Consider the following 226,661-nt stretch of genomic DNA (forward strand, 5'->3'; position numbering starts at 1 on the left):
GTAAGGCTCCCAGTAGACGACTGGGTTGATAGGCCGGATCTGGAAGCACGGTAACGTGTGGAGGTGACCGGTACTAATAGGCCGAGGGCTTGTCCATAGAGGCTCGCGTCCACTGTGTTAGTTCTGAGGCAACGACCGTTGCCGGTTTCTTGAGCAGAACAGACAAAAGAAAAGTGTGCTTGTTCGCTCGAAACCATTAGGGTTTCGGTGGTTATAGCGTGAGGGAAACGCCCGGTTACATTTCGAACCCGGAAGCTAAGCCTTACAGCGCCGATGGTACTGCAGGGGGGACCCTGTGGGAGAGTAGGACGCCGCCGAACAATCTTTGGGAAGGACCCCTGGTCACCAGCGTTCAGCTGGGACCAGGGGTCCTTTCGTTTTTACAATGCTTGCAGTACCTAAGACAGGAGTCACCGATGTCCACCAACTCTCCCGACGACCGACCGGAGCGCGAACCGCGGCGACGGGACAGTGGTGACCGCGGCGACCGTGGTGATCGAGGCGGTTACCGAGGCGGCGACCGTGGCGGTGTTCGTCGCGACAACGACCGTGGTGGCTACGGGCGTCGTGACGATCGCCGTAGTGACGACCGGGGCGGGGACCGGGGTGGCTACGGGCGTCGTGACGATCGCCGTAGTGACGACCGGGGCGGGGACCGTCGTGACGACCGTCGTGATGACCGACGTGATGACCGACGTGATGACCGACGTGGCGATGACCGCGGTGGCTTGCGGCGGGACGACAACCGTGGTGGCGGCTACGCCCGGCGTGATGACCGTGGCGGTGACCGGCGTGAAGGCGATCGGGGTGCCCGTCCGCCGTTCCGTAGGGACGACCGTTCCGGTGGGCCGCGCCGTGACGACCGGGACCGTGGCTTCCGTCGCGAGGGCGACCGTCCTTCCTTCCGTCGGGACGACCGGGGGGAGCGTCGCGACGACGAGCGGGGCGGCTTCGGCGGCCGGCGTGATGACCGTCGCGGCGATGACCGCGGTGGCTTCCGGCGGGACGACAACCGTGGTGGCGGCTACGGCCGTCGCGACGACCGTGGCGGCGACCGGCGTAGCGACGACCGGCGCGATGGTGACCGCGGCGGCTTCCGGCGCGACGACCGGGACCGTGGGGTCCGTGGCGACGACCGGGACCGTGGTTTCCGGCGTGACGATCGCCGTGATGACCGTCGGGGTGACGACCGCGGTGGCGACCGACGCGATTTCCGGCGTGATGACCGCCGTGACGACCGACGTGGCGACGACCGCGGTGGGTTCCGTCGCGATGACCGCAGGGATGACCGTCGTGACGATCGTCGCGATGACCGCCGTGACGATCGTCGTGGCGATGATCGTGGTGGGTTCCGTCGCGATGACCGTCGTGACGATCGTCGTGGCGATGACCGTGGCGGCTTCCGGCGGGATGACAGCCGGGGCGACCGTGGTGGGTTCCGTGGGCGGGACGACCGTGGTGGGCGTGGGCCCCGTCGGGACGACCGCGGTGGGCGTCCCGGAGGGTTCCGTGGGCGTGACGATCGGCGGGATGACCGGCGTGACGACCGTCGTGGCGGTGGCCGGTTCCGTGATGAGCGGGATCGGGACCGTGAGCCGATCAAGCGGCTGCCGATCCCGGAGGACGTCACGGGCGACGAGATCGACAAGGACGTACGGCAGGAGCTGCAGAGCCTGCCGAAGACGCTCGCGGAGGACGTCGCCAAGAACCTGGTGATGGTCGCGCGGCTCATCGACGAGGACCCCGAGGGCGCGTACGGCTACTCCAAGGTGGCCCTTCGGCTGGCGTCGCGTGTCGCGGCCGTACGAGAGGCGGCCGGGTTCGCGGCGTACGCGAACCAGAAGTACGCCGAGGCGCTTGCCGAGTTCCGGGCGGCGCGGCGGATGACCGGTGGCGTGGAACTGTGGCCGCTGATGGCCGACTGTGAGCGTGGGCTCGGGCGGCCGGAGAAGGCGCTGGACATGGCCGGCGCGGCCGAGTCGCACAAGCTGGACAAGGCCGGGCAGGTCGAGATGCGGCTCGTCGCGGCCGGCGCTCGGCGTGACATGGGGCAGCTGGACGCGGCGATCGTGACGCTGCAGAGCCCCGAGCTGGCCTCCAACGCCGTACAGCCTTGGACCGCGCGGCTGCGGTACGCCTACGCGGACGCGCTGCTGGCCGCCGGGCGGCAGGGTGAGGCGCGTGAGTGGTTCGCCAAGGCCGTCGAGGCGGACAAGGACGGAAGCACGGATGCCTCCGACCGGCTCGCCGAGTTGGACGGTGTCGAGTTCGTCGACGCCTTCGACGAGAGCGACGGCGAGAGCGACGACCGTCGTGAGGAGCAGGCTCAGGCCGATCCCGAAGAGGGCGGCAAGGAGTGATCTGCGTGTGACGCAAGAGGGCGGGACCCCGGGCTGGGGTCCCGCCCTCTTGCGTTCACCCGTCCAGGGCGCGCAGCACCAGGCCCGACGCCGGCTTCGGGCCGAACGACGTCGACTTTCGGGGCATCGTGACGCCCTGGCGGGCGAGGTCGCGTACGACGTCCTCGCGGACCGGGTGCATCAGGACGGCCGTACCGCCGTCGCGTTCCGCCTTCTTGACGGTGGCGGCGGTGTCGTGGATGTAGGCGATGCGGGTGGGGTCGTCCTCGGGGATATGCCAGACGTGGGCGAGGAGTGCGGCGTGCAGGACGGTGGCGTCCAGGGTGCGCCAGGCTGCGGGGCGGTCGGTGGGGACCGTGCGGTCGAGGAGGGCCGGGTCCGGGTCGTCGACGAGGTGGAAGGCGCCGTCTCCGGCGAGGAGGTAGGCGTTGCCCGCGCAGGCCGCGTCGGCCAGCGCCGTCAGGGCCTCGGCAAGCGGGACTTCGAGGCGGCGGACGCGGAAGTGGCCGTCGAGGGCGGCCAGGGCGTCCGGCACCGGAAGGTCGTGCAGGAGGCGGTGGATGGCGCGGACGCGCAGGGGGTAGCGGGCCGTGTCGACGAGCAGGACGAGGCCGTAGTCCCACGGGCTGGGGGAGCCGTGCTCCGCGCGTAGACGTCGATAGGTCGCCCAGCGGTGATGGCCGTCGGCGATCAGGGCCTGGCGGAGTGTCAGGTCGGACTGGACGAGAGCCAGGTCGGCCGGGTCGGTGATCGACCACAGGCGATGGCTGAAGCCGTCCTCGGTGGTGGTCGCGAAGAGCGGCGGGCGTTCGACCGTGCGCTCGATGACGGCGGTCGTGTCGTTCGCCGTGCCGTTGCCGCGGTAGGTCAGCAGCAGCGGCTCGAGGTTCGCGGAGGTGGCGCGCATCAGAGCGGCTCTGTCGGCGACCACGTGCGGCATGACGTCCTCGTGCGGCAGGACGAGGCCCTCCGAGGGCTCCGTCACGCGCAGGGCGCCGATGACGCCGCGCTGCAGCATGCCCTCGCCGTCATGTTGTTCGTAGACGTACAGACCGGGCTCGGGGTCGGCGGTCAGCACGCCTTCGGACAGCCAGCGGCGCAGGGTCGCCGCGGCCTGGTTGTTGCGGGCGTCCGCGGTGTCGGCCTGAGGGAGGATCAGCCGCACGATGTTGTACGGGTCCGCGTCCTGGAGCTGGTGCAGGCCGTCGGGGCGGACGACGACGTCGTACGGAGGCGATGTCACGGCGGCCAGGCTGCCGACCCGGTCGGGGTCGTAGCGAAGCCCTCGGAACGGGGTGAGTTCGAGGCCTCGGCGCGCCGTTGCTTCCTGGTGACCTGCTGTGTTCATCCCGGCATCGTACGGGTGTCGGTGGCATGGGGGATGATCTGAGGAAAGCCGTCGAACGAGGAGCGATGTGGAATGAGCCAGAGCGTCAGGAGGAGGCCGGAGGGCAGTGGCCAGGCTCTGAGCGAGGCGTACGACACGGCGCTGCTCGACCTCGACGGTGTGGTGTACGCCGGGGGCAACGCGATCGTGCATGCCGTGGAGTCGCTGGCCACGGCCCGTGCGGGCGGGATGCATCTTGCGTATGTCACGAACAACGCCCTGCGGACTCCGGACGTCGTGGCGGCGCATCTGACCGCGCTGGGGATACCCACGGGGGCGGACGACGTGATCACCTCGGCGCAGGCGGTCGCGCGGCTGATCAGTGAGCAGGTGCCGGCGGGCGCCCGGGTGCTGGTGATCGGCGGGGAGGGGCTGCGGGTGGCGCTGCGCGAGCGCGGGCTGGAGCCGGTGGAGTCGGCCGACGACGATCCGGCGGCCGTCGTGCAGGGGTACGGCGGGCCGGAGCTGGCGTGGGGGCGGTTCGCGGAGGCGTGCTACGCCATCGCGCGCGGGGTGCCGTGGTTCGCGTCCAACACCGACCTGACGATTCCGAGCGCGCGCGGGATCGCGCCGGGCAACGGCGCGGCGGTGGAGGTCGTGCGCATAGCCACCGGCGCCCAGCCTCAGGTGGCGGGCAAGCCGCTGCCCCCCATGCACCGGGAGACGATCCTGCGCACCGGCGCCGAGCGGCCGCTGGTCGTCGGGGACCGCCTGGACACGGACATCGAGGGCGCGTTCAACGGGGACGTCGACTCGCTGCTCGTACTCACCGGGGTGACCGATGGCGCGCAGCTGCTGGCCGCGCCGCCGCAGCACCGGCCGACTTATGTCGACGCCGATCTGCGCGGTGTGCTCGCCGGGCAGCCGGAGGTCGCCGAGGACGGAGACGGTTTCCGGTGCGGTGGCTGGACGGCTACCGCCCGGGCCGACCGGCTGGAACTCGTCGGTGACGGTGAGGCCTTGGACGGGCTGCGGGCGCTGTGTGCGTCGGCCTGGACCGCGGCCGGGGACGGTTCGTGCGCGCTGGACGCCGGCAAGGAGCTGGCGCGGCTGGGTTTGTGACCTCGTAGGGAGCCACCGTGGTCGGTGTTGTGACGCCGCAGGGAGGGATCGTGGCCGGGGTGGTGACGCCGTACGGCGGCATCGTGACCTTGTACGGCGGGATCGTGGCTGAATGGGAGGGTAGGCTAACCTAACTGGGTGTTGGTCGAGAGTCCTCCTGAACAGCGCGCGGAGTCCCAGTCCGCGCCACCAAACCGACGGGCGATACGTGCCGTTGGGCTGCTCGTCTCTGTCCTGATTCTGGTGGTCGTCGTTCTGGCGAGCATCGCGATCGGAGCGAAACAGCTGTCCCTGGGGGAGGTCTGGCACGGCCTGTTCGAGAGTTCCGGGACCTACGGCGACGTCGTGGTCGACGACCGGATCTCGCGCACCGTCCTCGGACTGCTGGCCGGCGCCGCGCTCGGTCTCGCCGGGGCGGTGCTGCAGGCGCTCACCCGCAATCCGCTCGCCGATCCCGGGCTGCTCGGCATCAACGCGGGCGCATCCGCCGCGGTCGTCACCGCCATCACGTTCTTCGGTGTCACCAGCCTCAGTGGCTACGTCTGGTTCGCCTTCCTCGGCGCGGCGGCGGTCGGGGCGATGGTGTGGTTCCTCGGCGGCAGCCGGGGTGCCACACCGGTGCGGCTCGCGCTCGCCGGTACGGCGATCAGCGCCGCGCTCTACGGCTATCTCCAGGCCGTGATGATCATGGACAACGCGGCGCTGAACAAGATGCGCTTCTGGACGGTCGGTTCGCTGACCTCGGCGACGGACTCGACCATCAAGCAGGTGCTGCCGTTCCTCGTCGTCGGCGTGGTCCTCGCGCTCGCGCTCGCCCGGCCGCTCAACGCCATGGAGATGGGCGACGACACCGCCAAGGCTCTCGGCGCCAACCTGAACCGGACCCGGGTGCTGTCGATGCTCGCCGCGACCGTGCTGTGCGGCGCCGCGACCGCGGCCTGCGGGCCGATCGTGTTCGTCGGCCTGATGGTGCCGCATGTCGTGCGCTCCTTCACCGGCCCCGACCTGCGCTGGATCCTGCCGTATGCGGCCGTCCTGTCGCCCGTGCTGCTGCTCGGCGCCGATGTGCTCGGCCGGACCGTCACCCGGCCCGCCGAGCTCCAGGTCGGCATCGTCACCGCGATCCTCGGCGGACCGGTCTTCATCTTTCTCGTACGACGGCGGAGGACGGCCCAGCTGTGAGGACCGCAGTGAAGAGCGAAGTCAAGACCGCGGCGCCGGCGGCGAGCACCCGCGCCTCCCGCGGCAACCGTGCCGTGCGGACGCCGGGCGGGATCTCCGTCCGACTGGACGTCCGGGCGCTGACCGCCGTCGTCCTGCTGCTGCTTGCCGCGCTCGCCGCGAGCGTCCTGCTGATCGGCACCGGCGACTTCCCGATCTCGGCGGGCGACGTGCTCAGGACGCTGGTCGGCGACGGCAACGCAGGGCAGGAGTTCATCGTCAACGAGCTGCGGCTGCCGCGGGTCCTGGTCGGGCTCCTGGTCGGCGCCTCGCTCGGTCTCGGCGGGGCGCTGTTCCAGGCGCTGTCCCGCAACCCGCTGGGCAGCCCGGACATCCTCGGCCTCGGACAGGGGGCCACGGCCGGGGCGCTCGTGGTGATCGTGCTGTTCTCCGGGAACGCCGGCCAGGTCACCGTCGGCGCGCTCGTGGGCGGGCTCGCGACCGGGCTCGCCATCTATCTGCTCGCCTGGAAGCGGGGCGTGCACGGTTATCGACTGGTCCTGGTCGGTATCGGCATGTCCGCGATCATGACGGCGGTCAACGGCTATCTGCTGACCAAGGCCGACCTCGTCGACGCGGCCCGCGCGGTCGTGTGGATGACCGGCTCCCTCAGCGGCCGTGACTGGGCCCAGGTCTGGCCGCTGCTCGCGCTGTGCGTCGTCCTCGTACCGCTCGTCCTCGCCAACGCGCGCGGGCTGCGGATGATGGAGATGGGCGACGACGTCTCGTACGCCCTGGGGGTGCGTGTCGAACGCGTACGGCTGCTGCTGATGCTGTCCGCCGTGCTGCTCACCGCGGCCGCCACCGCCGCCGCAGGCCCCGTGAGTTTCGTGGCGCTCACCGCGCCGCAGCTCGCCCGGCGCCTGACCCGCTCGCCCGGGCCGAACCTGCTGCCCTCGCTGTGCATGGGCGCCGCCCTCCTCGTCAGCGCCGACTGGATCTCCCAGCGCGTCTTCGGCGCCGACCAGATGCCCGTGGGCGTGGTCACGGGCGTGCTCGGCGGCGTATACCTGCTCTGGCTGCTGGTCACCGAGCGCAAGGCGGGCCGGATATGAGGCCCGGCAGCAACGGAAACGAGAGCCTCAGCCACAAGAGCCTGAGCAACGACAGCCTCAGCAGCGGGGCGAGCAACGGGCTGAACAACCGAAGGAGCACTGTGAACCGCCTGTCCGCCGACAACGTCACCCTGGCCTACGACCAGCGGGTCATCGCCGAGCAGCTGTCCGTGGAGATACCCGACAACTCCTTCACCGTGATCGTCGGCCCGAACGCGTGCGGCAAGTCCACGCTGCTGCGGGCGCTGTCGCGGATGCTCAAGCCCAGCCAGGGCCGGGTTCTGCTGGACGGGTCGGTCATCCAGTCGATGCCGGCGAAGAAGGTCGCGCGCACGCTGGGGCTGCTGCCGCAGTCGTCGATCGCGCCGGACGGGATCACCGTCGCCGACCTGGTGGGCCGCGGCCGGTACCCGCACCAGGGGATCCTGCGCCAGTGGTCGACCGAGGACGAGCGGGTCGTACAGGAGTCGATGGAGCAGACCGGGGTCGCCGAGCTCGCGGATCGCTATGTTGACGAACTGTCCGGAGGTCAGCGCCAGCGCGTGTGGATCGCGATGGCGCTCGCCCAGCAGACACCGCTGCTGCTGCTCGACGAGCCGACGACCTACCTCGACATCCAGCACCAGATCGATGTCCTCGACCTGTGCGCCCAGCTGCACGAGGAGCAGGGGCGGACGCTGGTCGCCGTGCTGCACGACCTGAACCACGCCGCCCGGTACGCCACGCACCTCATCGCCCTGCGTGGCGGGGAGATCATCGCTGAGGGCGCGCCGAGCGACATCGTGACGGCCGAGCTGGTCGAGGACGTCTTCGGGCTGCGGTGCCAGGTCATCGACGACCCCGAGACGGGGACGCCGCTCGTGGTTCCGGCGGCGCGCAAGGCGCGGGTCGGGGACAAGGCGGGCGTCACGAAGGTGGCCGCCGCAGAAGCCTCCTGAGGCGACCCGGAGAAGCGCCCTGAGGCGACCCGGAGAAGCGCCCTGAGGCGACCCGGAGAAGCGCCCCGAGGTGGCTTGGAGAAGCGTCCTGAGGTGGCTTAAAGAAGCTTCCTGAGGACCAGCAGGTCGCGCAGACCCGCGTGCAGCTTCACCCGGCCCGAGCCCCACGCCTTGGCGAAGTTCAGGTCGCCGTCGACCATGGAGACCAGGTCGTCGCCGGTCATGCTCAGTCTGATCTGGGCCTTCTCGCGGGGCGGGCCCTGGAGCGTGTCGTGGACCTGGATGCGGCCGCCCGCCATGCGGCCGGCGAAGGTGACGTCCAGGTCGGTGATGTGGCAGCTCACCGAGCGGTCCAGGGCGGCGGCCGAGCGGACGTCCCCTTCGGCACGCTGCATGTTGTCCGAGAGCTTTTCGAGTGCGGCGCGGCACTCCTCAGTCGTGGCCATCGCGATCGACGGTACCCCAGCGGTTCGGGGTAGCGTCTGGGCATGAGCGACACAGTTCCGCAGCCGGAGGTCCCGGAGGAGACCGAGGCCGAGGCCGGGCAGGTGACCGACCCCGGGCTCGCGGTCGAATCCGAGTACGACCCCGCCGCCCCAGCCCCGCTGAACGTCCCGCGCACCGCCACCGGCCACGCCGACGTCGACGCGCAGTTGGAGCGGCTCGGCGATGCCGACCACCTCGCCACGGACGGGCACCTGGAGGTGTACGAGGATGTACACCGGGGGCTGCGCGACGCGCTCACCGCGCTCGACGCCCGCCCGGGACCTCCGGCGCCCCCGTCGATGCCTGGGATGAGGAGCTGAACCGAACGTGGCAGGAGTCGCACGCCGCCGTCTTGACGCGGAGCTGGTCCGCCGGAAGCTTGCGCGCTCGCGTGAGCACGCCAGCCAGCTGATCGCCGCCGGGCGGGTCACCGTCGGCAAGACCGTCGCGACCAAGCCGGCCACACAGGTGGAGACCGCGGCGGCGATCGTCGTCGTCGCCGACGGCAGCGATCCCGAGTACGTGTCCCGGGGAGGGCACAAGCTCGCGGGCGCTCTGGAGGTCTTCGTACCCCAGGGGCTGGCGGTCGAAGGGCGGCGGGCGCTCGATGCCGGGGCGTCCACCGGCGGGTTCACCGATGTGCTGCTGAGGGCCGGGGCCGCCCAGGTGGTCGCCGTCGACGTCGGATACGGACAACTGGCCTGGACTCTCCAAAGTGATGAACGCGTGACCGTCAAAGACCGTACGAACGTACGCGAGTTGACGCTCGAAGCGATCGATGGGGAACCAGTGGATCTTGTCGTGGGGGATCTGTCCTTCATCCCGCTCGGACTGGTGCTGCCCGCCCTGGTGCGGTGCGTGAAGCCGGACGCCGATCTGGTGATGATGGTCAAGCCACAGTTCGAGGTGGGGAAGGAGCGGCTGGGCAGCGGCGGGGTCGTCCGCAGTACCCAGCTGCGGGCCGATGCCGTGCGCGGCGTGGCCGAGAAGGCGTGGGAACTCGGGCTCGGGGTGAAGGGGGTCACGGCGAGTCCGTTGCCCGGACCCTCCGGGAATGTCGAGTACTTTCTGTGGCTGCGTACCGGGGCGCCCGCTCTGGACCCGGCCGACGTTGACCGTGCAGTTGCGGAGGGGCCGCGTTGACACAGAACCGAGCTCGTACTGTTTTTCTGCTCGCCCACACCGGGCGGCCGGCGGCCATTCGCAGCGCCGAGCTGGTGGTCAAGGGGCTGCTGCGGGAGGGCATCGGGGTGCGCGTCCTGGAGTACGAGGCCGCCGACCTGCCGCTGCCGGACGAGGTGGAGCTCGTCAAGGAGGCGACTGCGCAGTGCCTCGACGGGTGCGAGCTGCTGATAGTGCTGGGCGGCGACGGAACGCTGCTGCGGGGCGCCGAGTTCGCCCGGGCGTCCGGGGTGCCGATGCTGGGTGTGAACCTCGGGCGGGTCGGGTTCCTCGCGGAGGCCGAGCGCGATGATCTCGACAAGGTTGTCGACCGCGTCGTGACCAAGGCGTACGAGGTCGAGGAGCGGATGACCGTCGACGTCGTCGTGCATCAGAACGGCGACATCGTGCACACGGACTGGGCGCTGAACGAGGCGGCCGTGCAGAAGGCCGGCGCCGAGAAGCTGCTCGAGGTCGTGCTGGAGATCGACGGGCGGCCGGTGACGGGGTTCGGGTGCGACGGGATCGTGCTCTCCACGCCGACCGGGTCCACGGCGTATGCCTTCTCGGCGGGCGGGCCGGTGGTGTGGCCCGAGGTCGAGGCGTTGCTGATGGTGCCGATCTCGGCGCACGCGCTGTTCGCCAAGCCGTTGGTGACGTCGCCGGATTCGGTGCTGGCGGTGGAGGTTCTGCCGCACATCCCGCCGGGGGTGTTGTGGTGTGACGGGCGACGGACTGTCGAGTTGCCGCCGGGAGCGCGGGTCGAGGTGCGGCGGGGGGCTGTGCCGGTGCGGCTCGCTCGGCTGCATCACGCCTCGTTCACGGATCGGTTGGTGGCGAAGTTCGCGTTGCCGGTTTCCGGGTGGCGGGGGGCGCCGCACTAGCCCTTTCGCCGTGGTGTGAGGGGTGCGTCGGCGCTGCGGGTCCGTTGTGGCCAGTGGCGCCCACGCGAGGGAGCCGCACATCGATACAGCCCCGCGCCCCTGACGGCGTTGCACTCGCCTGGGTGACAATGTGCGGCCGATACCCATTCGTCACCTGCACCTTCACATCATCGGGCCGGGGGCCGTCGCACTTCCCCGTGCTGACCTCGTAAGGTCGTGTCCGTGTTGGAGGAGATGCGGATACGGTCGCTCGGAGTCATCGACGACGCTGTCGTCGAACTGTCGCCGGGGTTCACAGCCGTCACCGGCGAGACGGGTGCGGGCAAGACCATGGTGGTCACCAGCCTCGGGCTGTTGCTGGGTGGGCGGGCCGACCCGGCGCTTGTGCGGATCGGGGCCGACAAGGCGGTCGTGGAGGGGCGGATCACCGTCGCCGCGGGCGCGTCGGCCTTCGTACGGGCCGAGGAGGCCGGGGCCGAGCTCGATGACGGGGCTCTGCTGATCAGCCGTACCGTTTCCGCCGAGGGGCGGTCACGGGCGCATGTGGGCGGGCGCAGCGTGCCCGTGGGGCTGCTCGCCGACCTCGCCGACGATCTGGTGGCGGTGCACGGGCAGACGGACCAGCAGGGGCTGCTGAAGCTGACCCGGCAGCGGCAGGCGCTCGACCGGTACGCCGGTGATGCCGTCGCCGTGCCGCTCGCCAAGTACGGCGAGGCGTACCGGCGGTTGCGGGCGGTCTCCGTCGAGCTCGGCGAGATCACCACGCGCGCGCGTGAGCGGGCCCAGGAAGCCGACCTGCTGCGGTTCGGGCTCGACGAGATCGCCGGTGTCGAGCCGCGCGCCGGCGAGGACGTGGAGCTCGCGGAGGAGGCCGAGCGGCTCGGACACGCGGAGGCGCTGTCGTCGGCCGCCACGGCCGGGCACGCCGCGCTGGCCGGCAACCCGGAGGACCCCGAGGGCATCGACGCGGCGACGCTCGTGGCGGGCGCGCAGCGGGCCCTGGACGCCGTGCGGTCGCACGATCCGGCACTGGCCGCGCTGGCCGACCGGATCGGGGAGATCGGGATCCTGCTGGGCGATGTCGCCGGGGAGTTGGCGGGGTACGCCGACGACCTGGACGCCGATCCCCTGAGGCTCGCGGCCGTCGAGGAACGGCGGGCCGCGCTGACCGCGCTCACGCGGAAGTACGGCGAGGACGTCGCCGCCGTGCTCACCTGGGCCGAGGAGAGCAGCCGGCGGCTGACCGAACTGGACAGCGACGACGACCGCATCGACGAGCTGACCGCCGAGCGGGACGGGCTGCGGGCCGAGCTGGGCGGGCTGGCGCAGGCGTTGACCGATGCGCGGGCGGAGGCAGCAGAGCGGTTCGCCGCTGCCGTGACGGCCGAGCTGGCCTCGCTCGCGATGCCGCACGCGCGCGTGTCCTTCGACATCCGGCAGACCGAGGACCCGCAGGGCGTGGAGGTCGGTGGCCGCGCGGTCGCCTACGGGCCCTCGGGTGTGGACGAGGTCGAGCTGCTGCTCGCCCCGCACCCGGGAGCGCCGCCCCGGCCGATCGCCAAGGGCGCGTCCGGCGGTGAGCTGTCGCGTGTGATGCTCGCCGTCGAGGTCGTGTTCGCCGGGACCGATCCCGTGCCGACGTACCTCTTCGACGAGGTCGACGCCGGTGTCGGCGGCAAGGCGGCCGTGGAGATCGGCCGCAGGCTGGCCCGGCTGGCCAAGACCGCGCAGGTCGTCGTGGTGACCCACCTGCCGCAGGTCGCCGCCTTCGCCGACCGGCAGTTGCTCGTCGAGAAGACCAACGACGGGTCGGTCACCCGGTCCGGCGTGAAGGTCCTGGAGGGCGAGGAGCGGATCCGTGAGCTGTCCCGGATGCTCGCCGGTCAGGAGGACTCGGAGACGGCCCGCGCGCACGCGGAGGAGTTGCTCGAGACGGCTCGGGCGGACAGGTAGCCCGGGCGGCGGCCCGTAGGGTGACCGGATGATCAAGCAAGCCGTCTCCTTCGGTCTCTCCGCCGCCCTCACCCGCGCCGCGGTCGGCGCCCTGCGTGCCAAGGTCCCCGGCGGCCGTGACCGCTGGGAGCGGAAGAACTACGCGGGCCGGACCGTGGAGTTGTACGCCGGGCCCGCCTGCGCGCTGGCGGCTGCGGTGGCCGTCGGGCGGGTCGCGCCGGCCGCCGGGCTCGCCGTGGCCGTGGCCGGAGCCTGCGGGGCGTACGACGACGTGGTGGGGGACGGCGACCCCCGGCGTGGGTTCCGGGCGCATCTCTCCGCGCTCCGGGACGGCGAAGTGACCAGCGGGGCCGTCAAGTTGTTCGGGGTCTCCGCCGCCGGGCTCGTCGCGGGGGCGGTTCTCAAGGAGCGGCCGCTGGACAAGCTGCTCGCGGGCGTGGTGATCGCGGGTGCCGCGCACTTCGTCAACCTCGTGGACGTGCGGCCGGGGCGGGCCGCCGCCGCGGTGCTCGCGCTCGGTGCGCCGGGGCTGTTGCGCCCGGGGCCCGGTGCCGATTCGGCCGCCGGTGCCATGGGAGCTGCGGCGGCCGTACTGCCGGACGACCTCGGGGAGCGGGCGATGATCGGCGACACCGGGGCGCATGCGCTGGGCGCGGCCCTCGGGACGGCGGTCGCGGCCGGGAACGGGCGCGCCGGGCTGGTCGCGCACGCCGCTGCGGTCGTCGCCGCGGCGGTGTACGGCGACAAGGTGAGCGAGGTCGCCCGCAGGGCGGTCGGGTGACGCGCCGCAGGTCACGGAGCATGCCCCGCGCGCGCATGTTCGGCCACAACTCCCCCCCCGCCTCACTCGTGCAGGTGACTCGGCCCGGCGCGTTGCCCCGCAGCTGAGCCGTCCACGCCCTGTCGCCGTTCCCGGAACGGCCGTACGTCCTGGCATCCTTGGCGTAAACACGTCGTACGCGTAGGGATTCTCGCGGTACACCCCCTCCGCGCGATCCTTCTGTACGTTCTTCGTGACCGCCCGACCCGAAGCAGGAGCCCCGGCCACGTGACCCCCGTGAGCAGCCACTCACCGCACGGCCAGTCGTCGCTGCGCACCGTGCAGGTGCTGGGCGGCGGCAACGCCGGCAGCAGCGCGCATGTGCGATCGCTGGCCTCGGGGCTGGTCGCACGGGGCGTGCGGGTCACCGTGTGCGCCCCTGTCGAGGCCGATCACCTCTACGACTTCACGGGAGCCGGCGCCGACCATGTGCATGTGCCGCGCAGCAGCGATCCGGCTTCCGTGGCCACACTGCGGGCCGCCTGCGTGGACGCCGACCTGGTGCACGCGCACGGGCTGCACGCGTCCTTCCGCGCCGTGCTCGCGCTGAGCGGGCGGCGTACCCCACTCGTCGTCACCTGGCACGACCGGGCACACGCCGAGGGCGCCCGCGCCCACCTCCTGCGGCTGTTGGAGCGACGGGTCGTCAAGGCCGCCTCCGTCGTGCTCGGGACCACCTCGGCGCTGGTGGACCGGGCCCGGCGGACCGGTGCCCGCGACGCGCGCCTCGCCGCCGTCGCGCTGCCCGCGCCGAGCCGTGCCGTCGAGCACGACGACCCCGACCCGCTGCGCCCCAAGGTCCGGGCCGAACTCGGCGCCACCGGACGCCCGTTGCTGATCGCCGTCGGCTCGCTGGAGCGGCATCGCGGGTACGACGTGCTGCTGGACGCCTCGCGCGCGTGGCTGCGGCTCGACGCCGTGCCGTTGGTCGTGATCGCGGGGGAGGGGGCGCTGCGGGCCGATCTGCAGCGCCGGATCGAGGACGAGGGGCTGCCCGTGCGGCTCATCGGGCGGCGTGACGACGTCTCCGAGCTGCTCGCGGCGGCCGACGTGGCGCTTTTGCCGAGCAGTTGGGAGTCACGGTCGGTCCTCGCCCAGGCGGCCCTTCACGCGCGCGTGCCGCTTGTCGCCACCGACGTCGGCGGCGTGCCGGAACTCGTCGGCGACGCGGCCGAACTCGTCCCGTACGGCGACCCGGAGGCTCTCGCCGAGGCCGTCGTACGGCTGCTCGGCGATCCCGAGCGGCAGGAGTTCCTCAGGGACCGGGGCGCGCGGCAGGCGGCCACCTGGCCGACCGAGGACGAGACCGTCGCCCAAGTGCTCAGCGTGTACGACGAGTTGACGCAGCCGCAGCCCATGATCTAGACGCCGGAAGCGTCCGTGGCCCAGGTGCCGCGCTATCCCGCATGCCTGCGTGCCCGAAGCGCCAGGCTCAACGCCAGCACCGTCTGCGGGTCGTCGAGGTCCGTGCCGAGCAACTCGCCGATGCGGGCGAGGCGGTTGTAGAGCGTCTGCCGGTTGAGGTGCAGCTCGCGGGCCGTCTCCGCCTTGCGGCCCGCGTGTGCCAAGTACGTCTCCAGGGTGGGCAGCAGGGGCGGCTTGGAGCGGTTGTCGTGGTCGCGGAGCGGGCCGATCGCGCGGTCCACGAAAGCCGCCAGGTCCGGGTGGTCGCGCAGCCGCCACAGCAGCAGGTCGATGTCCAGGCGCCGGGCGTCGTACCAGGGGCGGTCGGACAGACCCTGCGCCGCAGTCGCCGTCTCCGCCGCGTGCCTGAGGCCCGCCGAGGCCGCCGCCCAGCTGCCGGCCACCCCGACGACCACGACCGGTGGCGGCGCCCCGGGGCGCTGGACCCCGGCCCGCTCCACACCCGCCCGCAGCGCCACCGCCACCCGGTCCGCGACCGCCGGCCGCTCCGACTCCGAACGCAGGCCCAGCAGCAGCGGCACCCGCCCCTCCACCGGCCGCACGCCCAACAGCACCGGCGCCCCCACCGAGGCCAGCTCCTCCCCGACCGCGCGCGCCAGCACCGCCCAGCCCCCGCCCGGCGACAGCGCGTCCCCCAGCCGCATCACGACCGGCAGCAGCGGGCTGTCACCCGGCTTGAAGCCCAGCACGCGCGCCTGTGCCGGGGCGTCCTCGGCGGCGATACGGCCCTCCGCGAGGTCGGTCAGGAAGTCGCCGCGCCCGCGCGCCGCCAGCTCCTCCTCCTGGCGCGCCTGCATCAGCACCACGGCCAGGCTGCCCGCGGCCCGCTCGGCGGCGATCCGGTGCACGGGCGCGAGCGGGCCCCGCACGGGGAGCAGTACGAGACGGGCCCGGACCGACCCCGTGCCCGGGCCGCCACCCGGCACATCCACCAGCACCGACCCGCCCGGCGGCGGCGCGTCCTTGTGCTGGCTCCGCAGTCCCTCCCACACCTGCAACGGATCCGCGCCCTCGGGGCCCGCCCCGGCGGCGTACAGCAGTTGGCCGTCCGTCGTCTCCAGGAACACCGGGTTGCCGCTGAAGTCGGCCAGGATGCCCAGCACTTGGGGCACCCCGCCGCCGCCGAGCAGCGCCTCCGTGCACCGGCGGTGCACCTCCTCGGCCCGTTGCAGCAGCGCGTAGTGGCCGTTGACGATCTCGGTGTGGATCTCCTCGGTGACCGTCACGAAGGCCACCTCGCGATGCAGCTGGACGAGCGGCAGACCGGCCGTCCGTGCCGTGTCGACCAGCGCGGCGGGCAGCCGCGTGAAGCGCGTGCCCAGCTCCACGACCAGGGCCGCGATGCCCCGCTCCGCCAGGGTGCGCACGAACGCCCGCTGGTCGGCAGGGCGCGTACCGAGGCCGTAGCCCGTGGTCAGCAGCAGTTCCCCGCCCTTCAGCAGCGAGGCGATGTTGGGCACCTCGCCGGCGTGCACCCAGCGCACGGTCCGCCCCAGCCGGTCGCCGCCCGCGAGGACCTCCGGCAGCCCACTGCGCAGCCCGGGCAGCTCCAGCGCCCGCCGCACGGTGATCCCGGCGCCGTGGGTCCCGTAGCCGCTGTCCGTACCGCCCGTACCGCTGTCCATGTGCCGGACGCTACCCGGGTGCGGGCTTCCCTGACATCTCCGGAGCCGATCTTGCGTTGCGGCGCCGGAGCGGGGTAGCCGCGTCGGCATGGACTTCAGCGTGGTTGCCGTGGCACGGGAGGACGAGAGTCCGGTCGAGGAGCCGTTGCGGGTGGCCGTGGCCGCCGATCGGCTCGGGTATCGCGAGGTGTGGGCGGGGGAGGGGCCGACCTGGGACTCCTTCGTCCTCGCCACGGCCATCGGGCGGGCCACCGAGCGGGTCGCGCTGATGGCCGGTCCCGTGGCGGTGTCGGTGCGCGAGCCGTTCGGGATCGCGCGGGGGGCCGCCTCGGTCGCCGCCGTCACCGGGCGCCCGGTCGGGGTGGCGCTGGGGACGTCCAGCAAGCGGGTGGTCGAGGGCGTGCACGGGGTGCCGCGGGTACGGCCCGCAGCGGCGATGGAGGCCTCGGCGGCGGCCCTGCGTGTCTTCCTGCACGGCAGGCCCGGCGAACCGGTCGTCCCCGGCAGCGCCTTCCCGCGACGCCTCCGGCCGCCCGGCGGCCCGCTCACCGTGGCGGCGTTCGGGGACCGCGCGATCGCCACGGCGGCGGTCCACGCCGACCGGATGCTGCTCGACATCGTCTCGCCGGAACAGGTGCGGACGCTGCGGGGGAAGCTCGAAGCGGCCGCCACGCGCGCGGGCCGTACGTCGCCGCCCACGCTGGCCGCCTGGCTGCCCGCCGCCGTCGAGCCGGACCCGGACTCCCTGGCGCAGGTCCTGCGGAGCATCGCCGGGTATCTGACGGTGCCGGGCTACAGCGACATGTTCGAGGCGGCCGGCTTCGGGGAGGCGGTCGAGCTGGCCCGCACCGGTGCCGATCCCGGCACGATGGTCCGGGCGCTGCCCGCCTCGGCGGCGGACATGGTGGGCCTGGTGGGCGACCTGGACGCCGTGCGCGCGCGTGTCGAGGCGTACGCCGAGGCCGGACTGGACGAGATCGCGCTGGTGCCGGCGACCGCGGGCGACCCGGGCGGGGAGCGGACGCTGACGGCGTTCCAGCAGGTCGGCTGAGGGCGCCCGGGCCGGCCGCGCTCAGGCCGGCCTGATGTTGTGGTTGAACCGGAAGACGTTGTCCGGGTCGTAGCGCCGCTTCAGCTCCGCCAGCCGCCGTGTGTTCTCGGGGCCCAGACCGGCCACCACGCGTTCCGCGCCCTCGTCGCCGATGAAGTTCAGATAGACCGCGCCGGTGCTCCACGGGCGGGCGTTCGCGCGGACGTCACGCACCCACCGCACGCACCGCTCGTCGTCCGCCTGGTCCTGCCACATGCCGTACGGGTGCACCGCCCAGGGCGAGTCCCGGTACGGCACCGGGTATTCGCGCGGGCCGGCGGCGATCGCGCCGCCCTGCGGGAGCAACGCGTGCTGTGTGCCGGTCGGAACGGGCATGGTCCGTGCGTCCGCGCAGTAGACGTCCACGAAGTCGTCCGGCGCGCCCGACAGATTCTCCGCCGACCAGTAGTGCCGCATCCCGGGCGGATCGTCGATCATGCACTGCACATCGGCGTACGGCATCGCGCCGACGATCTCCGCCTCGTGCGGCAGCGCCAGCAGCGGATCGGCGTACTTGCGCATGTCCTGCTCGGCACCGGCATAGGTCAGGAGCACACCGCACACGAGGGTGCCGACCAGCGGCGGCGGTACGAACTCCTCCGGCGGGGCGGTGAAGTGCAGGATGCCACCGCCCACCTGGTCGGGGCCGGACTCGATCACATCGCGAAAGGTGCGCACGGCGTCCGGTGCGAACTCCGGCCGGTACAGCAGCATCGCGATGGCGAACTCGGGGAGTTCGTGCAGTTTGAGCGTGATCGCGGTGGCGACGCCGAAGTTGCCGCCGCCCCCGTGCAGGGCCCAGAACAGGTCCGCGTTCTCGTCCGCGTTCGCATGCACCCGGCTGCCGTCGGCGGTGACCAGCTCCACACCGAGCAGATTGTCCACGGCGAGCCCGCAGCACCGGTCCAGCCAGCCCGTGCCGCCGCCGAGGACGTAGCCGCCGACGCCGGTGGTCGACGCCCGGCCGCCGGTCGTGGCGAGGCCGAACACCTGGGTGGCGCGGTCCAGGTCGCTCATCGTCGCCCCGCCCGCGACCCGTACCGCCTCGGCCGCGGGGTCGACGGTGACCGCGCGCATATGGCGCAGGTCGATCACCAGGCCGTTGTCGTTGAGCGCCATGCCGGCGACGCTGTGCCCGCCGCCGCGCACCGCGATGTTGAGGTCCAGGTCCCGGGCGAACCGCACGGAACGCGCGACGTCGTCCTCGTCCACGCACTGCGCGATCACCGCGGGCCGCCGGTCGATCATGGCGTTGAAGACGGCCCGGGCATCGTCGTAACCGAAGTCCCCCGGCGCGAACACATCACCGGCGAGATCCTCGCGCAGCGCGGTGAGGGCCGCGCCCGCCTTCGAGAGGGAAGCCATGGCCGCCCCCTTCCGTTGCCGGGGCAGTCGCTGATTCCCAGCCTAGGCGGGCGCGTAACGGCAGTCCTGTTCAGCCGCCGTACGCCCCGGACGCCGTCAGCCGCAGCGCGGTGTCGATCAGCGGGACGTGGCTGAAGGCCTGCGGGAAGTTGCCGACCTGGCGCTGCAGGTGCGGGTCCCACTCCTCGGCCAGCAGACCGAGGTCGTTGCGCAGCGACAGCAGCTTCTCGAACAGCTTGCGGGCCTCGTCGACGCGGCCGATCATCGCCAGGTCGTCCGCCATCCAGAACGAGCAGGCGAGGAAGGCGCCCTCGTCACCGGGCAGGCCGTCGACGCCCTCGTCCTCGCCCTGCGTCGGGTAGCGCAGGATGAAGCCGTCCGAGGTCGACAGCTCGCGCTGGATCGCCTCGATGGTCCCGATGACACGCTTGTCGTCCGGCGGCAGGAAGCCCATCTGCGGGATCAGCAGCAGGGAGGCGTCCAGCTCCTTCGAGCCGTACGACTGCGTGAACGTGTTGCGCTCCTTGTCGTAGCCCTTCTCGCACACGTCCCGGTGGATCTCGTCGCGCAGTTCCTTCCAGCGCTCCAGCGGGCCGTCCGCGTCGCCGGACTCGATCAGCTTGATCGTGCGGTCGACGGCGACCCAGGCCATCACCTTGGAGTGCACGAAGTGGCGGCGCGGGCCGCGCACCTCCCAGATGCCCTCGTCCGGCTCCTGCCAGTGGTCCTCCAGGTAGCGGATCAGCTTCAGCTGGAGCAGGGAGGCGTAGTCGTTGCGGGCCAGGCCCGTCATGTGCGCCAGGTGCAGGGCCTCGGTGACCTCGCCGTAGACGTCCAGCTGGAGCTGGTGCGCGGCGCCGTTGCCGACCCGGACCGGCGCGGAGTTCTCGTAGCCGGGCAGCCAGTCCAGTTCGGCCTCGCCCAGCTCGCGCTCGCCGGCGATGCCGTACATGATCTGCAGGTTCTCCGGGTCGCCCGCGACCGCCCGCAGCAGCCACTCCCGCCAGGCGCGGGCCTCCTCGCGGTAGCCGGTGCGCAGCAGCGAGGACAGCGTGATGGCCGCGTCGCGCAGCCAGGTGTAGCGGTAGTCCCAGTTGCGGACGCCGCCGATGTCCTCGGGCAGGGAGGTCGTCGGGGCGGCGACGATGCCGCCCGTGGGGGCGTACGTCAGCGCCTTCAGCGTGATCAGCGAGCGGACCACCGCCTCGCGGTACGGGCCGTGGTACGTACAGTGCTCGACCCACTCCCGCCAGAAGTCCTCGGTCGCCTCCAGGGACTGCTCCGGCTCCGGCAGCGCGGGTGGCTGCTTGTGCGAGGGCTCCCAGGAGATGGTGAACGCGATCCGCTCACCCGGGGCGACCGTGAAGTCCGAGTACGTCGTCAGCGACTTGCCGTACGTCTCGGCCTCCGTGTCGAACCACACGGAGTCCGGACCGGCGACGGCCACCGTACGGCCCTCGTGCTTGTGCACCCACGGCACGACCCGGCCGTACGAGAAACGCATCCGCAGCGCCGAGCGCATCGGCACCCGGCCCGAGACGCCCTCCACGATCCGGATCAGCTGGGGCGCCCCGTCACGCGGGGGCATGAAATCGATCACCCGGACCGTGCCGCGCGGCGTGTCCCACTCGGACTCCAGGATCAGCGAGTCGCCGCGGTAGCTGCGCCGGGCCGCGGTGGGCGGTTCGGCGTCGGACGCGTGAGCAGGACCGAGCCGCCAGAAACCGTGTTCTTCGGTGCCCAGCAGGCCGGCGAAGATGGCATGCGAGTCGAAGCGGGGCAGGCACAGCCAGTCGACTGTGCCGTCCCGGCAGACCAGTGCTGCGGTCTGCATGTCTCCGATGAGTGCGTAGTCTTCGATGCGCCCGGCCACGTGCAACTCCAGTCGAACGGCCACGTCACCCCCTTCTCTGCCAAGGGGGCTCTCGCTTAGTGCGGTCAAGGGGTGGTTGTAATGCGTCGTCGAGCGGTGAAGCAAAGCAGCCGTCTGCGCCGTGAGGCAAAACGACAGTCGCTTCTCGACAATCTCTGCTCAACGAACTGACGAGCTCTCGTTGTTCCGGTGGTTACGGGCGAGGGGTGGTGCCGTGTTGCCGGCCGGGCTCGGCAGCGAATGTCCGAGCAGGATACGACGCACGTAGATGATCTGCGTGCCGCTCCGGACAACCCGGGTCGGCCGAACGGGTGAGCAACGGGTGAGAAACCGCGATACCTGTGCAGGTTCGTGGTGACTCGTGTGCGGAGCGTGGCCGGAAGCCATCGGTCTCGGTCGCTGATACCCTGGTAGCCCGTGGACCGGTGGGCGTCAGAGACCCCCGAACCGCACTTCAAGATCGCGACCACGGGAGCCCCCTCTTGGCCATGCCGCCCGCTGCTTTTCGACACAACGCAGCCACGACGACCAAGCACATCTTCGTCACCGGGGGTGTCGCCTCCTCGCTCGGCAAGGGCCTGACGGCCTCCAGCCTCGGCATGCTGCTGAAGGCACGGGGCCTGCGGGTGGTCATGCAGAAGCTGGACCCGTACCTCAATGTCGACCCTGGCACGATGAACCCCTTCCAGCACGGCGAGGTGTTCGTCACCAACGACGGCGCCGAGACCGACCTGGACATCGGCCACTACGAGCGGTTCCTCGACCGTGACCTGGACGGATCCGCGAACGTCACCACCGGCCAGGTGTACTCGACCGTGATCGCCAAGGAGCGACGCGGCGAGTACCTCGGCGACACCGTGCAGGTCATCCCGCACATCACCAACGAGATCAAGCACCGCATCCGCCGCATGGCGACGGACGAGGTCGACGTCGTGATCACGGAGGTCGGCGGCACGGTCGGCGACATCGAGTCGCTGCCGTTCCTGGAGACTGTCCGCCAGGTCCGTCACGAGGTCGGTCGTGACAACGTCTTCGTCGTCCACATCTCGCTCCTGCCGTACATCGGCCCCTCGGGGGAGCTGAAGACGAAGCCGACCCAGCACTCGGTTGCGGCTCTGCGGAACATCGGTATCCAGCCAGACGCGATCGTCCTGCGCTGCGACCGTGAGGTGCCGACCGCGATCAAGCGCAAGATCTCGCTGATGTGCGACGTCGACGAGGCGGCCGTGGTGGCCTGCCCCGACGCCCGCTCCATCTACGACATTCCGAAGACCGTGCACGGCGAGGGCCTGGACGCCTATGTCGTCCGAAAGCTGGACCTGCCGTTCCGTGACGTGGACTGGACGACCTGGGACGATCTGCTCGACCGCGTCCACAACCCCGACCACGAGATCACCCTCGCGCTGGTCGGCAAGTACATCGACCTGCCCGACGCCTACCTGTCGGTGACCGAGGCGCTGCGCGCCGGCGGCTTCGCCAACAAGGCCCGCGTGAAGATCAAGTGGGTCACGTCCGACGACTGCAAGACCCCGGCCGGCGCCAAGCAGCAGCTCGCCGACGTGGACGGCATCTGCATCCCCGGTGGCTTCGGCGACCGCGGCGTGCTCGGCAAGGTCGGCGCCATCAAGTACGCCCGCGAGAACAAGATCCCGCTGCTCGGCCTGTGCCTGGGTCTGCAGTGCATCGTGGTCGAGGCGGCCCGCAACCTCGCCGACATCGGCGACGCCAACTCCACCGAGTTCGACCCGGCCACCTCCCACCCCGTCATCTCGACGATGGCCGAGCAGCTCGACATCGTCGCCGGTGAGGGTGACATGGGCGGCACCATGCGCCTCGGCATGTACCCGGCCAAGCTGGCCGAGGGCTCGATCGTGCGCGAGGTGTACGACGGCAAGGAGTACGTCGAGGAGCGGCACCGTCACCGCTACGAGGTGAACAACGCCTACCGGGCTGAGCTGGAGAAGAAGGCGGGCATCCTGTTCTCCGGCACGTCGCCCGACGGCAAGCTCGTCGAGTACGTGGAGTACCCGCGCGAGGTCCACCCCTACCTGGTGGCCACGCAGGCCCACCCGGAGCTGCGCTCGCGACCGACGCGCCCGCACCCGCTGTTCGCCGGGCTCGTGAAGGCCTCGGTCGAGCGCAAGAATTCGAAGTAACACACCAGTTGTACGGTGGCCGGGGTGCAAACCTTCAAAGGTGCGCACCCCGGTTTTCTTTGGCGGGTTCTTTTTGAAAGCGTGTGGAAGGGCAGGGCATGACGATCAAGGACACCCCGCAGGAGTGGGAGATCCGGGCCACGGACACCCCCTTCGTGGGCAACAAGACCTCCGTCCGCACGGACGACGTGGTCATGCCCGACGGCTCGGTCGTCCGCCGCGACTACCAGGTCCACCCGGGCTCCGTGGCCGTCCTCGCCCTGGACACCGAGGACCGTGTCCTGCTCATCAAGCAGTACCGCCACCCGGTGCGGCAGAAGCTCTGGGAGATCCCGGCCGGCCTGCTCGACATCCCCGGTGAGAACCCGCTGCACGCCGCCCAGCGCGAGCTGTACGAGGAGGCCCACGTCAAGGCCGGGGACTGGCGGGTGCTGACCGACGTCTACACCACCCCCGGCGGCTGCGACGAGGCCGTACGGATCTTCCTCGCCCGTGATCTGTCCGAGGCCGAGGGCGAGCGCTTCGAGGTGGAGGACGAGGAGGCCGACATGGAGCACGCGCGCGTGCCGGTCGACGAGCTGGTCCGGGGCGTGCTCGCGGGCGAGGTGCACAACAACTGCCTCGTCGTGGGCGTGCTGTCGCTGGTCGCCGCGCGTAACGGCGACGGGCTCGACGCGCTGCGCCCGGCGGAGGCGCCCTGGCCGGCGCGCCCCTTCGAGTCCTGAACCAACAGGACTGCGCGTCCCGAACGAAAACCGCCCCGCCATCGGTGTGAAGATCGGCTGATCCGATCGAGGGACGTCCTCGCCGTGCCCGCCACGCTCCGCCCGGAACGTAGCAGAGCGTGAACTAGGCTCTGATTACGCCCGAACCGGAGTCCCGGCGGGCTTGCGCGTGCGTGGGACGGGAGTGTGGCCCGTGACGGATCAGGTCGTGGACACAGGCGGCGTGCAGGCGTTGCCGCAGGCCCCCGCCGGGCGCCAATTCCTGGGCCGTACACGCGAGTTGAAGGAACTCCTCGCCGACATCGAGCGCGCGGGCCTCGACACCCTCTCCGGCCGCAAGGCACCACGCGCGCGCGTACTGCTCATCGCGGGCCGCCCCGGCTCGGGACGTACGGCGCTCGCCGAGGAGCTGGTACGGCAGGTGGCGGACCGTTACGGCGACGGCGTGCTGCGGGCCCGCCTGAGCGAGCCCGACGGCACCCCCGTCCCCGTCGAGCGCACCGCCCGCGAGCTGCTCACCGCCCTGGACCGGCCGGCACCGGCCGGCGCCGCCGAGGACGACCTCACGGCGGTGCTCCGCGACACCCTGGCCGACCGCCGGGTCCTGCTGCTGCTCGACGACGCGGCCCGCGCCGAGCAGGTCGACGCCCTGCTGCCGGACACCCCGGAGTGCCTGGCCGTCGCGGTCTCCGGAGGCCCGCTGACCGGGATCTCGGACGTACGGCCCTGCACGCTCGGCGGCCTCGACACCAAGTCGGCCGTGGAGCTGCTGTCCCGGCACGCCGGCTCGGTGCGCATCACGGTCGACCCGCGGGCCGCCGAGGACCTGGTGGAGGTGTGCCAGGGCCAGCCGGCCGCCCTGATGCTGGCCGGCGGCTGGCTCGCGGCCCGGCCCAAGGCGGCCGTCGCCGACCTCGCCAAGCAGCTGCACGCCGAGGGCGAGGACGGCACACCGCTCGGCAGGGTCTTCCGGCTCGCCTACGCGGGGCTGCCGACCCCGGCCGCCCGGATACTGCGGCTGCTCTCGCTGGCCCCCGGCGGCCTCGTCGACCCGCACACCGCCTCCGCGCTCGCCGGCTCCTCGGTGGACGGGGCCCGCGCCACCCTGGACGACCTGGTCGCCCTCGGCCTGCTGCAGACCGTGGACTCGCCGCTGCCGCAGTACGAGGTCCCGGCCTGTCTGCACCGGCTACTGCGGGCCCTCACCGAGACCCAGGACCGCCCCGCCGAGCTGCAGCTCGCCCGCGCCCGGATGCTGGAGCGGACCGTACGGCTGCTGCAGTCCTGCCGCGCGATCACCGAGACCGACAACCCCGAGACCCGGCAGAAGCTCCTCGGCATGCCTCGCGCCCTGCGCTTCCCCAACCCCCGGGCAGCCGCCGAGTGGCTCGGTATCCGCAGGCCCGCCCTGCTGGCCGCGGCCCGGGCCGCGGTCGCCGACGGGGAGCTGGACACGCTCGCAAGGCGCCTGATGTCCCAGCTGGTCAGGGCGATGGCCGCCCACTTCGGCGCCCAGGCGGCCGCCGGTGACCTGTACGACATCCACGGCCTGGTCCTCGACGTGGCCGAGCGCCGCCGGCTGCCCCGCGAGAAGGCCGCGGCCCTGCTGAACCTCGGCGATCTCGACGCCCGGACGGGACGAACCCGGGAGGCGCTGGTGCGGTTCCGGGCCGCGCTGGATGCCGGGTGGGAAGCAAATGACCCGTATGCGACCGGCCGCGCGATGGAATCCGTAGGCGGCGCCCATCTGGAGCTCGGGGACTACGACCGGGCCGCCGACTGGTTCGGCCGCGCGCTGGCCGAGCGGCTGGCCCGCGGCGAGCGGGCGGACGCCGCCCGGCTGCACGGCCGTATCGCCGAGGCGCACACCTACGCGGGCCGGTACGGCGACGCGCTGCGCAACTGGCGGTCGGCGGTCACCGGGCACCGCAAGAACGGCGATGTCGCCGGTCACGCCCGGGCGTTGAGCGAGCTGGCGCGGGTCCAGGAGTACGCCGGCCGCCCCGAGGAATCGCTGCGCACCTGCCAGGAGGCGGTGGAGTGGGCGCGGCGCGCCGAGGACGTACGGCTGCAGGGCGCTCTGCATCTGCGGCTCGCCGACACGCTGGAGCACCTCGGCGATCCCGCGGCGGCGCAGCTGCACCGAGGCGCCGCCGAGCGGATGCTGGGAGAGGAGCCTGAGGACTCCGATGCGGCCGCCTCTGAGCCCGGACAAGAGGGTTTCGAGTCGGAGCAGGCCGCAAACGCCTGCGAAATCCGTAGTGCATCCGCAGAAGATTGATGCAATGAAAGGCTAGACAGCGAGAACGCCTTCATTAGACTGGCTCTGCCGCACCTTCTTCGCGGTGTCTCCCGGTGTGCCCCCGCATACCCGGGTATGTCTTGTAATGCCCCACACCCTCTGAGCCAAGGACCGTGATCGACGTGAAGGTCGGCATCCCCCGCGAGGTCAAGAACAACGAGTTCCGGGTGGCCATCACCCCCGCAGGCGTGCACGAGCTGGTGCGCCACGGCCACCAGGTCGTCATCGAGCAGGGCGCCGGTGTCGGCTCGTCGATCCCGGACAGCGAGTACGTCTCCGCAGGCGCCCAGATCCTCCCGACCGCCGACGAGGTGTGGGCCGCCGCCGACCTGCTGCTGAAGGTCAAGGAGCCCATCGCCGAGGAGTACCACCGCCTCCGCAAGGACCAGACGCTCTTCACCTACCTGCACCTGGCCGCCTCCAAGGAGTGCACGGACGCGCTCATCGAGTCCGGCACCACCGCGATCGCCTACGAGACGGTCGAGCTGCCCACCCGGGCCCTGCCGCTGCTCGCCCCCATGTCCGAGGTCGCGGGCCGCCTCGCCCCGCAGGTCGGCGCCTACCACCTGATGGCCGCGAACGGCGGCCGCGGTGTCCTGCCCGGCGGTGTCCCCGGCGTGCTGGCCGGCCGGGCCGTCGTCATCGGCGGCGGGGTCTCCGGCTGGAACGCCGCGCAGATCGCCATCGGCATGGGCTTCCACGTGACCCTGCTCGACAAGGACATCAACAAGCTCAAGGAGGCGGACAAGGTCTTCGGCACGAAGATCCAGACCGTCGTCTCCAACGCCTTCGAGCTGGAGAAGGCCTGCCTCGAGGCCGACCTCGTCATCGGCGCCGTCCTCATCCCGGGCGCCAAGGCCCCGAAGCTCGTCACCAACGAGCTGGTGTCCCGGATGAAGCCCGGAAGTGTTCTTGTCGACATCGCGATCGACCAGGGCGGCTGCTTCGAGGACTCGCGTCCCACCACGCACGCCGAGCCGACCTTCCCGGTCCACAACTCGGTCTTCTACTGCGTCGCCAACATGCCCGGCGCGGTGCCCAACACCTCCACCTACGCGCTGACCAACGCCACGCTGCCGTACATCATCGAACTGGCCAACCACGGCTGGGTCGAGGCGCTGCGCCGTGACCCCGCGCTGGCCAGGGGCCTCAACACGCATGACGGCAAGGTGGTTTACCGGCAGGTCGCGGAGGCGCACGGCCTGGAGCACGTGGAGCTCGCCTCGCTGCTCGGCTGAGCCGATCGGCTAAGTCACTTTCTGGTAAAGGCGATACGTCAACACAGGTCGTCAACCGCACGCACCCGGCCGGACCTTGCCCGAAAAGGTCCGGCCGGATGTGTGTATGGTCACTTTGCGACTCTCGGTCAACTCGCCTCGAACGCAACCCTTCGACCGATTCGCACACCCGTGAAACCTGCTGTGCGACGGCCGTACGCCCTTGACAGCGGGATGTTTCATTGTCGACACATCTGCTCGGTCCGGCGGATTGTGTTGCTGCGGACCACCGACACGCCATAGAGTCGCCAACCGTCAGCATGGTGCAACGCTGACCTGTCTAGAAGTTTCCTGGTCACCAAGGAGGTAAGACGACTTGTGAATGAGTCGACATTTTCTCCCGGGGGTGGTCAACCAGGAATGCCGGTACGGGACCAGGGTCCCGCGGGATTCGAGGCTGTCGGCTCCGTTGCGGTGCGCACCTTCGCAGCCCATCAGGGTCACCGGAGCACAGGGGTGACTCAGACAGCACACCAGAGCATGGATGGCCATCACGTGAACGCCATGGCCGGCGACGGAAGTGGCGCGCCCCACAACCAACTCGCCGCCTACGACGAACTGCCCGACGGGCACTTCTACGACCCCGACGCGGAGTACGAGCCAGACCCCGAGTACGCGGCCACGCTCGCGCCCGACGCTGCCCGGCAGCGCCGCGAGCGCGTCGGCCCGACCGGGCGTCCGCTGCCGTACTTCCCGATCCCGGGTCCGCTGACCGACCACGGCCCCGCGAAGATCATCGCGATGTGCAACCAGAAGGGCGGCGTCGGCAAGACGACGTCGACCATCAACCTGGGTGCCGCGCTCGCGGAATACGGACGCCGGGTCCTGCTCGTCGACTTCGACCCTCAGGGCGCGCTCTCGGTCGGCCTCGGCGTCAATCCGATGGAGCTCGACCTCACGGTCTACAACCTGCTCATGGAGCGGGGCATGTCGGCCGACGAGGTGCTCCTGAAGACAGCGGTCCCGAACATGGACCTGCTCCCGAGCAACATCGACCTGTCGGCCGCCGAGGTCCAGCTGGTGAGCGAGGTCGCGCGCGAGTCGACACTCCAGCGCGCCCTCAAGCCGCTGCTGCCGGACTACGACTTCATCGTGATCGACTGCCAGCCCTCGCTGGGCCTGCTCACGGTGAACGCGCTGACAGCAGCCCACAAGGTGATCGTGCCCCTGGAGTGCGAGTTCTTCGCCCTGCGCGGCGTCGCACTGCTGACGGAGACCATCGAGAAGGTCCAGGAGCGGCTCAACCCGGAGCTGGAGCTCGACGGGATCCTGGCCACGATGTACGACTCGCGCACGGTCCACAGCCGCGAGGTCCTGGCCCGGGTGGTCGAGGCGTTCGACGATCACGTCTACCACACGGTCATCGGGCGCACGGTCCGCTTCCCGGAGACCACGGTCGCCGGTGAGCCGATCACCACGTACGCCTCCAACTCCGTCGGCGCCGCCGCCTATCGTCAGCTCGCCAGGGAGGTGCTCGCCCGGTGTCACGCCGAGTGAGTCTGCCGGGGGCCGACGAACTGTTCCGTACGACAGGGGGTATGGCGCTCCAGCCGTCCACTCCCCGGCGCCCGGCCAACGGCGAGGCCCGGGTGCCGGCTCCCGCGGGGGAGAGCGACAACGCCGCCGCTGAGGACGTGCCGCAGTCGGTGCCCGCGCAGGGCGGCGACGGTGACGGCGCAGAGCATGTGGCGGCAGACGCCGAGTCCGTCGACGCCGGCGAGTCGCGCAGCCGGGCCGCATCCGCGGAGCGCTCCGCTCGGCGGCAGGGGGCGCAGGAAGGTTCTGCCGGGGCGTCCGCGAATTCCGTCGGCGGCTCTGCCGCGTCCGGTGCGGCTGCCGCCGCCTCCGCCGCGCCGCGCAAGCGTGGACGGCAGGCCTCGCGTCGGCCCAGTGGTCGCGAGCGGCACGACGAGAAGATCACCGTGTACGTCTCCGCCGAGGAGCTCATGGATCTGGAGCACGCCCGTCTGGTGCTCCGCGGTGAGCACGGGCTGGCCGTCGACCGCGGGCGGATCGTCCGCGAGGCGGTGGCCGTGGTGCTCGCGGATCTGGAGAGCCGGGGAGACGCCAGCATCCTGGTACGACGGCTTCGCGGGCGGTAGCGGTAGCCTGCGGGGGCTATGACCTCGAACGACGTTCCCGCCCCCGCCGCCGGTGCCTCCGGCGGGCGGCGGCGTGCGCTGGGGCGGGGGCCGGGCGCGGCACCTGTGGCTCCGCCCGTCGAGCCGGTACTGCTGCCTCCCGAGGAGGCGGTGCCTGTTCCGCCTCAGGCGGAGAGCGAGTCCCCGCCTGAGGTTGAGACTTCGGATCCCACCGGTGGGCACGACGGCGGCGGCGATGACCACGTGCCGACCGCTGCCGAACCTGCGCCTGCGGAAGCGGCCTCCGACCCCCGAGAACCCGGCGACGGTGTCTTCAAGGTCCGCCTCTCCAACTTCGAGGGCCCCTTCGACCTCCTTCTCCAGCTGATCTCCAAGCACAAGCTCGATGTCACCGAAGTCGCGTTGTCCAAGGTGACCGACGAGTTCATGGGGCACATCAAGGCGATGGGGCCCGACTGGGATCTCGACGAGACGACCGAGTTCCTTGTCGTCGCGGCGACTTTGCTCGACCTCAAGGCGGCGCGGCTGCTGCCCGCCGCCGAGGTGGAGGACGAGGCAGATCTCGCGTTGCTGGAAGCCAGGGATCTGCTGTTCGCGCGGCTGCTGCAGTACCGGGCGTACAAGCAGATCGCCGACATCTTCAGCCGGCGGCTGGACGACGAGGCCCGGCGCTATCCGCGGACCGTCGGGCTGGAGCCGCATCACGCCGAGCTGTTGCCCGAGGTCGTCATCAGCATCGGGGCGGAAGGTTTCGCCAGGCTCGCGGTCAAGGCGATGCAGCCCAAGCCCAAGCCCCAGGTGTACGTCGATCACATCCACGCGCCGCTCGTCAGCGTGCAGGAGCAGGCCGGGATCGTCGTCGCGCGGCTGAAGGAGTTCGGCGAGGCCAGCTTCCGTTCCCTGGTCGAGGACACCGACGACACCCTCACCGTCGTGGCGCGATTCCTGGCTCTGCTGGAGCTTTATCGCGAGAAGGCCGTCGCCCTCGACCAGGAGATCGCTCTCGGTGAGCTCATCGTGCGGTGGACCGGTGGGGAGGGGGACGAGGCGCCCCTGGTGACCGACGAGTTCGACCGCCCGCCCGAGCTGCCCAAGGAGGAGAAGAAGGCGTGAGTGAGGAGACCACCGAGCTTCCGGCCGGACTGCGCGGCGTCGCGGACCTCGACCTGAAGCCCGCTCTGGAGGCGATGCTCATGGTCGTGGACGAGCCCGCGACCGAGGAGCGCCTCGCGAAGCTCCTGGAGCGGCCCCGTCGGCAGATCGCCGACGCCCTGCGGGAGCTGGCCGACGAGTACGCCGTGCAGAAGCGAGGCTTCGAGCTGCGGTTCGTGGCCGGCGGCTGGCGTTTCTACACCCGCGCCGAGTACGCGGCCGCCGTCGAACGGCTCGTGCTCGACGGCCAGACGGCCCGGCTCACGCAGGCCGCCCTGGAGACGCTCGCGGTCGTCGCGTACCGCCAGCCGGTCAGCCGTAGCAGGGTCTCGGCCGTGCGCGGAGTGAACTGTGACGGTGTGATGCGCACCCTCCTGCAGCGCGGGCTGGTCGAGGAGGCGGGCACGGAACCCGAAACAGGTGCGATCCTGTACAGGACGACGAACTACTTCCTGGAGCGGATGGGCCTGCGCGGTCTGGACGAGCTCCCGGAGCTCGCGCCCTTCCTCCCGGAGGCGGAGGCGATCGAGGCCGAGACCCAGGAAGGCGTTCCGTCGTTCGACCCGGACGCTCCCGATGACGGTCCGGGCGTCCCGGCACCCCGGGGCACCGACGACGTAGACGACCAGACGGAACTTTGATGCGAAGCAGCAGCGGCAGGAACAGCAGCGGAAACAACGGCGGGAGCCGTGGTGGCAACAGCGGCGGCCGCGGCGGAAGCAGCGGTGGCCGCGGTAACTACCGCGGCGCCGGTAACAACCGCGACGACAAGCAGGGCGGCCGGCCGAAGAAGCCGCGCCCGGAGGAGCGGCGCTACGACGTGGGCCCCGGCGCCTCCCCGGACGGCCCGAAGTCGGGGCGTGGCGCCTCGGCGCGCGGCGGCGCCAAGGGCGGCCCCAAGCAGGGCCAGGGCACCGGGCGCGGCCGTACGGCTCCGGCGAGTTCCCGCGAGTACGACGCGCGGGCCGAGGAGCGCAACCGCGAGCGCTACGCCGGCAAGAAGGACGTCAAGCTGCCCAAGACCTTCCCGGGCGCCGAGCAGGAGGGCGAGCGGCTGCAGAAGGTCCTCGCGCGCGCGGGCTACGGCTCGCGGCGGGCCTGCGAGGAGCTGATCGAGCAGGCCCGGGTCGAGGTCAACGGCGAGATCGTCCTCGAGCAGGGCAAGCGCGTCGACACGGAGAAGGACGAGGTCAAGGTCGACGGCCTGACGGTCGCGACGCAGTCGTACCAGTTCTTCTCACTGAACAAGCCCGCCGGTGTCGTCTCGACGATGGAGGACAACGAGGGCCGGCAGTGCCTCGGTGACTACGTCACCAACCGGGAGACGCGGCTCTTCCACGTCGGGCGGCTCGACACCGAGACCGAGGGCGTCATCCTGCTCACCAACCACGGCGAGCTGGCCCACCGGCTGACCCACCCCAGGTACGGCGTGAAGAAGGTCTATCTCGCGCACATCGTGGGCCCGATCCCGCGTGACCTGGGCAAGCAGCTCAAGGACGGCATCCAGCTGGAGGACGGGTACGCACGCGCGGACCACTTCCGGGTCGTCGAGCAGACCGGCAAGAACTACCTGGTCGAGGTCACCCTGCACGAGGGCCGCAAGCACATCGTGCGCCGGATGCTCGCCGAGGCGGGCTTCCCGGTCGACAAGCTCGTGCGCGTCGCCTTCGGCCCGATCACGCTCGGCGACCAGAAGTCGGGCTGGCTGCGGCGGCTGTCGAACACCGAGGTCGGCATGCTGATGAAGGAAGTCGATCTGTAGGCCGGACCTCGGTCCCACGCGCGAATCGGCCGGTTCCGGATGTGCTCCGGGGCCGGCCGATTCGTTTTCGCCGCTCCGCCGGTCTGTATGGGTGACGGAGGGAGCGGGGATGAGTACGACCACTGCGGACCGTGACGAGTTCGTCCGGCTGACCGACCCGTACCGGCGGGAGCTGCTCGCGCACTGCTACCGGATGCTGGGGTCGGTCGACGAGGCCGAGGACCTGGTGCAGGAGACCTATCTGCGGGCCTGGCGGTCCTACGACGGCTTCGAGGGCCGGGCGTCCTTGCGGACGTGGCTGCACCGGATCGCCACCAACACGTGTCTGACGGCGCTGGAGGGCCGTGCGCGCCGTCCGCTGCCCTCGGGGCTGGGCGGGCCCGCCGAGGCGCCTGAGGAGCCGCTGAGGGCCCCTGTGACGGACGTGCCGTGGCTCCAGCCGCTGCCCGATGCGTCGGGCGACCCGGCGGGCGTCGTCGCCGCGCGGGGAAGTCTGCGCCTCGCCCTGGTCGCGGCCCTTCAGCATCTGCCCGCGCGCCAGCGTGCCGTCCTCATCCTGCGGGACGTGCTGGCCTGGCGGGCGCCCGAGGTGGCCGCGCTGCTCGGCACGTCCGCGGCGGCGGTGAAGAGCAGCCTCCAGCGCGCGCGTGCCCGACTCGACGAGGTGGCTCCCGACGAGGACCTCGTCGAGGAACCGGAGGGCGCCGCCGACCGCGAGGTGCTCGACCGGTACGTGGCCGCCTTCGAGAACGCCGACCTGGAATCCCTGATCGGACTGCTCCAGGACGGCGTCGAGCTGGAGATGCCGCCCTTCCTGGAGTGGTACAGCGGCAAGGTGGACGTGCTGCGGTTCCTGCACGTGCGTGTCCACGAGAAGGGCACCCTGCGGATGTTGCGCACGCGCGCGAACGGGCAGCCGGCGGTGGCGATGTACGTCCGCGGGGAGGACGACGTCCTGCGAGCGCACTCCCTGCAGGTGCTCACGGTGCAGAAAGGGCTCCTGGCCCGGATCACGGCCTTCCTCGAGCCGGCGGACCTGCTCGACCGGTTCGGGCTGCCCAAGGAGCTGTCATGAACTCCGGGGAGCTGCTGGAGCGTTCGCTCGCCTATGCACTGGGCAGCGTCGCCGGGTCCGGGTCCGCGAGCCTGACGCGCGCGACGCCCTGCGCCGAGTGGGACCTCGGGGAGCTGCTCGGGCATCTCGACGACTCGCTGGACGCGCTGTACGAGGGCCTGACCGGCGGGCGGATCGGGCTGCTCCCGCGTGCCGACCGGGCCTGCGGCTTCCGTACGCGCGCGTGCGCGGTGCTCGGCGCCTGGTCGGCCGGACCCGCCGAGGAGCGTGTCCTGGTCGGTGAACGGCCGCTGGACGTGCGGGTGATGGCCGCCGTGGGCGCCGTCGAGATCGCCGTGCACGGGTGGGACGTCGCTCAGGCCTGCGGCCGGCCCAGGCCCATCCCGCTCCCGCTCGCGGCCGAGCTGCTGAGCATCGCCCGCTGTGTGGTCGCGGAGGAGGACCGGGGCGTGCGGTTCGGCGCGCTGGTCGAGGTGCCGCCCCGCGCGCGTGCCGACGTCCGGCTGCTGGCCTTCCTGGGCCGCCGCGATTCCTTTCCGGAGTGAGCCCGGTCTGCCTTCCGTGAGTGAACCCTCGTGATCTCACGGAAGGCATCGTCATGACCGAGACCCTGAAAGCCCCTCTCCCGCCGGCAGCCGCCGCACAGGCGCCCCCGCGCCGCGGATGGACGGTCGCCCTCGCCGGGCTCGGCGCGCTGCTGTGCTCCCTCGACGTCGTGGTCGTCGCCACCGCGCTGCCCGCGCTGCAGGCCGACTTCGGGGCGAGCCTGTCCGAGCTGGAGTGGACGATCAACGCCTACAACCTCGTCTTCGCCTGTCTCACCCTGACCGGCGCCGCGCTGGGCGACCGGTTCGGGCGGCGGCGGATGTACGTCGTGGGCCTCGCCGTCTTCACGCTCGCCTCGGCCGCGGCGGCTCTCGCCTCGGGCCCCGGCCAGCTCATCGGCGCGCGCCTGCTGCAGGGCGCCGGGGCAGCCGTACTGCTGCCGCTCACCCTGACCCTGATCAGTGAGGCGTTCCCGGCCGAGAAGCGGGGCGTCGCCATCGGCCTGTGGGGCGGGGTGACCGGACTCGGTGTGGCCGCCGGGCCGGTGCTGGGCGGGGCCGTCACCGAGGGCCTGTCCTGGCAGTGGATCTTCTGGCTGAACGTGCCCATCGGGCTGGCCATGATCCCCCTCGCCGCCCGCAAGCTGCGCGAGAGCCACGGCACCCGTCCCCAGCTCGACCTGGTCGGGCTGGTGCTCGCGGCCGTGGGCCTGACGGGCCTGGCCTGGGCGCCGGTGCGGGCGCCCGAGGCGGGCTGGGGGAGCGCCGAGGTGCTGACCGCGCTGGCCGCCGGGATCGTGTTCGTCGCGGCTTTCCTGGGCTGGGAGAAGAACGGGGCCCGCTATCCGATGCTGCCGCTGTCCCACTTCCGGCGGCGCGGCTTCTCGACCGCCAACGCCTCCGCCTTCCTCCTCTTCGCCTCGCTGCTCGGCGCCCTGTTCATGATCACGCAGCTCTTCCAGATCGGCCTCGGCTACTCCCCGCTGGAGGCGGGTGTCCGGATCCTGGTCTGGAACGCCACGCCGCTGCTGGTCGCGCCGATCGCCGGAGCGCTCGCCGACCGGTTCGGCACCCGGCCGTTCATGCTGGGCGGCCTGGTGCTGCAGGCGACGGGCCTCGCGCTGCTGGCCCGGCTGGTCGAACCCGGCGTCGGATACGGCAGCCTCGTCGTCCCGCTGATCGTCGCGGGCGTCGGCATCTCCATGGTGTTCCCGAGCGTGGCCAACGCCGTGACCTCGTCCGTCCCGCTGGGCGACGCGGGCGTCGCGGCCGGCGTCAACAACGCGCTGCGCGAGCTGGGCGGCGTCTTCGGCATCGCCATCGCCGCGGCCGTGTTCACGACGTACGGCGGCTACGGCTCGCCGGCGGCGTTCATCGACGGAGCCGGGGCGGCGCTGTGGGTGACGGCGGCCGCGGCGGCCGTGGGAGCGGGGGTGGCGGCGTTCGCGCCCTCCCGCGCGCGGGCCTAGCAATTACCGGGTCAGGGCTTGCGGCACCCACCCCACCCTCTTTATAGTCGTACTGACTATTAAGGGGGTGGGTTCGCATGGACTACGACAAGTACGCCCACGAACCTTTCGCCGTCACCGCCGACCTGGCCGTCCTCACCATCCGCGACGGCGCCCTGCACGTCCTGCTGGTCGAGCGCGGGCAGGAGCCGTACCAGGGCCACTGGGCGCTCCCCGGCGGGTTCGTGCAGCCGGACGAGTCGGCGGAGGCCGCCGCCCGGCGTGAACTCGCCGAGGAGACCGGCCTGTCGGACGTCTCCGGACTGCACCTGGAGCAACTGCGGACCTACAGCGAACCCGACCGCGACCCCCGGATGCGGGTCGTGACGGTGGCCTTCACCGCCCTGCTGCCCCACCCGCCCGAACCGCACGGCGGCAGCGACGCCGCGCAGGCGCGCTGGGTGCCGTACGACTCGGCGGGTCCGCTCGCCTTCGACCACGACCGGATCCTGGCCGACGCCCATGAACGCGTCGGCGCCAAGCTCGAGTACGCGGGCCTCGCCACCGCCTTCTGCCCACCCGAGTTCACGCTCGGCGAGCTGCAGCAGGTCTACGAGACGGTGTGGGGCACCGCCCTCGACCGGCCCAACTTCCGCCGCAAGGTGCTCGCCACGCCGGGCTTCGTCGAACCCGTGCCCGGCGCGGCCCGGCTCACCGGCGGTCGCGGCAAACCGGCCGCGCTGTACCGCGCGGGCAGCGCCGCCACCCTCCACCCGCCCCTGCTGCGGCCCACCCCGGAAGGACGCCCCGCATGACCACGACCACCGTCCGCAAGCGCGCCGCCACCGGCGCCCTGCTCGGCCTCGCCCTCGGGGACGCGCTCGGCTTCCCGACCGAGTTCAACGACGTGCCGTCGATCCTCGCCAAGTGCGGGCCATGGCGCGAGATGGACCTGCCGACGCCGGCCGTCGTCACCGACGACACACAGATGACGCTCGCGTTGGGGAAGGGCCTGCGGACGGCGATGGACCGGGGCGTGCTCGGACCCGGGGCGATGGTGGAGCCGGTGCGTGCGGAGTTCGTCGCATGGAACCGCTCTCCGGAGAACAACAGGGCCCCGGGCAATACCTGCCTCAGAGCCTGTGACCTGCTGGAGCGCACCGACACGCCCTGGCAGGACGCCAGCCAGATCGGCTCCAAGGGCTGCGGCGCCAACATGCGCGTCGCGCCGGTCGGGCTCGTCCCCGGTCTCAGCGACGAACAGCGTGCGGGCGCCGCCCAGTTGCAGTCAGCGCTGACCCACGGGCACCCGACGGCCCTCGCCGCCTCCGATCTGACCGCGCACGCCGTACGACTGCTCGCCCAGGGCGCCGAACCGACCGGACTGGTCGGGCTGCTGCGGTCGTACGCCTACGAGAACCGCACCCGCTACCACGAGCGCTGGCTCGGCGACCTGTGGACCCGCAGCCAGGACCCCACCGCCGAGCACTTCATCACGCGAGGCTGGGACGAGTGCCTGGGGATCCTGGACCGGGTCCAGGACGCCGTACGGACCGTCTCGCCAGAGACCGATCCGTGCCTGGCCACCGGCGAGGGCTGGATCGCCGAAGAGGCCATGGCCTCCGGCCTGTTGTGCTTCCTGTGGTTCGTCGACGAGCCGCTGACGGCGCTGCGCCGGGCCGCCTGCACGTCGGGCGACTCGGACTCGATCGCGTGTCTGGCGGGGGCCTTCGCGGGCGCGTATCTGGGCGCCGACGCCTGGCCGGCCCCGTGGGCGGACCGGATCGAGTACCGGGGTGATCTGCTGACCCTCGGGGCGCTCTGGGACGCTTGACGGATGATCGACGCCCTGGACATCGACCTCACGCCCGTCGTTGCCGAGCAGCCCGACCCGGTGCTGTTCGCGACCGTCTCCGGCGCGCATCTGTACGGCTTTCCGTCGCGCGACTCGGACGTGGACCTGCGGGGCGTGCACCTGCTGCCGGCCGCCGACCTCGTCGGGCTGCGGGAGCCGGACGAGACGCGGTCGCGGATGTGGGTCCGCGACGGCGTCGAGATGGACCTGGTCACGCACGACCTGCGCAAGTTCGTACGGCTGATGCTGCGCCGCAACGGCTATGTGCTGGAGCAGCTGCTCTCGCCGCTCGTCGTGCACACCACGGACGTCCACCGGGAGCTGGCCGAGCTGGCGCCCGGCGTCCTCACCGGCCACCACGCCCATCACTACCGGGGTTTCGCCGGGACGCAGTGGCGGCTCTTCGAGAAGACCGGCGAGCTCAAGCCGCTGCTCTACACCTTCCGGGTGCTGCTCACCGGCATCCATCTGATGCGCAGCGGTGAGGTGCAGCCCCATCTGCCCACGCTGGTCGGGGAGGTCGCCTCGGACGGGGAGGCCGACGCGCCCGGCTATCTGCCGGAGCTGATCGCGGCCAAGGCGGAGCAGGAGCACGGGCCCGCCGACGTCGAGCACGCGCGTGTGGCGGCCGACGTCGAGCGGCTGCACGGTGTGCTGGACGAGGCGCAGGCGGCCTCAGCGCTGCCCGACGCCCCGAGCGCCTTCGACGCCCTGCACGCCCTCGTCGTACGGACCCGGCTGGAGAGCTGAGGCGCGGCGGACGCCGATCAGGAAGTCCTCGACCCGGCGGCGGTCCGGCTCGGCCGGGAGCGGGCTGTGGGGGACGGCCTCCTCCGCCTCCCTCGCCAGGCGGGTCATCCGGGACTCGACCTCCGGCCAGGGGACCTCGCCGCGCTTGACCTCCAGCAGTGCCTCGCGCCCGTCACCCACGTCGATCGTCAGGTGGCCGCTGCGCAGCAGGTCGCGGGCGCTCGTCAGGAGGCGCAGGAGGTGCATCGCGTGCTTCCAGCGCGGGGCGCCGTGGGAGCGGACGTCCGCCTCCAGCTTCTTGCGCTGGCCCAGTGCGTAGCGCGTGAACGTCTCGAAGGCCCGGCGGGACAGGAACGCCTCGCGCAGGGCGAGCAACTCGCGGCCCGTGTCGTCGACGTGCTCCACGAGCGGGGAGTGTAGGCACTCCAGGATGTTCGGGTTGGCGCGCAGGGCGAGCTCGCAGAAGCGCTCGAGTTCCCAGCTGAACTGCTCCTCCAGCGGGCCGTCGATGTGCGTCGGCGGCTTGTCGAAGCGCCAGAAGAGCGGCGTGGGGGCGAGGAACACACCCCGGCGGTCGGTGTCGCTGCCGTCCGTCGCCAGACCGAAGGCCCGCGAGCCCATCACACAGGCGTAGATCGTGTGGTCGCGGACCAGGGTCTCGGGGTGCATGGCCCGGAGCGTACGCGGCGGATCACACCAGCCGGATCGAATTTCCCTCCACGACGATGTTCTTCGCGGGCAGCGGCTTCGTGGCCGGAGGGTTGGCCACCGCGCCGTCCGTGATGTTGAACTTGCTGCCGTGGCACGGGCAGTTGATCGTCCCGTCCGAAACGCTGCCGACCAGGCACTGCTGGTGGGTGCAGATGGCGGAGAAGGCCTTGAACTCGCCCTGCTCGGGCTGGGTCACCACGACCTTCTCGTCCTTGAAGATCGTGCCGCCGCCCACCGGGATGTCGGACGTGCCGGCCAGCTCGTCGCCGTCCTGGCCGGGGGAGACGGTGGTCGAGGTCGGCGACGAGTCGCCGTCGCCGTCGGAATCACCGCAGCCGGCGACGAGCGCCGTCGCACCCGTCACGCCGGTCGCGATGAGGATCGTGCGCCGCGTCGGACGGTAGGTCATGTCGTCACTCCGAAAGTGCGGAAGAACCAGGGGGGTGGAAGCGCGCCAAGCGGATCAACAGCATCTTTGCACTTAAACCACCAAAGAAGAAGCAAGCTATAACGGAGTGCTGGAAAACGTGCATTTCGTATGCCGGTGTCTCAGCGGGCGAGCGACGTGCCTGGGCCGCACCGGGGCTGACTAGGCTGGACAGCCGAAGAGTCGATCCGTACGTCAGCAAGGAGCAGCGTCGTGGCGGTACGAGCGGTCCGGGGGGCCGTCCAACTGGAGCGGGACGAGGCCGGCCACATGGACGAGCAGGTCGGGGCCCTGCTCACCGCGATCCTGGAGCGGAACGACCTCACCGCGGACGATCTGATCAGCATCTGGTTCACGGCCACGCCCGACCTGCACAGCGACTTCCCGGCAGCCGCCGCCCGCAAGCTCGGCAACGGCTTCGCCGACGTACCGCTGATCTGCGCCCAGGAACTGGACATCGAGGGCGCCATGCCCCGGGTCGTACGGGTCCTCGCGCACATCGAGTCCGACAAGCCCCGCGCCGGCATCGCGCACGTCTACCTCGGTGCCGCGGCCGCCCTGCGCAAGGACATCGCCCAGTGAGAACCGCACTCGTCATCGGCACCGGCCTCATCGGCACGTCCGCCGCCCTCGCGCTGGCGGGACGGGGCGTCGTCGTCCACCTCGCCGACCACGACCCCGAGCAGGCCCGCACGGCGGCCGCGCTCGGCGCCGGCACGGACGAGGCGCCCGACGGCCCCGTCGACCTCGCGATCATCGCCGCCCCGCCCGCGCACGTGGCCGGCGTGCTCGCCGACGCCATGCGCCGGGGCGCGGCCCGCGGCTACCTCGACGTGGCCAGCGTCAAGGGCGGGCCACGCCGTGAGCTGGAGGCGCTCGGGCTCGACCTGTCGTCGTACATCGGTACGCATCCCATGTCGGGGCGTGAGAAGTCCGGCCCCCTGGCCGCGAGCGCCGACCTCTTCGAGGGCCGCCCCTGGGTGCTGACGCCGACCCGCGACACCGACACCGAGGTGCTGAACCTCGCCCTGGAGCTGGTCTCGCACTGCCGGGCCGTGCCGGTGGTGATGGACGCCGACGCCCACGACCGTGCGGTGGCCCTCGTGTCCCACATGCCGCACCTGATGTCCAGCATGGTCGCCGCGCGTCTGGAGAACGCCGAGGAGACGGCCGTACGGCTGTGCGGTCAGGGCATCCGTGATGTGACGCGGATCGCGGCCTCCGATCCCGGGATGTGGATCGACATCCTCTCCGCGAACCCCGGGCCCGTCGCCGACCTGCTCACCGATGTCGCGACCGACCTGGAGGAGACGGTGCGGGCGCTGCGGGCGCTGCAGTCCTCCGACGAGGACAAGCGGCTGGAGGGCACGTCCGGCATCCAGGGCGTGCTGCGGCGGGGGAACGCGGGGCAGGTGCGCGTTCCCGGCAAGCACGGGGCGGCTCCTCGGACCTACGAGGTCGTCGCCGTGCTGATCGACGACCAGCCGGGACAACTGGCGCGGATCTTCGCCGACGCGGGGCTGGCCGGGGTCAACATCGAGGACGTACGGATCGAGCATGCGACCGGGCAGCAGGCGGGTCTGGTCCAGCTGATGGTGGAGCCGAAGGCGGCGCCGGTGTTGTCGGCGGCCCTGCGGGAGCGGGGCTGGGCGATCCGTCAGTAGGGGCCCGACCCCCACCGCCCTGCCCCGTGGCAGCCCGGTCGGCTCACGGGCGGCCGGACGAGTGACGCGCACCCAGTAACCTTGTGCGGGGCGCCCTCGCGTCCCCACACTCCCGTCACACCGCATCTGGAAGGTGTCCTCCCGTGGAAAACGGTGCCGCCAAGCCCGTGATTGTCGCCATCGACGGCCCCTCCGGCACGGGCAAGTCGAGCACGTCGAAGGCCGTTGCCGCGCAGCTCGGGCTGAGCTACCTCGACACCGGCGCCCAGTACCGGGCGATCACCTGGTGGATGGTGGCCAACGGGATCGACATAGAGGACCCGACCGCGATCGCCGCCGTGGCCGGCAAGCCGGAGATCGTCTCCGGCACCGAGCCGGGCAACCCGACGATCACCGTCGACGGCACCGACGTGTCCGGCCCGATCCGCACCCAGGAGGTCACCTCCCAGGTCAGCGCGGTCAGCGCGGTGCCCGACGTGCGGGCCCGGATCACCGAGCTGCAGCGCTCCCTGGCGACCTCCGCGGAGGTCGGCATCGTCGTCGAGGGCCGTGACATCGGTACGACCGTGCTGCCCGACGCCGACCTGAAGATCTTCCTCACCGCCTCCCCGGAGGCCCGCGCGGCCCGCCGCAGCGGTGAGCTGAAGGGCGCCGACGTGCACACGACCCGCGAGGCGCTGCTGAAGCGGGACGCGGCCGACTCCAGCCGCAAGACCTCGCCGCTCGCCAAGGCGGACGACGCGGTCGAGGTGGACACCACCGAGCTCACGCTGCAGCAGGTCATCGAGTGCGTCGTGACGCTCGTCGAGGAGAAGCGAGCCGGAAAGTGATCCCACCTTCCGAGAGAGGTGCCGACGTCGGGCGGCGCATCGGCGTCGGCCTGATGTACGGGCTGTGGCGGCCCCGGGTCCTGGGTGCCTGGAAGGTGCCCCCGACCGGGCCGGTGATCTTCGCGGTCAACCACAGCCACAACATCGACGGGCCGATGGTGATGGGCGTGTCGCCCCGGCCCGTGCACTTCCTGATCAAGAAGGAAGCCTTCGTCGGCCCGCTCGACCCCTTCCTGACCGGCATCGGCCAGCTGAAGGTGGACCGCCACTCCGCCGACCGCACGGCGATAACGCAGGCCCTCGACGTGCTGTCCAACGGCGGCGTCCTCGGCATCTTCCCCGAGGGCACCCGCGGTGAGGGCGACTTCGCCTCGCTGCGTGCCGGGCTCGCCTACTTCGCCGTGCGCGCCGGGGCGCCCGTCGTCCCGGTCGCGGTGCTGGGAAGTTCCGAGAAGCGGGGACGGTTGATGAAGGGGCTGCCGCCGCTGCGCCACCGCGTCGACGTCGTGTACGGCGACCCCTTCGAGGCGGGCGACGGCAGCGGACGGCGTACGCGCAAGGCTCTCGACGAGGCGACCGAGCGCATCCAGAAGCAGCTCACCGCGCACCTGGAAAACGCAAGGCGACTGACCGGTCGCTAGGCGACACTGAGTAGTGGATCAGCAGGGCGACAGCCGCGCGGTCCACCGATCACCACGATGAACGACGAGGTACGGACTTCATGAACGACCACATCCACTCCGAGGGCTCGCCCGACGGGCACGACCACGGAGAGCTTGGCGACGCCGAGTACGCGGAGTTCATGGAGCTCGCCGCGGAAGAGGGCTTCGACCTCGAGGACGTCGAGGGTGCCATCGAGGCGGCCGGTCACGGACCGCTGCCCGTGCTCGCCGTCGTCGGCCGGCCGAATGTCGGCAAGTCGACTCTGGTGAACCGCATCATCGGTCGTCGCGAGGCCGTCGTCGAGGACAAGCCCGGCGTCACCCGCGACCGGGTGACCTACGAGGCCGAATGGGCCGGCCGCCGCTTCAAGGTCGTCGACACCGGCGGCTGGGAGCAGGACGTCCTCGGCATCGACGCCTCCGTGGCCGCGCAGGCCGAGTACGCGATCGAGGCCGCCGACGCCGTCGTCTTCGTCGTCGACGCCAAGGTGGGCGCCACCGACACCGACGAGGCCGTCGTACGACTGCTGCGCAAGGCCGGCAAGCCCGTGGTGCTGTGCGCCAACAAGGTGGACGGCCCCAGCGGTGAGGCCGACGCGACCTACCTGTGGTCCCTGGGCCTCGGTGAGCCGCACCCCGTCTCCGCGCTGCACGGCCGTGGCACCGGCGACATGCTGGACTCCGTTCTGGAGGCCCTGCCGGACGCGCCCGAGCAGACCTTCGGCGGCGCCGGGATCGGCGGCCCCCGCCGGATCGCGCTCATCGGCCGCCCGAACGTCGGCAAGTCCTCCCTGCTGAACAAGGTGGCGGGCGAGGAGCGCGTCGTCGTCAACGAGCTGGCCGGCACCACCCGTGACCCGGTCGACGAGCTCATCGAACTGGGCGGCGTGACCTGGAAGTTCGTCGACACGGCGGGCATCCGCAAGCGCGTCCACCTCCAGCAGGGCGCCGACTACTACGCCTCGCTGCGCACCGCGGCCGCCGTCGAGAAGGCCGAGGTGGCGGTCATCCTGATCGACGCCTCCGAGTCCATCTCGGTCCAGGACCAGCGCATCGTGACGATGGCCGTCGAGGCGGGCCGCGCGATGGTCATCGCCTACAACAAGTGGGACACCCTCGACGAGGAGCGCCGCTACTACCTGGAGCGGGAGATCGAGACCGAGTTCGGCCAGGTCGCCTGGGCGCCCCGGGTGAACGTCTCGGCGTACACCGGCCGCCACATGGAGAAGCTGGTCCCGGCGATCGAGACGGCCCTCGCGGGCTGGGAGACCCGGGTTCCGACCGGCCGGCTCAACGCCTTCCTCGGCGAGCTGGTCGCCGCCCACCCGCACCCGATCCGCGGCGGCAAGCAGCCCCGCATCCTGTTCGGCACCCAGGCCGGCGTCAAGCCCCCGCGGTTCGTGCTCTTCGCCTCCGGCTTCATCGAGGCGGGCTACCGCCGCTTCATCGAACGCCGGCTGCGTGAGGAGTTCAGCTTCGAGGGGACGCCGATCCACATCTCGGTGCGGGTGCGCGAGAAGCGCGGCAAGAAGAAGTAGCGGCAAGAGGTACTTGAGCACACGTCGAAGGGGCGGCCCTCATCGGGCCGCCCCTTCGACGTGTGCTCAGCCCCTGCGTGCCGGCGGCAGCGCGGCCGGGACGTGGTGCATCCCCGCGCCCTGCGGGCCGATGTGCCCGACGCGCTGCCACTGCGGCTGCTGGCCGTTGCTGCCGTGCCGGGCGCTGTGGGCCCCCGCGCTGTAGGCGCTGTACGAACTGCTGAACGACCCAGGGCGATGACCCCCGTACGAGCCCGTGCCGCGCTGCATGTTCCCGAACGCGACGAACCCCATGTCCTCCTCCCCGCTGCGATCACCCGGCAGCGAGCGGAAGGACTTGACGTACTCGGCATAGAGCGCGTCGTAGATCGGCGTGGGCGATGAGCCGCCCTGGAGGCGGGGAACGTCGTATGCATGCACGTATGTCCAAACGACCCCGCGCTCGAAGAGATGCGGCCGTGGTGAAGGGTCGCCTGCTCATCGGAGGCGGGGGCGACGCACTACACGCACAGCCCCCTGGTGGCGGGCTCCCTCAGGTCCCCGCCAGCGGGAGGGCGGCCCCGACCAACTTTCCGTTGGCCGCCGCCTTGTCCAGCGCCCCGCGGAGCAGGTCCTCCCGAGGCTGGCGGCCGATGGAACCCACCGGCGCCGCGAACATCAGCACCTGCTGATGCTTGTTCGCGGCGGCCCGCCACCCGTCGGTCACCTGAAGAGGCTGATGCGCCTGCCACCACGCGACCGGCTGCCCCCCGGTCGGCCCAGGCTGCAGAACCGCGTGCAGCTGCCCCATGGCCAGCAGTACGGACCACCCGTGCAGCACCGGCGGCACGTCGGCCAGCTCCGTCAGCGGCATGAACCCCTGCTCGATGAGCAGCGGCAGGAAGTCGTCCCCGGCACCGAACGCTCCGGGCCGCACGATGGGGCCGGTCGGCTCGACCACCAGGGCGGGGTGCAACTCCCCGGCGATCAGCACCAGTCCGCTGGTGACCCCGAGCACGGCCTGCTCCGGCACGATCGACTCCGGCTCCAGGTCGACCCGGTCGCCGGTGATGGACTTCACGGCACCCTGCAACTGCTCCTCGGTGACCTGGACGATCTGGGAGGGCAGACAGGTGGCGTGGGCGAAGGCGAGGACGGCGGTCTCGTCCCCGATGAACAGGACGGTGCTGGTGCGCTCCTGTTCGGAGTCGCCCGGGGTGCGGCAGGAGGTGCAGTCGTAACTGCCCGGGGCGTTCTCTCCGGCGAGCAGCCGGTCGGCCTCTTCGTCGCCGATCTCGGCACGTACCTCGTCGCTGACGTCGAGCATGCGCGGCACGGGTGGCTCCCTCGGGATGTGGTGCGGCCGGGTGGCTCCCGGCCCGTGAACCGGGCGGGTCCCGGGCTCATGAAGAAGACAACGGACGATCTGTGGCGGGAGTCACGCATCAGGGCGAACGGAATCGAACCATCCATCGCGCACCGTCACCTCGGGTGCGGAATCGCGCACTCACGGTCAACTGGAGGGAAATGCAAGGCAGTTGGTTGCGTGGGGTGCGTCACAGATCGTCGGGGTCGTTGGTCGACAAATCCGGAAATCAGCGAATGAAGTGGGTGGCTTAAATTCGCCGATACCGGGGGTAACTGCGAACTGGCCTGGAGCGACGAGGAGTTGGTTGATGCCGACTGCCCGCTGTCCATAGATTCCTCGGCCGTGTGCAACGAGCACCGCTCGGGTACGTCCGCCGACCGCACCAACCAGCTTGCAGCACCATCCTCGGGCGGACGGGGCGAGCGCGACTCACACGCCCGGTGGCGTGGGAGTGGCCTACCGCCTTGAGGGACCCCGGGTCCTTGGAGAGGGAACTACATGTCCGAATGTGCCGATACCACTCACAACAACGCTCGTAAGGCGCCGAAGGCTCCGAACGGGAGCCGGACTCGTACGACGGCGGTCCTCGCCGGGGCGGCACTGCTCGCCCCGCTCGGACTGCTGGCCGCGACCGGCAACGCCGCAGCGGCGGACAGTGGAGTGTGGGACCGCATCGCCCAGTGCGAGAGCGGCGGCAACTGGCACATCAATACCGGCAACGGCTACTACGGCGGACTGCAGTTCGCCGCCTCCACCTGGCGCGCGTACGGCGGTACGGCCTACGCGGCCACGGCGGACCGGGCTAGCAAGGACCAGCAGATCGCGGTGGCCACCAAGGTCCAGCGCGCACAGGGGTGGGGCGCGTGGCCGACTTGTTCGGCCCGCGCCGGAGCGTCCGGCAGCGCACCCGCGGCTTCCGCCGCCGGCTCGGGCGCCCCCGCCGCCAAGGCGGCCCCGTCGACTCCGGCGCAGAAGTCGGAGCGTTCGGAGCGTTCGTCGGGACACACGAACCGCAACTCGTCCCGCGGTGACTACACCGTCCGTCAGGGCGACACGCTCAGCGGCATCGCCGCCCGGCACGGGACCACGTGGCGGCAGATCCACGAGGCCAACAAGTCCGTGATCGGCGCCGATCCCCACCTCATCGTGCCCGGGCAGCGCCTCGAACTCTGAGCGGCGCTCCCTGCCCACGCTTCGGTGCCCCGCCCGGTCCGCCGACCGGGTGGGGCACCGGCGTTCGTCGGACGCGCCGCGCGGGATGGCCGCAATCGGCTGCCTAGCGTGCTCATATGAAATGCACACCGCTCACGATCGTCCTGGCCGCCACGCTGTTCACAGCCGTCGCCCCGGGACCGACGCACGCAGCACAGGCAACACACGCAACGCGGCACATCCATACGGCGCCGCCCCGGCCGGCCCCCGGACCGCCCCCCAAACCCGCGGCGCTCTCCTGCGCCAAGGACCAGTGGCCCTGGGGCTGTGTCGCCAAGTGCGAGAGCGGCGGGAATTGGCACATCAACACCGGCAACGGCCACTACGGGGGGCTTCAGTTCTCGCAGAGCACCTGGGAGGGCTTCGGCGGGTCGAAGTACGCCCCGCGCGCGGATCTCGCCAGCCGCAAGGAGCAGATCGCCATCGCCCGGAAGGTGGTGGCGACTCAGGGGTGGGGAGCCTGGCCGCACTGCTCGAGACGGTACGGGCTCAAGGGCCGTATGGAGCTGCGGCGGCCCAGCGTCACGGACCGGCTGACCTCGAAGACATCGCAGCTCATCCGGAAGGGGTCGACCCGGTTCGGAGCGCTGCACGGCGCTCCCATTCGGCCGACTCGCCGCTGAACACGACCGCACCGCGACGCAGTTCGTAGACGAGTGCCGCCCGGCCGTGCAGTCCGGGCGGGATTCGTTGCTCTGCGACGACCACGCAGGCGTCGAGTTCGCTCAGGAGCTCGTACGTACGGGCGGCGACCGTGGGCGACATGCCCTGCACGGGTTCGTCAACGAGCACGACACGCGCGCGTGCCAGCAGGGCGCGGGACAGGGCCAGCATGCGCTGCTCGCCGCCCGAGAGGGTGCCTGCGCGGCGGGCGAGGAGCGATGCGAGCCGGGGGTAGGCGTCGAGGGCGATGTCGTACGACCGGCCCGCGAGTTCGAGGTTCTCGCGCACGGTGAGGGAGCCGAACACCGCCTGCCGCTCGGGGACCAGGCACAGTCCACGGCGGGCCCTCTCGTACGCGGGCATCCGGGTCACGTCGGCGCCGTCCCACACGACCGCGCCGCCGGACAGCGGCACGGTTCCGGCCAGGGCGCGCAGCGCTGTCGTACGGCCGGATCCGTTCCGGCCCAGCAGGACGGTGAGGCCGGGGCCGGGGGCGGCGAGGGTGATGCCGTGGAGGGCCTCCAGAGGGCCGTAGCGCACGCGCGCGTGGCGCAGGGAGATCGTCGTCATGCGGGTGCTTCCTGGGAGCCTGCCGCGTCGAGCACGCGGTCGGGAGGGCCGGAGGCGACGATGCGGCCCGCCGCCATGACGTGCACGGTGTCGGCGAGGTCGGCGACCAGGTCGAGGTCGTGCTCGACGACGAGCAGGGCGGTGCCGTCGGCGGCGAGTGCCTTCAGGACGCGGGCCAGTGCGGTGACCTCGGCGGTGTCGAGGCCGGCGGCGGGTTCGTCGAGGAGCAGCACGCGCGGGCCGCCCGCGAGGGCCCTGGCCAGTTCCACGCGCCTCAGGGTGCCGGTGGGGAGGTCCGCGGCCGGCAGGGCCCGCACGGGGCCGTCGAGTCCCAGGAGCCGGAGGGCCCGCTCCACGGCCGAGGGGTCCCGGAGCCGTCCCTGCTCTGCGCCTACGCGAACGTTCTCGGCCACGGTCAGGGAGGGGAAGACCGCCAGTTGCTGGAAGGTGCGGGCGATGCCGAGGCGGGTGCGGGCGTGGGCGGAAAGGCGGGTGATGTCGCGGGTGCCGAGCAGGACTTGGCCGTGGGTGGGGCGGTGGGTGCCGGCCAGGCAGTGGAACAGGGTGCTTTTTCCCGCGCCGTTGGGGCCGACGACGGCGGTGACCCGGCCTGGGTGGACGGTGAGGGTGATGTCGTCGAGGGCGGTGAAGTTGTCGTAGCGGGCCTGGAGGTGGTGCGTGACGAGTGCCGGTGCGTGGGTGGGCACGTGTCCTTCGGCCGCGTTCGGTTTCCCACCCGAACCGCCCGAGCGCCTTTCGCCGTCGGGTGCGGGTGGCCCTTGCGGAGGCTGAGCGCCGGCGGCCTCCTGGCCTGCGACGCCCGACGCGGTCAAGCCCGTCAGGGTCGGCCGAGGCCCGGCTCCTGGCTCCGCCGGCCGCAGTCGCCTCCGTACTCCCAGCCCCACCGCCGTCAGCCTCGCCCCGCGCCGCAGGCGCAGCCTCCCCGCCGCCGACCGCAGCGCTTCGTACGGTCCGCCGGGGAAGCGGCCCACCAGAACCGCGAGGATGCCGATCAGGGCGGCCGCCACACCGCCGCGTGCGCCCGCGTCGAGACCGACCAGGAGGGCCGCGGCGGCCAGGGCGCCGAGCGTGCTGTCGGCGCCCAGGACCACCACCGCGGCGAACCAGAGGAGGCCGCGGACGGGGTCGTAGGCGGCCGGGTCGAAGGCGCGCAGTCCCATGCCGAGCATCCCGCCGCCCAGGGCTGCCAGGGCGGCGCCGGAGACGAAGGCCAGGAGCTTGAGGGAGGGCACCTGGACGCCGGCCGCCGACGCCCCGGACTCGTGGTCCCGCATCGCCGCCAGGGCCCGGCCCGTGCGGCCCCGGCGCAGCAGCCAGGTCGTCAGCAGGGCGGCTGCGAGGAGGGACAGTTCCAGGACGTAGTAGGCGCGGTCGCCCTCGAAGCCCGCCGGGCGGCCGAGGGACAGACCCGAGATCGCGTAAGGCTGGGCGAAGACGAAGCGGCTCACGCCGACGCCGACCGCGAACGTCGCCAGCGCAAGGGCCAGGCCCCGGCGGCTGATCGCCGGCCAGCCGGTGAGGAGGCCGAGTGGGGCCACCAGGACGACCGCCAGCGCGAGGGCCGCGAGCTCCGGCAGCCGGGGGAGGCCCGGGAAGCGGCCTGCCGCCAGCAGGGCCGTGAACAGGGCGCCGAGGCCCGCGTACGCCGCCTGGCCGAGGGAGATCTGGCCGCCGCGGCCGGTGACGACGACCAGGGAGAGCAGCACCACGCCCAGCGCCGGCACCTGCACCGACGTATGCAGGTCCGAGCCCGCGAAGCCCAGGGGGAGCAGGAAGAGGACCATCGCCACGATCCAGGCGCCCGGAGGGGTCGGCACGCGCGCGGTGGCCGAGCGGGGGAGAGCGTCGCGGGTGCCGACGCGGGGGAGGGCCAGGGCCGCGATCAGCAGGGCGACGACGAAGAGGTTCGTGCTGACGGCCTGGAGGAGCGGCGCGCCCCAGCCCGTCGGGTGCAGCCGCGTCAGCTGGCTCTGCGCCACCCCGATGGCCAGCGCCGTCAGCACGGCGACCGGCAGGCTGCGCATCCGTGCGGCCACCGCGACCGCGACCACCTCCATGACCAGCAGCGGCAGGCCGTACGGGTCCAGGCGCACGTACGGGGCCAGCAGCACGCCCGTCAGACCCGCCGTGAACGAGCCGAACGCCCAGCCGGCCGCCGCCACCCGGTCCGCGTCGACACCGCCGAGGACCGCCAGCTGACGGTCGTCGACCACGGCACGCAGCTCCCGGCCGAAGCGCGTCCAGCGGATCACCGCACCGACCCCGGCCGCCAGCACCAGCGCCACCGCCAGCTGGCCCCAGGGCTCCGCCGACATCAGCTCCGGCGCGTCGTCCCGCGCCCCCTGACCCCACAGCAGTACCGCGCCGCCCACCAGCAGCACGAAGACGCCGATGGACGCGACCAGGGTCTGCGCCGGGTCGCTGCCCAGGACCGCCAGCGGCCGGAAGACGAACCGTTCCAGCGCCATCCCGATACCGGGCGCGAGCACCAGCAGGGTCACCGCCGCGCCCGCCCACAGCGGCCAGCCCCACTCCACCACGCACTGCCGCAGCGCATACGCGCACACCATCGCGATCGCCCCGTGCGCGAAGTTCAGCACGCCGGTCGCCCGGTACGTCACGACCAGGCCGATCCCGCTGAGCGCCGCGGCGCTGCCGACCGCCAGACCGGCCAGCGTGAGGTCGTACGTCAGGGAGGACACCGGGGCGGACCTCAGTCGTCCGCTTCGGCGGGCTCACAGATCGGGCACGGACCCAGCTCGCCGCTGCGCACCAACTTCGCGTCGACCGGTACGGCCTCCGCCTTCCCTGCGACCAGGGGGCAGTCCGCGCGGTGCCAGAGGGTGCCGCCCGGCACCATCAGCAGGTCCCCGCTGACCGCTGCCGGCGCCGCGGCCGCCTGTCCGGACTCATCGGCGTAGACCGGCTCCACGGCCACCAGAAGGCCGTACAGCTCCTCCACGCGCGCGGCGGCGAGCGCGCCCCGGCCGTGGGTCAGCAGCAGCGACCCGGCGATGATCAGCGCGGCGCCGGGAACCGTGCACGACGCGAGGTACGGCAGCTGCCGCTCGGCGAAGCGCTCGCCGGAGACGCCGTACCAACCGATGACGCACAACACCGCGCCGGCCGCGAGCGCGGCCCAGCCGGCCCACAGGACGGGGTGCACGGTCCGCAGTCGGGCTGTCCGCATCGCTGGCTCCCACGCGTCGGGTTCGGGGGCACGCACACCGGGTTTCGGCGCATGTGCCTGTCCATGTCAGCCAATGGCTTGCACTATGCCTCCTGCAAGCTGACCCTGAAAGCACCGGGCGCACACAGCCCGGATCGACACCCGGCGGTGAGCCAGATGGTTCTCGGGAGCGACCTCAGGCGGAGCAACGCGCACAGGCGGTACGGCCCACGGGCGACGGGGCGGGGGACGGCGACGGCCGCGGCCCTGCTCCTCTTTCTCGCTCCGGCCCTGGCCGCCTGCAGCGACGACGAGGGAGGCGGCGGCAACGAGACCCCGCCGACACCCACCGTCGAGCAGACCGAGCCGGGCGAACAGCAGTCGCCGGCCGCGACGGCGCCCGCCGACGCGGGGGCGGCCGAGACGGAGATCAAGCAGAACTGGCAGAAGTTCTTCGACCCGGCGACGCCCATGGAGGAAAAGCAGACCGTCCTGGAGAACGGCGACCGCATGGGGCCGGTCCTGCAGGCGTTCAGCGGTGACGAGCGCGGCGGGCAGGTCGAGGCGAAGGTCTCCAAGGTCGAGTTCACCTCGCCGACCGGCGCGAACGTGACCTACGACCTGACGCTGAAGGGCGCGACCGCCCTGCCCAACGCCTCCGGCACCGCCGTCGAACAGGACGGCACCTGGAAGGTGTCCGCGAAGACACTGTGCGCGCTGGTCCAGTTGAGCGGCAATGGGTCGCCGATCCCGGGGTGCTGAGGCGGCGATCGCCGTGGTGGTGCTGGCTCTGAGTACGGCGTGCGGCAGCCGGCTGCCGGAGAGCGACTTCGAGCACCGCGACCGGGGCGGCCCCACCACACCCGCGGGCGACCGCGCGCCGATCCGGGTCGGCATCATCACGAGCGCCACCAGCCCGGTCGGCGGCAGCGCCTTCACCGGCCCGCGCGACGGTGCCAAGGCGTACTTCGACCGTCTCAACGCACGCGGCGGCATCGACGGCCGCCGCGTCGAGGTGCGCGAGTGCGACGACGGCGGCAGCGGCGTCGGCAACAACGAGTGCGTGCACAAGCTCATCGACGAGGAGAAGGTCGTCGCCCTGGTCGCCACCACCGCCCTGGACTACGCGGGCGCCTCCCGCGTGTCACGCGCACGCGTGCCCGACATCGGCGGCCAGCCCATCGGAACCGCCTACGACACCTACCCGCACCTGTACGGCATCTACGGCAGCCTCGCGCCCCGCAACGGCACCACCGGCTGGGACGGCAAGCAGTACGGCGGCACCGAGGTCTACCGCTACTTCAAGCGTGAGCACGGCGCCCGTACGGCCGCCGTCGTCTCGTACAACCAGTCCGCGTCCGCCGCCTACGCCCGGCTCATCGAGCGCGGACTGAAGGCCGAGGGCTACAAGGTCGTCACCGAGCAGGTCGACTTCGCGCTGCCCAACTTCCGCGCGGTGGCGGCCGATCTGAAGGAGCAGGGCGCCGACCTTGTCTTCGACGCCATCGACACCCACGGCAACGCCCAGCTGTGCAAGGCGATGGACGACGTCGGCGCCGAGGTCACCGCCAAGGTCACGAACGTCCAGAACTGGACGTCCACTGTGGCCGATGAGTACAAGGACGCTCCGCGGTGCCGCAACGCCCTGTGGGCCACCGGATCGTCCCGCAACCACGAGGACACCGGCCAGGAAGCCGTACGGGAGTTCAGGGACGCCACCAAGGGGCTCAAGACGCACTCCCAGTGGCAGCTGGAGGGCTGGGCGGCGGCCATGTGGTTCACGGACGCGGCGAAGTCGTGCGCCCGCCGGGGTGTCACGCGTGCGTGCGTCGACGACTTCATGAACCGCAGTCAGGGATACACCGCCGACGGTCTGTTGCTCCCGGTCCGTTTCGAGCGGCGGGCCGAGCCGCCGCAGACCCGCCGGACGTGTCTGTCCGTGGCCCGCTGGGAGGACGGCCGGGGCTGGGTCTCCCAAGGAGACATGAACAACACGTGCTTCGACGTCCCGCAGCTGTCGTACCAGCCGTGACGGGCAACCAAAAGGCGGTATCGCCGGTCCAACCGACAGAGCCGAGAGCCGAGGGAGGAACCGCAGCGCATGACGCCCGTGTCGCAGGCAGTACCCCTGCGCGCCGACTGCATCGCGGATTCGGCGGGCGGGCTGACCTTTGACGTCACCGCGGTCGTGGCCACCGAGGCGGCCCACCTCGTGCTGCGCCACCGCGAGGGCGACGAGGAGGTCACCCTGCCCCTGACCCCGGCCACGACGGGCCGGCTGCGCGCGGCGCTCCCCAGCAGCGTGGCCCTGCCGGAGGGCCACTGGGACGCCTACGCCAGCGTGACGGAGGAGGAGTCGGACCACCGACTGGCGCCGGGTGACATGGACGTGCACCCCTCCGCCTCCCGGGTCCCGTACGAAACCCGGCAAGGCAACCTGAGCGTCGAATCCCGGGTGCCGGCAACGCTGTTAGGGGCACTCCCGAGCCCCTGAGCGAGGCAAAATCGGATCATGTTGGAGACCTCGGCAAGACTCCTGCGGCTGCTCTCCCTGCTTCAGGCCCATCGCGAGTGGTCCGGCGCCGACCTGGCCGACCGTCTCGGCGTCACCGCGCGCACGATCCGCCGGGACGTCGACCGGCTGCGTGAGCTGGGCTACCCGGTCAACGCCAGCCCCGGCACCGGCGGCGGCTACCAGCTCGGTGCGGGGGCCGAGCTGCCGCCCCTGCTGCTGGACGACGACGAGGCGGTCGCCGTGGCCGTAGGGCTGCGCACGGCCGCGGGCCAGGGCATCGAGGGCATCGGCGAGACCTCGGTGCGGGCCCTCGCCAAGCTGGAGCAGGTCCTGCCGAACCGGCTGCGCCGCCGCGTGGGTGCCCTGAACGCCTTCACCGTGCCGATGCTGCGGGGCCCCCAGCCCTCCGCCGTCGACCCGGCCGTGCTGACCGAGCTGGCCAACCTCTGCCGGGACGCCGAACGCCTGCGCTTCGAGTACCGCGACCACGACGGCGCCCCGACCCGCCGTACCGTCGAGCCGCACCGCCTGGTGTGCAGCGAACGGCGCTGGTACCTGGTCGCCTGGGACCTCGACCGCGAGGACTGGCGTACGTTCCGCGTCGACCGCATCACCCCCAAGCCGCCGCACGGCCCGCACTTCACCCCGCGCACCCCGCCCGCCGAGGACCTCGCCGCGTACGTCTCCCAGGGCGTCTCCACGCGCGCGTACGCCTCGCACGCCGTCGTCCGGCTCCTGGTGCCCCTGGAGGAGGCCGCCGCGAGCATCTCGCCCACCACAGGGCAGCTGGAGGCGGACGGTCCCGACAGCTGCCTGCTGCGCACCGGGGCCGGGAGCCTCGACGTGATGGTGATCCACGTGATGCTGCTGGGCTTCGAGTTCGAGGTCTTGGAGCCGGTCGGACTGGTCGAGGCGATCAGGACTGCTCACGGTCGGCTTGCTCGCTCTTTGGCTCGGGCTGCGGAGCCTCCAACGCGTGCGCCGGGTGGTGCAGGTCGAACGCCGGGGACTCGGAGCGGATCTTCGGCAGCGCGTTGAAGTTGTGCCGCGGAGGCGGGCAGGAGGTGGCCCACTCCAGGGAGCGGCCGTAGCCCCAGGGGTCGTCGACCTCGACCTTCTTGCCGTACTTCGTGGTCTTCCAGACGTTGTAGAGGAACGGCAGCGTCGACATGCCGAGCAGGAACGCGCCGATCGTCGAGACCGTGTTCAGCACGGTGAAGCCGTCGGCGGCGAGATAGTCGGCGTAGCGGCGCGGCATGCCCTCGGCGCCCAGCCAGTGCTGCACCAGGAACGTGGTGTGGAAACCGACGAACAGCGTCCAGAAGTGGATCTTGCCCAGCCGTTCGTCGAGCATCTTGCCGGTGAACTTGGGCCACCAGAAGTGGAACCCGGCGAAGATCGCGAACACGACGGTGCCGAAGACGACGTAGTGGAAGTGGGCCACGACGAAGTACGAGTCGGAGACGTGGAAGTCCATCGGCGGCGACGCCAGGATCACCCCGGTCAGCCCGCCGAAGAGGAACGTCACCAGGAAGCCCGTCGCCCACAGCATGGGTGTCTCGAAGGACAGCGAGCCCTTGATCATGGTCCCGGACCAGTTGAAGAACTTCACGCCCGTCGGGACGGCGATCAGGAAGCTCATGAAGGAGAAGTACGGCAGCAGCACCGCGCCGGTGACGAACATGTGGTGCGCCCACACCACGATCGACAGACCGGTGATCGCCATCGTCGCCCCGACCAGCGTCAGATATCCGAAGATCGGCTTGCGGCTGAAGACCGGGATGATCTCCGTGATGATGCCGAAGAACGGCAGCGCGATGATGTACACCTCGGGATGCCCGAAGAACCAGAACAGGTGCTGCCACAGCAGCGCCCCGCCGTTGGCCGCCTCGAACACCACCGAGCCGAACCGCCGGTCCGCCTCCAGCACCAGCAGCGCGGCCGCGAGCACCGGGAACGCCATCAGGATCAGGATCGACGTGAACAGCGTGTTCCACACGAAGATCGGCATCCGGAACATCGTCATGCCGGGGGCGCGCATCCCGATGATCGTGGTGATGAAGTTGACCGCACCGAGGATCGTGCCGAAGCCCGCCAGCGCCAGGCCCATGATCCACAGATCGGGACCGATGCCGGGGGAGCGCTCCAGGCTGTTGAGCGGCGCGTAGGCGAACCAGCCGAAGGAGGCGGGCCCGTTCGGCACGATCAGCGAGCCCATCACGATCAGACCGCCGAACAGGAACAGCCAGTACGAGAACATGTTCAGCCGTGGGAACGCCACGTCCGGGGCGCCGATCTGCAGCGGCATCAGCTCGTTGGCGAAGCCCGCGAAGGTCGGGGTCGCGAAGAGCAGCAGCATGATCGTGCCGTGCATCGTGAACAGCTGGTTGAACTGCTCGTTGCTCAGGATCTGCATCCCCGGCCGGGCCAGTTCGGCCCGCATCAGCAGGGCCATGACACCACCGGCCAGAAAGAACCCGAACGACGTGATCAGGTAGAGGTGCCCGATCTTCTTGTGGTCCGTGGTGGTCAGCCAGTCGACGACCACCCGGCCGCCCGGCTGCTTGCTCCGCATGGGCCGTGCCGTCGCCTCTGCGGTGTGCGTCCCCATCGCTCGCTCGCCCCTTCGCTCGTCGCGCCCCGGGCCCGCTGAAGCCCGCGCCGCACGCGCCGACGCGAGCTCACGCCATGATGCTCGCGTCGGCGGCGCTCCGACAGAGGGCGTACGGGGGTTCTGTGGCGGAACCATGTACTTTCTGTGCGGCACCGGCTCTCGCGGCCACCGCACCCGCCGCGGCAGCAGCTAATGTCGACGCGGCGGGAAATGGAGTCCGCGGCAGTTCCCCGGGAACTTTTCCTCCGGCCTATTGGCCATGGCTTCGCGACACGCAGGAATTACGATCGAATGCCTGCGGAAGGACTACGGAACCGCTCATCCGTGTGACGCGGAGTGTCCGAAACGCGTGTCGTGGTTCTGTGACAAAAGCGTGACCCCAGAGGTACGTGCGACCTGGATGGCAGCTACAAAGGCCATCGGTCCGCTCTGGCCCGATCCCGAGCGAAGGCCCTAGCGTGGCGGCATGGCACCCATTCCGAAACCCCCTGCCGAACCACAGGACAGCCCGGACACTTATGTCGGCCTCGACGCCGACCGGGCCGAGCGACTGGCCCGTGACCGAGGGTGGTCGACGGTGCGTTCGCTGCCGCCGGGGGCGATCATCACCATGGAGTACCGGAGCGGCCGGATGAACTTCGAGGTGAAGGACGGCCGGGTGGCGCGGGCCTGGAAGGGTTGACGAAGGGCGACGGCCCCGGTTCCTGACGCAGGAACCGGGGCCGTCGCCGTGTGCCGGGGTGGTTGTGTGTACCGAGCCCCGCTCTCCGGGCCGTCAGCCGCCCGTGAGAGGGCGGGCCGGCTGGGCCGGGCCGCGGGTGATGCGCTCCGTGTGCGGCGGGCGGCGGCTGCCGGCCGGGGTGACCGGGGTGCGCTCCCCGCGGGCCGTGTGCGGGCCGGGGGCCAGGTAGGCGGGCGGGTGGACGGTCGTCCGGGGCGAGTGGGCCGAGGAGGCCGCCTCGCGTGCCACGACCTCGTCGTCGACGGCCACGTGGCGCGGCTTGAGCAGCACCGGAGCCTCGACCGGGGCGGTCGGCACCGCCACCGTGCCGGCCCGGCGCTCGCGCCAGCGGTCGCGCAGGTCGAAGATCCAGGCCTCGGAGCGGGCGATCAGCGGCTCGAACCACGGCAGGGCGAGCAGGATCAGCAGGCCCGCGGCCCAGCCGAGCAGCACATCGCTCAGCCAGTGCGTACCGAGGTACACGGTGGACAGGCCGACGCCCAGCGAGGTCACCGCCGACAGGGCCGACAGCCAGCGGCGCGCTCTCGGGGTCGAGGCCAGATAGGCCAGGATTCCCCAGGTCACCACGGCGTTGGCGGTGTGGCCGCTGGGAAATATATCGCCGCCGAGCCACATCTCGTTGGAGCCGACGGTCGTCGCGTAGTGCGGGCCGAGGCGGCCCATGCCGAGCTTGGCGGCACCCACCGTGACGTTCAGCAGCAGCAGGGAGACGCCGAGCGCGAGCAGCGGGCGCAGCGTGTGCTGCCGCCAGGATCGCCAGCCCAGCCAGGCCGCGACCATCACGGCGGTCGGGCCGCGCTGGCCGAGCACCACGTAGTAGTCGACGAAGGCGTGGATCTCGGCCCACTGCTGGTACGGACGGAAGAACATGACCTGCCAGTCGAGCCGGACCAGCCACGAGGTGATGAGGATGGCCCACACGATGGCCACGTAGAAGGCCAGGGTCGAGGTGAACAGCACGACCCTGTGCCGCGTCATCCGCGGCACATCGATGTGGGCCGGGCGTTCCGGCTCCCGGTCCAGCCTGGCGAAGACCCGGTCCAGACGGGTCAGCTTTCGTTCGGTACACACCCAATCGACGTTACAGCGAGTGAGCGCAGTTCAACGGCGATTCCACGGCTTTGTGATGACGATGTGATGTGGGATTCCTCTCAGGTGGAGGTTTATTTCCTAGGAATCCGCAATCATCGAACGCTACATCCTTCAATTCCTTTGATCATTCTGTTGGTTCGTTTTTTACTGCTTATGAATTCGTTCACCGAATCATGGCGTGGAATTCCCCTGGAGCTCACCGCTCCAGGGTGGCGGATGTGGCGTACGCCACACGCGTTGGCGTGGAGTCTGAGAGGTCCGCCACTCGGCACCGACGAGGACTCGCGTACTCTGACGAGTCACTCGCCCTTCGTTGCGCGGGCCGGAGACCACCGCTCCTCTCCGGCCGAGTCACGGGGAGTCCCCACCCCGTGTGCCCCGCCGAGGGCGAGGGAACATCTGGGAGGTACGTACATGTCCGGGACGACCACGGCTGCCGCTGCGCTGCGCCGTCGGGCGGCCGGGGCCGGTGCCAACCGCTGGGTCGTCCTCGTCGTCCTCTGTGTCAGCCTGCTGCTCGTCGCGGTCGACGCGACCGTGCTGCACGTGGCGGTGCCGGCTGTCACCGAGGACCTCAGGCCCGGCGCGATAGAGCTGCTCTGGATCGTCGACATCTATCCGCTGGTCTGCGCCTCGCTGCTGATTCTCTTCGGCACGCTCGGTGACCGGGTGGGCCGCAGACGGGTTCTGCTGCTGGGGTACGGCCTCTTCGGCGTCGCCTCCGGCCTCGCGGCCCTCGCGCACGATCCACAGGTACTGATCCTGGCCCGCGCCCTGCTCGGGGTCGGCGGCGCGATGATCATGCCCGCGACCCTGTCCATCCTGCGCCAGGTCTTCCCCGACCGGCGCGAGCGCGCCCTCGCCATCGGCATCTGGAGCGCCGTCGCCGCCGTCGGCGCGGCGGTCGGGCCGCTGCTCGGCGGCTTCCTCCTGGAGCACTTCTGGTGGGGCTCGGTCTTCCTCGTCAACATCCCGCTGATGCTGGTCAGCCTTCCGGTGGGACGCCTGCTGCTGCCCGAGTCGAAGGGTGACGGCAAGGGCCCCTGGGACGTGGTCGGCGCGCTGCTCGCGGCGGGCGGGCTGTTCGGCATGGTGCTGGGCGTCAAGCGGCTCGGCGGCGGAGAGCCGGTGGGCAGCCTGTTCACCGTGGTGCCGCTGGTGGTCGGCGTGGTGCTGCTGGTCCTCTTCGTACGACGGCAGCGACGGCGGGCGTACCCGCTGGTCGACCTCGGGATGTTCGCGCGGCCCGCGTTCAGTACGTCGGTCGGGTGCATCGTGCTGGCGATGCTCGCCCTCGTGGGGCTCGAGCTGATCGCGGCGCAGTATCTGCAGCTGGTGCTGGGCCTGTCGCCACTGGAGACGGGGCTGCGGCTGCTGCCGCTGACGTTCGCCGCGATGGCGGCCGGGCTGGCCGGCGCGCGGATGCTGCGGCGGTTCGGGCCGCGGCGCATGGTGTGCGCCGGGTTCTGTGTGACGGCCGTAGCGGTTCTGCTGCTCACGGCGATGGGCGGCGAGGACAACCCCGGCCTGCTGCTCTTCGGGTTCGTGCTGCTGGGCTTCGGCCTGGAGACGACGCTCTTCGGGGCGTACGAGTCGATGCTGAGCGAGGCTCCACAGGAGCAGGCCGGCGGGGCGGCGGCGATCGGTGAGACGTCGTACCAGCTGGGTGCCGGCATCGGCATCGCCCTGCTCGGCAGCGTGATGAACGCGGCGTACGCCCCCGGGCTGACGGACGTGTCGGGTGTCCCGGCATCGGCCTCCACGGCCGCTTCACACTCGCTGGGTGAGGCGTACGAGGTCGCTGCCCAGCTGGGCGGGTCGGCGGGGGTCGCCCTGCGCCATGCGGCGCAGAATGCCTTTGTGCACGGGCTGCATGTGACGTTGCTGGTGAGTGCGGGGCTGTTGCTGCTGGGCGCGGTGATGGCGTTGCGGTTGCCGCGGGTCATGCAGTGCGATGCGCCGACCGTGGAGTTGCCCAAGCCGAGGGAAGTCGCGGAGTCCCGCGTCTCCGCCTGACGAGCCTTGGCCTCTCGGTGCCGCTGTAACCGGGAGTCGTACTGGACGTGCACCGCACCGCGTCGTAGCGTCAGGGCCGAGCCGTGACTAGCGGCGCTAGTTTTAGTCGTTGCCGGAGGGTGTCCCATGTCCGCGTCCTCGAAGTTGCCCCCGTTCGACCCCGCCGACCCCCTCGGCCTCGACGACCTCCTGGAGCCCGAGGATCTGGCGATTCGGAGCACCGTGCGGCAGTGGGCCGCGGATCGGGTGCTGCCGTACGTGGCCGACTGGTACGAGAAGGGTGAGCTGCCGGAGATCCGTGAGCTCGCCCGTGAGCTCGGGGAGATCGGTGCGCTCGGGATGTCCCTGAGCGGCTACGGGTGCGCCGGCGCCTCCGCCGTGCAGTACGGGCTCGCCTGTCTGGAGCTGGAGGCTGCCGACTCCGGCATTCGGTCCCTCGTCTCCGTGCAGGGGTCCCTCGCCATGTACGCCATCCACCGGTTCGGCAGCGAGGAGCAGAAGCAGCAGTGGCTGCCGCGCATGGCCGCCGGCGAGGTCATCGGGTGCTTCGGGCTGACCGAGCCGGACCACGGGTCCGACCCGGCGTCCATGCGGACCTACGCCAAGCGTGACGGGTCCGACTGGGTGCTCACCGGGCGCAAGATGTGGATCACCAACGGGTCCGTCTCCGGCGTCGCGGTCGTGTGGGCGCAGACCGACGAGGGGATCCGCGGGTTCGTCGTGCCGACCGACAGCGCCGGGTTCTCCGCTCCGGAGATCAAGCACAAGCTGTCGCTGCGCGCCTCCGTCACCAGTGAGCTGGTCATGGACGACGTACGGCTGCCCGCCGATGCCGTGCTTCCCGATGTCGTCGGGCTGAAGGGGCCGCTCAGCTGTCTCTCGCACGCCCGGTACGGGATCGTGTGGGGGGCCATGGGTGCGGCGCGGTCCTGTTTCGAGGCAGCTGTCGACTACTCGAAGTCGCGGGAGCAGTTCGGCCGGCCGATCGGGGGCTTCCAGCTCACCCAGGCCAAGCTCGCCGACATGGCGCTCGAACTGCACAAGGGGATTCTGCTCGCCCATCATCTGGGGCGGCGCATGGACGCCGGCCGCCTGCGTCCCGAACAGGTCAGCTTCGGCAAGCTCAACAACGTCCGCGAGGCCATCGACATCTGCCGTACGGCTCGGACGATCCTCGGTGCCAACGGGATCTCGCTCGAATACCCCATGATGCGGCACGCGACCAACCTCGAATCGGTGCTCACCTATGAGGGCACCGTCGAGATGCACCAGCTCGTTCTGGGCAAGGCACTCACCGGGCTCGACGCCTTCCGCTGAACCCCACCAGGGGGCAGGGCCGATGAGCGGCCCTGCCTCAGCTCTGGTTGTAGAAGCCGTCCGAACGGTGAGCCGACGCCTCCCCGCTGATGATCTCCGTGTCGGCCGGAGTCAGCAGGAACACGCGGTTGGACACGCGGTCGATGGAACCGCGCAGACCGAAGATGAGCCCCGCCGCGAAGTCGACGACACGCTTGGCGTCGGCCGGCTCCATGGCCGTGAGGTTCATGATGACCGGGACCCCGTCCCGGAACAGCTCGCCGATGGCGCGGGCGTCCCGGAAGCTGTCCGGGGTGACCGTACCGATCCGGCGGCCCTTCTCCTCGGCGACGTCCGTGGCCACCTTGACCCTCGGGTCGGTGACCCAGGCATCCCCGGGCTCGGTCCCTTCGGAGTAGTCGTCGTCGTAGTAACGCTCGTCATCGTTGTCGTCAACGAGGCCCAGCCAGGCACTCGCCTTGCGCACCGATCCCATGGACGCCTCCTCTCACAGCGGTCTGCTTACATTCCGCATCCCTATGGTCATCCATGATGCGGACGTCGCGCCAAGTGGATAGACGCCGCGCGGGGGGTTTGTGACGGTACTGGTGCACAGCGAATACGTCGAGAGCCCGTGTCCCCCAAGGGGCATGCCACGTACGGCTGCTGACTGTGAGTGAAATATGATTCTTCACGGCGAATGGGTGATGCGAGGTGCGTACGGGTGAACGAGTCGGCCATGGCGATCTGTGCCACGGTCGGTACGATGCGGCAGCTCAGCGTCGTTGCGGCGCCGTAAGAACCACGGGGGGACATCGTGTTCGGAATCGTCAGGCCCTGTCGTCATCGGCTCGGAGACCAGCTCACCGGTCAATGGATGGCGCATTTGTGCGGGTTGTGCCTCTCGCTGCGCGGGGACCACGGTCAGTTCGCGCGGATCGTGACGAACTACGACGGGCTCCTTATCTCCGTTCTGACGGAGGCTCAAGCCGAAAAGGACAGCGGATTGCGGCGTACGGCGGGACCGTGCCCGCTGCGCGGGATGCGCACCGCGTCCGTGGCACAGGGTGAGGGCGCCCGGCTCGCCGCCGCCGTCTCGCTGGTGCTGGCCTCGGCCAAGGTGCGTGACCATGTGGCCGACGGGGACGGGCTGCTGGCCCGCAGGCCGCTGGCGCTCGCCGCCCGCCGGGTGGCCACCGGGTGGGGTGCCGCGGGCGCGCGCAGCGGCTCGGCCGTCGGGTTCGACACCGCCGTACTGGTCGACGCCGTGGACCGGCAGGTCGGCATCGAGGCGCTCGCCGGGCCCGGGACGCCGATCCTCGCGGTCACCGAGCCGACCGAGACGGCGACCGCCGCCGCCTTCGCCCACACCGCGATCCTGGCCGGACGGCCGGACAACGCCGAACCGCTCGCCGAGGCCGGGCGCCTCTTCGGACGGCTGGCGCACCTCCTGGACGCCGTGGAGGACCAGGCGGCCGACGCCGCGGCGGGTGCGTGGAACCCGCTGACGGCCACGGGGACCTCGCTCGCCGAGGCGCGGCGGCTCGCCGACGACGCCGTGCACGGGGTGCGGCTGGCGCTGCGCGAGGCCGAGTTCTCCGACGCCAGGCTCGCGCACCTGCTGCTCGTGCACGAGCTGCGGCGCTCGGTGGACCGGGCGTTCGGCACGGTGCCGACCTGCGCGTCCCACGCCTCGCACGCCTCGCATCAGCCGGGGCAGCCCGGTCAGCCCGGGCCCTATGGGCAGCCGCCACAGCAGCCGGGGCAGCCGGGGCCGTACGGCGCGCCGCAGAATCCGTACGCCGGGGGCGGGAATCCGTACGCCGGTGGGTACCCCCACGCGGGCGGCAGCCCGTACGCCGGGGGCGGAGGCGTGCCCGGCGGTGGTGCCGGTGGAAGCGGTGGCGGTGGCGGTGACTTCGGCGGGTTCGGCGGTGGGCCCGCCCCTCAGCCGCCGAAGCGGCGTGGGTTCTGGGCCGGCTGCGGGATGTTCTGGCTGCTGTGCTGCACCTGCAAGCTGTGCTGCGCGAAGGAGTACGAGGGCCCGTGGTCCCGTAAGAAGCGCGAGGGCTGCTGCCGTGACTGCGACTGCGACGGGTGCGACTGCTGCTGCCCCTGCGACGGTTGCTGACAGCCCCGCGCAAGCGACGGCTACTTCCGGACATCCCTGATACGGCGACCGTGCCGTACGGGCTCAACCGCGTCATGTTGCCGCTACCTGTCTCCGTCGACCAATTCGTGCGTTCCTTTGCGCCACCTGGTAACACGTCCGACCTCGCTGTCGGCCGGGGGAGCGCAAGCTGCGCCGAGTGGCGCTGACCGGCTCTGACCGGGGCAGGAGCGGCCAACATGCACAGATGGTTCAAAAGTTGACGGCCGAAAGGCGCCCTTGTGCCGACCGGTCGTTCGACCGAATACTCCCCTCAGCGCTTGTCAGGGGCACGGCATGTTCGGAATCCGGACATCCTGGCCGTTTGACTGCGCCTCACGGGCCCCGACCCCACGCGGGCCCCCGACTTCCCTTGGAGGGAACGAAACGTGAGGATCGAGCGCACCACCCCCCGCAGTGGCATTGCGAGACGGACCCGGCTGATCGCCGTATCCACCGGCCTCGTGGCTGCAGCCGCGATCGCGATCCCCAACGCGACCGCCGCGGAGACCCCCGACACCTTCAGCGCCGCCCAGCTCAAGAGCGCCAGTGGCTCCGTGCTGAAGGCCGACATCCCGGGCACCGCCTGGGCCGTCGACAGCAAGACCAACCGCGTCACGGTGACCGTGGACTCCACGGTCTCCCAGGCGGAGATAGCGAAGATCAAGGAGCAGGCCGGCACCAACGCCGACGCGCTCACGATCAAGCGCACCGCCGGCAAGTTCAGCAAGTTCATCCAGGGCGGCGACGCCATCTATGCGAGTAGCTGGCGCTGCTCGCTCGGCTTCAACGTCCAGGACAGCAGCGGCAACCAGTACTTCCTGACCGCCGGCCACTGCACCGACGGTGCGGGCACCTGGTACTCCAACTCCGGCCGCACCACGGTCATCGGCTCGACCGCCGGCTCCAGCTTCCCGGGCAACGACTACGGCATCGTGCGGTACTCCGGTTCCGTCAGCCGGCCCGGTACCGCGAACGGCGTGGACATCACCCGCGCGGCCACGCCGAGCGTGGGCACCACCGTCATCCGTGACGGCTCCACCACCGGCACGCACAGCGGCCGGGTCACCGCCCTCAACGCGACCGTCAACTACGGCGGCGGCGACATCGTCGGCGGCCTGATCCAGACCACCGTCTGCGCCGAGCCCGGCGACTCCGGCGGTTCGCTCTACGGCAGCAACGGCACCGCGTACGGTCTGACCTCCGGCGGCAGCGGCAACTGCAGCTCCGGCGGCACGACCTTCTTCCAGCCGGTGACCGAGGCCCTCAGCGCGTACGGCGTCAGCGTCTACTGACACCTCGGTTCGGCCTGAACGGCAGCCGGCAGCATGTGAGCCCCCGCACGCAACTCTCGTGCGGGGGCTCGCCCTTGTTCCCGTGCCGGGGTTACCGTCGATGCGCAGGCAGTACTCCCCTGTAGTGCGCCCACGTCGGACCCTGGGGGTCGGTGATGGTCGAGGAGCTGGTGGCGGCGGGAGTGACGCTCGTGTCCGCCGGTGTGGTCTATGTGGCGGCGGCCGCGCGGGTCGTCAAGCAGTACGAACGGGGCGTGGTCTTCCGCCTCGGAAAGCTCCGGCCCCAAGTGCGCGGGCCCGGGTTCACGATGATCGTTCCGGCCGTCGACAAACTGCGCAAGGTGAACATGCAGATCGTGACGATGCCCGTGCCCGCGCAGGAGGGCATCACGCGGGACAACGTCACCGTGCGGGTCGACGCCGTCGTCTACTTCAAGGTGACCTCGCCGGCCGAGGCGGTCGTACGGGTGGAGGACTACCGGTTCGCGGTCTCGCAGATGGCGCAGACGTCGCTGCGGTCGATCATCGGCAAGAGCGAGCTGGACGATCTGCTGTCCAACCGCGAAAAGCTCAACCAGGGGCTGGAGTTGATGATCGACAGCCCGGCGGTGGAGTGGGGCGTGACGATCGACCGGGTGGACATCAAGGACGTGTCGCTGCCCGAGACCATGAAGCGGTCGATGGCCCGGCAGGCGGAGGCCGACCGGGAGCGGCGGGCGCGGGTGATCAACGCCGACGCGGAACTCCAGGCCTCCAAGAAGCTTGCGGAGGCGGCACATCAGATGGCCGATGCGCCGGCGGCCCTTCAGCTTCGGTTGCTGCAGACGGTGATGGCGGTGGCGGCCGAGAAGAACTCCACGCTGGTTCTTCCGATTCCGGTGGAGTTGTTGCGATTTCTGGAGAAGGGGACGCAGGTGCCGGCGGAGGCCGCCGGTGCGCAGCGGGTCGTGCAGGAGGAACTTCCGCCCCTCGAACCACGCTTGGACTCGGACCCCGGAGGGTCGATTTCGAGACAGGAGTAGACCTTACGCGCTGCGTATGGTTCCCTCGCTTGCAGTGTTTGCTGTGCGAATAGGCCCCGCGTGACTGTGCACGGTCAAGGTGGCGGGGGCGTGCAACCGTGTTCTACGCGCGTCCTGAAGTCGACCTTGTGCGCTCCCTGTGGGCCTAGGAATAGTGAGCGTTGTTCAACCGGCACGGGCGTGGCTTTTGTTGTGAGTCGCCGCCGTAGCCGTACGCCTTCCGGTTCGTGAGGTCCCCACAACCTCTCGGGCCGACCCCCCACAGGAGGACGTAAGTTGAAGCACCGACGCATACCCAAGCGGCGTGCAGCCGTGGCAGGTGCGGGCATCGCCGCACTGGTTGCCGCGGGAGTGACCTTGCAGAGTGCGAACGCGAGTGAGTCGCCTGAGGCGTCCGCGCCGAAGACCCTCTCGGTCGGCGCGGCCGGAAAGCTCGCCTCGACGCTCGCCAAGGACCTCGGCGCCGACGCCGCCGGTACCTACTACGATGCGCAGACCAAGAGCCTTGTCGTGAACGTCCTCGACGAGGTCGCCGCCGATGCCGTCGAGGCCGCCGGCGCCAAGGCCAGAGTCGTCGAGAACTCGCTCGCCGAGCTGAAGAGCGCCCGTACGACGCTCAAGCAGGACGCGACCATCCCCGGCACCGCCTGGGTGACGGACCCGGCGACCAACAAGGTCATCGTCACCGCTGACCGCACGGTCTCCAAGGCCGAGTGGACCAAGCTCGGCAAGGTCGCCGACGGGCTGGGTGCCACGGTCGAACTCAAGCGGTCGAAGGGGGAGTTCAAGCCCTTCATCGCGGGTGGTGACGCCATCACCGACGGCAGCGGCCGTTGCTCGCTCGGCTTCAACGTCGTCAAGGGCGGCGAGCCGTTCTTCCTGACCGCCGGGCACTGCACCGAGGGCATCACGAACTGGTCGGACTCCGAGGGCAACGCGCTCGGCACCAACGAGACGTCCAGCTTCCCGGACAACGACTACGGTCTGGTGAAGTACACCGGCGAGGTCGACCACCCGAGCGAGGTCAACCTCTACAACGGCTCCACACAGGCCATCAGTGGTGCCGCCGAGGCCACCGTCGGCATGGAGGTCACCCGGAGCGGGTCGACCACCCAGGTGCACGACGGCAAGGTCACCGGGCTGGACGCCACCGTGAACTACGGCAACGGTGACATCGTCAACGGGCTGATCCAGACCGACGTCTGCGCCGAGCCCGGCGACAGTGGCGGCTCGCTGTTCTCCGGCGACAAGGCGATCGGGCTCACCTCCGGGGGCAGCGGTGACTGCACCTCCGGTGGGGAGACGTTCTTCCAGCCGGTGACCGAGGCGCTGTCGGCCACGGGTACTGAGATCGGCTGACGGTTCGTCGCTTTTGTTGAGCCCCGTCCCTCTTGTGAGGGGCGGGGTTCTTCGTCGTGTGCGTGCAGAGTGGTTGGACCCTGCGTCTCTACGGCGTCTTGGTGCCGCCTGTTCGCAGTTTCGCCGCCAGGAGTGTGATCGCGGTTCCTGCTGCTGCCCATGCCGAGAGGACCAGTAGGGACGCGGTGGTGTCGTTGCCCTTGAAGTAGGCGATCGAGCGGGTTGCCCAGGTGCCCGCGCCCGGGGGGAGGGCCGGTCCGATGTCTCTCCAGAACGGTGGGAGCAGCGGGGGTGGCAGGGCACCGCCTGCGCTCGGGTTGCCCAGGATCACCACGATCAGGATGACCAGGCCGATGCCGGCCATGCCGAAGATGGCCTGGAAGGCGAGGGTGGCCGCGCCCACCGCGAAGACGATCAGGGCGCCCACGCCCCAGAGGGCGGCGAGGCTGCCCGGCAGTGCGCCCAGGATCGGGCCGATGATCAGGGCGCCGCCCAGGCCGCCGACGACCGCCACGAGGGCCATGGCGATGAGGCGGATCACCGAGCGTCTCGGGGTGGGGCGGCCGGCGCCCGAGCTGATCGTCATGATCGACGCGCAGAGGTAGCCGCCCACGCACCAGCCCACGGTCGCGTAGAAGGACGTGAGCCCGTTGGCGTCGTGCCGGTCGGCCGGGGCCACGTCGATGGTGCGCAGGGTGCGTGCCTCGGATCTCTCCAGGGTGGCGACCAGGGACTCCAGGGTGGCGGCCAGCACCCTTCCGCCTCCGGTGGCGACCAGGAGGGTGTCGGTGGTGCTGTTCGGGTCGATCAGCAGGGCGCCGTCGATCTCGCGGTTCAGGATCTGCTTCCTTGCCGCCGCCGCATCGGCCACCACGCGCGGGTCCAGGGGGTCGCCGGGCAGGTTTTCGAGCCGGTCCACCGTCTGCTGGGCGGCGACCTCGGGTGCCACGACTCCCAGCGGCACGTTCTTGGGTTTCGGGTCGTGGAGCGCGCCCACGTAGGAGGCGATGAAGAGCAGAGCGAGGCCGACGACGCCGGTCACGAGCAGCGTGGCCCGCGGGGTGACGGCGTCCTTCACCTCGGCGAGGAAGGGGCTGCGGGAGGTGCCGGCGCCGGGGGTCTGCGTCATGCCCCCACAGTCCGGGTGGCCAGGTGTTTGTGCAGGTGGGAGGCGGCCGAACGGATGTCGCACGAGTGTTCGAGAAACGGTCCGGAAATGGTCTATGGTGGGAGTGGGAGAGTTGGGAACTGATGTTCGAGCGGCTCATGAGTGCGGGAGGTGCGTGTGCCAGGGTTCACGCATCTGCACACCGTCTCCGGGTTCTCCCTGAGGTACGGGGCCTCGCACCCGGAGCGGCTGGCCGAGCGCGCCTCCGAGCGGGGCATGGACGCCCTGGCTCTCACCGACCGCGACACGCTCGGGGGCGCTGTTCGATTTGCCAAGGCCTGTGCGAAGGCGGGCGTGCGTCCGTTGTTCGGCGTGGAGCTGGCCGTGGAGGACTTCGGGCTCTCGGAGGCGGGTGAGTCCGCGGGGCGGCGGCGTCGGGCTCCGGTGCGGGGTGGCGCTTTTGTCGACGACTCGACGCCCCGTGTCACCTTTCTTGCCCGGGACGGGGCCCGTGGGTGGGGTGATCTGTGCCGGATCGTTTCGGCTGCGCATGGCGGGGAGGGGCCGCCGATGCTGCCCCGGGGGGACAACCGGGGGGACGGCCTGATCGTTCTGCTCGGGTCCGACTCCGATGTCGGCCGTGCGCTCGCCGCCGGTCGTCCCGATCGGGCGGCCAGGCTGCTCGGGCCCTGGCGGGAGGTCTACGGCGACTCCCTGCGACTGGAGGCCGTCTGGCACGGGCGCAAGGGCACCGGCCCGGGGTCGTTGCGGCTGGCTGCCCGGACCGTCGGCTTCGCCGCCGAGCAGCGGGTGCGGCCCGTGCTGAGTAATGCCGTCCGGTACGCGGATTCCGGGCTGGGGCCGGTCGCCGATGTACTGGACGCCGCGCGGCGGCTCGTGCCCATCGACTCCACCAAGGAGCTGGACTCCGGCGAGGCCTGGCTCAAGGGCGCGGGGGAGATGGCGAAGGTCGCCGAGCGGGTCGTCGAGGCCGCGGGCTTCCGGCGCGATACCGCGCACCGGCTGCTGGAGCAGACCCGGGCGACCGCTTCCGAGTGCCTCGTCGATCCGGAGGACGACCTCGGGATCGGCAGCGTCCACTTTCCCGAGCCGTATCTCGTCGGCGCCGGGCAGCGCACCGCCCAGCGGGCGCTTGCCTCGCGGGCGGTGGCGGGCATGGTGCAGCGCGGCCATGACGGGCGGCGGGCGTACTGGGAGCGGATGCACCAGGAGCTGGACATCATCGCCCACCACGGGTTCGCCTCCTACTTCCTGACGGTCGCCCAAGTTGTCGATGACGTACGGAAGATGGGCATCCGGGTGGCCGCGCGCGGCTCCGGCGCGGGGTCGCTCGTCAACCATCTGCTCGGCATCGCACACGCCGATCCCGTGGAGCACGGGCTGTTGATGGAGCGCTTCCTGTCCAAGCGGCGGCTGGTGCTGCCCGACATCGACATCGACGTGGAGTCCGCGCGCCGGCTGGAGGTCTACCGCGCGATCATCGACCGGTTCGGGACCGAGCGGGTCGCCACCGTGTCGATGCCGGAGACCTATCGGGTGCGGCATGCGATCCGGGATGTGGGTGCCGCCCTGTCCATGGACCCCGCCGACATCGACCGTATCGCCAAGTCCTTCCCGCACATCCGGGCGCGCGATGCCCGGGCGGCGCTGGAGGAACTGCCCGAGCTCAGGCAGCTGGCGGGGGAGCGGGACAGGTACGGCAGGTTGTGGGAGCTGGTGGAGGGCCTGGACGCCCTTCCGCGCGGCATCGCCATGCATCCATGCGGGGTGCTTCTGTCCGACGCTTCCCTGCTTTCCCGTACGCCCGTCATGCCGACCAGCGGCGAGGGCTTCCCCATGTCGCAGTTCGACAAGGAGGACGTCGAGGACCTCGGGCTGCTCAAGCTCGACGTGCTGGGCGTGCGGATGCAGTCGGCGATGGCGCACGCGGTCGCGGAGGTGAAGCGGGTCACGGGGGAGCGGGTCGAGCTGGACGCGCTCGACTTCGAACGGGGGGACGGCGATCCGGCGACGTATCAGCTGATCCGGTCCGCCGAGACGCTGGGCTGCTTCCAGATCGAGTCGCCGGGGCAGCGGGACCTGGTCGGGCGGCTTCAGCCGGCCACCTTCCACGATCTTGTCGTCGACATCTCGCTCTTCCGGCCCGGGCCGGTCGCCGCCGACATGGTGCGGCCGTTCATCGAGGCGCGGCACGGGCGGGCGCCGATTCGATATCCGCACCCGGATCTGGAGGAGCCGCTGCGGGAGACGTACGGGGTCGTCGTCTTCCATGAGCAGATCATCGACATCGTGCACATCATGACCGGGTGCGGGCGGGACGAGGCGGACCGGGTGCGGCGCGGGCTGTCCGATCCGGAGTCGCAGGGGCGGATCCGGGTGTGGTTCGCGCAGCACGCGGCGGCCAAGGGGTACGACGCGGAGACCATCCGGCGGACCTGGGAGATCATCGAGGCCTTCGGGTCGTACGGCTTCTGCAAGGCGCACGCCGTCGCCTTCGCCGTGCCGACCTATCAGTCGGCCTGGCTGAAGGCCCATCACCCGGCCGCTTTCTATGCGGGTCTGCTCACCCATGACCCCGGGATGTATCCGAAGCGGCTGTTGCTGGCGGACGCGCGGCGGCGTGGGGTGCCGATCCTGCCGTTGGACGTGAATGTGTCGGGGGTCGCACACAGGATCGAACTGGTGTCTGAATCTGAGGGGAGTGGGGGGACTTGGGGACTGCGGCTCGCGCTCTCCGACGTGCATGGCATCAGCGAGGCCGAGGCGGCGCGGATCGCGCAGGGGCAGCCGTATGCCTCGCTGCTCGACTTCTGGGAGCGGGGGCGGCCGAGCCGACCCCTGGCTCAACGGCTCGCGCAGGTGGGCGCGTTGGACGCCTTCGGGGCCAACCGGCGTGATCTGCAACTGCACCTGACCGAGCTGCACCGGGGCGCCCGGGGCGGCGGCGGGGGACAGCTCCCGCTGGCCGGCGGACGCAGGACGGCCTCGGCCGGGCTGCCCGACCTCAGCTCGGCGGAGCGGCTCAGCGCCGAGCTGGGTGTGCTGTCGATGGACGCCTCGCGCAATCTGATGGACGACCACCGGGCGTTTCTCGACGAGCTGGGCGTCGTCTCGGCGCGGCGGCTGCGCGATGCCCGGCACGGCGAGACGGTGCTGGTCGCGGGCGCCAAGGCGGCCACCCAGACGCCGCCGATCCGGTCCGGCAAGCGGGTCATCTTCAGCACGTTGGACGACGGGACGGGGCTGGTGGACCTCGCTTTCTTCGACGACTCGCACGACGCCTGCGCCCACACCGTCTTCCACTCCTGGCTGCTGCTGGTGCGCGGGGTGGTGCAGCGCCGCGGTCCGCGCAGTCTGAGCGTGGTGGGCTCCGCCGCCTGGAACCTCGCCGAACTGGTCGAGCTGCGCGCCGAGGGCGGCCTGGACGTGGTGGCAGCGCGGCTGGCGGAGCCCATGGCGGAGGGGGACGGAGCCGATCCGACGCACGGCCGGCGAATCCAAATGCCGACCGGATACGAAATGCACCCGTGGGCCGATCTGCGACCGGCGGGTCAAGAGCCTTCACAGGTAAGGAAGTTGTGGCACCAGAGTCCGGGGAGTGCGGGATGACCATCCTCTGCGTACGTTTCCAGCTGCCGCCGGCGGGCGAGGCGGCCCTGCCCGGGCTGCTCGGACTGCTGGAGGACTTCACGCCGGTCGTTCAGGCGCTGCCACCGGACGGAGCACTGGCCGATCTGCGGGGCGCCGAGCGGTACTTCGGGCGCGACGCGGTCGCACTGGCGTCGGTGATCCGGGTGCGCGCCCTCGCCCACCACGGGGTCGACTGTGTGATCGGCGCCGGGCCGGGCCCGATGCTGGCCCGCGTGGCGCTGCGGGACGCCCGGCCCGGGGTGACGTGCGCCGTTCCCGAGGGGCCGGACGCCGTCGCGGAGTTCCTCGCCGACAAGCCCGTCGCCGCGCTGCCCGGCGTCGGCGCCGCGATCGCCCGCACCCTGTGCGAGTACGGCCTCGACACCCTCGGCCTGGTCGCCGCCGCCCCCCTGTCCACGCTCCAGCGCCTGATCGGTGCGAAGGCCGGCCGCGAGCTGCGCGAGAAGGCGGGCGGAATCGACCGGGGCCGGGTGGTGCCGAACGCCGTGTCGCGCTCGCTGGCCGCCGAACGCCCCTTCACCCGCGACGAGCTGGACCCTGACCGGCACCGCCGCGCCCTGCTCTCGGCCGCCGAGGAACTGGGCTCCCGGCTGCGCGCCCTCGACAAGGTCTGCCGCACCCTGACCCTCACCGCCCGCTACGCCGACCGCTCCTCGACGACCCGCAGCCGTACCTTGAAGGAGCCGACGGCCCACTCGCCGGCGCTGACCAGGGCGGCGTACGACATGTACGAGGCTCTCGGTCTCCAGCGCGCCCGCGTCCGCGCCCTCGCCCTGCGCGCCGAGGGCCTCGACCCCGCCGAGCAGGCCTCCTACCAGCTCACCTTCGACCCGCTCGACGAGAAGGCCCGCCGCATCGAGGAGGTCGCGGACCGCGCGCGAGCGAAGTTCGGGCCGCATGCGGTGATGCCGGGGTCGCTGGCCGCCTGACTCCCCTTGTGCGGACGTCAGTTGGCCCAGGGCGGCGTGATGCGTGTGCCGTCGGCCAGCTCCGCCGTCAGGCCGATGGAGGTGGTGACCCAGGTGACGGCGGTCCGCTCGGCCGGGTTCTCGACGGTCAGGGTCGCGCCCGGGTTGATGATCAGGGTGTCGCCCGCCGTGATCCGGTCCGTGCGGTCGTCGAGCGTGACCAGCAGCTCGCCGTCGAGCAGATGGAGGATCTCCTCCCGGTTGACGGTGTGCGCCGGCGCCTTGGTCCCGGCCGGGATCTCGCCGCGCCAGGCGCACAGCTCCTTGCTGCCGGTGCCGGGGGTGGCGTACGAGACGAAACGGGCGCCGTGGATTTCGTGGGTGACGGCTTCGGACGCGCGGATCACGGGCATGGGTGCCTCCTCGGAGTAGATGGTCAAGCAGCTTGACTATATGTCTATGGTCAAGCTGCTTGACCAATACGTCAAGGGTGTTTCAATGCCTGCGTGCAGACCTCCGAAGCCATGGCCCTGTCCGCCACCCTGCTCGCCGTCGCCGGTGAGCTCACGCAACGCATCCATGACGGCGTGGTCGCCCGGGGCTTCGAAGGGCTGCGGCCCGCGCACGGTTTCGCGTTCGCGCGGCTCGCCCCGGACGGTGCGACGGCCACCGACCTCGCCGCCCATCTCGGTGTGACGAAGCAGGCGGCGAGTCAGCTGGTCGACGAGATCGTGCGCAAGGGGTACGCAGAACGCCGGCCGCATCCCGATGACGCGCGCGCCCGGCTGGTCGTGCTGACCGAACGGGGGTGGGCCTGCACCCGTGCGGCCGAGGAGGCGGCCGCGGATGCCGTCCGGGCGTGGGCCGGCGTGCTCGGTGAGAGCGAAGTGCAGGCATTGCTCCGGCAGTTGGTGCGCATCGCACCCCATGGCCCCATCAGGCCTACTTGGTGAGGGTTCATCAGTGGATGTAACCGGCCACCAGTTATCACTGGAAGTTTTTACTGACGCGTAACTTCACACGTCTGCTACTCGCCCGTAACTTGACGGGTGAACAGCATCCTCGTGATCCGGATCACAGGGCGTAAGGCCGTCGCAACTCCCTTGAGCCGCAAGGAGATCACACGATGCTGCCCTGGAAACGAGTGCTCAGACCCCTGGCCGCGCTGCTGCTGACCGCCGCAGTCGCCGTCGTCCCCGCCACCACGGCCCAGGCGGCCGAAGCGGCGGCGACCACGCACAGTGGCTGGAACGACTACTCCTGCAAGCCCTCCACCGCCCATCCCCGCCCCGTCGTCCTCGTGCACGGCACCTTCGCGAACTCCGTGGACAACTGGCTGGGCCTCGCGCCCTACCTGAAGAACCGCGGCTACTGCGTCTTCTCCCTCGACTACGGCCAGCTGCCCGGCGTGCCGTTCTTCCACGCCCTCGGCCCCATCGACAAGTCGGCGGAGCAACTGTCCGCCTATGTCGACAAGGTGCTCGCCGCCACCGGCGCCGCCGAGGCCGACCTCGTCGGCCACTCACAGGGCGGCATGATGCCCCGCTACTACGTCAAGTTCCTCGGCGGTGCCACCAAGGTGAACGCCCTCGTCGGCATCGCGCCCAACAACCATGGCACCACCCTCGGAGGGCTCGCCAACCTGCTGCCGTACTTCCCCGGCGCGGAGGACCTGCTCAGCACCGCCACTCCCGCCCTGGCTCAGCAGATGGCCGGATCCGCCTTCATGACCAAGCTCAACGAGGGCGGTGACACCGTCCCCGGCGTCCGCTACACGGTCATCGCCACCAAGTACGACGAGGTGGTCACGCCGTACCGGACCCAGTTCCTGAACGGCCCCGACGTGAAGAACGTCCTGATCCAGGACCGGTGCGCGGTCGACCTGTCCGAGCATGCGCTCCTCGGGCTGACCGACCGGATCGCCTTCCACGAGGTGGTCAACGCGCTCGACCCGGCCCGTGCCACGCCCACCACCTGTGCGTCCGTGATCGGCTGAGCACGCCGCCGGGGCCTGACCGGCCTGAGCCGCCGGTCAGGCCCCGGAGTTGTGGGGCGCAGGCGCCGCGGGTCAGCGGCCGTGGCGAGCGCCGGCCGCGCGGCGGCGCACCGACGCGAACAGGACCGCGGAGCCGAGCGCGAGGGTCGCCGCACCGCCCATCGCGAGATACGCCGTGCTGCTGTCCCCGCCGGTCTCGGCGAGGTTCTCGGTGGCACCGGCGGCCTTCGGCCGGTTGGCCGGCACGGACTGCTCGTCCGCGGCCGCCGCGGCCGGCTCCGCCGACGTACTGGCGTCCTGGTCACCGTGGCCGTTGTGCTCGACCGTCGACTTGTCGGCACCGTCCTCGATCTGCTCCTCGGAGGGCGCGGAGGCGCTCGGGGCGGGTGCGGCCTCGCCGGTGCTGTCGCTGCCGCCGCCCGAGGTGTCGGTGCTGCCGCCACCGTCGCCACTGCCCGAACCGCCCCCGCTCGCGCCGCCGAAGGCGACGTCCGAGCAGGAGTAGAACGCCTCCGGGCTGTCCGAGCGCTGCCAGACCGCGTAGAGCAACTGCTTGCCGGAGCGCTGCGGCAGGGTGCCGGAGAAGGTGTAGAAGCCGCCCGAGGCCGCCGGGTCGGTGGACGTCGCCACCGGGTTCGCCAGGTCCAGGTCGTCCCAGGCCAACGGCTTCGACGGGTCGTACCCCTGCTTCGTGATGTAGACCTTGAAGGTGCCCTTGTGCGGTGCGGTCACGCGGTACTTGAACGTGTACGACCCGCTGCTCACGCTCGTCGTCGGCCAGTCGGCGCGGGCCAGGTCGAGGCCCTTGAACGCCTCGCTGTTCGCGCTGCACAGCTTGCCGTCCGGGATCAGCTCCTGGTGCCGGCCGTCCGCGTTGCCGATGCGTATGCCGTTCCAGTCGTAGAGGGCCTGCGTACCGCCCGCCGCGACCGCCGCCTTGCACGCGTCGGACTTCGGGCTCTCCGGGCCCTCCGCGTAACACTGCGAGACCCGGCTGACCGGGTCGCCCATCGAGCCGTGCGCCGACGCGGGCGCGGTGGCGAGGGCGGTGAGGGCGAGCGGGGTCAGGCCCAGGGCGGCGACGGTGGCGGCCTTGCGGCGTGCGGGCATGGGGGATCTCCTCGGAACCGGAACTGATGAGTGCCGGATCAAAGAAACCGTGAAAACGCCTGTCGCAGGGGGTTCGCGGCGATCTTTAGGGTCCCCTTAAGGGAGTGCTCAGGCGGAGATCAGGTAGGTACGGTTTCTGGCATGACCGATGAGCAGATCCGGCCCGCCGTCGCCGCCGACGTGCCGGCCGTCAAAGCCGTCACCGATGCCGCCTACCACCACTACATCGAGCGGATCGGCAGGGTCCCGCAGCCCATGGAGAGGGACCACGCGGCGAACGTGGCCGAGGGGAAGGTGTACGTCACGGAGGAACCCGGCACGGGGCGCGTGGTCGGGCTCGTCGTGGTCGAGGCTTACGAGGATCACCTGTACCTCGACAACATCGCCGTCCACCCCGACGCCCAAGGGCAGGGCGTGGGCCGACGGCTGCTGCACTTCGTGGACGCACACGCGCGTGCGCTGGGTCTGCCCGAGGTCAGGCTCTACACGAACGCGCTGATGTGGGAGAACCAGAAGATCTACCCGAAGTACGGCTACGAGGTCATCGAGCGTCGCGTGGACGGGCCGTACGACCGCATCCACTACCGCAAGCGGCTCGACTGACGTGTCTCATGGGGCCGACGGGGCGTTTCAGCCGTCCGGCCACCAGGTGCGTGCGATGTCCTTGCGGACCTCGGGTCGTCCCGAGGGGCGCTCGTCGGCCTCCTCACGGATCCGGCGGGCATCCGTCGTCCTCTTCAGGGGCTTCTGCACGGTCACACGGCGCATGGCTGCCTCCTTCAGGGGCCACCGAGTTCCTCGTTCATATGGAGGTAGACCCTTGCGGGGAGACTTCCTCATCGCCGCTGGTCCTGTCAGTGGCGGCAGTCACGATTCGGACTGTCAGTGGCGGGTGTCACTCTTGGCCGCATGACCGACATGACGAACGGTGAACAGGCCATCACAGGGCAGGTCGTGGACTGGGACGCGGCCGCCGCCTCCTTCGACGACGAGCCGGACCACGGCCTGCGCGACCCCGAGGTGCGCCGCGCCTGGGCTTCCCGGCTGCGCTCCTGGCTTCCCGAGCGCGCGTCCGACGTCCTCGACCTCGGCTGCGGCACCGGCAGCCTGTCGCTCCTCGCCGCCGAACAGGGACACCGGGTCACGGGAGTGGACCGGTCCCCGGCGATGGTGGACCTCGCCCGCGCCAAGCTGGCCGGGCGTGACGCGGTGTTCCTCGCCGGTGACGCGGCGATGCCGCCGGTGGGGGAGGAGCGGTTCGACGTCGTGCTCGTACGGCACCTCCTGTGGGCGCTGCCCGACCCGGGCCGGGTCCTGCGGCACTGGCGCGGGCTGCTGCGCCCAGGAGGACGGTTCGTGCTGGTCGAGGGCGTGTGGGGGACGGTCACCCCCGCCGGCATACCGGCGGACCGGCTCACCGGGCTGCTCGCCCCGCTCGTCGGGCAGGTGCGCGTGGAGCGCCTGTCGGACGACGAGTTGCTGTGGGGGAAGGCCGTGGACGACGAGCGGTACGCCGTGGTGGCGAAGCTCTAAGCCAGCAGGGACTCCAGACCGCCCTCGACGGTGGCGAACGCCTCCAGCTCGTCCAGGGCCGCCACGGCCGCCGCTGCCGCCTCGGGATCCGTCTCCGCCAGACCGCTCTCGGCGAACTCGTCCTCGTCCAGGCGGCGTACGTCCGTGCCGTCCGCGGAGCGCCACAGGTCCAGGTCGAGGTCCTCGACGACCAGCTCGGTGCCGGACAGCGTGGCCGGGCGGGTGACGTCGCAGTACCAGCCCTTGAGGGCGCCCGAAGCGTCCCGGACCTCCTTCACGGCGTACCAGCGGTCGCGCCAGTAGTACTCCGTGAAGACGTCGCCCGGCTCGAAGCGGACGAAGCCGAAGTCGCGGATCCCGTCACCGGACCAGGGGGCCCGCACGGCGATCCGGGTGCCGTCGTCGGCGACCGGCTCGGCCGCGTAACGGATCTTCGTACGGCCGCCCTTGACGAGGACCACGTCCAGCGAGTGTCCCTGCTCAGCCGAGTTCGCGGACATGACGCACCTCCGTCGCGCAGACCTCGTAGCCGAACCACTTGTTGATCGCGAGCATCGGGCCGTTGCCGGCGTCGTTGCCCGTGAACGCCTCCGTGTACCCGGCCGCGCGGGCACGATGCAGCGAGTCGTTCTTGGCCAGCTTGGCCAGGCCGCGGCCGCGGAAGGCGCGGGCGCTGCCGGTCATGGCGGTGCCGTAGCGGGTGGCGCCGTCCGTGCGGGCGGCACTGAAGGCGGCGGGGCGGCCGTCGACGAGGACCACCGAGGTCAGCTCGTGGCTGTTCAGCGGGTGCCGCCAGGTCTCCTCCAGCCAGGCCTCGTAGTCCGTGAACTCGGCGTCGACGTCACCGGGTTCGTCCAGCGTCGTCTCCGCGTCCAGTTCGAACAGCGGGCGGGGATCGTCCGCGAAGTCGGCGGCCGTGCGCAGTTCGACGCCGGGCGGGAGAGGCTGCAGCGGCGGCAGTGTGCCGTTCGCCAGGTCGAGGCGCAGGAAGTGCGCGGAGCGGCTCGCACGATAGCCGTGCCGTTCGGCGAAGACACGGTTGCCCGGCTCGTCGAGCACCCAGGCGAACAGCGTGGTCGCGCCCACGGCGGCCAGGTGTTCCTCCGCGGCGCGGAGCAGGAGCGCGCCGGCGCCGCGGCGGGTGCGCTCCGGGTGCACGTACACGTTGACGAAGCCCTGCCCGGGCTCCGGGCTGTCGTGGGCGATGCCGACCTGGGCCGTACCGATGATCTCGCCGCTCTCCTCGGCGAGGAGAGGCCGGGCATGCGCGTCGGGGTGGGCACGGGTGGCGCCATGGACGACGGCCTCCGGCGTGACCACGAGATACGGGAGAGCGCGGTGCCAGACACCGACGAATCCCTCGACATCGGCTCGGACTTCAGGACGCAGATCGCGGACGGAGACGGTCATGTGGCCGCACGCTACGCGGGCGATGTGCCGGGGTGCCTCTCATTTTCCGGCGGGTACGGGACAATCGGCTTGTGACATTGAAGATCCACATCGACGACAGTGCCGCGCCGTACGAGCAGGTGCGGGCGCAGATCTCGGAGCAGGCGCGCGCGGGGGTGCTGCCGGTGGGGTACCGGCTGCCGACCGTGCGGGGGCTGGCGGAGTCGCTGGGCCTGGCGGCCAACACCGTCGCCAAGGCGTACCGCGCGCTGGAGAGCGACGGGGTGATCGAGACGCGCGGGCGCAACGGCACGTTCGTGGCCGCGGCGGGCTCCGCGGCGGAACGGGAGCTTGCGTCGGCTGCCCAGACGTACGTCGAGCGTGCTCGTCGGCTGGGGCTGGCGGAGGCGGATGCGCTGGCCGCGGTGCGGGATGCCCTGCGGGCGGCCTACGGAGGCTGAGCGCTCCGTCGGACGTGCCGAGCCGGTTGGGGGTGGTCTGCTGCGGCGCCGTCGTGGCCGGTCGCGCCCACGCGGCGGAGCCGCAGATCGAACACCGCCCCGCGCCCCTTCCGGGGCGCCTCCGAACCGGAGTGAACTACGCCTGACCCGCTTATTTCAGCGGCGTGCCGCGAACTCCGGCGTACGCGTCACCGTCAGGCCCGCTCGCGTCGCCGCCCGCCCGAAGACCACCGCGTCCGCCACCGCCGCCCCGCCGGGGTCGTTGTTGAAGTACGCGTACATGTCCTCGGCGTCGGACCAGGTGGTCGCGATCCGGTCGACCCAGGTCTCCAGGGAGCGCCGGCCGTAGCGGGGCCAGGGGTGGGCGCGGCCCTCGTGGAAGCGGACGTAGCCCCAGTCGGTGGTGCGCCACAGGGGCGTCACCGGGCGGGCCCGGACATCGGCCCAGCACAGGGCGGCACCGCGGGACTCCAGCACCTTGCGGGTGCCGGCCACCCACCAGGACGCGTGGCGGGGCTCGACCGCGATCCGGGTCCCGGACGGGAAGCAGGCCAGGCAGGCGTCGAGGAGGCCGGGGTCGGCGCGCAGGGTCGGCGGGAGTTGGAGGAGGACCGGTCCCAGGCGGTCACCCAGGCCCGCCGCATGGGACATCAGACGGTGGACCGGTTCCTCGGGATCCTTGAGACGCTTGATGTGGGTGAGGTAGCGACTCGCCTTCACCGCGACCACGAAGTCCCCCGGCACCCGGTCACGCCAGACCTCGAAGTTCTCCCGTGTGGGGAGCCGGTAGAAGGCGTTGTTGATCTCCACCGTGGCGAAGTGCCGCGTGTACTCCTCCAGCCACAGCCGCACGGGCACATCGGCGGGGTAGAGGTCACCCCGCCAGTCCCGGTACTGCCACCCCGACGTCCCGAGGAACAGGGTCATACGACCATGAAAGCACCGCAGGGCTAGAGGTACAGCCCCGCGTCCGCCCCGTCCCGCGGGTCCGGCAGCGACGTCGGGGACGTGCCCCGCTTCAGCGCGTACAGCTCCGCCAGTGTGGCGCCCTCGCGGCCGATGCCGTCCTCCGTGCCCAGCCAGGTGGTCGCCTCCGGGCGGGTCAGCGGACCCACCTCGATGCGGGCCAGACAGCGGCCGGGGCGGACGACGGCGGGGTGGAGGCGCTCCAGGTCCTCGTTGGTGGTGACGCCGACCAGGACGTTGCGGCCCTGGCCGAGCAGGCCGTCCGTCAGGTTCAGCAGCCGCGACAGCGCCTGGCCCGCCGTGTGCTTCGCCTCGCCGCGGATCAGCTCGTCGCAGTCCTCCAGGAGCAGCAGCCGCCAGCGGCCCTTGCCCGTCGAGTCCTCCTCGCCGATCGCGATGTCCATCAGATAGCCGACGTCACTGAAGAGCCGCTCCGGGTCCAGGACACAGTCCACCTGGCACCAGTCGCGCCAGGAGCGGGCCAGCGTCCGCAGCGCCGACGTCTTGCCCGTGCCCGGCGGGCCGTGCAGCAGGAGCAGCCGGCCCGCGATGTCCTCCGGCGTCGTCTTCATCAGGCGGTCCATCGCGTCCGCCACCGGCGCGGTGTAGTTGCCCCGCACCTCGTCCCACGTGCCCGCGGAGATCTGCCGGGTGGTGCGGTGCGGGCCGCGCCTGGGGGAGACGTACCAAAAGCCCATGGTGACGTTCTCCGGCTGCGGTTCGGGCTCGTCCGCCGCGCCGTCCGTCGCCTCGCCCAGGACGCGCTCCGCCAGTTCCTCGCTGGTCGCCGTCACCGTGACGTCGGCGCCCCGGTTCCAGCGGGAGATCAGCACGGTCCAGCCGTCGCCCTCCGCCAGCGTCGCGCTGCGGTCGTCGTCGCGGGCGGTGCGCAGCACGCGGGCGCCCGGCGGCAGGAGCGTCACCCCGGACCGTACGCGGTCGATGTTCGCCGCGTGCGAGTACGGCTGCTCGCCCGTCGCGAAGCGGCCGAGGAACAGCGCGTCGACGACGTCGGACGGCGAGTCGCTGTCGTCGACGTTGAGCCGGATCGGCAGAGCGTCGTGTGGGTTCGCAGACATGCGGCCATGATCCGTCAAGCGGGGGGCCCGTGCACCCGGTTTGCGTGCCACACCCCGCCAACGGACGATGCCTGCCACCCGTGCCGACGCATGCCGGCGCCCCGGTGCATCCCCTCCGCCCTGTTACAGGACCGTGCACTGCCGAAACCTGCCCGCGCGGCACCCGGCGCCGTTACCGTTGTCCTTGATGGGACGTCATGGGTGGAATTCGGGGGCAGGGCGGTGGCGGCTCACCGCGCTGCTCGGGGTGGGCGCGGCGGCTCTGGCACTGGTGGTGACCCTCCTCAGCACGCTGCCGGGCAACGGTGTGAACACCGACGGCACCTCACGCGACGGCGACAAGGTGCACGGCAACCCGACCGCCACGCCGGACGCCGGGAATCCGGAGGTCGGCTGGGGGTTCACGCACACCCAGTACAGCGCCGACGAGGGCGACTCCGCCGCCGTCAAGCGCGTCGAGGGACGGCTCGCGGACGCCGGGGGACTGCCGCAGATCCAGCACATCATGGGCTGGGGCTCCGACAACCCCGAGCCGGTCGAGGGGCGTTACGACTTCGAGGCGATGGACCGCCGTATCGACTTCATCCGCGCCTCCGGCAGCACCCCCGTCGTCACCCTGTGCTGCGCCCCCGACTGGATGAAGGGCGGCAAGGCCGGCGTCGACAACACGAACTGGAGCCAGGCCGCCCTGGAGACGCCGCCCGAGCCCGAGCACTTCGAGGACTTCGCCGCGCTCGCCGTGACCGTCGCCAAGCGCTATCCGGACGTACGGCACTTCATCGTGTGGAACGAGTTCAAGGGCTTCTGGAACGATGCCGAGGCCCGCTGGGACTACGAGGGCTACACCCGGCTCTACAACCTGGTGTACAAGGCGCTGAAGAAGGTCAACCCCGACATCATGGTCGGCGGGCCGTACCTCGTGATGGACAGCGTCGACCCGCGCGCGCAGGAGGCCTCGACGGAGCTGAAGGGCTCCTGGGGCGCCATGGACCAGCGCACGATCGACGCCTTCCAGTACTGGAACCGGCACAGGACCGGCGCCGACTTCGTCGTCGTGGACGGCTCCAGCTACACCCGGGACGACGAGCTGCTGCCCGACGAGTTCACCGCCACCGACAAGTTCACGGCCGTCAGCCAGTGGGTGCGGCGGCAGACCGGCGACCTGCCGCTGTGGTGGGCCGAGTACTACGTCGAGCCCGCCGACGGCAACGACGACCGCAAGGACTGGTCCGAGGCCCGCAGGGTCGCCGTACAGGCCACCGGGATGATCGCGCTGGCCAAGGGCGGCGCCTCCTCCGCCTTCTACTGGAATCCGGAGGAGGAGCGGGGCACCGAATGCGCCGGCTGCCTGTGGACGCCGACCGACACCGCGGGCGGCGGCGAGAAGCTGCCCATGTACGACCTGGTCGCCCGCTTCGCCAAGGAGTTCCGGCCGGGCACCGAGTACAAGAAGGTGTCCGTGGACAAGCCCGACGTGCGGGTCCTGGCCACGGACAAGGCGGTCCTCGTCGTGAACACCCTCGACCGGCAGACCGGCGCGAAGATCGACGGCGAGAAGGTCGAGCTGCAGGCGTACGAGGTCAAGTGGCTCAAGCGCTGAGCCACTTGACCGTCACCGTCCTCACTTGATCGTCAGGAAGCGCTGCACCAGCGAGGCCAGCAGCACCGCCAGCAGCGGCAGCGAGAACCAGAAGCTGCTCTGCAGCCAGCGCAGTTGCCGCACGCTGGGCGCCATCGCCACCCGGACGAGCTCGCGGGCCATCAGCAGCACGATCAGCGCGAGCGCCGCGAGCCCCCCGACCACCGACCACGGCGTCCAGGTCACCTGCGGCCCGATCGGACCGGGATCGGCCTTCGGGACCTCGCCGGCCGGCTGTTTGCGCAGCGCGTACATCGTCACGTCGGCGTTGGCGAAGACCTTCTTCAGCTCCTGCCGCTTGTCCAGGTTCTGGATCAGCCGCGGCTCCCAGGTCGCCGAATAGCCCACGTCCATCCGCAGATAGGTGACCTGACCCCGGTTGATCATCAGATACGAGTTCGGACCCGCGTCCTTGAGCGCCTTGACCAGCCCCGACACCAGCACCGGGTCGGTCGGCGCCAGCGTCGGCAGGTACTCCACCTTCTCCATGTCCTGCGAGCCCCACGGCATCGACGGTGTCACGACGTTGACCGGGTCGTTGCTCAGCCACAGCAGCCGCACCGTCGGATCGTCATGGGCGTACACGTACTCCATGGCGGCGACCTCGCCGGGCAGGACCCGCTCGAACGGCTCGTTGCCCCAGCGGGCCACCAGGAAGCCGCCCATGAGCACCAGGCCCGCCATGAGCGCGGCCAGCGGCGCCAGGCTCACCCGGTCCTTGTCGCGCTCCTTCGCGGTGATACCGGTGCGCGGGAACAGGGCGAGTCCGGCCAGCAGGGCCGCGCCGGGCAGGGCGAACATGAAGACGCGCAGCGCCATCTCACCGCCGTACGACTGCATGCCGAAGCCCAGGAACGGCACGAAGGTCAGGACGAGCAGCGAGCGCTCCCGGTAGTTGTGGAAGCGCCGCCGCCACCAGCCCCAGCAGGCGAAGGCCATCACACCGCCGGCCAGCAGCACGCGCGTGTAGAGGACGAGCTTGTGCGTCGAACTGCCGCCCTCGATGCGGCCCGACACCGACGACGACACATTGGAGCCGACCCCGCCGACCCCGCCGAAGAGCTCGTCGAAGTGGCCGGACCAGTACGGCTCGGCCATGAAGCCGATCCAGACCGTCACCATGACGCCGAACAGGATCGGCAGGCCGCGCAGTTCGGACTTGCCGATCAGGACGAGTGCCGTCAGCACGCCCAGCATCACGAACGGCGTGAGCTGGTGGGCCGGGACGCTCGCCGCGAAGAGGCCTATCAGGACCATCAGCAGCACGGCCCGCTGGCGCCGGTCCGTCGGCTCGACCTCGACCTCGCCGGGCCGTCGCTTCGTCCAGATCACGCGTGGCGCGCGGAACCAGACCAGCAGGATCGCCGCGAAGACCAGATACAGCAGATATGTGAAGCCCTGCGGCGAGAAGTAGTCCTGGCCCACCCAACCGCTGAGCACGAAGATCCAGATACCGGTCCACTTGGCACGCCAGCTCGCCCGCATCGAGCGCACGAGCAGGAACATCGGTACCAGGTACAGCAGTTGCACGGCCAGCGGCCACCAGCGGATGACCTCGCTGAGATCGCTGACCCCGCAGGCCTTCGCGGCGAACGCGGCCACCGCGAAGAAGCCCGGCCAGCTCCAGCGCGCGTCCAGGTCGGGCACCGCCGACCCGGTGCGGTCGATGTAGTCGAGGAAGCCGAGGTGCTGCCAGGCCGTCGCGAACCGCGGCTCGGTCTCGATCAGGGCGGGCAGGGCGTGCAGCGACACGACCGTCGCGAGCAGCGTGATCAGCAGCAGCGCCCGATGCTCGCGGCCCAGCCACAGCAGCGAGGCGAACACCACCGTCAGCAGCGCGGCCCCGACCAGGGTGGGGAGCGGCAGCACGGAGATCAGCCCGAGCCCGCCCATCTCGTCCAGGTCGGTCTCGCCGAGCCGCAGCGCGGGCACCCAGTACAGCAGCAGCGCGGCGATCAGCAGACAGCCGAGGACGACCCCGAGGCGGGTGGGCAGCAGCCGCTCACGCCAGGTGAGCGCGGGCGCCGCGGGCTGTCGTACGGCCTCTTCGTGCATGGGCGGCTCTTCCCGTACGGCAGCCTCCTCGCGCTCCTGCGGTGCGGCCTCGTCGAACGGGGCGTCCACCTCGGCGGGCCCCAGCGACGCCTCCGAGCCGGGCTCCCGCTCCTCGACGGGCAGTCCCACGTCCGGTGTGCGTGCCCAGGCCGGGCGGTGGTCCGGGCGTACCGGCGGGGTGCCCGTGGGCGGGGTACCGGGACCGGGGCGGACATCGGGCCGGCGTTCCAGGTGGTCGAGGTCGACGTGGATGCCGAGGGCGAGCGTGTCGGTGTCGAGCGCCCAGGCGGGCCCCCGCTTGCGCGCCCCCTCGGCCACCTCGCGCGCCCCCAGGTCGGCGAGATCACCGTCGGGGGCCGCGCCCGCGGGAACCTCGGCCGAGGTCGCCCGCACCGTCTTGAACAGCTTGGGTGCGGCGATCGCGACGATCACCGCGAGGGCCACGATCTCGGCGACGCCGGCGCCGGTCAGGCCCATGCGGGGGAGCAGCAGCAGCGTCAGACCGAGCACCAGGGCGCACAGCAGGCCCTGCAGCCAGGCCAGTCCGGCGGTGCGGCTCTGCGCGCGCAGGACCGCGAAGTACGTCTCCATCACGACCCGCAGCAGCGCGCCGGCCGCGAACCAGCGCAGCAGCGGCGTGGCCGCGTCCGCGTAGCCCTGGCCGAAGACGCCCAGGATCCAGGGCGCCCCGAAGAACAGGATCGCGGCGACCGGCACCATGATCCGCGCCATGCGCTTCAGCGCGGCCCGGGTGTTGGCGGCCAGCCGCCCCGGGTCGTGCGAGCCCTCGACCGTGAGGGAGGCGCCCATGTTGATGGCGAGCAGATTGACCGTGCCGCCGATGGTGGCCGTGATGTAGAAGTACGCGTTGTCCTCGGCGGAGACCTGCGCGGCCACGATCACGGGGATCAGATAGACCACGGCGAGGGAGAACAGGGAGCCGGTGTAGTCGCCGGCCAGGAACTTCCCGATCTCCCCCAGGGACGGGGGACTGGTGCGTTCCTCGGTGGCCTTCACATGGCGTGGCACCAGGCGCCGGAACACCAGCCAGCCCAGCGGCAGTACGGACACCGCGATCGCCGCGACCCACGACACGAAGACACCGGCGGTCGGGATCGCCACCGCGAAGGCCACCAGCAGACCCAGCTTCACCGCGGAGAACACGGTGTTGCCGACCGGCACCCACACCGCGCTGCGCAGCCCGGTCAGCACGCCGTCCTGCAGCGTGAGCAGGTTCCAGGCGATGACGGCCACGACGAAGAACAGCCCGTTGACCGGCCCGCTCAGGAACCGGTACGACGGCCCCCACAGGTCCAGCGTCAGCAGGAAGACCCCCGCGGCCAGGGCCACGACCACACAACTGCCCGCGTACGTCCGGAAGATCAGCCGGCCGCTTCTGCGCCCCGCGACCGGAATGAAGCGGGCCAGCGCGCCCGTCAGGGTCACCGCGGTCAGACCCGCGAGGAACTTCATCGCGGCGATCGCGGCGGACCCCTGGCCGACCGCGGACTCGGAGTAGTAGCGGGCGGCGGCCAGCCAGTAGCCGAGCCCCAGCACCGCGGAGACACCGGTGTTGATCATCAGGGCGTAGGCGTTGCGGAACAGCTGACTGCCCCCGGAGGACCCGCCCATGCCGGGCAGGCGAAGGCGGCGCCCCGACTGCTCGGGCGCCGGCGCGTCGGTCGATGCGGGCTCGGTCGTGGTCGTCGTGTCAGACACGGGAACGGATGGCCTTCCGGCGGACCTGTCGGGCTCTGCGGACGACGGCGTACCCCTGGGTGAGGGCACGGTCCCTGGCGAAGGTACGGGCGATCGCACGGCCCTCGACCATCCGCCCGAACTCCTCGATTCCGGTGGTGCGGCGCACGGTCAGACGGGTGAGCGCGTACGGCCCCTGCCGGCGCCGCGCGAGACCGTTGTTGACGGCGAGCGCCTGGGCGTACCCCGTCTCGTGCACCGCCTCGCGCACCCGGCGGCTGGAGTACCCGTACGGATAGGCGAACGAGGCCGGGACGGTGCCCAGCCGATCCGAGATGATCTCCTTGCACAGGATCAGCTCGGAGCGCAGCCTGTCGTCCGGGAGCTGGTCGAGCTGGGGGTGCGTGTGGCTGTGGCCGCCGATCTCGACGTCCGCCTCGGCGAGTTCGCGGACCTGGTCCCAGTCGAGCATGGTGTCCAGGCCGCCGCCCATGTCGTGCGGGCCCTTGAGCCAGCCCGTCGAGACGAACACCGTGGCCGCGAAGCCGTGCTTGGCGAGCACGGGCAGGGCGTGCCGGTGCACGCCCTCGTAGCCGTCGTCGAAGGTGATCAGCACCGGCCGCTCGGGCAAGGGCTTGCCCGAGCGCCAGCGGGCGGCGAGATCGGCGGTCCTGACGGGCGTGAGGCCCAGATCGCCGATCAGCGCCATCTGCTCCGCGAACGCCTCCGGCGCCACCGACAGATCGCGGGTGGCGTCGTTCGGCGAGGTGGAGACGGCGTGGTACATCAGGATCGGCACACGCGTGTCGGTCATCTGCTGCCCCCCTCGACGCCGGCTGCCCCCTTGCTGCCGGCTCCCGCTTCGGTCCCCGCCACCGAGTACGTAACGCCGCCCCGGCGGACCCGGACACTCCCCACCACGTACCCACCGGCGGCCGTGAGCACCCCGGCGACGATCGCACCGGCCCGCCCCGCACCGCCCGGCCGGGCGAGCAGGGCGTCCCGCAGCCCGCGCGCGACCCCGGCCGGCAGGACCCGGGTGGCGTACCGGCGCTCCGACTCAAGTCCCTTGTCGGCGCCGACACTTCGGGCCACCAGCGCCTTCGACAGACCCTCGGCGTAGGTACGGGTACGGAAGTACCGGAAGTGCTCGCGCGCCGAGGGCACCCGGTGGTGGATCACCGCGCGGTCGTCGATCAGCAGGACCGCCTCGGGCCGGGCCCGGGTGAGCCGGATGCACAGCTCCGTCTCCTCGCAGCCCAGCGGCAGCCGGTCGCCGTCGCGTCCGATGCCGCTGGCGAAGCCGCCCGCGAAGTCGAACGCCGTACGCCGGAAGGAGGCGTTGCCGCCGAGGACGTTGCGCACCTTCACGCGCCCGCGCGGCAGGCCCCGGTAGGTGCAGCCGACCACCCAGTCGAACTCCTCCGGGAACCAGGCCGGCCGACTCCCCGACGCCCAGATCGGCTCGGTGCGCCCGCCGACGGCCATGACGTGCGGGTCGGCGTACCCGGCCGCGAAGTGCTTCAGCCAGTCCCGCTCGGCCACCGCGTCGTCGTCGAGGAACGCGATGACCTCGCCGTACGAGGCGGCGATGCCGGTGTTGCGGCCCGCGGACAGGCCGCGGGGGCCCGCGTTGGCGAACACCCGCACATCGGTCGCTTCCTTGTACTCCTTGGTCAGCCGGTCCAGGAGCGCCTCGTTGTGGTCGACGACCAGCAGCGTCTCCAGAGCCGGATACGACTGCGCCCGCACCGAGGCGACCGCCGCGAGGATGTCCTCCCAGCGGTCCTCGGTGTACGCGCAGATCACGACGGAGATGTCGGGACCGCTCAAGACGCCTCTCCCCGGACCGAGTGAACCGGGTGAGCCGGCTGAACCGACGGCACCGAGCCGAGCGTCGGGGAGTGCGCCGCGGCGGTGCGGCGGCGCAGCGCACGCCGGTTGGAGCGCTCCTTGAGGATCACCTTGAGCACCCGCAGCCCGTCCCGCACGGCCCGCAGATTGCTCGTGCCGTGGATGCGGAGGTACTCGTGGCTCGGTATCTCCTGCACCTTCAGGCCCGCCTTGACGACCCGGATGTTCATCAGGGTCTCCACCTCGAAGCCGGTGCAGTCGAGGTCGATCTTGTCGAGGCAGTGCCGCCAGAACGCGTTGTATCCGTAGCAGAGGTCGGTGTAGCGGGCCCCGAACTTGCGGTTGACGACCGTGCACAGCGCCCAGTTGCCGAGCTTGCGGATCGGCGTCATGTCGTCCGTGCCGCCGCCGTTGGCGAAGCGGGACCCCTTGGCGAAGTCCGCGCCCGAGACCAGGGCGGAGACGTAACTGACGATCTCCTGGCCGTCGGCCGAGCCGTCCGCGTCGACCATCACGATGATGTCGCCGGTGGCCGCCTCGAACCCGGTGATCAGGGCATCCCCCTTGCCCTTGCCGCGCTGCCGCACGACCTTGACGTCAGGCCACAGCTCGCGGGCCACTTCGACGGTGTTGTCGGTGGAGTTGCCGTCGACCAGGACCACTTCGTGTATCCAGTCCGGCAGTGTCTTGAAGACGTACGGAAGGTTCTCCGCCTCGTTCATGGCCGGGATCACCACGCTGACCGGTGGAGCGATGGCCAGGTGTGTGGAGATCGGCCGGTACTTGCCGGCTGTGGACGGACCTTGGTCCGCGACCGCCGGGCGCAGAAAAGAGCTCATGAGTCTGGTCCCTCTCGTCCGGTGGACCGCCCGCCCCTGGGCGGCCCGGCATTGTGTCCGGTTCGAAAGGGGGGTTCTCTCACCTACGGCACGACCAGATCGATCTCCGTGCACGCATGGTGAGCTGGCATTTCTGGCCGACCACCGATAATCGGCAGCCGGTCGCACGGCACGACTCGGTCACCAGTGCGGACACCTTCACCGAGCACCCCCCTACCGCGCCTCGCGCCGGGACCTGTCGCGGTCTTGAGCCCTCCCCTAGCCGCTTGATGACAGTCCGATGCGAGTGAGATGTACGACGGTATTGATGATTGAGACTGTATGGCAAGAGCTGGAACGAGCTCTCACGTTTTCGTACTTTTGACCGTAACCGGCCGGGTTGCCTTGACCGTCACCGGCGTCCCGAGCGGATCCTCCCCATGCTCTTCAGCAGCCGGTCGGCCGGTTCGAACAGCTCCGGCCGGGTCTGCACGGTGTTGCGCAGCGCCCGGACCGGGGCACGGCGTGCCCGGTGTCCGAACGCGACCGGGTGACGCCGGGTCACCCACCCCTCCGACACCATCAGCTCGCGTGTCTTCAGGGAGTCCTTGTACTCCTTCTGGCCCCGGCCGAGGTCGAGGTGGGCGATGCCGTCGGCAGCGGCCGCCTCGGCCATGCGCAGATGCAGGACCAGCCCCGGGGAGTACTTCGAGAACGCCGGGTCGTACGCCGGGAACCAGCAGGCCAGCACCCGCTCGGTGCGCAGCCCGAAGTGCGCCGCGATCGGCTTACCGCCCGCGTACAGAACCGACAGGATCCCCGCGAACGGCTCGGAACGGGTGTGGAACAGCTGCTCCACCAGCCCCGTGATCCACTCGTGCGCGAACCGGTCGCTGCGCCCGGTCCTGCGGTACTGCGCGGACTTCCAGGCCATCAGCGTGCGCAGGGCCGCCGGATCGCGCTCGTCGTGCACATAGCGCACGCCGTCGTGATCCCGGCCGAGCTTGCGCTCCTTGGCAAGCGTCGACTTCGTGAACTTCGGTGACCGCTCGCGCAGTTGGCTCAGATACGCCTCGTACCCCTGGTCGATGTCCATGACCGGGGACGGGAAGGTGCCGGACGCCGTCTCCTCGAACGCCGCCTGGCCCTCCACCAGGTGGTCGAACTCCCATACGGCGAGCCCGCAGGCCTTCAGCAGCTCTCGCGCGTCCCAGGTGAACCCGGGCCGGTGCACCACCCCCTGCGCGTCCGAGACGCCGAGCCCGATGGCCCGGCCTACTCCGGCCGCCGTCCGCTGGAACGGGAAGAACGCCGCCGGGTCGCCGCCCTCCCGTACGACCGCGATCCGCACCCCGCGCCGGCAGCGGCCGACCGCGAGGGCGAACTCGGGCGACAGGAAGGGGTTGGCCAGCTCCGGCGAACCCTGAAGATGGGCCTTGGACTGCATCGATGTCCACGCCGCCCGGTCGGCGGAGCTGAGCTCGCCGGGGCGGTACACGCTGATGTCCACGTCAGTCAGTCCGCCTTCGCGTCGTACGGCCGCGCAGCCGCCGCACCAGAACCAGCAGGAGAATGAGGGCGCTGATCGCGGTCACGGCCACGATCCCGCCGCGGACCGACCACCGGTGCACGGCCAGCATGCCCTGGGCCACCAGCATGTTGACGACGACCGCGCCCGCAACCGCGGCCACGGTCCTGCCGAAGGGTTCCAGTCCGCGCAGCGCCGCGGCGATCGCCACGGCCGGTGCCGCGAGCAGGAAGAACAGCGTGAACGGGCCGCGCAGCGGTGACTGCGAGCCGACGAGCGCGAGAACCGCGCCGAATCCCCCCACAGCCGTCGCGGCGCCCGCGAGCAGCGGTGTCAGGTCCCTCCCCGGTCCTGACCGCTCCCGCTCGGCGTCCTGAGACGCACCTGTCTTGCTACGTAAGGTCTGCATTGGCGACTTTGCCCCCCGAAGCGCCGGATGCCGGGCTTCAATGTCGCTCAGCTCCGTGGGGGCCGTCAAGACGTTCCCCGGAGACGGCGGGCGTCTCCGGGGAACGGGTGGTTCTGGTCGTACGGGTGTGCTGTTACGGGACGAGCTTCAGCAGCCGGTTGGGCGAGCCGGTGCCGGGGCCGGTGACCACGTTGGTGGTGGCGCCGCCCGTGAGGGCCGAGGCGACCGTGGCCGGGGTGGCCGAGGTGTGGTTCGCCAGGTAGACCGCCGCCGCGCCCGCGACGTGCGGGGTCGCCATCGACGTACCGGAGATGGTGTTCGTCGCGGTGTCGCTGGTGTACCAGCCGGCCGTGATGGAGGAGCCGGGGGCGAAGATGTCCAGCACCGAGCCGTAGTTGGAGTAGCTCGCCCGGGCGTCCGAGCTGGTGGTGGCGCCGACGGTGATCGCCTCGGTCACGCGGGCCGGGGAGTACGAGGAGGCGTTGGCGCTGCTGTTGCCGGCCGCGACGGCGTAGGTCACGCCGCTGGCGATGGAGTTGCGCACGGCCGTGTCCAGCGTGGTGGAGGCTCCGCCGCCGAGCGACAGGTTGGCGACCGAGGGACCGGAGTGGTTGTTGGTCACCCAGTCGATGCCCGCGATGACGCCCGCGGTGGTGCCGGAGCCCGCGTTGTCGAGCACGCGCACCGCCACGATCTTCGCCTTCTTGGCGACGCCGTAGGTCGAGCCCGCGATGGTGGTGGCCACATGGGTGCCGTGGCCGTTGCCGTCGGAGGCGGTGGTGTCGCCGTCGACGGCGTCGTAGCCGTAACTGGCACGGCCGCTGATCTGCTGGTGGGTGATGCGCACGCCGGTGTCGATGACGTACGCCGTCACGCCGCTGCCCGCGCTGTCCGGGTAGGTGTAGGTGCCCGAGAGCGGAAGCGCGGACTGGTCGATGCGGTCCAGGCCCCAGGGGGCGCTGGTCTGCGTGGTGTCGGCCAGCTGGACGCGTTGGTTCTGCTCGACGGACGCCACGGCCGGGTCTGCGGCGAGTTGTCTGGCCTCGCTCGCGGAGAGGGCGGCGGTGTAGCCGTTCAGCGCCTTGGTGAACGTCTTGCTCACCGAGCCGCCGTACTCCTTCACCAGGTTCTTGCCGGCGGCCGAGGACGCCTTGAGGCCGGCGCTCTTCTTCAGCGTGACGATGTAGCTGTCCTTGATCGCCGTGGGGGAGCCGGCGGCCCAGACCTTGCCCTCGGCCGGGGCGGCCTGGGCGGGGAGGGAGGTGAGTCCGCCGACGAGGGCGGCGGTTGCCAGGCCGGTTATCGCGGCGAACCGGAGCTTGTTGCTACGCAGTTGTGCCATTACGAGGGAGTCCTCCTCAAGGCGGTGCGCAGGTGGTGCGCGCACATGTGGGGGGTGCGTGCGCGGTCGCACGCACGGCCCTGGAACGGTGCGTTCCCGTTCGGGGCCGAGGTAAAGGATCTGCGGTCCCCGAGGCGACGTACAAGGGAGTTGACGGTCTGTCAACAATCCTGTCATGCACACGAAATGCAACGCATGGCGAACCCACAGGGTGGAGGTCGTGATGACCGGGAAAGTCTTGGCATGGACACTTCCCGTCAACACGCGTAGTTGGTACGACGGTTAAGGCAGAGATCCTGCTATAGGGAGGTTCCATGAGACGTTCCCGACTTTCCGTATACGTCGCCTCACTCCTCCTCGCCGTCGGCACAGCCCTTACCGGGGCCGCGACAGCGCAGGCCGCCGACAGTGCCGCCGCAGGCGGCTTTGTGGCCCTCGGCGACTCCTACTCCTCGGGCCTCGGCGCGGGCAGCTACATCGGCTCCAGCGGCGACTGCAAGCGCAGCACGAAGGCGTACCCGTACCTCTGGGCCGCCGCGAACTCACCCTCGTCATTCGACTTCACGGCATGCTCGGGCGCTCAAACGGGTGATGTCACGGCCAGTCAGCTCGGCCCCCTCAGCTCCGCCACCGCACTCGTGTCCATCTCCATCGGCGGCAACGACGCCGGCTTCGCGGACATCATGACGACCTGTGTGCTCCAGGGCGACAGCGCCTGTGTGTCACGCATCAACACCGCGAAGGCGTTCGTCGACTCGACGCTGCCCGGCAGGCTCGACAACGTGTACACGGCCATCCGGACCAAGGCCCCGTCCGCCCATGTGGTCGTGCTCGGCTACCCCCGCTTCTACAAGCTGGGCGCGTCGGGGTGCATCGGCCTGTCCGAGACCAAGCGCAGGGCGCTCAACGGCGCCGCCGACTACATCAACGCCGCCACCGAGAAGCGCGCCCTGGACCACGGGTTCGCCTTCGGCGACGTGCGGCCCACCTTCACCGGGCACGAGCTGTGCTCCGGCAGCTCGTGGATGCACTCCGTGAACTGGCTCAACATCCCGGAGTCGTACCACCCGACGGCCGCGGGCCAGTCGGGTGGTTATCTGCCGGTTCTGAACGCCGCGGCCTGAACCTAGGCGCCGGGCGATCCGGTAGGCGTGGGCGAGACCCCGTCCGTCGGGGTCTCCGTCTCACAGGTCACCGAGAACGGCACCGAGTTGGACTTCGTCTCCACCGGGTCGCGCACCTCGACACTGATCTCGTTCTCGAACGTCCCGCTGTCGTCGTACGTCGTCACGAAGGCCCTGTCCTGCTTGGTCCGCCCCCCGCCCTCCGGGAAGGACAGGGTCTTCCAGCCCTGGTCCATGACCTCGCCGTCCTGCGACACCCAGCGATAGCTGACCTGCGCCGGCAGCCGCCCCACCGTGAACGTCGCCGTGAAGGCGGGCGCCTGGCCGTCCGGCGGCGGACAGGACCCGGAGTACTCGGTGTTGGCGCCTGCCAGCGTCACCTTCACGGACTGCGGCGCGGGGGTCGTACGACTGCTGCTCGGACTGGGCGTAGGAGTCCGGCCCCCGTCGGTCGCGCCCTCGTCGTCCGTCTCGGTCGGCGAAGTCCCCCCGCCCGTCTGGGTGGTGGTCTCCTGGTCGCCCGCGTCGCCGCCGTTGCCGTCCCCGCGGTTGAGGAGGGCGTACGTCAGCCCTGCCACGGCCAGTGCGACGGCGGCGATGCCCGCGATCAGCACGACGGCGGCGCGACGGTTGCGCTCGGGCCGGACGGGAGCGGTGTCCTGGCCGGACCCGGCAGCTGCCGTGGGCCGAGTGGGTCCGGGCGGCGGCACAGGGGCCGTGGGGGCCGTCTGCGGCGGAGTCGGGTGGGCCGCGACGGTCGGCGTGTACGGAGTTGCCTGTACGGCGCCCGCGCGCGGTGTCCCTCCCGCACCGACGATCCGCAGGTCCTGTTCGGCCCGGTCGGCCGGCAGCCGCTCGGCCGGGTCCTTGCGCAGCAGACCCTCGATGACGGGGGCGAGCGGTCCGGCCCGGCGGGGCGGAGGCAGCTCCTCGTCGACGATCGCGCGCAGCGTGCTGAGCGGCGTGGTCTGGCGGAACGGGGAGTTGCCCTCCACGGCCGCGTACAGGAGCACGCCGAGGGACCACAGGTCCGACTCCGGGCCGGGCGTGCGGCCCAGCGCCCGCTCCGGGGCGAGGAACTCGGGGGAGCCGACGACCTCGCCGGTCATCGTCAGCGCGGAACTGCCCTCGACCATGGCGATACCGAAGTCGGTCAGGACGACCCGGCCGTCGTTCGACAGCAGCACGTTCGCCGGCTTCACGTCCCGGTGCAGCACCCCGGCCTCGTGCGCGGCCCGCAGCGCGGACAGCACCTCGGCGCCGATGTGCGCGGCGCGCTGGGGGCTCAGCGGGCCCTCGGCGTCCAGCAGCTCGGCCAGCGAGATGCCGCGGACCAGCTCCATCACGATCCAGGGCCGGCCGTCCTGCGTGGCCACGTCGTACACCGTGACGACATTGCGGTTGGCGACCCGCGCCGCCGCCCACGCCTCGCGCTCCAGCCGGGCGTACATCCGCTCGACCTCCGGGCCCGGCAGCCCGTGCGGCGCGCGCACCTCCTTGACCGCGACCTCGCGGTGCAGCAACTCGTCGCGCGCCCGCCACACGGTGCCCATGCCGCCCTCGCCGAGCGGGGACAGAAGGCGGTAGCGGCCCGCGATCAGACGTTCACTGCCCGGTTCTTCGGACATGAGGCCCCCATTCCCAGCCGACTCGTATACTTCCCAGGTCGCGGCGGGACACGCCGGAGGGGTGACATCGTGTCAGCGGTCGAGTGCCCGTGAACCTCAGCCCCCAAGGCTGGAATCCCGCACCTACAGGGTGCGGGAGGATGTCAAAAAAGTAGCTCAGCCGAGCAAAGATGACGCCCCCCTGAGCACCAATGCGGCCCCAAGGGCCACGACGATCAACGCGGTCCCCAGGGGGGCCGCTCGGTGCACGAGGGCTATCACCGGGCTCGCCGCCCAGCGCGGGCGTTTGTCCAGCACCTGCGTCGCCCCGCTACCCAGCCTCACGACGGCGAACCCGGCCGCGGTGAGGGTGAGTGCGAGCCCGACGCCGTACGCGACGACGAGCAGCAGCCCGAACCACGCCTTCCCGAGCGCCGCCGCGCCGACGAGCACGACGACCGCGGAGGGGCTGGGCACGAGCCCGCCGGCGAATCCGAGCAGGATCGTGCCGCGGAGGGTGGGGGCGGTGGAGTGGGTGTGGGTGAAACCGCCGTGGGTGTGGGTGAGGAGGCCGCGGGTGCGGGGGTGACCGTGCGCGTGTCCGTGGTCGTGGTCGTGTCCGTGCTGGTGGGTGGGGTCGGCGGGGGCGTGCGCATGGGTGTGGCCGTGCGCGGGGGTGGGCGTCGGTGTCGCGGTGTGGGCGTGGGCGGAGACCAGGACCGGTTGGCGCTCGTGGGTGTGGTCGGCCTCGTGGGTGTGCTCGTGTCCGTCGGTGTGGTCGTGCGGGTGGGTGTGGTCGCCGTGCTCGTGCCCGTGGGGATGGTCATGGTCATGGTCGTGCGCGTGTTCGTGCCCGTGTGTGTGGAGGCGGCCGTGGCCGCGGAAGTGCCAGGCCCGGCGTACGAGTGTCGCGCCCGCCGCGATCACCAGGGCGCCGCTCGCGATGCCCAGCCAGGTGATGACCGAGGGGGCCGCCGCCGAGCCGGCGGTGACCAGGAGGCCGAGGGCGACCACGCCCAGGGTGTGCGTGACCGTCACCGAGGCGGCCAGCGGCAGGACGTCCTTCATGCGGGCCCGGCCGCCGCGGGCCGCCGCCACCGCAGCCATCAGGGTCTTGCCGTGGCCCGGCGCGAGCGCGTGCATCGCGCCGAGGAAGATCGCGAGGAGCAGGGCGAGGGCGGCGAAGCCGACGGTCAGCTCGTGGCGGGAGACCAGGCCGTCCAGGGCACGCGTCCAGCGGTCGGCACCGCGCGGCAGGACGGAGGACGCGGGGGCGTTCTGTTCCGCCTCGGCGAGAGCCGGTCCGCCGGGGCGCACCCGCAGGGACGCGGTCCTGGTGTCCGCCGGAGAGGAGAGCAACTCCTCCGGATACTGCGTCAGTTCGCGGGAGTTCGACTCCTTCGGCACGTCCGAGGCGGTGAGCGTCATACGGTCGCCGCGTGCCGTGATCTCCCGCCAGCCGGGGCCGGACTCCGCGCCCGCGCCGCGGAAGCCGAGGTCGAGCGGGGCGTCGCCGGCGTTCTCGGGCAGCGGCGCCGTCAGCCGGCACTCGACGCGCAGGGTGTCGAGCCCCGCCTGACCGGGCCGCACGCGCGCGTGGCTGCTGTTCAGCGCCAGTTCGACCGTACGGCCGTCCACGGTGACCTCGCTGCCCCGCACGGCGTCCTCGCACCGCTGCCGGGCCCATGCCGTCATGCCCGCCTTCTCGATGTCCGGCTCGGCCTGGGTCGCCGGGATCTCGGCGAGGTCCTCGACGTGATGGACGCGCAGTTCGCCGGGGGTGGCGACGAGGCCGTCGTAGCGGTTGACGGTGAAGTTGCCGAGGGGGTGCGCGCTCGCGGGAGGGGAGGAGAACAGCGCGAGCGCGCAGGCCGCCGTGAGGACGGCGGCGCAGGAGGCGAGCGGACGACGACGGAGGGTCACTTGGCCGCCTCGGGGTTCTTGAGGGCCGTACGGGCTTCCTCGGCGCCCAGCGGCGAGAAGCCGGGGTTCAGATTCAGCGCGGCCCGGAGGTGCTTGCGGGCGTTCTCGGCGTTGCCCGTGGCGTGCTCGATGATCCCGCGGTGGTAGAGGAACGCGGCGCTGCGGTAGCCGGTGGCCGTGGCCCTGCGGGCGTAGGGCAGGGCTTCCTCGTCCTTGCCGTTGACGTGCAGTGCCCAGGCGAGGGCGTCCGCGGTGTGCACGGTGTGGCGGCGGTTCCACTCGGCGCGGGCGGCGCGCAGGGCGGACGCCTTGTCACCGTGGTCGGCCGCCGCGAGGGCGGTGTCGAGGTCGGCGTTGACGCCGTTGGCGCGCGCGAGGGCCGTCCAGGCGTCGACGAGGGCGTACTGGTCGTCGGCCTCGGTCCGGTCGCCGGCCGCCTCGTACAGCTCGCCGAGTTCGACGAGCGGGCCCGGGAGCGGGTATCGGGACACGACCTCCTTCAGCCCCTTGATCGCGCCGGCCCTGTCACCGCTCGCGGCCTGTGCGCGGGCGCGTCCTTCGAGCGCGGGGACGTAGTTCTCGTCGGCGGCGAGGGCACGGGCGTAGTGGGTGAGGGCGGAGTCGTGGTCGCCCTGGTTCCAGGCGAGTTGGCCGAGCTGCGTGGCGACGAAGGCGATGTCGCCGGGGGCCACCGCGGAGGAGAGCGCCTGCTGCAGCACGCGCTCGGCCGTGGTCACGTCGCCGCGCAGTTCGCGCACGTACGCGTACCGCGTGAAGACCGGGACGCCGGGGCGGCGGTCGTCGGCGGTGTCCGCGGCCTCGGCGGCGTCCGGGTAGCGGCCGAGTTCGACGAGGGCGTCGATGCGGGTGCACAGGGCGCGTTCGCTGTAGGGGTTGATCTTCAGGGCCTGGTCGGCGTACTTCAGGGCGTCCTCGAAGTCGTGGCGCGCGGCGGCGAGGGCGGCCCGGCCGGCCAGGGCCTGGTCGTTGTCGGGGTCCAGCTCCAGTGAGCGCTTGAAGGCCTGCTCGGCCTGGGGGTAGCGGGAGGGGTCGCCCTTCGTGCGGGCCTGCTCGACGTAGGCGAGGCCCAGGGTCGCCCAGCTGCCGAAGTCCTTCGGCTGGTCGCGCAGGTGGGCCTGGAGGGAGGAGATGCCGGCGTCGAGGTCGCCGGTGGCGAGGAGGCCCGGCGACACCGCTGCCGCCGCCGGGGCGAGGCTCTGGCTTGCGTCGTCGTGTGCGGCGCCGAGGGCGATGGAGCCGGCGGTGAGTGCCACGGCCAGCAGGGTGGCGCAGCCGGCGAGGTGGAGCGTGCGGCTGCGGCGTGCGGCTGCGGCGGCGCGACGCAGTGCGGCTATGCGGGTCTCGCCCCCGCCAGGGGACTCCGTCCCCTGGCCCCCCGTCGGCCTGAACGGCCCCGTCCTCAAACGCCGGACGGGCTGGAAGGCCTGCCGTGCCCGCCGCACGGCGGCCACGCGCTGCTCCTCGTTCTCCGGCGCGCTGTCGTTCGTACGCGGGGCCATGCCCTCTCCTCAATTGGCTTTTCAACGACGTCCGTTGTCACGTGCGGCGGCGCGGCCCGCGCCGTGGGGGATGAATACTGCGCGGGCCGCGCCAGTTGAGGGCCGGTCGGCGAACTGCCGTTCCCGGCTTTCCGGGGAGGGCCTAGTACGCCCGGTCCCGCATACGCCGCCACCACATCAGCGCCGCGCCGATCAGCAGGATGCCCAACGCTCCGGCGCCCGCTGATCCGGCGATCAGCTTCATGTCGGTGCCGCCGGAGGCCCCGGCCGGCTGCAGCGCGTCGCCGAGCTGGCTGCGAACGTCCGTCTCACCGTCCGTGCCCTTGGCGAGCGGGCCGCGGGAACCCTCGGTCGGGAGGGCGACGTACGGGAAGGCCTTCTCGAAGTCCTTGTCGTTCTTGTCTACGGCGTCGCCCAGGTCGTTCTTGGCGCCGAGCAGTTCACCCTCGACGACCTGGAGCGAGGCGTCGATCACGTCGTCGGTGAGGCGACGGCCGTTCGGGAAGCCGGCGTTGTCGCCGTCGAGGACACCGAGCCGCTTGGGTTCGGCGGTCGGCTTGATCGAGGTGTTCAGGCGCAGCATCTCCGAAGGCGTGACGTGCGGGGGCTGGTTGAGGCCCTTCACGCCCTTGAGGAAGACGTCGACGAGGTCGTTGCGCGGCTCGTCGGGCGCCGGGATCTTGTAGATCGCCTCGATGAGCTTCGGCAGCTCCGGGTTGGTGACGTTCTTCAGGAACTGGGCGTCCTCCCAGGGCGCGGACGCATTGAACTTGTCCTTGTCCTTGATGGGGTTGACGACCTCGTTGACCAGCGGGCTGCCCAGGCGCGAGACCTGCTCGAAGTGGCCCTGCGCGTTCTTGCGCTGGGTCGTCGACCAGATGCCGACGATCGGCTGGTCCCCCGACTCGGCGATCATGTGGCTCGGGACCTGCAGGGCGATGGAGTTGACGTTGTAGCCCTTGAGCGTGTCGTTGCCGACCTCGGAGAGGTTCCCGCCGTACAGCAGGTCGAAGACGCGCAGGTCCAGGAAGAACGGGTCGTCGGCCTGCCCGGCGAACGAAGTGGCGTCGCCCGCGAGCTTGTGCACGGCCTGTTCGCGCAGCTTGGCGTAGTCCGGCATCGACGCCTTGCCGACGTTCGACGGCGCCACCGGTACGTCGTTGGCGACCTTCGTCTTCGCCACCAGGTGCTGGTCCTTGAGCTTCAGCAGCTCGACGTCGTACGTCTGTGTGATGTTGAGGTCGGGGTCGTCCAGACTCTCGACCGGACCCGTGTTGTACAGGAACGTCTTCTTGTTCTTGACGTGCGTCTTGAAGGTGAAGCGGTACAGCAGCTCGCCCTGCGCGTCACCGTTGTTGTCGATGTGGATGTCGTACTGGGCGTCCTCGGCGAACGTGAAGAAGTTCGGTCCGCCGGCGGGCTCCTCGAACGGTATCCAGTTCGCGACGATCGTCGTCGTGTCCGGCTTGTCCGGGCTGACGAACGCGTACACGTCCGTGTTGTCGTACTGCGGAGTCCCCGAGATCAGCGGGGCCTCGCGGTGGCTGGAGGCGGAGGCCGCCCCCGGTTCCAGCGCGGTCACGCCGGCGGCTGCGAGCCCCCCGGCGGCCAGCGCACCGCACACGAGGGTCGCAAGGCCCTTGCGTCCCGCACCGCTCCTGGAATTAGGTGTCATGCCGTCCGTCCTCAGTGCCAACTTGCCTGACGCACCGGGATTCGGAGCCGGGGGCGGGCCGGATTGGTCGATCTCGAAACAAATTTTTCGGCTGCTCGACCCGCTTTTTCGGTCCGTTGATCCGTAACCCCATCCGGAGGTGTGTTCGTTGCGAATACCTCGTGGGACAAGACGGCCGAGATGCGGTCTGGCTGGAGGGGGAGACGAGTTGGAGGCGGACGAGCTGCTGGTGCTCGTGGCGGGCGGGGACCAGAAGGCGTTCGAGGAGCTGTACGGGCTGGTCTCCGGGCCGGTGTTCGGGCTCGTACGGCGGGTCGTGCGCGACCCCGCCCAGTCGGAGGAGGTGGCGCAGGAGGTGCTGCTCGAACTGTGGCGTTCCGCCGCGAAGTTCGACCCGGGCCGGGGCAGTGCCCTGTCGTGGATCCTCACCGTCGCCCACCGCCGCGCCGTCGACCGGGTGCGCAGCGCCCGCGCGGCCGGCGAGCGCGAGCAGCGCGAGGCACTGCGCGCGAACCACCCCGCGTTCGACCAGGTCGCCGAGGAGGTCGAGGCCGGCCTCGAACGCGAGTGGGTGCGGCGCTGCCTGGAACGGCTCACGGCACTGCAGCGTCAGTCCGTCACCCTCGCCTACTACGACGGCTACACATACCGTGAAGTGGCCGAGCGGCTCTCCCTGCCGCTCGGCACGGTCAAGACCCGGATGCGCGACGGACTCACCCAGCTGCGCAAGTGCCTGGGAGGTGTCGCGTGAGCTTCGTCGACCGACTGCTCCGGCGCGGGGACCTGCACTCCCTCGCCGCCCCCTACGCCCTCGACGCCCTGGAACCCGGCGAGCGGTACCGCTTCGAGAAGCACCTGAGGAACTGTGCCCTCTGCGCCGCCGAGGTGCGCACTCTGTCCGAGGACGCCGTGCGCCTCGCCTGGTCGACGGCCGCCGCGCCGCCCGCCGCGATGCGCGACCGGGTGCTGGCCGCCGTACGGACGACTCCGCAGGAGTCCGCCGGGCGGGAAGCCGGCCGGGAGCCGGCACGCGCGCGTGCCGGCCAGCTGCCGCCGCATGTGTGGGGGAACCAGCCGCCGCCGCGCACCCGTGCGACCAGGACGCGCCCCTTGCTGGCGCCGTTCGCCACCCTCACGGCCGCCGCGGCCCTCGTCGTCGCGTCCCTCTTCGCCGTCCAGGCGACCAGGACGCAGGAGCAACTGGACGCCCAGCGTGCGCGGGCAAGTGAGATCGCTAACGTTCTCGCCGCCCCCGATGCCCGGGCGACCTCCGGCGAGGACGCTGAGGGGCGGACGATCGGAGTGGTCGCCTCCGTATCGAAGGGGCGCGCGATCGTCACTCTGAGCGGCTACGGCGATCTGCCGAGCGGCCGGGTGCACCAGCTCTGGCAGATGCGCCCCGATGTGCAACCACGCTCCCTCGGGCTCTTCGACGGCGACACGCCCTTGTCGGCGTCCGGTCTCGACAAGTCGGCGACGTCACTGGCTGTGACGGTGGAGCCGGACGGAGGGTCTCCGCAGCCCACCAGCCAGCCCGTTGTCCAACTCGCCCTGAAATCGGTTGGATTCGGAGAGTAATCACGGACGAGTCGTCAACACCCTTACGGGGAAGGTGAATCCTGTGACCGCGATACACGAGTGCCTCACCGGGGCGATAGGGTTAACCTGCCCGGGCCGGGTGGACTCGTACGGGTGGGGAGTGACATGGATCAGATAACAGTGCGCAGCAGGGCCAGGGTCCCTGCGATCACCTGCGGGAGCGGTGCGACCAGTTCGCGCCTCGACCGCCATCTCTCGGTGCTGGCGGGTCCCGCCGTGCCGCAGACGGAGGCGGCCGAAGCGACCTCGCTGATGCTTGAGCTGACCAGTCGTGACACCACGCACGCGCGCAGCGACCGGGGTGCGCGGGTCCGCCGTGTCTCGCTCTTCGCCCCGCTGCGCCGACTGCGTCGTTCGCTGTTCGGCGGGCGCTGACTCACACCGGCGTTCCCCGAACGACCTTGGAAAGCCCGCGCTCGGCAACCGCTCCGACCCGGTGTCGCCGCCGTCATCCCCACGGCGCGCAGCGGCGCCTCGGAGTGCTACCCCGGCGCGGGCCCAACCCCGAACTCCACCCACCCCGCTCCTCGGCCCACGTCCGCCCCACGTAACACCTCGGTCTCGTACGGACGTTGACGGGCCACCCTGCACAAGCCGACGACCGCGCCGGCGCCCCACCGGGCCGCCGACGCGGTCGTCGCGTCATTCAGCCGCCGGACGTCACCGCTCCCCGCGCGCACACCGGCGTACCGCGAGCGGTGCGAACACCGCTATGAGCACCGCACACCAGGCCAGCGACCCGGCGACCGGATGCGCGACCGGCCAGGCGGCACCGTCCGGCACCGGCGCGTTGCCGAAGAGGTCCCGCAGGGCCGTGGTGACCGCGCTGATCGGATTCCACTCGGCGAGGGTGCGCAGCCAGCCCGGCAGGCCGTCGGTCGGGATGTACGCGTTGGACAGCAGCGGCAGGATGAAGGTCGCCCCGCCCAGCTGACCGGCGGCCTCCTCGTTGCGGGTCAGCAGCCCCAGGAAGATCCCGATCCACGTCGTCGCGAACCGGAACAGCAGCAACAGCCCCACCGCGCCCGCCGCTTCGAGCGCGGACCCCTCGATCCGCCAGCCCACCGCGAGCCCGACCAGCAGGAACGGCACCGTCCCGGCGGCCGTCACCAGCAGATCCGCGGCCGCCTGGCCCAACGGCACGGCGGCCCGGTTCACCGGCAGCGTCCGCAGGCGGTCCATCACGCCGCGGTGGGTGTCCTGGGCGGCCTGGAACATGCCGGTCATGAGCCCGTTGGCCGCGGTCGCCACCAGCAGGCCCGGCACCAGGAAGGACCGGTACTCGGCGCCAGGCATGGCCAGCGCGCTGCCGAGGACGTAGCCGAAGAACAGCAGCATGGTGATCGGCATGGTCTGGGTCAGGATCAGCAGACCCGGGTTGTTGCGGAGCCGCCGCAGCTGCCGGCCCAGCATCGCGCCGCCGTCGTACGCCAGGGTGCTCATGCCGCACGCTCCTCTTCCTGGGCTTCCTGGGCTTCCTGGGGTTCCTGGGTGAGTTGCAGGAACACGTCGTCGAGCGTCGGCGGTTTGAGGCTCGCGTCCAGCAATGGCACGCCCGCCGCGTCGAGTTCGCGCACCAGACGGGGGAGCGTGAGGGTGGCGTCCCGGGTGACCGCGGCGACGGACCGCCGTTCGTGATCGAACGACGGCTCGGCTCCCGTGAGTTGGTCCAGCACGGCCGCCGCCTTCACCATGACGTCCGCGTCGGTGACGACGACCTCGACATGTGCCCCGATGGCCGACTTGAACTGCGCCGGCGAGCCCGAGTGTGCGACCCGCCCCCGGTCCACCAGGGCGATGTCGTCGGCGAGTTGGTCGGCCTCCTCCAGATACTGCGTGGTCAGCAGCACGGTCGTGCCCTCGGCGGTCAGCTCCCGCACCGCGTCCCAGATCCGGTTGCGGCTGGCGGGGTCGAGACCGGTCGTGGGCTCGTCCAGGAACAGCACGTCGGGGCGGCGCACGAGGCTCGCCGCCAGATCGAGGCGGCGCCGCATCCCGCCCGAGTACGTGGACGCCGGGCGGTCGGCCGCCTCGGCGAGCCCGAAGCGGTCCAGGAGCTCGCCGGCCCGCTCGGCCGGCCCGCGCACCCGGTGCAGCCGGGCGAACAGCCGGAGGTTCTGGCGGCCGGTGAGCTCGCCGTCGACCGACGCGTACTGGCCGGTGACGCCGATGCTGCGGCGGACGGCCGCCGGATCGCGCAGCAAATCGTGCCCGGCGACCCGGGCCGACCCGGCGTCCGGGCGCAGCAGCGTGGTGAGGAGCCGTACGGCCGTCGTCTTGCCCGCGCCGTTCGGGCCGAGGAGGCCGCAGACGGTGCCCTGTGCGACGGCCAGATCGAGTCCGCGCAGGGCGTGGACCTCACCGAATCGCTTCTCCATGCCTTCACTAAGTACAGCGTACGTAGAAGTCATGGGTCGACCATAGCGCACTACGTACGCTGTACGTAACTAGGATGGTGGCCGAGGTGATGATCGATGGCGGGCAAGGCGGCCGAACCACAGGTGATCTGGGCGCGTCCGGAGCGGACCGGGCGTGGCCCCAGGCCCGCGTTCACGCGGGCGGACATCGCGGCTGCGGCGGTGCGGATCGCCGACACCGGTGGGCTGGATGCCGTGTCCATGCGGCATGTCGCGGCCGAGCTGGGCTGCGGCACGATGTCGCTGTACAACTACGTCCCCCGTAAGGAGGACCTGTACGAGCTGATGATCGACGCGATCGGTGCCGAGCACGACATCCGGGAGCCCTCGGGCGACTGGCGTGCCGACATGATCCGCAACGCGCAGGAGACCCGGGCCATCATGCACCGCCATACCTGGGTGCCGCGTCTGATGTCGGGGGTGTACGGCTTCAGCCCCAACACCCTGCGCTACCTGGAGCACTGCCTGGCCTGTCTCGAACCGCTCGACGTCGCGTACAGCGTGAAGATGGAACTGGTCGCGCTGCTCAACGGCGTCGTGACGACGTACACCGCGAACGAGATCGCCACCGCCGAGCGCACCCGTGCCATGCCCTGGTCCGAGGAGGAGGAGAACGCGGTCCGCATCGCCTACCTCGGCAGCCAGGTCGCCACCGGCAGGTATCCGCGCCTCGCCGCGGCCTTCATGGCGGACAGCGGGCCGATCGATCTGGAGGCGGTGTTCACAAGGGCGCTCGAACGGGTGCTGGACGCCTTCGACCCCGACCCGCGTTAGATCAGCGCGAGTTGCCCCTCCGGCCCCTCCTCGTGCCCGTCCAGCACCGACGCCGGCCTGCGGGCCGGCCCAGGGACCGGCAGGACCCGGGCCTTGTGGAGGTCGGTTGCCGTGATGGCGGAGACCAACTCCTCGTGGAACGGCGGGAGTTCTGCCAGCAAGGCCAGGACCGTGATCAGTTCCAGCAGCTCCGACGTCCACCCCTGCGGCCAGGTCGCCGGGCGGATCGCCGCCAGTGTGCCCGGCTCGGGCTCCATGACCCGGGCGGTGAACCACTGCTCCAGAACCCTCGCGCCGGCCAGCTCGAAGTCCCAGGCCTCCGGTGGCACGGGGGAGATGCGGCCCTCGTCGAGGTGCAGCGTCTCCTCGTCACGGTCGTAGTGCAGGGTCAGGGGGCGGGCCGGGAGCGGGGCGCGGACGTAGGGGCGACGGCCGCCGGGAAGCTTCGGGCGGTCGCCGTCGCGGCGCATCAGCCACAGCATGCGGTGGCCCGACTCGACGCCGCGTGCCCAGAGTCCGGGGTCCCGCGTGAGCGGGACGGTGAAGTCGGGGCGGGCGGCGGCGAGGATCCAGGCGAGCACGTCCGACGGCGCCGGGGAGTGGCCCAGCCGGGAGGCGAGGTGGCGCAGCAGGCCCGGCGCCAGGTTGGCTTCCACGCCTCCGGGACGGCGGTACAGCGGGCGGACGCGGCCCGGGCGCAGCAGCGGCAGCAGTGAGGTCGCCAGCAGCGGGGAGTCGGCGGTCTCCAGCACGAAGACCTGCCGCTCGTCCGCCACCCGCCACAGTTCGGGGCGGGCCGCGTCGATCAGACGGTGGTCGGGGATCAGCCACTGCTCGTCGAACGCGGCGTGCAGCACCCGTACCGGCTCCGGGCAGGGGCCCGAGGCGCGGATCAGCTTCTCCGTGCCGGTGGAGTGGCCGGGCAGCTGTCCGACCGCCGAGTGCAGGGTGCGGGAGCGCGTCGGCTCCAGCAGGGCGTCCCGGTCCGGGCCCTCGGCCTTCACGAAGGCGTCCCAGCGGGCCTTCAGGGACGCCGCGTCGGGGCCCGTCGGCCACCCCCGGCCGAGCCGCGGCGGTGCGACGGACCACGGCATGAGGTCCGCCAGCAGCGGAGCGTCGTCGTGCGTCACGCTGGGCATCGTACGACCTGGCTACGACACATGGGTCAGGTGGCGTCCAGGGTCACCGTGAAGGAGAAGCGGTCGCCGCGGTAGTGGATGACCGCGGCGTCGAGGACACGCCCCTGCGCGTCGTACGTCACGCCCGTGTAGTGCAGGATCGGGCTCAGCAGCGGGACTTGCAGCAGTCGCGCCGTCTCCGGGTCGGCCAGCCGGGCCTCCACCGTGTCCGTGATGCGGCTGATGTCCGCCCCGACGACGTCCCGCAGCACCTTGGTCATCGGCCAGCGCACGAGGTCGTCCAGGTCGATGCGCGCGGCCAGTTCGGGGCGGACGTAGTTGCGGGCGTGGTTGGTCGGCTCGCCCGACTTCTCCTCACTGCGCAGACGGTGGTACGTCGCCACCTCGTCGACATCCGGGAAGAACTCGGCGACTTCGGCGGGCACGGGTGCCGGGCCGTGGTCCAGCAGCTCCGTGACCATGCCGGACTGCTGGGCCACGATCGCGTCCACCGAGCCGAGCAGCCGCACGGGGGCACCCGGGAGGGCGTCCGGCTCGATGAAGGTGCCGCGTCTGCGGTGGCGCGTGATCAGGCCCTCGTCCTCCAGCTCCTTCAGCGCCTGCCGCATGGTCAGCACGCTCACGCCGTAGTGCTCCGCCAACTGCTCCTCGGTGGGCAGGCGCAGCGGGTCCTGCGGCCGGCGGCCCAGTATCGAGGCGCGCAGTGACTGCGACACCTGGTACCAGAGCGGCAGTTTGCGGTTCAGGACGATGGAGTCCGGGGCGAAGGAGGTCACGGGGCCATCCGTACCGGTCGGGGATCTTTACTGCAAGGGGCGGAAGTGCCGCTCCATGCCGTGCCACACGTCGTCGTAGCGCTCCTGCAGGTGCTCGGCGCCGGCCGCGTGCGGGGTCAGGGTGACCGGCCAGCGCGTCTCGAACATGAAGGCCAGACCGTCGTCGATCTTCTGCGGCTTGAGCTCGGCCGCGCTCGCCCGGTCGAACGTCTCCCGGTCCGGGCCGTGCGCCGACATCATGTTGTGCAGCGACCCGCCGCCGGGCACAAAGCCCTCCGCCTTCGCGTCGTAGGCGCCCTCGATGAGGCCCATGTACTCGCTCATCACGTTCCGGTGGAAGTACGGCGGCCGGAAGGTGTCCTCGCCGACCAGCCAGCGCGGGGCGAACACGACGAAGTCGACGCCCGCGAGGCCCGGTGTGTCCGACGGGGACGTCAGCACCGTGAAGATCGACGGGTCGGGGTGGTCGTAGGAGATGGTGCCGATCACATTGAAACGGCGCAGGTCATAGATGTACGGCACATGGTTGCCGTGCCAGGCGACCACGTCGAGCGGGGAGTGGTCGTACGTGGCCGTCCAGAGGTTGCCGCAGAACTTGTTCACCACCTCCACCGGGCCCTCGACGTCCTCGTACGCGGCCACCGGCGCCTTGAAGTCCCGTGCGTTCGCGAGGCCGTTGGCGCCGATCGGGCCGAGGTCGGGGAGGTGGAAGGGCGCCCCGTAGTTCTCGCACACATAGCCGCGGGCGGAGGCGTCCAGCAGCTCCACACGGAAGCGCACCCCACGCGGAATCAGTGCCACATGTCCCGGCTCCACATGCAGCAGCCCGAACTCCGTGCGCAGCAGCAGCCCGCCCTGCTCCGGCACGATCAGCAGCTCGCCGTCGGCGTCGCTGAAGACGCGATCCATCGAGGAGGTGGCGTGATACAGGTGCACGGCCATGCCGGTGCGCTGGGTGGCGTCGCCGTTGCCGCCCAGGGTCCACAGGCCGGCCAGGAAGTCGGTTCCGGGGGCGGGCTCGGGCAGCGGGTTCCAGCGCAGCCGGTTCGGGTCCGGCTCCGACTGGGTGAAGGGCGCCGTGCGGATCGCGGCGTTGTCGGTGCGTGTGAACGCCGGGTGGGCCGCTGACGGGCGGATGCGGTACAGCCACGAGCGGCGGTTGTGGGCTCTCGGCTCGGTGAACGCCGAACCGCTCAGCTGCTCCGCGTACAGCCCCAGCGGGGCCCGCTGGGGTGAGTTCCGGCCCTCGGGAAGGGCGCCGGACACCGCCTCCGAACTGTGCTCGTTGCCGAAACCGGAGAGGTAGGTCAGCCCTTCCGCGGTCTTCCGCGCTCCCTCACGCTCGAACACGCTCGCGCGGGAGGTACCCCCATCGCTCATGATCGCTCCCTTGGATCTGATTCCTATGCTTCACCGTAGGATTGCGATTTCATCGGCGCAAGTGATCTGCCGGACCTCCTCTGTGAGGACGACGAGAATGGGGCGGGAACCCGACTCCAGGGGGATCCGGCTTTCGGACCGGTGTTCTAGTCTCCCGGGCATGTCGTGGACGCGGAGCCTGCTCGCCGCGCTCGCGGTCTGTGTCCTGCTGCTGACCGGATCCGCGGGCTGCGGTTCCGGTGACGCGCGGCAAATGGATGCGGACGGAGTCTCGCCCTCGCCGGTGGGCAAGGTCCTCGACGACACCGACGACCAGGGACGGCACTTTCGAGAGGTAGGCAAGGGCGACGCCCCCGAGGTCGGCATCGAGGTGCAGCCGGACCCGGACGGCGGCGACCGGGGCTGGGACGTACGGCTGACGGTCCGCAACTTCCGCTTCTCGCCCGCCGGTGCCCCGGCGCGGGCGGTCGCCGGCCGCGGGCTCGCGTACCTCTACGTCGACGACCGTCTCGTCGCCAGGCTGCGCGGCCCCGACCACCGTCTCGCGGCGGAACTCGTCCCGCGCGGCACCCACCAGGTCACCGTCCGGCTGTACGCGGACGACGGCACGGTGTGGGCCGTGGACGACGGCCCCGTCGAGAGCACGGCCGACATCACGGCATCGGAGGCGGAGACGGCCCTGGCACCGGTGCCGACGTCGACAGCGTCCGCCGCGGCACTGAGCGCGCCGGGTACCCGCTTCCGTACAGGGGGTCGAGGTTCACCGGACCGAGGCGGAAAGGCATCATGAAGACCGTGCCCCACCCAGACACGCTTCGCCGGGCGCCTGTGCAGCGGCGCAGCGCCGAACGGCTCACCAGGATCCTGGACGCCTGCGCCGACCTCCTCGACGAGGTCGGCTACGACGACCTGAGCACTCGGGCCGTCGCCCAGCGTGCCGGTGTCCCCATCGGCTCGGTCTACCGGTTCTTCGGCAACAAGCGCCAGATGGCCGACGCCCTGGCCCAGCGCAACCTGGAGCGCTACACCGCTCGTGTCACCGAGCGCCTCAAGGAGGCCGACGACGGGGGCTGGCGTGCGGCGATGGACGCCGTGCTCGACGAGTACATCGCCATGAAGCGCACCGCGCCCGGCTTCTCCCTCGTCGACTTCGGCAACCAGATCCCCGTCGGCACCCGCGGCGAGCCCAACCACCGCGTCGCCGACGCCCTCACCGACCTGCTCTCCGGCTACCTCGGCCGCGAACCCGACGAGGACCTCCGCCGCACCTTCCTCATCGCCGTCGAAACCGCCGACACCCTGGTCCACCTCTCGTTCCGAGTGGCCCCGGAGGGCGACGAACGGATCATCGAGGAGGCGCGGGAGATGCTGCGGGCGTATCTGGCGCGGGTCCTGGACTGACGGCCTCGCTCAGGCGCCGCACCGGCAGCCCTGTCGGGAGCAGGGCCGACGGTCCGGCGGGCTGACGCGGCCACCGGACCGAGACGCCCGGCCGTCCGGCGGGCCGACGGCTCGCGAATTTCCGACCTCATCCCCGGAGGGGACTCCCCTCCGTGCATACCGGTCGGTATGCTCTGCCTCACCCGCGCGCCACCGCCGTCGCCACCCCGGGAGGACCCGTGTCCCGCACCGCACTGCGCATCTGCCCCCTGTGCGAGGCCACCTGCGGCCTGACGCTCACCATCGAGGGGACCGCGGTCACCGGTGCCCGCGGTGACCGCGACGACGTGTTCAGCCAGGGGTTCATCTGCCCCAAGGGCGCCTCCTTCGGGGCCGTCGACGGTGACCCCGACCGGCTGCGCACCCCGCTGGTGCGCAAGGACGGCGAGCTGCGCGAGGCCACCTGGGAGGAGGCCTTCGACGCGGTCGCCGCCGGTGTCCGGGCGGTCGTCGAGCGGTACGGGCCGAACTCGGTGGGCGTCGTGCTCGGCAACCCCAACGTGCACACCGTGGCCGGCGCGCTCTACCCGCCGGTCCTGCTCGCCGGCCTGCGCACCCGCAGCATCTTCACCGCCTCAACGGTCGACCAGATGCCCAAGCACGTCTCCAGCGGCCTGCTCTACGGCGACGCCCTCGCGATCCCGGTGCCGGATCTGGACCACACCGACCATCTGCTCCTCATCGGCGCCAACCCCCTCGAGTCCAACGGCAGCCTGTGCACCGCCCCCGACTTCCCGGGCAAGCTGAAGGCACTCAAGGCCCGCGGCGGCACCCTCACCGTCATCGACCCGCGCCGCACCCGCACCGCCAAGCTCGCCGACCGGCACATCGCGATCCGGCCCGGCACCGACGCGCTGCTCCTCGCGGCGATGGCGTCCGTCCTCTTCGAGGAAGGGCTCGTGGCTCCCGGTGAGTCGGCACCGCACCTCCAGGGGCTCGACGAACTCCCCGACGCCGTACGGGATTTCACCCCCGAAGCCGTGGCGGACGCCTGCGACGTGGACGCCGGCACCATCCGCGTCCTCGCCCGCGAGCTGGCCGTGGCTCCCACCGCCGCCGTCTACGGCCGCATCGGCAGCTGCACCGTCCCGCACGGCACCCTGGCCAGCTGGCTCGTCGACGTCCTCAACATCCTCACCGGCAACCTCGACCGCCCCGGCGGCGCCCTCTTCCCGCAGGCGGCCACCGACAAGACGCCCCGCCCCGCAGGACCCGGACACGGCTTCTCGCTCGGGCGCTGGCAGTCGCGGGTGAGCGGGCACCCCGAGGCCAAGGGGGAGCTGCCGCTGTCCGCGCTCGCCGAGGAGATCGACACGGCCACCGAGGAGGGCGAGCCGGTCCGGGCGCTCATCGCGGTCGCCGCCAACCCGGTCCTGTCGTCCCCCGACGGCGACCGCCTCGACAAGGCCCTCGACTCGCTCGACTTCATGGTCAGCGTCGACCCGTACCTCAACGAGACCTCGCGCCACGCCCACGTCGTGCTCCCGCCGCCCCCGCCCTCGCAGAGCCCGCACCACGACTTCGCCTTCAACACCCTCGCCGTCCGCAACCAGGTCCGCTACACCCGCCCCGCCGTCCCGCTGGAGCCGGGCCGGATGGCCGAGGCGGAGATCCTGGCCCGGCTGATCCTGGCCGCGACGGGCATGCACGGCGCCGACCCGGCCGCCGTCGACACGCTGGTCATCGACCAGACCCTCGGCAAGGCGGTCAAGGAGCCGCACTCCCCGGTCCACGGCCGCGATCCGAAGGAACTCGCCGCGCAACTCACCGGCGTGAACGGCCCCGAGCGGCGCCTCGACATGATGCTGCGCCTCGGCCCGTACGGCGACGGCTTCGGCGTACGACCGGACGGCCTCACCCTGGAGAAGCTGCTCGCGCATCCGCACGGCATCGACCTCGGCCCGCTGCAGTCCCGGCTGCCGCAGCCCCTGAAGACCGTCAGCGGCAAGGTGGAGCTGCTGCCGCGGCCCATCGCCGACGACCTGCCCCGCCTGCGGGCGGCCCTGCGCGAGCGCACCGACGGGCTCGTCCTGGTCGGCCGCCGCCATCTGCGCTCCAACAACAGCTGGATGCACAACGTGCCCGCGCTCACCGGCGGCACCAACCGCTGCACGCTGCACATCCACCCCGAGGACGCCGAGCGGCTGGGGCTGCGGGACGGGGCGCCCGTCCGCGTGAAGGGCGCCGGCGGAGAGGTGGTCACGGAGGCCGAGGTCACCGACGCGGTCCGCCCCGGGGTCGTCAGCCTGCCGCACGGCTGGGGCCACAACCGCCCCGGCACCCGGCTGAACCATGCGCTGAAGGACCCCGGCGTCAACGTCAACCAGCTCCTCGACGGCAGCCTGCTCGACCCGCTCTCGGGCAACGCGGTCCTCAACGGGATACCCGTGCTGCTTGTCCCGGGGGACGACCCCCGGACCCCCAGCAGAAAGGCAGTCGGCGGGGTGACGGCGCGGACATCGGCGCAGCAGACCTGAGCAAAACAGGCCACCGTGGCAGCGCTGTGAGCAGTGCAAAGCTGTGACCAGCAGTTTTGCGCTTATTGCTCGCATGTCAACGTCTTGTTAACGCCGCTTGACGGGACCTAACGTCAACGCACCGCCGGCCCTGGTGGGTCGTTCAAGGGCGAACGTTAGGTATCCACTCATGCTGACCATCCTTGGCTTCGCCATGATCGCGACCTTCCTGGTCCTGATCATGATGAAGAAGATGTCGCCGATCGCGGCGCTCGTGTTGATTCCGGCACTGTTCTGCGTCTTCGTCGGGAAGGGCGCCAAGCTCGGTGACTACGTCCTCGACGGCGTCACCGACCTCGCCCCCACCGCGGCGATGCTCATGTTCGCGATCGTCTACTTCGGTGTGATGATCGATGTCGGCCTCTTCGACCCGATCGTTCGGGGAATCCTGAAGTTCTGCAAGGCCGACCCGATGCGGATCGTGGTCGGCACGGCGATCCTCGCCGCGATCGTCTCGCTCGACGGCGACGGCTCGACCACCTTCATGATCACCGTCTCGGCGATGTACCCGCTGTACAAGCGCCTGAAGATGAGCCTGGTCGTGATGACCGGTGTCGCCGCGATGGCCAACGGCGTGATGAACACGCTGCCGTGGGGCGGCCCGACCGCCCGCGCCGCCACCGCGCTCAAGCTCGACGCCAGTGACATCTTCGTCCCGATGATCCCGGCCCTCGCCGTCGGCCTGGTGGCCGTCTTCGTCCTCGCGTACTTCCTCGGCCTGCGCGAGCGCAAGCGCCTGGGTGTGCTCACGCTGGACCAGGTCCTGGTCGAGGAGAAGGCCGAGGAGACCGAGACGGTTCTCGTCGGCGCCGGGTCCGGTTCCGGTGCTTCCGGCACGGGCAAGGCCACCGGCGGCGCCGGCTCCGGCACGGACGCCGAGAGCGACGACGAGGACGGCGACGCGGAGCGCTTCCAGGTCCTCGACCCGAACCGGACCACGCTGCGTCCCAAGCTGTACTGGTTCAACGCGCTGCTCACGGGCGCCCTGCTGACCGCCATGATCATGGAGTGGCTGCCGATCCCGGTGCTGTTCCTGCTCGGCGCCGCGCTCGCCCTGACGGTCAACTTCCCGCACATCCCGGACCAGAAGGCCCGCCTCGCCGCCCACGCCGACAACGTCCTCAACGTCTCCGGCATGGTCTTCGCCGCCGCCGTCTTCACCGGCGTCCTCCAGGGCACCGGCATGGTGGACCACATGGCCAAGTGGATGGTGGACGTCATCCCCGAGGGCATGGGCCCGCACATGGCCCTGGTCACCGGCGTCCTGAGCCTCCCGCTCACCTACTTCATGTCGAACGACGGCTTCTACTTCGGCGTCCTGCCGGTGCTCGCCGAGGCCGGCGCGGCGCACGGCGTCACCCCGCTGGAGATGGCCCGCGCCTCCCTGGTCGGCCAGCCGCTGCACATGTCGAGCCCGCTCGTCCCGGCCGTGTACGTCCTGGTCGGTATGGCCAAGGTGGAGTTCGGCGACCACACCAAGTTCGTGGTGAAGTGGGCGGCGCTCACCTGCCTCATCATCCTCGCGGCGGGAATCCTCTTCGGAATCATCTGATCCCGCGCGCAAGCACCCTTCCGGGGCTCCCTGGCTCCGGTAATCCCGGCCTCTGGAGGAACACGATCATGGCGCCCGGTGGGAACCGCGGCTGGCTGCTCCGCCTCGTCATCGCCTTCAGCTTCGCGCAGGGGGCGGTGTCGATGGCCCGGCCCGCCGTCTCCTACCGGGCCCTCGCGCTGGGCGCCGACGAGCGGGCGATCGGCGTGATCGCGGGTGTGTACGCCCTGCTGCCGCTCTTCGTCGCCGTCCCCCTGGGCCGCCGCACCGACCACGGCCGGTGTGCGCCGCTGCTGCCCGTCGGCGTCGTCCTGATTTCCGGCGGCTGCGCCATGAGCGGCCTCGCGGACTCCCTGTGGGCGATGGCGATCTGGAGCGGGGTCATGGGCCTCGGCCACCTCTGCTTCGTCATCGGCGCCCAGTCGCTCGTGGCCCGCCAGTCCGCCCCGCACGAACAGGACCGCAACTTCGGCCACTTCACGATCGGCGCCTCGCTCGGCCAGCTGATCGGCCCGGTCGCCGCGGGCGCGCTGATCGGCGGCCGGGACATGGCGGGGACCAGCGCCCTCGCCCTGCTGGTGGCGGGCGCGGGCGGCGCTGTCGCGCTGACCTCGCTGTGGCGCATAGAGAGCCGTACGACGGCCGGGTCCGGCAAGGACCGGGGCGAACGCGTCCCCGTCCGGCGCATCCTGCGCGCCCGGGGTGTGCCCGCCGGCATCTTCATCAGCCTCGCCGTGCTGTCCGCGACCGACATCCTCACGGCCTACCTCCCGGTGGTCGGCGAGCACCGGGGCATCGCTCCGTCCGTGATCGGCCTCCTGCTCAGCCTGCGCGCGGCGGCCACCATCGCCTGCCGCCTGGTCCTGACGCCCCTGCTGCGGCTCCTCGGCCGGACCCTGCTGCTGACCGTGACCTGTCTGCTGGCGGCCTTGCTCTGCGCCGGGATCGCGCTGCCGGTGCCGGTGTGGGCGCTGGCCCTGATCCTGGCCCTGCTCGGCTTCTGCCTCGGCGTCGGACAGCCGCTGTCCATGACGACGGTCGTCCAGGCGTCCCCCGACGGTGCCCGCTCCACGGCCCTCGCCCTGCGGCTGACCGGCAACCGCCTCGGACAGGTCGCCGCGCCCGCGTCGGCGGGCCTGATCGCGGGCCTCGCGGGCGTGGCGGCGCCGTTCGTGATGCTGGGAGCGCTGTTGCTGCTGTCGGCGGGGGTCGCGCTGCGGGCGCGCACAAGGCCGGTGGGGGAGTCGGAGGACGCCGGCGAGCGGGGCGGCGCCAGACCGGCATTGGGGCGAAAGAGTGGTATCTGACGGGTCGTAGGGCGATGCTCCCCCGATTCGTCGCGCGCATGTGAAAGAGAGTCAGGCAAAGGGCTATTTGTACGAAAATCGTCTGACTCGGAGGACTCGCATGCCCACCACGCCTCTTCCACGCCGCGCCGGACTGCGTATCGCCGCCGTCACGGCGCTCACTGCCGCGCTCACGCCGCTCACGGGGCTGCCGACGGCGGGCGCCCAGGAGAATGCCACCATCAAGATCCACACGGCACCGTGGGACGGGGTCGCGCGCACGCCGTACGGAGACGCGATCGACGAGCCGCGGGTCTGCCGGTTCTACCTCGACGCGCTCAACTTCGAAGAGGTGACGAGCGCCACCTACCGCATCGCGGCCGAACCCCCGGTCGGCGGAGCTGCCGGGCTCACCGGGACCATCAACCTGGCGAACGGCGCCGGTCACTCCGCGGACCTGACGCTGCCCGACGGGCAGTACCGGCTCTACTGGACGTACCCGGGCGCCACGGCCCCCGAGCGGGAGAAGAGCTTCACGGTCGACTGCCGGTCCTCGATGTCGACGCCCTCGCCCGGCCCGCAGGGCGGTCCGCCGGCCGGTGGCGGCGGGATCGCTCGCGACGAGGCGTTCACCACGGTCGCCGGTGCCGGCGTCGTCGGCCTGGCCGCGGTGGGCGGGGTGATGTGGTTCCGGCTCCGTCGTCGTACGCATGGCGCGTAGGAGGCGACGCAGGCCCTGGTACCGGAGGCGCGCCTACCGTCTGACGAGGACGGCCGTACTGGCCGCCGCGCTGGTGGTGGTCGGCGTCCGGTGCGACCACGAGCGGCCCGGAGTGGATACGGCCGCTCCGGGCTCCCCCGAGGCCTCCGAGGTCCGATCCGCCGGCACCGGTTCCGGTGCCGGCGGGGCGGGCGCCGACTCCCGCCCCGGCGCCACGGACGCGGGCGCCGCCGCCCGCGAGGCGTCGCCCCGGCAACCCGCTCCCTCCGAAACGCGGACCCCGCCCGAAAGCGCGGCCAACAGCCCCTCCCCACCACCCCCGAGCCCCGCGGACAAGGAGGAGGCGGCCAAGCGCCCGGCCGCGCCCCGCCCCCTGCCCCGCTCCCGTGCGACCCGCCTCGTCATCCCCTTCATCGGCGTCGACGCCACCCTCATCGACCTGCGCCTCGACAGCGAGCGGCGACTGCCCGCACCCCCCGAGGACGAGCCCGAGGTGGCCGGCTGGTACGCCGACGGGCCGTCACCCGGTGAGCAGGGCACCGCCATCGCAGTGGGCCATCTCGACACCAACACCGGCCCCGCCGTCTTCGGCGGGCTCGGCGAACTGAAGCGCGGCAAACGCATCGAGGTCCGGCGTGCCGACGGCCGCGCCGCCGTCTACAAGGTGGACGCCATCAAGTCGTACGAGAAGGACAAGTTCCCCAACCGGGAGGTGTACGGCGTCCGGAGCCGTCCCGAGCTGCGGCTGATCACCTGCGGCGGCAACTACGACCGCCGGACCGGCTATTCGGGCAATGTCGTCGTCTTCGCCCATCTCATCGCGACCCGTGAGCTACGCGCGGCGGCCGACAAGCGCTGAATGTGGCCGTCCGCTTTCTCATCTGCCGGACCACCACGCCCGATTCCGCCCAGTCCCTTCCCCCAGCCGCACACATTCCGTTAGCTTCCGTGACTCATACGCCCCGTACGACCCGCACGAGGCGTTCGACCGCGGAGCAAATGAGCCCCCGGGGGCAGCCGTCATGACACGCGCCATATCCCTGCACCAGGTGAGCAAGTCGTACACGCGAGGCGTCCGGGTCGTGGACCGGCTCTCGCTGGACATCGAGCCCGGCGAATTCCTCGTCCTCCTCGGGCCCTCCGGCTGCGGCAAGTCCACCGTGCTGAGGATGATCGCCGGGCTGGAGGAGATCGACGAGGGCGAGCTGCAGCTGGACGGCGAGTGGTCCAACGACCTGCTGCCCGCCGACCGGCACATGGCGATGGTCTTCCAGAACTTCGCCCTCTATCCGAGCATGACGAGCCGCGACAACATCGGCTTCCCGCTGCGCATCGAGTCGCCCGGCGAGGATCCCCGCGCACGTGTGGACGCCACCGCGCGCATGCTGGGCATCGAGGACCTCCTCGACCGCTTCCCCGCCCAGCTCTCCGGCGGCGAACGCCAGCGCGTCGCCATGGGCCGGGCCATCGCCCGCCACCCCGCCGCCTTCCTGATGGACGAGCCGCTGTCCAATCTCGACGCCAAGCTGCGCAACCACCTGCGCGCCGAAATCTCCGCTCTCACCCGGAAGCTGGGCGTCACCACGGTGTACGTCACCCACGACCAGGCCGAGGCGATGTCGCTCGGCGACCGGGTGGCCGTCCTGCGCGGCGGCGTCCTCCAGCAGGTCGGCACCCCGCGTTCGGTGTACGCCCTGCCCCGCAACGTCTTCGTCGCCGCCTTCATCGGCACCCCGCGCATCAACCTCCTGCGCGGCCTCGTACGCGCCCCGCTGGACGGCGCGATGACCATCAGCCTCGGCAAGCAGTACCTCCGGCTGCCCGAACCCCTGTCCCTGGACCACCAGTTGCTCCGCGTCCAGCAGGGCCGCGAGGTGATCGTGGGCCTGCGCTCGGAGGCGGTGCGGATCGCCTCGCCCGCCACCGCCCGCCCCGGCGAGGTGCACATCACCGGCCTCGTCGAGCACGTGGAGTTCCAGGGGCACGAGGTCCTCGTCCACTTCAACACCGGCTCCCAGCCGGCCGTCGTACCGGACCTGGAGGCGCCGCGCGCAGTCCCGCCGGTCCGGCGGCGCCGCCGTGATGCCGGCACGGTGCTGGAGCGGCTCCGCAGCAAGGCGGGCGCGTTGCGCGCCGGTCCGGTGGTGACGCTGGAGCATCCGGCCGACGCCGCTGCCGACCTGGCGCCGCCCGAGGGCCGGCTGCCCGGCGATCTCATCGTGCGCACCACGCCCGACATCGACCTCCGGCACGGCATGCAGGTCCCGCTCCTCGTCGACATCGCCCACCTGTTCGTCTTCGACCAGCACGGCGACCGCATCTGCCCGGCCCCGGCGCGACTGCCGGATTTGGATGAATAAGACACTCCGGGCATAGGTAGCCATGGGTGCATGAACGTGCAACTCACCCGAACCAGGACCGCCTTGGTGGTGTCCGGTCTGCTGCTGGCCGTCGGCGCGCCCACCGCGTACGCCACTCTCGACGACGGAACCGCCTCGGCGCCGTCGCGGGGTGAGCCGTACGTGCAGACGCAGCTCTTCTTCGGCACTGCGCGCCCCGACGGCGGCCCGGCCGTCACCGACCGGCAGTTCATGGCGTTCGTCGACGAGGAGGTCACGCCGGACTTCCCGGACGGCCTGACCGTGCAGAGCGGGCGCGGGCAGTGGCGGGACGCGAGCGGGGCGATCGAGAAGGAGCGGTCGTACGAGCTGATCCTGCTGTACCCGGTGGGGCGGGCGGCCGCGAGCGACGGGAAGATCGAGGAGATCCGCCGGGCCTACGCGAAGCAGTTCGGTCAGGAGGCCGTGGCTAGGGTGGACGACCGGGCCGGAGTGGACTTCTGAAACCGGGGGAGCCTGGCGCCCGAAAACTATCGCCGCTAGTTTATGAGTCGCACGACGACACGGCCCAGCCCGGGAGGACGCACCATGAAGGCGCACGACGGCATGTACATCGACGGCGAGTGGCGCCCCGCCACCGGCCCGGACACCATCGACGTCGTGAACCCGGCCGACGAGCAGGTCATCGGCCAGGTCCCGGCCGGTACGGCCGCCGACGTCGACACCGCTGTACGGGCCGCCCGTGCCGCCCTCCCGGCCTGGGCCGCCACCCCGCCCGCGGAACGGGCCGCCCGGCTGACCGCCCTCCGGGACGCACTGGAGGCCCGCAAGGACGAGATCGCCGAGACGGTCACCGCCGAGCTCGGCTCGCCGCTGAAGCTCTCGCAGACCGTGCACGCGGGCCTGCCGATCGCGGTCGCGGGCAGCTACGCCGAACTCGCGGCGACGTATGCCTTCGAGGAGAAGGTCGGCAACTCCACCGTCCACCACGAGCCCATCGGCGTGGTCGGCGCGATCACGCCCTGGAACTACCCGCTCCACCAGATCGTCGCCAAGGTCGCCCCGGCGCTGGCCGCCGGCTGCACGGTCGTGCTGAAGCCCGCCGAGGACACGCCGCTGGTCGCCCAGCTCTTCGCCGAGGCGGTGCACGAGGCCGGCGTCCCCGCGGGCGTCTTCAACCTGGTCACCGGCCTCGGCCCGGTCGCGGGCCAGGCGCTCGCCGAGCACCCGGGCGTCGACCTGGTCTCCTTCACCGGCTCCACGGCCGTCGGCCGGCAGATCGCCGCGGTCGCCGGCGTGGCGATCAAGAAGGTCGCCCTGGAGCTCGGCGGCAAGTCGGCCAACGTCATCCTGCCGAGCGCCGACCTGGCCAAGGCGGTCAACGTCGGCGTCGCCAACGTCATGTCCAACTCCGGGCAGACGTGCAGCGCCTGGACGCGGATGCTGGTGCACCGGGACCAGTACGACGAGGCCGTCGAGCTGGCCACGGCCGCCGCCGCGAAGTACGGCGAGCGGATCGGCCCGGTGGTGAACGCCAAGCAGCAGGAGCGGGTGCGCGGTTACATCGCCAAGGGCGTGGCGGAAGGCGCGCGGCTGGTGGCCGGCGGCCCCGAATCGCCACGCGAACAGGGCTACTTCGTCTCCCCGACCGTCTTCGCCGACGTGACCCCGCAGATGACGATCGCCCAGGAGGAGATCTTCGGCCCGGTCCTGTCCGTCCTGCGCTACGAGGACGAGGAGGACGCCCTGCGCATCGCCAACGGCACCGTCTACGGCCTCGCCGGCGCGGTCTGGGCGGGGGACGAGGCGGAGGCGGTGGCCTTCGCCCGCCGTATGGACACCGGACAGGTCGACATCAACGGCGGCCGTTTCAACCCGCTCGCCCCCTTCGGCGGCTACAAGCAGTCCGGCGTCGGCCGCGAGCTCGGCTCGCACGGTCTCGCCGAGTACCTCCAGACCAAGTCCCTGCAGTTCTGAGGAGCGTTCACGTGGTACGCGCAGCCGTCCTGCCCGAAGTGGGCGCCCCGTTGAAGATCACGGACATCGAGCTTCCCGACCCCGGCCCCGGCCAGGTCCGCGTCCGTCTCGCCGCCGCCGGGGTGTGCCACTCCGACCTGTCCCTGTCCAACGGCACCATGCGGGTGCCGGTCCCCGCCGTCCTCGGCCACGAGGGCGCCGGCACGGTCGTCGCCGTCGGCGAGGGCGTCACCCATGTCGCGCCCGGCGCCGAGGTCGTCCTCAACTGGGCCCCGTCCTGCGGCAGCTGTCACGCCTGCTCGCTCGGCGAGGTCTGGCTGTGCGCCAACGCCCTCAACGGCGCCGCCGACGTGTACGCCCGCACCGCCGACGGGACCGACCTGCACCCCGGTCTGAATGTCGCCGCGTTCGCCGAGGAGACGGTCGTGCCCGCGGGCTGCGTCCTGCCGCTCCCGGCCGGCATCCCCCTCACCGACGCCGCCCTCCTCGGCTGCGCGGTCCTCACCGGCTACGGCGCCGTCCACCACTCGGCGCGGGTCCAGCCCGGCGAGACGGTCGCGGTGTACGGCGTCGGGGGAGTGGGGCTCGCGGCACTGCAGGCGGCCCGTATCGCGGGTGCCGGACGCATCGTCGCGGTCGACGTCTCCCCGGCGAAGGAGGAACTGGCGCGCGCGGCCGGAGCCACCGACTACGTGGTCGCCTCCGAGAACACCGCCCGCGAGATCCGAGGGCTGACGGACAAGCAGGGCGTGGACGTGGCCGTCGAGTGCGTGGGCCGCGCGACCACGATCCGCACGGCCTGGGACTCCACCCGCCGCGGCGGCCGCACCACGGTCGTCGGCATCGGCGGCAAGGACCAGCAGGTCACCTTCAACGCCCTGGAGATCTTCCACTGGGGCCGGACCCTCTCCGGCTGCGTCTACGGCAACTCCGACCCGGCGCGGGACGTGCCGGTCCTTGCCGAGCACGTACGCGCGGGCCGCCTGGACCTGGGCGCGCTCGTGACGGAACGGATCGGCCTGGAGGGCATCCCGGCGGCCTTCGAGAACATGCTCGCGGGGAAGGGCGGCAGGGCGCTGGTGGTGTTCTAGCCCTGCTTTCCGCGCGCCCCGGCCTCCGTGCGAGGTCGGGGCCGCAGGCATGCCCGGGCCCGCTCTGTGTGCCATGTGCAGGTAAAAACTCCTGCTGTACGACCGTTGACGTACATACCGTCCGGTCAGTACGTTCCCCGGAACCTGAGCCATCCCCCGTTCCGTCCCCAGCACCCATCGGAGTGTGCACGCATGGACACGGCACCTTCCGCCCAGCCGCTCACCCCTACCGCGCCCGCCGCCGGCAACCGCCGCCGCGTCGCCACCGCCGCCGCTCTCGCGTCAGCCGTGGAGTGGTACGACTACTTCGTCTTCGGCATCGCCGCCGCTCTCGTTCTCGGAGACCTGTACTTCCCGGCCGGCAGCCCCACCGCCGGGGTGCTCGCGTCCTTCGCGACCTTCGCCGTCGGCTTCCTGGCCCGGCCCATCGGCGGCATCGTCGCGGGCCAGCTGGGCGACAAGCGCGGCCGCAAGCCGATGCTGGTCCTCGCGCTCACCCTCATGGGCATCGCCACCACCGGCATCGGCCTGCTCCCGACCTACGACACGATCGGCGTCGCCGCCCCGATCCTGCTGGTCCTCTTCCGCGTGCTGCAGGGCATCGCCGTCGGCGCCCAGTGGGGCGGCGCGATGCTGATGGCCACCGAGTACGCCCCCGAGGGCAAGCGCGGCATCTACGGCAGCTTCGTCCAGCTCGGCGTCCCCATCGGCGTGGTGACCGCCAACACCGTGTTCCTGCTGGCCGGCGCGTTCACCAGCGACTCCGAGTTCGCGGCCTGGGCCTGGCGTGTGCCGTTCCTCGTCGGCCTGCTCGTCCTCGTGCTCGCCTGGTACATCCACACGCGCGTCGAGGAGACCCCCGAATTCCGGGACGCGGAGAAGAAGCTGGCCGAGAAGGAGAAGGGCGAGCAGTCATCTCCGCTGCGGACGATCCTGCGCGACCACCTCGGTACGGTGCTCCTCGCCGGAGGCTCCTTCGCCGTGAACACGGCGACCTTCTACATCATCATCACCGGCGTGCTCGACTACACGACCCGCGAACTCGGTATGAAGAAGAGCGCCGTCCTCACCGTCTCGCTCTGCATCAGCCTCACCCAGCTGGTGCTGATCCCGGCCGCCGCCGCGCTCTCCGACAAGTTCGGCCGCATCCGTATCTACGCGATCGGCGCGGTCGGCATCGCGCTGTGGGCCGTACCGCTGTTCCTGCTGATCGACACCGGCTCACTCCTGTGGCTGGCCGTCGCCACGTTCGTCGCCAGCTGCTTCCTCAGCATCATGTACGGCCCCCAGGCGGCCCTGTTCGCCGAGCTGTTCACGCCCGAGATGCGCTACACGGGCGCTTCCCTCGGCTACCAGATCGCGGCCGTGCTCGGCGGGGGTCTCGCCCCGTTCGTCATGGTGCTGCTGCTGGAGACCACGGGCACGTCGATGGCGGTCTCGGCCTACATCATCGGCCTGTCGGTGATCGCCCTGCTGTCCATCAAGGTCCTTGCGGACAGGGCGCGTTCACGCTGACTCACGGGTCTGCTCGGGTTGTGGCGCACCGGCCACGACCCGGGCGCCCCGAGCGCGGGAGCGCGACACGGCGACCCCGGCCAGACACAGCGCCCCGCCCGCCAGGGTGAGCAGCCCCGGCACCTCGCCCAGCGTCAGCCAGGACATCAGCACGACGAGCGCGGGCACCGCGTACGTGGTCGCGCCCATACGGCTGGCGGTCGTACGGGCCAGGGCGTACGCCCAGGTCGTGAAGGCCAGCGCCAGCGAGAAGACGCCCAGGTAGACCATGTTGAGCGTGGCCGACAGCGAGGCGTCGGCCAGATCGCCGATCAGCTGCCCGGCGAACGGCAGGCAGAGCACCGCCCCGACCAGGCACCCGAACGTCGTCACCTGGAGCGCGCTCGCATGGCCGAGCGCCGGCTTCTGCGCCACGGCACCGCCCGCGTAGCCGATCGCGGCGAGCAGGCACAGCACCACGCCGAGCAGCGAGGAGCCACCCCCACCCGACATCGACAGTCCCACGGTCACCGCGCCCGCGAACGACACCGCCATTCCGGCCAGCAGCCGCGGCGGCATCGGATCGCCGAGCACCCGGGCGGCCAGCAGGGCCATCAGGATGGGCCCGATGTTCACCACGAGAGCCGCCGTACCGGCGTCCACCTGCTGTTCGCCCCAGTTCAGCACGACGCTGTAGAAGCCGAACCACAGCAGGCCCGATATCGCGATGCCGGGCCAGGCCGCCCGCGGCGGCAGACCCTCCCGCCGGACCAGGCAGATGCCCCCCAACACCAGCGCGCCGACAAGCAGCCGCCCCAACGCGAGCGCGCCGGGCGAGTACTCGGCCCCCGCGCTCCGAATGGACACGAAGGCCGAGGCCCACAGCACGACGGTCACAGTGGCCGCACCGGCAGCGAGAAGTTCGGGACGGCGGGCGGGGTGGGCGGAGGAGGTGCTCATCATGCTCCCGAGGCTAGGAGGAAAGGCAGGGCAAGGTCTCGCGGATTTCGGACGTGGCGATGGGTGCGGGGACGGTGCCCGGCCAACCGGCGTCCACTCGGCCACCCAAGGGGCGCGGGGAACTGCGCGACCAGCCCCCACGCACCCGCACCCGGCACACGACGCAGCACCCCCTCCACGCACCCGCACCCGACGCAGCACACCCCCCACAGCCACCCGCCTCACCGCAACGCCCCCGCATCCATTCCGAGCAGCTCCCCCAACGCCCGCTCACCCGACGGAGTCACCTTCACGGCCCGCTCCGACCCGATCCGCACACACCACCCCTCCTCCAGCGCGTGCCGGCACAGTGCCGCGCCCGCGACCCCGGCCAGATGAGGGCGGCGTTCGGTCCAGTCGAGACAGGCCCGGGCCAGCGGCCGGCGTCCGGCACGGTCGAGCGAAATGCCGACGGCGTCGAACCAGCCCAGCCCCGCGTCGGTCAGCGCGAACCCGGTGTCCTGCCGCAGCAGCCCGCGCGAGGTCAGCGCGTCGGTGACGGCGATACCGAGCCGTCCGGCGAGATGGTCGTAGCAGGTGCGGCCGCGGGCCATGGCCGAGCCGGCGCTGGACTCCCGCAGGTTCCGGGGCCGACGGTCCGTCCCCGGGCCGACCTGCGCGGCGAGGTCCTCCACCAGCTGGGCAACCCGCGCGTCGGCCAGCCGTACGTACCGATGCCGTCCCTGTCGCTCCTCGGCGAGCAGCCCGCCCGCGACGAGCTTGCCCAGATGCTCGCTCAGCGTCGACGCGGCGACCCCGGCGTGCCGGGCCAGCTCACCGGCGGTCCACGCCCGCCCGTCGAGCAGCGCCAGCAGACAGGCCGCCCGGGTCTCGTCGGCGATGAGTCCGGCGAGGCGGGCCAGCTGCGCTGCCTGGGGGTCCCTGGTGGTCATGGGTCCCAGCATGCGACACGGACACTTCGGCGTTCGCCGAAGTGTCGGGAGGCGTGCCTACGTGGCCCGCCCGACCTGCTCGTACTGCCGCGCGAGACCGTCCAGCAGCGCCGTCAGGCCCGTCTCGAAGGCGCGCTCGTCGATCTTCTCCTGCAGCTCGGAGAGGAGGTGGGCCTGCCCGAGGTGGGGGTAGTCGGCGGGGTCGTACGCGCTCGCGTCGTCCACGAAGCCCCCGGCGAACGAGCCGAGCGCCGAGCCCATGATGAAGTACCGCATCAGCGCACCGATGGACGTGGCCTGCGCCGGGGGCCAGCCCGCCTCGACCATCGCGCCGTAGACGGCGTCGGCGAGCCGCAGCGCGGCCGGGCGGCGGCCGGGGCCGCGGGCGAGGACCGGGACGATGTTCGGGTGGTCGCGCAGGGCGGCCCGGTAGGAGACGGCCCAGTCGTGCAGCGCGGTGCGCCACTCCCGGCCGTCCTCGAACATCGACAGATCGACCTGCGCGCTGACCGAGTCGGCGACCGCCTCCAGGATCTCGTCCTTCGTACGGAAGTGGTTGTAGAGGGAGGGCCCGCTCACGCCCAGCTCGGCGGCGAGCCGACGCGTGGAGACGGCCGCGAGGCCCTCCGCGTCCACGAGTTCGCGAGCCGTCGCGACGATCCGGTCGTAGCTGAGGAGGGGCTTGCGCGGTCGGGCCATGGCGCACATAGTAGGGCTGCCGGACAGAAACTAGCAGTGCTAATTTAAATGTACGGCTTTCAATGTACGGCCGTCGAAGTCCGTTCTCTGTGGGGTGACTCGGCATGAATCTGGAGCTCAGCGACGAGCAGACCGCCGTCCGGCAACTCGCCCGCGACTTCGTGGACCGCGAAGTCGCCCCGCACGTCGTCGCGTGGGACCGGGCCGAGGAGGTGGACCGCGGAGTCGTCAAGAAGCTCGGCGAGGTCGGCTTCCTGGGCCTGACCATCGACGAGGAGTACGGCGGCTCGGGCGGCGACCACCTGGCGTACTGCCTGGTCACGGAGGAGCTGGGCCGGGGCGACTCCTCGGTGCGCGGGATCGTGTCGGTCTCCCTCGGCCTGGTCGCCAAGACCATCGCCGCATGGGGGAGCGAGGAGCACAAGCGCCGCTGGCTGCCCGGGCTCACCTCCGGTGAGCAGGTCGGCTGCTTCGGCCTCACCGAGCCGGACACCGGCTCCGACGCCGGCAACCTCGCCACGCGGGCGGTAGGCGACGGCGGCGACTACGTCCTCAACGGCACCAAGATGTTCATCACGAACGGCACTTGGGCCGATGTCGTCCTGCTCTTCGCGCGCTCCACCGACGCGCCCGGCCACAAGGGCGTCTCCGCCTTCCTGGTCCCCACCGACACTCCCGGCCTGACCCGCCGCACCATCCACGGCAAGCTCGGCCTGCGCGGTCAGGCCACTGCCGAGCTGGTCCTCGAGGACGTACGGGTGCCCGCGTCGGCCATGCTGGGGGAGGAGGGCAAGGGCTTCTCGGTCGCGATGTCGGCGTTGGCCAAGGGGCGGATGTCGGTCGCCGCCGGGTGTGTGGGCATAGCCCAGGCCGCCCTGGACGCGGCCGTCCGCTACGCCGGCGAACGTGAGCAGTTCGGCAAGTCCATCGCCCGGCACCAGCTGGTCCAGGAGCTGATCAGCGACATCGCCGTCGACGTGGACGCGGCTCGGCTGCTGACCTGGCGGGTCGCCGACCTGATCGACCGCGGGCTGCCCTTCGCCGTCGAGTCCTCCAAGGCCAAGCTGTTCGCCTCGGAGGCCGCGGTCCGTGCCGCCAACAACGCGCTTCAGGTCTTCGGCGGCTACGGCTACATCGACGAGTACCCGGCGGGCAAGCTGCTGCGCGATGCCCGCGTGATGACCCTGTACGAGGGCACGAGTCAGATCCAGAAGCTGGTCATCGGGCGGGCGCTGACCGGGGTTTCGGCGTTCTGAGTACGTGGCTGAGTAGTTCAGCGGATGTGGCACGGGGCACGTTCGCCGACCCTTGGCCCATGAGTGACACACCGGTCAAGCAGCAGAGTACGGCCGCCTTCTACGGTCAGTCCGTCGCGTCCTTCGCGGTCGCCATGGCCGCCACCGGCATCGGCATCTACCAGCTGAGCGCCGACGCCTGGGTGCGCGGCTTCCTCGCGATCGCCGTTCTCTACCTGGTGACCTCGGCGTTCACGCTCGCCAAGGTCATCCGGGACCGTCAGGAGGCCGGGCAGATCGTCAGCCGGGTCGACCAGGCCCGGCTGGAGAAGCTGCTCGCCGATCACGACCCCTTCGAGAAGATCTGAGCCCGGGCGCGCGGGACCGGCCGGGGTCCGGCCCGGTCCGGCTCGTTCAGGCCCCTCCCGGCCGCCTCACTAAGCGCTCGCTCAGTATCGGCGGTATGGTGGTGGCTCTGTCAGCGAGAGGGGCGAGTGAGCGATGAGTACGGCGGAGGACACGGCCGACGGCGAGACGTCGGCGTGGGGTGAGGTCACGCCCGACGCGGCCCGGCGGCTGCTGATCGCCGCCGTGGAGGCCTTCGCCGAGCGCGGCTACCACGCCACCACGACCCGTGACATCGCGGGCCGCGCCGGTATGAGCCCGGCCGCGCTCTACATCCACTACAAGACCAAGGAAGAGCTGCTCCACCGCATCAGCAGGATCGGCCACGAAAAGGCCCTCGAGATCCTGCAGACGGCGGCCCGCCGGGACGGCACGCCGAACGAGCGGCTCGCCGACGCGGTGAGCTCCTTCGTCCGCTGGCACGCCGGGGGACGCACGACCGCGCGGGTCGTGCAGTACGAGCTCGACTCGCTCGGCCCGGACGCCCGCGACGAGATCCTCGCGCTGCGCCGGCAGTGCGACGCCGAGGTCCGCGCGATCATCGAGGACGGTGTGGCCGCCGGTGCCTTCGACGTGCTGGACGTGAAGGGCACGACCCTCGCCGTCCTCTCGCTGTGCATCGACGTGGCCCGCTGGTTCAACGTCGACGGCCCGTGGACGCCCGACGAGGTCGGCGCGCTGTACGCCGACCTCGTGCTGCGGATGGTGGGCGCGAAGTAGCCCGCGCGCAGCGGTGGGCGGGGCTCAGAAGTAGTAGCGGGAGACGGACTCGGCGACGCACACCGGCTTGTCCCCGTCCTCGCGCTCCACGGTGAAGGCGACGGTCACCTGGACGCCGCCGGTGACGTCGTCGACGCCGGTGATGGTGGCGGTGGCGCGCAGTCGGGAGCCGACCGGTACCGGGGCGGGGAAGCGGACCTTGTTCGTCCCGTAGTTGACGCCCATCTTCACGCCCTCGACCGCGATGAGCCGGGGTCCGAAGAGCGGGAGCAGGGACAGGGTGAGGTACCCGTGGGCGATGGTGGTCCCGAAGGGTCCCGCGGCGGCCTTCTCGGGATCCACATGGATCCACTGGTGGTCGCCGGTCGCCTCCGCGAACAGGTCGATCCGCTTCTGGTCGACCTCGACCCAGTCGGTGTACCCCAGCTGCTCACCCACTGCCGCCTTCAGGTCGTCGGCGCCCGTGAAGATCCTCGGCTCTGCCATGTCCCGGCCTCTCGCGTCGCGTGTCTCAAGCCATCTCTAAGCGACTGCTTAGCATGCTAGGCCGCGCAGCCCCTGTCAACGGACCGGGGCCGTGCCGCGGTAGGTAGGTTTGAGGGGTGCCCCAGATCCCCGAGAAGATCCACGAGCTCACGGTCGGCCAGCTCGCCGCCCGTAGCGGCGCCGCCGTCTCCGCCCTGCACTTCTACGAGTCCAAGGGCCTGATCAGCAGCCGCCGCACCTCCGGCAACCAGCGCCGCTACACCCGTGACACCCTCCGCCGGGTCGCCTTCGTCCGCGCCGCCCAACGCGTCGGCATCCCCCTGGCGACGATCCGCGACGCTCTCGCCGAACTCCCCGAGGAGCGCACCCCCACTCACGAGGACTGGGCACGCCTGTCGGAGGCCTGGCGCTCGGAACTGGACGAACGCATCAAGCAACTGAACCGCCTCCGGGACCACTTGACCGACTGCATCGGCTGCGGCTGCCTCTCCCTGGACACCTGCATCCTCTCCAACCCGGACGACGCCTTCGGCGAACGCCGGGCGGGTTCGCGCCTGATGGTGGAACAGGGGGGAGGCCGGGGGAACGGGAGGAGTGGCGGGGGTTCCGGAAGGTAGGGGCAGGCAGGGCCAGGGGTCGGCACCCCGCTGGCGCGGGTGAGCGACCCGGCCCGGGCTCAGCCCAGCGCCGGGCGCCCACGAACCGGCGGCCCGAGTCACTCGTACTCGGTCCCGCCCTTCCGCGTCAGATACGCCGGACTGACCGCCTTCGCGATGGCCCGCCCGCCGGTCACCGCGCTGTACCGCTCGGCAGCGGGACGTATCACCACGCCCTCCCGCAGATGCAGCTCCCGCCCGGATACGGTCTCCCGGCCACTGGCGACCTCCAGCACCCGTTCGATGTCGAACGGACCCTCGAACAGGCGCGGCACCAAGGGCAGTTCACCCTTCAGCACCTCCGCCGCGTCCAGCCACTGCACCCGGCCGTCGATCTCCGCGGACACGTCGAACACGGCGTACCCCAAGGTCTCCCGGCGCCCGTCGGCCCCGTACGTCAGGTCCTGCACCCCCGCGCCGTACACCTCACCGAAGACACCCACCCGCCGCGCGCCCAACCGCTCGGCCACGCGAGCCGCGACCTCGGCGACGCCGTGCGCCTGCACCGCCCGCCAGTACAGGTTCCGTGGGTCCTCCTTCAGCGCCAGCGACTTCGAGCCGAAGCCCTTGGAGGACACGTACACCCGCTCCTCGTCGGCCACATACGTCAGCAGGCACGCCGTCCCGTGCAGTTTCTCGGTCAGCACGACCGGCTCACCCGGTTCGAAGATGCCCGGATACCGCTGGATGTTCTCGATGTCGACCCACGGCAGCAGATCCGGCGCCGACTCCACGTCGCCGGACATCGTGGGCGGGATGGGCGGCACCCACTTGGTGATCCCGAGCCGCTCGGCGAAGTCGGCACCCTCGGCGGCCGCCCGCGCCAGATCGACGTCGGCAAGCGCGTGGGGTCGGCACACGATCCCCTGCGACAGCTCACCGCGCAGCCGCACCGCCTTGACCCGGTCGGCCCTGCTCCCCGCGAGCCGCCCGGTCAGCCCCAGCTCCTCGATCAGCCCGGCCGGCAGCACGGACTGCTCGGGGATGTACACGGCGGCATCACCCGTGCGGTACGCGCCCTTGGCGACGACGGCACGGTACAGACCCACCTGGGCCAGCTCCAGCGCGTCGGCGTTGGGATGTTCGTGGACGGTCAGCACTTCGGCGGTGACGCGCAGCGTCGACATTGAGGGCTCCTCGGTGTTCCTCAGGTGTGTTTCATCGCCCTCAACTGTCCGGACGGGAAAGGGATGGAGCGACCGGATTACCGCCTGCTATCGTCGCGATCTTCGGCCGGCGGCCAGCTGCCGTGTACGGAGTCCTGACGGGTCCACCGCCATGTCCACTGCCTCGTCCTCTCCCTCCCTCGACGCCGCCCTGGCGGAGATCGACACGGTCTTCAACGGCTTCGCCAGTCCCACGGAGGCCGGCTGTGAGCGGTGCTTCCGTCCGGAGGAGACGGCATATCTGCGCACGCCGTACACCCGCGTCCCCGCGGATCTGGTCGGCAGGTTCTTCTTCAAGGCCCCCGGTCACTTCGAGGACCACGCGGCCGTGGTGCGCCGTCTCCTGCCGCAGGCCGCGCATGCGATGGCCGAGGGCACGCTGGACGGCATCGGCTGGGGACACCCCGGGCTGAGCCGGGTCGACTGGCGCGGATGGCCCGCCCACCAGGCCGCCGCCGTCGAGGCGTTCGTGCACGCCTGGTGGCAGCACGTCCTCACGGCGCCCGAGCCGCCGTACCCCGTGGCCGATGTGTTCGAGACCTGCGCCATGATCCTCGGAACCGTGACGCCCCTGCTCGACCGTTGGGACAGCCGTCCCGTCGCCGACGAACATCTCGCGAACTGCTCGGCGAGGTGGCTGCACGAGCTGGACTTCGACGCCGCACCGTTCGGTTGGTGGGACCTCGACGACGAGGTCGCCGTCGTCGCCGAACTCCAGTCCTGGCTCGCCGACCATGCTCCGGCCCGGCTCCGCGCCCAGGGCGAGACCGACCTCGCGACCCGCGCCGCACTCCTCGCCCTGCCCTACGACGAGCGCTGGGCCCACCCGTACTGGACCAGCCCCTCGGCCACCAACTGAGCGTTGGAAGCCGCCCGTTCCCCGTCCGGCAGGACCAGCGTGTCCTCGAGGCCGATGCGCGTCCCCAGCCCCAGCCGCCCCGCCAGCCGCAGCACCGGCCAGGCACCCCCGTCCTCCCCGTGCAGCAACACCGGGCGCTCGAACGCCGGGCCCAGGTCGGCAAGCAGTGCACGCGCAGTGTCCTCGGCCGTCTCGGCGGACGTGTCCGTCACCTCCGCCAGCACCCGCAGCACCCTCGGCCCCAGCGGCGAAGCCGCGAACCGGGCCGCCCCGTTCGTGCCGGACCAGATGCCGGCCTCGACGCCCACGCCTCGCTCGATCAGCGCCGCGGCGATCTCCTCGGCGCCCTGCTCATGCCAGTTGACCGAGGCGTGGTCCGGCAGCACCGTCCAGCCGCGTACGCGTGCCAGTCGGGCCTCGGGGTCCGGTTCCGCCCACGCCCCTGTGGTCACCCCGACCGGCACCGACACCCGGGCCCGTATCGCCTCCAGCGTCGGCGCGAGCACACGCGGCGACAGACTGTCCTGTCCGCAGGGGGTCTTGGGGTGCACATGGATGTCCGTGGCCCCGGCCGCAACGGCATGGGCAGCAGCATCGGCCAACGCCTCCGGCGAGAGCGGCACCATCGCACCGTCGCCGGCCCCTCGGGACCCGTTCAGACACACCTGGATCATGTCTCGATGGTGTCAGTCACCACCGGCAATAGGGGGTGCGGCATCCCCGGCGCACCCCCGTCGTACTAGGCGGACACCAGCAACCGCCGCTCGCGCCGCGACGCCGCCAGCGCTTCGGGCGTCAGAACCGGACGCGGCACCACGATTCCGCAGTCCGTGCAGACCGGGCCCGACGACGGTTCATGGGCCAGGTCGTACTGCCAGATCAGTCGCTCCCCGCCGCACACCGGGCACTCGCAACCCGGATCGCGCTCCAGCGCGGAGATCAGTCGGCGCAGCACCTCGGCCAGCGGTTCATCGGGGTGGACCCGGGGGTTGTCGCACCAGGCGACTCCGAAACCGCCCCAGGTCAGCCGGTGCCAGTCGTCCACACTGCCCGGCCTGCGCAGTCCGTCGTGCTTTTCCTTGCGGCGTCGCTCGGCGAACTCGACCTCGTAGGCCAGCCAGACCGAACGCGCTTCCTCCAGCTCGTCCAACGCGGCCACGAGCCGCGCCGGATCGGGGGACCGGTCCTCCGGACCGAACCCTGCCCGGGAGCACAAGTGGTCCCAGGTCGCCCTGTGCCCGTAAGGAGCGAAACGCTCAAGGCACTTACGCAGCGAGTAGCGCCGAAGCGCCAGATCGCACCGCGGGTCGCGCACCTGTCTCGCCAGACTCCGGAAACCGGCCATCGCCCTGCACCTCCGTCACACCTGCACCTGTACTTCGGTCACTTCGGCGTCGTCGCACGGACTTCGTGCGACGTTGACGAATAGACGTATCGACAAGCGATTCGGCTCCATTCCCGCTCCATCCGATTTCGGATGATCTCCATGGCGCTCCCTCTCGTTGCCTCCATCGCGTTCCCTGGCGACTCCCAAACATGACGCATGTTCATCTTCAATCCCGGGGATACCGCCGGTAACATCCCGGCTCACCCTCGTCGGTAGGAGCGGCCATGCCACGGCGTACCCCACGCAACGCCTTAGTCGAACTGAGAACTCCCGGCAGATTCCACGGGTTCCTGAAGACCGCATCCATATGCGCCCTGATCGCCGGTCTTTTGTCGCCAATTTCCCCGGCGGTCGCCGCGCCCGAGGCGACGGCGGCCGCCGACCACTGCGGGAACCAGTGCTCCGACATCCTGCCGCCGGGCCAGAACGGCAACGCGACCCTCGCCCAGATCCTGCTCAACCAGGCCTTCGGCACGATGCCCGAACACGCCTCCGACCAGCTGGGTCCCTATGCCGGCCTGGCCAAGGGCCACTCCGGCCTCACCAACGCGACGATCAACAACTTCTTCAACGATGCCTCGTTCGGCGTCCCGTCCGATCAAGTCGCCTCCACCGTGAATCCCGCCGGGCGCGGCGACGTGACGATCGTCCGTGACAAGAAGACGGGTGTGCCGCACATCACCGGTACCACCAGATACGGCACGGAGTTCGGCGCCGGCTATGCGGCCGCCCAGGACAGGCTGTGGCTGATGGACGTCTTCCGGCACGTCGGACGCGGGCAGCTGACCTCCTTCGCGGGCGGCGCACCCTCCAACCAGGGTCTGGAGCAGCAGTTCTGGCGCCACGCGCCGTACACCGAGGCCGATCTCCAGGCGCAGATCGACAACGCCGTCGCCTCGAACGGCGAACGCGGGCAGCTGGCCCTCGCCGACGCCAAGGCCTATCTCGACGGCATCAACGCCTACATCGACGCCTCCGACAGCGGCCGCTACTTCCCCGGCGAGTACGTCCTGACCGGTCACAAGGACTCCGTCACCAACGCCGGCACGATCGAGCACTTCAAGCTCACCGACATGGTCGCGCTGGGCTCGGTCATCGGTGCCCTGTTCGGCTCCGGGGGCGGCGGCGAGGTCAACAACGCGATCTCTCTGCTGGCCGCCCAGGAGAAGCACGGCGTGGCCGACGGCACCAAGCTCTGGGAGTCGTTCCGCGAGCGCAACGACCCCGAGGCCGTCGTCACCGTCCATGACAAGAGCTTCCCGTACGCCACCAAGCCCGAGAACCCACAGGGCGGGGCTCTGCCCGACGCCGGCTCGGTCGCCGAGGAACAGCTCGTGTACGACCGCACCGGCAGCGCGGCCGGCTCCGCCCCGACCGGCGCCTCCACCAAGGCCGCCGAGACCGCCACGACCTCGGCGAAGCGGGGCATGTCCAACGCCCTGGTGGTGAGCGGCGAGCACACCGCGAGCGGCCACCCGGTCGCCGTCTTCGGCCCGCAGACCGGCTACTTCGCACCCCAGCTCCTCCTGCTCCAGGAGATCCAGGGCCCCGGCATCAGCGCCCGCGGCGCCTCCTTCGCGGGCCTGAGCATGTACGTCGAGCTCGGCCGCGGCCAGGACTACGCGTGGAGCGCCACGACCTCCGGGCAGGACATCATCGACACCTACGCCGTCGAGCTCTGCCAGGACGACCACCACTACCTGTACCGCGGCACCTGCACGGCGATGGAGAAGATCGAGCAGAAGAACGCCTGGAAGCCGACGACCGCCGACAGCACCCCCGCGGGCTCGTACACGATGCGGGTCTGGCGGACGAAGTACGGCCCCGTCACGCACCGCGCCACCGTCGGCGGCAAGAAGGTCGCCTACACCACACTCCGCTCGTCCTACCTGCACGAGGCCGACTCGATCATCGGTTTCCAGATGCTGAACGACCCCGACTACGTCAAGGGCCCGGAGGACTTCCAGAAGGCGGTGCAGCACATCAACTACACCTTCAACTGGTTCTACGCCGACTCCGAGCACACCGCCTACTACAACAGCGGCGACAACCCGGTGCGGGCGACCGGCGTCGACGCGGAGTTCCCGGTGTGGGCGCAGCCGGCGTACGAGTGGCGGAACTGGGACCCGGCGAAGAACACGGCGCAGTACACCCCGCCCTCGGCCCACCCCAACTCCATCGACCAGGACTACTACATCTCCTGGAACAACAAGCAGGCCAAGGACTACACGACCGCGCCCTGGGGCGACGGCTCGGTGCACCGCGGCAACCTGCTGGAGGACCGGGTGCGGGGGCTCGTCGACGCGGGCGGCGTGACCCGGGCCTCGCTGGTGAAGGCGATGGCCGACGCGGGCCTTGCCGACCTGCGGGCCGAGGACGTACTCCCGGACCTGCTCAAGGTCGTCACCAGTTCCCCGGTGACCGACTCGACGGCCGCGGCCGCGGTGAGCAAGCTGCAGACGTGGCTGGCGGCGGGCGGCAAGCGCACCGAAACGTCGGCCGGCTCGAAGAAGTACGCCGACGCCGACGCGATCCGCACCCTGGACGCGTGGTGGCCGCTGCTGGTGAAGGCCCAGTTCGAACCGGGCCTCGGCAGCGAGCTGTATGCCGCGATGACGGACAACCTGCCCATCGACGAGTCCCCGTCGGCCGCCCACGGCCCGACCGGCGCGCACGCCGGAAGCGCCTTCCAGTACGGCTGGTGGTCCTACGTCGACAAGGACATCCGCGCCGTGCTCGGTGAGCCGGTGCAGGGCCCGCTCGACCGCACGTACTGCGGGGCCGGCAGCCTCAGCGCCTGCCGGGACCTGCTGATCGGCACCCTGAAGGAGGCGGCCGGCAAGACCGCGGCCCAGGTCTACCCCGGTGACGACCAGTGCTCGGCGGGCGACCAGTGGTGTGCCGACTCGATCGTCCAGCGCACCCTGGGCGGCATCAAGCACGGCAGGATCAGCTGGCAGAACCGGCCGACGTACCAGCAGGTGGTGGAGTTCACGTCACACCGGTGACGGGAAGCCGGCGGCGGGTCACTCGATGCGGCCCGCCGCCAGCACCACCTGCGCCAGCTCCCGGTGCACGATGTCGCTGTGCGCCCCCGCCGGCGGCCCCCCGCGCCTGACGACCGCCGCCGCGTCGATGTTCACGCACCCCGAGGCGGGCAGCTTCGTCCTCAGCGCGGCGGCCAGCTTGAACGACCGTGTCCCCGGCACCGCCTGCACCCCGCCGTGTCCCATGGCACCCCACTTGGCGCCCAGCACCCGGCCGACGTCGAGAGCCGCGACCCCGCGCTCGTCCCGCGCCATGCGGGAGGCCAGCGGATACATCGTCGACAGGGCCGAGTCGTGCCGCGAGTGGCAGCACACCAGCGGTCCGTCGATACGGTTGTGCTGGCCCTCCAACACCCCGCCCGCGCGCGCGTCGTGCGGCAGCCGGGACGCGAACGCGTAGTGCGAGAAGGCGCCTTGGAGCAGCGTCACCGACTTCACCGTGCGCACGCCCTTCGGCAGCCCACGCAGCGCGAACGACACCAGCCGTGCTCCGAAGCTGTGCCCGACCAGATGCACCCGCACCTGCGGTGCCCGCGCGGCCAGCTGCCCCACCACCCGGCCGAGCCCACGCTCACCGACCGTCCCGGCGCGCCGCTTCATGGCGTAGTACGTGCCCTGCCGCAGCAGCTCGTGCGCGCCCTCCCAGGGGTTCGGCAGTGAGAACGAGGCCGCATCGTCCGGTGCCTCGAGATGCGTCAGCGCCTGCGCGAACTCCTCGCACACCGCGGCCACGGACCCCGCGAGCATGTCCGGCGAGTCCTGCGGCACGCCCTCCGCCAGCGTGTCCGCCGCGAACAGCACCTGCGGCCCCGGCGGAACGACGTCCACCAGCATCCGCACCAGCCGCCCGAACTCCTCCAACTCGGCCTCCTCGCGGGGCTGCTGGTCCAACAGCCGCGCGATCTGGTCGATCACCGTCGCCCGGCCGGGAAAGGTCTCCAGCAGCGCGTGCCGGGTGTCCTTGTCCAGCACCGGCCGCCGCGGAAGCTCGGCCGCCACCGCCCGCGGGAAGTCCGGGATCGGCTCGTCCGAGAACCTCATCGACGGCCAGACCACGCCCACGTAGCCGATCCTCGCCGCCGGGGCGAGCTGCGGGATCGGCGCGAAGAAGCGGTCGTAGAGCCGGGTCGCCACCGAGCGGTCGTTGTTCCAGCCGTGCGCGAAGACGATCAGATCACGGACGTGGTGCTGTGCCACCCCGGCCAGCAGCCGGTCCCGCTTCCGGGAGTCCGGATCGCCGTCCGCGTCGAAGGTCAGCTCCCAGTAAGGAGTCACGCTCACTGCCGGTTCCGCCATGACGGGCCCCCTCGTCCCCCGAAGTGGTGCGATACGGGCGCATCGTCCTGCTACCGGGCGGGATTGGCCATACGTCGTCACCCATCCGTGTAACCCCGCTGCGGGGCGCTCACTTGTACAGGAGGTACTCCCGCCGCACCCGCCGGAACGCCGCCAGCTCCCCCTGCCAGCCCGCCACCACCTCGTCGGCGCTCGCGCCCGCGTCGATCATCGTGCGGACCTGTGTGGAGCCGGTGAGCTTGTCGATCCAGTTGTCCGCACGCCAACTGAAGCCGCTCCAGGTCCTCTTGGCGGTCACCAGCAGGGCGATGCCGGTGCGGACGGGGTCGTATGCGGCGCGGTCGTGGACGTGGATCTGTACGCCGCCGATGGTCTTGCCCTGGAACTTGGAGAACGTCGGCGCGAAGTAGGCCTCTCGCAAGCGCACCCCGGGGAGGCGGAGTTCGTTCGCGGCGGCCGCCCAGCGTCCGTCGATGCCTTCCGCGCCCAGCAGTTCGAAGGGGCGCGTGGTGCCGCGTCCCTCCGAGAGGTTCGTGCCCTCGAAGAGACATGTGCCCGAGTAGACGAGGGCGGTGTCCGGCGTCGGCATGTTCGGGCTCGGCGGCACCCACGGCAGGTCCCAGGCGTCGTAGAACTCGGACCGCTTCCAGCCCGTCATCCGTACGGTCTCCAGCGGTACCGGGGTGGTGAGGAACTCCCCGTTGAACAGCCGCGCCAGCTCGGCGACCGTCATGCCGTGCGCCTGGGAGATGGGCCGGCGGCCGACGAAGGTGGCGAACTCCATGTGCAGGACGGGGCCTTGGGCCGCCCGCCCGGTCACCGGGTTCGGCCGGTCCAGCACGACGAAGCGCTTGCCGGCCAGCTGGGCCGCCTCCATGCAGTCGTAGAGCGTCCAGATATAGGTGTAGAAGCGGGCTCCCGCGTCCTGGATGTCGAAGACCACCGTGTCCACGCCGGACGCGGTGAAAATGTCGGCGAGGGGCCGGCCGCTCTTCAGATACGTGTCGTAGACCGGGAGGCCGGTCGCCGGGTCGTCGTAGCGGCCTTCGGAGCCGCCTGCCTGGGCGGTGCCGCGAAAGCCGTGTTCGGGGCCGAAGACGGCCGTCAGGTTCACCCTTTCGTCGGCGTGCATGACGTCTACGATGTGGCGGACGTCGCGGGTGACGCCGGTGGGATTGGTGACGATTCCGGCCTTCTGGCCTTCGAGGACCGAGTAACCGTCGGCTGCGAGCCGCTCGAATCCGGTTCGCAGGGGTCTGTGGCGATCGGCCGCGGCCGCTGCCGAAGGTAGGGATGCTGCTGCCGTTGTCGCTGCGAGGAGAGCTCGTCTGGATAGGCGCATGAGGGGCACGGTATTGCGCCCGCAGGTTGCGGGGAAGGTGCCGGGGCCCGGGGCGCGGCAGTCGTCCTTCCCAGCGACATACCGACCGGTTAGTCTGGCAGTACAGCAGAGCCGCAGTCGAAGGAGACCGATGGTGGAAGCCGTTCAGGGTGCCGGAGTCGTCGTGACCGGGGCTGGGGGTGGCATCGGGGCCGCGCTGGCCCGGCGCTTTGCCGCCGCGGGGGCTCGCGTCGTCGTCAATGATCTGGACGCCGGGAAGGCCGAGGCGGTCGCCGACGAGATCGGCGGCATCGCGGTCGCCGGTGACGCGTCCGCCGTCGTCGCCGACGCCCGGGACGCGCTCGGTGGTGCGGTCGACGTCTACTGCGCCAACGCCGGCGTCGCGTTCGGTGGCGACGACCCTGGACAGCCGCTCGACGAAAAGGCCTGGTCGACGTCCTGGGACGTCAATGTCATGGCACATGTGCGGGCTGCCAACGAACTCCTCCCGGCCTGGCTGGAGCGCGGCAGCGGACGCTTCGTCTCCACCGTCTCCGCCGCCGGACTGCTCACCATGATCGGCGCCGCGCCCTACGCCGTCACCAAGCACGGCGCCTACGCCTTCGCCGAGTACCTGTCGCTGACGTACCGCCACCGCGGCGTCAAGGTGCACGCCATCTGCCCGCAGGGGGTGCGCACCGACATGCTGGACGCCACCGGCAGTGCGGGGGACCTGGTCCTCAAGCCCACCGCCATCGCCCCGGAGGACGTGGCGGACGCCCTGTTCAAGGGCATGGAGGAGGACCGCTTCCTGATCCTGCCGCACCCCGAGGTCGCCGGGTACCACCAGGCGCGGGCCGCCGAGCCGGACCGCTGGCTGACCAACATGAACCACCTCCAACAGAAGTGGGAGGAGACCCGGTGACCGACTCCCTCTACGCGGCCAAGCCCTGGGTGGCCCTGCTCTCCGACGTCCAGCGCGCCCCGATAGCACCGGCCGACTCGCTCGTGCACGCCCTGCGCCGGGCCGTCGCCGAGACTCCGGAGCGTGCCTTCCTCGCCTATTTCGACGGCCGCCTGACCTACCGCGAGGTCGACGAGCTCAGCGACTCCGTCGCCGGGCACCTCGCCGCCCGTGGCCTGGAGCGCGGCGACCGGGTGGCGATCCTGCTGCAGAACTCCCCGCACTTCGTGCTCGCCCTGCTCGGCGCCTGGAAGGCGGGGGCGGTCGTCGTGCCGGTCAACCCCATGTACAAGTCGGGGGAGGTCGGCCACGTCCTGCGGGACGGCGAAGTGGCCGCGCTGATCTGCTCCGACCGGGCCTGGGAGTCGTATCTGCGTGAGACGGCGGCGGACTCGCCGGTGCGGATCGTACTCACCGGCTGTGAGCTGGACTTCCAGACGCGGGGCGACGCGCGCGTGCTGACCTTCGAGCGACTGCCGGAGGCCGAGGACGCCGACGACCTGACGGCCGTCGCCCGCGCCGGCCACAAGGCGCCGCAGGGGCGTGACCTCGGCCCGTCCGACATCGCGCTGATCAGCTACACCTCGGGTACGAGCGGCACCCCCAAGGGCGCCACCAACACGCACGGCAACGTCATGTACAACGCCGAGCGGCAGCGCACGGGGCTCGGCCTGCCGGACGCGCCCGTGTACTACGCGCTGGCGCCGCTGTTCCACATCACCGGGATGGTCTGCCAGCTCGGCGCGAGCCTGAACAGCGCGGGCACGCTGGTGCTGACGTACCGCTTCGACGCGGGCGTCGTGCTGGACGCGTTCGCCGAGCACCGGCCGCACTACACGGTCGGCCCGTCGACGGCCTTCATGGCGCTGGCCGCCCACCCGGCCGTCACCCCGGAACACTTCTCCTCCTTCGTGAACATCTCTTCGGGCGGCGCCCCCGTGCCGCCCGCCCTGGTGGAGAAGTTCCGGGCCGGCTTCGGGCCGTACATCCGCAACGGCTACGGCCTCACCGAGTGCACCGCCCCCTGCGCCTCCGTCCCGCCCGGCCTGGAGGCCCCCGTCGACCCGGCCTCGGGGACGCTGGCCGTGGGGCTGCCGGGCCCGGAGACGGTCGTACGGATCGTCGACGAGCAGGGCGGGGAGGTGCCGTTCGGCGAGCAGGGGGAGATCGTGGTGCGCGGACCGCAGGTCGTCCCCGGCTACTGGCGGCGCCCCGACGCCACCGCCGAGACCTTCCCCGACGGCGAACTGCGCACCGGCGACATCGGCTTCATGGACGCCGAGGGCTGGCTGTACGTCGTCGACCGTAAGAAGGACATGATCAACGCGTCGGGCTTCAAGGTGTGGCCGCGCGAGGTCGAGGACGTGCTCTACACGCACCCGGCGGTGCGCGAGGCGGCCGTCGTGGGGGTGCCCGACGGCTACCGCGGGGAGACCGTCAAGGCGTACATCAGCCTCCGTCCGGGTGCGGAAACGGACCCCGACACACTCGCCGCCTACTGCAAGGAGAGACTGGCCGCCTACAAATATCCGCGGCAGGTGGAGATCCTGCCCGACTTGCCCAAGACGGCAAGTGGGAAGATCCTCCGTCGGGAACTTCGTTCCCGCGCGAACGACGGCTAGACGCAAGCAGGAAAATCTCGGAAGGGCAGGTGGCGGCACAGTGGCCAGGACGACGGACGGTGACGGTACGCCCGTCCCGCAGCGGCTGCTCGCCGCCGCCACCCGGCTCTTCGCGGAGCGGGGTTACGACCGCACCTCGGTGCAGGAGATCGTCGAGGCGGCCGGCGTCACCAAGGGGGCGCTTTACCACTACTTCGGCTCCAAGGACGACCTCCTGCACGAGGTGTACGCGCGCGTGCTGCGGGTGCAGCAGGAGCGGTTGGACGCCTTCGCGGGGGCCGACGAGCCCATCGAGAAGCGGCTGCGCGGGGCGGCGGCGGACGTCGTGGTGACGACCATCGAGAACCTCGACGACGCGATGATCTTCTTCCGGTCGATGCACCATCTCAGCCCGGAGAAGAACAAGCAGGTGCGCGCCGAGCGGCGGCGCTACCACGAGCGCTTCCGTGCGCTCGTCGAGGAGGGCCAGGAGACGGGCGTCTTCTCCACGGCGACCCCGGCGGACCTCGTCGTGGACTACCACTTCGGCTCCGTCCACCACCTGTCGACGTGGTACCGCCCCGACGGCCCGATGAGCCCCCAGGAGGTCGCGGACCACCTGGCGGACCTGCTGCTGCGGGCACTTCGGCCCTGAACGGGCCTCGCACGACAACGCCGGAGGGGCTGGATTCCAGCCCCTCCGGCGTTTTGCGGCCCGCTACGGAGTCACAGGTACTTCTTCAACTCCCGCCGCGCCAGCGACCGCTGATGCACCTCGTCCGGCCCGTCGGCGATCATCAGGGTCCGCGCGCCGGCGTATAGCTCCGCGAGCGGGAAGTCCTGGCTGACGCCGCCCGCACCGTGCAACTGGATCGCCCGGTCGAGGATGTCGACGACCGCACGCGGCGTGGCGATCTTGATGGACTGGATCTCCGTGTGGGCACCCTTGTTGCCGACGGTGTCCATCAGCCAGGCCGTCTTGAGCACGAGAAGCCGCAGCTGCTCGACCGTCACCCGCGCGTCGGCGATCCAGTTGTGGACCACGCCCTGCTGGGCCAGCGCCTTGCCGAAGGTGTTGCGGGACACCGCCCGGCGGCACATCAGCTCGATCGCCCGCTCGGCCATGCCGATCAGCCGCATGCAGTGGTGGATACGGCCCGGACCGAGCCGCGCCTGGGCGATGGCGAAGCCGCCGCCCTCCTCGCCGATGAGGTTCGTCACCGGCACGCGCGCGTGGTCGAAGATCACCTCGGCGTGGCCGCCGTGGGAGTGGTCCTCGTAGCCGAAGACCCGCATGGCGCGCTTGATCGTGACGCCCGGGGTGTCGCGGGGGACCAGGATCATGGACTGCTGACGCCGGATGTCCTCGCCCTGCGGGTCCGTCTTGCCCATCACGATGAGGATCTTGCAGTCCGGGTTCATCGCCCCGGAGATGTACCACTTGCGGCCGGTGATGACGTACTCGTCGCCGTCCCGCTCCATGTGTGTGGTGATGTTCGTGGCGTCCGAGGAGGCCACATCCGGCTCGGTCATCGCGAACGCCGAGCGGATCTCACCGGCCAGCAGCGGCTCGAGCCACTGCTTCTTCTGCTGCTCGTCGCCGAACTGGGACAGCACCTCCATGTTGCCGGTGTCGGGCGCCGCGCAGTTCGTGGCCGTCGGTGCCAGGTGCGGGGAGCGGCCGGTGATCTCGGCGAGCGGGGCGTACTGGAGGTTGGTCAGCCCGGCCCCGTACGCCTGGTCCGGCAGGAAGAGGTTCCACAGGCCCTGCCTGCGCGCCTCGGCCTTGAGCTCCTCCACCACGGCCGGCGTGTCCCACGGGGACGCCAGCTCGGCCCGCTGCTCCTCGGCCACCGCCTCGGCGGGATGGACGTACTCGTCCATGAAGGCGAGCAGCTTGGCGCGCAGTTCCTCGGTGCGCGCGTCGAACGCGAAGTCCATGTCCGTCAGCCCTCCTGGATTCCGTCTTGAAGAGTGCTCAGGCCGTGCTCGATGAAGACCGGGACGAGGTCGCCGATGCGGTCGAAGCCGCGGCCGACCGTCTGGCCCAGCGTGTAGCGGTAGTGGATGCCCTCCAGGATCACGGCGAGCTTGAACCAGGCGAACGCCGTGTACCAGGAGACCGCGGAGACGTCGCGCCCCGAGCGCGCGGCGTACCGCTCGATCAGTTCGGCCGGATCCGGGTGCCCCGGGGCCTGGGCGGTCGTGGACACGGGGGAGTCGGGCATCTCCAGCGGCATGCTGTACATCACCAGCAGGCCCAGGTCGGTGAGCGGGTCGCCGAGCGTCGACATCTCCCAGTCGAGGATCGCCTTGATCTTGTCGTCGTCGCCGATGAGGACGTTGTCCAGCCGGTAGTCGCCGTGGACCACCGTCGCCGCGGGAGAGGTCGGCAGCCGGCGGCCGAGCGTCGCGTGCAGCTCGTCGATGCCGGCCAGCTCGCGGTTGCGGGAGGCGTCCAACTGCTTGCCCCAGCGGCGCAGTTGCCGGTCCAGGAAGCCCTCGGGCCGGCCGAAGTCCTCAAGACCCACCGACGCCGGCTCCACCGCGTGCAGCTCGACGAGGGTGTCCACCAGCGACAGCACCGCGCCCCGGGTGCGCTCCGCGCCGAGCGGGGCGAGCTGGTCGGCGGTGCGGTACGGGGTGCCCTCGACGAACTCCATGACGTAGAACGGCGATCCGAGCACCTCCTCGTCCTCGCACAGCAGCACCGGCCGCGGCACCGGCACGTCCGTCGGGTGCAGCGCGCTGATGACCCGGTGCTCGCGCTTCATGTCGTGCGCGGTGGCGAGGACGTGGCCGAGCGGGGGCCGTCGTACGACCCACTGCGAGGTGCCGTCGGAGACCATGTACGTGAGGTTGGACCGTCCGCCCTCGATCAGCCGGCCGGTCAGCGGACCGCTCGCCAGACCGGGCCGCTCGCGCTCGAGCAGGCCGCGCAGCCGTTCGAGGTCGAGTCCGGGCGGATGGTCGGGGCTCATACGGGGCTCCTCAAGGCAGGTTAACGAGACCTGACTCATGATGCCGACCAGTCGGTATGTCGTCCAGTGGGGGAGCCGAACGTGATCGGGGCCACGATAGGCCGACAGCTCCCCGCGCGGTGCGTCGGGGAGCTGTCGGGCGTGCGTTCTCGGCCAGTACGGGGCAGGTCGGACGAAGCCGCCCGGGGGCACCCGTGGGCTCAGTGGTCGTCCCAGTGGCCTGCGTGGGCGGCGTGCCGGTGGCCGTCGTGCAGGTAGTCGACGTGGTCGCCGTGCAGGACGCTCTCGTGCCCGCAGTCGCCGCCATGCTGATGGGTGTGGCCCTCGTGCGCGACGTGCCCGTCCGTCTCGCACTCGTCCCAGTGGCCGCCGTGCTCGCGGTGCAGGTGACCGTCGTGCGCGTAGTCGGTGTGGTCGCCGTGCGGCACCGCGGTGTGCCCGCAGTCCGGACCGTGGGCGTGCGTGTGGGAGGGGTGTTCCACGTGCATGGTGGTCATGGTGCTCACCTTCGAAGGTGCGGGTGGTGACGTCGGACAGGCTGCCACGCGAACGGCGCATATCGGGTTATTCGGGCTTGCGTGGCGCCCTCCCACCCCGGAGGGTCGAAGCCATGAAGGGCATCAGCTACACACGCTACGGCGGGGCCGACGAGCTCGCATACGGTGATGTGCGCGACCCGCGCGTCGGCCCCGACTCCGTGCTGGTGAAGGTGCGGGCGGCAGCGGTCAACCCGGTCGACTGGAAGTGCCGCGAGGGCTACATGGACCGGATGCTCGAGCCGGTCTTCCCGGTCGTCCCCGGCTGGGACGTCTCCGGTGTCGTCGTCCAGCCCGGTGTGTCCGTCACGGAGTTCGGCGTCGGTGACGAGGTCATCGGCTACGTACGCGAGGACGTCCTCGCGCGCGGCACCTTCGCCGAGTACGTCGCCGCGCCCGTCCGCACCCTCGCGCGCAAGCCCCGCAACCTCACCTGGGAGGAGGCGGCCGGTCTGCCGCTGGCGGGGCTGACGGCGTTCCAGGTGCTGACCAAGGTCCTCCAGGTCAAGCGCGGCGAAACGGTCCTCGTGCACGCCGCGGCCGGCGGCGTGGGCTCGATCGCCGTCCAGCTCGCCCGCCATCTGGGTGCCCGGGTGATCGGTACGGCGAGCGCGCACAACCACGACTTCGTACGCGGTCTCGGCGGTGAGCCGGTCGAGTACGGCGACGGCCTGACCGAGCGGGTGCGAGGGCTGGCGCCCGAGGGGGTGGACGCGGCGTTCGACACGGTCGGCGGTGACGCGCTGAAGGCCTCGGCCAACCTGCTGGCCCCCGAGGGCCGCCTGGTGTCGATCGCCGACCCGGACGTCTTCGACTACGGAGGCCGCTACTACTTCGTACGCCCCGACGCGGCGGACCTGCTGCGGCTGTCCGAGCTGGCGGAGGAGGGGGTGGTGTCCGTGCACGTCTCGGAGACGTTCCCGCTGGAGCGGACGGCGGACGCGCACCGGCTCAACCAGGAGGGCCGTACCCGGGGCAAGATCGTGGTCACGGTGGACTGGGAGACGGAGGAGGAGCCGGTGGCGCCGGAGGGGCTGTGGCAGGCGGTGGAGTGATCGGCTCGTGGCCGAGAGCGGATCTCAGAGGACCAGGGCGGCGCCGCAGACGGCCAGGGCCACGGTGAACAGGACCGTGGCCGTGGCATGCCGGGGCGCGAGGGCCGCCGGTTCGGCGGACGAGGCGAGCACGCCGATACGGCGGTGGGCGAGCGCCAGAAAGCCCAGCCACAGCGCGAAGCACAGGGCGCAGACGACGAGCCCGACCACGGAAACTCCGCCGTGCAGTGCGGTCTTCACGGCGAGTACGGCGGCCACGGTGCCGGACAGGGTCGTACGGCGCCACGCGAGACGCGTCCGCTCGGGCTGCAGCCCCGGATCCCTGAGGGGCTCCGCGATCGCCCCGGGGTTCACCCTTCCCACCCCACGAGCACGACGACGACCATCGCGATGGCCACGACCGCGACCACCAGGCTCAGCACCGCCGGGAACCGCGACAGCGGCAGGTCCTCGCCCCGCCGCATCGCCTGCTCGCAGCGCACCCAGTGGTTGACGGCGCGCAACGAACACAGCACGCCGGCCGCGAGCAGCGCGAGCGCCAGCCCGACGCGCCAGCCCCAGCGCAGATCCGGCAGAAACTGGTCCACCGCGAAGCCGCCGCCGACGAGCGCGAGCGCGGTACGCAGCCAGGCCAGAAAGGTGCGCTCGTTGGCCAGCGAGAACCGGTAGTCGGGTGTCCCGCCCTCCTGCCGAACCTCCTGCGGCGCAAACCACAGCCGGACGTTACGTACGAACTCGATCACATGCACGACCCTAACCGGGCGGCGGTCAGGGGGCGCTGTCGGTGCCACCCGCTACGGTTCGGCGCATGGATGTTCCCACGTCACTGGCCGGGTACGCGATGCCCGGACACGGCATCGCCCCCGCCGAGCGGCTGCTCGGGATGCCCGGGTTCTGGCCGGCGTTCCACCTCCCCGTCCGGGACGACTTCGCGCAGGACCCCGAACCCTTCGGTGCCGACTCGGCGGACGTCGACGAGGCGATCTCGGCGCTCCACGGGGCGGAGGAGACCTGGCCGGCGTTCCGCATCCCCATGACGGGCGGGCACATGCTGTGGATCGTCCACCGGAACTTCCCGGACGACGCGGGCACCGACTATCTGATCACCCACCCCGACTGGGACCGGCACGCCTGCCTGGCCTCGCTCGACGGGCACTACAGCGGGCCGGGACTGTCCTGGCCCGAGCTGGTCGCCGTGGCCGGGTCCGCCCCGGCCGGTGCGGCGGGTGTCGTGGATCCCGGACTGCGGCTGCTTCTGCTGCTGCCGGCCTTCGGCGACGCGGACGTGCCCGTGGCGGAGGCGGTGGCTCGGACATCCGATGCGCTCAGGGCGGTGGGCGTGGCCGAGGACGCGGCGCCCGACGTGGCGGAGCAGCTCCTGGACCACCCGTTCTGGGACGGGCCCAGCTGGGCGGTGCGGGGCCGCAGCCCGCTCAGCGGAACCACGGCCGAGCCGAGCAGCCCACTGGCGCTCTGTGACGGGCGGTACAGCCCACGCACCGTGCCGGCCGGCCTGGGCATCACCGCCGATCAGGAGCGGGCTCTCGCCGACGCGCTCGCGGGCCGTCCCCGGGCGGATCAGCCGGCCGCAGCCCGGTGAGCCCTGAGCCGCTCGTACGCCGCGAGCCCGTCCGGCACCCACGCCCACTCCGCCAGCCGCCGCTCGACCTCGGCCTCCGGCAGGAAGCCGTGCCAGGCGACCTCCTCCACCTGCGGGTTCACCGGCAGCTCGCAGTGCACCTCGTACACCGCTGACCACCAGGTCTGCCCGGCGCCGTCGTCGTAGAGGAACTTGAAGAGGTAGGTGGGGCGGGGGAGGCCGCGCACGCCGAGTTCCTCCTCGGCCTCGCGCAGGGCGGCGTCGTCGTAGGACTCGCCCGCGCCGACCACGCCGCCGACGAACATGTCGTACCGCGAGGGGAAGACCAGCTTCGTGGGCGTGCGGCGATGTACGAAGAGGCGGCCCTCGGAGTCCCGGGTCTCGATGAAGACGCAGCGGTGGCGCAGCCCCTTGGCGTAGGCCTCGCCGCGCCGGGACCGTCCGACGACCCGGTCGTGCTCGTCGACGATGTCGAGGATCTCGTCAGCAGCGCTCATGGGGGCCATCCAACCAGGGTGGCCGCTCGCACGGTCAGCGCGCCGGAACCGCCGCCACAGCAACCTGCCGCGGCTGCTTCACGCCGCTCGGCATCGCCGAATGCGTGCCGAGCATGATGATGCCCACCACGATCGCGGCGAGCCCCGCCGCCTCCCACGCCAGCGCGCCCGAGTCGGCGCGCAGCCGGTCGCCGAGGAAGCCGACGCCGCAGAGGATGCCGGCCAGCGGCTGGGCCGCGGTCAGGGCCGGCAGGGACATGCGCAGGGACGCCGTCTCGAAGGCGCTCTGCACGAGGATCAGCCCGGTGAGGCCGAGCGCCACGACGGCGTACGGCTGCCAGCTGGTCAGGATCTCCGCCATGCCGCCCTCGGCGAACCGCTGCCCGGTCACGCGTGTGAGGGCGTCCTGCACGCCGTACAGCAGACCGGCCGCCGTGGCCAGCAGCGCAGGGCCCGCGCTGAGCCGCGAGCGCTTGGCGTACGCGGTGAGCAGCAGGGCCGCCCCCACCATGACGCCGATGATCAGCCACTGCCTGAAGTCACCACTGGGCGCCGTCCCGCCGTGTGGCTGTCCGGCGATGATGAAGGCCGTCACACCGCCCGCGAGCAGTGCGAGTCCCGTCCAGCCCTGGCGGCCCAACGGCTGCTTGGTCTGGCGGCGGGAGAGCGCGAGCGCGAAGAGCAGGTTGGTCGCCAGCAGCGGTTCCACGAGGGAGATCTCGCCCTGGCCCAGCGCCATCGCGCCGAGCGCCATGCCGACCACCATCAGCCCGATGCCGCCCAGCCAGCGGGGCACCTTCATCAGATCGAGGAGGATCCGGGGGGAGAGGAAGTCCTTCAGCGGCGCCTTCTGGGCCGCGTTCTGCTGCAGTACGAAGCCGAAGCCCAGGCAGCATGCGGCGCTCACGGCGAGTATCAGGATCTGAAGCGACACGCTGCGTACCTCGATCATCCTGCCGGGTGGGGGACGGGGTGCGTAGGGGCCGACTGTAGCGGCACCAGGCCCGGCATGCGCGTCCTGCCATCGTGCGATGCCTGCCCGGGCTACGCCATGACGTACGCCACACACTCTGAACAATTCCGACATTTAACGCAAGATGCATGGACGGTGAACGTATCAACTGTCCCGCCAGTCACAGCAGTTGACGCGTGTAACGCCTCGGCGGCTCTTGACGCGAACCATTGGCTGCGGGTTTGCTGTGCGTGATCGCTCGATGACAGGCCACATTCTTCCCCCGGACAGAACCCAGAACGGTGTCCCCACCCCCGCCACCTCTCGGCCGCGGCCGCAAGCGCGCATCCCACACCTTCGACGCGGCCCTGGACGACGCAGAGCTCGCCGCCGCCCGCAGCGCGCTGGCCCAGGGCAGATGGCAGACGGCCCGCTCGCTGCTCGCCCGGACCAACGACGACTGGGACCGCAGAGGGCACCGCGTCACCGTGCTCGCCCAGGAGCCGTACTGCGCCCCCTGGACCCGCGACTGGCTGCTCGCCGAGCCCGACTCCGCCGACGCCGCCGTCCTGCTCGCCCTCGCTCAGGTCCAGCGCGCCCTGCGCGGCAAGGAGAAGCCGGTCCGCGCCCGCGAGTCCTGCCACGCCGCCGCCACGCTCGCGCCCGCCGACCCCACCCCCTGGCTCGGCCTGCTCATGCTGGAGAGCGCGCTGGGCGCCGAGGAGACGGTGCGGCGCCTGTTCGCCGAGGTCGGCGCCCGGTACGCCGACCACCACCACGCCCACCACCTGATGGTCGCCCGGCTCGCCGAACGCCACACCGGCGCCGGTCCCGACCCGCTGCACGAGGTCTACGACTTCGCCAACGCGGCCGCCGAGCGGGCCCCCGCGGACTCCCCGCTCGCCATCCTCCCGGTCATCGCCCACGCCGAGCGCTACCGCGTCCTCGCGGGATCCGGGCGCGAGCAGCCCGACGCCGCCACCTCCGGGCACTGGGCCGGCCGCCGGGCCCGGCAGGTGATGCGGGCCGCCTTCGACTGGTGGCTGGAGTGGGAGCAGGAGGGCCACCCGCGCCGTCTGGTCGATCTGAACTACCTCGCCCACGCCAAGGTCTGCGAGGGCCGCGGCGCCGAGGCCGCCGCCCTGTTCCACCGCATCGGCGAGCACGCCACCCCGTCGCCGTGGTCGTACCCGGACCGCGAGCCGTATCCCGCCTTCCGTGCCGCACGCGACACCGCGCTCGGCACGGCGTAACGCCCCCAACCGCAGTCGACCCAAGGACGGTCCCCGATGACCACGGGCAGTTCCAGCACGAGCAGAGCCACCGCCGGCAGCGGCGGGATCAGTACGTTCAAGGGACAGGACCGGGCCCTGCGCGCCGACCGGCTGGGCACGACGGGCCTGCTGCTGTCCGTGCTCGCCGCGACGGCACCCCTCATGGTGGTCGCGGGTGTCATGCCCACGACCTTCGGGGTGATGGGTGTCGTCGGGCAGCCGCTGCTCTTCGTGATCCTCGGCCTAGTCCTCGCGCTCTTCAGCATCGGATACGCCGAGATGAGCCGGCACGTCCACAACGCCGGCGCCTTCTACGCCTACATCTCCCGCGGCCTCGGCGGCACCGCGGGCGCCGGCGCCGCGATGGTCGCGCTCGTCGCCTACAACGCCCTCCAGGTCGGCATCTACGGCATCTTCGGCTTCGAGGTCTCCGGGCTCTTCGCGACCTACCTCGACACGGAGGTCGCCTGGTGGATACCGGCGCTGGCGGCGGTCCTCCTGGTGGGCGGGCTCGGCTGGCTGAAGATCGACCTCAACGCGCGCGTGCTCGGCGTCCTGCTGATCATCGAGGTCGTCCTCGTGGTCATCTTCGACGTCGCCGCGATCGCCGACCCCGCCAAGGAGGGCCTGTCGCTGCACGCCTTCAACCCGGACACCCTCACCGGAGCCGGCATCGGCACCGCACTGTGCTTCTGCGTCGCCGCCTTCCTCGGCTTCGAGCAGGCGCCCGTCTACGCCGAGGAGACCAGCCGCCCGCACGTCCTCGTGCCCCGCGTGATGTTCCTGGCCATCGGCGGCATCGCCGTCTTCTACACGATCAGCTGCTGGGCGTACACCGTCGCCGCGGGGCCCTCCGCCATCGTCGGCACCGCACAGGAGCAGAGCGCCGGGCTGCTGTTCTTCCTCACCGAGGACCTCCTCGGCGCCGGCTTCACCGACGTCCTGCACGTGCTGTTCGTGACCGGCATGTTCGCGGCGATGCTCAGCTTCCACAACGTCGTCGCCCGCTACGCCTTCGCCATGGGCCGCGAGGGCCTGCTGCCGTCCGCCTTCGGCCGCACCAGCGGCGCGAGCGGCGCCCCCGGCACGGGTTCGCTGCTGCAGACCGCGATCTCCCTCGTGGTCGTCGCCGTCTTCGCGCTCACCGACGACAAGCCGACCGGCGACCCGACCGCCCCGGTGCTGCACCTGTTCACCTGGATGGGCAACCTCGGCGCGCTGGGCGTGGCCGCGCTGATGGCCGCCGCGTCGGTCTCCGTCATCGCCTTCTTCGTGCGCCGCGGGGCCGTCGCCGCCCAGTTCTGGCGGCTGGCCGCGTCCGGGCTCTCGGTCGTCGGGCTGCTGTTCATCGTCGTCTACACCGTCAAGGACTTCGATGTCCTGATCGGCGCGGGCCCGGACTCGGCCCTGAACTGGGCGTTGCCCGCCGTCATCGTCCTCGCGCTGGTCGTGGGCGTGCTCCAGGGCCTGCTCCTGCGCTCCCGTGCGCCCGAGCGGCACGCCCGCATCGGGCTCGGCAACGAGGCGTTCCAGCTGGACAAGGCGGCGGCGGAGAAGCCGTAGCGGCAGGCGGTGCCCCGGTGCCGCGTAAGAAGTGATTACGGAACCCTGACGAGCACCCGCGATCCCTGGTCCGACCGGGGTCGCGGGTGTTCGAATGAGTACGTGAACCCCGAACAGCCCGCGCACGAGGGCGCAGAACAGGACGAGGAACAGGACGGGCACACGGGCAAGCCGATCGGCCGCCGCGTCCTGCTCGGCACCCTCGGTCTGGGTGCCCTCGGCGTGGTCACCGCGCCCGTCCTGCAGCGCGGGATGGAGTCCTTCCTCGCGAGCGCCTCCGACAAGGACCCCACCGGCCTGACCGACCTGCTGCCCAACGGCGGCGGCTTCCGCTACTACTCGGTGACCTCCTCCGTCCCTCGCAAGAACGCCACCACCTACCGCCTCACCGTCGACGGCCTGGTCGACCGCCCCAGGACCTACACGCTGGCCGACCTGCGCGCCCTGCCGCAGACCCGGCTGGTGCGCGACGTCCAGTGCGTCACCGGCTGGCGCGTTCCCGACACTCCCTTCGAGGGCGTGCGCCTGTCCCGGCTCCTCGACGCCGCGGGAGTGCGCAAGGGGGCCGGTGCGGTGCGCTTCACCTGCTTCGACGGCGCCTACAGCGAGAGCCTCACCCTCGACCAGGCCCGCCGCGCCGACGTCATGGTGGCCCTGCGCATGCAGGACAAGGACCTGAACCACGCCCACGGCGGCCCGGTCCGCCTCTATGTGGCGCCCATGTACTTCTACAAGTCCGCCAAGTGGCTCTCCGGCATCACCGTTACCGAGGACGTGAAACCGGGCTACTGGGAGGAACGGGGCTACGACGTCGACGCCTGGGTCGGCCGCTCGAACGGACGCGACGATGAGCCTACGACTTGACGCCCCCGGCCGGTCCACGGGCGTGCGGCGCTTCGGCCCGGCAACACGCTGGGTGCACCGCACGACGGCCGCGCTGATGGGCGTGTGCGTGGTGACGGCGGCCTGCCTGTACATCCCGCAGCTCGCCGAACTCGTCGGCCGCCGCGAGCTGGTCGTCCGTATCCACGAGTGGGCCGGCCTCGCCCTGCCCGTGCCGGTCCTGGCCGGCCTCGCCTCCCGCTACTTCCGTGCCGACCTCGGTTTCCTCAACCGCTTCGGCCCGCACGACCGCGTCTGGCTGCGCGCCGCCCTGCACCGCGACAAACGGCCCGCGTCCCGTCCGGCGGGCAAGTTCAACGCCGGGCAGAAGATCTACGCCGCGTGGATCGCCGGCGCGACGCTGGTGATGGTCGGCACCGGCCTCATCATGTGGTTCACCCACCTCACCCCCCTGGAGTGGCGCACCAGCGCGACCTTCGTCCACGACTGGCTGGCCCTCACCATCGGCATCGTCCTCGCCGGCCACATCGGCATGGCCCTGGGCGACCCGGAGGCCCGCCGCGGCATGCGGACGGGCTCGGTCAGCCGGGAGTGGGCGGAGCGGGAGCATTCACGCTGGCGGCCATGACGGGCTGTACGGCGACGGGCCGAAGGGCTCCGTGAGGGCTCCGAGGGCCGAGGTCGCCGGGCCGGGGCGCGCCGCCGATCCGCCAAGGGCCGGCACTTCCGCGCCGGGCGATGACACCGATCCGCCGAGGTCCGGCACCTCCACGCCGAGCGAGGACAGCCATCCGCCGGGATCCGACGCCGACGCCCCGGCCGACGCCCCCGGTTCATCGGTCGGCCCCGTGCCCGGGTCCTCCACCGTGTCCGGGCCGGTGACCGTGAAGGCGGCCGGCAGCCGGACCTCGGTGCCCGCGTGCCGGACGGCGATCTCGGCCGGGCCCGGCTCCAGGGCCGGTACGGCAACGGACAGCACCAGACGGTCACCCGACTCGGACTTCAGGGCAGGCACACCCGGAACCGCAGACCCGCCGATGCTCACGCTCGCGTCCCGCAGCAACTCGGCATGGTCGAAGTAGGTGCCGGTCAGCTCGATGCCGATCGTGTCGCCGGGCCGTGCCTCGCCGTCGCCGCCCGTGTCGACGCCCGCGATCCGGTAGCCGCATGCCGGCGTGCCGCCCGTTCCGGCCGCGAGCCGGACGGTGCCGCCCGGGTGCCGCCGGTGGAAGTCGAGCAGCCCGCCCAGCACGGCGTACGCGGCGCGCCCCTTGCAGGTGTCGACGCGCCCGGCGAGTTCGGCATGGGCCCCGGCCGCCGCGTCCCAGTCACCGCCCCGGCCCTGTACGGCCAGACAGGCCGCGGACAGCCCGCGCAGCAGCTGCCACTCCGCCTGCGCCGACCCCTGCGGGATCTTCCCGAGGGCGGACTCGCAGCGCTCCGGCGCGCGGAGCAGGTCGTACACGCTCGCCGGATCCGGTGTGCCGTCGGAGTCGGGCGAAGTCGGGCCGGGCGGGAGCCATGGCGGGGCCTGGAGGATCACGGTGCCCCTGCCGCTCGGGGACGGGGCGCTCGGCGAAGGGCTGGGATTCGCGCTCACCATCGCGCCCGGCAACCCGCTGGGGACAGCGGTCGGCCCGGACGCGTTCTTGCCCGCCCGGCCGTTGGGCGACTGCTGTGCCACCGGAGCGGAGCGATCCGCCGGTTCCGTCGGCCCGCCGCCGCCCTCGGACGGCCCGGCGGTCACGATGGTGCCCCCGCCGCCCCTGCCGTCCGTAGTGCCGCCCCCGTCACTCGTGAAGGCGGCGGCGGCCACCGCCACCGCCCCGACCACGAGCAGCCCCGAGATACGCATCCCGAGGGAAACCGCCATGACACCCCCCGATGTTCACGCCTCCGACGGCAGCGGCAGCCTCCGGAGGTCACCTCATCATCGGGCCGAAAACGCTCTCGGGGAAGTCGCTTCATGTGATCGTCAGGGCGAGTTCAGGTCCCCGCGAGCCGTGATCCCGGGAAAACGGAAGCCGGGCGGGACCGTCGGACGCTCAGTCCGCTCGGTCCCCGAAGTCCAACAGCACCTTGCACGAGCTGCTCCGGTCCGCCGCGAGCGTGAATGCGGCCTCGGCCTCCCGTACCGGCACCACCGCACTGACCAGCCCGTCGAACGACGCCTCGGCCGCGAGCAGTTCCAGCGCCCCGTCGAACTCCGTGTCGAAGCGGAACGCGCCCCGAAGCTCGATCTCCCGGCTCACGACGAGGTTCCCCGCGAACGGACTGCGCCCCGCCGGCAGCATCCCCAGCTGCACCACGACGCCGCCGCGCCGCGCCAGCCGCAGACAGGTGTCCAGCCCCGCGGCAACCCCCGAGGCCTCGATCGCCACGTCCACCTCGGAGGGCCACCCGGCAGCGTCCGGATCATCCGCCCGTACGAGGGTGTCGGCGCCGGCGATCCGCGCGTACTCAAGTGCCGTCGGCAGCAGGTCCGTCACGGTGACCCGCCCCGCCCCGGCCGCCTTCGCCGCCGCGACCACCAGACAGCCGATGGGCCCGGCACCGGTCACGAGGACATGCCTCCCGGCCAGGTCACCGGCCCGCCGCACCGCGTGCAGCGCGACGGACAGCGGCTCGGCGAGCGCCGCCCGCCGCAGGCCGAGGCCGGCCGGGAGCGGCCTCAACTGGCCGGCGGGTACGACAACCTGTGCGGCGAACCCGCCCTGGACGTGCGGAAAGCGCGCCGCGCTGCCCAGGTAGCGGGTGTCCCGGCAGACGTTGCGCCGCCCGTCCACGCACTCGGGGCAGACCTCGCAGGGCGTGGCCGGGTGCACCGCGACGGCCGTACCGACAGCCGGGCCCGAGGCGCCCGGGGAGCCGTACGACACAACCGTCCCGACCACCTCGTGCCCGAGCACCATCGGTTCCCTCAGCCGGAAGTCCCCGACCCCGCCGTGGAGCCAGTAGTGCAGGTCGGAGCCGCAGACCCCGCCGTAGCGCACGGCCACCAGCGCCTGCCCGGGACCGGGGACCGGCACCGGCAGCTCCTCGACCCGCAGATCGCCCTGACCGTGGATCACACAACCGAGCATCCTCGAGGCCTCCTTCACAGCACGCTCGTCATGCCGCCGTCGACGTACAGCACCTGTCCGCCGACGAAGTCCGCGGCCGGTGAGGCGAGGAACAGCACCCCGCCCACCAGGTCCTCGGTACGGCCCCAGCGTCCGGCCGGGGTCCGGCGCCGTACCCACGCGCTGAACTCCTCGTCCGCGACGAGGGGTCCGGTCAGCTCGGTCTCGATGTAGCCGGGACCGAGGCCGTTGACCTGCACGCCGTAGGGGCCCCAGTCCGCGCACATGCCCTTGGTGAGCATCTTCAGCGCGCCCTTGGTGGCGGCGTAGGGCGCGATGCCGGGGCGGACCACCTCGCTCTGCAGCGAGCAGATGTTGATGATCTTCCCGTGGCCGCGTTCCGTCATCCGCCGGGCGGCCTCCCGGCCCACCAGGAACGCGCTGGTGAGGTTGGTGTCCAGGATGCGGTGCCAGTCCGTGTCCGTGAACTCCAGCAGGGGTGCGCGCAGTTGCATGCCCGCGTTGTTGACCAGGATGTCGAGCGGGCCGACCCGCTCCTCGACGTCCGCGATCCCGGCGGCCACCGACGCACCGTCGGTCACGTCGAACGCGGCCGTGTGGATCCGGTCGCCGGGCAGGCCGGCGGCCAGTTCGGCGGCGGCCCCGCCGAGGCGTTCGCCGTCGCGGCCGTTGAGGACCACCGTGCAGCCGGCCTCCGCAAGGCCGCGGGCGAGCGCGAGGCCGATGCCCCGGCTGGAGCCCGTGACCAGGGCGGTGCGGCCCCTGATGTCGAAGAGCGGGTGGCTCATGCCCGTACCCCTAGATGATCAGTGAGAGCAGCAGGACCAGACCGCCGGCGACCACCGAGATGATCGTCTCCATGACGGACCAGGTCTTGATGGTCTGGCCGACGTTCAGGCCGAAGTACTCCTTCACCATCCAGAACCCGGCGTCGTTGACGTGGCTGAAGAACAGCGAGCCGGCGCCGATGGCGAGGACGAGCAGGGCGGTGTGGGTCGTCGACATGTCGGCCGCGAGCGGGGCGACCAGACCGGCCGCCGAGACCGTGGCCACCGTCGCCGAGCCCGTCGCCAGCCGTATCGCCACCGCGATCAGCCAGGCCAGCAACAGCGCGGGGATCGACCAGTCCTTGGAGATGTCCAGGACCATCTGGCCCACGCCGGTGTCGATCAGCGTCTGCTTGAAGCCGCCGCCGGCGCCCACGATCAGCAGGATGCCCGCGATGGGCGCGAGGCTCTTCTCGACGAGCGGCGACACCCGCTCCTTGGCGAACCCGGCGGGCTTGAGCAGCGTGAAGATGCCCACGAGTACGGAGGCGAGGAGCGCGATCATCGGGGAGCCGACGACGTCGAACACGCGCTGGACGGTGTTCTCGGGGTTGTCGATCACGATGTCGACCAGCGCCTTGGAGAGCATCAGGACGACGGGCAGGAGGATGGTGGCCAGCGTGGCGCCGAAGCCGGGCCGCTTCTCCAGGTCCTCGGAGACCCGCTGGGGGATCATCCGGTCGGGCGCCGGGACGTCGACCCACCGGGCCGCGTACCGCGAGAAGACCGGGCCGGCGATGATCACGGTCGGGATGGCGACGAGGACGCCGAGCGCCAGCGTCACACCCAGGTTGGCGCCGACCGCGTCGATCGCGACCAGCGGCCCGGGGTGCGGCGGGACCAGGCCGTGCATCACGGAGAGACCGGCGAGGGCCGGGATGCCGATGCGCATCAGCGAGTAGTTGCCGCGCTTGGCGACCATCAGCACGACCGGGATCAGCAGGACGACGCCGACCTCGAAGAACAGCGGCAGACCGATCACCGAGGCGATCAGCACCATCGCCCACGGCATCGAACGGCCCTTTGCCCGGGCGAGGATGGTGTCGACGATCTGGTCGGCGCCGCCGGAGTCGGCGAGCATCTTGCCGAGGATCGCGCCGAGGGCGATCAGCACGCCCACGCCGGCCACGGTGGTGCCGAGCCCGGCGGAGAAGCTGATGATGACCTTGTCGAGCGGCGCCCCGGCGATCGCGCCGAGCGCCAGTGACCCGAGGGTCAGCGACAGGAAGGCGTGGAGCTTGAACTGGGTGATGAGCAGGACGATGACGGCGATGCCCGCCAGGACGGCGATGCCCAGCTGAGCGTGGCCGGCCGAGGTGATGGGCTCGACGGTGTCCGCTGCCAGCATCTCGACGCTGAGTCTGGTCACGGGGTTCCCTTACAGGTACGGGGGATTGGGGAAGGGGGCGAGAAGGGTCAAGCGGTCGGCTCGGGAAGCGCCGTCAGGGCCGACACGGCCCGTCCGGTGATCTCCTCGGGGCTGCCCGACACGTCCACGACGACTCCCGCCTCGTCCTCCTGGAGCGGCTGGAGCGTGGCGAACTGGGAGTCGAGCAGTGCCGTGGGCATGAAGTGCCCCTGCCGGTGCGACATCCGGTCTTCGATGAGGGCGCGGTCGCCCGCCAGGTGCACGAACACCAGGTCCGGTGCGGCGGCCCGCAGCCGGTCCCGGTACGACCGCTTCAGCGCCGAGCAGCTGACCACCCCGCCGAGCCCCGCCCGTTCGTGCGCCCAGGTGCCGATGGCGTCGAGCCACGGCCACCTGTCGTCGTCGCCGAGCGGGGTGCCGGCCGACATCTTGGCGATGTTGGCCGGCGGGTGGAAGTCGTCGCCCTCGGCATAGGGGACGCCGAGCCGGGCCGCGAGCAGGGGACCGATGGTGGTCTTCCCGGTGCCCGCAACGCCCATGACCACGACGACATGGGGGGTACTCATCGCTGCCTCACTGTCTGCTGTCCTCGTCGACACGTGATGTCGACGCAACTGAAACTCATTAGGTACGACGAATTCAAGAGTGTGTGACATATAAGTCTGACTTTTTGATCGCGTGACTTGCCCCGTACGCTGAGTGCATGAGCACAACGGGCCGGGGGCTGCACGGCCGAGTACTGGAAACCCTCGGCCCCGCGATCACCGCGGGCGAGTACCCGCCGGGCAGCGTTCTGCGCACGGACGAACTGGCGCAGCGCTTCGACGTGTCCCGCTCGGTGATGCGCGAGGCGGTCCGCGTCCTGGAGTCCATGTACCTGGTGGAGTCCCGCCGCCGCGTGGGCGTGACGGTCCGTCCGAAGTCCGAGTGGAACGTCTACGACCCCCAGGTCATCCGCTGGCGCCTGGCCGGCGCCGACCGCCCCCAGCAGCTGCGCTCACTCACGGTCCTGCGCTCGGCCATCGAACCGGTGGCGGCAGGACTGGCCGCCAAGTACGCCACGGCCGACCAGTGCGCCGAACTCACCGAGTGCGCCCTCGGCATGGTCGCCCACTCACGCGGCCACCAGCTGGAGGGCTACCTCATCCACGACGTCGCCTTCCACCGAGTCATCCTCAACGCCTCCGGCAACGAGATGTTCGCCCGCCTCGGCGACGTGGTGGCCGAGGTCCTCGCCGGCCGCACCCACCACGAGGTCATGTTCGAGGACCCCGACCCCTCCGCGGTCACCCTGCACGTCCAGGTCGCCGAGGCGGTCCGCGGCGGCGACGCGGTCCGGGCGGAACACCTGACCCGCGAGATCACCATGGGCGCCCTCCAGGAACTCGACATCCTGGCCCCGTAGGTGCCCTAGCTCAGGAACTCCCCGTCCACGTACACCCACGCCCCGTCGACCCGCTCGAACCGGCTCCGCTCATGCAGCGACCCACCCCGGTACGAGGCCCGGAAGGTCACCGTCCCCGTGGCGTGGAACGCCGACCCGTCCGCCGTCTCCAGGATCTCCAGCCCGGTCCACCGCATCCCCGGATCGAGATCCAGCCGCGCGGGCCGCGTCCGCGGATGCCAGGTCCGCAGCAGATACGCCGCATCCCGCTGGACGAACGCGCTGTACCGCGACCGCATCAGCGCCTCGGCGGTCGGCGCGGCCGCCGCACCGGAGTGGAAGCGGCCGCAGCAGTCGTCGTATGCCCTGGGCAGCCCGCAGGGGCAGGAACGCGAGGTCATGCCCGCCATTGTGCTAGCCCGCCGCCCGCGTCTCGGCCCCGGGCAACGGCGGCAGCGCGGTCCCGTACACCCACGCCTCGAACAACTCCTCCACCGGCTCGGTCGCGAACCGGGCCACGTACGAGGTGAAGGCCTGGGTCGTCACCGTGCCGTTGCGGTGCAGCCGGCCCCACCCGCGCAGCATGCGGAAGAAGGCGATGTCCCCGAGCGCGCAGCGCACGGCGTGCAGGGTCAGCCCGCCGCGTTCGTACAGCCGGTCGTCGAACATCGACTTGCGCCCCGGATCCGCCAGCCGCAGATCCTGCGGCATCGACGACAGCAACCGGTGCGCGGCGGCGGCGAGTTGCTGCGCCGTACGCCCGCCCGACCGCTCCGACCAGAGCCACTCCGCGTACTTCGCGAACCCCTCGTTCAGCCAGATGTGCCGCCAGTCGGCGATGGACACGCTGTTGCCGAACCACTGGTGCGCCAGCTCGTGCGCCACCAGCCGCTCCGAACCCCGCGCCCCGTCCACGTGGTTGGCGCCGAACATCGACAACCCCTGCGCCTCGACGGGCACATCGAGTTCCTCCTCGGTCACCACGACCGCGTACTCGTCGAAGGGGTACGGCCCGAACAGATCCTGGAACAGCTCCATCATCTGCGGCTGGCGCGCGAAGTCCCGCGAGAACTCCGGCAGCAGATGCGCCGGGATGTGCCCGTGCTGCGGAATGCCGCCCAGGCCCGGGTCGCCCAGCAGCACCGTCTGGTACTTGCCGATCGACAGCCCGACCAGATAGCTGGACGTCGGCGCCGACTGCTCGTACACCCAGGTGGTCGTGCTCGCCTTCGTCGTACGGGTCAGCAGCCGCCCGCCCGCGACCACCGCGTACGCCGACGGCGTGGTGATCGAGATCTGGTACGACGCCTTGTCGGCGGGCCGGTCGTTGCACGGGTACCAGGACGGCGCCCCGATCGGCTGGCTCGCCACCAGCGCACCGTCCTCCAGCTCCTCCCAACCGAGCCCGCCCCAGGGGCTGTTCACCGGCTTGGGGTTGCCCGCCCAGTGCACCTCGACCGTGAAGGCCGCCCCGGCACGGATCGGCTTGGCGGGGCGGATCCGCAGCCGCCCCCCGCGGTGGGTGTAGTGCGGCTGCCGTCCGTCGACCCGGACCCGGCCGATCTTGAAGTCGGCAAGGTTCAGCATGAACTCGGTCAGCGGCGCCCGTCCCGCAATGGCGTTGATCCGCGCCGCCCCGGAGAGCCGGTTCGGGCCCGGGCGGTAGTCCAGCGCGAACTCGTACCGGTGCACCCGGTACCGGGGATCGCCGTGCTCCGGGAAGTACGGGTCCGCGCCTGCCGTCTGCTGAACTGCCACTGCTGTCTGTGCTCCCTGCGCCGTACTGCTGCCACTCCGTGCCGGCCCACTGGGCTGCGACACTCTTCGCCTCCGGGACGCCTCAGCCGGTGTCGGGAGGGCGATCGTGCTCAGCCCTTCGGGCCTCCGCGCGTTCTCCCTCCCGACACCGGCGCGCCCTGCGGCGGCGGCCCCGAGTGGGCCGCGCTCAGGGACGACGCCATGCTTCGATCGGATTACCGAGCCAACGGGTGTCGTCGGGGACGGACTCCGCCGCCATGACGAGCGACGCGGGACCCAGTGTCGTACGGGCCCCGATCGCGCTGCCCGGAAGGACGATCCCGCCAGGACCCAGCGTCGCGCCCTCACGGAGGACCACAGTATCCGTCCGCAAGATCCGGTCGTGGAAGAGGTGTGTCTGGAGCACACAGCCCCGATTCACGGTGGCGGCGTCCTCAAGGGTCACCAGATCGGTCTCCGGGAGCCAGTAGCTGTCCACCCACACGCCCTTGCCGACGTGCGCGCCGAGCCCGCGCAGCCACGCCGTCATCACCGGCGTCCCCGGCACCGAACCCGCCAGCCACGGCACGGCGAGCACCTCGACGAACGTGTCCGCCAGCTCGTTGCGCCACACGAACCCGGACCACAGCGGATGCTCCCCGCTGCGGTGCCGGCCCACCAGCACCCACTTCGCGACGATGGACACGAGCCCCGCCAGGGCACCGGCCCCGAGCAGCACCAGCCCCGACAGCAGCGGCGCCCAGACCCCCAGCACGCACAGCGCCGCGATGGTCAGCACCGCCAGACCGGCCGAGCAGAACACCGGCACGATCCGGCACAGCTCCACCAGCGCGCGTGCCCACAGCAGCCGGGCCGGGGGATCGTACGTAAGGCTCTGGTCGCCGTCGGCCGTGCTGCGCGGCAGCTTCACCGGCGGCAGCCCCAGATACGACGTGCCCTTCTTCGCCTTCTTCGGCGTCGCCGACAGCACGCCGACCAGGCCGCCCTCCGGCACGGTCCGCCCGGGCGCCGTCATCCCCGAGTTCCCGAGGAAGGCCCGCCGCCCGATCTCCGCCCGCCCGATCCGCATCCAGCCGCCACCGAGCTCGTACGGCGCGGTCAACGTGTCGTCGGCCAGGAACGCGCCCTCACCGACCGTGGTCAGACTGGGCAGCGCCAGCACGGTCGACACCTCCGCGCCCCGCCCGATCCGCATGCCCAGCAGCCGCAGCCACACCGGCGTGACCAGCCCGGCATACAGCGGGAACAGGGTCTCGCGCGAGCGGTCCATCAGCTGCGTGACGGTCCACGCCTGCCAGCCGATCCGGCTGTGCGTGGGATGCGTTCCCTCACGCAGACCGAGACTCAGCAGCCGCACGCCGATCAGGATCAGCACGGCGTACGCCAGCCCGAAGGCGAGCGTCGCCGGTACGAGGGCCAGCGCGGCGCCCGTCAGCGGCGCGTCCGGCGTGAAGAACTCCCGGCCCACGAGGAACGCCGCCACGCCCGCCAGCACGGGCAGCGCGCTCAGCGCGACGCCGGTGATGCCGTACATGACACGCCAGTACGTCCCGCGCCGCGGCCGTTCCTTCGGCCAGTTGCGCTTGGCCTTGCCCAGCTTGACCGCCGGCGCGCCGGCCCACCGCTGACCGGTGGGAATCTGCCCGGTGACCGCCGAACCGGGCGCCACCTCGGCACGCTTGCCGACCCGGGCGCCGGGGAAGAGCATGCTGCGCGTGCCGACGACGGCATGCGCGCCCACCTTGACCGTGCCGATCTCCAGCCGGTCCCCGTCCAGCCAGTAGCCGGACAGATCCACCTCGGACTCGACGGCCGCGCCGCGCCCCAGCTTGAGCAGCCCGGTGACCGGCGGCAGCGAGTGCAGGTCGACGTCCGGCCCGACCTTGGCGCCCAGCGCCCGGGCATACCGCTCCAGCCAGGCCCCGGTCAGCGAGGTCGCCCCGCTGAACTCGGCCAGCCGCTCGGCCGCCCACAACCGCAGATGCAGGCTGCCCCCGCGCGCGTACCGTCCGGGCTTCACGCCCCTGAGCAGCAGCCGCGCACCCGCGGCGGCCAGCGCGAGCCGCCCCGGCGGGCTGTACAGCAGGACCGCTCCGACGGCGACGAGCCACCAGGAGGCCGTGGGCAGCCACCCGTAGGCGGGCAGCAGATTCCCGAGCGCGGCCAGCGCGACGGTCCAGCGCAGGCCGAGCAGCGTGAACAGCGGAACGAGAAGAAGGAGCTGGATCACCTGCGCGCGCCGGGGCACCGGCGCCACGAATCGTTCCGCCCCGTCGTCGTGCGCGGACTTCTCCAGGTGCCGGGCCAGCTTTCGCAGGACCGGCTGCTGGTAGATGTCCAGCACGGCTGCGCTCGGATAACGGGTCCGCAGCCGAGTCGTCAGCTGCGCGGCGGCCAGACTGCCGCCGCCGATCGCGAAGAAGTCGTCGGAGGCGCGGGACACGGGGATGCCGAGCACCTCGGCCCACTGCTCGGCGAGCCAGGCCTCGGTGCCGTAGAGCTGCTCCGCCGGACCGCCGGTTTCCAGGCCCTCCAGCGGCCAGGGCAGCGCGCCTCGGTCCACCTTGCCCGAGGTACGGGTCGGCAGCTCCTCGACGGGCGCCAGCAACGGCACGAGCGCGGCGGGCAGCGCGGCGCGCAGCTTCTCGACGGCGACGGCGTGATCCCAGCCGTCCTGTGTGACGACGTACCCGACGAGCAGCTGATTGCCACTGCGAGCGGTCCGCACGGCGGCGGCCGCCCCGGCCACGCCCGGCAGCGCCTGCAACGCGGCATCCACCTCACCGAGCTCGATCCGCCGCCCGCCGAGCTTGATCTGCTCGTCGGCCCGCCCGAGGAAGACCAGCCCCTCCGGCTCCGCCTTGACGAGGTCACCGCTGCGATACGCCCGCTCCCAGCCCAGCGACTCCAGCGGCGCGTACTTCTCGGCGTCCTTCTCGGCATCGAGATACCGGGCCAGCCCGACCCCGCCGATCACCAGCTGCCCGCCGGCACCCATCGGCACGGGCTCCCCGGCCTCGTCGACGACGGCCAGCTCCCAGCCGTTCAGCGGCAGCCCGATCCGGATCGGCTCCGCACCGCTCATCAGCGACGCACAGGCGACGACGGTCGCCTCGGTCGGGCCGTACGTGTTCCAGACCTCGCGCCCCTCGGTCACCAGCCGCTGCGTCAGCTCGGGCGGGCAGGCCTCACCACCGAAGATCAGCAGGCGTACGTCGTTGAGGGTCTCGGGCTCCCAGAGCGCGGCGAGCGTGGGCACGGTCGACACGACCGTGATCTCCTGCTCGACCAGCCAGGGCCCTAGATCGGCGCCGCTCCGGACCTGCGCACGAGGCACCGGCACCAGACAGGCGCCGTACCGCCACGCCAGCCACATCTCCTCGCAGGACGCGTCGAACGCGACCGACAGCCCCGCCATGACCCGGTCACCGGGCCCGATCGGCTCCTCGGTGAGGAACAGCGCGGCCTCGGCGTCCACGAACGCGGCGGCACTGCGGTGCGAGACGGCGACGCCCTTGGGCTTCCCGGTGGAGCCGGAGGTGAAGATGATCCACGCGTCGTGCCCGACGCCGGGACGGGCGGCGGGGGACTCGGACGTGCCGTGCACGGTGATCTCGTGCCCGGCGCCGACGACGGCCCGTACGTCCGCCTCCCCGAACACCAGCTCGGCCCGCTCGTCCGGGTCCTCGGCGTCGACGGGGACGTACGCGGCACCGGCCGCGAGTACGGCGAGGATCGCCACGTAGAGGTCATTGGTGCCGGACGGCACCCGCACGCCCACCCGGTCGCCGAGCCCGACCCCGGCCGCACCGAGCCCGCGCCGCAGCCGCTCCACCTCGACGGCCAGCGCACGGTAGGTCAGGCTGGTCGTGCCGTCGTCCAGCGCCGGCTCGTCGGGGTAGGACCGCACGGACGCCTCGAAGATGTCGACGAGCGTGCGCGGGGAGGCCGCCGGGCCTCCGGAGAAACGTGCCGTGTCACCGAACCGCTGGTGGATCTCTGCGCCGAGCTCTTCGTCGAGCAGGCCGAGAGCATTGCTCTCCTGTATGGCTGCCATCCGGTCCTCGCGTCTCGATCCCGGAAGCCTCCGGGGCGCTGGCGGGCCCGCAGGTCTGCCTGGGGTTGTCCGGCGCCAGCTCCGTAACAAGCCGGAAATTTTAGTACGAAGCTAGGTTCGGGCACTTCGATACGCCACTTGGAGCAGCCGTTCGGGGCGGCGCGGGCGCGGGAAAGCGGGCGCTGACCTGGTGATCTTCGACGGAACGAGACTTCCCCCACACGCAACGAGTGCGGGCCGTGACCTCATGGTCACGGCCCGCACTCATTCGCGTGTCCGAGGGGGGACTTGAACCCCCACGCCCGATAAAGGGCACTAGCACCTCAAGCTAGCGCGTCTGCCATTCCGCCACCCGGACAAGGTGTCTGTCGCGCGGGGCTTCCCTCGCGGCGACAGAGAAAACATTACCAGGCTTCGAGGAGTGCCCGATCACCCCCCGTCGCGGCGTGAACGGTGTGTGACGGGCCGCGGCCGGTCTTGGGCGGGGACCGTGGGAGGGGGAGGATGAGGGGGAACCACCAGCAGCGACAGCGCGGGAGGAAGCAGCGTGAGCGAGACGGACACGGCCAGGGGCGTCACCGGCGAGGACGAGGTCGTGGACCTCTGCCGCGAGCTGATCCAGATCGACACCAGCAACTACGGCGACCACTCGGGTCCCGGTGAGCGCAAGGCGGCCGAGTACGTCGCCGAGAAGCTCGCCGAGGTGGGCCTCGAGCCGAAGATCTTCGAGTCGCACCCGGGACGCGCCTCCACCGTGGCGCGGATCGCGGGGGAGGACCCCTCCCGGCCCGCGCTGCTCATCCACGGCCACACCGACGTCGTGCCGGCCAACGCGGACGACTGGACGCACCACCCCTTCTCCGGCGAGATCGCGGACGGGTGCGTGTGGGGGCGCGGGGCCGTCGACATGAAGGACATGGACGCGATGACGCTGGCGGTCGTACGCGACCGGCTGCGCAGTGGCCGCAGGCCGCCGCGGGACATCGTGCTCGCGTTCCTCGCCGACGAGGAGGCCGGCGGCAAGTTCGGCGCCCGGTTCCTCGTCGACAAGCACCCGGACCTCTTCGAGGGCGTCACCGAGGCGATCAGTGAGGTGGGCGGGTTCTCGTTCACCGTGAGCGAGGAGCGGCGGCTCTATCTGATCCAGACGGCCGAGAAGGGCATGCACTGGATGAAGCTGGCCGTGGCCGGCACGGCGGGGCACGGATCGATGATCCACCGGGACAACGCGATCACCGAGCTGTCGGAGGCGGTCGCGCGGCTGGGCCGGCACAAGTTCCCGGTGCGGGTCACCAAGACCACCCGGGCCTTCCTCGACGAACTCGGCGACGCACTCGGCACCGAGCTCGACCCCGAGAACATGGAGGGCACCCTCGCCAAGCTCGGCGGCATCGCCAAGCTGATCGGCGCGACCCTGAGCAACACGGCCAACCCGACGCAGCTCGGCGCCGGCTACAAGGTCAACGTCATCCCGGGCGAGGCCACCGCGCACGTCGACGGCCGCTTCCTGCCCGGGTTCGAGGAGGAGTTCCTCGCCGACCTCGACAAGATCCTCGGGCCGAACGTGCGGCGCGAGGACGTGCACGCCGACAAGGCCGTCGAGACCGGCTTCGACGGGCCGCTCGTGGCGGCGATGCAGTCCGCGCTGGTGGCCGAGGACCCCGCCGCGAAGGCGATCCCCTACATGCTCTCCGGCGGAACCGACGCCAAGTCCTTCGACGACCTGGGCATCCGCGGCTTCGGCTTCGCACCGCTGAAGCTGCCGCCGGAGCTGGACTTCGCCGGCATGTTCCACGGCGTCGACGAGCGGGTGCCGGTGGACGGCCTGCAATTCGGGGTCCGAGTACTCGACAGGTTCATCGATGCGTCCTGAATTGGGCCACTGAAACGACACTTCAGTATTCGGCCAGACGTACTGGGCGTGCCCGGGGAGAGTGAACACGCTCATAGGGTCGTAGCCCTATTAGTTCCTCCTCGTTACAGGTGATGCGATCAGCTACTTGTGATCGCATTGCCAACAAGGAGGAATAATGATCAAGAAGGTCGTCGCCGCTGCGGCTGCCACTGGTGGGCTGGTTCTCGCGGGCGCGGGCCTCGCCGTCGCCGACTCCGGTGCCCAGGGTGCTGCCGTGCACTCCCCGGGTGTCCTGTCGGGCAACGTCGTTCAGGCGCCGATTCACGTCCCCGTGAACGTCTGCGGCAACACGATCTCGGTGATCGGGCTGCTGAACCCCGCCTTCGGCAACACCTGCATCAACAAGTGACGTTGTGCCTCGCCCCGTGAAAGGGGCTGAGCCCGTCGGCCCCGGAGCGCGAGCCATGCGCTCCGGGGCCGACCGGCCTTTTCTACAGCGTCGGTGGATTTCCGGCGTCGTATTTTCGGAACAAGGTCGAAGGCAGGTAACAAGCGAATGCGACAGGTCACCCGCAAGGGCCTGATGACCGTGGCGGCCGCGACCGGCATCGTCGCCGCCGCGGGCGGCGCCGCCCACGCGACCGGGTCGGGTGCGTACGGCTCCAGCGCGAACTCGCCCGGCGTGCTGTCGGGCAACACGGTGCAGGCGCCGGTGCACGTGCCGGTCAACGTCTGCGGCAACACGGTCGACGTCGTCGGGGTGCTCAACCCGGCGAGCGGCAACAGCTGTGGCAACCAGGGCGGCGGTTCGTCCGGTGGCCACGGCGGCTCAGGGGCGTCGGCCGGCGGGCACGCCACCGACTCGCCAGGCGTCGGCTCCGGCAACCATGTCCAGGCGCCGATCCATGTGCCGGTCAACGTGTGCGGCAACACCGTCGACGTCATCGGCATCGGCAACTCCGCCGAGGACAACGACTGCTCCAACAACGGCGGCGGGAGTCACACCCCGCCGGGCGGCGGTCACGAGAACCCGCCCGGGTCGCCGGAACAGCCGGGCAACCCCGGCAACCCCGGCAACCCCGAGCAGCCGGGCAACCCTGGGAACCCCGGAAACCCGGAGAACCCCGGCAACCCCGAGCAGCCGGGTAACCCGGGCAACCCCGTTGAGCCGGGCAACCCCGGTTCACCGGGCACGCCGCCCGGCACGGGCGGCCTGACTCCGGGCGGCTCCTCGCAGGGCAACCACCCGGGCGCCCACTTCGTCACCCAGCCCCAGGGCGACGCCGAGCTCGCCCAGACCGGTGTCGACCTGCCGATGGGCCTCGCCCTGCCGGTCGGTGCGGGGGCGCTGCTCGCGGGCGCGGTGCTATACCGCAAGGCACGGCCCTCGGCATAGGACGTAGGCGTCCGGCACGCAACGGAGCGGGCCCCGCCTCGGCGGGGCCCGCTCCGTGTGTTTCCTCTTCTGCTGTCCTGTCCGTCTGCGGCCCGTGTCTCGCTGTGTGGCCTCTCAGCTCACCATGTGGCCCGCACCTGTCGGATGATCCGGCGCCGCAGCCGCACCCTGCGGCTGCCGTCGCGCAGCAGGCTCAGGCGGTCCAACTCCCAGTGTCCGTACTCGGCATGGTCCGTCAGCAGGCGTGTGGCGTCCTTGCGGGAGACCCCGCGCGGCACGTACACGTCGACAAATTCGTATTCCGGCATCGCATCTATTGTGCGGGCTGGGGCCCGGTACGGATAGCGTCTGCACTATGTCTGATGCTGTGCAGCCCACCGCTGCCGAGGTACGCGCCGCCGCCGAGGCGGTCAAGACCGCGCTCGACCGTCACCTGGCCGCGGTCGAACGTCGGTCGGGTGAGGACGACCCGGCCGTCTATGAGGCGTTCAACGAGCTGGCCGCAGCCGCCGAGGTCTACGACGAGCTGCTCTACGACCGCTACGACGAGGTCACGCCCTTCGAGATCCCCGGTACGGAGGACGCCCTGCCGCCGTACACGGGACCCGAGGAACCGAACGCTGTGAGCGTGCTGATCCGCCGCGACTACGTCGTCGTGGAGCCGCAGCGACTGCGGGCGCATGCCGAGCGGATCGAGGCGGCGGACTACGACGACGGTACGGACGCGGATGCCTCCGGCACGGTGCACGGGGCGCTCGGCATCCTGTTCGGCGAGTTCGAGCCGGACGAGATCGCCTCCCGGCACAAGGAGTTCGGCCTGGAGGAGGGCGACTCCACGCTCTGGGTGACCGCGTCGGACGAGCAGCCCGAACCCGGGGAATGGCTGGAGGCGCCCTTCGAGGGCGTCGATCCGCAGCGGGTGGTCTGCCGCTTCGACGTCAGCACGGTGTTCGACGAGGACCTGGACGACGTCGACGAGGCGGAGGACGGTGACGAGGATGCCGACGAGGGCGACGGTGACGACGACCTCGAGGACGAGCTCGACAGGGATCTGGACGAGGAAGACGATCTGGAGCCGCTGGACGCGGATCGCTGACGCGGATCGCTGAGGGATCGCTGAGGCGACTACCGACGCGGGGCACGGTCGTTTCGAGACGGCGGCGGTCACGGATGAACACACCGTGACCGCCGCCGCCTTCGTGTGCGCGGCCCCCGCGCCTCCGGGGCGACCGAGACCGGTCAGCCCGCCGCCGGCACCTGTGTGCTGAGCAGGACGGGGAGGCGGGTCGTGCGCGGCTTCGCCGGGACCTCGGCGACGGCTCGGGGCAGGGCCTGCTCCACGCCGTGGACCACGGAGAGGTGGCGGTCGGCGCGGCTGAAGGCCGTGTAGACCCAGGGGCGGCTCAGGGCCTGGGCCGCGTCGCCGGGGAGCACCACGACCACCGCGGGCCAGCGGGCACCCGCAGCCTGGTGTGCGGTCAGGGCCCAGCCGTGCCGTACGCACTGCTCCACAAGTTCCTTCGGCACGACGACGGCCTCGCCCTCGCAGGACAGGTGCAGCCCCTCCGCGTCGGCCTTCACCACCTGACCCGGCACCGTACGGCCCGGCGCGGGGGAGTAGGCCACGCGGTCACCGGGGTCGAAGCCGCCGAAGCGGCCGGGGCCGGGGTTGAGCCGCTCCTTGAGGGCGGTGTTGAGCGCGCGCGTGCCGGCCGCGCCGCCGTGGCCCGGCGTGATCACACGGGTCTCCTCGGCGGGCACGCCGAGCGCGCGCGGCACCGAGTCCGCGACGAGCTGCACGGTGCGGTGCACGGCCTCGCCCGCGTCCCGCACCGGCACGATCACGACCTCCTTGCCGGGCGCCTCGACCTGGTTGAGCTCACCGATGCCGATTCCGGACACCAATTCGCCCAGCGGGCCGGGATCCGGCTGCCGCGAGGCGATCTGCGGACAGCTCCGTGCCGCCAGCAGGTCGGCGAACACCCGCCCGGGCCCCGCCGACCACAGCACCGCGGGATCCCCGGCCAGCACCAGCCGGGCCCCGTCCGGCAACGACTCCGTGAGCAGAGCGGCCGTCTCGACATCCACCTGCGGTGCGTCCAGTACGACGAGCAGATCGAGGTCGAACGCACCGTCCGCGTCCCGGCCCGGCCCTTCGGCACCGGAGAGCAGACCGGCCACGGTGGCGACGCCGGGTGCGCCGGTTTCGCTCAGCCGTGCGGCGAAGCGGCTCCGCCCGATCGGGCTGTGGGTGGCCGCCCAGGCCCGCAGCCCGAGAGCCCGCGCCGCGTGCAGCAGCGTCGCCGGTTCGGACAGGGACGCCTCCCCGCCGGTGTGGAGGACCAGGCCGTGGGTCGCCACCGCGCGGACCAGGTCGGCGGCGGTGCCCGCGTCGGCCGCGGCTCGCTCCCAGTCCTCGGCCGAACCGTCCTGCTTCGGCGCCGAGTTGATCAGGCGGGCGAGTCCGTCGGCGAGGCTCTCCTCCGCGAGGGCGTACCGCTCCAGACCGACGAGGACACGGACCGGCCGCTCCTCGTCCCCCTCCTCGGCCTCGTCGTCCTGCCGGGCCGGGGCGCCGGGCGCGTCCAGGGCGTCCTGGAAGGCCAGGGCCTCGCCCTCGGCCAGGGTGTTCTGCACGGCCGCATCGGCGTCGGGCACACCCCGCTGGTTCAGCGCGGCGGTGAGCGTCGCCAGTTCCAGGGCCGTGTGCCCGGCCAGCGCGGCCTGTTCCAGCAGCCAGACGGTGACCGCCCGGCCGCGCCGCTCGTCGTCGGGTCCGCACTCCGCGCCGAGCAGCGCCCGTGCGAACCCGTCGGCCTGCTCCGGTCGTACACCGCCGATCCGCAGCAACTGCCAGGGATCCGCGCGCAGTTGGTCACCCGCGCCCTCGCCGAGGGTCGCGGCGGCCTGCGGGGCGAGAGCCTCCGGCGCACCACTGTCGGCCAGTACTTGCCGCACGGACTCGACAGCCTCCTGCGCCGGAGCCGCGGCCGCGTCGGCCGCCACGGGCCGCGGCGGGCGCACCGGTTCCGGGGCGGGACGGCGCGGGGGCTCCGGCTCGCTGAAGACCGTGGCCGACGGCTTCGCGCCGCTCTCCACGGCCCGTACGGCGGCCAGCAGATCGGCGGCCTTCCCGCTGAGCTTGGCCCCGCTCTCCACGGGCTCCTGCCGCTCGGCCTTGCGCCGCTCGATCCGCTCTCGCTCGATGCGCTGAGCGGCAATCTCGGCCTCGGCCTCCGACAACTGCGCCCCGTCGCCGCCGTCGCCCTCCTTGGCTGCGGCGTCCTGGTCGGCGGCCTCCTCATCGCCGCCTTCCCCGTCGCCGCCGTCCGCCTCGAGGGCAGGGCCTTCGCCTTCCGAGGCCTGGCGCTTTCCCGAGGCCGATTCGGCCCCGGCGTCGGAGCCCTGGTCCACCGCGTCGCCCCTGTCGGTCCCCGCCTCCCCGGCAGGCCGCTCCCCGGCACCCCCGGCGCTCGTCGGCCCCGGCTCGGTGTTCCCCGTGGTCTCGGGCGGCTCCGTGCTCACAGCGTGCTCCAGTCGTGATCGGGATAGCGGTGCACGGGCGCCGACACATCGTCGAGCGCCCGGCAGATCTCGTCAGGAAGACTAAGGGCCTCCACTGACAATGCCGCCGTGAGCTGCTGCGCGTTGCGCGGACCAATGATGGGCGCGGCCACGCCGGGGCGGTCGCGGACCCAGGCGAGGGCGACCTGCAGCGGGGTCACGGCCAGCCCGTCGGCGGCCGTCTGCACGGCGTCCACGATGCGGCTCGCGGTGTCGTCGAGGTACGGCGCGACGAAGGGCGCCAGATGCTCCGAGGCGCCCCGTGAGTCGGGCGGCGTGGCGTTGCGGTACTTGCCGGTCAGGACGCCCCGGCCGAGCGGGGAGGAGGGGAGCATGCCGATGCCCAGGTCCAGCGCGGCCGGCAACACCTCGCGCTCCACGCCCCGCTGGAGCAGGGAGTACTCCAGTTGTGTGCTCGCCAGCCGGGTGCGTATGCCCGGCGCCGCGAGCTGCCAGGTCCCCGCCTTGGCGAGCTGCCAGCCGCAGAAGTTGGAGACACCGGCATAGCGGGCGCGCCCGCTGCTGACGGCCAGGTCGAGGGCCTGGAGGGTCTCCTCCAGCGGCGTGTACGGATCGAAGGCGTGGATGTGCCAGACGTCGACGTACTCCGTGCCGAGCCGGGCCAGTGAGGCGTCCAGCGCGGAGAGCAGATGGCCGCGCGAGCCGTCGAAGCGGCGATCCGGGTCGGGAACGCTGCCCGCCTTCGTCGAGATGACCAGGTCCCGGCGCGGGACGAGCCCCTCCATGAGCCGGCCGAGCAGGTACTCGGCCTCCCCGTCGCCGTACACGTCGGCCGTGTCGACGAGGGTGCCGCCCGCCTCCCAGAAGGTTTTCAAGAGGTCGGCCGCGTCGTGCTCGTCGGTGTCCCTGCCCCACGTGAGGGTGCCGAGCCCGATCCGGGACACGCGCAGGCCGGTGCGGCCGAGATGCCTCTGCTCCATGAACGCCGAGATTACTGGCCAGAACCTGCCATGTGGGGGCCTGTGGATAACCAGTTTTCCGGACGGTGACCGGGGAAACCGACGGCCGTGCCGCCGCCTCCGGGGCGACGCCCGCCACACTGGCCTCCCCGCGGGGCGTCCCCCGCGCTATGGTCGGGCCCACAAGGGACGTTACTGATCGGTAAGGGGATCGGCCATGCAGCTCGGGATCAACCTCGGCTACTGGGGTGCCGGAATGGACGCGGACAACCTCGCCGTCGCGCAGGAGGCCGACCGGCTGGGGTACGCCGTGTGCTGGGCCGCCGAGGCGTACGGCTCGGACGCGGCCACCGTACTGAGTTGGGTCGCCGCCCAGACCGAGCGCATCGACGTCGGCTCCGCCATCTTCCAGATCCCGGCCCGCCAGCCGGCGATGACGGCGATGACGGCCGCGACCCTGGACTCGCTCTCCGGCGGCCGCTTCCGGCTCGGCCTCGGCGTCTCCGGGCCGCAGGTCTCCGAGGGCTGGTACGGCGTCAAGTTCGACAAGCCGCTGGCGCGCACGCGTGAGTACGTCGAGATCGTCCGCAAGGCCATGACGCGCGAACGCCTCTCGTACGAGGGGCAGCACTGGACGCTGCCGCTGCCCGGCGGTCCCGGCAAGCCGATCAAGCTGACCGTGCACCCCCAGCGCGAGCACATCCCGCTGTACATCGCCGCCATCGGCCCGAAGAACCTCGAGCAGACCGGTGAGATCGCCGACGGCGCCCTGCTGATCTTCCCCTCCGCCGAGCACCTGGAGGACACGACGATCAAGTACCTGCGCGCCGGGCGCGAGAAGGCCGGCAAGACCCTCGACGGGTTCGACGTCTGCCCGACCCTGCCGCTCGCCGTGGGCGACGACAAGGACGTGGCCACGCTGGCCGACACCTTCCGCCCCTACACCGCGCTGTACGTCGGCGGCATGGGCAGCCCCAAGCAGAACTTCTACAACCAGCTCGCCCAGCGCATGGGGTACGAGAAGGAAGCCGCCGAGATCCAGACCAAGTACCTCTCCGGCGACAAGCAGGGCGCCGCGGCCGCCGTACCGCACGACCTGATCGACAGGACCACGCTGCTCGGCTCCGTCGACCGCATCGCGGACCGGATGAAGGCCTACGCGGCGGCCGGGGTCACGACCCTGTCGCTGGCTCCCGCGGGCTTCACGCTCGACGAGCGGCTCGCCTCGCTCCGCGCCGGCACCGAGGCCCTGGAGCGCGCCGGGCTCGCGTGACGCCCGGCGTCACCGGCAGACCGTAGGACCTGCCAAGTTTCAGCGGCCGTGGTGGGGGCTCGGGGGTCTTCCCCGCCACGGCCGTCATGCAGAACAACGCGCGCGTGTCCACGCGGTTACGCCCGCGTCGTGACCCCGATCGTCATTCTTTTGGCGGAGTTGTCCGACACAGCTGTTGCAGCACCTCTCTTACCGCATTTGACTCGTTCTCTGCGGAATCCTGCGGCGTCCTGCAGAGAGGTGCCCCACGATGCTTTCGGCCAAGAGTCTGTTCCAGGAGATCATCGACAACGACGAATCCTTCCGCCTGTTCTGCTCCATCGCGGCCAGCGGCGAGTCCCAGGGCGGCTGGGAGAACGCGCGTATCGCCGCGCTCGTCCCGGAGAGCCAGCGCCCGCTCGCGCCCAAGATCACCCGGCACGGGGCGGACGAGGACAAGCACGGGCGGATCTTCAACGCCCTGATGAAGAAGCGCGGCCTCGAACCCGGCCCCGTCCCGCCCGAGACCGACTACACGATGCTGCTGGAGCAGCACGGCATCGGTCTCGCCCACGAGAAGCTCAAGTCCGAGCAACCGCTCACGGTCGAGGACATCATCGTCTACCTGTCCCACAGCCGGGTCACCGAGCAGCGGGCCGCCGACCAGATGGTGATGCTCAAGAAGTACTTCGCCGACCACCCGGACGTCGGCAAGGCCGTGCGGATGATCTCCAACGACGAGGACAACCACCTCGCGTACACCCATGAGGAACTGCTCCGCTTCGCGGCAGCGGGACGCGGCAGGCTGATCCAGCGGACGCTGCGCGAGTGCGCGCTCGCCGAGATCCGGGTCTACCGGGACGTCAGCCTCGCGGTCATGGACCACATGGGACGCATCCTGGGCTGGTCCCGCCCCAAGGCGGCCGTGCTCGCCGCGGGCATCCACGCCATGTACGTCTGGGAGCGGCTCGCGGGCTGGCGGCGCATGGTGTCCCTGAGGATGCCGGAACGACGCGACGCCCTCGGCGGACCCGCCACGTCCGCGCCCGAGTTCGCCTGACCGCATCCGGTCCCTACAGCCAGCCCCGGCGTTTGAACAGCCGGTACAGCAGCACCTCCAGGGCGGCCATGCCCACGATCAGCGCCGGATACGACCACCGCCAGGTCAGCTCCGGCATGTGCTCGAAGTTCATGCCGTAGATCCCCGCGATCATCGTGGGGACCGCGGCCATGGCCGCCCACGCGGAGATCTTCCGCACGTCGTCGTTCTGCCGGACGCTCGTCTGCGCGAGGTGCGCCGAGAGGATGTCCGAGACGAGTCGGTCGAGGCCCTCGACCGACTCGTTCACGCGCGTGAGGTGGTCGCTGACATCGCGGAAGAAGGGCTGCGCCTTGTCGTGCACGAAGGGCACCCGCGAGCCCAGCAGACCCGTACCGACGAGCCGGGACAAGGGCTGCGCCAGCGGGCCGGTGGCCCTGCGGAACTCCACGATCTGCCGTTTGAAGTTGTAGATGCGGGACGCCGTGTGCCGTGTGCCCCCGCCGGTCGGCGAGAACACCTCCGCCTCCAGCTCCGCCAGGTCCGTGCCCAACTCGTCCGCCACGTCCACGTAGTGGTCGACCACGGCGTCGGCGATCGTGTACAGCACCGCCGTGGGACCGTGCCGGAGCATCTCCGGTTCGTGCTCCAGACGGCGCCGCACCGCCCCCAGCGGCGCCTCCTGGCCGTGCCGGACGGTCACCACGAACGAGTCGCCGATGAAGACCATCACCTCGCCGGAGGTGACCACGTCGCTGTCCGGCTCGTAATCGACCGGCTTGAGGACCATGAACAGCGAGTCGTCGTACACCTCCAGCTTGGGACGCTGGTGCGCGTTGAGCGCGTCCTCCACGGCCAGCGGATGCAGTCCGAACTCCTCGGTGACCTTGTCGAACTCCTTCGCCGTGGGTTCGTACAGGCCGATCCAGACGAACGCGTCGTCCTGGAGGCGGCACAGATCCAGGGCGTCGGAGAAGTCCCCCGGCCCCGGTGTCCGGCGCCCGTCCCGGTAGATGGCGCAGTCGACGATCACGGAGCGTATTCTCCCGCCCTCCGGCCACGAACGCACCCCGTCGTGCGCCTACCCTGGGCGGCATGCCCACGCTGATCCTGGTCCGGCACGGACGTTCCACCGCCAACACCGAGGGACTGCTCGCCGGCTGGACGCCCGGTGTCGCCCTCGACGAGCGCGGGGCCGAGCAGGCCGCCGCACTGCCCGGACGGCTCGCCGAGCTGCCGCTGTCCGAGGTCGTCACGAGCCCGCTCCAGCGCTGTCAGGAGACGATGCGGCCGCTCCTCGAAGCCCGGCCCGGACTCACCGCGCACACCGACGAGCGGATCGGGGAGTGCCACTACGGCGACTGGTCCGGCCGCAAGCTCGCCGAACTCAAGGACGAGCCGCTGATGGAGGTCGTCCAGGCGCACCCGTCGGCGGCCGCGTTCCCGGGCGGTGAGTCGATGCGGGCGATGCAGACCCGGGCCGCCGAGGCCGTACGCGAGTGGAACGCGCGCGTGGAGCGCGATCACGGTGCCGACGCCGTGTACCTGATGTGCTCGCACGGCGACATCATCAAGTCCCTCGTCGCGGACGCACTGGGTCTTCATCTCGACCTCTTCCAGAGGATTTCCGTTGAACCGTGTTCCATCACCGCGATCCGCTACACACGCCTGAGGCCGTTTCTCGTACGCCTCGGCGACACCGGTGATTTCGCGTCCCTCGCCCCGCGCGAGGAGCCGCCGGCCGGTGACGCGACGGTCGGGGGCGGCGCGGGCGCACCGTGATCGTCCGGCGCAGTAGGGTGAAGCGGTCGAAGCAGCGCCGTACTCACGACTGCACCGACCCACGATTCGCCGTACTCACGATTCCAATGGAGACAGGACGTGTCCCGTCAGGTGTTCCTCTACGACCCCCCGGACCGCTTCGTGGCCGGTACGGTCGGACTGCCCGGGCGCCGTACGTTCTTCCTCCAGGCCACCGCAGGCTCCCGGGTGACCAGCGTGGCCCTGGAGAAGACCCAGGTCGCCGCCCTCGCCGAGCGCATGGACGAGCTGCTCGACGAGGTCGTACGGCGTAGTGGCGGCAGCGCCTCCGTCCCCGCCATGGCGCCTTCCGAGATCGCCGACACCGAGCCGCTGGGCACCCCCATCGAGGAGGAGTTCCGCGTCGGCACCATGGCCCTTGCCTGGGACGGCGAGGAGCAGCGGATGATCGTCGAGGCGCAGGCCCTCGTGGAGCTCGACGCCGACTCCGAGGAGGACCTCGCCGAGGCCGAGGAGCGGCTGCTTCAGGACGAGGAGAACGGGCCCCCGATGCTCCGGGTCCGGCTCACCGGCACGCAGGCGCGAGCCTTCGCCAAGCGTGCCCTGGACGTCGTCAACGCGGGGCGGCCGCCGTGTCCGCTGTGCAGCCTCCCGCTCGACCCGGAAGGACACGTATGTCCGCGCCAGAACGGATACCGCCGCGGAGCGTGACCTCGGTGGAGCTGCTCACCGAGGGTGAGCTGACCGTGCGCGGCCGGATCCGCGAGGCGTCCAACGCGGCGCTGTTCTGCACGGTCGCCCGCGACGGGCACGAGGCGTCCTGCATCTACAAGCCGGTCGTCGGCGAGCAGCCGCTGTGGGACTTCCCCGACGGGACGCTCGCGCAGCGGGAGGTCGCCGCGTACGAGATCGCCGAGGCGACCGGCTGGGGGCTCGTGCCGCCCACCGTGCTGCGGGACGGGCCGTACGGCGAGGGCATGGTCCAGCTGTGGATCGAGGTCACGCCCGGGGCCGAGCTGCTGGCCCTGGTCGACGGCGAGGAGCCCGAGCCCGGCTGGAAGGCCATCGGCTTCGCCGAGGTCGGGGACGGGAAGACCGCGCTGCTGGTGCACGCCGACGACGAGCGGCTGCGGCGCCTGGCCGTCCTGGACGCCGTGATCAACAACGCCGACCGCAAGGGCGGCCACCTGCTGCCCACCGAGGACGGCCGGCTGTACGGCATCGACCACGGCGTCACGTTCAACGTCGACAACAAGCTGCGGACCCTGCTGTGGGGCTGGGCGGGGGAGCCGCTGACCGGGGAGGCCGTCGAGGTGCTCGGCTCCCTGCGCAAGGGGCTGGAGGCGGGCGGTGAGCTTGCCGTACGCCTGGCCGGGCTGATCACGACCGCCGAGGTGGAAGCCACGCGCGCTCGTGTCGAGGCGCTGCTGACGTCCGGGAAGCATCCGGAGCCGAGCGGGGAGTGGCCGGCCATTCCCTGGCCGCCCGTGTAGGAGCACACTCTCCGGTATCGCGTGCAGCACAGTGGCCGGCATCGCGCAAGAACGCCTTACCGGCCATCCGGCCTGGTCCGGTTCGTGTACGGAACATCCGTCCGGTTAGGCTCATGACATGTATGCCTGGCCCGCTTCTGAGGTCCCCGCCCTGCCCGGTCAGGGCCGCGACCTGAGGATCCACGACACCGCGACCGGGGGCCTGGTCAGCCCCGACCCCGGTCCCGTCGCCCGTATCTACGTCTGCGGCATCACGCCGTACGACGCCACCCACCTGGGGCACGCGGCGACCTACAACGCGTTCGACCTCGTGCAGCGCGTGTGGCTCGACACCAAGCGGCAGGTTCACTACGTCCAGAACGTCACCGACATCGACGATCCGCTCCTGGAGCGGGCCGAGCGTGACGACATCGACTGGGCCGCCCTCGCCGAGAAGGAGACGGCCCTCTTCCGCGAGGACATGACCGCCCTGCGCATGCTGCCCCCGCAGCACTACATCGGCGCGGTCGAGGCGATACCCGGCATCGTGCCGCTCGTGGAGCGACTGCGGGACGCGGGTGCCGCGTACGAACTCGACGGCGACGTCTACTTCTCCGTCGAGTCCGACCCGAACTTCGGCAAGGTGTCCAACCTCGACGCCGCCGCCATGCGGCTGCTGTCCGCCGAGCGCGGCGGCGACCCGGAGCGGCCCGGCAAGAAGAACCCGCTCGACCCGATGCTGTGGATGGCCGCCCGCCCGGGCGAGCCCAGCTGGGACGGCGGTTCGCTCGGACGCGGGCGGCCCGGCTGGCACATCGAGTGCGTCGCCATCGCCCTCGACCACCTCGGCATGGGCTTCGACGTCCAGGGCGGCGGCTCCGACCTCGCCTTCCCGCACCATGAGATGGGCGCCTCGCACGCCCAGGTGCTCACCGGCGAGTTCCCCATGGCCAAGGCCTACGTCCACGCCGGCATGGTGGCGCTGCACGGCGAGAAGATGTCCAAGTCCAAGGGCAATCTCGTCTTCGTCTCCCAGCTGCGCCGCGACGGCGTCGACCCCGCCGCCATCCGGCTCGCCCTCCTCGCCCACCACTACCGGGCCGACTGGGAGTACACCGACCGGGTGCTGGAGGACGCCGTGGCCCGCCTCGACCGCTGGCGTGCCGCCGTGTCCCGGCCCGACGGGCCGCCCGCCGAGGCGCTCGTCGAGGAGATCCGCGAGGCCCTGGCGAACGACCTGGACGCCCCGGCCGCGCTCGCCGCGGTCGACCGCTGGGCCGCCGCACAGGAGGGGAGCGGCGGCACGGACCCGGGCGCCCCCGGCGTCGTGTCGCGGGCTGTGGACGCGCTGTTGGGCGTGGCTCTCTAGACACCCCGGACAACCCCGGACACGACAGGGGCGCTTCCACCCCACGGGTGGAAGCGCCCCGACGCGTTTGCTCAGGTGCCCGTCAGACGTTCAGGTGTCCGTCAGAGCCGCTGGATCCGGACGCTGCGCAGCACAGTCGGCGACTGGGTGTCCCAGATGCCGATCACCTGGTGGCCGAACGCGAAGGCCTGCTGGATCTGCTGGTGGATCTGCGGGTTCGGGTTGTTCAGGACCCGGAACTGGTTGTTGATGCGCAGGAAGATCTGATGCGGCTGCCCCTGCAGCGGGTGGACGATGTCGATGAAGCCGTTCGCCACACCGGAGGCGAGCGCCTGCGCCTGGACCTGCTGGACGACCTGCTGCACCGCCGCCAGTGCGACCTGCTGCAGCTGCTGCTGCATCTGCTGCTCGGCCTGCTGTGCCTGCTGGTCCTGCTGCTGGCCGGCGAACTGCTGCTGGCCCAGCTGCTGCTGAGGCTGCTGTTGGCCGAACTGCTGGCCGAGCTGCTGGAGCAGCTGCTGGTAGGGCTGCTGCTGGCCGAGCTGCTGGAGCTGCTCCAGCGAACCGCTCATGCCCATGCCGGACGGCTGTTGCTGGCCGTAGCCCTGCTGCTGTCCGTACGGCTGCTGCTGGTACGGCGACGTGCTCGGGAACTGCTGGCCCTGCTGTTGTCCCATGTGACTCATCTGCGGGGTGGTGCTCATTCGGGTGTCACCTTCCCTTGATGTGATGGGCTGCGTCAGCCGGTGATCACCAGGCCGACGATCTCGTCGTCCGAGAACCACACTCGGACATCGGGCCGTCCCCCCGCGAAGGCGGTGTGGACCGCCTGGCGGATCTCCGGGGACGGATGGTTGAGGTTCCGCCACTCACCGGCCACGAACAGCCTTAGCCGGGGCGGAAGTTCACGCGGATACGGCAGCAGCTCGTCCCAATACCGCTCGGCCCGGCCGGAGCCGACCGCCTGCGGTACCAGATGAGTGACGGCCGCCTTGATGTCGGGCCGGTTGCCGATCCGCTGGGAGGCGGGCCGGCCCGGCGCGTCCTGCTGCGGGGAACCCGTCGCCCGCAGTACGGCACATGCGCGCTCGGGGGACATCGGCGGCTGGCCCGCCACCTTGAGCATGCCCTGCAGCGCGGCCAGCGCGCCGACCACCACCGGGGAGGCGGAGGACGTCCCCGAGAACGTGTCGGTGTACCAGGCGATCTCCTCGGGCCCGCCCTGCAGATCGCCCGGCCTGTCCCAGGAACCGCCGGTCGTCGTCACCTCGCGCCCCCAGCCCTGCGCGTCCACCCGGGCGCCGTAGTTGGAGAACGCCAGCCGTGAGCGGTCGGGGCCGTGGTCGCGGCCGTGCGTGCCGGGCGGTGGTGCGCCCGCGCCGACCAGCACGGACCCGGAGCCCGGGTTGGAGGGGTTGAAGGGGTTGCGCCACGACTCGGGGAATCCGTCCGGGCGGCGCTCGTAGACGGCGTCGTCGAGCGACTCGGCGCCGTTGCCCGCGGCGGCGACCACGAGGACGCCCTTGGCGGTGGCGTGGCGGACGGCGGCGAAGTCGTCCGGCCACCATTCGAGAGCCACGTAGCCGCGCTGGTCGTCGCGTTCGGCGTACTCGAACCGGGGCCCCGGGCGGTGCAGTTCGATCAGCACGATGTCGCCGGGGCTCAGCCGGTCGGCCGCCGCCTGGATCGCTGCCGCCGTGCCGACGCCCTGGAAGGACGCGGCCGCGGTCACCGTGTCCGGCACGATGCCGCTCACGCCGTACTCGTTGCGGTCGCCGCCGATCACACCGATCACGGCGGTGCCGTGGTTGCGCCAGGCGAGGTCGGTCAGCGGGGTGCCGACGACGACGCCGGCCAGTTTGGCGGCCAGGTCCTCGTGGCCGAGCTGCCAGGAGCCCTCCACGTCGATCACGGTCACGCCCTGACCGGTGCCGCCGGGCCGCTGCCAGGCCCAGTGCGCGTCGACGCCCTCGGGCGCGGGCCGCAGATAGCCCTGCCGGCCGCTGTAGTCGGGCGTGACCGGCGTGCCCTCCTTCAGACGCCTGCCGTCCTCCCCGATCCGCCCGAGGGAGGCCGGCACCGCGCCCGGCTTCACATACGCCGTGTCGATCCCCGGCAGCGCGGCGATACGGGCGCGCAGCTCCTCGGCGCGGCTCTCCCCGCCGCGCACCCGGTAGAACAACGCGAGGTCGGGCACGTCCTGCGCGCCGGTGGCCTGCTGAAGCCGGTCCTCGCTGCCGAACAGGGGCTCCAGCGCGAGCTGTTCGTCAGTGAGGAACATGTTGAGAGCCGAGACGTCGGCGCCCGCCACCGACCGGACGCCCTCGGCCCGGGCACGCAGCCGGGCCTCCGGTCGGGCGACGACGATCAGTTCCTGCTCGGCTCCTCGATAGGTGAATCCCGCTCCGTCGGGCCCCGGCCCGGACGCTCCCGGGCCCTGCGCCGGCTGTGCCTGGTCGCTCATCGTCTGCCGCTCCCTTCGGTCCTGCGGGCTGCAAGTGCGGGTGGTGCGGCGCGCCTTCGGTGGACAACCAAGCACTCGCGGGCCGTTCCGTCCAGACCGCTTTCGCCAACTCGGTTTGGAATCAAGTTGAATTGGGCAACGTGTGCAATCCGGCTTGAAACAGATGTCACGCGGGAATCGGGTCAGATGTGTCCAGTCGCTGTCGAGAGGCTGTCTACGGCTGCGGGGGCGGTCGGCGTGTGGTGGGGTGGAGGAGTCAGTTGACCGTTGGACCAGCCGACGGCCGGTCCTGTCCGCGGAAGGACGCACCGTGGCCCCCGAGCACCGCTCCTTCGCACCTCGTCCCACCCGCCGCGCACTCCTCACGGCCGGCGCCGCCACCGCCGGTGCCGTACTCGTAGGGTCCGCAGGCACCCCTGCCACGGCGGCCGGAAAGACCCGGCCCGCCGTGATCCACCTCCCGAACGGCTTCCGCCCGGAAGGCATCACCATCGGCGGCGGTCCGTACGCCTACCTCGGCTCCCTCGGCGACGGCTCGATCTACCGAGCCGACCTGCGCACCGGCGAGGGGTCCGTCATCTCGGCCGGGCCGGGTACGCCGTCGGTGGGCCTCAAACTCGATCACCGGGGACGCCTGTTCGTCGCCGGACGCGGCCAGGGCGCCCGCGTCGTCGACGCCCGCAGCGGCAAGATCCTCGCCTCGTACGTCCTCACCACGGCGACCCCGACCTTCGCCAACGACGTGTTCCTGACCTCGCGCACGGCCTGGTTCACGGACTCCTACCAGCCCGCGCTGCACGTCCTGCCGCTCGGCCGGCGCGGCGAACTGCCGGACGCGGACGAGGTCGTGACGCTCACCCTGAGCGGGGCCTGGAGCCAGGTCCCCGGCGAGGTCGTCAACGCCAACGGCATCACCGGCACCCCCGACGGCTCCGCGCTGCTGGTGGTGCAGTCAGGGGTGGGCGGCCTGCACCGCGTGAACCCGCGCACCGGCGTCACCGAGCTGGTCGACCTCGGCGACGCGGCCCCGCTCACCAACGGCGACGGGCTGCTGCTGACCGGGCGGACGCTGTACGTCGTCCAGAACCGGCAGAACGCCATCGACGTGTTCAGGCTCGCCGCCGACGGCCGCAGCGGTGCCTTCCAGCGCCGCATCACCGACCCGCTGTTCGACGTACCGACCACGGTGGCCGCGTACAAGGGCCGCCTCTACCTGCCCAACGCGCGCTTCACCACGACGCCGGCACCGGAGACGACGTACGACGTGATCTCCGTGCCGGCCTGACGAGTTCCGTCCCCTTGAGGCGAGCGAGGGCGGTGCGCTCGGCGCACCGCCCTCGTCCTCACTCCTCCGACGACTCGTCGTCGTCCGTGCCGCTCGGCCTCGGCGGCTTGGGCGGCTTCGTCCGGCCGCCCGGGTTGTCCTTCAGGAAGGGTCCGGCGTCCCCGCCGTCCGCCGTGGCGTGCCCGCCCGCCGACGGGTCCCGTCTGCGCAGATACCGCTCGAACTCGCGGGCGATCGCCTCGCCCGACGCCTCCGGCAGCTCCGCCGTGTCCCGGGCCTCCTCCAGCGACTGCACGTACTCCGCGACCTCGCTGTCCTCGGCGGCCAGCTGGTCCACGCCGACCTGCCAGGCGCGCGCGTCCTCGGGCAGCTCGCCCAGCGGGATGCGTACGTCGATCAGGTCCTCGAGCCGGTTGAGCAGGGCCAGCGTCGCCTTCGGGTTGGGCGGCTGCGAGACGTAGTGCGGTACGGCGGCCCACAGCGACACCGCGGGTACGCCGGCGTGCGTGCACGCCTCCTGGAGGACGCCGACGATGCCCGTCGGGCCCTCGTACTTGGTCTCCTCCAGATCCATGCGGCGGGCCAGATCCGAGTCGGACGTGGTCCCGCTGATCGGGACCGGACGCGTGTGCGGGGTGTCGCCGAGCAGAGCGCCCAGGATGACCACCAGCTCCACGCCCAGCTCGTGCGCGAAGCCGAGGAGCTCGTTGCAGAACGAGCGCCAGCGCATGGATGGCTCGATACCTCGGACGAGTACGAGGTCACGCGGCTTCTCGCCGCTGATGCGGACCACCGACAGCCTTGTCGTGGGCCACGTGATCTTGCGCACTCCGTCGTCCATCCACACCGTGGGGCGGTTCACCTGGAAGTCGTAGTAGTCCTCGGCGTCCAGCGCCGCGAACACTTCGCCCTTCCACTCCCTGTCCAGATGCGCGACCGCGGTGGAGGCGGCGTCGCCGGCATCGTTCCAGCCCTCGAACGCGGCCACCATGACCGGGTCGATCAGCTCGGGAACCCCCTCGAGCTCGATCACCCAGCGCCTCCTTCCGACGTGCCCTCGCCTGACCACCCAACCTTACGGCGTGCGGCGGGGGCGCCCGCAGCCCCCTTGCATGGGGGAGTGAACGGATCACTGCCCCGTTCACCACCCCGGAACACCCCGCAGTCATCCGAGCTGTCTCCGGCCGACGGGCGCGGTTGACCGGCCCCGTCACCCACTCGTGTGGCAGCGGCCACAACCGGCTCCCGGCATGGCCGACCTGCGGAACTCTTCGTCGGGTGAGCGGAGTTGCCCCCAGGGCGCGCGTGCGGCGCGCCGGGATCGTCTACCTGACCCTGCTCGCCGCGGGCACGCTGGGGGCACTGCTGGTCGCCCCGCGTGTCGAGGACCCGGCGGCGGTGGTCGCGGCGCTGCTGCCGACGGGGGCCGGCGCCTATCTGGCGTGGAGCGCCTACCGGGCGGACCGCGCCGAAGCGGCGTCCGCGGCGACGGAGCCCGGCGTGGTCGCCGACCGGCTCGCCGTCGCCGTACGACGGCAGTGGGAGGCGGAGGCGCGGGCGCGGCGGCTGGCGGACCCGTATCCGCTGCCGGTGTCCTGGCGGGGTGCCGACGTCGATCCGGTCGGGGTGACGGAGGGGCCGGCGGGCCGGGACGGGGAGATCGGCGCGGTCTTCGCGGACCGTGTGCCCGGTCGGCGGCTGCTGGTGCTGGGGGCACCCGGGTCGGGGAAGACGCTGTTGCTGGTACGGCTGCTGCTGGCGCTGATCGGGGAACGGGCGGCGGGCGATCCGGTCCCCGTGCTCTTCCCGCTGGCCTCCTGGGATCCGACGGGCGTGGATCTGCGGGCCTGGATGGAACGCAAGCTGGTCCAGGACCACGCCGAGCTGGGGGCGGCGGCGCCGGGGGAGTACGGGGGGACGACCCTGGCCGGGATGTTGCTGGAACGGCGTCTGGTGCTGCCGGTGCTGGACGGGTTCGACGAACTGCCCGCCGCGACGAGCGGGTTGGCGCTGCACCTGATTGCCGAGGCGTTGCCGTACGGCTGCGGGCTGGTGCTGTCGAGCCGTCCGGCTGAGTACGGGGCGGCGCTGCGGCCCCGTACGGGTGTTCCGGCGCGGCTGACGGGGATGGCGGGGATTCACCTCGAACCGCTGGGCGCCGATGACGTGGCCGACTATCTCCTGGGCGGCGCGGGCGGCCATGGTGCGCCGACGGCGGCGCGGTGGGGGCCCGTGGTGGCGGTGCTGGGGACGGACGCGCCGGTGGCGCGGGCGCTCGGCAGTCCGCTGATGGTGTCGCTGGCCAGGACCGTGTACAACCCCCGGCCGGGGGAGACCGAGGGTGAACTGCCGGATCCCGCCGAGCTGTTGCGGTGCCGCACGCGCAGGGCGGTGGAGCGCCATCTGCTCGACGCCTTCGTCGACGCCGCGTACCGGCCGGATCCTCGGCGGCCGTGTCGGTGGACGGCGGCACAGGCTCGTGTGGCGCTGCGTCACCTGGCACGTCACATGGAGCGTGGTTTCGACGGTGTGGTGGAGCTGTCCTGGTGGAAGCTGCGCCGTGCCGTGCCGGTCGCGCTGCCGCAGGTGCCGGCCGGGGTCGTGCTGGGCACCCTGGGGTGGCTGGCCGAAGGCACGTCCATGGAACTGGTCCAGCGCTTCTCGCCCAATCCGCTGTTCCCGCCCGACTGGACGGAGCGGGGCGGGTTCGGAGTGGTCGCCGCGGCCGTGTGCGGTGGGCTGGTGTGCGGTCTCGTGGCGACGGTGTCGGTCGCCCTGCTGGGCATGGCCGCGGCAGGCCCGGAGCTGACCGCCGAGCTCGTGTTCAACCGGCTTGCCGACGGCGGAACGCTGACCTTGGCAGGCGTGATCATCTCCGGGTTCGCGTCCGGGGGCCGGCCGGGAATCCGGCGGCCGTCGCACTGGGACGGACGGGCACTGCTGACCGGATGTGCGGCCGCCGCCTGCTTCGTGCCGGCGTTCGGCAACGGCTGCGGCACGGTGCACGCGCTGCTCTACGGGGTGATCGCCGCTGCCATGGGCCGGACCGGCGCGCCTGCGGAACCCGCTTCGCCGGTCGCCCGAGTCCGCCGGCACTGGAGCTTGAAGGGTGTTCTGATGGCTCTGCTGTGCGGGATGCTGCTCGGCGTCGGCATCCTGCTGGAGGGCCTGCTCGCAGACGTGCTCGCCGCAGGCGCGAGGAGAGAGTTCATCACCTCCGCCGATCCGCTGGAGGCGCTGTGGGCCGCCGAGCAGGCGGGAGCCGTGTTCGTCGTGTCCTGCCTGCTCGTGCGCGGTCTACGAGCCGTGCCGGTGGACCTCGGCGCCGCGCCCGACGGCCGGGCCCTGCTCGCCAACGACCGGCGGGCCCTCGGCACCTGCGTCCTCACCGCGGCGGTGCTCGGAACGGTGGTGATCGGCGTCCAGGGCTGTGTCGCCAAGTTCTCCGGTTCGACGCGCGTGTGGGGCGGGGACGCCACCGGGGACTACCTGTGGCCGTATGCGGCCGGCCTGCTCCCCGCGCTGCTGACAGGACTCGCCATCGGCATCCGCCAGTCGACGTGGATCCGGTACGCGCTCGCCCGCTGCTACCTGGCCCTGCGCGCCGGCGTGCCCTTCGACCTCATGGCCTTCCTGGCCGACGCCCACGAGCATCACGGCGTCCTGCGCCGCACCGGCGCCGTCTACCAGTTCCGCCACATCGAGCTGCAGCACCGCCTGGCCGACCCGGACCTCGGCTCCTGACCCCCACCCCGACTCACAGCGTGGACCGCAGCCACTGCTCCACGCTCGCGATGTGCACCGTCGCCCACGACCGGGCCGCCTCCGCGTCGCGGTCCCGCAGCGCCTCCAGGATCGCCCGGTGTTCGTGCAGGGTCCGGCTCACCGCGTCCTCCTGGGTGAGGCCGCGCCAGATGCGCGCTCGCGTGGTGGGTCCGGACAGGCCGTCCAGCAGCGAGCACAGGACCGAGTTCCCCGAGCTCTGCACGATGCCCCGGTGGAACTCCAGGTCGCAGGCGACCAGCTCCTCCACCGACGGGTCGTTGCCGAGCTTGTCCAACTGGTTCGTCAGCGCGTCGAGTTGCTGTTCGCTGATCCGCGACGCGGCCATCGCCGTGGCCGCCGGCTCCAGGATGCGGCGCACGGCGAGGAACTCCAGCACCGTGTCGTCGCGGTGGAAGTCGACGACGAAGCTCAGTGCCTCCAGCAGCAGTTGTGGATCCAGGCTCGTGACGTACGTGCCGTCGCCCTGCCGTACGTCCAGGATCCGGATCAGCGACAGGGCCCGCACGGCCTCCCGCAGGGAGTTGCGGGACAGCCCGAGTTCGGCGGCCAGTTCGCTCTCCTTGGGGAGCCGGTCGCCGGGCCGGAGCGCGCCGGAGACGATCATGCCCTTGATCTTTTCGATCGCCTCGTCGGTGACTGCCATGGCCGGCCTCCCTGTCGTTCAGGATGTCGCGCAAGACATCCGATGTCTGACGCCATTATGCGGGGTCGATCGAGTGGGCGACCTATACTCCGGACCCATGGCCGACGCAGCGACCTCACCGGACCCCGACCTGGTCAGCGCCCTGCGGGCGTTGTCGAATCCGGTGCGCTTGCAGTTGCTGCTGTGGCTGCGTGAGCCCGAGCGGCACTTCCCCGTGGACCGGGCCATCGCGGACCCCGGCGAGGTCGGCGTGTGCGTGAGCCACATCCAGGCCAAGGCGGGGCTCGCGCAGTCGACCGTGTCGGCATATCTGGCGGAGCTGCAGCGGGCGGGGCTGGTGCGGGCGACGCGGGTGGGGAAGTGGACCCACTACCGGCGCGACGAGGACCGCATCGCGGGACTGGTCGCCCAACTCGGGGAGACCCTGTAGCCGTTGGCGCTTCCCGTGTCGGGCGTGTCTCCGTTGCGCTTCATATCGAGAATCTGCGATATTCCGATCCATGATGAACCTGGGAACGTTCGGCATCTACACCTTCGACTTCGAGCACCAGCCGGCCACACAGGTACGCGACTCGGCCCAGGAGCTGGAGGAACAGGGGTGGCGGGCGCTGTGGGTCCCCGAAGCCGGCGGCCGGGAGGCTCTCACCCACGCCGGCTATCTGCTCGCCGGCACCGAGCGGTTGCACGTCGTCAACGGCATCGCCCAGATCTGGTCGCGCGGGGCCCGGGCGACGTACGGCGCGAGCGCCCTGCTCGCCGACGCCTACCCGGGCCGGCATGTGCTCGGCCTGGGCTTCGGCGGGCTCAAGAGGCCGGGCGTCAAACCGCTGGCGGCGATGGCCGGCTACCTCGACGAGCTGGACGCCCTCGCAAAGGAGTCACCCGTCCCCGCCCCGCAGAACCCGGTACGGCGCGTCCTGGCCGCGTACGGCCCCAAGATGCTCGCGCTGGCCCGGGACCGCTCCCTCGGCGCGCACTCCTACCACGTCAACATCGCCCACACCGCAGCCGCGAGGGAGATCCTCGGCCCGGACGCCTTCCTCGGCGTCGAGCACCCGGTGCTCCTCGAGCCGGACCCCGCCCGGGCGCGCGCGACTGCACGCGAGCATCTGCGGCCGTATCTCAACACCCCGTACAACCTCGCCAAGTTCCGCAGGCTCGGCTACTCGGACGAGGAGATCGAGCACGGCGGCAGCGACCGCCTCGTGGACGACCTGGTGTTCTGGGGAGACGTGGACACGGTGGCCGACAAGCTCCGGGCCCATGTCGCGGCGGGGGCCGATCATGTCGCTGTCCAGGTGATCGGCATCGAGCCGGGCGGATCCGCGACGGCACACTGGAGGCGTCTCGGCGAGGCGCTGCTTCCCTGAGAGACGAAACCTGGGAGACGGAACCTCGGAGACGGAACCTGGGAGGCGAAAACCGGGAGACGGAACCTGACAGACGAAAGGGGCGGCTCCGTCGGCATGGAGCCGCCCCTTCCGGTAGTGGCCGGCCCCGGTGCGGAAGGGGCCGCCCTCGTGCGGTCCGGCCTGGTCAGGGGAGTTGGCCGAACCTGGCGCCGTGGGAGGCTCATCCGGCGAAACCCTCCCTCGGCGCGTGCGAGGTCACTTCTTGTCGAGCAGGTCCTGCACCTTCGCCCGGACGTCGTCCGTCGCCAGACCCCGGATCGTCAGCGTCGTACGGCGGCGCAGCACGTCGTCCTGCGTCTCGGCCCACTCGTTGTCCCGGGCGTAGACGACCTGGGCCCAGATCTCCGGGGCGTCCGGGTGGACGCGCTCGCCCAGCTCCGGGTTCTCGTTGGCGATGCGGGCGATGTCGAAGGCCAGCGAGCCGTAGTGCGTGGCCAGGTGCTTGGCGGTGTCGGCCGCCATGCGCGGACCCGGCGCCGGGCGGTCGGTGAGCAGACGGTGGGCGACCGCGCGCGGGTTGGCGATACCCGGCAGGGGCAGCTTCTTCGGCAGCGAGGCGATCGGCTCGAAGTCGTCGCCCAGCGGGTGCCCCGGCAGCGCCTCCAGCTTCTTCATGATCGTGCGGCCGATGTGCCGGAAGGTGGTCCACTTGCCGCCCGCGACGGACAGCATGCCGCCCGTGCCCTCGGTCACGACCGTCTCGCGCTTGGCCTTCGCCGTGTCACCGGGGCCGCCCGGCAGTACGCGCAGACCCGCGAAGGAGTACGTGATGAGGTCGCGGTCCAGCTGCTGGTCGCGGATGGAGAACGCGGCCTCGTCCAGGATCTGGGCTATGTCCTTCTCGGTGACCGCAACGTCCGCCGGGTCGCCCTCGAACTCCTCGTCCGTGGTGCCCAGCAGGAGCATGTCCTCCCAGGGCAGGGCGAAGGTGATGCGGTACTTGTCGATCGGGGTCGCGAGCGCCGCCTTCCAGGGCGCGGTCCGCTTCAGGACCAGATGCGCGCCCTTCGACAGGCGGATCGACGGCGCCGCATCGGGGTCCTCCATCTTGCGCAGGTGGTCGACCCACGGGCCGGTCGCGTTCAGCACGAGGCGGGCGTTGACGCCGAACTCGTCACCGGTCGTGCGGTCCTTCAGGTCCGCGCCGGTCACCCGGCCCTTGGTGAAGCGCAGGCCGGTGACCTCGGCGTGGTTGAGCACGACCGCGCCCGCCTCGACGGCCCCGCGGACCGTCATCAGCGCCATGCGCGCGTCGTTCATCTGGTCGTCGCCGTACACGGCCACGGCCTTGAGGTTGTCGGTGCGCAGCTCGGGCACGTCCTGCGCCGCCTTGGCGGGGGAGAGGAGGTGGCCGACGCCGTCACCGAACGCGGAGAGCGCGGAGTAGGCGAAGACGCCCGCCCCGAGCTTCGCGGCGCCGTGCGGCCCGCCCTTGTACACGGGGAGGTAGAACGTGAGCGGGTTCGCCAGGTGGGGGGCCACCTGGCGGGAGACCGCACGGCGCTCGAAGTGGTTCTCCGCCACCAGCTTCACCGCGCCGGTCTGCAGGTAGCGCAGACCGCCGTGGAGCAGCTTGGAGGAGGCGGAGGAGGTGGCGCCGGCGAAGTCGCCGGCGTCGACCAGAGCCACCCTGAGGCCGGACTGCGCGGCGTGCCAGGCGGTGGAGATGCCCAGGATGCCGCCGCCGATCACGAGAAGGTCGTACGACGCCTTGGAGAGCTGCTCCCGGGTCTCGGCTCGGCTCGGGTTGAAGCCGGAGGCCGGGCGCGTACCGAGGGCAGGCACGGACTGCAGGGTGGTCTGACTGGTCATTTCGGGTTCTTACTCCTCATCAGAGTTCGAGAGCTGAGGGCTGTGGTCAGCTCTCGTCGTCCTCGATCCAGCCCATGGTCCGCTCGACGGCCTTGAGCCAGTTCTTGTACTCACGGTCGCGGGTCTCCGCGTCCATGCGGGGGGTCCATTCGGCGGCCCGGCGCCAGTTGGCGCGCAGTTCGTCCGTGCTGGACCAGAAGCCGACGGCGAGACCGGCGGCGTAGGCGGCGCCGAGGCAGGTGGTCTCGGCGACCATCGGGCGCACCACGGGGGCGTCCAGGAAGTCCGAGAGGGTCTGCATCAGCAGGTTGTTGGAGGTCATGCCGCCGTCGACCTTGAGGGCCACCAGCTCGTCGCCGGAGTCCTTGACCATGGCGTCGGCGATCTCCCGGGTCTGCCAGGCGGTGGCCTCCAGGACGGCGCGCGCGAGGTGCGCCTTGGTGACGTACCGGGTCAGACCGGCGATCACACCGCGGGCGTCGGAACGCCAGTGCGGGGCGAACAGACCGGAGAAGGCCGGCACGAAGTAGGCGCCGCCGTTGTCCTCGACCGAGAGCGCGAGCGTCTCGATCTCGGCAGCGGTGGAGATCAGACCCATCTGGTCGCGCATCCACTGCACCAGCGAGCCGGTGACGGCGATCGAGCCCTCGAGGGCGTAGACCGTCGCCTGGTCACCGATCTTGTAGCCGACGGTGGTCAGCAGGCCCGCGTACGAGTTGATGATCTTGTCACCGGTGTTCATCACCATGAAGGTGCCGGTGCCGTACGTCGACTTGACCTCGCCCTCGGAGAAGCAGGTCTGGCCGAACAGGGCCGCCTGCTGGTCACCGAGCGCGGAGGCGACCGGGATGCCGCCGAGCAGGTCGCCCAGCTTGCCGCCGGTGATCTCGCCGTAGACCTCCGCGGAGGAGCGGATCTCGGGCAGGATCTGCAGCGGCACGCCGATGGACTCGGCGATCTTGTCGTCCCACTCCATGGTGTGCAGGTTCATCAGCATGGTGCGGGACGCGTTCGTGACGTCGGTGACGTGCTTGCCGCCGTTGACACCGCCGGTCAGGTTCCAGATGACCCAGGTGTCCATGGTGCCGAAGAGGATGTCGCCGGCCTCGGCGCGCTCCTGGAGGCCCTCGACGTTGTCCAGCAGCCAGCGGGCCTTCGGACCGGCGAAGTAGGAGGCGAGGGGCAGGCCGGTCTCGCGGCGGAAGCGGTCCTGGCCGACGTTGCGCCCGAGCTCCTTGCAGAGCCCGTCGGTGCGGGTGTCCTGCCAGACGATGGCGTTGTGGACGGGCTCACCGGTGTTCTTGTCCCACAGCACGGTGGTCTCGCGCTGGTTGGTGATGCCGATGGCCTTGATGTCGTCGCGGGTGATGCCGGCCTTCTGGATGGCTCCGGCGACGACCTCCTGGACGTTGGTCCAGATCTCGTTGGCGTTGTGCTCGACCCAGCCCGGCTTCGGGAAGATCTGCTCGTGCTCCTTCTGGTCGACGGAGACGATACGGCCGTCCCGGTCGAAGACGATGCAGCGGCTGGAGGTGGTGCCCTGGTCGATGGCGGCGATGAAGGGGCCGGCGGTGTGGGCGTCGGTCACTGTTAGCTCCTGGAAGTTCCGTGGTTATGGGGCTTTACGTACGGCGCGCGCTGAGAGTTTCGGTGCATCTCACCCGGATGGGTGAAGCTCACTGTTCCTAAGCGAAAGCGACGTTGTAGATGCCTGCCGCGATGGCGCCGCCGATGAGCGGACCGACCACCGGGATCCAGGCGTAGCCCCAGTCGGAGCCACCCTTGTTGGGCAGCGGCAGAAGGGCGTGCACGATGCGCGGACCGAGGTCACGGGCCGGGTTGATCGCGTAGCCGGTCGGGCCGCCGAGGGACAGACCGATCGAGACGACGACGAGTGCGACGATCAGCGCACCCAGCGGGCCGAGGCCATCGCCGTTGTTGTTGAGGCCCTGCGTGAGGATGGCGAGCACGAGCACCACGGTGCCGATGATCTCCGTCAGCAGGTTCTGCACCACGTTCCGGATCTCGGGACCGGTGGAGAAGACGCCCAGGACCGGGCCGGCGCCCTTCTCCTGAGCCTCGACGGCCTTGGTGGCCGTGGCCTGCGCGCCCGGACCGCCGACGATCTCCTTGTCGGTGAGGTGGGCGTGGAACTGGCCGTAGTAGGCGACCCAGACCAGAGCCGCACCGATCGCGGCGCCGAGGAACTGTCCGGCGATGTACGTCGGAACGTCGCTCCAGGAGTTGTCCTTGATCGCGAGCGCGACGGTCACGGCCGGGTTCAGGTGGGCGCCGGACAGTGGCGCCGAGGTGTAGACCGCCGTGAGTACTGCGAAGCCCCACCCGAAGGTGATGGCGAGCCAGCCGGCGTTGCGGGCCTTGGAGGCCTTCAGCGTCACGGCGGCGCAGACGCCGCCGCCGAGCAGGATGAGTATGGCGGTACCGATGGTCTCGCCGATGAAGATGTCGGAGCTGGACACCCGCGACTCCTTTGTCCTTCGTCCAGGGGAAGCCGAACCTCCGGGTCCCTCCGGTGGTTCGCGTCGCCCTCGGTTGAGAGCGGCGCCGGCCCTTGGCGTTGTCACACTCTAGCGCGTATTGCCGGTAGGTGTTCGACAATGCCGACCGATGGACGGGAGCTTGCCCCGGCGTCACACATGCGTCAAGGGTCACGTCGTCGAATGTGCGATCGTTGTTGCTTGTGTTGATTTGTCGACACCGTTGACGGCAGTGCCGGGGAACGGCAAAGCACCGGAACGTCCTACGACGTCCCGGCGCCCATTTCTCGCCCTGCAGGGCTTCTCAGAACCGCCCGGCGCCCAGGTCCCGCGACACCGCGCGGGCGCAGTCCCGCACCGCCGCCACCAGCTCCGGGCGCAGCTCGCCGTCCCGGCACAGCCGCTCCACGGCGCCGGTGATGCCGACCGAGCCGACCGGCATCCGGCGCCGGTCGTGGATGCAGGCGGCGACGGACGCGACGCCCTCCCAGGTCTCCTCGACGTCGGCCGCGTAGCCACGCGCGCGTGTCATGTCGAGGATGTGCTCGAAGGCGTCCAGTTCGCAGACGGTGTGGTCGGTGAAGGCCTTGCGATCGGCCTCGATCGCCTCGCTGTGCGCCACCGGGTCGTACGCCGACAGGACCTTGCCCAGGGCGGTGGAGTGCAGCGGCTGCATGGCGCCGATCTCCAGCACTTGCCGGCTGTCGTCCGGGCGGAAGACGTGGTGGACGATCAGTACCCCCTGCTGGTGCAGCACGCCCAGGTAGACGCTCTCCCCGCTGGAGCGGGCGAGGTCGTCCGTCCACACCAGGGCGCGGGCCCGCAGCTCGTGCACGTCCAGATAGGTGGTGCCCAGGCGCAGCAGCTCGGCGCCCAGCTGGTAGCGCCCGGAGGCGTCGTCCTGCTCGACGAAGCCCTCCTGCTGGAGGGTGCGCAGAATCCCGTGGGCGGTGCCCTTGGCGAGGCCCAGCGACGAGGCGATGTCGGACAGGCCGAGCCGCCGCTCACCGCCTGCGAGGAGCCGCAGCATCGCGGCCGCCCGTTCGAGCGACTGGATGTTCCGTGCCATCGCCGTACTGCCTCCGTCCCCTTCGAGCGTCGACCGTGCGACGTCGCTGCCGCCGTTCGGCAATGTCGAACACTACCGGTCGATGCCGACCTCCCGCTAATGGTCGGCCGTTATCGGTCCATTGGTGTTGCCTCGTCCGTGGCCGAAGATCGACCCTGCCGCCCTCCTCGTCCCGCCTCGTGGACCGCCTGACCGTTCGGCGGCGGTCCCGGCTACCCTGGCGGCGTGCGCCCACTGCGGACCGATCCGTAAAGGGCGCAAAGCCGACAGCCGTCGCACTCCAGGGAGCCCTTACATGGCCTCGTTGCCACCGACCCCTTCCGCCGACAGCCGGACCCGTGTGTCCGCGCTCCGCGAGGCGCTCGCCACCCGAGTGGTGGTCGCCGACGGAGCGATGGGCACCATGTTGCAGGCCCAGGAGCCCACACTCGAGGACTTCGAGAACCTCGAGGGCTGCAACGAGATCCTCAACCTGACCCGGCCCGACATCGTCCGCTCCGTGCACGAGGAGTACTTCGGCGCGGGCGTGGACTGCGTCGAGACGAACACGTTCGGCGCCAACCACTCGGCCATGGCCGAGTACGACATCGCCGACCGGGTGTACGAGCTGTCCGAGGCGGGCGCCCGTATCGCCCGCGAGACGGCCGACGCGTTCGGCGCCCGTGACGGCCGCCAGCGGTGGGTGCTCGGCTCGATCGGACCCGGCACGAAGCTGCCGACCCTCGGCCACATCGGCTACGGCACGCTGCGCGACGGCTTCCAGGCGAACGCCGAGGGCCTGCTCGCCGGCGGCGCCGACGCCCTGATCGTGGAGACCACGCAGGACCTCCTGCAGACGAAGTCGTCGATCCTGGGCGCCCGCCGCGCCATGGAGGCGACGGGCACCGAGGTGCCGCTGCTGGTCTCCATGGCCTTCGAGACCACCGGCACCATGCTGCTCGGCTCCGAGATCGGCGCCGCGCTGACCGCGCTGGAGCCCCTCGGCATCGACATGATCGGCCTGAACTGTTCGACGGGCCCGGCCGAGATGAGCGAACACCTGCGCTACCTCGCCCGGCACTCCCGCACCCCGCTGCTGTGCATGCCGAACGCCGGCCTGCCGATCCTCACCAAGGACGGCGCCCACTTCCCGCTCGACCCGGAGGGCCTGGCCGACGCCCAGGACACCTTCGTACGGGACTACGGCCTGAACCTCATCGGCGGCTGCTGCGGCACCACCCCCGAGCACCTCAGGCAGCTCGTGGAGCGGGTCCGGGAGGCCACGCCCGTGGAGCGCAGGCCGCAGCCCGAGCCCGGCGCCGCCTCCCTCTACCAGACGGTCCCCTTCCGCCAGGACACCTCGTACCTGGCCATCGGCGAGCGCACCAACGCCAACGGCTCGAAGAAGTTCCGCGAGGCCATGCTGGCCGCGCGCTGGGACGACTGTGTGGAGATGGCCCGCGACCAGATCCGCGAGGGCGCCCACATGCTCGACCTGTGCGTCGACTACGTCGGCCGGGACGGCGTCGCCGACATGGAGGAGCTGGCCGGCCGCTTCGCCACCGCCTCCACGCTGCCGATCGTCCTGGACTCGACCGAGGTCGACGTCATCCAGGCCGGTCTGGAGAAGCTCGGCGGACGCGCGGTCATCAACTCCGTCAACTACGAGGACGGCGACGGTCCCGAGTCCCGCTTCGCGAAGGTCACGCAGCTCGCCCGCGAGCACGGCGCCGCGTTGATCGCGCTGACCATCGACGAGGAGGGCCAGGCCCGCACCCCTCAGAAGAAGGTCGAGATCGCCGAACGGCTGATCGAGGACCTGACGACGAACTGGGGCATCCTCGAGTCCGACATCCTCATCGACACCCTGACCTTCACCATCTGCACGGGTCAGGAGGAGTCCCGCAAGGACGGCATCGCCACCATCGAGGCGATCCGCGAGCTCAAGCGGCTCCACCCGGACGTCCAGACCACCCTCGGCCTGTCGAACATCTCCTTCGGCCTGAACCCGGCCGCCCGCATCCTGCTCAACTCCGTCTTCCTCGACGAGTGCGTCAGGGCGGGCCTGGACTCGGCAATCGTGCACGCGTCGAAGATCCTGCCGATCGCCCGCTTCTCCGAGGAAGAGGTCCAGACCGCCCTCGACCTCATCCACGACCGCCGCGCCGAGGGCTACGACCCGCTGCAGAAGCTCATGGCCCTGTTCGAGGGCGCCACCGCCAAGTCCCTGAAGGCCGGCAAGGCCGAGGAACTCGCCGCCCTCCCCCTGGAGGAGCGCCTCAAGCGCCGCATCATCGACGGCGAGAAGAACGGTCTGGAAACCGACCTCGACGACGCCCTCCAGACCCGCTCCGCCCTCGACATCGTCAACGAGACGCTCCTGGACGGCATGAAGGTCGTCGGTGAACTGTTCGGCTCCGGCCAGATGCAGCTGCCGTTCGTCCTGCAGTCCGCCGAGGTGATGAAGTCCGCCGTCGCCTTCCTCGAGCCCCACATGGAGAAGACGGACGCCGACGGCAAGGGCACCATCGTGCTGGCCACGGTCCGCGGCGACGTCCACGACATCGGCAAGAACCTGGTGGACATCATCCTGTCCAACAACGGATACAACGTGGTCAACCTGGGCATCAAGCAGCCCGTCTCCGCGATCCTCGAGGCCGCGGAGGAGCACCGGGCCGACGTCATCGGCATGTCCGGGCTGCTGGTGAAGTCCACAGTGATCATGAAGGAGAACCTGGAGGAGCTCAACCAGCGCGGTCTCGCAGCCGATTACCCGGTCATCCTCGGCGGCGCCGCCCTCACGCGCGCGTACGTCGAGCAGGACCTGCACGAGATCTACGAGGGCGAAGTCCGCTACGCCCGCGACGCGTTCGAGGGTCTGCGCCTGATGGACGCCCTGATCGGCGTCAAGCGGGGCGTGCCCGGCGTGCAACTGCCCGAGCTCAAGCAGCGCCGGGTCAAGAGCGCCGCCGCGACGGCCGTACTGGACGAGCGCCCCGAGGAAGGGCACGTCCGCTCCGACGTGGCCGTCGACAACCCGCTCCCCGAGCCGCCGTTCTGGGGCACCCGCGTCATCAAGGGCATCCAGCTCAAGGAGTACGCGTCCTGGCTCGACGAGGGCGCCCTCTTCAAGGGCCAGTGGGGCCTGAAGGAGACCCGGTCCGGCGAGGGACCGTCGTACCAGGAACTCGTCGAGACCGAGGGCCGCCCGCGGCTTCGCGGTCTGCTCGACAGGCTCCAGACGGACAACCTCCTCGAAGCAGCCGTGGTGTACGGCTACTTCCCGTGCGTCTCCAAGGACGACGACCTGATCCTCTTGGACGAGCACGGCAACGAACGCACCCGCTTCACCTTCCCGCGCCAGCGCCGCGGCCGCCGGCTGTGCCTCGCGGACTTCTTCCGTCCGCAGGAGTCGGGCGAGACGGACGTCGTGGGCCTCCAGGTCGTCACCGTGGGCTCGCGGATCGGCGAGGAGACGGCCCGGATGTTCGAGGCGAACGCCTACCGGGACTACCTCGAACTGCACGGCCTGTCCGTGCAGTTGGCGGAGGCGCTCGCCGAGTACTGGCACGCGCGCGTGCGTTCCGAGCTGGGCTTCGCAGGTGAGGACCCGGCCGGCATCGAGGACATGTTCGCGCTGAAGTACCGGGGCGCCCGCTTCTCCCTCGGATACGGCGCCTGCCCCAACCTCGAGGACCGGGCCAAGATCGCCGACCTGCTCCAGCCGGAGCGCATCGGCGTCCACCTGTCCGAGGAGTTCCAGCTGCACCCCGAGCAGTCCACGGACGCGATCGTCATCCACCACCCCGAGGCGAAGTACTTCAACGCACGCTGAGGAGACCCCCGGCCCGATTCCGGGCGGGTAACTTGTGTGCCCCGAGGCACACCGGTCAAACCAGGCGCTTCGTTCGTGCAGGTCGTACACTGGACGGTCCACCGCAGGCCGGTTCCCTCCGTGGGAACCGGCCTGATCGTCCCTTCAAGGAGGTACGTGGATGACCAGCACGGTCCCCGCACCAGTAACCCGTACGGCCGACGGCTCGGCCCTGCAGGCTGTCCTCCTCGACATGGACGGCACCCTGGTGGACACCGAGGGCTTCTGGTGGGACGTCGAGGTCGAGGTCTTCGCGAGCCTGGGCCACACCCTCGACGACACCTGGCGCCATGTCGTGGTCGGCGGCCCGATGAGCCGTAGCGCCGGGTTCCTGATCGAGGCCACCGGTGCCGACATCCCCCTCGCCGAGCTCACGCTGCTGCTGAATCAGGGCTTCGAGGACCGTATCGACCGCGCCCTGCCGCTGATGCCGGGCGCGGCCCGACTGCTGGCCGAACTGGCCGCGTACGAGATCCCCACGGCCCTGGTCTCGGCCTCGCACCGGCGCATCATCGACCGTGTGCTCACTTCGCTCGGCCCCCAGTACTTCGCGCTGACCGTCGCCGGTGACGAGGTGGAGCGCACCAAGCCGCACCCGGACCCGTACCTGTTCGCCGCGGCCGGACTGGGCGCCGATCCCGCCCGGTGCGCCGTAGTCGAGGACACCGCGACCGGCGTCGCCGCGGCGGAGGCCGCCGGCTGTCATGTGGTGGCCGTGCCGTCGGTTGCGCCGATCACCCCGGCCGCCCGGCGCACCGTCGTGACCTCGCTGGAAGAGGTCGATCTGGCATTTCTGCGCGGCCTGATCACCGTCTGACGACGACTGACAACGTCCGACAACGGAAATAGGGCCGGTGTTCACCCAGCGTGCAACGCCGATAGCGCGGGAATTCCGCAAGGGAATTCGAGTGGCGGCGGATGGCTGAATTCCGGTGCGTGCCAGGACCGTTCCGATTGTGACGTTCACCACTGCCTATGGGGTCGACAGGTGACTCGCCGTGTGCAGTACCCCCTGCATCGAGGGCTTGGGACGCACCTTTGTGTCCCGATTGATGGACCGGTGCACGAATCCTTCCGGTCCAAGGTTTCCGGTGCGTTCGCGACCGGCTCCACAGCGTGATGGGGCCTCAACTCCGGTCGCGGCGAACCCTCCTGCGGGCGCGGACTAACCTCGTCGCGAGAACATCGAACTCACCCCGTGATCCGCCGCGACACCCCTGCATGCCGGGTACACGGAGTCGACAGCTGGAGAAACCCGAGCATGAACCGCAAGACTTTGGTGCTGCCGGCCGTCATCGGCCTGCTTGTGCCGGTTCTCGCCGCCTGTGGTGGAACCGACAGCGGCAGCGACAGCGGCGACGCGATCGTCGTCGGCACCACGGACGCGTTCACTGCCTCGAAGGATGCTCCCGCACCGCTCGATCCGGCCTACGCCTACGACGTCGGCACCTGGAACATCCTGCGCCAGACCGTGCAGACCCTGATGATCCAGCCGCGCGGCGAGGGCGAACCGGTGCCCGAGGCCGCCCAGACCTGCGGCTTCACCGACAGTGGCAACGAACGCTACGCGTGCACCCTGCGCAAGGACCTGAAGTTCGCGAACGGTGACCCCGTGACCGCGGACGACGTGAAGTACTCCATCGACCGCGCCCGCGCCCTCAAGGCCGACAGCGGCGTCTTCGCCCTGCTGTCCACCATCGACACCGTCGAGACCCAGGGCGACCGCGAGGTCATCTTCCACCTCAAGACCGCCGACGCCACCTTCCCGTTCAAGCTGTCCACCCCGGTCGCGGGCATCGTCGACCCGGACATCTACGCCAAGGACAAGCTGCGCGACGGCTTCGCGCTCGACGGCTCCGGCCCGTACACCCTCGAGGCCGAGGTCAAGAACGACGAGCTGGTCTCCGCCGTGTTCACCAAGAACCCCGACTACAAGGGGAGTCTGACGGTGAACAACGACAAGGTCGAACTGCGCAACTTCGCGGACGCCGACGAGATGGGCGTCGCCCTCGACAAGGGCGACCTCGACCTGATGACCCGCACCATGTCGCCCGAGCAGATCCAGAAGCTGTCTGCCGACTCCGACGACACCGTCGACCTCGTCGACATGTCCGGCCTGGAAATCCGCTACCTGGCCTTCAACACCAACGACGCGTCGGTGCGGACGAAGGCCGTCCGCCAGGCCATGGCACAGGTCATCGACCGCGGCGAACTCGTCTCCAAGGTCTACGGCTCCCAGGCCGAACCGCTGTACTCGCTGGTGCCCGCCAGCATCACGGGCCATTCCAACGCGTTCTTCAACAAGTACGGCGACCCGAGCACCGCCAAGGCCAAGTCCATGCTGGAAAAGGCCGGCGTCACCACCCCGGTGAAGCTCACGCTGCACTACACCACCGACCACTACGGCTCGGCCACGAAGAAGGAGTTCGAGCTGCTGAAGAAGCAGCTGAACGACAGCGGCCTGTTCGACGTCGACATCAAGGGCGCCCCCTGGGCGACGTTCCGCCCCGCCGAGCAGAAGGGCGAGTACGAGGTCTACGGCATGGGCTGGTTCCCGGACTTCCCGGATGCCGACAACTACCTCGCGCCGTTCCTCGACAAGGACAACTTCCTCGGCTCGCCGTACGCCAACAGCACGATCCGCAACACCCTCATCCCGGAGTCCCGCCGCGTCGCCGACCGGCTGTCGGCGTCCGGCAGCCTGACGGACATTCAGGACATCGTCGCCGACGACGTGCCCGTGCTACCGCTATGGCAGGGCAAGCAGTTCGTCGCCGCCGGTGACGACGTCACGGGCACGGCGTACGTGCTCAACTCCTCCTCGACCCTTCAGCTGTGGGAGCTCGGCCGTGGCGTGAGCGGCTGACCTCACCCGTGCCCGGCGGCCACGACCAAGGCGCCTGCACGGCCCGGGATCCAGGACGGGTGCCCGGGGTACCTCACAACCGACGACAAGGCACTCGTAAGTGAACATGCGCAACCAGTGGCCGGTCCTGCCCGTCGTGGCAGGGCTGGCCTCCGGCCTGCTGACCGGCTGTGGAACGGAGACCGGGGACGCCGGGGGGACCGGTACCTCGGTGGTCATGGGGATGTCGGACGACGTCCTGGCCACCGACCCCGCCTCCGGCTACGACCCCGGCTCCTGGCTGTTGTTCAACAACGTCTTCCAGTCGCTGCTCAGCTTCCCCAAGGGCGCCACCGAACCGCAGCCCGAGGCCGCCGAGCAGTGCGCCTTCTCCGACACGGAGACGACGGTCTACAGGTGCACGCTCAAGGACGGCCTGAAGTTCAGCAACGGTGACGCGCTCACCGCGGAGGACGTCAAGTTCTCCTTCGACCGCATGCTGAAGATCAACGACCCCGACGGCCCCGCGGTCATGTTCCCCACGCTCGACAAGGTCGAGACGCCGAACGACAAGACGGTCGTCTTCCAGCTCAACACCCCCGACGCCACCTTCCCGAGCAAGATAGCCTCGGGCGCCGGCTCCATCGTCGACCAGGAACAGTACGACGCGAGGGGCCTGCGCAAGGACGACCAGGCGGTCGGCTCGGGCCCGTACAAGCTCGACAAGTTCGACGACGACGAGGCCGTCTTCTCCGTCAACGAGAACTACAAGGGCACCGCCGAGGTCCAGAACGACGGCGTGACCATGAAGTTCTTCCACGGCGACCAGGACGCCCTGAAGAAGGCCCTGAGCGCCAACGAGGTCGACATCGCCTACCGCGGCCTCACCGCGGGCGGCATCGCCGACGTCGAGAAGTCCGGCGGCGACTCCGGTGTGGAGGTCGTCGAGGGCAGCAGCGCCGAGGTACAGCACCTGGTCTTCAACATGGACGACCCGGTCGCCGGTAAGCTCGGCGTCCGCAAGGCCATGGCCTACCTCATCGACCGTGACGCCCTCATCAAGGACGTCTACCAGGGCACGGCCACGCCGCTGTACTCGATCATCCCGGCCGGTATCAGCGGCCACAACACGGCCTTCTTCGACACCTACGGCGCCCGCCCCTCCAAGGCGAAGGCCGCCGCGGCCCTGCAGGACGAGGGCATCGACGGCAAGGTCAAGCTCACCCTCTGGTCCACCCCGTCGCGCTACGGCCCGGCCACCGACCAGGAGTTGGAGACGATCGCGCAGCAGCTCAACGACAGCGGCCTGTTCGACGCCGATGTGCAGTCCGTCGCGTTCGACCAGTACGAGAAGGACATCGCCGACGGCAAGTACGGCGTGTACGTGAAGGGCTGGATCCCGGACTACCCGGACGCCGACAGCTTCACGGCCCCCTTCTTCGGCAAGGGCAACGTGCTGAGCAACAATTACAGCAACGACGCCATCACCCGCACGCTCATCCCGCGCACCGCCGCCGAGAGCGACCGAGCCGCGACGGACGACGAGTTCAACCAGCTCCAGGACATCGTGGCTCAGGAACTCCCCGTCCTTCCGGTCTGGCAGGCCAAGCAGTACGCGGTCGTCCGCGACAACGTCTACGGCCTCGAGTACTGCCTCGATGCCTCCACCGTGTTCCGCTTCTGGGAGCTGAGCAAGGGCTGACGTACGTCGTACGCGACGTACCTGTTCAAGCAGTGACCACGAAGAGGGCGCCCCTTCTCAGGAAGGAGCGCCCTCTTCGTCGTCGTGCAGGCTCTACTGGGCGCCGGGACGCACCAACCCGCTCTCGTACGCGTACACCGCGGCCTGCACCCGGTCCCGCAGGCCCAGCTTGGTCAGGACGTGACCCACATGCGTCTTGACGGTGGTCTCGCTGACGAAGAGGTCGGCGGCGATCTCGGCGTTGGACAGGCCCCGCGCCACCAGCTTCAGCACCTCCACCTCGCGCTCGGTCAGCGTGTGCAGGGTGTCCGGAACCGGCTCTTCGCCCGACGGCAGATGCGTGGCGTACTTGTCGAGCAGCCGGCGCGTGATGCTCGGCGCGAGCATCGCCTCGCCGCCGGCGACCACCCGGATCGCCTGCACCAGCTCGTTGGCCGGGGCGTCCTTCAGCAGGAAGCCGCTGGCTCCGGCCTTGAGCGCCTCCACCACGTACTCGTCGAGATCGAACGTGGTCAGCACCAGCACCTTTGCCGGGCCGTCCCGCCCGGGACCGGTGATCTGCCGCGTCGCCTCGACCCCGTCCATCCGAGGCATGCGGATGTCCATCAGAACCACGTCGGGCTGCAGGGCCCGCACCTGGTCGAGAGCTTGCAGGCCGTCACCGGCCTCGCCCACGACCGCGATGTCCTGCTCCGCCTCCAGAATCATCCGGAAGCCGGTACGCAGCAGGGGCTGGTCGTCGACCAGTAGGACGCGGATGGCCACGTGAGTCTCCTTCGCCTAGTCCGGCCCCATTCTGCCCTGCGCACCACCGCCGGACTCGCCCGCCCTGACCGGCAGCGGATACGGCGGGGGAGTGCCGCCGAATTCCGGGCAGTGGGCCTGGTGGTCGCACCAGCCGCACAGCTTCGTCTGCCGGGGACGCCAGTCGCCCGTCTCGGTCGCCTCCCGGATCGCCTCCCACAGCGCCAGCAGCTTGCGCTCAACCCGCTCCAGGTCGGCGAGCACCGGGTCGTACGTCAGCACGTCACCGCTGCCGAGATAGACGAGCTGGAGCCGGCGGGGGATCACGTTCTTCAGGCGCCACACGACCAGGGCGTAGAACTTCATCTGGAACAGCGCACCCTCGGCGTACTCGGGCCGGGGCGCCTTGCCCGTCTTGTAGTCGACGATCCGCACCTCGCCCGTCGGCGCCACGTCGACGCGGTCGATGATGCCGCGCAGGCGCAGCCCCGAGTCCAGCTCGGCCTCGATGAAGAGCTCCCGCTCGGCGGGCTCCAGCCGGGTCGGATCCTCGAGACCGAACCACCGCTCCACGAGCCGCTCCGCCTCACCGAGCCAGGTCGCCAGCCGCTCGCCCTCGGGATCGTCCGCGAACAGCTCCACGACCTCCGGCCTGCTCTCCCGCAGCCGGTCCCACTGGCCCGGGATGAGGGACTTGGCGCGCGGCGCGGTCCGCTCGGCCGCCGGGGCGTCGAAGAGCCGCTCCAGCACCGCGTGCACCAGCGTCCCCTTCGTCGCCGCCGCGCTCGGCTTCTCGGGCAGCCGGTCGATCACCCGGAACCGGTAGAGCAGCGGGCACTGCATGAAGTCACTGGCACGGGAAGGGGACAGCGAGGCCGGCGCTATCGCCGGGCGCACGGCGGTGCCGCCCGCTGCCGCCGCGCTCTCACCCGCGTCGACCACCGTCGCCGTACTGTCCGCCCCCACCGGGTACTCGTCCGTCACCGGCTCCGACACCGGCGCGGCGTCACTGCCGCGGCCCGCCGCGGCACCCTCCGTGCTCGTCTCCATGACCACAGACCTTACGGCCCACCACTGACAGTGACCCAGCCCCGGCCGTTACGGCCGGGGCGGACGGGGAAACAGAGGGGGTGCCGGGGCGAAACGCGGCGAGACGGCCGCATACCATCGACCCGAGACCCATCCGCCCGGCAGGCGCGGAAGACGCTTCGAACGAGGGGACACCGTGGACGAGAGCGGCGGGAGCGGGCAGCCGCGGTCCGGCACCGACGAGTCGACCGAGCGCCGAGCAGACCGTGAGGCCCCGGCCACCGAACCCACACGCCCCGACCCGACCTCGTCCGACGAGCAGCCCGAGGACGACGCGAGCGGCACGGGCGGCAGCGGCGACACCGCTCCCGGCCCCGCGACACCGAGCTCCTCCCAGTCCCGCGACGAGGCGACCCCCGCCCCCGGCGACACCACCGACCCGCGTACCCCTGACCGTCGCGACGCCGACAGCCCGTTCACGCAGGCCTCCCACAGCGACCGGCACCCGCACCCCGACACCCACCCCGACCGCCCCCTCGCCCACTCCGGCACCACCAAGGGCCGTCCGCCGCAGCGCCCCAAGGACCCCCGCGGCGGGCTCCTCATGGGCCGGCCCTTCGGCGTGCCCGTTTACGTGGCCCCGAGCTGGTTCCTGGTCGCCGCGCTCATCACCTGGGTGTTCGGTGGACAGCTCGACCGTGTGCTGCCCGAACTCGGAGCCGCCCGCTACCTCGTCTCCCTCTTCTTCGCGGTCGCCTTCTACGCCTCCGTCCTCGTCCACGAGCTCGCCCACACCGTCGCCGCGCTCCGCTTCAAGCTGCCCGTGCGCCGTATCCAGCTCCAGTTCTTCGGCGGGGTCTCCGAGATCGAGAAGGAGGCCGAGACACCGGGACGCGAGTTCGTGCTGGCCTTCGTCGGCCCGCTGCTCTCCCTCGTCCTCTCCGGCGTCTTCTACGGCGCCCTGCAGGCCGTCGAACCCGGCACCGTCCCCGGCGTCCTGCTGGCCGGCCTGATGATCTCCAACCTCATCGTGGCCGCCTTCAACCTGCTGCCCGGCCTGCCCCTCGACGGTGGCCGCATGCTCCGCGCGGTCGTCTGGAAGATCACCGGCAGGCCGATGACCGGCACCGTCGCCGCCGCCTGGGTCGGCCGTGCCCTCGCCGTCTCCGTCCTCGTCGGGCTCCCGTGGCTCACCCAGTCCGGCGCGCTCGGCTCCGACGCCGTCGACAACGTCGGCATGGACACCGTCATGGACGCCCTGCTGGCCGCCATCCTCGCCGCGATCATCTGGACCGGCGCCGGCAACAGCCTGCGCATGGCCCGGCTGCGCGAGCACCTCCCCGACCTGCGCGCCCGCACCCTCACCCGCCGCGCCGTCCCCGTCGAGACGGACACCCCCCTGTCCGAGGCCCTGCGCCGCGCCAACGACGCCGGCGCCCGCGCCCTGGTCGTCGTCGACGCCGACGGCAACCCCCTCTCCCTCGTCCGCGAGGCCGCCATCGTCGGCGTACCCGAACACCGCCGCCCCTGGGTCGCCGTCAGCGGCCTGGCCCAGGATCTGACCGACGGGATGCGCATCTCCGCCGAACTGGCCGGAGAGGACCTCCTCGACGCCCTCCGCGCGAGCCCCGCCACCGAGTACCTGGTCGTCGAGGAGACCGGCGAAATCTACGGCGTCCTGTCGGCGGCGGATGTCGAGCGCGCCTTCGTAAAGGCGATGGCCCGCCCGAACTGAGCACCGCTCTTTGCAGCGGTGCCCGCCGATTCCCGATGGTCGGCGGCCCCCCGAAACGCCGGTAGGCTGTTCACATGTCCGAACCGACCGGTGCCGCCCGCAGGCGCGGGCCCTTCAAGGTCGGGGACCAGGTTCAGCTGACCGACCCCAAGGGCCGCCACTACACGTTCACGCTCGAGGCCGGGAAGAACTTCCACACCCACAAGGGTTCCTTCCCGCACGACGAACTGATCGGTGCTCCCGAGGGCAGCGTTGTCCGCACGACCGGAAACGTCGCCTACCTCGCGCTGCGCCCCCTGCTCCCCGACTACGTCCTGTCCATGCCCCGCGGCGCCGCCGTGGTCTACCCCAAGGACGCGGGGCAGATCCTCGCCTTCGCCGACATCTTCCCCGGCGCACGCGTCGTGGAAGCCGGCGTCGGCTCGGGGTCGCTCAGCAGCTTCCTGCTGCGGGCCATCGGCGACCAGGGCATGCTGCACAGCTACGAGCGCCGCGAGGACTTCGCCGAGATCGCCCAGGCCAACGTGGAGCGCTACTTCGGCGGCCCGCACCCGGCCTGGCAGCTCACCATCGGCGACCTCCAGGACAACCTGTCGGACACCGACGTCGACCGCGTCATCCTCGACATGCTCGCCCCGTGGGAGTGCCTGGAGGCCGTCTCCAAGGCGCTCGTGCCCGGCGGCATCCTGTGCTGCTACGTCGCGACCACCACGCAGCTCGCCCGGACCGTCGAGTCCATCCGCGAGATCGGCTGCTTCAACGAGCCGACCTCCTGGGAGACGATGATCCGCAACTGGCACGTCGAGGGCCTCGCCGTCCGTCCGGACCACCGGATGATCGGCCACACCGGCTTCCTCCTCACCGCCCGCCGCCTCGCCGACGGCGTCGAGCCGCCCATGCGCCGCCGCCGCCCCGCCAAGGGCGCCTACGGCGAGGACTACGAAGGCCCCAACGCCGACGGAGGCAACCGCCGCTGAGGCGGCCCTGTGCCCCGATCAACGCAGAAGCGCTGTGGTCGAGTTCCCGGAACGCCGCCGGAACTCGACCACGGCGCCTTTCTGTTGCCGCACAAGCCCACAAACCCACAAGCCAACAAATCCACGAGACGACAACCTGCTCGTCCGAACGCCGCACGACACCCGCACGCCCCCCACGCACCCCCAACCACCACACCGGCACCGGAACTCCACACCCCGCCGTTCCCCCGGACTGTGACGTGTGGCACCATGCTGGCCACCCCCACCGGCACAGCCCTCACAGGAGACACTCCTAGTGCAGCAACCCGCCGTCCCGGAACTGGCACACACTCACGCCCGCCCGATCCACTGGCTCGCCACCGCCACGGCGGTCGCCGGTGTCGTCGCCTTCTCCTCGGTCCTGCAGCCCAACTCGGCGACAGCGGCCCAGACAGCCGGCCCGGATGCGAAGAAAGCCCCCGCGGCCGTCGCGCCCCCCGATCCCGCGAGCGTCGAGTTCCCCCTCGAATGCGGCCCGGTGAAGGCGGTCGTGGTCAAGAAGGCCAGCGGGGACCTGGACGGCGACGGCAACCCCGAAACCGTGGCCGTCGTGCACTGCGACGCCCCCATGGGCACCCCGCCCGACGGCGTCTACGTGCTCACCCGCGGCACCGAGGCGGCCACGCCCCGCATCGTCGCGACCCTCGTGAACCCGAAGGACAGCATCACCGTCAGTGACCTCGCCGTCCGAGACGGAGCCGTCGCCGCCGAACTGCTCAGCTACTCGTCCGACGACGTGCCGCGGTGCTGCCCCGACGTGAAGGACAGCGCGAAGTGGCAGTGGAGGAACGGCTCGTTCGTCCGCTCGACACCCGCCGGTGCCCACAGCGTCTGACCCATGCCACCGGCACGTGTGAGAAATCAGACAGTCGTAACACCCCGTACCCGCAAGGTCACTCGGCGTCCGGACCGAACACCTCGACCTTGTCCGAAACGCGGCGCACGTGGATGCAGTCGCCCGGACACTCCTTCGCCGAGTCCACCACGTCCGTGAGAAGCGGCAGCGGGACGGGCGTTGTGGCCCCCTTGGCCTGCAACAGCTCGTCGTCCGTGCCCTTCACATAGGCCAGACCGTCGATGTCCAGCTCGAACACCTCAGGCGCATACTGGGCACAGATGCCGTCACCGGTACAGAGATCCTGGTCGATCCAGACCTCCAGCGCCTGACCCTCGACCCCGGCCGCCTGTTCCACGCTCATCTCTCCTACCGTTTCGTTCGCCGAGCCGGACGGGAATCCGGCCAGCTCTGACGGGTGTTGAACGCTTCGAGCCTACCTGCGGCGGCTTTCCAATCATGTTCGGTGGGTATTCCCCTGGCGTGAGGGAGAGCGCAAGGGTGAAGATCGGACACACCCCGACAGTCTTTGTGATCTAGGGGTTTCAATCGACACCCACCCAGGTAGGGTCTGGAAGCGTCCAGCTCCCCTTGGAGGAGGTGAGGACCGTGGCAGCCCACGACGACGACATGAACCGCGGCATCCGCCCGGGACGGGGGTCCGACGACCCGGCCGGGCAGATTGCCTACCTTGAGCAGGAGATCGCCGTCCTGCGACGCAAGCTCGCCGACTCTCCGCGGCACACGAGGATTCTCGAAGAGCGGATCGTCGAGCTGCAGACCAATCTGGCCGGCGTGTCCGCACAGAACGAGCGACTCGCCAACACGCTCCGTGAGGCCCGCGACCAGATCGTGGCCCTCAAGGAGGAAGTCGACCGGCTCGCACAGCCACCGGCCGGCTTCGGTGTCTTCCTGACGGCGAACGAGGACGGCACGGCCGACATCTTCACCGGAGGCCGCAAACTCCGCGTGAACGTCAGCCCGAGCGTCGAACTCGACGACCTCAGGCGCGGCCAGGAGCTCATGCTCAACGAAGCGCTCAACGTGGTCGAAGCCATGGAGTTCGAGCGCGTCGGGGACATCGTCACCCTCAAGGAGATCCTCGAGGACGGCGAGCGCGCCCTGGTGCTCGGGCACACCGACGAGGAACGGGTGGTACGGCTCGCCGAGCCGCTGCTGGACGTCACCATCCGTCCCGGTGACGCCCTGCTGCTCGAACCCCGCTCCGGCTATGTCTACGAGATCGTTCCCAAGAGCGAGGTCGAGGAACTAGTCCTCGAAGAAGTACCGGACATCGGCTACGAACAGATCGGCGGTCTGGGCAACCAGATCGAAATGATCCGCGACGCCGTCGAGCTCCCGTACCTCTACCCGGACCTCTTCAAGGAGCACGAACTGCGGCCGCCCAAGGGCGTCCTCCTGTACGGGCCCCCCGGATGCGGCAAGACGCTCATCGCCAAGGCTGTCGCCAACTCGCTGGCCAAGAAGGTCGCCGAGGTCACCGGCCAGGCCCAGGGCAAGAGCTTCTTCCTCAACATCAAGGGTCCCGAGCTGCTCAACAAGTACGTCGGTGAGACAGAGCGGCAGATCCGCCTCGTCTTCCAGCGTGCACGTGAAAAGGCCAGTGAGGGCACACCCGTCATCGTCTTCTTCGACGAGATGGAATCCCTCTTCCGCACCCGCGGCTCCGGTGTCAGCTCGGACGTGGAGAACACCATCGTCCCCCAGCTGCTCGCCGAGATCGACGGTGTCGAAGGCCTGGAGAACGTGGTCGTGATCGGCGCCTCCAACCGCGAGGACATGATCGACCCCGCCATCCTGCGCCCCGGCCGCCTGGACGTGAAGATCAAGATCGAGCGCCCGGACGCCGAGGCCGCCAAGGACATCTTCGGCAAGTACCTCACCCAGCGCCTCCCGCTGCACCCCGAGGACGTCGGTGAGCACAGCGGCGACAAGGCCATGACGGTCCAGAGTATGATCCAGACCGCCGTCGAACAGATGTACGCCGAATCCGAGGAGAACCGCTTCCTGGAAGTCACCTACGCCAACGGCGACAAGGAAGTCCTCTACTTCAAGGACTTCAATTCCGGTGCCATGATCGAAAACATCGTGGGCCGCGCCAAGAAGATGGCGATCAAGGACTTCCTGGAGCACAACCAGAAGGGCCTCCGCGTCTCCCACCTCCTCCAGGCCTGCGTGGACGAGTTCAAGGAGAACGAGGACCTGCCCAACACCACCAACCCCGACGACTGGGCCCGGATCTCCGGAAAGAAGGGCGAGCGGATCGTCTACATCCGCACCCTCATCACCGGAAAGCAGGGCGCAGACACCGGACGCTCCATCGACACGGTGGCAAACACCGGTCAGTACCTGTAAAAGACAGGGCGGCTGCGGGTGCCCCCACCGGGTACCCGCAGCCGACTGTTTTTCCGGCCACTGCCGGAACAAAGGCGAGCAACGCAATGACGCAAATGATCTCCCCACCAGCGCAAAGGCGTTCTAGGCTCTTCGGTACCGCCGAGTCGCGCAGTGCGGGGACGGGCACCGCACACGCACCGGAGCGCCAGCGGTACTTGAGCGGCGCCCCCGACCGAGGGCGCCGCCGGGCAAGGAGGGCCGCATGACCGTACGGCGAGTAATGGGCATCGAGACGGAGTACGGGATCTCCGTCCCCGGCCACCCCAACGCCAATGCCATGCTCACCTCATCCCAGATCGTCAACGCCTACGCGGCGGCGATGCACCGGGCCCGCCGGGCTCGCTGGGACTTCGAGGAGGAGAACCCGCTGCGGGACGCGCGAGGCTTCGACCTCGCCCGCGAGGCCGCCGACTCCAGCCAGCTCACCGACGAGGACATCGGCCTCGCCAACGTCATCCTCACCAACGGGGCACGGCTCTACGTCGACCACGCACACCCCGAATACAGCGCCCCGGAGGTCACCAACCCGCGCGACGCCGTCCTCTGGGACAAGGCCGGCGAGCGGATCATGGCCGAGGCCGCCGAGCGGGCCGCCCAGCTGCCCGGCGCCCAGCCCATCCACCTCTACAAGAACAACACCGACAACAAGGGTGCCTCCTACGGCACGCACGAGAACTACCTGATGAAGCGGGAAACCCCCTTCTCCGACATCGTGCGCCACCTGACGCCCTTCTTCGTCTCCCGCCAGGTCTTCGCCGGCGCCGGCCGCGTCGGCATCGGCCAGGACGGCCACGAACACGGCTTCCAGCTCAGCCAGCGAGCCGACTACTTCGAGGTCGAGGTGGGCCTCGAGACGACCCTCAAGCGCCCGATCATCAACACGCGCGACGAGCCGCACGCGGACGCGGAGAAATACCGTCGACTGCACGTGATCATCGGCGACGCGAACCTGTCGGAGATCTCGACGTACCTGAAGCTGGGCACCACCGCCCTGGTCCTGTCGATGATCGAGGACGGCTTCATCGCCGTCGACCTGGCCGTGGACCAGCCCGTACGCACACTGCACCAGGTGTCGCACGACCCGTCCCTGAAGCGCCTGATCACGCTCCGTAGCGGGCGCACTCTGACCGCGGTACAGCTCCAGATGGAGTATTACGAGCTCTCCCGCAAATACGTCGAGGAACGCTTCGGCGCCGACGCGGACGAGCAGACCAAGGACGTCCTGACCCGCTGGGAGGACACCCTCAACCGCCTGGAGCGGGACCCGATGAGCCTGGCCGGCGAGCTGGACTGGGTCGCCAAGCGGGAGCTCATGGAGGGCTACCGGCGCCGCGACGACCTCGACTGGGACGCCGCACGGCTCCACCTCGTCGACCTCCAGTACGCCGACGTACGCCCCGAGAAGGGCCTCTACAACCGCCTCGCGGCCCGCGGCCGCATGAAGCGCCTCCTGGACGAGAACGAGGTCGAGAGGGCCCGTACGAAGCCGCCGGAGGACACACGCGCGTACTTCCGCGGGCGCTGCCTGGAGCAGTACGCCGACGACGTCGCCGCGGCCTCCTGGGACTCGGTGATCTTCGACCTGCCCGGCCGGGACTCCCTCCAGCGGGTCCCAACCCTCGAACCGCTTCGCGGAACGCGAAATCACGTCAAGGAGCTCCTGGACCGCTGTCGCACGGCGGAAGACCTGGTCAGGGTCCTCTCGGGCAACTGAGGGGTACTCGAGCGGTGCCAGCCGGACGTCGGCCGAGCAGGGTGGAAATCCCGGCGTCCGGGAATCATCGAGATGGCCCCCGTACGTTGGAGAAACTGCGGGGCCGATGTCAGACCCGGCTTGTAGGGTCTGATCATCACCGATCGGCAGGAAAGCCGACCTGTCGACCATGTCGGGCGAACTGAGCGGGGTGAGGGATATGGCAACCAAGGACACCGGCGGCGGACAGCAGAAGGCCACGCGTTCCACCGAGGAAGTCGAGGAGCAGACCGCGGAGACGCAGGCCTCCGAGGACCTCAAGGAGCGGCAGGAGAAGCTGAGCGACGACGTCGACTCGGTCCTGGACGAGATTGACGATGTCCTCGAGGAGAATGCGGAGGACTTTGTGCGGTCCTTCGTCCAAAAGGGCGGGCAGTAGACCGCCCTTTCCTTCGATCCGAAGGTAAACGGGGTGGAGTGGTGGACGGCGAGTCGGAGATGAAGCGCTGCGTGCGGTGCGGCGGGTCCAAGCCGCGCGCAGCGCTTCGCGTGACCGGCCGGGCGCTGCTCGGACGAGCTCCGCGCGATCTGTTTCACGGGGCTTGCCGTTCATGTGGATCACCGCCACAAGACGGGTAGGGTCCGTGGCGTACTGTGCTTCAACTGCTTTTCCGGCCTCGGCCTGTTGAGGGAACGGTCCCGAAGCGATGAACCGAGCTGCCGATTACCTGGAAGGAATCGCGTGGAAGCCAACACTCGTAGCACCGGGCGTCTACCAGCTGCCTTCCTGACGCCTGGGTCGTCCTCCTTCATGGACTTTCTCTCCGAGCACCAGCCCGAGATGCTGCCCGGTAACCGCCAACTGCCGCCCACGCAGGGCGTGATCGAGGCGCCGCACGGCACGACCATCGTGGCCGTGACGTTCCCGGGGGGCGTCGTGCTGGCGGGTGACCGGCGGGCGACCATGGGGAATGTGATCGCCCAGCGCGACATCGAGAAGGTGTTCCCGGCCGACGAGTACTCGGCCGTAGGTATCGCCGGCACCGCCGGCCTGGCCGTGGAGATGGTGAAGCTCTTCCAGCTGGAGCTGGAGCACTTCGAGAAGGTCGAGGGCGCGCAGCTGTCGCTGGAGGGCAAGGCGAACCGGCTGTCGACCATGATTCGGTCCAACCTGGGCATGGCCATGCAGGGGCTGGCCGTCGTGCCGCTCTTCGCCGGGTACGACGTCGACCGGGAAAGGGGGCGGATCTTCTCCTACGACGTGACCGGTGGTCGTTCCGAGGAGCATGGTTACGCCGCCACCGGCTCCGGTTCGATCTTCGCGCGTGGCGCCATGAAGAAGCTCTTCCGTGATGACCTGAGCGAGGCCGAGGCCACGACGCTCGTGGTGCAGGCCCTGTACGACGCGGCTGACGACGACTCGGCGACCGGTGGTCCCGATGTCGCCCGCCGGATCTACCCGATTGTCACCGTGATCACCGATGACGGTTTCCGTCGACTGGGCGATGACGAGTCCTCCGAGATCGCCCGTTCCATCCTGGCGCGGCGTCTGGAGCAGCCCGACGGCCCGCGGGCCGCGCTGCTGTAGCGGCAGTTCGGTCTTATCAAGGTGATCCTGTGACTTCGACAGAAAGGGACGGATAACCGGTGTCGACGCCGTTCTATGTCTCACCCCAGCAGGCCATGGCCGACCGGGCGGAGTACGCCCGCAAGGGCATCGCCCGTGGCCGCAGCCTGGTCGTGCTGCAGTATGCCGACGGCATCGTGTTCGTCGGCGAGAACCCGTCCCGTGCGCTGCACAAGTTCAGCGAGATCTACGACCGGATCGGTTTCGCGGCCGCCGGCAAGTACAACGAGTACGAGAACCTGCGGATCGGCGGCGTGCGCTACGCCGATCTGCGTGGTTACACCTATGACCGTGATGACGTGACCGCGCGTGGCCTGGCCAACGTCTACGCCCAGACGCTGGGCACGATCTTCTCCTCCGCGGCGGAGAAGCCGTACGAGGTGGAGCTGGTCGTCGCCGAGGTCGGTGAGACGCCTGAGGGTGACCAGATCTACCGGCTGCCGCACGACGGCTCGATCGTGGACGAGCACGGCTCGGTCGCGGTCGGCGGCAATGCCGAGTTGATCAGCAATTACCTGGATCAGCGTCATCAGGACGGCGTGAGTCTCGCCGAGGCGCTGAAGCTCGCGGTCCAGGCTTTGTCGCGTGAGTCGAACGGCACGCAGCGGGAGATTCCCGCCGAGCGGCTCGAGGTCGCGGTGCTGGACCGTACGCGTCCGCAGTCGCGCAAGTTCAAGCGCATCGTGGGCCGTCAGCTGGCCCGGCTGCTGGCGGCCGAGGGTGCGGCCACCGAGGCCGAGAGCGCCGACAACGGGGAGGACTCCGACTCGGAGGACTCCGGCAGTTCCGAGGAGTAGCCCGACCACCCGACCCGCTGAGGAGCAGTCCCGACCTCGCTTTCGCCCGTATCGTGCCCCGACCGCCCGCTCGGCCGGGGCACAGGCGTTCATGCGGGCCTTCAGGAGGCGCTGGGCGGCGCTGTGGAGCCCCGTACGACCAGCTCGACCGGGATGTCACCCTCCTCGGGCTCACGGCCTTCCAGGACCGCCAGGAGGGCCTGCATGCCGCGTTCCCCGAAGAGCTCGGCGTCCAGACGGACGGTGGTCAGCTCGGGGTCGATGGCGGTGGCGAGGGCGAGGTCGTCGAGGCCGGTCACGGAGATGTCGTCGGGGATGCGCAGGCCGAGACGGCGTACGGCCTTGTAGGCGCCGGCGGCGAGTTTGTCGTCGTCGCAGACGATGGCCGTGGGGCGGGGGCCCTTGGCCGAGAGGGCGGTCTCGGCGGCGGTGCGGGCGCCCTCGATGGAGATGGGCGCGCGGACGGTGAGCAGTGAGGTGCCGGGCACCTCGCCGATGCGTGCGGCGAGCTCACCCGCCCGTACGTCGAAGGTCCAGGAGGGCACGTCGGCCGCGAGGTGCAGGAAGCGCCGGTGGCCGAGGTGGAGCAGGTGATCGGCGACCTGACGGACGCCGTCCGTGATGTCGAGGTTCACCGTCGCGGCCCCGAGACTGCCGTCCGGGTCGCTGTCCAGCATGACCAGGGGGAGCTGGTCGCCGCGGATGGCGGTGAGGGCGTCGGCGGCCATGGAGGAGGCGATGACGCCGTCGAGGGCGGCCTGGGCGGAGGCGAAGGGGTCGCGGGCGGGGCCGATGCCTTCGGGGGAGGGGTACAGGACGACGCCGAAGCCGTGGTGGGCGGCGACGCGGGCGGCGCCGGTGTAGACGCCCGCGAAGAACTCGGTGGTGAGGGCGGGGACGACGAGCAGGACGGTGCGGGTGTGGCCGAGCCGCAGGTTGCGGGCGGCGAGGTTGGGCCGGTAGCCGAGTTCGCGGGCGGCCTCGCGGACCCGTTCGGCGGTGGCCTCGGAGACCCGGCCGCGCCACTTCTCGCCGAGGACGAGGGAGACCGCGGCCTGTGAGACGCCCGCCGCCTGGGCGACGTCCCGGCTGGTGGGGCGGGTGCTGCCGTGTGCCACCGTCCGCCTGCTCCCTTGCTCCTGGTCGTTCGCCGCCGGGCGTTGAAGCCCTGCGGCTCACTCCGCTGTCTGGACTCGTGAACAGCGCACATGGTACGTATGACGAAGGACGTTATACGTAAAACTTACCCGGAGGGGCGGCGCTGCCGATGACCGGCGCATACCTGGAGGTCCTCAGGGCGAGGCATGCCGCCCGGCTGCTCGTCGGCACGCTCATAGGCCGGCTGCCGAACGCCGTGGCCGCGCTCGCCATCGTGCTGTTCGTGCGCGCGGAGGGCGGCTCGTACAGCATGGCCGGTGGTCTGGCGGCCGTGTACGGGGTGGCCAATGCCGTGGGACAGCCGCTGCTGGGGCGGCTGGTGGACCTGTACGGGCAGCCGCGGGTGCAGCTGCCCGCCGCCGTCGCGTCGGCCCTCGCGATGGGCGTGTTCGCCTTCGTGGGCCTCGGCCCGCTGCCGCTCGCCTATGCGGCCGTGGCCGCCTCCGGACTGTTCACGCCGCCCCTGGAGGGCGGTCTGCGGGCGCTGTGGTCGTCCGTCCTCCACAAGGAGGGCCAGGTGCACACGGCGTACGCGATGGACGCGGTGGCGCAGGAAGTCATGTTCACCATCGGTCCGTTGCTGCTCACGCTGTGCGCCTCGCTGTGGTCGGCGCAGGCGGCGCTGCTGATCCTGAACGTGATCGGGGTGCTGGGCGCCCTGTCGGTGGTCGTGTCGCAGCCCTCGCGCGCGTGGCGGTCGGCGCCGCGTGAGGCGCACTGGCTGGGCGCGCTGCGCTCGGCCGGGCTGCTGGCGCTCCTCGCCGCCTTCCTGTTCGTCGGCGTGGCGATGGGGTCCATCGCGGTCGCCGCCGTGTCGTACGCGGACGACCACGGCGGTGATGTCGTGTACGGCTGGCTGATGGCGGGTCTGGGACTCGGCGCGCTCATCGGCGGCATGGTGTACGGGGCGCGGCAGTGGGGCGGCGAGCCCGCGCGGCGACTGCGCTGGCTGGTCGCGCTTCTGGCGGTGTGTTACCTGCCGCTGACACTGATGCCGGGTGTGGTCGAGATGACCCTGCTGGCCGTGCTCGCGGGGGTGTTCCTCGCGCCGTGCATCGCCTGTGCGTTCGTACTCGTGGACCGGCACGCCCCGCGCGGGACGGTCACCGAGGCGTTCTCCTGGCTTGTGACGACGTTCACCGTGGGCGCGTCGGTCGGAACGGGCCTGGCGGGGCCGGTCGTCGAGGCGGGCGGGGCGCTGTGGGGGTTCGCCGTGCCGGGGGCCGCGGGAGCCGTGTCGTTGCTGGTCCTCCTGGCCACGGGGCGGGTCCTCGCAGCTCCCGCCAGGGGTGCGGTCGTTGCGGCTTCATCGGAAAATGATCCAAACCGTGCTGTCGAACCCCGTTTCAGCTCAGGGGATCGGGCGTAATGTTCAGTCATGGACCGCCGCATTTTCGGGCTGGAGAACGAGTACGGCGTCACGTGCACGTTCAGGGGACAGCGCCGCCTGTCGCCTGACGAGGTGGCGCGGTACCTCTTCCGCCGTGTCGTGTCATGGGGCCGTAGCAGCAATGTCTTTCTGCGAAACGGCGCCCGCCTCTATCTCGACGTGGGATCGCATCCGGAATACGCGACACCCGAATGTGACAACGTGACCGAACTGGTCACCCACGACAAAGCAGGCGAGCGCATTCTCGAAGGACTCCTGGTGGACGCGGAACGACGCCTGCACGAGGAGGGAATCGCGGGCGACGTCTACCTCTTCAAGAACAACACCGACTCGGCGGGCAACTCCTATGGGTGCCACGAGAACTATCTCGTCGCACGGCATGGGGAGTTCTCCCGGCTCGCGGACATTCTGATCCCGTTCCTGGTCACCAGGCAGCTTCTGTGCGGTGCCGGCAAGGTGCTGCAGACCCCGCGGGGCGCGGTGTACTGCGTCAGTCAGCGGGCCGAGCACATCTGGGAGGGCGTCTCCTCGGCGACGACCCGCTCCCGGCCCATCATCAACACCCGCGACGAGCCGCACGCGGACGCCGAGCGCTACCGGCGCCTGCATGTCATCGTGGGCGACTCGAACATGTCCGAGACGACCATGCTGCTCAAGGTCGGCGCGACCGACCTGGTGCTGCGGATGATCGAGGCGGGCACGGTGATGCGCGACCTGACCCTGGAGAACCCGATCCGGGCGATCCGCGAGGTCAGCCACGACATCACCGGGCGGCGCAAGGTGCGCCTGGCCAGTGGCCGGGAGGCATCTGCGCTGGAGGTGCAGCGCGAGTACTACGAGAAGGCCGTGGACTTCTGCGAGCGCCGCGGCATCCGGACAGGGACGGTGGAGCAGGTCCTGGAGCTGTGGGGCCGCACGCTGGACTCGATCGAGGCCGAGGACCTCGACCGGATCGGTACCGAGATCGACTGGGTCATGAAGTACAAGCTCATCGAGCGGTACCGGGCCAAGCACAACATGACCATGTCGCATCCGCGGGTCGCGCAGATAGACCTCGCCTACCACGACATCCACCGCCGTCGTGGCCTGTACTACCTGCTGGAGAAGAAGGGTCAAGCAGCCCGTATCTGCAACGACTTGAAGATCTTCGAGGGCAAGTCCGTGCCGCCGCAGACCACGCGGGCCCGGCTGCGCGGCGACTTCATCCGCAGGGCCCAGGAACAGCGCCGTGACTTCACGGTCGACTGGGTCCACCTCAAGCTCAACGACCAGGCGCAGCGCACGGTGTTGTGCAAGGACCCGTTCCGTTCGGTGGACGACCGGGTGGAGAAACTGATCGCCGGTATGTGAGAGGGCCGCGGCCGCCTCGGTCGCGCCCGTACAGAACGCCCGGTGCCCGGAGGTGGTGATACCTCCGGGCACCGGGCGTCGGCGTGTCGGGTGACGACCGGTGCCGAGCGCATGTTCGTCGTAGAGTGGCGGCCATTGCCCGCCACCCCCGAGCCCAGTGGGACTGATGAACTACAACACGAAACGCCGCGTCGCGGCGCTGCTGGCCGTTCCCGCCCTGTTGTTCACCGCCGCGTGCGGATCGGACAGCGACAGCAGTGACGGGGGAGCGTCGGCAGGGGTTGCCCAGGTCGATGGCAAGATCGGGGAGAAGCCCAAGATCTCCGTGCCGAAGGAGGGCGACCCGTCCGGGAAGACCGTGGTCGAGACGGTCTCGGAGGGCAGCGGAACCGCAGCCAAGGCGTCCGACTTCGTCCGCCTGGACTGGACCGTCGAGAAGTGGGGCGAGGACCAGGAGCTGGGCGGCACCTGGGCGGCCACGTCCGGTGAGAGCGCGCCGCGCAGGCAGTCCGTCGAACAGATCGGCAAGCCGAGCCAGCAGCTGCCGGAGAAGGTCCTCGCCGCGGTCAAGGGGCAGAAGCCGGGCAGCCGGGTCCTTGTGCAGGGCACCGCGGGTGATCTGATCGGTGAATCGCTGAACCCATCCTCCGGCATCAACCAGAAGGACGTACTGATCTGGGTGGTCGACGTGGCCGGTGTCGGCACCGTCGACGCCAAGGGCGAGGCCAAGGGTGAGCAGGCCGCCACCGAGGCGGGCCTGCCGGAGGTGAAGGCCCCGTCGCAGAAGGCGGCGACCATCACCATCCCCAAGAACACCAAGGCCCCCAAGGACCTCAAGGAACAGGTGCTGATCAAGGGCGATGGCAAGAAGGTCGAGGCCGGTCAGGGGCTCGTGGCCCAGTACACCGGGGTCAAGTGGGAGGACGGCAAGAAGTTCGACTCCTCCTGGGACCACGGCGGCGCGACCGCCTTCCAGATCGGCACCGGCTCCGTCGTGCCAGGCTGGGACAAGGGCCTCGTCGGCAAGAACGTGGGCGACCGCGTGCTGCTGGTGATCCCGCCCTCCCTCGGTTACGGCTCCAGCCCCAACAGCGAGCTGTCCAAGAACACACTGGTCTTCGTGGTGGATATCCTCGACGTCGTCTGACCGAGGTGTCCGTGGGGTCGCTTGGCGACCCAGGTCACGCAACAAGGAGTGATGAAGTGAGCATCGACAAGCCCGAGATCGACTTCCCGGGCGGCGAGCCCCCGGCGGACCTCGAGATCAAGGACATCTGGGAGGGCGACGGCCCCGTCGCGCAGGCGGGTCAGACCGTCACCGTGCACTACGTGGGTGTCGCGTTCAGCACGGGCGAGGAGTTCGACGCCAGCTGGAACCGCGGTACGCCATTCCGCTTCCCGCTGGGTGGCGGCCGCGTCATCAAGGGCTGGGACCAGGGCGTGCAGGGCATGAAGGTCGGCGGCCGTCGCCAGCTGACCATCCCGGCCCGCCTCGCCTACGGCAACCAGAGCCCGACCCCGGCGATCCAGCCCGGCGAGACCCTGATCTTCGTCGTCGACCTGCTCGGCGTCTGATCGTCGCGTCCGGCCGGCGTCCGGCTCGTCGCGTCTGATCGGCGCGCGACCGGACCCGACTACCTGGGGCCCATGCCTGTCCGGGCATGGGCCCTCGGCTTTTGCCGGGCCACCGCGGGGCGGTACGGTCATCGGTCGTAAGCACCATAGGGAAGGCGAAGGGCGTCGATGGCCATTGCCAAGGCCGAGCGGCTCATGAATTTGGCGCTGTGTCTGCTCGGGACGCGGCGGCCGCTGAGCAAGCGCGAGCTGCGTGAGTCCATCGAGGCGTACCTGGAAGCCGGCTCCGACGACTCCTTCAACCGGATGTTCGAGCGCGACAAGGACGACCTGCGCGAGCTCGGCCTGGTCATCGAGACCGTCGAGAACCTCGACGGCGAGGTCGGCTATCTCGCCCGCCGGGACAGCAACCGGCTGCCGCCCATCACCCTCGACGCCGAGGAGGCCGCCGCCCTCGGCCTGGCCGCCAAGGTGTGGCAGCAGGTCCGGCTCGCGGGCGCGGCCAGCGGCGCACTGCAGAAACTGCGCGCGGCAGGGCTGCCGGAGGACGTCGATCCGTACGAGGCGCACGGCGCCCTGGAGCCCCGTATTCCGGTGCATGAGGCCGCGTTCGAGCCGCTGATGCTGGCGTGCCGCGACCGGCGCCCGGTCGTGTTCGACTACCGCAAGGCCACCGCCGCCCGCCCCGAGCCCCGGCACGTCGAGCCGTGGGCGCTCGAGTGCTGGCGCGGCCACTGGTATCTCGCGGGCTGGGACCGGGACCGGGGCGCCGAGCGCGTCTTCCGGCTGTCCCGCATCACGGGCAAGGTGCGCTCGCGCGGCTCGCGGTTCACCGCGCCGGTCCCCGACGTCGTCACCGTCCGGGAGACCGTCATGAGCTGGGCGGGGGAGACGGCCGACCGCTCCGCGCGGATCCGGCTGCGCACGGATGCCGGTTACCCCCTTCGGGCGAAGGCCACCTCGGTCAGGGAACTCGGGGACGGCTGGGACGAGTTGGAGATTCCGTACGGCCACGGGCTGGATGCCTGGCTGGTGGAGTTCGGGCCGGATGTGGTGGTCCTGGAGCCCGCGGAGCTGCGGGCCGACGTGGTGGACCGGCTGCGTGCCGTGGCCAAGGGCTGAGGGGGAGCGGAGCGACACAGTGGCAGGCAAACCGGTCAGGCCCGTCAACGCCATCGACCAGACCCGGCGGATGCTCTCCCTGGTGACCTATCTCAGGGAGCGGCCAGGCGCCCGCATCGAGGACGTCGCGCGCGCCTTCGGCATCTCCGAGGACGAGCTGGTCTCCGACCTCGACGTGCTGCCCATGTGCGGCACCAGCTTCCGCGGCGGTGACCTGCTCGACATCGACACCGACGGCGAGCGCATCTGGTGGCACAACCCCGATGACGTCGCCGAGCCGCTGCGGCTCGCCGCCGACGAGGCGACCGCGCTGCTGGTGGCGGCTCGCGCGGTGTCCACGCTGCCCGGACTGCGCGAGAGCGACCGGCAGGCGCTCCTGCGGGCGACCGCCAAGGTGGAGGCCGCGGCCGGGGAGGCGGCCGGCGCCAGCTCCCGGCTGTCGGTGACCTTCGAGGCCGAGGGCGGTGTCTTCGCCGACGTCGACCGTGCCATCTCCGAGCGGCGCCGCCTGTGGATCCGCTACTACTCACCGGCCCGCGACGAGGTCACCGAGCGCGAGATCGACCCGATCCGCCTGGTCAGCGTCGGCCACACCTACGTCGAGGCCTGGTGCCGCCGCTCCGAGGCGCGCCGCACCTTCCGGCTCGACCGGGTCGCCGAGATCAGGATCCTGGACGAGCCGTCCGTGCCGCCCGAGATCGAGCTGAGGGACCTGTCCGAGGGGCTCGTGCAGCCTGCCGCGGAGGACCCGGAGGTCGTGGTCGAGGTCGGTCCGGGCGGGCGCTGGGTCGCCGAGTACTACCCGCACGACAGCGCCGATGAGCTTGCCGACGGCGGGCTGCGTATCACTCTGCGCACCCCCGAACCCACGTCGCTGCGGCGTCTCGCACTGCGGCTCGGGCGCGACGGCCGGATCGTCTCACCGGCGGCACTGGCCGACAGCGCCCGGCAGGCGGCCCGCGAGGCGCTGGCGGCGTACGACGGGGTCGAGGTGCGGGGCGAGCACGGGGCGCACCGGACTCACGACGGACAGTAGGACAGCGCCCCCGAAGGCGAGCGACCACGAAGAAGGGGAGCAAGGGCTTTGAGCGAGTCGGCGACGTCCGGTGCGGTGGGAATGACGGTGGCATCCGCGTTCTCCGGGATGAGAAGCGTGACCCCGGTGAGGTTCAGGGCGGGCTGCCCGGACTGCCGGGGCCGCTTCGAGCTCGCCGCGAGCGCACTGCGCCTCGTCATCGGCGCGAGCAGCCGTACGACGTTCTACTCGTTCGCCTGCCCCGAGTGCGGCTCGTCCGTCCGCAAGCCTGCCGGGGAGCGGATCGTCGAGCTGCTGACCGGCGGCGGGGTCAGCACCCTGCGGCTGCACTCCACGCTGTAGGACGGTCTAGGCTCGGCGTCATGTTCTGGCCGATGTTCGCGGTAGCTGTGGGTTTCCTGGGTCTCGCCGTTCTCGGCGTGCTCGCCGTGCGGGTCTTCCTGGAGGCGCAGCGCCTCGGCCGGCAGGTGACGGACTCCGCGCGGCGCATCAGCAGGGCGGCGGAGGACCTGGAGCGGGCGAGCATGAGCGCGGCTCGGGCTGTGGACACGCTCTAGCCCTGCCAAGGATTGGGTGTGAGTCCCTCCCCGCATGCGTTTTGGGCCACTTCGCCCTGTCAACTTGACGTCCCGGACAGGTACGCTGCTGGTCGCGGCCCGGAGAACGAGGCCCGGGTCCGCGGACAGGGAGTACGCACGGGGATTGCCTCACGTTTACCCCTGAGCGTTACGATCGCTGTCAACGCGATCGTTCGGACACATGTCCGACCGATCGGACAGCACCCCACCCCAGTAGCCTCGGTGAGAAGGTAAAGACTTATGTTCGGAAGGCTCGGAGCCCCCGAGATCATTCTCATCCTCGTCGTCATCATCCTGCTGTTCGGCGCGAAGAAGCTTCCGGACATGGCGCGCTCGCTCGGCAAGTCCGCTCGCATCCTGAAGAGCGAGGCGAAGGCGATGAAGGACGACGGCAGCAAGTCCGCCGCCCCGGCCGACCCGCCGAACAACAGCAGCGACGACCAGCAGCCCCCGGCTCAGCGCGTCATCCAGGCCTCTCCCGGCGACGTGACCAGCTCGCGCCCGGTCAACGAGCCCACGGACACGACCAAGCGCTGACGCAGGGCCGGTGACCTCCGGCCCGCCGCACGAGATGGGAACGTGGGTTGCTGAAGTCTGCCCGCAATGAGGAGAAGGATCCCGAGGGGCGGATGCCCCTCGCGGAGCACCTTCGTGAGCTTCGCAACCGGCTCGCGAAAGCGCTGCTCGCGATCGTCGTCATCACGGTTGTCGCTGCCTTCTTCTATCAGGACATCATCAACTTCTTCACCAAGCCGGTCCTCGAGTCGGTCGGCTGCCCGAAGTCGTTCGAGGAACTGGCCAAGACGTCACGCGAACAGAACCCGTGTGCGCAGATCACGATCAACGGTCTGCTCGCGCCGTTCACGCTGGCCCTGAAGGTGTCCCTGATGGCCGGCATCGTGCTGGCCGCACCGGTCTGGTTGTACCAGCTGTGGGCCTTCGTCGCCCCCGGCCTGCACAAGCACGAGCGCAAGTACGCCTACGGGTTCGTCGCCACGGGCTTCCCGCTCTTCCTCGCCGGCGCCTACTTCGCCTACAAGGTGCTGCCCAAGACCGCCACCGTCCTGATCGAGTTCACGCCGTTCGGCGTCGACAACCTGCTGCCGCTGGACGACCTGCTCGACCTCGTCACGCGCATGGTGATCGTCTTCGGTCTCTCCTTCGAGCTGCCCCTGCTGCTGGTGATGCTCAACTTCACCGGCGCCATCACCGGCAAGCGCATGCTCGGCTGGTGGCGCGGCATGATCATGGGCATCACGGTCTTCGCGGCGATCGCGACCCCGAGCACCGACCCGCTGACGATGATGGCCCTCGCCGGACCGATCTGGATCCTGTACTTCGGCGCGGTCCTCGTCTCCCTGCTCAACGACCGCCGCAGGAGCCGCCGCGAGGCCATGGCGCCCGCCGACGACGAGGCGTCCGACCTCGATCTGACCCCCGAGAGCATCGGCGAGGTCGAGACGGTGTCCGCGAGCCGGGCGCTGCCCGAGCAGGCCACCACCGAGCGGGTCAACGGCTACGACGACGTGACCTGACCGAGGCGGAATCCACAAACAGTGCGGCCGGGCGCCTACAGGGCGTGCCCGGCCGCTTCCGCTTCGCAGCCGTGAGCTGCACGGATCGCGGGTTTGTCCGGGGCCGATCCGGATAATGATCGTCCTGTTGTCAGTGGCGCCCGGTACGCTCGAAAGCACGATGACAGAGGACCTCTCACCGGCCGAGCGGTACGCGGCAGCGCGTAGGCGTGCTGCCGAGCAGGCCACGGCGCTCGCCTCATTCCGCGAGATGTACGACTTCGGCCTCGACCCCTTCCAGATCGAGGCGTGCCAGGCGCTCGAAGCGGGGAAGGGCGTGCTGGTGGCCGCCCCCACCGGGTCGGGCAAGACGATCGTGGGCGAGTTCGCCGTCCACCTCGCCCTGTTGCAGGGCAGAAAATGCTTCTACACCACGCCCATCAAGGCGCTGTCGAACCAGAAGTACGCCGACCTGTGCCGCCGTTACGGCGACGGCATGGTCGGTCTGCTCACCGGCGACAACAGCATCAACTCCGATGCCCCGGTGGTCGTGATGACCACCGAGGTACTGCGGAACATGCTGTACGCCGGGTCGCAGACCCTCCTCGGCCTCGGCCATGTGGTCATGGACGAGGTGCACTACCTCTCCGACCGCTTCCGCGGGGCCGTATGGGAGGAAGTGATCATTCACCTCCCCGAGTCGGTCACGCTGGTCTCGCTGTCGGCGACCGTGTCCAACGCCGAGGAGTTCGGCGACTGGCTCGACACCGTCCGCGGCGACACCGAGGTGATCGTGTCCGAGCACCGGCCCGTGCCGCTGTTCCAACACGTGCTCGCCGGGCGGCGGATGTACGACCTGTTCGAGGAGGGCGAGGGCCACAAGAAGGCCGTCAACCCCGACCTCACGCGGCTGGCCCGCATGGAGGCGACCAGACCCTCGTACCAGGACCGCAGACGCGGGCGCGCCATGCGCGAGGCCGACCGGGAGCGGGAGCGCCGGCAGCGGTCCCGGGTGTGGACGCCGGGACGCCCCGAGGTCATCGAACGCCTCGACGCCGAGGGCCTGCTGCCCGCCATCACCTTCATCTTCAGCCGCGCCGCCTGCGAGGCCGCCGTCCAGCAGTGCCTGCACGCGGGACTGCGGCTGAACGACGAGGAGGCGCGGGACAGAGTGCGCGCCCTCGTCGAGGAGCGCACCGCCGCCATCCCGAACGAGGACCTGCACGTCCTCGGCTACTACGAATGGCTGGAAGGCCTGGAGCGCGGCATAGCCGCTCACCACGCGGGCATGCTGCCGACCTTCAAGGAGGTCGTCGAGGAACTGTTCGTCCGCGGACTGGTGAAGGCCGTGTTCGCCACGGAGACCCTCGCGCTGGGCATCAACATGCCTGCCCGGTCGGTGGTGTTGGAGAAGCTCGTCAAGTGGAACGGCGAGCAGCACGCCGACATCACGCCCGGTGAGTACACGCAGCTGACCGGCCGTGCCGGCCGGCGCGGCATCGACGTCGAGGGCCACGCCGTCGTGCTGTGGCAGCGCGGCATGAGCCCCGACCACCTGGCGGGGCTGGCGGGCACCCGCACCTATCCGCTGCGCTCCAGCTTCAAGCCGTCGTACAACATGGCGGTCAACCTCGTCGAGCAGTTCGGCCGGCACCGCTCGCGCGAGCTGCTGGAGACGTCGTTCGCGCAGTTCCAGGCCGACAAGTCGGTCGTCGGGATCTCCCGGCAGGTGCAGCGCAACGAGGAGGGGCTGGAGGGCTACAAGGAGTCCATGACCTGCCACCTCGGGGACTTCGAGGAGTACGCGCGTCTGCGCCGCGAACTGAAGGACCGCGAGAACGAGTTGGCCAAGCAGGGGGTGGCGGAGCGCCGCGCGGAGGCCGCGGTCGCGCTGGAGAAGCTCAAGCCGGGCGACGTCATCCATGTGCCGACGGGCAAGTACGCCGGCCTCGCACTGGTGCTGGACCCCGGGCTGCCGGCCGGGCGGTCCAACGGCCACCGCGGCTTCGAGCACCACGACGGCCCGCGCCCGCTGGTCCTGACCGCCGAACGGCAGGTCAAGCGGCTCGCCTCGATGGACTTCCCGGTGCCCGTCCAGGCGTTGGAGCGGATGCGGATCCCGAAGTCCTTCAACCCGCGTTCCCCGCAGTCCCGTCGGGACCTCGCTTCCGCGCTGCGCACCAAGGCCGGGCACATTTCGCCCGAGCGGCAGCGCAAGCGGCGCTCCCAGGCGGCCGACGACCGCGAGATCGAGCGGCTGCGCAAGGCCCTGCGCGCGCACCCCTGCCACGGTTGCAACGACCGTGAGGACCACGCCCGTTGGGCCGAGCGCTACCACCGGCTGCTGCGGGACACCTCGCAGCTGGAGCGCCGTATCGAAGGCCGTACGAACACGATCGCGCGGACCTTCGACCGTATCGTCGCGCTGCTGACCGAACTGGACTATCTGCGCGGTGACGAGGTCACCGAGCACGGCAAGCGGCTCGCGCGGCTGTACGGCGAACTCGACCTGCTGGCCAGCGAATGCGTCCGCGAGCGGGTGTGGGAGGGCCTCAGCCCGGCCGAACTGGCCGCCTGCGTCTCGGCGTTGGTGTTCGAGTCGAGGGCCGCGGACGACGCCATGGCCCCGAAGCTGCCGTCGGGCAAGGCCAAGGCCGCCCTCGGTGAGATGGTCCGGATCTGGGGGCGGCTGGACGCCCTCGAGGAGGAGTTCCGGATCACCCAGTCCGAGGGCGTCGGGCAGCGTGAGCCCGACCTCGGCTTCGCCTGGGCCGCGTACATGTGGGCCAGCGGCAAGGGGCTGGACGAGGTGCTGCGTGAGGCTGAGATGCCGGCGGGGGACTTTGTGCG

203 protein-coding genes, 1 tRNA gene, 2 rRNA genes and 1 pseudogene (1 of these 207 running past the window's edge) are annotated in these 226,661 nt (G+C 71.0%); 126 read left to right on the forward strand and 81 right to left on the reverse strand.

Going from position 1 to position 226,661, the window contains the following annotated elements; translation table 11 throughout:
* From ACZ7M7_RS24405 to ACZ7M7_RS24420, 4 genes are all read left to right on the forward strand, one after another.
* Positions 1-97: ribosomal RNA gene (locus ACZ7M7_RS24405) — 23S ribosomal RNA — on the forward strand; the annotation flags it as partial.
* A gap of 106 nt (positions 98-203) precedes the next feature.
* Positions 204-320, forward strand: a 5S ribosomal RNA gene (gene rrf / locus ACZ7M7_RS24410).
* Between the two features lie 154 nt (positions 321-474).
* Positions 475-1,716 (forward strand): hypothetical protein, encoded by a 1,242-nt coding sequence (locus tag ACZ7M7_RS24415; RefSeq protein ID WP_472120797.1) that lies wholly within the window; start codon positions 475-477, stop codon positions 1,714-1,716.
* Positions 1,608-2,360 (forward strand): tetratricopeptide repeat protein, encoded by a 753-nt coding sequence (locus ACZ7M7_RS24420; RefSeq protein WP_383615426.1) that lies wholly within the window; start codon positions 1,608-1,610, stop codon positions 2,358-2,360. The genes ACZ7M7_RS24415 and ACZ7M7_RS24420 overlap by 109 nt, the downstream gene beginning before the upstream one ends.
* A gap of 55 nt (positions 2,361-2,415) precedes the next feature.
* On the opposite strand, the gene ACZ7M7_RS24425 is transcribed toward ACZ7M7_RS24420, so the two are convergent.
* A complete protein-coding gene (locus ACZ7M7_RS24425; protein ID WP_383615303.1) occupies positions 2,416-3,708 on the reverse strand; it encodes a DUF1015 domain-containing protein in 1,293 nt (430 codons plus the stop codon).
* 72 nt (positions 3,709-3,780) lie between these two features.
* Between ACZ7M7_RS24425 and ACZ7M7_RS24430 the strand changes: the two genes are divergently transcribed.
* The 4 genes from ACZ7M7_RS24430 to ACZ7M7_RS24445 all read left to right on the forward strand — a co-directional run bounded on the left by ACZ7M7_RS24430 (position 3,781) and on the right by ACZ7M7_RS24445 (position 8,023).
* Positions 3,781-4,809 (forward strand): HAD hydrolase-like protein, encoded by a 1,029-nt coding sequence (locus ACZ7M7_RS24430; protein WP_472120282.1) that lies wholly within the window; start codon positions 3,781-3,783, stop codon positions 4,807-4,809.
* Positions 4,810-4,947: 138 nt separating this feature from the next.
* Complete coding sequence (locus tag ACZ7M7_RS24435; protein WP_383629063.1) at positions 4,948-5,991, forward strand: FecCD family ABC transporter permease; 1,044 nt, start codon at positions 4,948-4,950, stop codon at positions 5,989-5,991.
* An 8-nt stretch (positions 5,992-5,999) separates the two neighbouring features.
* Complete coding sequence (locus ACZ7M7_RS24440) at positions 6,000-7,085, forward strand: FecCD family ABC transporter permease (RefSeq protein WP_472120285.1); 1,086 nt, start codon at positions 6,000-6,002, stop codon at positions 7,083-7,085.
* A gap of 41 nt (positions 7,086-7,126) precedes the next feature.
* On the forward strand, positions 7,127-8,023 hold the full coding sequence (locus tag ACZ7M7_RS24445) for an ABC transporter ATP-binding protein (protein WP_383629266.1): 897 nt from the start codon (positions 7,127-7,129) through the stop codon (positions 8,021-8,023).
* Positions 8,024-8,121: 98 nt separating this feature from the next.
* Here ACZ7M7_RS24445 and ACZ7M7_RS24450 read toward each other — a convergent pair whose 3' ends face one another.
* Entirely contained in the window at positions 8,122-8,469 is a 348-nt protein-coding gene (locus ACZ7M7_RS24450; protein WP_472120287.1) for an SCP2 sterol-binding domain-containing protein, read from the reverse strand.
* A gap of 42 nt (positions 8,470-8,511) precedes the next feature.
* Here ACZ7M7_RS24450 and ACZ7M7_RS24455 point away from each other — a divergent pair, with 42 nt between their 5' ends.
* From ACZ7M7_RS24455 to ACZ7M7_RS24480, 6 genes are all read left to right on the forward strand, one after another.
* The gene (locus tag ACZ7M7_RS24455) at positions 8,512-8,829 is read left to right on the forward strand and encodes a hypothetical protein (RefSeq protein WP_470943199.1); all 318 of its coding nucleotides are present in this window, start codon (positions 8,512-8,514) and stop codon (positions 8,827-8,829) included.
* A gap of 7 nt (positions 8,830-8,836) precedes the next feature.
* Positions 8,837-9,652, forward strand: a complete 816-nt coding sequence (locus ACZ7M7_RS24460) for a TlyA family RNA methyltransferase (protein ID WP_383615319.1) — start codon at positions 8,837-8,839, stop codon at positions 9,650-9,652.
* A complete protein-coding gene (locus tag ACZ7M7_RS24465) occupies positions 9,649-10,554 on the forward strand; it encodes an NAD kinase (protein WP_328428696.1) in 906 nt (301 codons plus the stop codon). Before ACZ7M7_RS24460 ends, ACZ7M7_RS24465 begins: the two co-directional genes overlap by 4 nt.
* 234 nt (positions 10,555-10,788) lie before the next feature.
* The gene (gene recN / locus ACZ7M7_RS24470) at positions 10,789-12,507 is read left to right on the forward strand and encodes a DNA repair protein RecN (RefSeq protein WP_472120773.1); all 1,719 of its coding nucleotides are present in this window, start codon (positions 10,789-10,791) and stop codon (positions 12,505-12,507) included.
* A gap of 28 nt (positions 12,508-12,535) precedes the next feature.
* Positions 12,536-13,288 carry a hypothetical protein gene (locus ACZ7M7_RS24475; protein WP_472120290.1) on the forward strand — a complete coding sequence of 251 codons (753 nt, stop codon included), beginning with the start codon at positions 12,536-12,538 and terminating at the stop codon, positions 13,286-13,288.
* A gap of 267 nt (positions 13,289-13,555) precedes the next feature.
* Positions 13,556-14,692 carry a glycosyltransferase family 4 protein gene (locus tag ACZ7M7_RS24480; RefSeq protein WP_472120292.1) on the forward strand — a complete coding sequence of 379 codons (1,137 nt, stop codon included), beginning with the start codon at positions 13,556-13,558 and terminating at the stop codon, positions 14,690-14,692.
* Between the two features lie 32 nt (positions 14,693-14,724).
* Here the strand turns inward: ACZ7M7_RS24480 and ACZ7M7_RS24485 are convergent, their stop codons facing one another.
* Positions 14,725-16,377 carry a PucR family transcriptional regulator gene (locus ACZ7M7_RS24485; protein ID WP_383615327.1) on the reverse strand — a complete coding sequence of 551 codons (1,653 nt, stop codon included), beginning with the start codon at positions 16,375-16,377 and terminating at the stop codon, positions 14,725-14,727.
* Positions 16,378-16,465: 88 nt separating this feature from the next.
* Between ACZ7M7_RS24485 and ACZ7M7_RS24490 the strand changes: the two genes are divergently transcribed.
* The gene (locus tag ACZ7M7_RS24490) at positions 16,466-17,428 is read left to right on the forward strand and encodes an LLM class F420-dependent oxidoreductase (RefSeq protein WP_472120294.1); all 963 of its coding nucleotides are present in this window, start codon (positions 16,466-16,468) and stop codon (positions 17,426-17,428) included.
* A gap of 21 nt (positions 17,429-17,449) precedes the next feature.
* On the opposite strand, the gene ACZ7M7_RS24495 is transcribed toward ACZ7M7_RS24490, so the two are convergent.
* Both ACZ7M7_RS24495 and ACZ7M7_RS24500 read right to left on the reverse strand, forming a co-directional pair.
* Positions 17,450-18,832 carry an FAD-binding oxidoreductase gene (locus tag ACZ7M7_RS24495; protein WP_472120296.1) on the reverse strand — a complete coding sequence of 461 codons (1,383 nt, stop codon included), beginning with the start codon at positions 18,830-18,832 and terminating at the stop codon, positions 17,450-17,452.
* A gap of 70 nt (positions 18,833-18,902) precedes the next feature.
* Complete coding sequence (locus ACZ7M7_RS24500) at positions 18,903-20,705, reverse strand: glycoside hydrolase family 15 protein (RefSeq protein ID WP_472120775.1); 1,803 nt, start codon at positions 20,703-20,705, stop codon at positions 18,903-18,905.
* A 488-nt stretch (positions 20,706-21,193) separates the two neighbouring features.
* On the opposite strand from ACZ7M7_RS24500, the gene ACZ7M7_RS24505 reads away from it, so the two are divergent.
* From ACZ7M7_RS24505 to ACZ7M7_RS24575, 15 genes are all read left to right on the forward strand, one after another.
* On the forward strand, positions 21,194-22,861 hold the full coding sequence (locus ACZ7M7_RS24505) for a CTP synthase (RefSeq protein ID WP_369276133.1): 1,668 nt from the start codon (positions 21,194-21,196) through the stop codon (positions 22,859-22,861).
* Between the two features lie 98 nt (positions 22,862-22,959).
* Complete coding sequence (locus ACZ7M7_RS24510) at positions 22,960-23,586, forward strand: NUDIX domain-containing protein (protein ID WP_383615336.1); 627 nt, start codon at positions 22,960-22,962, stop codon at positions 23,584-23,586.
* Between the two features lie 193 nt (positions 23,587-23,779).
* Positions 23,780-25,867 carry a tetratricopeptide repeat protein gene (locus tag ACZ7M7_RS24515; RefSeq protein ID WP_472120298.1) on the forward strand — a complete coding sequence of 696 codons (2,088 nt, stop codon included), beginning with the start codon at positions 23,780-23,782 and terminating at the stop codon, positions 25,865-25,867.
* 134 nt (positions 25,868-26,001) lie between these two features.
* Positions 26,002-27,126 (forward strand): alanine dehydrogenase, encoded by a 1,125-nt coding sequence (ald, locus tag ACZ7M7_RS24520; protein WP_383615342.1) that lies wholly within the window; start codon positions 26,002-26,004, stop codon positions 27,124-27,126.
* A 399-nt stretch (positions 27,127-27,525) separates the two neighbouring features.
* Positions 27,526-28,662 carry a ParA family protein gene (locus ACZ7M7_RS24525; RefSeq protein WP_328428706.1) on the forward strand — a complete coding sequence of 379 codons (1,137 nt, stop codon included), beginning with the start codon at positions 27,526-27,528 and terminating at the stop codon, positions 28,660-28,662.
* Positions 28,647-29,267 carry a hypothetical protein gene (locus tag ACZ7M7_RS24530; RefSeq protein ID WP_383615345.1) on the forward strand — a complete coding sequence of 207 codons (621 nt, stop codon included), beginning with the start codon at positions 28,647-28,649 and terminating at the stop codon, positions 29,265-29,267. The genes ACZ7M7_RS24525 and ACZ7M7_RS24530 overlap by 16 nt, the downstream gene beginning before the upstream one ends.
* An 18-nt stretch (positions 29,268-29,285) precedes the next feature.
* On the forward strand, positions 29,286-30,380 hold the full coding sequence (locus ACZ7M7_RS24535) for a segregation and condensation protein A (protein ID WP_472120301.1): 1,095 nt from the start codon (positions 29,286-29,288) through the stop codon (positions 30,378-30,380).
* Positions 30,377-31,060 carry an SMC-Scp complex subunit ScpB gene (scpB, locus tag ACZ7M7_RS24540; RefSeq protein WP_383615351.1) on the forward strand — a complete coding sequence of 228 codons (684 nt, stop codon included), beginning with the start codon at positions 30,377-30,379 and terminating at the stop codon, positions 31,058-31,060. Before ACZ7M7_RS24535 ends, scpB begins: the two co-directional genes overlap by 4 nt.
* Entirely contained in the window at positions 31,060-32,181 is a 1,122-nt protein-coding gene (locus tag ACZ7M7_RS24545; RefSeq protein ID WP_383615354.1) for a pseudouridine synthase, read from the forward strand. The genes scpB and ACZ7M7_RS24545 overlap by 1 nt, the downstream gene beginning before the upstream one ends.
* A 109-nt stretch (positions 32,182-32,290) precedes the next feature.
* On the forward strand, positions 32,291-33,256 hold the full coding sequence (locus tag ACZ7M7_RS24550) for a sigma-70 family RNA polymerase sigma factor (protein WP_472120303.1): 966 nt from the start codon (positions 32,291-32,293) through the stop codon (positions 33,254-33,256).
* Positions 33,253-33,801, forward strand: a complete 549-nt coding sequence (locus ACZ7M7_RS24555; protein ID WP_383615360.1) for a TIGR03086 family metal-binding protein — start codon at positions 33,253-33,255, stop codon at positions 33,799-33,801. The genes ACZ7M7_RS24550 and ACZ7M7_RS24555 overlap by 4 nt, the downstream gene beginning before the upstream one ends.
* Before the next feature lie 53 nt (positions 33,802-33,854).
* The gene (locus tag ACZ7M7_RS24560; protein WP_472120305.1) at positions 33,855-35,270 is read left to right on the forward strand and encodes an MFS transporter; all 1,416 of its coding nucleotides are present in this window, start codon (positions 33,855-33,857) and stop codon (positions 35,268-35,270) included.
* A 77-nt stretch (positions 35,271-35,347) separates the two neighbouring features.
* The gene (locus ACZ7M7_RS24565; protein WP_472120307.1) at positions 35,348-36,064 is read left to right on the forward strand and encodes an NUDIX hydrolase; all 717 of its coding nucleotides are present in this window, start codon (positions 35,348-35,350) and stop codon (positions 36,062-36,064) included.
* Positions 36,061-37,083: an ADP-ribosylglycohydrolase family protein gene (locus ACZ7M7_RS24570; RefSeq protein ID WP_472120309.1), complete on the forward strand. Its 1,023-nt coding sequence runs from the start codon at positions 36,061-36,063 to the stop codon at positions 37,081-37,083. The genes ACZ7M7_RS24565 and ACZ7M7_RS24570 overlap by 4 nt, the downstream gene beginning before the upstream one ends.
* 3 nt (positions 37,084-37,086) lie before the next feature.
* On the forward strand, positions 37,087-37,854 hold the full coding sequence (locus tag ACZ7M7_RS24575) for a nucleotidyltransferase domain-containing protein (RefSeq protein ID WP_383615372.1): 768 nt from the start codon (positions 37,087-37,089) through the stop codon (positions 37,852-37,854).
* On the opposite strand, the gene ACZ7M7_RS24580 is transcribed toward ACZ7M7_RS24575, so the two are convergent.
* The 3 genes from ACZ7M7_RS24580 to ACZ7M7_RS24590 are packed head-to-tail and all read right to left on the reverse strand — an operon-like array spanning position 37,780 to position 39,098.
* The gene (locus ACZ7M7_RS24580) at positions 37,780-38,523 is read right to left on the reverse strand and encodes a nucleotidyltransferase domain-containing protein (RefSeq protein ID WP_472120311.1); all 744 of its coding nucleotides are present in this window, start codon (positions 38,521-38,523) and stop codon (positions 37,780-37,782) included. The two genes, ACZ7M7_RS24575 and ACZ7M7_RS24580, sit on opposite strands and share 75 nt — an antisense overlap.
* Positions 38,524-38,545: 22 nt before the next feature.
* Complete coding sequence (locus ACZ7M7_RS24585; protein WP_383615378.1) at positions 38,546-38,974, reverse strand: Rieske (2Fe-2S) protein; 429 nt, start codon at positions 38,972-38,974, stop codon at positions 38,546-38,548.
* A gap of 4 nt (positions 38,975-38,978) precedes the next feature.
* Positions 38,979-39,098, reverse strand: coding sequence for a DUF6529 family protein (locus tag ACZ7M7_RS24590; protein WP_472120313.1), 120 nt, complete (start codon positions 39,096-39,098; stop codon positions 38,979-38,981).
* Positions 39,099-39,205: 107 nt separating this feature from the next.
* Between ACZ7M7_RS24590 and aroH the strand changes: the two genes are divergently transcribed.
* The 5 genes from aroH to der all read left to right on the forward strand — a co-directional run bounded on the left by aroH (position 39,206) and on the right by der (position 43,686).
* On the forward strand, positions 39,206-39,574 hold the full coding sequence (gene aroH, locus ACZ7M7_RS24595) for a chorismate mutase (RefSeq protein WP_383629091.1): 369 nt from the start codon (positions 39,206-39,208) through the stop codon (positions 39,572-39,574).
* On the forward strand, positions 39,571-40,656 hold the full coding sequence (locus ACZ7M7_RS24600; RefSeq protein WP_451168662.1) for a prephenate dehydrogenase: 1,086 nt from the start codon (positions 39,571-39,573) through the stop codon (positions 40,654-40,656). The genes aroH and ACZ7M7_RS24600 overlap by 4 nt, the downstream gene beginning before the upstream one ends.
* A gap of 143 nt (positions 40,657-40,799) precedes the next feature.
* Positions 40,800-41,486 (forward strand): (d)CMP kinase, encoded by a 687-nt coding sequence (cmk, locus tag ACZ7M7_RS24605; protein WP_383615386.1) that lies wholly within the window; start codon positions 40,800-40,802, stop codon positions 41,484-41,486.
* A complete protein-coding gene (locus tag ACZ7M7_RS24610; protein WP_383615389.1) occupies positions 41,444-42,127 on the forward strand; it encodes a lysophospholipid acyltransferase family protein in 684 nt (227 codons plus the stop codon). Before cmk ends, ACZ7M7_RS24610 begins: the two co-directional genes overlap by 43 nt.
* 80 nt (positions 42,128-42,207) lie before the next feature.
* Positions 42,208-43,686 carry a ribosome biogenesis GTPase Der gene (gene der / locus ACZ7M7_RS24615; RefSeq protein ID WP_383615391.1) on the forward strand — a complete coding sequence of 493 codons (1,479 nt, stop codon included), beginning with the start codon at positions 42,208-42,210 and terminating at the stop codon, positions 43,684-43,686.
* Between the two features lie 66 nt (positions 43,687-43,752).
* Here der and ACZ7M7_RS24620 read toward each other — a convergent pair whose 3' ends face one another.
* Positions 43,753-44,106: a hypothetical protein gene (locus ACZ7M7_RS24620; RefSeq protein WP_328882608.1), complete on the reverse strand. Its 354-nt coding sequence runs from the start codon at positions 44,104-44,106 to the stop codon at positions 43,753-43,755.
* Positions 44,107-44,218: 112 nt separating this feature from the next.
* Positions 44,219-45,001: a hypothetical protein gene (locus tag ACZ7M7_RS24625; RefSeq protein WP_383629093.1), complete on the reverse strand. Its 783-nt coding sequence runs from the start codon at positions 44,999-45,001 to the stop codon at positions 44,219-44,221.
* 531 nt (positions 45,002-45,532) lie between these two features.
* Here ACZ7M7_RS24625 and ACZ7M7_RS24630 point away from each other — a divergent pair.
* Both ACZ7M7_RS24630 and ACZ7M7_RS24635 read left to right on the forward strand, forming a co-directional pair.
* On the forward strand, positions 45,533-46,207 hold the full coding sequence (locus ACZ7M7_RS24630) for a transglycosylase family protein (RefSeq protein ID WP_472120317.1): 675 nt from the start codon (positions 45,533-45,535) through the stop codon (positions 46,205-46,207).
* Positions 46,208-46,323: 116 nt separating this feature from the next.
* Positions 46,324-46,869, forward strand: coding sequence for a transglycosylase family protein (locus tag ACZ7M7_RS24635; RefSeq protein ID WP_383615400.1), 546 nt, complete (start codon positions 46,324-46,326; stop codon positions 46,867-46,869).
* Here ACZ7M7_RS24635 and ACZ7M7_RS24640 read toward each other — a convergent pair.
* The 3 genes from ACZ7M7_RS24640 to ACZ7M7_RS24650 are packed head-to-tail and all read right to left on the reverse strand — an operon-like array spanning position 46,802 to position 50,690.
* Positions 46,802-47,479: an ABC transporter ATP-binding protein gene (locus tag ACZ7M7_RS24640; RefSeq protein WP_472120319.1), complete on the reverse strand. Its 678-nt coding sequence runs from the start codon at positions 47,477-47,479 to the stop codon at positions 46,802-46,804. The two genes, ACZ7M7_RS24635 and ACZ7M7_RS24640, sit on opposite strands and share 68 nt — an antisense overlap.
* Positions 47,476-50,202, reverse strand: coding sequence for an ABC transporter permease subunit (locus ACZ7M7_RS24645; protein ID WP_472120321.1), 2,727 nt, complete (start codon positions 50,200-50,202; stop codon positions 47,476-47,478). The genes ACZ7M7_RS24640 and ACZ7M7_RS24645 overlap by 4 nt, the downstream gene beginning before the upstream one ends.
* Positions 50,203-50,213: 11 nt before the next feature.
* The gene (locus ACZ7M7_RS24650; RefSeq protein WP_383615408.1) at positions 50,214-50,690 is read right to left on the reverse strand and encodes a hypothetical protein; all 477 of its coding nucleotides are present in this window, start codon (positions 50,688-50,690) and stop codon (positions 50,214-50,216) included.
* Positions 50,691-50,846: 156 nt separating this feature from the next.
* Here ACZ7M7_RS24650 and ACZ7M7_RS24655 point away from each other — a divergent pair, with 156 nt between their 5' ends.
* The 4 genes from ACZ7M7_RS24655 (at position 50,847) to ACZ7M7_RS24670 (ending at position 54,222) form a co-directional block, all read left to right on the forward strand.
* Positions 50,847-51,431: an MTB12 C-terminal domain-containing protein gene (locus ACZ7M7_RS24655; protein ID WP_472120323.1), complete on the forward strand. Its 585-nt coding sequence runs from the start codon at positions 50,847-50,849 to the stop codon at positions 51,429-51,431.
* The gene (locus tag ACZ7M7_RS24660; RefSeq protein ID WP_472120325.1) at positions 51,406-52,701 is read left to right on the forward strand and encodes an ABC transporter substrate-binding protein; all 1,296 of its coding nucleotides are present in this window, start codon (positions 51,406-51,408) and stop codon (positions 52,699-52,701) included. Before ACZ7M7_RS24655 ends, ACZ7M7_RS24660 begins: the two co-directional genes overlap by 26 nt.
* Positions 52,702-52,770: 69 nt before the next feature.
* The gene (locus tag ACZ7M7_RS24665) at positions 52,771-53,163 is read left to right on the forward strand and encodes a hypothetical protein (protein WP_369270105.1); all 393 of its coding nucleotides are present in this window, start codon (positions 52,771-52,773) and stop codon (positions 53,161-53,163) included.
* Between the two features lie 18 nt (positions 53,164-53,181).
* Complete coding sequence (locus ACZ7M7_RS24670) at positions 53,182-54,222, forward strand: helix-turn-helix transcriptional regulator (protein WP_383615417.1); 1,041 nt, start codon at positions 53,182-53,184, stop codon at positions 54,220-54,222.
* Here the strand turns inward: ACZ7M7_RS24670 and ctaD are convergent.
* Positions 54,221-55,933, reverse strand: a pseudogene (ctaD, locus tag ACZ7M7_RS24675) (aa3-type cytochrome oxidase subunit I); the annotation flags it as partial. The gene ACZ7M7_RS24670 and the pseudogene ctaD sit on opposite strands and share 2 nt — an antisense overlap.
* A gap of 331 nt (positions 55,934-56,264) precedes the next feature.
* On the opposite strand from ctaD, the gene ACZ7M7_RS24680 reads away from it, so the two are divergent.
* The gene (locus ACZ7M7_RS24680) at positions 56,265-56,480 is read left to right on the forward strand and encodes an I78 family peptidase inhibitor (protein ID WP_383615420.1); all 216 of its coding nucleotides are present in this window, start codon (positions 56,265-56,267) and stop codon (positions 56,478-56,480) included.
* A 93-nt stretch (positions 56,481-56,573) separates the two neighbouring features.
* On the opposite strand, the gene ACZ7M7_RS24685 is transcribed toward ACZ7M7_RS24680, so the two are convergent.
* Complete coding sequence (locus ACZ7M7_RS24685; protein WP_383629096.1) at positions 56,574-57,611, reverse strand: phosphatase PAP2 family protein; 1,038 nt, start codon at positions 57,609-57,611, stop codon at positions 56,574-56,576.
* 435 nt (positions 57,612-58,046) lie between these two features.
* Here ACZ7M7_RS24685 and ACZ7M7_RS24690 point away from each other — a divergent pair, with 435 nt between their 5' ends.
* Both ACZ7M7_RS24690 and ACZ7M7_RS24695 read left to right on the forward strand, forming a co-directional pair.
* Positions 58,047-59,648, forward strand: coding sequence for an MFS transporter (locus ACZ7M7_RS24690; protein WP_383607568.1), 1,602 nt, complete (start codon positions 58,047-58,049; stop codon positions 59,646-59,648).
* 126 nt (positions 59,649-59,774) lie between these two features.
* Positions 59,775-60,965, forward strand: a complete 1,191-nt coding sequence (locus ACZ7M7_RS24695; protein WP_451168668.1) for an acyl-CoA dehydrogenase family protein — start codon at positions 59,775-59,777, stop codon at positions 60,963-60,965.
* Between the two features lie 37 nt (positions 60,966-61,002).
* On the opposite strand, the gene ACZ7M7_RS24700 is transcribed toward ACZ7M7_RS24695, so the two are convergent.
* Positions 61,003-61,440: a cell division protein SepF gene (locus tag ACZ7M7_RS24700; RefSeq protein ID WP_328882623.1), complete on the reverse strand. Its 438-nt coding sequence runs from the start codon at positions 61,438-61,440 to the stop codon at positions 61,003-61,005.
* Positions 61,441-61,761: 321 nt separating this feature from the next.
* Between ACZ7M7_RS24700 and ACZ7M7_RS24705 the strand changes: the two genes are divergently transcribed.
* From ACZ7M7_RS24705 to ACZ7M7_RS24720, 4 genes are all read left to right on the forward strand, one after another.
* Positions 61,762-63,075: a DUF5685 family protein gene (locus tag ACZ7M7_RS24705; RefSeq protein ID WP_472120329.1), complete on the forward strand. Its 1,314-nt coding sequence runs from the start codon at positions 61,762-61,764 to the stop codon at positions 63,073-63,075.
* A 407-nt stretch (positions 63,076-63,482) separates the two neighbouring features.
* Positions 63,483-64,388, forward strand: coding sequence for a S1 family peptidase (locus tag ACZ7M7_RS24710; RefSeq protein ID WP_383607571.1), 906 nt, complete (start codon positions 63,483-63,485; stop codon positions 64,386-64,388).
* Positions 64,389-64,543: 155 nt separating this feature from the next.
* Positions 64,544-65,410 carry a slipin family protein gene (locus ACZ7M7_RS24715; RefSeq protein ID WP_383629267.1) on the forward strand — a complete coding sequence of 289 codons (867 nt, stop codon included), beginning with the start codon at positions 64,544-64,546 and terminating at the stop codon, positions 65,408-65,410.
* Between the two features lie 276 nt (positions 65,411-65,686).
* Complete coding sequence (locus ACZ7M7_RS24720; RefSeq protein ID WP_383607572.1) at positions 65,687-66,769, forward strand: S1 family peptidase; 1,083 nt, start codon at positions 65,687-65,689, stop codon at positions 66,767-66,769.
* 88 nt (positions 66,770-66,857) lie between these two features.
* On the opposite strand, the gene ACZ7M7_RS24725 is transcribed toward ACZ7M7_RS24720, so the two are convergent.
* Complete coding sequence (locus ACZ7M7_RS24725) at positions 66,858-67,898, reverse strand: ABC transporter permease (protein WP_472120332.1); 1,041 nt, start codon at positions 67,896-67,898, stop codon at positions 66,858-66,860.
* 156 nt (positions 67,899-68,054) lie between these two features.
* On the opposite strand from ACZ7M7_RS24725, the gene ACZ7M7_RS24730 reads away from it, so the two are divergent.
* Positions 68,055-71,507, forward strand: coding sequence for a DNA polymerase III subunit alpha (locus tag ACZ7M7_RS24730; RefSeq protein ID WP_472120334.1), 3,453 nt, complete (start codon positions 68,055-68,057; stop codon positions 71,505-71,507).
* Positions 71,504-72,478, forward strand: coding sequence for a DNA polymerase Y family protein (locus ACZ7M7_RS24735; RefSeq protein ID WP_472120336.1), 975 nt, complete (start codon positions 71,504-71,506; stop codon positions 72,476-72,478). The genes ACZ7M7_RS24730 and ACZ7M7_RS24735 overlap by 4 nt, the downstream gene beginning before the upstream one ends.
* 17 nt (positions 72,479-72,495) lie before the next feature.
* Here the strand turns inward: ACZ7M7_RS24735 and ACZ7M7_RS24740 are convergent, their stop codons facing one another.
* Complete coding sequence (locus ACZ7M7_RS24740; RefSeq protein ID WP_383629268.1) at positions 72,496-72,870, reverse strand: cupin domain-containing protein; 375 nt, start codon at positions 72,868-72,870, stop codon at positions 72,496-72,498.
* Between the two features lie 93 nt (positions 72,871-72,963).
* Between ACZ7M7_RS24740 and ACZ7M7_RS24745 the strand changes: the two genes are divergently transcribed.
* Together ACZ7M7_RS24745 and ACZ7M7_RS24750 are read left to right on the forward strand one after the other, a co-directional pair.
* Positions 72,964-73,410, forward strand: coding sequence for a MarR family winged helix-turn-helix transcriptional regulator (locus ACZ7M7_RS24745; RefSeq protein ID WP_472120338.1), 447 nt, complete (start codon positions 72,964-72,966; stop codon positions 73,408-73,410).
* 173 nt (positions 73,411-73,583) lie between these two features.
* Positions 73,584-74,453, forward strand: a complete 870-nt coding sequence (locus ACZ7M7_RS24750) for an esterase/lipase family protein (protein ID WP_383607577.1) — start codon at positions 73,584-73,586, stop codon at positions 74,451-74,453.
* Positions 74,454-74,525: 72 nt separating this feature from the next.
* On the opposite strand, the gene ACZ7M7_RS24755 is transcribed toward ACZ7M7_RS24750, so the two are convergent.
* The gene (locus tag ACZ7M7_RS24755; protein ID WP_472120340.1) at positions 74,526-75,563 is read right to left on the reverse strand and encodes a lytic polysaccharide monooxygenase; all 1,038 of its coding nucleotides are present in this window, start codon (positions 75,561-75,563) and stop codon (positions 74,526-74,528) included.
* A gap of 141 nt (positions 75,564-75,704) precedes the next feature.
* On the opposite strand from ACZ7M7_RS24755, the gene ACZ7M7_RS24760 reads away from it, so the two are divergent.
* Entirely contained in the window at positions 75,705-76,166 is a 462-nt protein-coding gene (locus ACZ7M7_RS24760) for a GNAT family N-acetyltransferase (protein ID WP_383607579.1), read from the forward strand.
* Positions 76,167-76,193: 27 nt separating this feature from the next.
* On the opposite strand, the gene ACZ7M7_RS24765 is transcribed toward ACZ7M7_RS24760, so the two are convergent.
* Positions 76,194-76,331: a hypothetical protein gene (locus ACZ7M7_RS24765; protein WP_328882644.1), complete on the reverse strand. Its 138-nt coding sequence runs from the start codon at positions 76,329-76,331 to the stop codon at positions 76,194-76,196.
* A 150-nt stretch (positions 76,332-76,481) separates the two neighbouring features.
* Here ACZ7M7_RS24765 and ACZ7M7_RS24770 point away from each other — a divergent pair, with 150 nt between their 5' ends.
* Complete coding sequence (locus tag ACZ7M7_RS24770) at positions 76,482-77,096, forward strand: class I SAM-dependent methyltransferase (RefSeq protein WP_472120778.1); 615 nt, start codon at positions 76,482-76,484, stop codon at positions 77,094-77,096.
* Here the strand turns inward: ACZ7M7_RS24770 and ACZ7M7_RS24775 are convergent.
* Both ACZ7M7_RS24775 and ACZ7M7_RS24780 read right to left on the reverse strand, forming a co-directional pair.
* Positions 77,093-77,596, reverse strand: coding sequence for a ribonuclease FAU-1 family protein (locus ACZ7M7_RS24775; protein ID WP_383607581.1), 504 nt, complete (start codon positions 77,594-77,596; stop codon positions 77,093-77,095). The two genes, ACZ7M7_RS24770 and ACZ7M7_RS24775, sit on opposite strands and share 4 nt — an antisense overlap.
* Positions 77,577-78,506 (reverse strand): GNAT family N-acetyltransferase, encoded by a 930-nt coding sequence (locus tag ACZ7M7_RS24780; protein ID WP_472120343.1) that lies wholly within the window; start codon positions 78,504-78,506, stop codon positions 77,577-77,579. The genes ACZ7M7_RS24775 and ACZ7M7_RS24780 overlap by 20 nt, the downstream gene beginning before the upstream one ends.
* A 71-nt stretch (positions 78,507-78,577) precedes the next feature.
* On the opposite strand from ACZ7M7_RS24780, the gene ACZ7M7_RS24785 reads away from it, so the two are divergent.
* The gene (locus tag ACZ7M7_RS24785; protein ID WP_383607583.1) at positions 78,578-78,946 is read left to right on the forward strand and encodes a GntR family transcriptional regulator; all 369 of its coding nucleotides are present in this window, start codon (positions 78,578-78,580) and stop codon (positions 78,944-78,946) included.
* Between the two features lie 156 nt (positions 78,947-79,102).
* Here the strand turns inward: ACZ7M7_RS24785 and ACZ7M7_RS24790 are convergent, their stop codons facing one another.
* Together ACZ7M7_RS24790 and ACZ7M7_RS24795 are read right to left on the reverse strand one after the other, a co-directional pair.
* Positions 79,103-79,873 carry a DUF72 domain-containing protein gene (locus ACZ7M7_RS24790; protein ID WP_472120345.1) on the reverse strand — a complete coding sequence of 257 codons (771 nt, stop codon included), beginning with the start codon at positions 79,871-79,873 and terminating at the stop codon, positions 79,103-79,105.
* A 23-nt stretch (positions 79,874-79,896) separates the two neighbouring features.
* Entirely contained in the window at positions 79,897-80,991 is a 1,095-nt protein-coding gene (locus tag ACZ7M7_RS24795) for a DUF5925 domain-containing protein (RefSeq protein ID WP_383607585.1), read from the reverse strand.
* A gap of 187 nt (positions 80,992-81,178) precedes the next feature.
* Between ACZ7M7_RS24795 and ACZ7M7_RS24800 the strand changes: the two genes are divergently transcribed.
* Positions 81,179-82,591, forward strand: a complete 1,413-nt coding sequence (locus ACZ7M7_RS24800) for a GH39 family glycosyl hydrolase (RefSeq protein WP_472120347.1) — start codon at positions 81,179-81,181, stop codon at positions 82,589-82,591.
* A gap of 21 nt (positions 82,592-82,612) precedes the next feature.
* Here the strand turns inward: ACZ7M7_RS24800 and ACZ7M7_RS24805 are convergent, their stop codons facing one another.
* The 7 genes from ACZ7M7_RS24805 to ACZ7M7_RS24835 form a co-directional block, all read right to left on the reverse strand.
* Positions 82,613-86,404 (reverse strand): lipopolysaccharide biosynthesis protein, encoded by a 3,792-nt coding sequence (locus ACZ7M7_RS24805; RefSeq protein WP_472120349.1) that lies wholly within the window; start codon positions 86,402-86,404, stop codon positions 82,613-82,615.
* Positions 86,397-87,197: a polysaccharide deacetylase family protein gene (locus tag ACZ7M7_RS24810; RefSeq protein WP_472120351.1), complete on the reverse strand. Its 801-nt coding sequence runs from the start codon at positions 87,195-87,197 to the stop codon at positions 86,397-86,399. Before ACZ7M7_RS24810 ends, ACZ7M7_RS24805 begins: the two co-directional genes overlap by 8 nt.
* Positions 87,194-88,216 (reverse strand): glycosyltransferase family 2 protein, encoded by a 1,023-nt coding sequence (locus tag ACZ7M7_RS24815; protein ID WP_383629120.1) that lies wholly within the window; start codon positions 88,214-88,216, stop codon positions 87,194-87,196. The genes ACZ7M7_RS24810 and ACZ7M7_RS24815 overlap by 4 nt, the downstream gene beginning before the upstream one ends.
* Entirely contained in the window at positions 88,213-89,076 is an 864-nt protein-coding gene (locus tag ACZ7M7_RS24820) for a glycosyltransferase family 2 protein (RefSeq protein WP_383607590.1), read from the reverse strand. The genes ACZ7M7_RS24815 and ACZ7M7_RS24820 overlap by 4 nt, the downstream gene beginning before the upstream one ends.
* Positions 89,077-89,467: 391 nt before the next feature.
* On the reverse strand, positions 89,468-90,565 hold the full coding sequence (locus ACZ7M7_RS24825) for a GNAT family N-acetyltransferase (protein ID WP_472120353.1): 1,098 nt from the start codon (positions 90,563-90,565) through the stop codon (positions 89,468-89,470).
* A gap of 1 nt (position 90,566) precedes the next feature.
* On the reverse strand, positions 90,567-90,992 hold the full coding sequence (locus ACZ7M7_RS24830; protein ID WP_383607592.1) for a hypothetical protein: 426 nt from the start codon (positions 90,990-90,992) through the stop codon (positions 90,567-90,569).
* A gap of 133 nt (positions 90,993-91,125) precedes the next feature.
* The gene (locus tag ACZ7M7_RS24835; protein WP_451168678.1) at positions 91,126-92,334 is read right to left on the reverse strand and encodes a S8 family peptidase; all 1,209 of its coding nucleotides are present in this window, start codon (positions 92,332-92,334) and stop codon (positions 91,126-91,128) included.
* 314 nt (positions 92,335-92,648) lie between these two features.
* On the opposite strand from ACZ7M7_RS24835, the gene ACZ7M7_RS24840 reads away from it, so the two are divergent.
* Entirely contained in the window at positions 92,649-93,458 is an 810-nt protein-coding gene (locus ACZ7M7_RS24840) for an SGNH/GDSL hydrolase family protein (protein WP_383607594.1), read from the forward strand.
* A 2-nt stretch (positions 93,459-93,460) separates the two neighbouring features.
* Here the strand turns inward: ACZ7M7_RS24840 and ACZ7M7_RS24845 are convergent, their stop codons facing one another.
* The 4 genes from ACZ7M7_RS24845 to ACZ7M7_RS24860 form a co-directional block, all read right to left on the reverse strand.
* Positions 93,461-95,086 carry a serine/threonine-protein kinase gene (locus ACZ7M7_RS24845; RefSeq protein ID WP_472120356.1) on the reverse strand — a complete coding sequence of 542 codons (1,626 nt, stop codon included), beginning with the start codon at positions 95,084-95,086 and terminating at the stop codon, positions 93,461-93,463.
* A 156-nt stretch (positions 95,087-95,242) separates the two neighbouring features.
* Positions 95,243-96,988 carry a HoxN/HupN/NixA family nickel/cobalt transporter gene (locus tag ACZ7M7_RS24850; RefSeq protein ID WP_472120358.1) on the reverse strand — a complete coding sequence of 582 codons (1,746 nt, stop codon included), beginning with the start codon at positions 96,986-96,988 and terminating at the stop codon, positions 95,243-95,245.
* Positions 96,985-98,508: a tetratricopeptide repeat protein gene (locus ACZ7M7_RS24855; RefSeq protein ID WP_472120360.1), complete on the reverse strand. Its 1,524-nt coding sequence runs from the start codon at positions 98,506-98,508 to the stop codon at positions 96,985-96,987. The genes ACZ7M7_RS24850 and ACZ7M7_RS24855 overlap by 4 nt, the downstream gene beginning before the upstream one ends.
* Positions 98,509-98,650: 142 nt before the next feature.
* Complete coding sequence (locus ACZ7M7_RS24860) at positions 98,651-100,183, reverse strand: DUF4331 domain-containing protein (RefSeq protein ID WP_383607598.1); 1,533 nt, start codon at positions 100,181-100,183, stop codon at positions 98,651-98,653.
* Between the two features lie 208 nt (positions 100,184-100,391).
* On the opposite strand from ACZ7M7_RS24860, the gene ACZ7M7_RS24865 reads away from it, so the two are divergent.
* The 3 genes from ACZ7M7_RS24865 to ACZ7M7_RS24875 all read left to right on the forward strand — a co-directional run bounded on the left by ACZ7M7_RS24865 (position 100,392) and on the right by ACZ7M7_RS24875 (position 102,157).
* Entirely contained in the window at positions 100,392-100,934 is a 543-nt protein-coding gene (locus tag ACZ7M7_RS24865) for a sigma-70 family RNA polymerase sigma factor (RefSeq protein WP_472120362.1), read from the forward strand.
* A complete protein-coding gene (locus ACZ7M7_RS24870; RefSeq protein WP_383629129.1) occupies positions 100,931-101,761 on the forward strand; it encodes an anti-sigma factor in 831 nt (276 codons plus the stop codon). Before ACZ7M7_RS24865 ends, ACZ7M7_RS24870 begins: the two co-directional genes overlap by 4 nt.
* 126 nt (positions 101,762-101,887) lie before the next feature.
* Entirely contained in the window at positions 101,888-102,157 is a 270-nt protein-coding gene (locus ACZ7M7_RS24875; protein WP_383607601.1) for a hypothetical protein, read from the forward strand.
* Positions 102,158-102,442: 285 nt separating this feature from the next.
* Here ACZ7M7_RS24875 and ACZ7M7_RS24880 read toward each other — a convergent pair whose 3' ends face one another.
* Complete coding sequence (locus tag ACZ7M7_RS24880) at positions 102,443-103,225, reverse strand: ABC transporter permease (protein ID WP_472120364.1); 783 nt, start codon at positions 103,223-103,225, stop codon at positions 102,443-102,445.
* Entirely contained in the window at positions 103,222-104,193 is a 972-nt protein-coding gene (locus ACZ7M7_RS24885) for an ATP-binding cassette domain-containing protein (protein WP_472120366.1), read from the reverse strand. Before ACZ7M7_RS24885 ends, ACZ7M7_RS24880 begins: the two co-directional genes overlap by 4 nt.
* A 63-nt stretch (positions 104,194-104,256) precedes the next feature.
* On the opposite strand from ACZ7M7_RS24885, the gene ACZ7M7_RS24890 reads away from it, so the two are divergent.
* Positions 104,257-104,973, forward strand: a complete 717-nt coding sequence (locus tag ACZ7M7_RS24890) for a TetR/AcrR family transcriptional regulator (protein WP_383607604.1) — start codon at positions 104,257-104,259, stop codon at positions 104,971-104,973.
* On the opposite strand, the gene ACZ7M7_RS24895 is transcribed toward ACZ7M7_RS24890, so the two are convergent.
* The 3 genes from ACZ7M7_RS24895 to hmgA are packed head-to-tail and all read right to left on the reverse strand — an operon-like array spanning position 104,970 to position 108,268.
* A complete protein-coding gene (locus ACZ7M7_RS24895; protein ID WP_472120369.1) occupies positions 104,970-106,112 on the reverse strand; it encodes a type ISP restriction/modification enzyme in 1,143 nt (380 codons plus the stop codon). The genes ACZ7M7_RS24890 and ACZ7M7_RS24895 overlap by 4 nt on opposite strands.
* Before the next feature lie 26 nt (positions 106,113-106,138).
* Positions 106,139-106,888 carry a GntR family transcriptional regulator gene (locus ACZ7M7_RS24900; RefSeq protein WP_472120371.1) on the reverse strand — a complete coding sequence of 250 codons (750 nt, stop codon included), beginning with the start codon at positions 106,886-106,888 and terminating at the stop codon, positions 106,139-106,141.
* A 27-nt stretch (positions 106,889-106,915) separates the two neighbouring features.
* On the reverse strand, positions 106,916-108,268 hold the full coding sequence (gene hmgA / locus ACZ7M7_RS24905) for a homogentisate 1,2-dioxygenase (protein WP_472120373.1): 1,353 nt from the start codon (positions 108,266-108,268) through the stop codon (positions 106,916-106,918).
* Between the two features lie 160 nt (positions 108,269-108,428).
* Between hmgA and ACZ7M7_RS24910 the strand changes: the two genes are divergently transcribed.
* From ACZ7M7_RS24910 to ACZ7M7_RS24965, 12 genes are all read left to right on the forward strand, one after another.
* Positions 108,429-109,058 carry a hypothetical protein gene (locus tag ACZ7M7_RS24910; protein ID WP_472120375.1) on the forward strand — a complete coding sequence of 210 codons (630 nt, stop codon included), beginning with the start codon at positions 108,429-108,431 and terminating at the stop codon, positions 109,056-109,058.
* Positions 109,055-109,669: a TetR/AcrR family transcriptional regulator gene (locus tag ACZ7M7_RS24915; RefSeq protein ID WP_472120377.1), complete on the forward strand. Its 615-nt coding sequence runs from the start codon at positions 109,055-109,057 to the stop codon at positions 109,667-109,669. Before ACZ7M7_RS24910 ends, ACZ7M7_RS24915 begins: the two co-directional genes overlap by 4 nt.
* 218 nt (positions 109,670-109,887) lie before the next feature.
* Positions 109,888-112,185: a molybdopterin oxidoreductase family protein gene (locus tag ACZ7M7_RS24920; RefSeq protein WP_472120379.1), complete on the forward strand. Its 2,298-nt coding sequence runs from the start codon at positions 109,888-109,890 to the stop codon at positions 112,183-112,185.
* Positions 112,186-112,318: 133 nt separating this feature from the next.
* On the forward strand, positions 112,319-113,776 hold the full coding sequence (locus tag ACZ7M7_RS24925) for a CitMHS family transporter (protein WP_472120780.1): 1,458 nt from the start codon (positions 112,319-112,321) through the stop codon (positions 113,774-113,776).
* A 68-nt stretch (positions 113,777-113,844) separates the two neighbouring features.
* Positions 113,845-115,083, forward strand: a complete 1,239-nt coding sequence (locus ACZ7M7_RS24930; RefSeq protein WP_472120381.1) for an MFS transporter — start codon at positions 113,845-113,847, stop codon at positions 115,081-115,083.
* Between the two features lie 100 nt (positions 115,084-115,183).
* Positions 115,184-115,783, forward strand: coding sequence for a hypothetical protein (locus tag ACZ7M7_RS24935; RefSeq protein WP_472120383.1), 600 nt, complete (start codon positions 115,184-115,186; stop codon positions 115,781-115,783).
* Entirely contained in the window at positions 115,773-116,642 is an 870-nt protein-coding gene (locus ACZ7M7_RS24940; RefSeq protein ID WP_472120385.1) for a class F sortase, read from the forward strand. The genes ACZ7M7_RS24935 and ACZ7M7_RS24940 overlap by 11 nt, the downstream gene beginning before the upstream one ends.
* 163 nt (positions 116,643-116,805) lie before the next feature.
* A complete protein-coding gene (locus tag ACZ7M7_RS24945; RefSeq protein WP_472120387.1) occupies positions 116,806-118,143 on the forward strand; it encodes an ABC transporter ATP-binding protein in 1,338 nt (445 codons plus the stop codon).
* Positions 118,144-118,173: 30 nt separating this feature from the next.
* Positions 118,174-118,626: a DUF3574 domain-containing protein gene (locus tag ACZ7M7_RS24950; RefSeq protein WP_472120389.1), complete on the forward strand. Its 453-nt coding sequence runs from the start codon at positions 118,174-118,176 to the stop codon at positions 118,624-118,626.
* A gap of 84 nt (positions 118,627-118,710) precedes the next feature.
* Positions 118,711-120,099 (forward strand): aldehyde dehydrogenase family protein, encoded by a 1,389-nt coding sequence (locus ACZ7M7_RS24955; RefSeq protein ID WP_472120391.1) that lies wholly within the window; start codon positions 118,711-118,713, stop codon positions 120,097-120,099.
* Positions 120,100-120,110: 11 nt separating this feature from the next.
* Positions 120,111-121,190, forward strand: coding sequence for a Zn-dependent alcohol dehydrogenase (locus tag ACZ7M7_RS24960; protein ID WP_472120393.1), 1,080 nt, complete (start codon positions 120,111-120,113; stop codon positions 121,188-121,190).
* 192 nt (positions 121,191-121,382) lie between these two features.
* The gene (locus ACZ7M7_RS24965; protein WP_472120395.1) at positions 121,383-122,705 is read left to right on the forward strand and encodes an MFS transporter; all 1,323 of its coding nucleotides are present in this window, start codon (positions 121,383-121,385) and stop codon (positions 122,703-122,705) included.
* On the opposite strand, the gene ACZ7M7_RS24970 is transcribed toward ACZ7M7_RS24965, so the two are convergent.
* The 3 genes from ACZ7M7_RS24970 to ACZ7M7_RS24980 all read right to left on the reverse strand — a co-directional run bounded on the left by ACZ7M7_RS24970 (position 122,697) and on the right by ACZ7M7_RS24980 (position 125,275).
* On the reverse strand, positions 122,697-123,647 hold the full coding sequence (locus ACZ7M7_RS24970; protein ID WP_383607620.1) for a DMT family transporter: 951 nt from the start codon (positions 123,645-123,647) through the stop codon (positions 122,697-122,699). The genes ACZ7M7_RS24965 and ACZ7M7_RS24970 overlap by 9 nt on opposite strands.
* A gap of 218 nt (positions 123,648-123,865) precedes the next feature.
* Positions 123,866-124,588 carry an ArsR/SmtB family transcription factor gene (locus ACZ7M7_RS24975; RefSeq protein ID WP_472120397.1) on the reverse strand — a complete coding sequence of 241 codons (723 nt, stop codon included), beginning with the start codon at positions 124,586-124,588 and terminating at the stop codon, positions 123,866-123,868.
* Between the two features lie 45 nt (positions 124,589-124,633).
* Complete coding sequence (locus ACZ7M7_RS24980; protein WP_383607622.1) at positions 124,634-125,275, reverse strand: TetR/AcrR family transcriptional regulator; 642 nt, start codon at positions 125,273-125,275, stop codon at positions 124,634-124,636.
* A gap of 104 nt (positions 125,276-125,379) precedes the next feature.
* On the opposite strand from ACZ7M7_RS24980, the gene ACZ7M7_RS24985 reads away from it, so the two are divergent.
* From ACZ7M7_RS24985 to ACZ7M7_RS24995, 3 genes are all read left to right on the forward strand, one after another.
* Complete coding sequence (locus ACZ7M7_RS24985) at positions 125,380-126,531, forward strand: acyl-CoA dehydrogenase family protein (RefSeq protein WP_472120399.1); 1,152 nt, start codon at positions 125,380-125,382, stop codon at positions 126,529-126,531.
* 59 nt (positions 126,532-126,590) lie between these two features.
* Complete coding sequence (locus ACZ7M7_RS24990) at positions 126,591-126,878, forward strand: YiaA/YiaB family inner membrane protein (RefSeq protein ID WP_383607624.1); 288 nt, start codon at positions 126,591-126,593, stop codon at positions 126,876-126,878.
* A gap of 133 nt (positions 126,879-127,011) precedes the next feature.
* Positions 127,012-127,635 (forward strand): TetR/AcrR family transcriptional regulator, encoded by a 624-nt coding sequence (locus ACZ7M7_RS24995; RefSeq protein ID WP_383607625.1) that lies wholly within the window; start codon positions 127,012-127,014, stop codon positions 127,633-127,635.
* A gap of 24 nt (positions 127,636-127,659) precedes the next feature.
* On the opposite strand, the gene ACZ7M7_RS25000 is transcribed toward ACZ7M7_RS24995, so the two are convergent.
* Positions 127,660-128,121: a MaoC family dehydratase gene (locus tag ACZ7M7_RS25000; RefSeq protein ID WP_472120402.1), complete on the reverse strand. Its 462-nt coding sequence runs from the start codon at positions 128,119-128,121 to the stop codon at positions 127,660-127,662.
* A 116-nt stretch (positions 128,122-128,237) separates the two neighbouring features.
* On the opposite strand from ACZ7M7_RS25000, the gene soxR reads away from it, so the two are divergent.
* On the forward strand, positions 128,238-128,738 hold the full coding sequence (gene soxR, locus ACZ7M7_RS25005; RefSeq protein ID WP_383629151.1) for a redox-sensitive transcriptional activator SoxR: 501 nt from the start codon (positions 128,238-128,240) through the stop codon (positions 128,736-128,738).
* Positions 128,739-128,836: 98 nt separating this feature from the next.
* On the opposite strand, the gene ACZ7M7_RS25010 is transcribed toward soxR, so the two are convergent.
* Positions 128,837-129,904: an RNA ligase (ATP) gene (locus tag ACZ7M7_RS25010; protein ID WP_383607628.1), complete on the reverse strand. Its 1,068-nt coding sequence runs from the start codon at positions 129,902-129,904 to the stop codon at positions 128,837-128,839.
* Between the two features lie 151 nt (positions 129,905-130,055).
* Here ACZ7M7_RS25010 and ACZ7M7_RS25015 point away from each other — a divergent pair, with 151 nt between their 5' ends.
* Complete coding sequence (locus tag ACZ7M7_RS25015) at positions 130,056-130,802, forward strand: hypothetical protein (RefSeq protein WP_472120404.1); 747 nt, start codon at positions 130,056-130,058, stop codon at positions 130,800-130,802.
* Here the strand turns inward: ACZ7M7_RS25015 and ACZ7M7_RS25020 are convergent.
* Together ACZ7M7_RS25020 and ACZ7M7_RS25025 are read right to left on the reverse strand one after the other, a co-directional pair.
* Positions 130,748-131,476 (reverse strand): 3-keto-5-aminohexanoate cleavage protein, encoded by a 729-nt coding sequence (locus tag ACZ7M7_RS25020; protein WP_451168697.1) that lies wholly within the window; start codon positions 131,474-131,476, stop codon positions 130,748-130,750. The genes ACZ7M7_RS25015 and ACZ7M7_RS25020 overlap by 55 nt on opposite strands.
* A 65-nt stretch (positions 131,477-131,541) precedes the next feature.
* Positions 131,542-132,147, reverse strand: a complete 606-nt coding sequence (locus ACZ7M7_RS25025; protein ID WP_369270040.1) for a hypothetical protein — start codon at positions 132,145-132,147, stop codon at positions 131,542-131,544.
* 266 nt (positions 132,148-132,413) lie between these two features.
* Between ACZ7M7_RS25025 and ACZ7M7_RS25030 the strand changes: the two genes are divergently transcribed.
* Positions 132,414-135,197 carry a penicillin acylase family protein gene (locus ACZ7M7_RS25030; RefSeq protein WP_472120407.1) on the forward strand — a complete coding sequence of 928 codons (2,784 nt, stop codon included), beginning with the start codon at positions 132,414-132,416 and terminating at the stop codon, positions 135,195-135,197.
* A gap of 18 nt (positions 135,198-135,215) precedes the next feature.
* Here ACZ7M7_RS25030 and ACZ7M7_RS25035 read toward each other — a convergent pair whose 3' ends face one another.
* The gene (locus ACZ7M7_RS25035) at positions 135,216-136,532 is read right to left on the reverse strand and encodes a serine-threonine protein kinase (RefSeq protein WP_472120409.1); all 1,317 of its coding nucleotides are present in this window, start codon (positions 136,530-136,532) and stop codon (positions 135,216-135,218) included.
* A gap of 109 nt (positions 136,533-136,641) precedes the next feature.
* Positions 136,642-137,874 (reverse strand): exo-beta-N-acetylmuramidase NamZ family protein, encoded by a 1,233-nt coding sequence (locus ACZ7M7_RS25040; RefSeq protein WP_472120411.1) that lies wholly within the window; start codon positions 137,872-137,874, stop codon positions 136,642-136,644.
* A gap of 130 nt (positions 137,875-138,004) precedes the next feature.
* Between ACZ7M7_RS25040 and ACZ7M7_RS25045 the strand changes: the two genes are divergently transcribed.
* Genes ACZ7M7_RS25045 through ACZ7M7_RS25055 form a run of 3 tightly spaced genes read left to right on the forward strand, consistent with a single transcriptional unit; the run spans position 138,005 to position 141,073 of the window.
* Positions 138,005-138,778, forward strand: coding sequence for an SDR family oxidoreductase (locus ACZ7M7_RS25045; RefSeq protein ID WP_451168701.1), 774 nt, complete (start codon positions 138,005-138,007; stop codon positions 138,776-138,778).
* Complete coding sequence (locus ACZ7M7_RS25050; protein WP_472120413.1) at positions 138,775-140,439, forward strand: class I adenylate-forming enzyme family protein; 1,665 nt, start codon at positions 138,775-138,777, stop codon at positions 140,437-140,439. Before ACZ7M7_RS25045 ends, ACZ7M7_RS25050 begins: the two co-directional genes overlap by 4 nt.
* A gap of 40 nt (positions 140,440-140,479) precedes the next feature.
* On the forward strand, positions 140,480-141,073 hold the full coding sequence (locus ACZ7M7_RS25055) for a TetR/AcrR family transcriptional regulator (RefSeq protein WP_328882699.1): 594 nt from the start codon (positions 140,480-140,482) through the stop codon (positions 141,071-141,073).
* Positions 141,074-141,144: 71 nt separating this feature from the next.
* Here ACZ7M7_RS25055 and ACZ7M7_RS25060 read toward each other — a convergent pair whose 3' ends face one another.
* The 3 genes from ACZ7M7_RS25060 to ACZ7M7_RS25070 all read right to left on the reverse strand — a co-directional run bounded on the left by ACZ7M7_RS25060 (position 141,145) and on the right by ACZ7M7_RS25070 (position 143,896).
* The gene (locus tag ACZ7M7_RS25060; RefSeq protein WP_472120415.1) at positions 141,145-142,359 is read right to left on the reverse strand and encodes an acyl-CoA dehydrogenase family protein; all 1,215 of its coding nucleotides are present in this window, start codon (positions 142,357-142,359) and stop codon (positions 141,145-141,147) included.
* 5 nt (positions 142,360-142,364) lie between these two features.
* Positions 142,365-143,399, reverse strand: coding sequence for a phosphotransferase family protein (locus tag ACZ7M7_RS25065; RefSeq protein WP_383607637.1), 1,035 nt, complete (start codon positions 143,397-143,399; stop codon positions 142,365-142,367).
* Between the two features lie 200 nt (positions 143,400-143,599).
* On the reverse strand, positions 143,600-143,896 hold the full coding sequence (locus ACZ7M7_RS25070; RefSeq protein ID WP_472120417.1) for a hypothetical protein: 297 nt from the start codon (positions 143,894-143,896) through the stop codon (positions 143,600-143,602).
* Between the two features lie 113 nt (positions 143,897-144,009).
* On the opposite strand from ACZ7M7_RS25070, the gene ACZ7M7_RS25075 reads away from it, so the two are divergent.
* The gene (locus tag ACZ7M7_RS25075; RefSeq protein ID WP_472120419.1) at positions 144,010-144,990 is read left to right on the forward strand and encodes an NADP-dependent oxidoreductase; all 981 of its coding nucleotides are present in this window, start codon (positions 144,010-144,012) and stop codon (positions 144,988-144,990) included.
* A gap of 24 nt (positions 144,991-145,014) precedes the next feature.
* On the opposite strand, the gene ACZ7M7_RS25080 is transcribed toward ACZ7M7_RS25075, so the two are convergent.
* Both ACZ7M7_RS25080 and ACZ7M7_RS25085 read right to left on the reverse strand, forming a co-directional pair.
* A complete protein-coding gene (locus tag ACZ7M7_RS25080; RefSeq protein ID WP_383607640.1) occupies positions 145,015-145,344 on the reverse strand; it encodes a DUF202 domain-containing protein in 330 nt (109 codons plus the stop codon).
* A complete protein-coding gene (locus ACZ7M7_RS25085) occupies positions 145,341-145,733 on the reverse strand; it encodes a YidH family protein (protein WP_451168704.1) in 393 nt (130 codons plus the stop codon). The genes ACZ7M7_RS25080 and ACZ7M7_RS25085 overlap by 4 nt, the downstream gene beginning before the upstream one ends.
* Positions 145,734-145,798: 65 nt before the next feature.
* Here ACZ7M7_RS25085 and ACZ7M7_RS25090 point away from each other — a divergent pair, with 65 nt between their 5' ends.
* Positions 145,799-146,590 carry a hypothetical protein gene (locus tag ACZ7M7_RS25090; protein ID WP_472120421.1) on the forward strand — a complete coding sequence of 264 codons (792 nt, stop codon included), beginning with the start codon at positions 145,799-145,801 and terminating at the stop codon, positions 146,588-146,590.
* Here ACZ7M7_RS25090 and ACZ7M7_RS25095 read toward each other — a convergent pair.
* On the reverse strand, positions 146,569-147,087 hold the full coding sequence (locus ACZ7M7_RS25095; RefSeq protein ID WP_472120423.1) for an NUDIX hydrolase: 519 nt from the start codon (positions 147,085-147,087) through the stop codon (positions 146,569-146,571). The genes ACZ7M7_RS25090 and ACZ7M7_RS25095 overlap by 22 nt on opposite strands.
* Positions 147,088-147,121: 34 nt before the next feature.
* Positions 147,122-148,021 carry a DMT family transporter gene (locus ACZ7M7_RS25100; RefSeq protein ID WP_383607644.1) on the reverse strand — a complete coding sequence of 300 codons (900 nt, stop codon included), beginning with the start codon at positions 148,019-148,021 and terminating at the stop codon, positions 147,122-147,124.
* Between the two features lie 320 nt (positions 148,022-148,341).
* On the opposite strand from ACZ7M7_RS25100, the gene ACZ7M7_RS25105 reads away from it, so the two are divergent.
* From ACZ7M7_RS25105 to ACZ7M7_RS25120, 4 genes are all read left to right on the forward strand, one after another.
* Positions 148,342-149,292 carry a hypothetical protein gene (locus ACZ7M7_RS25105; RefSeq protein ID WP_472120425.1) on the forward strand — a complete coding sequence of 317 codons (951 nt, stop codon included), beginning with the start codon at positions 148,342-148,344 and terminating at the stop codon, positions 149,290-149,292.
* A 36-nt stretch (positions 149,293-149,328) separates the two neighbouring features.
* Positions 149,329-150,876 (forward strand): APC family permease, encoded by a 1,548-nt coding sequence (locus ACZ7M7_RS25110; protein WP_451168709.1) that lies wholly within the window; start codon positions 149,329-149,331, stop codon positions 150,874-150,876.
* Between the two features lie 102 nt (positions 150,877-150,978).
* Positions 150,979-151,740 carry a molybdopterin-dependent oxidoreductase gene (locus ACZ7M7_RS25115; RefSeq protein WP_472120427.1) on the forward strand — a complete coding sequence of 254 codons (762 nt, stop codon included), beginning with the start codon at positions 150,979-150,981 and terminating at the stop codon, positions 151,738-151,740.
* Complete coding sequence (locus ACZ7M7_RS25120; RefSeq protein ID WP_389448989.1) at positions 151,724-152,347, forward strand: cytochrome b/b6 domain-containing protein; 624 nt, start codon at positions 151,724-151,726, stop codon at positions 152,345-152,347. The genes ACZ7M7_RS25115 and ACZ7M7_RS25120 overlap by 17 nt, the downstream gene beginning before the upstream one ends.
* Here ACZ7M7_RS25120 and ACZ7M7_RS25125 read toward each other — a convergent pair.
* The 5 genes from ACZ7M7_RS25125 to ACZ7M7_RS25145 all read right to left on the reverse strand — a co-directional run bounded on the left by ACZ7M7_RS25125 (position 152,330) and on the right by ACZ7M7_RS25145 (position 157,564).
* Positions 152,330-153,592 (reverse strand): hypothetical protein, encoded by a 1,263-nt coding sequence (locus ACZ7M7_RS25125; protein WP_472120429.1) that lies wholly within the window; start codon positions 153,590-153,592, stop codon positions 152,330-152,332. The genes ACZ7M7_RS25120 and ACZ7M7_RS25125 overlap by 18 nt on opposite strands.
* A 172-nt stretch (positions 153,593-153,764) precedes the next feature.
* Positions 153,765-154,802 (reverse strand): L-idonate 5-dehydrogenase, encoded by a 1,038-nt coding sequence (locus ACZ7M7_RS25130; RefSeq protein WP_472120431.1) that lies wholly within the window; start codon positions 154,800-154,802, stop codon positions 153,765-153,767.
* A 14-nt stretch (positions 154,803-154,816) separates the two neighbouring features.
* On the reverse strand, positions 154,817-155,590 hold the full coding sequence (locus ACZ7M7_RS25135) for an SDR family oxidoreductase (protein WP_472120433.1): 774 nt from the start codon (positions 155,588-155,590) through the stop codon (positions 154,817-154,819).
* A 10-nt stretch (positions 155,591-155,600) separates the two neighbouring features.
* Positions 155,601-156,998, reverse strand: coding sequence for a GntP family permease (locus tag ACZ7M7_RS25140; protein ID WP_383607652.1), 1,398 nt, complete (start codon positions 156,996-156,998; stop codon positions 155,601-155,603).
* Positions 156,999-157,045: 47 nt separating this feature from the next.
* Positions 157,046-157,564 carry a gluconokinase gene (locus tag ACZ7M7_RS25145; protein ID WP_383629166.1) on the reverse strand — a complete coding sequence of 173 codons (519 nt, stop codon included), beginning with the start codon at positions 157,562-157,564 and terminating at the stop codon, positions 157,046-157,048.
* Between the two features lie 137 nt (positions 157,565-157,701).
* On the opposite strand from ACZ7M7_RS25145, the gene ACZ7M7_RS25150 reads away from it, so the two are divergent.
* Complete coding sequence (locus ACZ7M7_RS25150) at positions 157,702-158,403, forward strand: FadR/GntR family transcriptional regulator (RefSeq protein ID WP_427841839.1); 702 nt, start codon at positions 157,702-157,704, stop codon at positions 158,401-158,403.
* Between the two features lie 5 nt (positions 158,404-158,408).
* On the opposite strand, the gene ACZ7M7_RS25155 is transcribed toward ACZ7M7_RS25150, so the two are convergent.
* The 4 genes from ACZ7M7_RS25155 to ACZ7M7_RS25170 all read right to left on the reverse strand — a co-directional run bounded on the left by ACZ7M7_RS25155 (position 158,409) and on the right by ACZ7M7_RS25170 (position 164,555).
* Positions 158,409-158,783, reverse strand: coding sequence for a YchJ family protein (locus tag ACZ7M7_RS25155; RefSeq protein WP_472120436.1), 375 nt, complete (start codon positions 158,781-158,783; stop codon positions 158,409-158,411).
* A 13-nt stretch (positions 158,784-158,796) separates the two neighbouring features.
* Positions 158,797-160,140, reverse strand: coding sequence for a M1 family metallopeptidase (locus ACZ7M7_RS25160; RefSeq protein ID WP_383607656.1), 1,344 nt, complete (start codon positions 160,138-160,140; stop codon positions 158,797-158,799).
* 187 nt (positions 160,141-160,327) lie between these two features.
* Positions 160,328-164,197, reverse strand: a complete 3,870-nt coding sequence (locus tag ACZ7M7_RS25165) for a Pls/PosA family non-ribosomal peptide synthetase (RefSeq protein ID WP_472120438.1) — start codon at positions 164,195-164,197, stop codon at positions 160,328-160,330.
* A 273-nt stretch (positions 164,198-164,470) separates the two neighbouring features.
* Positions 164,471-164,555, reverse strand: a tRNA-Leu gene (locus tag ACZ7M7_RS25170).
* A gap of 189 nt (positions 164,556-164,744) precedes the next feature.
* Between ACZ7M7_RS25170 and ACZ7M7_RS25175 the strand changes: the two genes are divergently transcribed.
* The 3 genes from ACZ7M7_RS25175 (at position 164,745) to ACZ7M7_RS25185 (ending at position 167,448) form a co-directional block, all read left to right on the forward strand.
* A complete protein-coding gene (locus ACZ7M7_RS25175) occupies positions 164,745-166,070 on the forward strand; it encodes a M20/M25/M40 family metallo-hydrolase (protein WP_383607658.1) in 1,326 nt (441 codons plus the stop codon).
* A 157-nt stretch (positions 166,071-166,227) separates the two neighbouring features.
* Positions 166,228-166,461: a chaplin ChpH gene (chpH, locus tag ACZ7M7_RS25180; RefSeq protein WP_048584573.1), complete on the forward strand. Its 234-nt coding sequence runs from the start codon at positions 166,228-166,230 to the stop codon at positions 166,459-166,461.
* Between the two features lie 147 nt (positions 166,462-166,608).
* Positions 166,609-167,448 (forward strand): chaplin, encoded by an 840-nt coding sequence (locus tag ACZ7M7_RS25185; RefSeq protein ID WP_472120440.1) that lies wholly within the window; start codon positions 166,609-166,611, stop codon positions 167,446-167,448.
* 119 nt (positions 167,449-167,567) lie between these two features.
* Here the strand turns inward: ACZ7M7_RS25185 and ACZ7M7_RS25190 are convergent, their stop codons facing one another.
* On the reverse strand, positions 167,568-167,756 hold the full coding sequence (locus tag ACZ7M7_RS25190) for a DUF5703 family protein (protein ID WP_005485166.1): 189 nt from the start codon (positions 167,754-167,756) through the stop codon (positions 167,568-167,570).
* Positions 167,757-167,803: 47 nt separating this feature from the next.
* Here ACZ7M7_RS25190 and ACZ7M7_RS25195 point away from each other — a divergent pair, with 47 nt between their 5' ends.
* Positions 167,804-168,544: a hypothetical protein gene (locus ACZ7M7_RS25195; protein ID WP_383607660.1), complete on the forward strand. Its 741-nt coding sequence runs from the start codon at positions 167,804-167,806 to the stop codon at positions 168,542-168,544.
* A 143-nt stretch (positions 168,545-168,687) separates the two neighbouring features.
* Here ACZ7M7_RS25195 and ACZ7M7_RS25200 read toward each other — a convergent pair whose 3' ends face one another.
* Together ACZ7M7_RS25200 and ACZ7M7_RS25205 are read right to left on the reverse strand one after the other, a co-directional pair.
* Entirely contained in the window at positions 168,688-170,973 is a 2,286-nt protein-coding gene (locus tag ACZ7M7_RS25200) for a helix-hairpin-helix domain-containing protein (protein ID WP_472120442.1), read from the reverse strand.
* Positions 170,970-171,953, reverse strand: a complete 984-nt coding sequence (locus ACZ7M7_RS25205; RefSeq protein ID WP_472120444.1) for an aldo/keto reductase — start codon at positions 171,951-171,953, stop codon at positions 170,970-170,972. Before ACZ7M7_RS25205 ends, ACZ7M7_RS25200 begins: the two co-directional genes overlap by 4 nt.
* A gap of 196 nt (positions 171,954-172,149) precedes the next feature.
* Here ACZ7M7_RS25205 and ACZ7M7_RS25210 point away from each other — a divergent pair, with 196 nt between their 5' ends.
* On the forward strand, positions 172,150-173,205 hold the full coding sequence (locus ACZ7M7_RS25210) for an LLM class F420-dependent oxidoreductase (protein ID WP_328428829.1): 1,056 nt from the start codon (positions 172,150-172,152) through the stop codon (positions 173,203-173,205).
* A 250-nt stretch (positions 173,206-173,455) separates the two neighbouring features.
* Positions 173,456-174,244: a ferritin-like domain-containing protein gene (locus tag ACZ7M7_RS25215; RefSeq protein ID WP_383607663.1), complete on the forward strand. Its 789-nt coding sequence runs from the start codon at positions 173,456-173,458 to the stop codon at positions 174,242-174,244.
* A 13-nt stretch (positions 174,245-174,257) separates the two neighbouring features.
* On the opposite strand, the gene corA is transcribed toward ACZ7M7_RS25215, so the two are convergent.
* Positions 174,258-175,256: a magnesium/cobalt transporter CorA gene (corA, locus tag ACZ7M7_RS25220; RefSeq protein WP_472120446.1), complete on the reverse strand. Its 999-nt coding sequence runs from the start codon at positions 175,254-175,256 to the stop codon at positions 174,258-174,260.
* 62 nt (positions 175,257-175,318) lie between these two features.
* On the opposite strand from corA, the gene ACZ7M7_RS25225 reads away from it, so the two are divergent.
* The 4 genes from ACZ7M7_RS25225 to mshC all read left to right on the forward strand — a co-directional run bounded on the left by ACZ7M7_RS25225 (position 175,319) and on the right by mshC (position 178,825).
* Positions 175,319-176,005 (forward strand): histidine phosphatase family protein, encoded by a 687-nt coding sequence (locus ACZ7M7_RS25225; protein WP_383629180.1) that lies wholly within the window; start codon positions 175,319-175,321, stop codon positions 176,003-176,005.
* 99 nt (positions 176,006-176,104) lie between these two features.
* On the forward strand, positions 176,105-176,695 hold the full coding sequence (locus ACZ7M7_RS25230) for a DUF3090 domain-containing protein (protein ID WP_383607666.1): 591 nt from the start codon (positions 176,105-176,107) through the stop codon (positions 176,693-176,695).
* Positions 176,659-177,477, forward strand: a complete 819-nt coding sequence (locus ACZ7M7_RS25235; RefSeq protein ID WP_472120448.1) for an SCO1664 family protein — start codon at positions 176,659-176,661, stop codon at positions 177,475-177,477. The genes ACZ7M7_RS25230 and ACZ7M7_RS25235 overlap by 37 nt, the downstream gene beginning before the upstream one ends.
* Positions 177,478-177,595: 118 nt before the next feature.
* A complete protein-coding gene (gene mshC, locus ACZ7M7_RS25240; RefSeq protein ID WP_383607668.1) occupies positions 177,596-178,825 on the forward strand; it encodes a cysteine--1-D-myo-inosityl 2-amino-2-deoxy-alpha-D-glucopyranoside ligase in 1,230 nt (409 codons plus the stop codon).
* A 101-nt stretch (positions 178,826-178,926) separates the two neighbouring features.
* Here mshC and ACZ7M7_RS25245 read toward each other — a convergent pair whose 3' ends face one another.
* Together ACZ7M7_RS25245 and ACZ7M7_RS25250 are read right to left on the reverse strand one after the other, a co-directional pair.
* Positions 178,927-179,529 (reverse strand): hypothetical protein, encoded by a 603-nt coding sequence (locus ACZ7M7_RS25245; RefSeq protein ID WP_472120450.1) that lies wholly within the window; start codon positions 179,527-179,529, stop codon positions 178,927-178,929.
* A gap of 35 nt (positions 179,530-179,564) precedes the next feature.
* A complete protein-coding gene (locus ACZ7M7_RS25250) occupies positions 179,565-181,289 on the reverse strand; it encodes a S8 family peptidase (RefSeq protein WP_472120452.1) in 1,725 nt (574 codons plus the stop codon).
* Between the two features lie 310 nt (positions 181,290-181,599).
* On the opposite strand from ACZ7M7_RS25250, the gene ACZ7M7_RS25255 reads away from it, so the two are divergent.
* A complete protein-coding gene (locus tag ACZ7M7_RS25255) occupies positions 181,600-182,574 on the forward strand; it encodes an SMP-30/gluconolactonase/LRE family protein (protein ID WP_472120454.1) in 975 nt (324 codons plus the stop codon).
* 58 nt (positions 182,575-182,632) lie between these two features.
* On the opposite strand, the gene ACZ7M7_RS25260 is transcribed toward ACZ7M7_RS25255, so the two are convergent.
* A complete protein-coding gene (locus ACZ7M7_RS25260) occupies positions 182,633-183,607 on the reverse strand; it encodes a PAC2 family protein (RefSeq protein WP_383607672.1) in 975 nt (324 codons plus the stop codon).
* Positions 183,608-183,852: 245 nt separating this feature from the next.
* Between ACZ7M7_RS25260 and ACZ7M7_RS25265 the strand changes: the two genes are divergently transcribed.
* The gene (locus ACZ7M7_RS25265) at positions 183,853-186,318 is read left to right on the forward strand and encodes an NACHT domain-containing protein (RefSeq protein ID WP_472120456.1); all 2,466 of its coding nucleotides are present in this window, start codon (positions 183,853-183,855) and stop codon (positions 186,316-186,318) included.
* Between the two features lie 13 nt (positions 186,319-186,331).
* Here the strand turns inward: ACZ7M7_RS25265 and ACZ7M7_RS25270 are convergent, their stop codons facing one another.
* A complete protein-coding gene (locus ACZ7M7_RS25270; RefSeq protein WP_383629190.1) occupies positions 186,332-187,003 on the reverse strand; it encodes a FadR/GntR family transcriptional regulator in 672 nt (223 codons plus the stop codon).
* 97 nt (positions 187,004-187,100) lie between these two features.
* Between ACZ7M7_RS25270 and ACZ7M7_RS25275 the strand changes: the two genes are divergently transcribed.
* Both ACZ7M7_RS25275 and ACZ7M7_RS25280 read left to right on the forward strand, forming a co-directional pair.
* Positions 187,101-187,433, forward strand: coding sequence for an ArsR/SmtB family transcription factor (locus tag ACZ7M7_RS25275; RefSeq protein ID WP_383629192.1), 333 nt, complete (start codon positions 187,101-187,103; stop codon positions 187,431-187,433).
* A gap of 70 nt (positions 187,434-187,503) precedes the next feature.
* Complete coding sequence (locus ACZ7M7_RS25280) at positions 187,504-188,373, forward strand: TIGR03620 family F420-dependent LLM class oxidoreductase (protein WP_472120458.1); 870 nt, start codon at positions 187,504-187,506, stop codon at positions 188,371-188,373.
* Between the two features lie 237 nt (positions 188,374-188,610).
* On the opposite strand, the gene ACZ7M7_RS25285 is transcribed toward ACZ7M7_RS25280, so the two are convergent.
* The 4 genes from ACZ7M7_RS25285 to ACZ7M7_RS25300 all read right to left on the reverse strand — a co-directional run bounded on the left by ACZ7M7_RS25285 (position 188,611) and on the right by ACZ7M7_RS25300 (position 193,794).
* Positions 188,611-190,227: a glycerol-3-phosphate dehydrogenase/oxidase gene (locus ACZ7M7_RS25285; protein WP_427841860.1), complete on the reverse strand. Its 1,617-nt coding sequence runs from the start codon at positions 190,225-190,227 to the stop codon at positions 188,611-188,613.
* Between the two features lie 46 nt (positions 190,228-190,273).
* Positions 190,274-191,815 carry a glycerol kinase GlpK gene (gene glpK, locus ACZ7M7_RS25290; protein ID WP_383607678.1) on the reverse strand — a complete coding sequence of 514 codons (1,542 nt, stop codon included), beginning with the start codon at positions 191,813-191,815 and terminating at the stop codon, positions 190,274-190,276.
* A 97-nt stretch (positions 191,816-191,912) separates the two neighbouring features.
* Positions 191,913-192,707 carry an MIP/aquaporin family protein gene (locus ACZ7M7_RS25295; RefSeq protein WP_383607679.1) on the reverse strand — a complete coding sequence of 265 codons (795 nt, stop codon included), beginning with the start codon at positions 192,705-192,707 and terminating at the stop codon, positions 191,913-191,915.
* 322 nt (positions 192,708-193,029) lie between these two features.
* On the reverse strand, positions 193,030-193,794 hold the full coding sequence (locus tag ACZ7M7_RS25300) for an IclR family transcriptional regulator (protein WP_383607680.1): 765 nt from the start codon (positions 193,792-193,794) through the stop codon (positions 193,030-193,032).
* Positions 193,795-194,089: 295 nt separating this feature from the next.
* Here ACZ7M7_RS25300 and metH point away from each other — a divergent pair, with 295 nt between their 5' ends.
* From metH to ACZ7M7_RS25320, 4 genes are all read left to right on the forward strand, one after another.
* Complete coding sequence (gene metH / locus ACZ7M7_RS25305; RefSeq protein WP_472120462.1) at positions 194,090-197,608, forward strand: methionine synthase; 3,519 nt, start codon at positions 194,090-194,092, stop codon at positions 197,606-197,608.
* A 160-nt stretch (positions 197,609-197,768) separates the two neighbouring features.
* A complete protein-coding gene (locus ACZ7M7_RS25310) occupies positions 197,769-198,464 on the forward strand; it encodes an HAD family hydrolase (protein ID WP_383607682.1) in 696 nt (231 codons plus the stop codon).
* Between the two features lie 444 nt (positions 198,465-198,908).
* Positions 198,909-200,513 (forward strand): ABC transporter substrate-binding protein, encoded by a 1,605-nt coding sequence (locus ACZ7M7_RS25315; protein ID WP_472120464.1) that lies wholly within the window; start codon positions 198,909-198,911, stop codon positions 200,511-200,513.
* 100 nt (positions 200,514-200,613) lie between these two features.
* Positions 200,614-202,194, forward strand: a complete 1,581-nt coding sequence (locus ACZ7M7_RS25320) for an ABC transporter substrate-binding protein (protein ID WP_472120466.1) — start codon at positions 200,614-200,616, stop codon at positions 202,192-202,194.
* A gap of 93 nt (positions 202,195-202,287) precedes the next feature.
* Here ACZ7M7_RS25320 and ACZ7M7_RS25325 read toward each other — a convergent pair whose 3' ends face one another.
* Positions 202,288-202,959: a response regulator gene (locus ACZ7M7_RS25325; RefSeq protein ID WP_383607685.1), complete on the reverse strand. Its 672-nt coding sequence runs from the start codon at positions 202,957-202,959 to the stop codon at positions 202,288-202,290.
* A 15-nt stretch (positions 202,960-202,974) separates the two neighbouring features.
* Positions 202,975-203,988, reverse strand: coding sequence for a RecB family exonuclease (locus ACZ7M7_RS25330; protein ID WP_383629200.1), 1,014 nt, complete (start codon positions 203,986-203,988; stop codon positions 202,975-202,977).
* Positions 203,989-204,163: 175 nt separating this feature from the next.
* Between ACZ7M7_RS25330 and ACZ7M7_RS25335 the strand changes: the two genes are divergently transcribed.
* The 3 genes from ACZ7M7_RS25335 to ACZ7M7_RS25345 all read left to right on the forward strand — a co-directional run bounded on the left by ACZ7M7_RS25335 (position 204,164) and on the right by ACZ7M7_RS25345 (position 207,553).
* Positions 204,164-205,702 (forward strand): site-2 protease family protein, encoded by a 1,539-nt coding sequence (locus tag ACZ7M7_RS25335; RefSeq protein ID WP_472120468.1) that lies wholly within the window; start codon positions 204,164-204,166, stop codon positions 205,700-205,702.
* A gap of 74 nt (positions 205,703-205,776) precedes the next feature.
* Positions 205,777-206,679 carry a tRNA (adenine-N1)-methyltransferase gene (locus ACZ7M7_RS25340; protein ID WP_472120470.1) on the forward strand — a complete coding sequence of 301 codons (903 nt, stop codon included), beginning with the start codon at positions 205,777-205,779 and terminating at the stop codon, positions 206,677-206,679.
* A 295-nt stretch (positions 206,680-206,974) separates the two neighbouring features.
* The gene (locus ACZ7M7_RS25345) at positions 206,975-207,553 is read left to right on the forward strand and encodes a hypothetical protein (RefSeq protein ID WP_472120472.1); all 579 of its coding nucleotides are present in this window, start codon (positions 206,975-206,977) and stop codon (positions 207,551-207,553) included.
* A gap of 58 nt (positions 207,554-207,611) precedes the next feature.
* Here ACZ7M7_RS25345 and ACZ7M7_RS25350 read toward each other — a convergent pair whose 3' ends face one another.
* Complete coding sequence (locus tag ACZ7M7_RS25350) at positions 207,612-207,917, reverse strand: ferredoxin (protein WP_427841869.1); 306 nt, start codon at positions 207,915-207,917, stop codon at positions 207,612-207,614.
* A gap of 245 nt (positions 207,918-208,162) precedes the next feature.
* On the opposite strand from ACZ7M7_RS25350, the gene arc reads away from it, so the two are divergent.
* The 5 genes from arc (at position 208,163) to prcA (ending at position 214,088) form a co-directional block, all read left to right on the forward strand.
* Entirely contained in the window at positions 208,163-209,929 is a 1,767-nt protein-coding gene (gene arc, locus ACZ7M7_RS25355) for a proteasome ATPase (protein ID WP_383607690.1), read from the forward strand.
* A gap of 244 nt (positions 209,930-210,173) precedes the next feature.
* The gene (gene dop / locus ACZ7M7_RS25360; protein WP_383607691.1) at positions 210,174-211,685 is read left to right on the forward strand and encodes a depupylase/deamidase Dop; all 1,512 of its coding nucleotides are present in this window, start codon (positions 210,174-210,176) and stop codon (positions 211,683-211,685) included.
* Positions 211,686-211,884: 199 nt separating this feature from the next.
* The gene (locus tag ACZ7M7_RS25365; protein WP_328428856.1) at positions 211,885-212,103 is read left to right on the forward strand and encodes a ubiquitin-like protein Pup; all 219 of its coding nucleotides are present in this window, start codon (positions 211,885-211,887) and stop codon (positions 212,101-212,103) included.
* Positions 212,104-212,406: 303 nt separating this feature from the next.
* On the forward strand, positions 212,407-213,252 hold the full coding sequence (gene prcB, locus ACZ7M7_RS25370; protein ID WP_472120782.1) for a proteasome subunit beta: 846 nt from the start codon (positions 212,407-212,409) through the stop codon (positions 213,250-213,252).
* 59 nt (positions 213,253-213,311) lie between these two features.
* On the forward strand, positions 213,312-214,088 hold the full coding sequence (gene prcA, locus ACZ7M7_RS25375) for a proteasome subunit alpha (protein ID WP_369269981.1): 777 nt from the start codon (positions 213,312-213,314) through the stop codon (positions 214,086-214,088).
* A 101-nt stretch (positions 214,089-214,189) separates the two neighbouring features.
* On the opposite strand, the gene ACZ7M7_RS25380 is transcribed toward prcA, so the two are convergent.
* Positions 214,190-215,206, reverse strand: a complete 1,017-nt coding sequence (locus tag ACZ7M7_RS25380; RefSeq protein ID WP_472120476.1) for a LacI family DNA-binding transcriptional regulator — start codon at positions 215,204-215,206, stop codon at positions 214,190-214,192.
* A 149-nt stretch (positions 215,207-215,355) separates the two neighbouring features.
* On the opposite strand from ACZ7M7_RS25380, the gene ACZ7M7_RS25385 reads away from it, so the two are divergent.
* The 11 genes from ACZ7M7_RS25385 to ACZ7M7_RS25435 all read left to right on the forward strand — a co-directional run.
* Positions 215,356-216,615 carry an MFS transporter gene (locus tag ACZ7M7_RS25385; protein WP_383607694.1) on the forward strand — a complete coding sequence of 420 codons (1,260 nt, stop codon included), beginning with the start codon at positions 215,356-215,358 and terminating at the stop codon, positions 216,613-216,615.
* A 9-nt stretch (positions 216,616-216,624) separates the two neighbouring features.
* On the forward strand, positions 216,625-217,986 hold the full coding sequence (pafA, locus tag ACZ7M7_RS25390; protein ID WP_053192758.1) for a Pup--protein ligase: 1,362 nt from the start codon (positions 216,625-216,627) through the stop codon (positions 217,984-217,986).
* A 166-nt stretch (positions 217,987-218,152) separates the two neighbouring features.
* Positions 218,153-219,133 (forward strand): FKBP-type peptidyl-prolyl cis-trans isomerase, encoded by a 981-nt coding sequence (locus ACZ7M7_RS25395; RefSeq protein ID WP_472120479.1) that lies wholly within the window; start codon positions 218,153-218,155, stop codon positions 219,131-219,133.
* A 56-nt stretch (positions 219,134-219,189) separates the two neighbouring features.
* Entirely contained in the window at positions 219,190-219,561 is a 372-nt protein-coding gene (locus ACZ7M7_RS25400; protein ID WP_383607696.1) for an FKBP-type peptidyl-prolyl cis-trans isomerase, read from the forward strand.
* A 168-nt stretch (positions 219,562-219,729) separates the two neighbouring features.
* The gene (locus tag ACZ7M7_RS25405) at positions 219,730-220,683 is read left to right on the forward strand and encodes a helix-turn-helix transcriptional regulator (RefSeq protein WP_328882758.1); all 954 of its coding nucleotides are present in this window, start codon (positions 219,730-219,732) and stop codon (positions 220,681-220,683) included.
* Between the two features lie 19 nt (positions 220,684-220,702).
* A complete protein-coding gene (locus ACZ7M7_RS25410) occupies positions 220,703-221,719 on the forward strand; it encodes a helix-turn-helix transcriptional regulator (protein WP_472120481.1) in 1,017 nt (338 codons plus the stop codon).
* A gap of 48 nt (positions 221,720-221,767) precedes the next feature.
* Positions 221,768-222,061, forward strand: a complete 294-nt coding sequence (locus tag ACZ7M7_RS25415; RefSeq protein ID WP_383629206.1) for a hypothetical protein — start codon at positions 221,768-221,770, stop codon at positions 222,059-222,061.
* Between the two features lie 20 nt (positions 222,062-222,081).
* The gene (locus ACZ7M7_RS25420; protein ID WP_328428866.1) at positions 222,082-222,276 is read left to right on the forward strand and encodes a hypothetical protein; all 195 of its coding nucleotides are present in this window, start codon (positions 222,082-222,084) and stop codon (positions 222,274-222,276) included.
* A 261-nt stretch (positions 222,277-222,537) separates the two neighbouring features.
* Entirely contained in the window at positions 222,538-222,834 is a 297-nt protein-coding gene (gene tatA / locus ACZ7M7_RS25425; RefSeq protein ID WP_383607699.1) for a Sec-independent protein translocase subunit TatA, read from the forward strand.
* Between the two features lie 47 nt (positions 222,835-222,881).
* Entirely contained in the window at positions 222,882-223,832 is a 951-nt protein-coding gene (gene tatC / locus ACZ7M7_RS25430) for a twin-arginine translocase subunit TatC (RefSeq protein ID WP_383607700.1), read from the forward strand.
* 115 nt (positions 223,833-223,947) lie between these two features.
* A protein-coding gene (locus tag ACZ7M7_RS25435) for a DEAD/DEAH box helicase (RefSeq protein ID WP_472120484.1) crosses the window boundary here: on the forward strand, positions 223,948-226,661 show its 5' portion. It continues 139 nt past the right edge of the window; 2,714 of the gene's 2,853 nt are visible here — the first part of the coding sequence; its start codon is at positions 223,948-223,950; the stop codon falls past the right edge of the window.

The sequence above is a fragment of the Streptomyces sp. NPDC111606 genome (assembly GCF_055656945.1).

Bases quoted from the DNA above. Each gene is read 5' to 3' on its own strand.
- ACZ7M7_RS25130 (WP_472120431.1), bottom strand. From the start codon at position 154,802: ATGCTCGGTTGTGTGATCCACGGTCAGGGCGATCTGCGGGTCGAGGAG.
- ACZ7M7_RS24665 (WP_369270105.1), top strand. From the start codon at position 52,771: ATGACGCCCGTGTCGCAGGCAGTACCCCTGCGCGCCGACTGCATCGCG.
- ACZ7M7_RS24885 (WP_472120366.1), bottom strand. From the start codon at position 104,193: ATGACTTCTACGTACGCTGTACTTAGTGAAGGCATGGAGAAGCGATTC.
- ACZ7M7_RS24550 (WP_472120303.1), top strand. From the start codon at position 32,291: ATGAGTACGACCACTGCGGACCGTGACGAGTTCGTCCGGCTGACCGAC.
- ACZ7M7_RS25155 (WP_472120436.1), bottom strand. From the start codon at position 158,783: ATGACCTCGCGTTCCTGCCCCTGCGGGCTGCCCAGGGCATACGACGAC.
- ACZ7M7_RS24820 (WP_383607590.1), bottom strand. From the start codon at position 89,076: ATGAGCTCTTTTCTGCGCCCGGCGGTCGCGGACCAAGGTCCGTCCACA.
- ACZ7M7_RS25215 (WP_383607663.1), top strand. From the start codon at position 173,456: ATGCTTTCGGCCAAGAGTCTGTTCCAGGAGATCATCGACAACGACGAA.
- ACZ7M7_RS25330 (WP_383629200.1), bottom strand. From the start codon at position 203,988: ATGGAGACGAGCACGGAGGGTGCCGCGGCGGGCCGCGGCAGTGACGCC.
- ACZ7M7_RS24485 (WP_383615327.1), bottom strand. From the start codon at position 16,377: ATGGACAGCGGTACGGGCGGTACGGACAGCGGCTACGGGACCCACGGC.
- ACZ7M7_RS25225 (WP_383629180.1), top strand. From the start codon at position 175,319: ATGCCCACGCTGATCCTGGTCCGGCACGGACGTTCCACCGCCAACACC.
- ACZ7M7_RS24915 (WP_472120377.1), top strand. From the start codon at position 109,055: ATGAAGACCGTGCCCCACCCAGACACGCTTCGCCGGGCGCCTGTGCAG.
- ACZ7M7_RS24930 (WP_472120381.1), top strand. From the start codon at position 113,845: ATGGCGCCCGGTGGGAACCGCGGCTGGCTGCTCCGCCTCGTCATCGCC.
- ACZ7M7_RS24510 (WP_383615336.1), top strand. From the start codon at position 22,960: ATGACGATCAAGGACACCCCGCAGGAGTGGGAGATCCGGGCCACGGAC.
- ACZ7M7_RS24545 (WP_383615354.1), top strand. From the start codon at position 31,060: ATGCGAAGCAGCAGCGGCAGGAACAGCAGCGGAAACAACGGCGGGAGC.
- ACZ7M7_RS24830 (WP_383607592.1), bottom strand. From the start codon at position 90,992: ATGCAGACCTTACGTAGCAAGACAGGTGCGTCTCAGGACGCCGAGCGG.
- ACZ7M7_RS25405 (WP_328882758.1), top strand. From the start codon at position 219,730: ATGGCCATTGCCAAGGCCGAGCGGCTCATGAATTTGGCGCTGTGTCTG.
- ACZ7M7_RS24760 (WP_383607579.1), top strand. From the start codon at position 75,705: ATGACCGATGAGCAGATCCGGCCCGCCGTCGCCGCCGACGTGCCGGCC.
- ACZ7M7_RS24940 (WP_472120385.1), top strand. From the start codon at position 115,773: ATGGCGCGTAGGAGGCGACGCAGGCCCTGGTACCGGAGGCGCGCCTAC.
- ACZ7M7_RS25135 (WP_472120433.1), bottom strand. From the start codon at position 155,590: ATGAGCCACCCGCTCTTCGACATCAGGGGCCGCACCGCCCTGGTCACG.
- ACZ7M7_RS25300 (WP_383607680.1), bottom strand. From the start codon at position 193,794: ATGGCACGGAACATCCAGTCGCTCGAACGGGCGGCCGCGATGCTGCGG.
- ACZ7M7_RS24640 (WP_472120319.1), bottom strand. From the start codon at position 47,479: ATGACGACGATCTCCCTGCGCCACGCGCGCGTGCGCTACGGCCCTCTG.
- hmgA (WP_472120373.1), bottom strand. From the start codon at position 108,268: ATGAGCGATGGGGGTACCTCCCGCGCGAGCGTGTTCGAGCGTGAGGGA.
- ACZ7M7_RS24525 (WP_328428706.1), top strand. From the start codon at position 27,526: ATGCCGGTACGGGACCAGGGTCCCGCGGGATTCGAGGCTGTCGGCTCC.
- ACZ7M7_RS25395 (WP_472120479.1), top strand. From the start codon at position 218,153: ATGAACTACAACACGAAACGCCGCGTCGCGGCGCTGCTGGCCGTTCCC.
- ACZ7M7_RS25385 (WP_383607694.1), top strand. From the start codon at position 215,356: ATGACCGGCGCATACCTGGAGGTCCTCAGGGCGAGGCATGCCGCCCGG.
- ACZ7M7_RS24715 (WP_383629267.1), top strand. From the start codon at position 64,544: ATGGTCGAGGAGCTGGTGGCGGCGGGAGTGACGCTCGTGTCCGCCGGT.
- ACZ7M7_RS24560 (WP_472120305.1), top strand. From the start codon at position 33,855: ATGACCGAGACCCTGAAAGCCCCTCTCCCGCCGGCAGCCGCCGCACAG.
- ACZ7M7_RS25020 (WP_451168697.1), bottom strand. From the start codon at position 131,476: ATGATCCAGGTGTGTCTGAACGGGTCCCGAGGGGCCGGCGACGGTGCG.
- ACZ7M7_RS24910 (WP_472120375.1), top strand. From the start codon at position 108,429: ATGTCGTGGACGCGGAGCCTGCTCGCCGCGCTCGCGGTCTGTGTCCTG.
- ACZ7M7_RS24855 (WP_472120360.1), bottom strand. From the start codon at position 98,508: ATGGCCCCGCGTACGAACGACAGCGCGCCGGAGAACGAGGAGCAGCGC.
- ACZ7M7_RS25195 (WP_383607660.1), top strand. From the start codon at position 167,804: ATGTCTGATGCTGTGCAGCCCACCGCTGCCGAGGTACGCGCCGCCGCC.
- ACZ7M7_RS25120 (WP_389448989.1), top strand. From the start codon at position 151,724: ATGAGCCTACGACTTGACGCCCCCGGCCGGTCCACGGGCGTGCGGCGC.
- ACZ7M7_RS25365 (WP_328428856.1), top strand. From the start codon at position 211,885: ATGGCAACCAAGGACACCGGCGGCGGACAGCAGAAGGCCACGCGTTCC.
- ACZ7M7_RS25235 (WP_472120448.1), top strand. From the start codon at position 176,659: ATGTCCGCGCCAGAACGGATACCGCCGCGGAGCGTGACCTCGGTGGAG.
- ACZ7M7_RS24450 (WP_472120287.1), bottom strand. From the start codon at position 8,469: ATGGCCACGACTGAGGAGTGCCGCGCCGCACTCGAAAAGCTCTCGGAC.
- ACZ7M7_RS25350 (WP_427841869.1), bottom strand. From the start codon at position 207,917: ATGAGCGTGGAACAGGCGGCCGGGGTCGAGGGTCAGGCGCTGGAGGTC.
- ACZ7M7_RS24980 (WP_383607622.1), bottom strand. From the start codon at position 125,275: ATGGCCCGACCGCGCAAGCCCCTCCTCAGCTACGACCGGATCGTCGCG.
- chpH (WP_048584573.1), top strand. From the start codon at position 166,228: ATGATCAAGAAGGTCGTCGCCGCTGCGGCTGCCACTGGTGGGCTGGTT.
- ACZ7M7_RS24725 (WP_472120332.1), bottom strand. From the start codon at position 67,898: ATGACGCAGACCCCCGGCGCCGGCACCTCCCGCAGCCCCTTCCTCGCC.
- recN (WP_472120773.1), top strand. From the start codon at position 10,789: ATGCGGATACGGTCGCTCGGAGTCATCGACGACGCTGTCGTCGAACTG.
- ACZ7M7_RS25040 (WP_472120411.1), bottom strand. From the start codon at position 137,874: ATGCGCCTATCCAGACGAGCTCTCCTCGCAGCGACAACGGCAGCAGCA.
- ACZ7M7_RS25190 (WP_005485166.1), bottom strand. From the start codon at position 167,756: ATGCCGGAATACGAATTTGTCGACGTGTACGTGCCGCGCGGGGTCTCC.
- mshC (WP_383607668.1), top strand. From the start codon at position 177,596: ATGTATGCCTGGCCCGCTTCTGAGGTCCCCGCCCTGCCCGGTCAGGGC.
- ACZ7M7_RS25125 (WP_472120429.1), bottom strand. From the start codon at position 153,592: ATGGCGGTTTCCCTCGGGATGCGTATCTCGGGGCTGCTCGTGGTCGGG.
- dop (WP_383607691.1), top strand. From the start codon at position 210,174: ATGACCGTACGGCGAGTAATGGGCATCGAGACGGAGTACGGGATCTCC.
- ACZ7M7_RS24995 (WP_383607625.1), top strand. From the start codon at position 127,012: ATGAGTACGGCGGAGGACACGGCCGACGGCGAGACGTCGGCGTGGGGT.
- ACZ7M7_RS24965 (WP_472120395.1), top strand. From the start codon at position 121,383: ATGGACACGGCACCTTCCGCCCAGCCGCTCACCCCTACCGCGCCCGCC.
- ACZ7M7_RS24680 (WP_383615420.1), top strand. From the start codon at position 56,265: ATGGCACCCATTCCGAAACCCCCTGCCGAACCACAGGACAGCCCGGAC.
- ACZ7M7_RS24765 (WP_328882644.1), bottom strand. From the start codon at position 76,331: ATGCGCCGTGTGACCGTGCAGAAGCCCCTGAAGAGGACGACGGATGCC.
- ACZ7M7_RS24475 (WP_472120290.1), top strand. From the start codon at position 12,536: ATGATCAAGCAAGCCGTCTCCTTCGGTCTCTCCGCCGCCCTCACCCGC.
- ACZ7M7_RS24670 (WP_383615417.1), top strand. From the start codon at position 53,182: ATGTTGGAGACCTCGGCAAGACTCCTGCGGCTGCTCTCCCTGCTTCAG.
- ACZ7M7_RS24650 (WP_383615408.1), bottom strand. From the start codon at position 50,690: ATGCGGACAGCCCGACTGCGGACCGTGCACCCCGTCCTGTGGGCCGGC.
- ACZ7M7_RS25000 (WP_472120402.1), bottom strand. From the start codon at position 128,121: ATGGCAGAGCCGAGGATCTTCACGGGCGCCGACGACCTGAAGGCGGCA.
- ACZ7M7_RS25095 (WP_472120423.1), bottom strand. From the start codon at position 147,087: ATGAGCGCTGCTGACGAGATCCTCGACATCGTCGACGAGCACGACCGG.
- tatA (WP_383607699.1), top strand. From the start codon at position 222,538: ATGTTCGGAAGGCTCGGAGCCCCCGAGATCATTCTCATCCTCGTCGTC.
- ACZ7M7_RS24565 (WP_472120307.1), top strand. From the start codon at position 35,348: ATGGACTACGACAAGTACGCCCACGAACCTTTCGCCGTCACCGCCGAC.
- ACZ7M7_RS25420 (WP_328428866.1), top strand. From the start codon at position 222,082: ATGTTCTGGCCGATGTTCGCGGTAGCTGTGGGTTTCCTGGGTCTCGCC.
- ACZ7M7_RS24945 (WP_472120387.1), top strand. From the start codon at position 116,806: ATGACACGCGCCATATCCCTGCACCAGGTGAGCAAGTCGTACACGCGA.
- ACZ7M7_RS24735 (WP_472120336.1), top strand. From the start codon at position 71,504: ATGACCATCCTCTGCGTACGTTTCCAGCTGCCGCCGGCGGGCGAGGCG.
- ACZ7M7_RS24990 (WP_383607624.1), top strand. From the start codon at position 126,591: ATGAGTGACACACCGGTCAAGCAGCAGAGTACGGCCGCCTTCTACGGT.
- ACZ7M7_RS24750 (WP_383607577.1), top strand. From the start codon at position 73,584: ATGCTGCCCTGGAAACGAGTGCTCAGACCCCTGGCCGCGCTGCTGCTG.
- ACZ7M7_RS24795 (WP_383607585.1), bottom strand. From the start codon at position 80,991: ATGTCTGCGAACCCACACGACGCTCTGCCGATCCGGCTCAACGTCGAC.
- ACZ7M7_RS25285 (WP_427841860.1), bottom strand. From the start codon at position 190,227: ATGACCAGTCAGACCACCCTGCAGTCCGTGCCTGCCCTCGGTACGCGC.
- ACZ7M7_RS24590 (WP_472120313.1), bottom strand. From the start codon at position 39,098: ATGCACGTTTTCCAGCACTCCGTTATAGCTTGCTTCTTCTTTGGTGGT.
- ACZ7M7_RS24845 (WP_472120356.1), bottom strand. From the start codon at position 95,086: ATGTCCGAAGAACCGGGCAGTGAACGTCTGATCGCGGGCCGCTACCGC.
- ACZ7M7_RS24495 (WP_472120296.1), bottom strand. From the start codon at position 18,832: ATGGCTTCCCTCTCGAAGGCGGGCGCGGCCCTCACCGCGCTGCGCGAG.
- ACZ7M7_RS25110 (WP_451168709.1), top strand. From the start codon at position 149,329: ATGACCACGGGCAGTTCCAGCACGAGCAGAGCCACCGCCGGCAGCGGC.
- ACZ7M7_RS24740 (WP_383629268.1), bottom strand. From the start codon at position 72,870: ATGCCCGTGATCCGCGCGTCCGAAGCCGTCACCCACGAAATCCACGGC.
- ACZ7M7_RS24555 (WP_383615360.1), top strand. From the start codon at position 33,253: ATGAACTCCGGGGAGCTGCTGGAGCGTTCGCTCGCCTATGCACTGGGC.
- ACZ7M7_RS24695 (WP_451168668.1), top strand. From the start codon at position 59,775: ATGTCCGCGTCCTCGAAGTTGCCCCCGTTCGACCCCGCCGACCCCCTC.
- ACZ7M7_RS24975 (WP_472120397.1), bottom strand. From the start codon at position 124,588: ATGCTGGGACCCATGACCACCAGGGACCCCCAGGCAGCGCAGCTGGCC.
- ACZ7M7_RS25015 (WP_472120404.1), top strand. From the start codon at position 130,056: ATGTCCACTGCCTCGTCCTCTCCCTCCCTCGACGCCGCCCTGGCGGAG.
- pafA (WP_053192758.1), top strand. From the start codon at position 216,625: ATGGACCGCCGCATTTTCGGGCTGGAGAACGAGTACGGCGTCACGTGC.
- ACZ7M7_RS25090 (WP_472120421.1), top strand. From the start codon at position 145,799: ATGGATGTTCCCACGTCACTGGCCGGGTACGCGATGCCCGGACACGGC.
- ACZ7M7_RS24890 (WP_383607604.1), top strand. From the start codon at position 104,257: ATGGCGGGCAAGGCGGCCGAACCACAGGTGATCTGGGCGCGTCCGGAG.
- ACZ7M7_RS25205 (WP_472120444.1), bottom strand. From the start codon at position 171,953: ATGGAGCAGAGGCATCTCGGCCGCACCGGCCTGCGCGTGTCCCGGATC.
- ACZ7M7_RS24690 (WP_383607568.1), top strand. From the start codon at position 58,047: ATGTCCGGGACGACCACGGCTGCCGCTGCGCTGCGCCGTCGGGCGGCC.
- ACZ7M7_RS24430 (WP_472120282.1), top strand. From the start codon at position 3,781: ATGAGCCAGAGCGTCAGGAGGAGGCCGGAGGGCAGTGGCCAGGCTCTG.
- ACZ7M7_RS24630 (WP_472120317.1), top strand. From the start codon at position 45,533: ATGTCCGAATGTGCCGATACCACTCACAACAACGCTCGTAAGGCGCCG.
- ACZ7M7_RS24985 (WP_472120399.1), top strand. From the start codon at position 125,380: ATGAATCTGGAGCTCAGCGACGAGCAGACCGCCGTCCGGCAACTCGCC.
- ACZ7M7_RS25030 (WP_472120407.1), top strand. From the start codon at position 132,414: ATGCCACGGCGTACCCCACGCAACGCCTTAGTCGAACTGAGAACTCCC.
- ACZ7M7_RS24875 (WP_383607601.1), top strand. From the start codon at position 101,888: ATGGATCAGATAACAGTGCGCAGCAGGGCCAGGGTCCCTGCGATCACC.
- ACZ7M7_RS25070 (WP_472120417.1), bottom strand. From the start codon at position 143,896: ATGACCACCATGCACGTGGAACACCCCTCCCACACGCACGCCCACGGT.
- ACZ7M7_RS24580 (WP_472120311.1), bottom strand. From the start codon at position 38,523: ATGCACCCCGAGACCCTGGTCCGCGACCACACGATCTACGCCTGTGTG.
- ACZ7M7_RS25245 (WP_472120450.1), bottom strand. From the start codon at position 179,529: ATGAGCACCACCCCGCAGATGAGTCACATGGGACAACAGCAGGGCCAG.
- ACZ7M7_RS25150 (WP_427841839.1), top strand. From the start codon at position 157,702: ATGAGCACAACGGGCCGGGGGCTGCACGGCCGAGTACTGGAAACCCTC.
- ACZ7M7_RS25060 (WP_472120415.1), bottom strand. From the start codon at position 142,359: ATGGACTTCGCGTTCGACGCGCGCACCGAGGAACTGCGCGCCAAGCTG.
- ACZ7M7_RS24810 (WP_472120351.1), bottom strand. From the start codon at position 87,197: ATGACCGACACGCGTGTGCCGATCCTGATGTACCACGCCGTCTCCACC.
- ACZ7M7_RS25165 (WP_472120438.1), bottom strand. From the start codon at position 164,197: ATGGCAGCCATACAGGAGAGCAATGCTCTCGGCCTGCTCGACGAAGAG.
- ACZ7M7_RS24425 (WP_383615303.1), bottom strand. From the start codon at position 3,708: ATGAACACAGCAGGTCACCAGGAAGCAACGGCGCGCCGAGGCCTCGAA.
- ACZ7M7_RS24505 (WP_369276133.1), top strand. From the start codon at position 21,194: ATGCCGCCCGCTGCTTTTCGACACAACGCAGCCACGACGACCAAGCAC.
- ACZ7M7_RS24955 (WP_472120391.1), top strand. From the start codon at position 118,711: ATGAAGGCGCACGACGGCATGTACATCGACGGCGAGTGGCGCCCCGCC.
- der (WP_383615391.1), top strand. From the start codon at position 42,208: ATGAACGACCACATCCACTCCGAGGGCTCGCCCGACGGGCACGACCAC.
- ACZ7M7_RS25145 (WP_383629166.1), bottom strand. From the start codon at position 157,564: ATGAGTACCCCCCATGTCGTCGTGGTCATGGGCGTTGCGGGCACCGGG.
- ACZ7M7_RS24585 (WP_383615378.1), bottom strand. From the start codon at position 38,974: ATGACCTACCGTCCGACGCGGCGCACGATCCTCATCGCGACCGGCGTG.
- ACZ7M7_RS24755 (WP_472120340.1), bottom strand. From the start codon at position 75,563: ATGCCCGCACGCCGCAAGGCCGCCACCGTCGCCGCCCTGGGCCTGACC.
- ACZ7M7_RS24575 (WP_383615372.1), top strand. From the start codon at position 37,087: ATGATCGACGCCCTGGACATCGACCTCACGCCCGTCGTTGCCGAGCAG.
- ACZ7M7_RS25035 (WP_472120409.1), bottom strand. From the start codon at position 136,532: ATGGCGGAACCGGCAGTGAGCGTGACTCCTTACTGGGAGCTGACCTTC.
- ACZ7M7_RS24700 (WP_328882623.1), bottom strand. From the start codon at position 61,440: ATGGGATCGGTGCGCAAGGCGAGTGCCTGGCTGGGCCTCGTTGACGAC.
- ACZ7M7_RS24775 (WP_383607581.1), bottom strand. From the start codon at position 77,596: ATGTCCGCGAACTCGGCTGAGCAGGGACACTCGCTGGACGTGGTCCTC.
- ACZ7M7_RS25250 (WP_472120452.1), bottom strand. From the start codon at position 181,289: ATGAGCGACCAGGCACAGCCGGCGCAGGGCCCGGGAGCGTCCGGGCCG.
- ACZ7M7_RS24770 (WP_472120778.1), top strand. From the start codon at position 76,482: ATGACGAACGGTGAACAGGCCATCACAGGGCAGGTCGTGGACTGGGAC.
- ACZ7M7_RS25010 (WP_383607628.1), bottom strand. From the start codon at position 129,904: ATGTCGACGCTGCGCGTCACCGCCGAAGTGCTGACCGTCCACGAACAT.
- ACZ7M7_RS25280 (WP_472120458.1), top strand. From the start codon at position 187,504: ATGATGAACCTGGGAACGTTCGGCATCTACACCTTCGACTTCGAGCAC.
- metH (WP_472120462.1), top strand. From the start codon at position 194,090: ATGGCCTCGTTGCCACCGACCCCTTCCGCCGACAGCCGGACCCGTGTG.
- ACZ7M7_RS24935 (WP_472120383.1), top strand. From the start codon at position 115,184: ATGCCCACCACGCCTCTTCCACGCCGCGCCGGACTGCGTATCGCCGCC.
- ACZ7M7_RS25270 (WP_383629190.1), bottom strand. From the start codon at position 187,003: ATGGCAGTCACCGACGAGGCGATCGAAAAGATCAAGGGCATGATCGTC.
- ACZ7M7_RS24880 (WP_472120364.1), bottom strand. From the start codon at position 103,225: ATGAGCACCCTGGCGTACGACGGCGGCGCGATGCTGGGCCGGCAGCTG.
- ACZ7M7_RS24570 (WP_472120309.1), top strand. From the start codon at position 36,061: ATGACCACGACCACCGTCCGCAAGCGCGCCGCCACCGGCGCCCTGCTC.
- ACZ7M7_RS24860 (WP_383607598.1), bottom strand. From the start codon at position 100,183: ATGACACCTAATTCCAGGAGCGGTGCGGGACGCAAGGGCCTTGCGACC.
- ACZ7M7_RS25315 (WP_472120464.1), top strand. From the start codon at position 198,909: ATGAACCGCAAGACTTTGGTGCTGCCGGCCGTCATCGGCCTGCTTGTG.
- ACZ7M7_RS24790 (WP_472120345.1), bottom strand. From the start codon at position 79,873: ATGACCCTGTTCCTCGGGACGTCGGGGTGGCAGTACCGGGACTGGCGG.
- ACZ7M7_RS25025 (WP_369270040.1), bottom strand. From the start codon at position 132,147: ATGGCCGGTTTCCGGAGTCTGGCGAGACAGGTGCGCGACCCGCGGTGC.
- ACZ7M7_RS24660 (WP_472120325.1), top strand. From the start codon at position 51,406: ATGGGTCGCCGATCCCGGGGTGCTGAGGCGGCGATCGCCGTGGTGGTG.
- ACZ7M7_RS25340 (WP_472120470.1), top strand. From the start codon at position 205,777: ATGTCCGAACCGACCGGTGCCGCCCGCAGGCGCGGGCCCTTCAAGGTC.
- ACZ7M7_RS25310 (WP_383607682.1), top strand. From the start codon at position 197,769: ATGACCAGCACGGTCCCCGCACCAGTAACCCGTACGGCCGACGGCTCG.
- ACZ7M7_RS25045 (WP_451168701.1), top strand. From the start codon at position 138,005: ATGGTGGAAGCCGTTCAGGGTGCCGGAGTCGTCGTGACCGGGGCTGGG.
- ACZ7M7_RS24950 (WP_472120389.1), top strand. From the start codon at position 118,174: ATGAACGTGCAACTCACCCGAACCAGGACCGCCTTGGTGGTGTCCGGT.
- ACZ7M7_RS25275 (WP_383629192.1), top strand. From the start codon at position 187,101: ATGGCCGACGCAGCGACCTCACCGGACCCCGACCTGGTCAGCGCCCTG.
- ACZ7M7_RS24970 (WP_383607620.1), bottom strand. From the start codon at position 123,647: ATGATGAGCACCTCCTCCGCCCACCCCGCCCGCCGTCCCGAACTTCTC.
- ACZ7M7_RS24840 (WP_383607594.1), top strand. From the start codon at position 92,649: ATGAGACGTTCCCGACTTTCCGTATACGTCGCCTCACTCCTCCTCGCC.
- ACZ7M7_RS24635 (WP_383615400.1), top strand. From the start codon at position 46,324: ATGAAATGCACACCGCTCACGATCGTCCTGGCCGCCACGCTGTTCACA.
- ACZ7M7_RS24535 (WP_472120301.1), top strand. From the start codon at position 29,286: ATGACCTCGAACGACGTTCCCGCCCCCGCCGCCGGTGCCTCCGGCGGG.
- ACZ7M7_RS25185 (WP_472120440.1), top strand. From the start codon at position 166,609: ATGCGACAGGTCACCCGCAAGGGCCTGATGACCGTGGCGGCCGCGACC.
- ACZ7M7_RS24835 (WP_451168678.1), bottom strand. From the start codon at position 92,334: ATGGCACAACTGCGTAGCAACAAGCTCCGGTTCGCCGCGATAACCGGC.
- ACZ7M7_RS24490 (WP_472120294.1), top strand. From the start codon at position 16,466: ATGGACTTCAGCGTGGTTGCCGTGGCACGGGAGGACGAGAGTCCGGTC.
- ACZ7M7_RS25065 (WP_383607637.1), bottom strand. From the start codon at position 143,399: ATGAGCCCCGACCATCCGCCCGGACTCGACCTCGAACGGCTGCGCGGC.
- ACZ7M7_RS24895 (WP_472120369.1), bottom strand. From the start codon at position 106,112: ATGCCCAGCGTGACGCACGACGACGCTCCGCTGCTGGCGGACCTCATG.
- ACZ7M7_RS24780 (WP_472120343.1), bottom strand. From the start codon at position 78,506: ATGACCGTCTCCGTCCGCGATCTGCGTCCTGAAGTCCGAGCCGATGTC.
- ACZ7M7_RS25210 (WP_328428829.1), top strand. From the start codon at position 172,150: ATGCAGCTCGGGATCAACCTCGGCTACTGGGGTGCCGGAATGGACGCG.
- ACZ7M7_RS24655 (WP_472120323.1), top strand. From the start codon at position 50,847: ATGGTTCTCGGGAGCGACCTCAGGCGGAGCAACGCGCACAGGCGGTAC.
- ACZ7M7_RS25075 (WP_472120419.1), top strand. From the start codon at position 144,010: ATGAAGGGCATCAGCTACACACGCTACGGCGGGGCCGACGAGCTCGCA.
- ACZ7M7_RS24800 (WP_472120347.1), top strand. From the start codon at position 81,179: ATGGGACGTCATGGGTGGAATTCGGGGGCAGGGCGGTGGCGGCTCACC.
- ACZ7M7_RS24455 (WP_470943199.1), top strand. From the start codon at position 8,512: ATGAGCGACACAGTTCCGCAGCCGGAGGTCCCGGAGGAGACCGAGGCC.